Origin of the sequence: Streptomyces sp. NPDC050738, assembly GCF_040654175.1 — a bacterium.
Lineage (GTDB): Bacteria > Actinomycetota > Actinomycetes > Streptomycetales > Streptomycetaceae > Streptomyces.
The window spans coordinates 1-167,406 of sequence record NZ_JBFAHN010000017.1; the positions used below are offsets into that span (position 1 = coordinate 1).

The following is a 167,406-nucleotide window of genomic DNA, read 5'->3' on the forward strand; positions in this document are numbered from 1 at the left end:
TCTCATGGCCCCACCCTCGGGAGCCCGGGCCCAGGTGCGCCGCAGACACGCGCCCGACCGCCCACGGCCGGGAGATCGCCCTGCCCGCCCCCATGAACGGGCGGGCGGGTGGGAGAAAGATGCCCGCCGAAGGCGAGCGCCCACCCACCGGCCCGCGGCCGCGAACCCTGCCCGGCCGCCCACGGCCAAACGCACCCCCGGCCCGCGGCCGCGAACCACCCCCGCCCGCCCATACCACCCACCCCCGCTCCAACCCCCGCACACCGCACGGCAGTACCACTTTCGGGTCGAGCTCGTTGTGCTGTGCAGGCGCACCATCTGATCTCCGGTCAGGCTGGTGAAGCCTGCCCACGCGCACCCGAAGGACGACACCCCGCATGAACACCCCGCCCCTCTCCGGTGGCATCGAAGGGCCGGCCGCCCTACGCCCCCTCCTGACCACCGTGCTCGACGCGCTGTACGACGGAGCCGTAGCCCGCAGCGGCCCCCTCCCCGCCGGAGGCCCCTGGCACACCGCAGCCCGGGTACGCGCCGCCGTCCACCCCGTGCTGCCTCCCACCGGCACCGGCGCCGAAGAAGCCCTGCGCACCCTGGTCACCGCCGTCACCGAAGGCGCCGCCGACCCAGCTGACCCCCACTGCGCCGCACACCTGCACTGCCCGCCCCTCGCACTCGCCACCGCAGCCGACCTCGCCGCATCGGCCCTCAACCCCTCGATGGACTCCTGGGACCAGGCCCCCGCCGCCTCAGAGATCGAGACGCTCGTCACCGCCGCCCTGGCCGCCGAGGTCTACCCCCAACACCCCGCCGCCGACGCCCTGATCACCACCGGCGGCACCGAGTCCAACCAGGTCGCTCTCCTCCTCGCCCGCGAACTCCACGGCCCCGTCCAAGTGGTCTGCGGCGCAAACGCCCACCACTCCCTCCACCGCGCCGCCTGGCTCCTCGGCCTCCCCGAACCCGTCGCCGTCCCCGCCCCCACCGGCACCATGGACCTCGCCGCCCTCGACGCCGCACTCACCGACCTCCACCCCCAACTCCTCGTCGTCGCCACCGCAGGCACCACCGACACCGGCCAGATCGACCCCATCCCCGACATCGCCGACCTCTGCGACACCCACGGCGCCGAACTCCACATCGACGCCGCCTACGGCGGCCCCCTCCTCTTCAGCCCCACCCACCGCCCCAAACTCACCGGGATCGACCGCGCCCACTCCGTCACCCTCGACCTCCACAAACTCGGCTGGCAGCCCGCCGCCGCAGGCATCGTCGCCGTAGCCGACCCCGCCCGCCTGCACCCCCTGGGCCACACCGCCGACTACCTCAACGCCGACGACGACACCGAAGCCGGCCTCCCCGACCTCCTCGGCCGATCCCTCCGTACGACCAGACGACCCGACATCCTCAAAATCGCCGTCACCCTGCGCGCACTCGGCCGCGACGGACTCGCCGACCTCGTCGACCGCACCTGCGCACGCGCCACCGAACTCGCCCAACTCACCGAACAACACCCCGAGTTCGAGCTCTACGAACACCCCACCATCTCCACCGTCCTCCTGCGCCCCACCACCGCCGACGACGAAACCCTCGCCACCCTCAGACGCACCCTCCTCACCGAAGGCCGCGCCGTCCTCGGCCGCGCCCGCACCCCCGACGGCCGCCTCTGGCTCAAAGCCACCCTCCTCAACCCCCACACCACCACCGGCGACCTGACGACCCTCCTCAAACTCCTGGAAGGAAGCACCCCCCGATGACCGCCCAGCAACCACACGAAGACCAGCCCCACGACCTGGTAGGCATCGGAATCGGGCCCTTCAACCTCTCCCTCGCCGCCCTCGCCGACGGCGTACACGGCCAGATCGCCGCCACCTTCTACGAACAGCGCCCCGCCTTCCACTGGCACCCCGGCCTCCTCATCGAAGGCGCCACCCTCCAAGTCCCCTTCCTCGCCGACCTGGTGACCCTCGCCGACCCCGCAAGCCCCTGGACCTTCCTCAACTACCTCAAGGCCCGCGAGCGCCTCTTCCCCTTCTACTTCGCCGAGCGCTTCCACATCCTGCGCACCGAATACGACGCCTACTGCCGCTGGGTCAGCGAAAACCTCACCGGACTCCACTTCGGCCACCAGGTCGACGCCGTCCGCTGGAACCCCGAACGCGCCCTGTTCGAAGTCGACTTCACCCAACTCGACGCCGACGGCGAAGCCGAAGCCCTGGGCCGCGCCTACACCCGCAACCTCGCACTCGGCGTCGGCACCGAGCCCTACATCCCCGAACCCCTCAAACCCCTCGCCGAAGCCCCCACCGTCCCCGTCGTCCACGCCGCCGACTACCTCGCACACCGCACCCGCATCCTCGGCGCCGAACACATCACCGTCATCGGCTCAGGACAGTCCGGCGCCGAAGTCTTCCTCGACCTGCTCCGCGCCCGCCCCGCAGGCCGCGAAAAAATCACCTGGCTGGCCCGCAGCGAAGCCTTCGCCCCCATGGAGTACTCCAAGCTCGGCCTGGAACACTTCACCCCCGACTACACCCGCTACTTCCACCACCTGGCCGAAGGCGTACGCGACAAGCTCGTCCCCCAGCAGTGGCAGCTCCACAAAGGCATCGACGCCGACACCATCGCCGCCATCCACGACGAGCTCTACCGCCGCACCCAGCACGGCGGCTGGCCCGACGCCACCCTCACCCCCGGCGTCTCCGTCCGCACCGCAGGCCGCGTAGGCGCGACAAAGGTGGAACTCCACCTCGAACACGCCCAGCAGTCCACCCGCTCCCGCCTCACCACCGACGCCGTCGTTCTCGCCACCGGCTACAGAGAACGCTCCGTCGACGGCATGCTCGCCGGCATCGACCCCTACATGCGCCGCGACTCCTCCGAACGCCCCCGCATCGACGCCGACTACCGCCTCATCCTCGACCCGTCGGTCACCGGCTCCGTCTACGTACAGAACGCGGAGCGCCACACCCACGGCGTCGGCGCACCCGACCTCGGCCTCGCCGCGTGGCGCAGCGCCACCATCCTCAACTCCCTCACCGGCAAAGAGCCCTACCCGCTCCCCAGGCGCACCGCCTTCACCAGCTTCGGCCTAGACCGCGAAAAAGCACTGCCCCCACAGCGCCACGAAGGCCTCGTCCCGCTCGCCGAACGCACATGAAAAAAGGGGGCTGCCCGGAACGGAACGAACCCGGACAGCCCCCACACATGCACGCCCTAGAAGACCGGCACACCGTCCCGCGTCAGCTTCCAGTCCACCGAAGCGAACGCCGACGGATCCACCGACCCCTTCGCTTTCACCCACGAGATGATCGTGTTACGGATCTCCTCGGAGTTCGCCCACAGCTGCTTGGCACCCGGCACATGCGGGAAGTTGCCGCCACCGCTCGCCCGGTAGTTGTTCACCGCCAGCACGAACTGCGCCGCCGGATCGATCGCCTTCCCCCCGAAGGACAGACCCACGATCCTGGCACCCGCCGCCTTCGCGATGTCGATCTCGTACGTCAGACCCGACACCGCGTCGTAGTTGTAGTCAGGCGTGTTGTCCGCATTCGTCAGCTTCGACGTGTCCACCACACCACCCGCAGGCGTCTGCACGTAATACCGCGCCGAGAACTCCAGATAGTCCTTCAGCTGAGCACCCGTCAGAAGCCGTGCCTCCAGGGTGTTCTCGAACGGATACAGACCCGCCGCGTCCTTGATCGTCACATTCCCGGACGGGATCTGCGCCGTACGCGAGAAACACGACGCCTGCGAAAGCACCGGCAGCGCCGCATACTCGCCACCCGCCAGAGCCGCCTTCACCGTCTCCGCCTGGACGACATTGATCAGATCGATGATCGGCTCGTCCTTCCACGCCGCCTCGGCCGTCGTCATCGCCGCCGTCGACGTACCGATCACCTGGTTGACGTACGCCACGACCTTCCTGTGCTCGTCCACCAGCAGCTTCGTGATCTTCGGGTCCTCGGCCACCGCGTTGGAGTTCAGCACCTGCGCGCCGACCTTCTCCACCGACCAACGGCCCTTCGCCCACACCAGATCGAAGTCGAACAGCGTCAGCCGCTGCCCCCACTTCAACGGCTCCGACAGCACGACCTTCTTGCCCGTCGCCTTGTTCTCCACGAAATACTCGGGAATCTCCGTGTGCGCATGCCCCACGAGAATCGCATCGATGCCGGGCACCTGCTCGGCCACCAGACCCGCCGCGTTCTCGATGTACGGCAGCTGGTCACCGTACGACGACGTGCCGCTCGACCCCGAGTGCGCGGACACGATCACCACGTCCGCACCCATCGACCGCAGCTTCGGCACCCACTTCGCCGCCTGCTCCTCAAGACCCGGGAACACCATCTTCCCGCTCACATTGGCCTTGTCCCAGATCGCGATACCCGGATTCGTCAGACCCAGGACCGCGACCTTCACATCCGGACCGTGCGGAGTACGGACCCGCTTGATGAAGTACGGGGCGAACGCCGGCCTCAACGTCTTCGCATCCAGCGCGTTCGCACCGAGCAGCGGGAAGTCGCACTGCTCCTCGAACTTCCGCAGCACCGGAATGCCGTAGTTGAACTCGTGGTTGCCGAGCGCCGCGGCGTCGTACCCGATCGCATTCATCGCCTGCGCCATCGGGTGCACAGGACCGTGCTTCGCCGTGATCGGGTCGACCTTGGCGTAGTAGTACGAGAGCTGCGTGCCCTGGATCGTGTCACCCGCATCGATCATCAGAGTGTTGCGGCGGCCCTTCTCCGCACGGACCTGGTCCACCAGCGTCGAGATCTTCGCCAGACCGACGTCGTTGTGCGCCTTGTCGTCGAACTCCTTGTCCGTGAAGTAGTCCCAGTTGAAGACGTTTCCATGCAGATCGGTCGTCCCCATCACGGTGAAGGAGTACCGCTTCGGCGGACGCCCGTGACCGTGCTCGTGCGCCTCGGCCGGCACCGCCGTACCCCCGGCGATCGCGGCACCCGCACCGACAGCGGCCGACGTACCCAGGAACGTCCTACGATTCAGCGGCATTTTGCCCCCTCTTGAGCAGCTCTTGACTTCGCAACGCGCGTAGATTCTGACCCGGCAACCCCACACAGCAACACCCCTTACAGGTTTCGATCTGATGACTCCCAGACGTCAGACCCCGGTGCCAAGCTGAACCCATGGCCGGAACCCCAGAAACCCCCCTCGTCACCGTCCGCGGTGAAGCCACCCACGAAGTGGATCCCGAGACCGCCACCCTCACCATCACCGTCAGCGCACGCGGCAAAGACCGCAGAACAGCCCTCGAAGACCTCACCCGACGCAACAACACCGTCCTCGAACTCACCAAGAGCTACGGCGAAGCAGTCGAAAAGCTGGAGTCCGGAGGCTTCTCCATCACCCCCGAACTCACCGCCCACGGCCGAGGCGAACGCATCCGCGCCCACCACGGCCGCGTCCGCATCACCGCCGTACTCAACGACTTCACCGCCCTCGGCGAACTCACCACCCGCCTCGCCGACCTCGAACTCACCCGCGTCGACGGCCCCTGGTGGTCCCTGCGCCCCACCTCACCCGCCCACGGCGAAGCCCGCCGCCAAGCAGTCACAGAAGCCGTCACCCGAGCCCGTGAATACGCAGCCGCACTCGGCTCCGACCTCAGCGCACTCCTCGAACTCGCCGACCAGGGAATCGAAAACGCTCACCCTGCCGCCGCCATGCCCCCCGGCGCGTACACCCGCCAGTCCTTCGGCGGCGCCGCCGAAGACACCGCGGCCCCCGCACTCGACCTCGAACCCCAACGCCAGACCGTCTACGCCCAGGTCACCGCACGCTTCACCATGACCCCGCCAAAACTCTGAAACCCCACCACGCAATGCTCATCAGAGCACCCCTGCGCACAATTCAACACTTGTCAATAACCCTTCACGCAAAGGTTGTTGAGTAGTCATGCACAGCCAATTCCCTACCCACCGGTAAGCCCTAGGCTCGAACCATGCGCCGAGCAAAGATCGTCTGTACCCTGGGCCCCGCCACCGACACATACGACCAGATCAAGGCACTGGTCGAAGCCGGAATGGACATCGCCCGCTTCAACCTCAGCCACGGCACCTACGCCGAACACGAGGAGCGCTACCAGCGCGTCCGCAAAGCCTCCGAGGAAACCGGCCGCAGCGTCGGAATCCTCGCCGACCTTCAAGGCCCGAAGATCCGGCTCGGACGCTTCGCCGAAGGCCCCGTACTCCTTGAACGCGGCGACCACTTCACCATCACCGTCGAACCAGGCACCCCCGGCGACCGCCACACCTGCGGAACCACCTACGACGGCCTCCACACCGACGTCACCGCAGGCGAACGCATCCTCGTCGACGACGGCAAAGTCGCCCTCGAAGTCACCAGCGTCGACGGCCCCCGCGTCAACACCACCGTCGTCGAAGGCGGCATGGTCTCCGACCACAAAGGCCTCAACCTCCCCGGCGTCGCCGTCTCCGTCCCCGCCCTCTCCGAAAAGGACATCGACGACCTGCGCTGGGCGCTGCGCACCGGAGCCGACATCATCGCCCTCTCCTTCGTACGCAGCGGACGCGACATCGAAGACGTCCACCGCATCATGAAAGAAGAAGGCCGCCACCTCCCCGTCATCGCCAAGGTCGAAAAACCCCAAGCGGTCGAGAACATCGAAGACATCGTCGCCGCATTCGACGGCATCATGGTCGCCCGCGGCGACCTCGGCGTCGAAATGCCCCTCGAACAAGTCCCGATCGTGCAGAAGCGCGCCATCAAGCTCGCCAAGCGCAACGCGAAGCCGGTCATCGTCGCCACCCAAATGCTCGAATCGATGATCGACAACTCCCGCCCCACCCGCGCCGAAGCAAGCGACGTCGCCAACGCCGTCATCGACGGAACGGACGCCGTGATGCTCTCCGGCGAAACCAGCGTCGGCAAATACCCCATCGAGACGGTCAGGACCATGGGCCGCATCGTGGAGGCGGCAGAAGAGGACGTCCTCGCCAAGGGCCTCCCGCCCCTCACCGAACGCAACAAGCCCCGCACCCAAGGCGGAGCGGTAGCCCGCGCAGCCGCCGAAATGGGCGACTTCCTCGGCGCCAAATACCTCGTCGCCTTCACCCAGTCCGGCGACACCGTCAAACGCCTCAGCCGCTACCGCTCACCCATCCCGCTCCTCGCCTTCACCCCGGACCCCGCCACCCGCGCCCAGCTCAACCTCACCTGGGGCGTGGAAACACTCCTCGGACCCCGCGTCGAATCCACCGACGAAATGGTCGCCCAGGTCGACGAACTCCTCCTCAAGTACGGCCACTGCCAGAAGGGCGACATCGTCGTCATCACCGCAGGCTCCCCGCCCGGCGTCGCAGGCTCCACCAACATGGTCCGCGTCCACCACATCGGCGAGGACGACAGCCCCAAGTAACAACAGAGAAGGGGCCCTCCACCTGAACGGAAGGGCCCCTCCTGGCTTGCGACCTACGGTGTGACGATCGCGAAATTCGGATCCGGCTTCTCTACGACAGCCAGCATCTTCTGCAACAGCGTCACATCACCCACCACCTTGATGTCCCCGAGCCCCGCACCACCCAGCAGAGACAACAACTGCGGCTTGGTCATCGTCAACGTCACACCCGCGCCCGGGTCCGCCTTCGCATCACTGCGATACGTCAACACCCCATTCTGCAACGTCAGATGCCACACCGCACCCAGCGCCGGAAAACTCCAGTCCATCGACAGCTTCAGATCCCACGCCTTCGGACCATTGATCCGAATCGCCACCGAATCGATGAGCTGATCCACCGACAACGCCATCAGCATCGTCGGCCCCGTGGTGTTCGACTCGGCAGGCTTCACCCCATCGGTCAACTCCATCGCACCCGTCAGATAGAAGTTGCGCCACACCGCATTCTCCGTGGCATAACCCAACTTCGTGTACACCTTGGCCAGTTCCCGCTTCGCCGGAGTGTAGGTGGGGTCGGCGAACACCACATGGTTCAACAGCGTCGCAGCGAACCGCAGATCACCCTCATGCACAAACAGCAACGCCCGCGCCACCGTCGCCCCACGACCACCCAGCGCCTTCACATACCGCTTCGACTCCTCCACCGGCGGATGCGACCACAGATGCGCCGGATTCGCATCGAACCAGCCCATGTACCGCTGATAAATACCCTTCACGTTGTGCGACAACGAACCGTAATACCCACGGTTCGCCCACCCCTCCAACGCCGGCGGCAACGTGATCGCCTCCGCGATCTCCGCACCCGTCATCCCGACATTGATCATCCGCAGCGTCTGATCATGCATGTACGCATACAGATCACGCTGCTGCGTCAGCAGATCAGTGATCTCCTCACCACCCCACGTCGGCCAGTGATGCTGCGCGAACGCCACATCCACCGCACCGTCGAGCAACGTGATCGTCTCGTTGAGGTAATGCGACCAGATCCGGGCATCACGCACCTGCGCACCACGCAGCGTGATGATGTTGTGCATCGTGTGCGTCGCGTTCTCCGCCATGCACACCGCACGCAGATCGGGGAAGACGAAGTTCATCTCCGCGGCCGCCTCGGTCCCCGGCGTCATCTGGAACACGATCTTCACCCCGTCGATCGTCTCGACCTGACCGGTCTTCGTGACGAACTTCGTCGGCGCGATCAGCCCCACCGAACCGAGCGAAACGTTCTGCCCGAGACCACAACCGATCTGCCCGGCAGCGGACTTGGGCAGCTGTGCGCCGTACATGTACGAGGCGCGACGCGTCATCGCCGTACCTGCGTAGACGTTCTCGGACACGGCATGGTCCATGAAGCCCTCAGGGGCCAGCACAGGGACGCTGCCGGCACCATTGGGCAGCACGCCGTACGCACCACCGAAGTGATCCACGTGCGGGTGCGTGTAGATGACGCCGGTCACGGCCTTGTCGCCACGGTTGTCGCGGTAGAGCTTGAGCGCGGCGGCGGCGGTCTCGGCGGAGATCAGGGTGTCGATGACGATGATGCCGGTGTCGCCCTCGACGATCGTCATGTTCGAGAGGTCGAGCCCACGGACCTGGTAGATCCGGTCGGTCACCTTGTACAGCCCCTGCTTCGAGGCGAGTTGACCCTGCCGCCACAGACTCTTGTTGGCGGTCTTGGGTGCGTCACCCTCAAGGAACTTATACGCGTCGTTGTCCCAGACCACCTTGCCGGCGGCGTTCTTCACGACGCCGGGGGTCAGGGCGGCGATGAAGCCCTTGTCGGCGTTGGCGAAGTCGGCGGTGTCACCGAAGTCCAAGCTGTCGCCGCCAGTCGCGCTCTCCACACCGGCGGCAGCTGCCCCTTGGGGTCTCGCGGAGGCGGCGTAGGCCTCCGGGCTCACGGCGACGGCCGCAGCGGCGGCTCCTGCGGCAGCTGCGACGAAGCCACGGCGGTTCAGGGGAGTCATGCGTACCTCTTCGGACGATGATCGCGACACGGGTATGTCCGGCGAAGATCGCAGTGAGGGTACGCGCGGGTCAAGGTTTCCAAGGAGATTTGGTGACGGTCCCTGGTGGGGCGATGGGGGGTTGTGACCCGTCACATTGCCCGGTCAGTACTTGGGTCCTACGTGTAGGTCCATGAGGGCGACGGACGCTTTCCGGGCAACGGAGATGTTCTGCCAGTTCGCCCGACGCCACTGCACGCCGACACCGTCCAGGGTGTCGGTGAAGAGGGTGGTGATGTCGGCCGACAGGTTGGTGAAGAAGTACCGCGGATACGTGTAGCGCTTCAGCTCGCCCGCTATGACCTTCTCGGTCCAGTTGGTGATCCGGCATCCGTCGGAGTGGATGAGGCCGCGGATGAATTCCCAAGGGTGGGTGGTCACGATCTCCTGCTGCCAAGGTTCGAGGGCGATCGTGCGTTCGTGCTTCTTGCCCGGACCGTGCTGCGGGAAGAGGCAGGGCCAGTGCTTGCTGTATCCGGTGACGTACTGGCAGCCCTGGCGCTGGACGCGGCAGATCTTGTTGTCGGGACGGAGGGTCTGTATGGCCTCTGCGCAGGCGTCGATGAGCCCAGGCCATGCGTCGGCGCAGGCGATACGCAGGGAGTACACGCCCCGGAGCGGGCTGATGCAGCCGTCGCCGAGGTAGAGGCCGAGGAGGTAGGCGTACGTATCCGGGTGATCTGGGAGGGCCGGCTGATCCTGGCATCTAGGGCAACTGGTGCCTCTGTGCAGAGGCTCGATCCGGGTCTGCCAGGAGCGGATCGCGGCTCGGGATATCCCGATCTCTTTGCTGACGGAGTTCATGCTGCGGCCCTGAGCCACCATGGCCAGGGCCCGCTCGCGCGTACTGATCTCGTACATGCAGACACTCTGCGTGATTGACAGTGGCCGCATGTAGCAGAAAGCGGATGTTCACGAGAACGTGAACATCCGCTTTCTTGGTGACCTTGGAATCCTAGGAAAAGTGCCCCGAGTCGGATTCGAACCGACGCTGTATGGGTTTTGAATCCATCGCCTCTTCCGCTGGGCTACCGGGGCTTCCTTTAAAAGAAAGGTTTACGGCCACCCGCCGTGCGACCACCTTACCGCAGCTAGGTAGGCTCATGGGGAGCAGTACCCCCGCCCTGCCTTACCAAGGAGCGCCCCCGTGACCGCCCCCGAGTCGCCCCAGCCCGTCGACGCGTCCGACGACGACAAGTCGCACGTCCCGCCGCTGACGACCCGTGTCGTCATCGCTGAGGACGAGGCCCTCATCCGCCTCGACCTCAAAGAGATGCTCGAAGAAGAGGGCTACGCGGTCGTAGGCGAGGCCGGTGACGGCCAGACCGCCGTCGAGCTCGCCCGGGAGCACAAGCCCGACCTCGTCATCCTCGATGTGAAGATGCCCATCCTGGACGGGATCTCCGCCGCCGAGAAGATCACGGAGGAGTCCATCGCCCCCGTGCTGATGCTCACCGCGTTCTCGCAGCGCGACCTCGTGGAGCGGGCGCGGGACGCCGGGGCGATGGCGTACCTCGTGAAGCCGTTCTCCAAGAGCGACGTCGTGCCCGCCATCGAGATGGCAGTGTCCCGCTTCTCGGAGCTGAAGGCGCTGGAGACCGAGGTCGCCGACCTCACGCTCCGCCTGGAGACCCGCAAGCTGGTCGACCGCGCGAAGTCGATCCTTCAGACGCAGTACGGGCTGACTGAGCCCGCCGCGTTCCGGTGGATCCAGAAGACGTCGATGGACCGGCGCCTGTCGATGCAGCAGGTTGCCGAGGCGGTCATCGAGGACGCCGAGGAGAAGAAGGCCGCGAAGGGCGAGTAGCAGAGGCGTACAGCGCGAAGGGCCCGCACCTCTCGGTGCGGGCCCTTCGGCGTACGAGGGGGAGGGTCAGTCCTCGCCGAGGTACGCCTTGCGGACGGACTCGTCGTGCAGGAGGTTCTGGCCGGTTCCGGAGAGGACGATCTTGCCGATCTCCATCACGTGGCCCTGGTCCGCGAGGGAGAGTGCGGCCTGGGCGTTCTGCTCGACCAGGAGGATGGTCGTGCCGGAGGCCTTGAGCTCGACGATGGTCTCCATGATCTTCTGCATCATGATCGGGGAGAGGCCCATGGAGGGCTCGTCGAGCATGAGCAGCTTGGGCTGGGACATGAGCGCGCGGCCCATGGCGAGCATCTGCTGTTCGCCGCCGGAGAGGGTGCCCGAGGCCTGCTTTCTGCGTTCCCCGAGGATGGGGAAGAGGTCGTAGGCGCGCTGGATGTCCTTTTCGATGCCGTCCTTGTCGGTGCGGAGGAATGCGCCGAGTTGGAGGTTTTCCGCGATCGTGAGGCGCGGGAAGATGTGCCGGCCTTCGGGGGAGTGGGCGAGGCCGAGGGCGACGATCTTGTGTGCGGGGATGCCGGTGAGTGGCTTGCCCTCGAAGATGATCTTGCCGCTGGTGGGCTTGAGCAGTCCGGAGAGGGTGCGCAGGGTGGTGGTCTTGCCCGCACCGTTGGTGCCGATGAGGGTGACGACCTGGCCGGCTTCGACGCTGAAGGAGATGCCCTTGACGGCTTCGATTTTGCCGTAGGAGACCCTGAGGTCCTCGACTTCGAGGAGAGCGGTCACTTGGTGTCTCCTTCGGTGCTTGCCGCGTCGGCTGCTGCTTGTACTTCGGCGGCTTCTTCGGCGCCGGGGGCGCCTTCAAAGGGGGTGCCGAGGTAGGCGGCGATGACGCGTTCGTCGCTCTGGACGACGTCCGATGTGCCTTCGACGAGTTTTTCGCCTTGTACGAGGCAGGCGACGCGGTCGCAGAGGTTGAAGATGAAGCGCATGTCGTGCTCGATGACGAGGACGGCGATGCCCTGGTCGCGTACCGCGAAGATCAACTCTTCGGTGGCGCGCGTCTCTTGGGGGTTCATGCCGGCGGTGGGCTCGTCCAGGAGGAGGAGGCCGGGTTCGCTGGCGAGTGCGCGGGCGATTTCCAGCTTGCGCTGTTCTCCGTAGGGGAGGTTGCGCGCGAGGTGGTCGGCTTTCGCGGCGAGGCCGGTGAACTCCAGGAGTTCCATGGCGCGTTCGTGCGATTGGGCTTCGGCTTTCTTGAAGCCGGGGCCGCGCAGGAGGGCCGACCAGAGGCCTTCCCTGGTGCGGGTGTGGCGGCCGACGAGCACGTTTTCCAGGACGGTCATGTTGGCGAAGAGCCGGATGTTCTGGAAGGTGCGGGCGATGCCGGCGCTGGTGATCAGGTGGGGCTTGGAGGGGAGGACGGTGCCCTTGTAGGCGACCTTGCCCTCGGTGGGGACGTACAGACCGGTGAGGCAGTTGAAGAAGGTGGTCTTGCCTGCGCCGTTGGGGCCGATGAGGCCGACGATCTCGCCGCTGTTGACGGTGAGGTCGACGTTGCGTACGGCGGTGAGGCCGCCGAAGCGCATGGTGACGCCGCTGGCTTCGAGGATGGGGCTGGGGGCTGTGGTGGTGGTCATGTGGGTTATGCCCCTGCCTTGGTGACGCCGACGGTGGAGTCGGGAAGGCCTTGTTCGGGGATGTCGAGTTGGCCTGTCTCGTGGAATTCGAGCTGCTGGCGCCGGTTGGCGATGATGCCTTCGGGGCGGAATCGCATCAGGAGGATGAGGGCGATGCCGAAGGCGAGCAGCTGGTAGTTCTTGAGGAAGGTCAGTTTCTCGGGGAGCAGGTAGAGCAGGCTGGCGCCGAGGATGGGGCCGCTGACGGTGCCCATGCCGCCGAGGACGACTGCGGCGAGCAGGAAGGCCGAGTTGGGCGGTACGGAGCCGGCGAATTGGTACGGGGCCGGGGTGACGCTGTAGCCGACGTGGGCGCTGACGGTGCCGGCGAGGCCGGCGAGTGAGGCGCCGAGTGCGAAGGCGATGAGCTTGACCCGGAAGCCGTTGATGCCCATGGCGGTTGCTGCGGTTTCGTCTTCGCGGATGGCGATCCAGGAGCGGCCGATGCGTGAGTCGGCTGCGCGGTTGAAGACGACGACGACGATTCCGGTGATGACGAGCATCAGCAGGAGGTAGTTCGCGAATCGGCCGACGGTGAGTGAGCCGATGTCGTGGGGTGTCCCGAGGTTGAAGCCGAAGAGGTTCAGGTCCGGGATCATGGTGATGCCGTTGGGGCCGTTGGTGAGGTTGGGTCCGGAGGAGCCGTCCATGTTGTTGACGGCGATGCGGAAGATCTCTCCGAAGCCCAGGGTCACGATGGCGAGGTAGTCGCCGCGCAGGCGCAGGGTGGGGGCGCCGATGAGGACGCCGAAGACGAGCGATGCGCCCATGCCGGTGAGCATGGCGGCCCAGAAGGGGAACTGGACGCCTGCGAACCGGGAGAACTCGGAGCCGGAGACCAGGGCGGAGGCGTAGGTGCCGACGCCGAGGAAGGCGACGTAGCCGAGGTCGAGGAGGCCGGTGAGGCCGACGACGATGTTGAGGCCGAGGGCGACGGTGGCGACGACGAGGATGTTCACGCCGAGGTTGGCGTTGTGTTCGTTCTGCTCGACGAAGGGGAAGAGCGCTGCGGCGAGGAAGGCGAGGGAGGTCGCGAATCCCTTGTGCCGGGCGTTGAGTTGGGAGAAGCGCTCGAAGAGGCCGGCGGCGAAGAGTGCCCAGGCGCCGAGGATCACCAGGAGCAGGAAGCCGAGGAAGGTTTCGCTGGCTTCGTTGTCGACGCCGATGCCGTAGGTGAAGACGAGGAGGCCGAGTGCGGTGCCGATGGTGATGACGAGGCGTTCGCCCCAGGCGGGGAGTGTGCCTGCCGGGGGGATGTGTGCGGGCTTGCTGATCCAGTCCTTGGCGGTGTCGCCGGGGCTGGGCAGGGCGAGGGCGCCGAGGAGGGCGGCGAGCGAGGCGACTGCGGCGATGTAGGCGCCGGGGTCGAGGTTCGCGAGGCCGTTGAGGTCGACGGCGATGGCGATGGCTGTGAACCAGCTGACGGCGAAGGCGGAGCCGGCGGCGAGTACGACGGGTGCGGTGGCGTAGGCGGGGTTGAGCCAGCGCAGGCCGCGTATGTCCCAGCAGGTGAGTGCGTAGAGCAGGGTGAGTGCGCCGGCGACGAGTGCGAGGACCTGGAGTCCGGCGGGGGAGCCGTAGTAGGTGAGGTCTCCGGGGAAGTCGGAGGTCCAGGTCCAGGACATGAAGGTGCTGGCGATGGTGCCGATGGCGCCGAGTGCGATGAGTCCTCGGGCTGCGGTCTGCGGGAGCGGGATGAGGCCGCGGGTGGTGTTGTCCGTTTTTGCCATGGTGGTCACGCCCTGTCCGCGACGCGTTCGCCGACCAGGCCTTGTGGCCTGAACAGGAGAACGAGGATGAGGAGGACGAAGGCCCAGACGGAGGACCAGACCTGGCCGCCGAGCTGCTCCATGCCGGGGACGTTGTGGATGTAGGAGGTGGCCATGACTTCGGCGAGGCCGAGGACGAGGCCGCCGAGCATGGCGCCGTAGATGTTGCCGATGCCGCCGAGTACGGCTGCGGTGAAGGCCTTGAGGCCCATCTGGAAGCCCATGTCGTACTTGATGGTGCCGTCCTTCATGCCGTAGGCGACGGCGGCGACGGCGGCGAAGAGGCCGCCGATCGCGAAGGCGACCATGATGATGCGGTTGACATCGATGCCCATGAGCTGCGCGGTGTCGGGGTCCTGCGCGGTGGCCTGCATGGCGCGGCCGGTGCGGGAGCGCTGGACGAAGAGTGCGAGCGCTGCCATGCAGATGGGGGCGGCGATGATGATGAAGAGCTGGCCGGTCTTGATGTGTACGGAGCCGATGTCCCAGCCGTCGCCCGGGATTTGCGGGAACGTGCGGTCGACTTTGGCGTCGGGGTACAGGTTGAAGACGGCCTGCTGGAGTGCCAGGGAGAGTCCGATGGCGGTGATGAGTGGTGCGAGGCGTGGCGCGCCGCGTAGGGGCCGGTAGGCGAAGCGTTCGGCTCCTACGGCGATGAGGACGGCGACGAGGCCGCCGCCTATGAGCATCGCTGGTAGGGCTATCCACATGGATGTGCCGTCGGGCAGGACGTAGAGGTAGACCGTCAGCGCGCCGAAGCCGCCGGTCATGAAGATCTCGCCGTGGGCGAAGTTGATGAGCTGGACGATGCCGTACACCATCGTGTATCCGATGGCGATCAGCCCGTACATCGAGCCGAGGAACAGCCCGTTGGCCAGCTGTTGCGGCAGGGTGTTCACCGCATGGCCTCCATGTGGGTGGGGAGTGTGATGGGTATGGATCGGGCCGCGCGGTGACGTGTGGTCTGGCCGCGCGGCCCTGGGGTGGTGCTAGCGGCGGAGGGGATCAGCCGTTGAACGTGCCGCTCTTGACGGCCTTCCAGGCGCCGTTGACGACCTGGTAGACGGTGAGCTGCTTGTTGTTGGTGTCACCGAACTCGTCGAAGGAGACGGGGCCGGCGATGCCGTCGAACTTGGTCTTCTGGACTTCGGCGACGACCTGCTGGCGGGCGTCGTCGGGGATCTTGCCGTCCTTCACGACGTTGCCGATCGCCTTGATGATGGCGGTGGCGGCGTCGTAGGAGTAGCCGCCGTAGGTGCCGTAGTCACCCTTGAGGCCGGAGGCCTTGTACTTGGTGATGAATTCCTTGGCGGAGGCCAGGGTGTCGACGGGCTGGCCGACGGAGGTGACGAGGTCGCCTTCGGAGGTCTTGCCGGCGGTCTGGATGTAGGTCGGGGTGAACATGCCGTCACCGCCGAAGAGCGGGATCTTGGCGCCGGCGTCCTTGAGCTGCTTGGTGACCTTCTCGGACTCGTCGTACTGGCCGCCGTAGTAGACGAGGTCGGCCTTGGAGTTCTTGATCTTGGTGACGAGGGAGGAGAAGTCGGTGTCGCCGGTGTTGACGTGGTCCTCGCCGGCGAGCTTGCCGCCTGCCTTGGTGAAGCCGGCCTTGAAGAGCGCGGCGAGGCCGGCCCCGTAGGTCTGCTTGTCGTCGACGACGAAGACGTTCTTCTTCTTCAGGGTGTTGTACGCGTAGTCGGCCGCGAAGCCGCCCTGGAGGGCGTCGGTGGTGGCGGTGCGGAAGTACGTCTTGAACGGGCGGGACTTGGAGGTCTGCCAGTTCTTGCCCTGGGTGAGGGTCGGGTTGGTGTTGGACGGCGAGATCTCGACCAGGTTGGCGGTCGCGAAGACCTGCTGCATCTGGGTGGCCACACCGGAGTTCAGGGGGCCGACGACGCCGAGGATGTTGCTTTTGGCGACGAGCGCGGTGGCGTTGGTCTGGCCGGTGGCCGGGTCCGCCTTGTCGTCGAGCGCCTGGACCTTGAAGGTCACACCGGGAACGGTGTTGTTCTTGTTGGCGTCGTCGACGGCGATCTGTACGCCGCCCTGGATGCCGAGGCCGGTGGCGGAGTTCGCTCCGGTCAGCGGTGCGTCGACACCGATGATGATCTCGGTCTTCTTGCCGCTGTCCTTGCTCCCACCGTCGTCGCGCGATCCGCAGGCGGTCAGCGTGAGCGCACCAGTGGTGAGCACGGAGGTGAGTATGACCAATGAACGCTGTCGCACGATGAATCCTCTCCCTGGCGCAGCAGCTCCGCTGAGCTGCCGTGTGTCTCGCCGGGCCGTACTGGGTTGGTACAGGGCCGTGCTGCAGACGCGCCCGGCGGCGCGGTGACTGGCCGTGACTCTAAGCGCAGGTGGCGGGGTGGGGGAGAGAGGAAGGTCAGGATGTGACGCTCTTGTTATGACGAGGGCCATGGAGTGGGGGAGCAGTGCGAGCAAATGGGCTCTTTGGGGACAGGGGGCGGGTGTTCACATCGTGAGAACTGCCAGCTCGGATCAGGGGCTTGGGGTGATCTAGGTGCTTACGTCGCGGGGATCGGTCGAGGTCGCGTGGGGGGATTGCCGGAAGGGGATAAGCGGAGTGGGTGAATCCTGTTCCGCATTACGGCATTGTTACGCAGTGTTACGGGAGTCGATTCCGGTCAGGCGTGCGGTGGGGCCGGCGGCCGGTGGTGCGTTGCTGATCGGCGTCCTTCCGTTTGGTCTGACGGGAGGTCAATTTCCTTGTGGGGCAGGTCTGCCGGCGTTGCCTGTGACTCCGGTGGGCCGGGGTCGGGGCCGTCGGTGGTCAGCAGATGCCGGCGAGGAAGCCGGAGAGGTCGCGGGCGTAGGGGCCGGTGAAGAGGAAGCTGTGTTCCTGCACCGCGCGTGCGTTGCGCAGCGTGGTGTCCAGGTAGGGCAGATCGACCGGGCCGGGGAGCGTGGCGCAGTCGTGGACCGTTGCCTGGAGGGTGACGCGGCGCGTGGTTCCGGGCTTCACGGTGAAGGGGCCGACCGGGTCGGAGCGGGTGTCGAGTCCGGGGAAGGCCTGGTCGATCCGGCTGACGGTCACTGCGGAGTCGTATCTTCCGGAGACGGTCACGAGGAAGGTGAAGAACGCGGTCCGGGCGGAGTGCTGGGCGGGTGCGGCGACTCCCTCGTACTGGATCGAGGTGAGCGCGGCGGGCCACGGGGGTCCCGTGTCGGCGACCGGCGGTGGTTCGCCGTGGGGGTCCGGGGCCGGCGAGGTTCGCAGCAGGGTGAGGATCACGCCTGCCGCGACCAGTGCGCCCGCGAGCTTGAGGAGTGCGCGCCGTCGTCCGGTGACGGAGCTCCAGCGGTCCGTGAGCCGGGGCCGGTCGGTGCCCATGGTGTCGGGGGTGGGCGCGGGCGTCCTGGTGGCGGAAGGGTGGTGAGGGCTGGTGGAGTCGCTTGGCTCGACGGGCCCGATCCCGCTCATGGCTGCGGCCTCATGGGGAAACCGTAGGGCGGGAGGTGGAGAGCGACAACAGCCGTGCAGGGGTCAGCCGTTGGCGTTGACGTCGCGCAGCAGGCAGGTCAGGCGGGCGGTGCAGACCCGCTTGTCGTTCTCGTCGGAGATGACGATCTCGTACGTCGCCGTGGAGCGCCCGCGGTGGACGGGTGTGGCGACGCCGGTGACGAGGCCGCTGCGGGCGCCGCGGTGGTGGGTGCAGTTGAGGTCGACGCCGACGGCGAGCTTGGATGCGCCGCCGTGGAGCATCGCGCCGACGGAGCCGAGAGTCTCGGCGAGGACGGCGGAGGCGCCGCCGTGGAGGAGGCCGTAGGGCTGGGTGTTGCCTTCGACGGGCATGGTGCCGACGACGCGGTCCGCGGAGGCTTCGACGATCCGTACGTCCATGCGCTCGCCGAGGTGTCCTGCGGAGAAGAGCGCGGGGAGGTCGACGCCGAGGGTGGCGTACTCGTCGATGACCTCTTGCGGGAACTTCGGGATCTGCTGCTCGCCCATGGGGTTCGGCTCCGTTCGTCTTCGTGCGGTCCTGAGGCTGCTGTCCGCCACCTTAAGCAAACGCTTAGGCGGTGGGTGATTGTTCCAGACGCACGACCAGCGACTTGGAGACGGGGGTGTTGCTGACGTCGGCCGTCGCGTCCAGCGGGACCAGCACGTTCGTCTCGGGGTAGTAGGCGGCGGCGCAGCCGCGGGCGGTGGGGTAGTGGACGACGCGGAAGCCGGGGGCGCGGCGCTCGACGCCGTCCTTCCACTCGCTGACGAGGTCGGTGTACGAGCCGTCGGCCAGGCCCAGTTGGGCGGCGTCCTCGGGGTTGACCATGACGATGCGGCGGCCGCCCTTGATGCCGCGGTAGCGGTCGTCGAGGCCGTAGATGGTGGTGTTGTACTGGTCGTGGGAGCGCAGCGTCTGCAGCAGGAGGCGGCCTTCGGGGAGTGCGGGGTATTCGACGGGGGCCGCGGTGAAGTTGGCCTTGCCGGTGTGGGTGGGGAAGCGGCGTTCGTCGCGGGGGCCGTGGGGGAGTTCGAACCCGCCGGGTGCGGCGACTCGGGTGTTGAAGTCCTCGAAGCCGGGGACGACGCGTGCGATGCGGTCGCGGATCGTGGCGTAGTCCTTTTCGAACTCTTCCCAGTTGATGTCGGATGCGCTGCCGAGGACGGCTCGTGCCATCCGGGCGACGATGGCCGGCTCGGAGAGGAGCTGGGGGCTCGCGGGGGTGAGGTTGCCGCGTGAGGCGTGCACCATGCCCATGGAGTCCTCGACCGTCACGACCTGTTTGCCACTCTTCTGGACGTCCTTGTCGGTGCGTCCCAGGGTGGGCAGGATCAGGGCGCGGCGGCCGGTGACGGCGTGCGAGCGGTTGAGTTTCGTGGAGACGTGGACGGTGAGCGCGGTGCGGCGCATCGCGGCTTCGGTGACGTCGGTGTCGGGGGTCGCGCCGACGAAGTTGCCGCCCATGGCGAAGAAGACCTTGGCCTTGCCGTCGCGCATGGCCTGGATGGAGCGGACGACGTCGTAGCCGTGGTGGCGGGGTGAGGCGATCCCGAATTCCTTGTCCAGGGCGTCCAGGAAGGCGGGGGCGGGGCGTTCGAAGATGCCCATGGTGCGGTCGCCCTGGACGTTGGAGTGGCCGCGTACGGGGCAGACGCCGGCGCCGGTGCGGCCGATGTTGCCGCGCAGGAGAAGGAAGTTGACGACTTCGCGGATGGTCGCCACGGCGTGCTTGTGCTGGGTGAGGCCCATGGCCCAGCAGACGATGGTGCGCTTGGAGGCGAGGACCAGGGCGAGCGCTTCCTCGATCTGGGGGCGGGTGAGTCCGGTCGCGGTGAGGGTCTGCTCCCAGTCCGCTTCGCGGGCGGCGGCCGCGAACTCCTCGTAACCATGGGTGTGTTCGCGTACGAAGAGCTCGTCGACGGCGCCGGCCGTGTCGAGGATCAGCTTGTTGAGGAGGCGGAAGAGGGCCTGGTCCCCGCCGATGCGGATCTGCAGGAAGAGGTCGTTGAGGGCGGCGCCCTTGATCATGCCCTGCGGGGTCTGCGGGTTCTTGAAGCGCTCCATGCCGGCTTCGGGCAGCGGGTTGACCGAGATGATCTTCGCGCCCGCGTGCTTGGCCTTCTCCAGCGCGGAGAGCATCCGGGGGTGGTTGGTGCCCGGGTTCTGTCCGGCGACGATGATGAGGTCGGCCTGGTGCATGTCCTCCAGGGAGACGCTGCCCTTGCCGATGCCGATGGTCTCCGCCAGTGCCGAGCCGGACGATTCGTGGCACATGTTGGAGCAGTCGGGCAGGTTGTTGGTGCCGTAGGCGCGGGCGAAGAGCTGGAGGAGGAAGGCGGCTTCGTTGCTGGTGCGGCCCGAGGTGTAGAAGAGCGCTTCGTCGGGGGATTCGAGGGCTTTGAGCTCTTCGGCGATGACCTCGAAGGCACGCTCCCAGCTGACGGCCTCGTAGCGGTCGGCGCCCTCCGCGAGGTACATGGGGTGGGTGATGCGGCCCTGCTGTCCCAGCCAGTACCCGCTGCGCGATGCCAGGTCGGCGAGGGGGTGCGCGGCGAAGAACGCGGGTGTCACGCGGCGCAGCGTCGCTTCCTCGGCGACCGCCTTCGCCCCGTTCTCGCAGAATTCCGCGGTGTGCCGTTTGTCGCCTTCGGGCCAGGCGCAGCCGGGGCAGTCGAAGCCGTCCTTCTGGTTGACCTTGAGAAGGGTCTGCGCGGTGCGCACCACACCCATCTGAGCCTGGGCGATCTTGAGGGTGTGGCCGATGGCGGGGAGCCCGGCTGCGGCGTGCTTGGGGGCCGCGACCTGCGGCGCGTCCTGGACCGGGTCACCTGCGGGCGGCTTGGCAGCCATGGCGCTCCCCTTCGAGCGGGCGGTTCGTTTCGTACGACTCCGATCCTGTCACGCACTGCTGACAGTCGTCTCGGCGAGGGCCGGGGAGGTCTGGATTGTCAGTGCTCCGTGGCAGGATCGGGGGCGTGGCCAAGACAGCATCGAAGCAGACCGCAGACACCCGCCCCCGCTTGCTCCTCATGGACGGGCACTCTCTGGCGTACCGGGCGTTCTTCGCGCTGCCCGCGGAGAATTTCACGACCGCGAGCGGCCAGCCGACCAACGCCATCTACGGCTTCGCGTCGATGCTGGCGAACACGCTGCGCGACGAGGAGCCGACGCATCTCGCTGTCGCCTTCGACGTCTCGCGCAAGACGTGGCGTGCGGAGGAGTTCCCCGAGTACAAGGCGAACCGCTCCAAGACCCCCGATGAGTTCAAGGGGCAGGTCGAGCTGATCGGCGAGGTGCTCGACGCCATGCACGTCGACCGTTTCGCGATCGACGGTTTCGAGGCGGACGACGTGATCGCCACGCTCGCCACGCAGGCGGAGGCGGCCGGCTTCGACGTGCTGATCGTCACCGGTGACCGGGACTCCTTCCAGCTGATCACCGAGCATGTCACCGTGCTCTACCCGACCAAGGGCGTCTCGGAGTTGACCCGCTTCACGCCGGAGAAGGTCGAGGAGAAGTACGGTCTGACGCCGCAGCAGTACCCGGACTTCGCGGCACTGCGCGGCGACCCGTCGGACAATCTGCCGGGCATTCCGGGGGTCGGCGAGAAGACCGCGGCGAAGTGGATCAACCAGTTCGGTTCGTTCGACGATCTGGTGGCGCGCGCGGACGAGGTCAAGGGCAAGGCCGGGCAGAACTTCCGCGACCACCTGGACGCGGTGAAGCTGAACCGCCGTCTCACGGAGATGGTGCGCGACGTCGAGCTGGCGAAGGGGCCTCAGGAGCTGGAGCGGGCGGCGTACGACCGCGAGGCGCTGATGGCCGTCCTGGACGTACTGGAGATCCGTAACCCCTCGCTGCGTGAGCGGCTGCTGGCGGTGGACCCGGGTGCGGGCGAGGAGGAGGCCGCGGCTCCTGCGGCCGGTGTGGAGCTGGACGGTTCGGTGCTGGCCGCGGGTGAACTGGCCCCCTGGCTGGAGGAGCACGGCGGGCAGCCGCTGGGCGTGACGACGGTCGACACCTGGGCGCTGGGGACGGGCAGTGTCACCGAGGTCGCGCTGGCCGCGGCGGACGGTCCCGCGGCCTGGTTCGACCCGGCGCAGCTGGACGAGGCCGACGAGCGGGCGTTCGCGGCGTGGATCGCGGACGGCGCGCAGCCCAAGGTGATGCACAACGCGAAGGCCGCGATGCGGGTCTTCCCCGAGCACGGCTGGAGCGTCGACGGCGTCACCATGGATACCGCGCTCGCCGCGTATCTGGTGAAGCCGGGGCGCCGTTCCTTCGCGCTGGACGCGTTGTCGGTGGAGTATCTGGGCCGCGAGCTGGCTCCGGCCTCGGCGAGCGAGGGCCAGCTGGCCTTCGGCAGCGACGACCAGGCCGAGGCGGAGGCGCTGATGACGCAGGCGCGGGCGGTGCTCGACCTGGGCGTGGCGTTCGGTGAGCGGCTGAAGGAGGTGGGCGCCACAGACCTGCTGCACGATGTGGAGCTGCCGACCTCGGCTCTGCTGGCACGGCTGGAGCGTCATGGCATCGCTGCCGACCGGCCCCATCTGGAGGGTATGGAGGAGCAGTTCGCGGGCGCCGTGCAGCAGGCGGTGAAGGAGGCGCACGCGGCGGTCGGGCACGAATTCAACCTGGGGTCGCCCAAGCAGCTCCAGGAAGTCTTCTTCGGTGAGCTGGGGCTGCCCAAGACGAAGAAGACCAAGACCGGTTACACCACGGATGCCGACGCGCTGGCGTGGCTCGCGGCGCAGACCGACCATGACCTGCCGGTGATCATGCTGCGCCATCGTGAGCAGGCCAAGCTGCGGGTCACGGTCGAGGGTCTGATCAAGACGGTGGCGACCGACGGCCGGATCCACACCACGTTCAACCAGACGGTGGCGGCGACGGGCCGGCTCTCGTCGACCGATCCGAACCTGCAGAACATCCCGGTGCGCACGGACGAGGGCCGGGCGATCCGCCGCGGATTCGTGGTCGGCGAAGGCTATGAGTCGCTGATGACCGCCGACTACAGCCAGATCGAGCTGCGGGTGATGGCGCACCTGTCGGAGGACGCGGGTCTCATCGAGGCGTTCGCCACCGGAGAGGATCTGCACACGACGGTTGCCTCGCAGGTCTTCGGTGTGGAGAAGTCCGAGGTCGACCCGGAGATGCGCCGCAAGATCAAGGCGATGTCGTACGGACTGGCCTATGGGCTCTCGGCGTTCGGCCTTTCCCAGCAGTTGAACATCGAGGCCGGTGAGGCGCGCGGTCTGATGGACACGTTCTTCGAGCGGTTCGGCGGAGTGCGCGAGTATCTGCAGCGTGTGGTGGAGGAGGCCAGGGCGACGGGGTACACGGAGACGATGCTCGGCCGCCGCCGTTATCTGCCGGACCTCAACAGCGACAACCGCCAGCGCCGTGAGATGGCCGAGCGGATGGCGCTGAACGCCCCGATCCAGGGCACAGCTGCCGACATCGTGAAGGTCGCCATGCTGAATGTCGACCGGGCGCTGACCGAGGAGGGCCTCACGTCGCGGATGCTGCTCCAGGTGCACGACGAAATCGTGCTGGAGATCGCGGCGGGAGAGCGGGAGCGGGTCGAAGAGGTCGTGCGTCGCGAGATGGCGGCGGCGGTCGAACTGCGGGCCCCGCTGGACGTGTCGGTGGGCGTGGGCACGGACTGGGAGTCCGCAGCGCACTGACCTGACCCTGAAGGGTGCGCCCCCCGGAGAGCGGCCTCCGGGGGCGGAGCCCCAGGTTCGGGAAGGGGCGGGGCCGGGGAATGTCCGTCGTCGTCCGCCGACTCTGGCTCCCAGTCGGTGAGTAATCGGTGAAAAGCGGTCACGCCCCTGTGTCCCCGCGTCGGAAGTTGTCGTAGTGTCGCCTGCGTCCACGTGCTGGGGGAGCGCGAACAGGCGTTAAAGGGGAGGGACCCAGACGTATGGCAGCGCAATTCGGGCGTCGGCTGCGCAAGGGGGCCACCGCCACCACGGTGGCCGCGCTCGCGGTGGCGGCCATGACCGCCTCACAGGCGCCCGGCGCCATCGGCTCCACGCCCGGAGGCGGGCAGGCCGCGGGGGCGGCGACCACGCCGTCCGACACCCCTGCCACCGGCAACTCCCCGTATTTCACGGACCTTCCGCCGCTGACCACCCCGGGCAAGCCCGGTTCGGTCGATCTTCCGGTGACCGGCGATGCCGAGTCCGGCATTCCCGCCACGGTCCTCGCCGCGTACAAGCAGGCGCAGCAGACCGTCGCGGGGACGGACCCGGGCTGCCACCTTCCCTGGCAGCTGCTCGCCGCGATCGGCAAGGTCGAGTCGGGGCAGGCGCGCGGCGGCCGGGTGGACGCGGTCGGCACCACGCTCAGCCCGATCCTCGGCCCGGTGCTCAACGGTGTCGGCTTCGCCAACATCTCCGACACCGACAACGGCCAGTACGACGGCGACGCCACGCACGACCGGGCGGTGGGCCCGATGCAGTTCATCCCTTCGACCTGGGCGACCTGGGGTCAGGATGCGAACGGCGACGGCAAGAAGGACCCGAACAACATCTACGACGCCTCGCTCGCCACCGGCCGCTATCTGTGCGCCGGCAGCCGGGACGTCGCCGTCAAGTCCGGTCTGGACGCGGCGATCCTGAGCTATAACCACTCGCAGGAGTACCTCACCACGGTGATGTCGTGGTTCGAGTACTACAACAAGGGCAGCCACGAGGTTCCGGACGGTACGGGCGTCCTGCCGTCGGGCACGGGTCCCGGCGGCGAGGGGTACGGCGCCGGCGGTACGCACGGGAGCACGGGCGGCGGTGCCGGTCCCAGTCCCACTCCGGGCCCGTCCGCGACTCCCAAGCCCTCCAAGAGCCCTTCCGCGAAGCCGACTCCGAGCCCCAGCCCGACTCCGACGAAGTCGGGCAAGCCCAGCCCGACACCGACGCCGACTCCCACGGTGACGCCGACGCCCACCCCGAGCGGTGACGTCTGCCCGACGCCGGTCCCGTCCCCGTCGGACAGTGCGACTCCCTCTCCGTCGCCGTCGGACTCCGCCAGCCCCACGCCGACTCCGACGCCCACCCCGTCGGACAGTGCGAGTGGTTCACCGACGCCCACTCCGAGCCCGTCTCCCTCGGACACCTGCGCCGCCAACTGACCCAGCAGCGCCCGAAAGTGCCCGGCCGCACCGCGGCCGGGCACTTTCGCGTCCGCCGTCCGGTGCAACGTGTTCTCATCTGGCCGCCGCGTTGCTACGGTGCCCCAGCCCTGAAGCCCTGACGACGTATCAGATTCATTGGAGGCCGAGTATGCGCGCCCTCATAGCCGCCGGCATCGGGCTGGCTCTCGCCCTCGCTCTCGTCCTGGTCATCTCGGCGGTCGGCGCCCCTCCCGGCCATACCTCGCCGAAGCCCTTGCTCACCACGATCCCCGGCCCCAAGAAGTAGTGGAGGGCGGTCATGCGCCGTAAAGCCAGTCTGATCCTGCTCGCCTTCGCGGTGTTCTTCGCCGCCCTGTCCCCGCTGGTGCGCTGGTACGCCTTCCCGCGCCTGGCCAAGGTCCCGGCCAACCAGTACCAGGAGACCGTCCTGGAGGCGAAGGACCCGACCCTCATCAACTACAAGAGCCTGAAGGCCGAGAAGGTCCCCAAGGTCACCATCGTGCAGACCCTCAAGGGCAATGTGGAGGAGTCGAACCGGATCGAGAAGAGCGCGGGCAAGGACGTCGTCGTCTGGGACGCGCTCTCCTACATCGTCGACTCCAAGGGGGGAATGGTCTCCAAGGTCCCCGAGCGGTACATCTTCGATGCCCACAGCCAGGCTCCCGTGCACGCGACCGGCGAGATGGTCGACGGCGACCAGGTCTCCCGCGAGGGCATCGAGTTCAAGTGGCCCTTCCTGACCGAGAAACGCGACTACGAGTACTTCGACGCGCAGACCCGCAAATCCTCCCCCATCCACTACAAGGGCACCGTGAAGTACCGCGGCCTGGAGGTCTACTACTTCGAGCAGGACATCCCCTGGACTCAGGTCGCGATGCCCAAGACGATGCCGGTCGCCGGAGTCACTCCCGCGGTCATCAAGCAGACCGGGCTGACCCGCTGGTACAAGACCAAGCGGATGTTCTGGGTGGACCCGGTCACCGGCGGCCCCGTCAATGGGGAAGAGATCCAGCAGAACGAACTGCGCAACGCCACCGGACTGTTCGGCCAGGACAAGGTCACGGTCTTCGCCGGACACGTCAAGATGCGCCAGGACTACCTCGATTCCACGTACAACCTGGTCAAGAAGAACCGCGTGCTCATCCTGGCCTTCACGGTCTACGTCCCCTGGGGCTCCCTGGCCCTGGGCGTGGTGCTGCTCGCACTCGCCCTGCTCCTGGAGGCCCGCAGCCGCCGCCCGGGACCCGAGCAGGTGCCCGAGACGGAGCCCGAACCGGTCACCGCCTGAGCCGGGCATTGGTGTACCGGGTCGGTGCGGCCGCCGAAGGGTCCTCGGGCCAGGGGTGCTTGGGGTAGCGCCCTCTCAACTCGGCCCGCACCGCCCGGTATCCGTCCTTCCAGAACGACGCCAGGTCGGCGGTCACGGCGGCCGGGCGCCCGGCAGGGGACAGCAGGTGAACCAGTACGGGCACCCCCGCCACCGCCGGAGTCTGCGCGAGCCCGAACATCTCCTGCAACTTCACCGCGAGCACGGGTTGTTCGCCTCCGTACTCCACCCGGATCCGCGACCCGCTCGGCACCTCGATGCGCTCCGGAGCGAGCGCGTCGAGCCTGGCCGCCTCGCCGGTGGCCCACGGCAGCAGCCGGTTGAGCGCCTGCCCGGCTTCGATCCTCCCCAGATCGCTTCTGCGCCGCGCCCGCGACAGCTCCGGCTCCAGCCAGGCGTCCGCGGCCGCCAGCAGCGCCTCGTCGGCCACATCGGGCCATCCGCCGCCGACCGCCCGGTGCAGGAAGGCCAGCCGCTCGCGCAGCCCCTGTGCATCCCGCGACCACCGCAGCAGCCCGAGCCCTTCGGTACGCAATCCGTCCAGCAGGGCCTGCCGTACGAGAGCGGGCTCCGGCGCCTTCAGCTGGCGCACGGCCAGCTCCACGGCGCCCAGCCGCTCCACGCGCCGGGCGACGACGTCCCCCGCGGACCCGTCCCAGTGCACCTCCTCGCCCCGGGCCAGCAGATGCCCGGCGGCCAGCCGGGCGGTGTCCTCGTCGATGACGGCCGCGAGCCGCACCCGCGCGGAAGCGGCCTGCACCCCACGGTCGGCGACCGCTACGGCCAGCCACGGTGCACTGCGCAACCGTGACCCCTCGCCCAGCTCGGCGCCCGTCCCCGACACCATCAGGAACGTGCCCTCGCCGCGCGCCCGCGCCACCCTCTCGGGGAACGCCAGCGCCGCCACGAGCCCGGCCGCGGCATCGTCGCCCTGCGCGCCCCGTCCCGAGCCGTCCCCGGACACCCCCGAAGCCAGTCGCCGCGCCTCCTGCCGCCAACGGCCCGCATAGGGGTCCCCGCCGGCCCGCGCTCTGCGCCATGCGGCCGCCAGATCGTCCCCGTACTCGCGCGGCGGTTCTTCGCTCAGCAGCGCCACCACCTCGGCCGCACGTCGGGCCCCGATCTCGCGCGAACCGTCGAGCAGGGCCCGCGCGAGACGCGGATGCAGCCCCAACCGGGCCATCCGCAGGCCCCGTTCACCCGCCCGGCCCGCCGCGTCCACGGCGCCGATCGCCGTCAGCACCTCCCGTGCCGCACCCATCGCCCCCGCGGGAGGCGTGTCGAGCAGGGCGAGCCCCTCGGCCGAAGGGTCGCCCCAGCAGGCCGCCTGCAGGGCGAAAGCGGCCAGATCCGCGACCTTGATCTCGGGCGAGGGGAAACGCGCGAGGCGGCCGTCCTCCGCCTCCGTCCAGCAGCGATAGACCGCACCGGGTGCCTCGCGACCGGCCCTGCCCGCCCGCTGCCGTGCGGCCGCCTGCGAGGCCCTTACGGTCGTGAGCGCGCTCAGCCCCCGCGCATGGTCGGTGCGCGGCTCCCTGGCGAGGCCCGCGTCGACGACCACCCGCACCCCGGGCACGGTCAGCGAGGACTCCGCCACCGACGTGGCCAGCACCACCCGCCGGGAAGCGCCCCCGGCCAGGACCGCGTCCTGCACGGCGGCCGGGGCCCGCCCGTGCACCTGCAGCACTTCGGCGCCGACGTCCCCCAACTGCCCTGCCACCCGGGCGATTTCCCCCACACCCGGCAGGAAGCAGAGCACGTCGCCCTCCCGCTCGGCCAGCGCCCTGCGCACCACCGAGGCCACATGAGTCAGCAGTACGGGATCCACCCGCATCCCGTGCGGCGGCCGCACCGGCCGCGCGGGCGGCGCCCACACCACCTCCACCGGATGCGCGACGCCCTGTGCCTCGACGACCGGGGCGTCCCCGTGCGTGGCATCCCCGAGCAGCCGCGCCCAGCCCTGCGCGTCCGTCGTCGCGGACGCCGCGATCAGCTGCAGCTCTGGCCGCAGCGTGGCGCGTACGTCCAGCAGGAAAGCCGCGACGGTGTCCGCGTCGAGATGCCGTTCATGGCACTCGTCGAGCATCACCACATCCACGCCCGCCAACTCCGGGTCGCGCTGCACCCGTTGGAGCAGCACCCCGGTCGTGACGACCTCCACCGCCGTGCGCGGACCCACCACCCGCTCGCCGCGCACGGTGAAGCCGACCGTTTCGCCCACCTTCTCGCCGAGCAGCCACGCCATCCGCCGGGCGGCAGCACGCGCCGCGATCCGCCGAGGTTCGGCGACGATCACACGCGCCCCCCGCTCCGCGAGCACCAGCGGCACCAGCGTCGTCTTGCCGGTGCCGGGAGGCGCGCAGAGCACCGCGACGCCCCGCGCCTCCAGCGCCCGTTCCAGGGCGGGCAGTGCGGTGCGTACGGGAAGGGCGCCGAGCGCGTCGGTTCGGATCATGCCGTCAGTGTCGTACGTTCCCGTGCACCGCGAAGCGCACCGTCCACAGGGACGGTGCGCTTATATGACCGGCCGCACGGCCGGCACCGCGTCGCGGATCTCAGTCGCGTACGCACACGAAGATCGTCGAGCCCGGGATCAGCTTCCCCCGCAGCGGCGACCAGCCACCCCACTCCGAGGTGTTCCACGCGGGCCACTCGGGCTCGACGAGGTCGACCAGCCGGAAACCCCCGGCGACCACGTCACGCACCCGGTCGCCCAGCGTCCGGTGGTGCTCCACATACGTGGCGCGTCCCTCCTCGTCCTGCTCCACGTAAGGAGTGCGGTCGAAGTACGAGGCGGACACGGTGAGCCCCTCGGGCCCGGGCTCGTCCGGGAAGGCCCAGCGCATGGGGTGCGTGGTGGAGAAGATCCACCGCCCGCCGGGCCGCAGCACCCGCCTGACCTCCTTGAAGACCTTCACGGGGTCGGCCACGAACGGAATGGCGCCGTACGCGGAGCAGGCGAGGTCGAAGGAACCGTCGCGGAAGGGCAGCACCCCTGCGTCGGCCTGCACCAGCGGGATACCCCCGCCGATCCGCAGGCCGTGCTGCAGCTGTCGGTGCGAGAGGTCCAGGGCGACCGGGCGTGCCCCCTGGCCGGCCAGCCAGCGCGAGCACTGGGCGGCGCCGGCGCCGATCTCCAGGATGTCGAGCCCCTTGAGGGACTCCGCCGGGCCGAGCAGCTCGGCCTCCACCTCGTCCAGCCCCTCCGGGCCCCAGACAAAACGGTCGTCGCCCAGGAAGGAGCCATGATCGATCTGATACTCGTCGGCATTCCGGTCCCACCAGCCCCGGCTGGCCCGGCTGCTCTCCGTGTATCCGGCGTCACGACGTGTCGCTTCCGGCTCGTACTCTTCGGTCATCGTGCCCGTCTGCAAGGTCGCTGGATCTTCGTCGGAAGTGCGCTGCCGAGGCCGATGTGGCCTCGTGGAACGCCAGTTGTGCCGGGTATGGGGCGTTCCGCCCCGGGTGTGCGCCTTCGCGCATTGACCGTGTCCGGCTGCCCCCGTATGCTACAAGTTGCGCTGCGAGCCTGCGCTCCTCAGACCTAGCAGGCTGCGCTCGCCTCTGTTGTACGTCCCCTCGGTTATCGAGGCGCCTCCGGTCAGGTATTCCGGATTGGCGCTTCCTGGGCTGTCCGGCGTCCCTCGGCGGCGATACGGGCTTCCGGCGTGGCAGTACCTACTCTTTCAATGTCCGTACCGGAGTCCTTTCCCACATGACGAGCAGCACCGAGACCACCGCCACCACTCCTCCGCAGGTTGCGGTCAATGACATCGGCGACGCGGAGGCATTCCTCGCGGCGATCGACGAGACGATCAAGTACTTCAACGATGGCGACATCGTTGAGGGCGTCATCGTCAAGGTCGACCGTGACGAGGTTCTCCTCGACATCGGTTACAAGACCGAAGGCGTGATCCCGAGCCGCGAGCTCTCGATCAAGCACGACGTCGACCCGAACGAGGTCGTCAAGGTCGGCGACGAGATCGAGGCCCTGGTTCTCCAGAAGGAGGACAAGGAAGGCCGTCTCATCCTGTCCAAGAAGCGTGCGCAGTACGAGCGCGCCTGGGGCACGATCGAGAAGATCAAGGAAGAAGACGGCATCGTCACCGGTACCGTCATCGAGGTCGTCAAGGGTGGTCTCATCCTCGACATCGGCCTCCGTGGCTTCCTGCCTGCTTCCCTCGTCGAGATGCGTCGTGTCCGCGACCTCCAGCCCTACGTGGGCAAGGAGCTCGAGGCCAAGATCATCGAGCTGGACAAGAACCGCAACAACGTGGTCCTGTCCCGCCGTGCCTGGCTCGAGCAGACCCAGTCCGAGGTCCGCCAGACGTTCCTCACGACCCTCCAGAAGGGTCAGGTCCGCTCCGGCGTCGTCTCCTCGATCGTCAACTTCGGTGCCTTCGTGGACCTGGGTGGCGTCGACGGTCTCGTGCACGTCTCCGAGCTGTCCTGGAAGCACATCGACCACCCCTCCGAGGTTGTCGAGGTCGGCCAGGAAGTCACCGTCGAGGTTCTCGACGTGGACATGGACCGCGAGCGCGTCTCCCTGTCGCTCAAGGCGACGCAGGAAGACCCGTGGCAGCAGTTCGCCCGGACGCACCAGATCGGGCAGGTTGTTCCCGGTAAGGTCACCAAGCTCGTTCCCTTCGGTGCGTTCGTGCGCGTCGACGAGGGCATCGAGGGTCTGGTCCACATCTCCGAGCTGGCCGAGCGCCACGTGGAGATCCCGGAGCAGGTCGTCCAGGTCAACGACGAGATCTTCGTCAAGGTCATCGACATCGACCTCGAGCGCCGCCGCATCAGCCTCTCGCTGAAGCAGGCCAACGAGGCCTTCGGTGCCGACCCGGCGACGGTCGAGTTCGACCCGACGCTGTACGGCATGGCCGCGTCGTACGACGACCAGGGCAACTACATCTACCCCGAGGGCTTCGACCCCGAGACCAACGACTGGCTCGAGGGCTTCGAGTCGCAGCGTGAGGTCTGGGAGACCCAGTACGCCGAGGCGCAGCAGCGCTTCGAGCAGCACCAGGCCCAGGTCATCAAGTCCCGCGAGGCCGACGCCGCCGCCGAGGCCGAGGGTGCTGCCGCCCCCGCCGCCGGTGCCAGCGCCGGTGCGGGTGCCGCGATCTCGGGTGGTTCGTACTCCTCGGAGTCGGACGACAACTCCGGCGCCCTGGCGTCGGACGAGGCACTGGCTGCCCTGCGCGAGAAGCTGGCGGGCGGCCAGAGCTGAAGCTCTGAACCGTCAGCTGGTAACTAGCTGAGAGCGAGGCCCGCTTCCCTTCGGGGAGGCGGGCCTCGCTGTCGTTCGGGGGTGCGCCGGGGGTGGTGAGGGAGGAGCAACGTGTGGGATACACGAGTAAATGACGGCCCGTAACAGGCCGTTGCCAGGATCCCCGCAGCAACTACCCAAGATCAGAAGGGGATCCTGCACATGGCACAGGATGCGATCACCTCCCGGACCAGCCGTCGCGGTTTTCTGCGCAACGTCGGTCTCACCGGCGGCGCGGGCGCGATGTTCGCCACCATGGGCGCCCTCGGTCTCGCCCCGACCGCACAGGCCGCGACCCGAGAGCCCGCCTTCCACGCGCCGAAGGCGAGCGACTTCCATCTGAGCGGCGGCAAAGGCGCGGCGAAGGTGGTCATCGTCGGCGGCGGCATCGCCGGGCTCGCGGCGGCGTACGAACTGGGCAAGGCGGGCTACGACTGTACGGTCCTGGAGGCCAGGGACCGCACCGGAGGCCGCAACTTCACGGTGCGCGGGGGCGACTCCACCACCGACCTCTACGGCAATCACCAGACGGCACGCTTCAGCCAGGGCCAGTACATGAACGCCGGCCCCGCCCGCCTCCCGCAGTGGATGGTCACCCTCGACTACTGCCGTGAACTCGGCGTTCCGCTCGAGGTGTTCACCAACACCAACGCGGACGCCTACCTCTACAACGAGTCGGCCGGCATGACCGCGCCGATGCGCTACCGCACCGCCAAGGCCGACATGTACGGCTACGTCTCCGAACTCCTCGCCAAGGCCACGAACAAGGGCGCACTCGACCGGGACCTCGATGCCGCAGACCAGGAGCGGCTGGTCGAGTTCCTCAAGGACTTCGGTGCGCTCGGCGACAAGCTCGACTACACGGGCGGTGAGCGCAGAGGCTTCACCACCGTCCCGGCCGCCGCGGGAACCCCGGGCGTGGAGCTCGGGAACGTACCCACCGCATCGGAGATCTTCTCGACGGGTGTAGGCCGCTACTTCTCCTTCGAGTTCGGCTACGACCAGGCGATGCTGATGTTCCAGCCGGTCGGCGGCATGGACCAGATACCCAAGGCCCTCACCCGGGCGATCGGCGCCCACAAGATCCGCACCGGGGCGGCCGTCACCCGGATCACCGACACGGCGCACGGCGTCTCGGTGACATACACGCAGGGCGGCCGGACCCGGCAGATCGATGCCGACTACTGCATCGGCGCGCTTCCGCCGAACATCCTCGCCAAGATCCCGCACAACCTCGGCGCGGGCGTCCAGAGCGCCCTGGAGGCCATCAAACCGCAGTCCGCGGGCAAGATCGGTCTCGAGTACAGGTCGCGCTGGTGGGAGCTCGATCACCGGATCTACGGCGGCATCACCGAGACCGATCTGGATGTCACCCACATCTGGCACCCGAGCTACGGATTCCACGGCGAGCGGGGCGTCATGGTCGGCTACTACAACTACGACACCGTCGCCGACTCCTACGCCAAACTCTCCCCGGCCGGTCGCGAGAAGCGTGCGGTGGCGGCGGGCGAGAAGATCTACGGCCCCAAGTACCGCACCGAACTCGCCTCCTCCTTCTCCCACCACTGGCGCCAGACCCCGCATCTGGAGGCGGCCTGGCACGACACCGTGGGCGGTCCCGACGCCCCCCGCTACAAACCGCTCAACGAGGGCACAGGACGGGTCTACTTCGCGGGCGACTGGCTGAGCTACACCGACGCCTGGCAGCACGGAGCGTTCACCTCCGCGCGCAAGGCGGTGACCGCGCTGCACGCGCGCGTCCTCGCCTGACGCAGGTGAAAGGTTGCTGAGAAGGGACGCGGGAGGGGAATGCCCGCGTCCCTCGCCACGTTCTTCCCTATGAACACGAGGAGGAGCGGTAATCGTGCTTGATCCGCAGGATTTGTATGAATGGGAGCCCAAGGGCCTCGCTGTCGTCGACGTGGCGCTGGCGCAGGAGTCTGCGGGTCTTGTCATGCTCTATCACTTCGACGGATACATCGACGCAGGTGAGACCGGCGAGCAGATCGTCGAGAACCTGCTGGAGAGCCTCCCGCACCAGGTGGTGGCCCGCTTCGACCACGACCGGCTCGTGGACTACCGTGCCCGCCGCCCCCTGCTGAGCTTCCGGCGCGACCACTGGTCCGCCTACGAGGCGCCGACACTGGACGTACGTCTGGTGCAGGACGCCACAGGCGCCCCCTTCCTGCTGCTCTCGGGCCCCGAGCCCGACGTGGAGTGGGAGCGCTTCGCGGTCGCCGTACGGCAGATCGTCGAGCGCCTGGGCGTACGCCTCTCGGTGAACTTCCACGGCATCCCGATGGGCGTCCCGCACACCCGCCCGGTCGGCATCACCCCGCACGGCAACCGCACGGATCTGATGCCGGGCCACCGTTCCCCGTTCGACGAGGCACAGGTCCCGGGCAGTGCGGAGTCGCTGGTGGAGTACCGGCTGGCGGAGAGCGGCCACGACGTCCTCGGCGTCGCGGCGCACGTCCCGCACTACGTGGCCCGCTCGTCGTACCCGGATGCGGCGCTGACCGCACTGGAGGCGGTCACCGCGGCCACGGGCCTGGTCCTGCCGGGCGTCGCGCACGCCCTGCGTACGGAGGCACAGCGCACGCAGGACGAGATCGAGCGTCAGATCGGCGAGGGCGACGAGGAGCTCGTCACCCTCGTGCAGGGACTTGAGCACCAGTACGACGCGATGGCCGGAGCGGAGAGCCGGGGCAGCCTGGTCGCCGAACCGGTGGATCTGCCGTCGGCGGAAGAGATCGGCCTCGAATTCGAACGCTTCCTCGCGGAGCGGGAGGGCGACCTCTAGGGAGCGTCCACCGGACACCCCCTAGGATTCCGCCCATGCTGAAAGTGGGCCTGACCGGCGGAATCGGCGCCGGCAAGAGTGAAGTGTCGCGGCTGCTCGTCTCATACGGGGCGGTGCTGATCGACGCCGACAAAATTGCTCGCGAGGTCGTCGAGCCGGGAACTCCCGGGCTCGCGGCCGTCGTCGAAGCCTTCGGTGAAGAAGTGCTCGCCGCCGACGGGTCGTTGGACCGCCCGAAACTGGGCTCGATCGTCTTCGCCGACCAGGCGAAACTGCGGACCCTGAACGCGATCGTGCACCCGCTGGTCGGTGCCCGCTCCGCAGAGCTGGAGCGAGCCGCCGCGCCGGACGCGGTGGTCGTCCACGACGTCCCGCTGCTGGCGGAGAACGCGCTGGCCCCGCTCTACGACCTGGTCGTCGTCGTCGACGCGTCCCCCGAGACCCAACTGCGCCGTCTGGTACGGCTGCGGGGCATGGCGGAGCAGGAGGCGCAGGCGCGGATGGCGGCGCAGGCCACCCGCGACGATCGCCGTGCGATCGCGGATCTCCTCATCGACAACGACGGGCCGCTGCCCGCCCTGGAGCCGCAGGTCCGCAAGGTCTGGGCGGAACTGACGGAGCGCGCGGGGCGTTAGCCCTGCGTCAAAGCCTCCCCGCCGGGGGACGCCCCGCACTACGATCGCCTCCGTGCTGATCGTGCTGGCAGGGTTCACCGCCTTCGGCGGCCTGGTCGCGCTGCTCGCGGGTGCCCACGGGCTGCGGCAGACCCGGCGCATCGGCGAGGCGGGCCTGCGCGCCTGGGCGCTGGTGAAACCCGCACCGCCGGGCGCCGACCGGCCGCTCCTGCAGTTCGAGACCGTCGACGGGCGCGTCCTGGAGATCCCCTCACCCGTACCGCTGGAGCCGGGGACACGGGCCGAGCTCTCGTACGCACCGGAGGACCCACGGGACGTGGTCCTCCTCGGCCGCGAGCCGACAGCGGTCGACCGGTGGTTCGTGGCGGCGGGGGCGGCGGTCCTGACCCTGGGCCTGGCGCTGCTCGTCGCAGGGTTCTGAGCGCACCGCGACCGGAATACGAGGGACGCGGGATGCGTTGCGCAGGTGAGTATCGGGAAGGAATGGAAGCGTGTCCCACAGCACCCCAGAGACCCATGTCATCGACTACCGCGCCGCTGAGCAGCTGCTCGCCGCCCGGGACCCGCGCGGGGCCGTGAAGCTGCTGGACGAGGTCATCGCGGCCCACCCGGAGAACACCGCGGCCCGACTGCTGCGTGCCCGCTCCTTCTTCGCGGCGGCCCAACTGCGCCCGGCAGAGCTGGAGTTCCAGCTGGTCCTGGAGCGCGAGCCGGACAATGCGTTCGCCCACTTCGCGCTGGCCCGCACCTTCGAGCGGGCGGGCCGCCCGGAACAGGCCCGCCGCCACTTCCGCCTCGCGGCAGCCCTGGACCCGAAGCCCGAGTACCTCAAGGCGGCCCGTTTCGACGGCGAGGACTGACCTCGGCCGCGTATCTAGCGGCGCCGGCCGCCCCGGTCCGGTTCGTACGGAGGGACGTCGCGCCCCGGCTGGTAGTGCGGACCCTGATGGATGTGGCGGACGATCATGGTCAGGTCCACCGCGATGACCGCGGCCAGCGCGCCGCATGCCGCCGCCCAGCCCGGGCGGTCCGCGGCCGTGAAGGCCACCGTGCCGCCGATCGCCCAGATCAGACCCCAGATGCTCAGCCAGAACCGCATCCGAAGCGGACTGCGTGCGGTCGTCGGCTCACTCCCTGTGCGCATGGTCATCGCCTCTTACTGAGGTTGTACCCGGTGTGGGGCCGTGTCAGTCGGTGACTGGTTAGGGTGGCGCGCATGCTGCCCATGGAGGATCTGCCCGCGGTGCTGCTGGATCTCGCGGTGCCGCACGAGGACATCAACGAACTGGTCGTTCTGGGACGCAGGTTCACGGACGAACCGGAGCTGGCGGATCTGCTGGAGCGGTCCGTCGAGGCGCTGGTGCGGGACCTGGGGACGGTGGAGCTCTACTCCGAACTGCCGCCCCTGCCGGACGGATTGGGGGCGCTGGAGCACTGGTTCCCGGTGTTCGTGTGCGTGGCGGCGCTGCCGTACGTCAGGGCGTACCACCAGGAGCGCGGGATACCCGAGCGCATCGCCAGGCACACCCTGGCCGATCTGGGGCGCCAGGTGGCCGTGCACCGCAGGCGGCACGGCAGCGGTGGGCTGAGCGTGCCGGGATGGATGCGGCTGCATTTCCGGGGGGAGATCTATCAGCTCGGGCGGCTGCACTTCCAGCGCGCCGTACTCGGCGGCCGGACGGGGCGGGCGATTCGTGCGGCCGGGATGCCCTCCGCGCCGGGCGACCCCTGCCTGAGCGTTCATGTCCCGGACTTTCTGGGCCCGTTGACGCCCCGTGCCTGCGCCGAATCCATCGCCTCGGCCAAGGAGTTCTTCGCACGCCACTTTCCCGATGAGCCCTGCCGGGTGGCGGTCTGCCACTCCTGGCTCCTCGATCCGCAACTGCGGTCGTATCTGCCCGCCGACTCCAACATCGTGCACTTCCAGGACCTGTTCCGCACCGCCTACCGGTCGGAGGAGCCGAGCGACCGGGAGCCCGTCTCCTTCGTCTTCGGCAACCCCGAACTGGACCCCGCGACGCTCCCGCAGCGCACCGGAGTGGAGCGGGCCGTCGCAGGCCACCTCCTCGCCGGCGGGCATTGGTACATCGGCCACGGCTGGTTCGAGCTGTAGGGAACGGCGGTCAACAGCCGTTCGTTGTGCGGTACATGAGCGATGCGAAGCGTGAGGGGTACGGAGGGACCGGCCCGGGCGTGCGGACGCCCGACGGCTGTGTCCTGATCCAGCGCGAGGGCCTCGACTGGCACACCCGGCTGCCGCGCGAACGCGACAACGGCGCGGGCGGGATCGTGCGGATCGAGTCGGCGACGCCGGTCGGCGACGGCGTCGACACGCTGTACTGCGAGTACATCTACCCCGACGCGACCTGGACCCAGACGTTCCAGTCGCGCGCGCTGACCAAGGAGGAGTTCGAGCACCACCTGGCCGGGGCCGGCCTTCTCGTCGACAAATACCTGACGGAAGACGGAACTTGGGTGCGGGCGCTGCCGCAGCGATGAGTTCCGGGCCGCGGCCCGGTCTACCCCTTCGTAAGCAACGGAACGCTTCCCGGAGGAGAACACCATGTCCGACGCCGCCGCCACCCAGACCAGCGCCCCTGCCACCATCGGCACGACCCGCACCCGCACCCGCGGTGCCGTCGTCCTGCGCACCGCTCAGATCCTGCTCGCCCTGCTCTACGGTTTCAGCGGCTTCGCCAAGCTCATCGCGCAGTCCGACGCCGTGGAGTCGTTCGACCGCATGGGCTGGGCCCACTGGTCGATGTATGTGATCGGTGCGCTGGAGTTCTCCGGTGCCGTGGCGCTTCTCTTCATCCCCGCACTGGCCAGTGCGGCCGCAGTGGCGTACATCGGACTCATGATCGGCGCGTCGGCCGTCCAGCTGACGCTGCTCGACCCGCAGAACGCCTTCATGCCCCTCGTCCTGATCGTGCCGCTGGTCCTGATCGCCCGGGCCCGCCGCCACCACGCGAAGCCCTTGGTCACGCTGGTCCGCAGGCGGGCGTAGTACTCGGACCGCCACGCAGGCCGTATGGCTCGCACCCCGCACTGCGGGGTGCGAGCCATACGGCCTGCGCGCGGTCAGTGGACGATCGTGAAGCTGTGCCAGTTCTTGGTGGTCGGCGCGACCCGGTTCGTCAGCGTGGTGGCCGAGTACGCCGACGGTTCGCCGGTGCAGTCCGCGTTGGGGTACATGACCAGGTCGACCAGCGTGTTGTTGAGGATCTCCTTCGCGCCGCCTTCGCCCAGGAGCACGTGGCAGCCCCTGACGGACGGGCTGGTCTCACTGATGACCCTGCCGTCCTGCGTCGTGTACGAGATGGTGCCGACGGCGCTGCGGCCGAGGCCGGAGCAGCCCGCGACGGCGAGGGGCAGGAGCATCGCCCCGGCGATGATGCCGAGACGCCGGTGCCGGGGATCGGACATGAGCAGTCCTCGTCTGTACGGAGAGTCGCTGTCGCAGGCAACCCTGCCGTGACCGCGGCCGTACGGCATCCGGTGCTCGGCCGCCCGGGGGACCCCCGCGGCACGGCCGCACGGCGGCTATGGCACGACGGCGGTCGCGGTGATCTCCACCAGCTGTCCGGTGTAGCCCAGGCAGGAGACGCCCAGCAGGGTCGAGGTGTGGGGCCCGTCGCTGAGGCCGGAGGCCCGTACGACCTCCCAGACCTCGGTGAGCACTCCGGGCTCGTCGCCCACGACGTACACGGTGGTGGCCACGGTCTGCGAGAGATCACTGCCGACGGCTCGCAGTGCTTCGTCGAGGTTGGCGATGACCTGCTGCGTCTGGCGGACCGGGTCGCCCTCGCCGACGAGATTTCCCTTGGCGTCGAGCGGCACGGAGCCGGCCATGAAGGCGAGCCGCTGCCCGGCTTCGACCACGGCGGCATGGGCGTACATGGGGGGCGGGAAGAGTGTGGGCACGGTGGTGCGCTGGACCATGGCGGTCGCCTCCTGCGGGTGGGTGCGGACGGGGAGCCCTCACCCTGCATGGTCGGGGGGCTCCGCGTCAGCCGGATTTCCTGCCTCTGGGACGGCGTGCGCCGAGCTCCGCGCGCCGACCGTGCGCTCCGATGCCGCTCGTGCACTCGTACGAGTGGTCGAGCAGGGATACGGCCCCGGTGTGCGAGCCGGGTGCCTACGGTTCCGACATGAGCGACGAGGTGGACTCCTACACCGTGCTGCTGATGGAGCAGCTCCGGACCCGGCTGGGCGAGGAGCGGTTCCAGCAGCTGCTGACGATGATCACCGACAACCTGGAGGCGTATGCGATCGCCCGGGACGAAGGGCTCACGGAATCTCCCTGGGGAACCGTCCTTGAGGTCCCCGCCGACGACGACCTCGACGAGGAGTCGAAGAAGCTGGTCGAAACACTCCTCGACCACGTGCTGCAACAGGTGACGAGCACGCCCTGAGCTGCACGGACGGCCTGGTCACCGGCGTTGTCGGACCCCGCGCCTAGACTCGCGACGAGATCAGAACCTGGACGGGACGCGAGCGGGGAGGGGCGGGTGGGCGGCGTGGAGGAGACACCCCGGGCCGAGGCGGCGGCTCTGGTGCGCCGTGCGGCGGTCTTCCTGCCGGGATCCGTGCCGCGTGCGGGCCGGTTCGCCTTCTGGGACCCGGACGGCACCCTCCCGCCGGGCCCCGACGAGCTCACGGTCGTCACGCTCCAGGGCTCCGCGGCCCGCCGTCGTACGGTCCCGGCGGTCACCCTCACCGTCACCGAGGCGCTGCCCGTCCTGGTCGCCGCACGGCACAGCCCGGTGGCCCACCCGGCCGCCCGCTGCTGGGGTGCGGCCGCGCTGCACGCCCTGCAGCTCGCGGCGCGCGGGCGACTGCTCCCCGGACTGACCGCCGACGACCACGACGCCTGGCGGGCCGGCCCGCTGGACGCCGAGGACGTGGCGCACCTGAGGGCGGTCGCGGCATCGATGCCCCCTCAGGCGTACGCGGCACCGCTGCCCGGCCGGACGCCGCTGGAAGTGCCCCAACCGGAAGCGCTCGTACGCTCGTTCCTCGACGCGGTCGCCGACACCCTGCCGCGCACCCCGGCAGCCGCGCACGCCGAGGGCGCCCCCTATGCGGCGCAGGAGCGGCAGCACCTCCCCGGCCTGCGCGAGTGGGCGGTGGAGGTGGCGGCGGGCACGGACGCGGGGGTGCAGATCTCGCTCCGGCTCGACTTCTCCGGGTACGACCTCTTCGACCACGCCGCGGACTCCGAGCAGGGCGAGCGGCGGGCGGGTGCCGCCGTCGTCCAGGTGCACAGCCTCGCCGACCCGACACTCGTCCTCGACGCGGGCCGCCTCTGGGCGGGCGATGGAGACGAACACTTCGGGCCACGGGTGCGGATCGACGCCGTGCTCGCGCTGCGCCGGGCGGCCCGCGTGTGGCCCCCGCTGGCCGAGCTCCTCGAGCGGCGGGTGCCCGATGTACTGCCGCTGACCGAGGAGGAGCTGTACGACCTGCTCGGCCCGGCCGCGGCACAGCTCGCGGCCGCCGGCGTGGCGGTGCACTGGCCGCGCGAGCTGGCCCGCTCGCTCACGGCCACCGCGGTGGTACGCCCGGCGCCGGGCTCGGCCACCGACGGCACGTCGTTCTTCGACGCGGAGGAACTCTTCTCCTTCAGCTGGCAGTTGGCCCTCGGCGAGGACAAGCTGACCGAATCCGAGATGGACATCCTCGCGGAGTCGCACCGCCCGATCGTGCGCCTGCGCGACCAGTGGGTGGTGGTCGATCCCGATCTCGTACGCAAGGCCCGCAAGCGGGAACTGGGCCTGCTGGAGCCGGTGGACGCACTCTCCGTCGCCCTGACCGGCAGCGCGGAAGTCGACGGAGAGACGGTCGACGCGGTCCCCGTGGGCGCGCTCGCCACCCTCCACGCGCGCCTCACCGGAGAGCTGCCCCCGCACCCCCAGCCGCCCGGGCTGAACGCCACCCTGCGCGACTATCAGCTGCGCGGCCTGTCCTGGCTGGACCTGATGACCTCGCTGGGACTGGGCGGCTGCCTCGCCGACGACATGGGCCTGGGCAAGACGATCACCGTCATCGCCCTCCATCTCCACCGTGACCGCCGCGAGCCGACCCTGGTGGTCTGCCCCGCCTCCCTGATGGGCAACTGGCAGCGGGAGATCACCCGGTTCGCCCCCGGCGTGCCCGTGCGCCGCTTTCACGGCACCGACCGCTCGCTCTCCGTCCTCGACGAGGGCGGCTTCGTCCTCACCACGTACGGCACGATGCGCACCAGCGCTCCCCAACTGGCGGCCCAGGAATGGGGGATGGTGGTCGCCGACGAGGCGCAGCACATCAAGAACCCGAACGCGGCGACGGCCAAAGCCCTGCGTACGATCCCCACGCCGGCCCGCGTCGCCCTGACCGGCACCCCGGTCGAGAACAACCTCTCCGAGCTGTGGGCGCTCCTCGACTGGACGACACCCGGCCTGCTCGGCTCGCTGAAGACCTTCCGCGCCCGCCATGCCCGCATCGTGGAGAACGGCGAGGAGGACCAGGCCGTGGAGCGACTGGCCCGCCTGGTGCGTCCCTTCCTCCTGCGCCGCAAGAAGTCCGACCCGGGCATCGCCCCCGAGCTGCCGCCCAAGACGGAGACGGACCATCCGGTCTCCCTCACCCGTGAACAGGCCTCCCTCTACCAGGCGGTGGTCCGCGAGTCGATGGGGGCGATCGAGGGCAATGAGGGGTTCGGGCGCCGGGCCCTGATCATGAAGCTGCTGACCGCCCTCAAACAGATCTGCAATCACCCGGCGCAGTATCTGAAGGAAGGGCCGACCCGGCTGTCGGGCCGCTCGGGCAAGCTCGCCCTCCTCGACGAACTCCTCGACACGATCCTGGCGGAGAACGACTCGGTGCTGATCTTCACCCAGTACGTCGCCATGGCGCAGCTCCTCTCCCACCACCTCGCCGCGCGCGGCGTCCCCTCCCAACTCCTGCACGGGGGAACGCCGGTGGCCCGGCGCGAGGAGATGGTGGACCGCTTCCAGTCAGGCGAATCCCCGGTCTTCCTGCTCTCCCTCAAGGCGGCCGGCACCGGACTGAACCTCACCAGGGCGGCCCATGTCATCCACTACGACCGCTGGTGGAACCCGGCCGTGGAGGAGCAGGCCACCGACCGTGCCTACCGCATCGGCCAGACCCAGCCCGTCCAGGTGCACCGCATCATCGCGGAGGGCACGGTGGAGGACCGCATCGCCGAAATGCTGGAATCCAAGCGGGCGTTGGCGGAGGCGGTCCTCGGTTCCGGTGAGTCGGCGCTCACCGAGCTCGGTGACAGGGAGCTCGCCGATCTGGTCTCCCTGCGGAGGCCCGGATGAGCAGCTGGTGGGGTACGGCGTGGGTCGAGGCGCTCGAAGCGCTCTCCCTCGACCCGGCGCGCCTGGCCCGGGGCAGGAGCTATCAGCAGGCGGGTCACGTGCTCTCGGTCCATGTGACCCCGGGCCGCATCATCGCCTACGTCCAGGGCAGCCGCCCACGCCCGTACCGCACCGAACTGCGCCTCCAGACGCTCTCGGACACCGACTGGAGTCAGTTCCTCGACGAGGCGGCCGCCCAGCCCGGCCACATCGCGGCGCTCCTCGACAAGGACATGCCGCACTCGCTCGTGGACGCGGCGGCCGAGGCGGGTGTCGCCCTGCTGCCCGCCCGCGGCGACCTCCTGCCGTCCTGTTCCTGCCCGGACAGCGGCCGTCCCTGCAAACATGCGGCGGCCCTCTGCTACGAGACGGCCGTCCTCCTCGACAAGGATCCGTTCGTCCTGCTCCTCATGCGGGGCAAGGCGGAGCGTGAACTCCTCGAAGAGCTCGGCCACCGCAACGCCGCCCACACGGCGCGCGAGACACCGCCCGCGTCCCCGGCTCCCGGAGTCCCGGCGCGCGAAGCCCTGACCGTGCGCTACCTCCCGCCGCTCCCGCCGCCACTCCAGGTCCCCCCGCACCCGGGCACGCCGCCGGCGTACCCGACCGCACCCGGACGGGTCGACGCCCTGTGCCTCGACCACCTCGCCACGGACGCGGCAGCCCGCGCGCACACCCTCCTCACCACCGGGCACGACCCCGTCGCCCACCTCACCGCCTGGCAGGACGCGGTCCGCCGGGCGGCGGCGCGCCCCACCGCGGGCCTCACCGCCACCACGCGTACGCTCTACCGCGACCTCGCGGCGGCCACCGGCCGGACCCCCACCGACCTGGCGCGGGCGGTCGCGGCCTGGCGGCAGGGCGGTGCGGCGGGAGTCATGGGTCTGTCCGTACTGGAAACCGTGTGGGACCCGCCCGCAGGCCCGTTCGACCGGGCCCGCCCGGCCCTGGCCGCAGCGGGCTACCCCCGCTTCCAGCCCACCCACAACCACCTCACCCTCCCGGGCGGATCGCTCCAACTGCGCTTCGGCCAGGACAACCGCTGGTACGCCTACGAGTCGGACCCGGGCCGCGACGACTGGTGGCCCCGCGGCGAGCCGAAGGACAACCCCGTGTCAGCACTCCACCGCGACTGACGCAGCTCCACCACCTTCACCTTCCCCACCTCTCACCCCCGGCCTCCCGCTCCAGGAGCTGCCGTCGGCACTCCTCGCCCAACTCCGGATAGACGGCGGCGATCGCCCCGTACACCCGCCGCCGCAGCAGAGTCTCGGCCGCATCCCGCCCCGAGTCGTCCATCAGCCCCTGCAACAGGTCGTCATAGCGAGTCAGCGCATGGCGCAGGTAGTTGACCATCCACCGGGCCAGCGCAGGCGGATCCGCATCGGCGACGGTGGCCGGATCCGGCACTCGCCCCGCCCGCCCCCGCGCGTGCTGCTCGTCGATCAGATTCCGGTGTCGTACGGACCGCTCGGCGAGGATGCGCGGAGCAAGCCGCGGCACCACGATCGGCGTGGCCCGGACCATCGCCAGCAGGGCGGCACTCCTGCCGCCACCGTCCTCACGCACCGTGGCGACCCCACGCAGCACCGCGGCCCGCCGTGCCGCGGTGAACTTCGCCCCCCGCTCGACCACCTCGACGCGCTCGGCCCCGTACAACCTCACCGAAGGCATGGCCCGATCCCGGGAGCTGCGCCCCCAAAGGTCCGGCTCGCCCAGCAGATTCCGCACTATGGCCGGTGTCCACCCCCGCCCCCGAAGCCCCGCCAACGACACATACCTGCCCCTGTCCACCATCGAGTCCCCCACTCGCCGGTTACGGATAGTGATGACTCCAGTGAACAGCACCCCACTGACAACGCCCCAGTGACAACGCCCCAGTGACAACGCCCTGGCGACGAGCCACAGGTCAGTTGACGAGGGTGATGCGGATGCCGACCGTGCCGGTGGCGCCCCTTCGGAGCTTGCTCCCGAGCAGGGTGAGGCGGCCGATCAGTCCGTATTTGCGGGCCAGCAGGGTGCGGTAGCGGGCCGTGCCCGTGGCGTCGAGGATTTCCGCCGTGGCCGGGACCGATGCGCCGGTGGGGTTGCCGCGCAGGTCGCACGGGCCGACCAGGACGTCGCCGCGGTTGCGGATGCGCTTGACCTTCCAGGAGTCGGTCACGGTCCATACGCCGAGGGCCTTTTCGTCGCGGATCACCCAGACCGGGGTGGGGACGGTGGTGCCATCGCGTTTGTAGGTGGTGACCAGGAGGTATTTGCCGGAGCCGAGTGTGTCCAGGAGCGTGTCCGTCATGGGCGGCAGCTTAGGCGGCCGCCTGCCGGGTGCTCTCACAGGGACTTCGCCCAGCGCGTGAGTGTCGTGAAGTCCGAGGCGCGCAGGCCGTGACGCGGGTGGATGCGCAGGAGCAGCGACGGGGCGTCGTGGTGCTCCGCGATGTGAGTCGTGTCCCGGTCCGTGATCATGTCGTCCACCCAGGCGAAGGGGCGTCCCGCCGCCCACTCGAGAAGAGGGCGGGTCTTCCAGTAGAGGCCGTCGGGGTCGCGTGCGAAGAGCTCGGGCCATTCGATGACGGGGAGTGTGGGCGGCAGGCCTATGGCCGGGGCGATCATTTCGTTCGCCTCGTGCATCCACGTGGTAGCCCAGGCCAGTTCGAAGGGGAGCGCGGTGAGGCGGGCGCCGTGGCCGGGGTTCAGGTGGACGCGCAGGCCGCGGCGGTGCGCCCGGGAACCCGGGGTCTGGCGCGAGAGCCAGTTGGAGGGGTGGAGGCGGTGGGTGGCGTAGCCGTGCAGGCGCGGGAGGTGTGCCGCGTACGGGTTGAGCGGGCCGTCCACGTCCAGGAGGAGCAGGGGGCGAACTGTCATGGATAAGAGGTGCCCGGCGTGATGCACCGTCAAGTCACGCAGGGGGTGCGGAGTTGGGATGCGGAGCCGTCGGGGTGCGCCATGCTGCGAGCACTGCCTCGATGGCCAGTGACACGACTGAGCGCGCTGCGTTGCGTGGTGTTCCCGCCATGAGCAGTTCGTCGTAGGGGGTGTCCACGTGGCGAACCGACGCTCGTACGGCCGCTGTTGTGGCGTGTTCGTTCAGTGCCCTGCCCGCCGCGCTCCGGCCCACCCTGCCGCTGCCGCGGAGCGATGCGTGGGAGGCGATCTCCTGGGCGCGCTCCGGTGGGCAGGACGGGTAGAGGCGGGATATCTCGGCTGCGAGCACCGTCGTGAAGGCCGCGTCCTGGGTGGTGCGGCGCTGCGCGTCTCTCGTACGGCGGCGTGCCCTCGACTCCTCGTCCGCCAGGCAGGCTTCCTCCGCCCGTGCGAGGGCTTCCTCCTCGACGAGGATGCCCTGGCGTTCGTAGCGCCCGCGGTTTCTGTTGAAGCGGACGACCACCGCGGACAGGGTGCTGTACTCGCTCGCCCTGCGCGTCAGTGCCGTATCGCCTCGGGGGAGGTAGACGAGGTGGCCGAGGTCCGCGCAGTCCAGGCAGCGCGGAGTGTCGGATTCCATGAACAGGCGTGGGTACGGCCCTTGGTGGCATTCCGCGCAGTGCCGTGGCCTGCGGGGCTCGATGACGGTGAGGTCGGACATCGGGCGTCCAATATTCGTTCGAAGAAAGGGAGTTGGTGTTGGTAGCTTTCCTTTCGTGGCGAAACTCAATCAGATCATTGCCGTCGAAAAGGGAATCAAGTCCAAGTCCCACCAGGACCTCACCGCCGCCCATCACGGGTTGCAGAAGCCCGTGCTGCTGTCGGGCATCTCGCGTACGTACCAGCCGAAGGACGAAGAGGGCGAGCAGCTTCCGCCCGAGTCCACCCGCGTGCAGGTGCAGGCCGAGGACGTGCTGCGGGAGACCGCTGCGACACTGACGCGGCTCTTCGATGTCACCGCCACCAAGGACTGGGCCAACTGCTCGGCGCGGGCCGATGTCGTCGTGGACGGGCGGGTGTTGGTGGGCGCCGTGCCGGTCTCCTATCTGCTTTTCCTGGAGAAGCAGCTCACCGATCTCCATACCTTTGTACGGAAGCTTCCTGTGCTGGACGCATCCGAGTCGTGGGCGCAGGATCCGTCCACCGACGCGTGGCGGACCGAGCCCGTACGGACCGTGCGGACCAAGAAGGTGCCGCGCAACCACGTGAAGGCGGAGGCCACGGAGCAGCATCCCGCTCAGGTCGAGGTGTATTACGAGGATGTGCCGGTGGGGTACTGGACCACCGTGAAGTTCTCGGGCGCCTTGCCCGCCCGGCGCGTGAACGAGGTGCTGGCCCGCGTGGAGAAGCTTCAGCAGGCCGTGAAGTTCGCGCGCGAAGAGGCGAATGGCGTGGACGTGTCGGACGAGCGGGTGGGCGACGCCGTCTTCGGCTACCTGTTCGGGTAGCCGCCAAGAACTCCCCGGGCGCCATCGTGCGGCCGGGGTGCGCGAGGAGCGCAAGCTCAGACTGAAGCTTGTCGTGACGACGCGGTTCCAGTGGAGGTTCGAGTCCTCCTCGCGGCATTGCGTGCCGCGGTAGCCCAACTGGCAGAGGCAGACCGCGATCAATCTCAGACTCTTGCTCCAGACTCAGCATTCGCCGCTCATCGCCGGATCGACCGGGCCCGGACAGGGTCGTCGGTTGCGGGTTCGACCCCCGCCCGCCCCTCTTCCTGGGGCGGTAGCTCAATGGCAGAGCGCGACGACGTAACGAATGATCCGAGCCCTCAAGCGTGCCGGCGTGCGCAGCAGGGCGGCATCAAAAGGGCCCGGGGGTTGGACATACCCTCGGGCCCGCTCCTGCGTGCGGAGGAGTTCAGCCGCCTGACGTCGTGACCGAGTCCTTCGTCTCCGGCGCCCAGGCGATCGACGCCAGCGTGCCGATCAGCAGCACTCCCGCCAGCCAGTACATCGACCAGCTCAGTCCCCAGGCGTCCAGGCTGACCGGCAGGATGAACGTGCCGATGGCCGAGGCGATACGGCTCGTCCCGTTGAGGAAGCCGACTCCCGTGGCGCGCAGGTGCGTGGGGTAGAGCTCGGCCGGATAGACCTGGGTGAGGTTCGATGCGCCCGCCATCACGAAGGTGTAGACGAGGAACGGGATCATCAGCGCGATCGTCGAGGCGTTCGCGAAGACGCCGACGAAGGACAGCGCCACCGTCATGATGCCGAAGGTGATGATCACCAGGGGGCGGCGGCCGGTGTTCTGCAGGAACCACAGGCCGACGACGCCGCCCGCCAGGAGGAAGAGGTTGAGCAGCAGGTTCTGGAGGTTCACGTCCGGGACGTTGAGTGTCTCCAGGATCGTCGGCATGAAGGTGTAGATCGCGAAGTACGGCAACACCTGCGCGCTGTAGAAGACCAGGCCGAACCATGTCCGCTTGGCCTGACTCGGTGAGAACAGCTCCCGGTAGGCGTCCGAGTGGTTCGTGTGGGTCGACGCCGGAGCGTTCGCCGCGTCGCCGAGTTCGCACTTGAGGTACTTGTTGGCGATCGAGCGGGCCTCGGCGACCCTGCCCTGGCTGATCAGCCAGCTGGGTGACTCGGGCGTTCCGATACGGAGCAGGAGCACCAGCAGGGCCGGGATCGCGCCGGTCGCCAGGAGGATGTACGCGCCGTTCTCCGTGTCGCCCAGGTAGGTGCCCAGGATGCCGGCGATGACGTAACCGACCGTCCACATCACGGTCAGCGAGCCGAGCAGGATGCCGCGCAGCCGCTTGGGCGCGAACTCCGAGAGCATGGTGGGGCCGACCGCGTAGTCCGCGCCGAGCCCGAAGCCGATCAGGACGCGGAGCGCGAAGAGCGCCATCGGGTCTTTCGCCCACAATTGCGCCGCCGAGGCCAGCGTGATCAGGACGAAGTTGTAGATGTAGAGCTTCTGGCGGCCGATGATGTCGCCGACCCGGCCCAGGATGATCGAGCCGAAGAAGAGGCCGATCAGGGCCGATGCGCCGAGCAGTCCCTGCCAGACGCCCGAGAGGTCCTGGGTGCTCGTGAGGGTGGAGAGGACCGCGCCGATCATGCCCAGCGCGTAGCCGTCGGAGAAGTTGGCGCCGAAGGTCGTCGCCGTCACCCGGAGGTGGAAGGGCCTCAGTGGTGCCTCGTCCAGGGACGGGGCGAGGCCTGTGGCAGGGGTGGCCAGTTTCGACATCAGCTGCTCTCTCGTCTCGCGCATCGGGAGATCGGCTTCGGCAGATCGTCAGCCATCCTGCCTCTTCAAGGCGGCGAAGGGAATACTTCTATGCGGGCAAATGAACTTTGAATACTTTGCTTACATGCGCTGCTCCGGTCCTCTGGAGCGTATGGCTGAGATCGTTTGGGCGCATGCGGGGGATACGGCCGACGCCAGTACGGTGAGGCGGTTTGCAGGGGAACGCGAGCTGAGGGGTGCAGATGAGGAAGGCCTTTGTCGTGGCCGGGTGTGTGGCGGCGCTGGGACTCGTGCCGTCGGCCGCCGTGGCCACGCCCGGGACCGGGGTGAGCGCGACGGTCCTCGCGAAAGGGACCTCGGAGGGGGCGCTGAAGCTCAAGACCAAGGGGGCCACGGACGTCGTCGTACGGACGATCACCATCGCCCCCGGCGGGTCGACGGGGTGGCACTACCACCCGGGGCAGGTCATCGCCGTGGTGCAGTCGGGCACGCTGACGCGGACGCTCGACGACTGTTCGGTGGAGACGACGCCGGCGGGGAAGTCCTTCGTGGAGCCCGCGGGCGGCAGGCACATCCATGTGGGGCGGAATCTGGGCAGCGATCCGGTCGTGCTGTACGTGACCTATCTGCTGCCCGAAGGGGCTCCGATCTCGGTGGACGCGGACGCCCCGGCGGGCTGCTCCTAGCTCAGTCGGCGAGCACCTCTCCGTACGCGCCGAAGCCCGCGACGATCCGGTCGCCGCGGAACGTCAGCACTTCGTAGACCCGGCCGCCGATCTGGTTGCGGTAGTCGATGACCAGGGAGTCGACGCTCGCGCGGACGTCCATCACCTCGAAGCGCAGATCGGGGATGCGGCTGAGGCCCACGCTCCAGTACTCCCTCAGCGCGGCCCTGCCGCGGACCGTGCCCGACGGGTCGCCGCTGAAGCGCTCGATCATGGGGGAGGAGAAGGTCACGTCCTCGTCGTAGTGGGCGAGGATGCGGTCCAAGTCGTGGGAGTTCCAGGCGTCTTGCCACTCCGCTGCGAACTTCTGGGCGAATGCGAGGTCCATGGTGCGCAGGGTAATGGTGTGCCGTCGGTGATGATGGTCGGGTGCGACGACTTGAAGCGATCACCTGGGAACGGATGACCGAGTTCCTCGCCCGCCGTGCGGACCGACTCGAGGCGGGCGACGGCGGGGCGTGGGCCAAGGTGGCGATCGACGGGGCGGCGGCCGCCGGCACGGGCGAGCTGGCGCAGTCGCTCGCGGAGGCGCTGCGGGCGCGCGGGCGGTCCGTGTTCGTGGTGGGGACGCAGGGGTTCCTGCGGCCGGCCTCGCTGCGGTTCGAGTACGGGAAACAGGACCCCGACTCCTACTACGACGGGTGGTTCGACACCGGTGCCCTGTGGCGCGAGGTGTTCGGGCCGCTGGAGGCGGGTGGCAGCGGGCGCGTGCTGCCCGATCTGTGGGACCCGGTGAAGGACAGGGCGACCCGGAGCCCGTACCGGGAACTGCCGGAGAACACGGTGGTTCTGGTGCACGGGCCGCTGCTGTTCGGGCACTGGTTCCCCTTCGACCTCAGCGTGCATCTGCGGCTCTCGCCGGGTGCGCTCCAGCGTCGTACGGGGGAGGACGAGCAGTGGGCGCTGCCCGCCTTCCGCCGGTACGAGGAGGAGACCGACCCGGCGGGGACCGCGGATGTCGTCGTACGGATGGATCATCCGGAGCACCTCGCCTGGAACGGCTAGTCCGGGCACGTCCCGGCACCGAGCGAGACCGTGATGCGGCGGGGCGGGGCCTCGCCGGTGCGGATGTCCAGCGGCAGACAGCTGCGGCCGGTGGGGTCCGCGACCACGAAGCCCCCGATGTAACCGGTCCTGGCTTTCGGGCAGGCGTGGAACGCCACCTCCTGAGCGGCGGTGTAGTCCCACTGCTGGCCATAGGCGAGGCCCGCCTTGCCGCGGGCCTGCGGGGCGACACTCACGGTGGCGCTCGCGCCCGCCGTGATCTCCACACCGATCTTGTAGTGCCAGCCGTCGCTCTGCTTCGTGCCGAATCCTTCGCGATCCGAACGCGCCCTGTCCTTGAGGCCCTTCCAGGTCAGCGGGCCGACGGTGACGTCCTGGGGGTTCGGCGGCCCGGCGGTGACCGGAGAGACGTGGGCCTCGGCTTCGACGCAGCGCACGATGCGCGAGTCCTCGGTGCCGAAGTCGGCAGGCAGCGGTGTCGGCGTCGGCGTCGGCGTCGGTGTCTGCGTCTGTGGCAGGGCTGTGGTGCGGGTCGGTTCGGTGGTGTTGTCGTGCGAGGCCGTGCATCCCGCTGCCAGGGCGCAGCCGGCCACCGCCGACACCACCGCTCTCACCGCCGTACGAGATCTCATGCCGCCCCCGGCCGTCCGCCGATCACTGTCACCGCCATCGCGCCCGCCCGGCAGCCCGCCGCCGCGGCCGCCGCATCGTCGGCCCCCGACAGCCGCGCCGCGAGGAAGCCGCCGGTGAACGCGTCCCCCGCGCCCGTCGAATCCACCGCCCGCACCTCGGTTGCGGGGACGCGGGCCGTCACCGCACCGGAGGCTGCCACCAGTGCCCCGCCGGCGCCCAGCGTGGCCGCCACCAGAGGGAAGTGGCGGCTCAACTTGACCACCGCGTCGGCCGGTTCGGCAAGCCCGGTGAGCAGACGTGCCTCATCCGCGTTGGGCAGCAGAAGGTCCGCGCCCTCCACCGCGTCCAGGAAACAGTCCACGCCCAGTGCGGTGATGAACCCGGTGGATGCCGGATCCACGCTGACGGGGATGCCCCGCGCCCGGGCATCCCGCGCCGCCAGCCGGGCCGTATCGCGGCTGACGTCCGCGAAGAACAGATAGCCGGAGAGGTGGAGATGGGCGACGCCCTCCAGCAGCTCGGGTGCCCAGTCGTCCACGGCCAGCCGCAGAGCCGCGCCGCTGTCGGTGAGGAAGGTGCGCTCGGCTGCCGCGTCGACCAGGGAGATGACCGTGGCGGTCGGCGCGTGCGGGTCGGGAATCAGCAGCGGCCGCACTCCGGCGTCCCGCAGCCGCTGCTCGTGCCAGGACGCGGAGCCCGTCCCCACCCGCGCCAGCAGCCGTACGTCCGACACCCCCGAAGCCGCCGCCCAGCACGCCACGTTGGCCCCCGCGCCGCCTGGCAGCGTCCGGATCTCCGCCGCGGTGTCCGTCCCGGTGGCGAGCGGGGTGCGGTGCCGGGCCACGATGTCGGTGACCACGTCCCCGATGACCAGCAGCGCACCGGCCGCCGTGCTCACAGCGCCGCCGCTATGCGGGCCGCCAGCCGTACGTTGCCCCGCACCGCCGCCAAGTTGGCCTCCAGGGAAGCCCCTTCGGTCCTCCTCATCAGATACTCCAGCAGGAACGGCGTCACCGCCTGACCGACGATCCCCTGCTTACGGGACTCGCCCAGCGCCTCCGCGAGCACCCGGTCGTGCAGCTCCGGGTCCAACTGGTCCGCCTGCGCGACAGGGTTGGCCACGATCAGCGCCGCCTCCGCCCCGCCGAGCGCCGCCTGCGCCCGTATCACCGCCACCACCTCCTCCGGCGTGTGCACCGTCCAGTCCACCGGCTCGCCCGAGCTGCTCAGATAGAACCCAGGGAAGGTCCCCGTCCCGTACCCCACGATCCCCACCCCCAGCGTCTCCAGCCGCTGCAGCGTCGCCGGCACGTCCAGGATCGACTTCACCCCCGCACACACCACCGCGATCCGCGTCCGGGCGAGCAGCCGCAGATCCGCCGACTCGTCCTGCGTCCCTGTCCACTCCCGGTGTACGCCGCCGAGCCCTCCCGTGGCGAAGACCCGGATCCCCGCCCGGGCGGCCAGGAACGCCGTCGCCGACACGGTCGTCGCCCCGCTCGCCCCCGCCGCCAGTGCCGGGGCGAGGTCCCGGTGGCCCAGCTTCCGTATCGACTCGTCGCTCGCCACCCGCTCCAACTCGGCTTTGTCGAGGCCGATATGGGGCCGGCCATCCAGCACGGCGATCGTCGCCGGGACCGCGCCACGCTCCCGTACCAGCGCTTCCAGCTCCTCCGCGACCCGCAGATTGCGGGGCCGCGGCAGGCCGTGCGCGATGATCGTCGACTCCAGGGCGACCACGGGACGGCGCCGGTCCAGCGCCTCCCTTACCTCTGCGGACTGCACCAGCGTTGTCTCTGACATGTCCCCATCCCTGGCGCAGTGCCCGCACCGGCAAACCCGAAGGGTCAAACGAGCCGCTTTATCTCGCCCCGGACCCGGTAGAAGCCACCCGACGAGGTGTGGAGCGCGTCCACCACATAGCGGGCGCCGATCTGCCGTATGGAACGCGGGAACTGCACGTGCCACGTCGGCTCATAGCCGTCCGAGACGACCTGGACGCGCAGCCGTCCGCCCACCTGGATGCACTCCACGACGATGCCGGCGCCCGGTGCGGGCACCGCACTGACCGTCGCCACCGCCGACACGGTCGCCGCTGGGGTGTAAGTCGGCAGCGCGGCAGCCTCCTTGACGTCCCGGGCGAGCGGAACCGTACCGCTCTGTGCTGCCGCGATCGCAGCCTCGCTCGCGTCGATGCAGGCCAGGGAGCCGTCCGTCGTGACGATGTACAGCCGCTCGTCGCGGTACTGCATCGACAGCGCCGAGCCCCCGCCCGTACCCAGCTTCCACAGCCGGGTGCCGTCCGCGTCGAAGCAGTACACCGAGGAGGCGGAGTCGCCCGCGAAGACGAACCGGCCGCCGGGGGACGTGGCGCAGGAGTACACCGCTGTGTCGCAGGTGTACGTCGCCTCGATCCGGCCCGTCGCCTTCGACAGCCGCTCCACCACGCGCCGCCCGGTGCCCGCGTAGACGGCCGTGTCCTCCTGCCAGCCGAACAGCACGTTCCCCGTGGTGCGGGTGTGCCACAACTCCCCGCTGCCGTCCGCCGCATAGGCCGTCACGCCGTGGCTGTGACCGTGGAAGACCGCGCGGTCGTCCGCTCGCACCATCCACGCGCTGGACCCCGCCGACCTGCGCGACCACTGGAACTCGTCCTCGTGGTCGATGACCGTCAGCCCGCCGTTGCGGTCCGCGACGTTCAGTACGCCCTCGCGGATGTCCAGCCAGAAGATGTCCACGTCGTCGGCGATCTCATAGGCGGCGAAGGGCACCTTCGACGACAGGTCGTACACCTTGCCGTCGTCGCACCCCGCATAGATCCAGAAGTCGTCCGCCACCAGGCACTTGACCCCGTCCGGCAGTGAGAAACGCGCCAGAACCTCGCCGTCGTGCCCCAGGGTGTAGACGTCGCCGCGCTGGTTCCCCACCCAGCAGCGGTCCTCGTCGATGTGGATCCCGAAGGCCGATGCACCCGTACGGAACCGCCACAGCACCGGTGCCGTCGCCCGCGCCGTCGACGGCGCCGAGGTCACCTGACGTCGCGTCACGGGGCGGGCGGCACGCTGCCCCCGCACCGCGGGCGCGTACCCCTTTCGTGCCTTCTCGCCTATCTTCTTTGCCGCCGCGGCCTTCGCCTTCTCCGCGGTCGGGAACGTCGAGACCTGGTGCTGCCCGTCCGCGCCGATCCGTCCGTAACGCACCGAAACCGTCACGCCGTTGACCGTCACCTCGTAGAACTTGTGCGCCCCGCCGTCGTCCTGCGACAACTCCAGATACGTCGTCTTCCCCGCCCGCGCAGCAGCCATGGCACACCCCTCCCCACGGACCGGCCTGTGCGGCCGATCTTCAGTGATTCCAAGGTAATCGGCACCACTGACAATCGACCGCACAGAGCTGTCGCCGCAGGTCAGACCGGGTTCACCCCGTTCAGTGCGCCATGCGGATCCAGTACGTACTTACGGCTCGCTCCCTGGTCGAACTCGGCGTAGCCGCGCGGCGCGTCCTCGATGCCGATGACCGTCGCGTTGACCGCCTTCGCGATGTGCACCTTGTCGTGCAGGATCGCCTGCGAGAGTGCCCGGTGGTACTTCATCACCGGGCACTGCCCTGTGGTGAAGCGGTGGCTCTTCGCCCACCCGAGCCCCAGGCGCACCTTGAGCGTCCCCGTACGTGCGTCCTGGTCGACGCCGCCCGGGTCGTCGGTGACGTACAGGCCGGGAATGCCCAGCGCCCCGCCCGCCTTCGTGAGCCCCATCAGGGAGTTGAGCACGGTCGCCGGCGCCTCAGGGGCGTCCGCGCGGCCGTGTCCCCGCGCCTCGAAGCCGACCGCGTCGACCGCCGCGTCCACCTCGGGCTCGCCCAGGATCTCGGCGATCTGCTCCTCCACTCGGCCTCGCGTGAGGTCGACGGTCTCGCAGCCGAAACTCCGTGCCTGGGCCAGGCGTTGGGCGTTGAGATCGCCCACGATCACGACCGCGGCACCGAGCAGCTGCGCGGACGCCGCCGCAGCGAGCCCGACCGGACCCGCCCCGGCCACGTACACCGTCGACCCGACCCCCGCGCCCGCCGTCACCGCACCGTGGAATCCGGTCGGGAAGATGTCGGACAGCATGGTGAGGTCGAGCAGCTTCTCGCGGGCCGCGTCCCGGTCGGGGAAGCGCAGCGCGTTGAAGTCGGCGTACGGAACGAGGACGTACTCGGCCTGGCCGCCCACCCAGCCGCCCATGTCGACATAGCCATAGGCCGCGCCCGGTCGGGCCGGGTTCACGTTGAGGCAGATACCGGTCTTGCGCTCCTTGCAGTTACGGCAGCGGCCGCACGCGATGTTGAACGGCACCGAGACGATGTCCCCGATGTCCAGGTACTCCACGTCCGGGCCGCGCTCGACGATCTCTCCGGTGATCTCGTGGCCGAGGACGAGGCCCTCGGGTGCGGTGGTGCGGCCGCGCACCATGTGCTGGTCGCTGCCGCAGATATTGGTGGCGAGCACCTTGAGGATGACCCCGTGCCGGCACTTGCGGCCGACGTTCGCGGGGGCCACTCCCGGCCCGTCCTGAAGTTCAAGCGTCGGGTAGTCGATCGTCCTGACCTCGACCGCTCCGGGCTTGAGATACGCGACTGCCCTGTTTCCGCTCATGGTTCGCCGTCCCTTCGGCTCTGCTCGCGGATGATGTGGCTCGTGCGCGAGGTGGAGTCTGCTACCGGAGGACGGGTCCGGCTAGCGTTCCCGCACGGACAGCACGCGACTGTTTTACGGTCGGCTCGCTGCCGATCGCGGCCAGATCTCTTCCAGCCCTTCCTGGTCGCCGGAGAGAGTGCGCAGGGCACCCCCTAAGGTGGCCGCCATGACGACAATCGATCAAGCTCCCGCCTCCTTCGCCGTGCACATACCCGACGCCGAACTCGAGCCCGAACCGCTTGACCCCGCACAGATCGTCACCGGAGAGCCGCAGGTCACCGGCAAGGTGCTGTGGGAGTCGCCGGACGGCAAGCAGCTGCGCGGCATCTGGCAGATCACGCCCGGCGTGGTGACCGACACCGAGGCCAACGAGCTCTTCGTGGTGGTGAGCGGACGGGCGACCGTGGCCGTCGAGGGCGGCGACACCCTGGAGATCGGCCCGGGCTCGGCGTGCGTCCTGCGCGAGGGCGACCGTACGACGTGGACGGTCCACGAGACGCTGCGCAAGGCGTACCACATCAGCCTGTAAGGGCCGCTTTTCCGCGCCTGGTGAAGAGGGCGAGTGCGGCCAGCGGAAGCAGTAGACAGGCGCCGGCAGCATTGAGCCACCCGTAACTCGCCTGCGCGACGATCAGGCCCGCTGCCGCGCCGCCGATGCCCGCCGTCGTGTTCATGGTCAGGTCGGAGAGCCCCTGGACCGCCGCGCGTGCGGGTTGCGGTACGGAATCGGTGAGCAGCGCGGAGCCGGATACGAGCCCGGCGGACCAGCCGAGCCCAAGGATGAAAAGCCCGGCCGCGGTCTGCCCGTGGCTGTCGCCCGCGGTGCCCGCGAGCAGAGCGGCGCAGCACAGCAGCCCCACCGACAGGCCGATCACCGACAGCCGTCCCAACCGGTCGGACAGCCACCCCATCAGCGGTGAGAACGCGTACATGCCCGCGATGTGACCCGAGATGACCAGACCGATCAACTGGATGCTCGCCCCGTGGTGGCTGAGCGCGACCGGCGTCATCGACATGATCGACACCATGGCGGTGTGCGACACGGCGACCGCCACCAACGCGAGCCGCGCGCGGGGCGATTCACGGACCGCCCGGACTCCGGCCCGCAGGGAACGTCCGGCCGGGTGCTGGTCCTCGGCAGGGGCCAGCGCACGCGCGGTGAGCAGGGGATCGGGCCGCAGCATCACGGCCATGAGCACGGCCGATACGAGAAAGACCCCGGCCGACCAGACAAAGGGGCCCGCGGCAGCCGGGATGCCGAGTCCGGACACGCTGCGGCCCGCAGGAGCGGCGATGTTGGGGCCCAGGACCGCACCGATCGTGGTGGCCCAGACCACGGTGGAGATGGCGCGCGCACGCCGCTCGGGCTCGGCGAGGTCGGCGGCCGCGAACCGCGCCTGCAGATTGGCGGAGGACGCCGCACCGAATCCGGCCATGCCCACCAGCAACAACGGGAAGTTCGAGATCACGGCGGCCAGCACGACCACCCCCGCGCCGACGGCCCCGATCAGATAGGCGAGGACAAGACCGGGCCGGCGCCCGCGCGAGGTCATCAGCGCGGCGAGCGGCATGGACAGCAGAGCGGTGCCGGTCACGGTCGCGGTGGGGGCGAGTCCGGACAGCGCCTCGGTGCCGCTGACCTGCTTGGCCAGGACGGCGGCGAGCGCGATGCCCGTCGCGACGCCGAGGCCGCCCAGTATCTGGCTCATGATGAGCACGGCGTTGATACGGCGCCGCAGGGCGGGCAGTTCGCCCTCGGATATCGGAGCGCCGGTGCGGGTGGTGCTCACTGTGCGTACGCCGTGCCGCCGTCGGCCGCGAGCGCGGCGGCGATGGCGCGCTGCGTCGCGCGCCGCTCATCGTCGGGGACGGCCGGCAGCGTCTCCTCCCACAGGGGCAGGCAGCTGCCGCGCAACTGGGTCATCCCCTCCGGGCGGCCGAGCAGCCACAGATGCAGATGTGCGCCGCCGTCGCCCCAGCGGTTGATGTGCACGCGTGCGATCCCGCCCAGCGAGAGCATCGCCCGCTCGACGCGCTGGATCATCGGACCCAGCTCGGCGGAGCGCTCGGGCGGCAGGTCGGTCAGATCGTGGTGACCGCGCGGCTGGAGCATGGCGGTCGCGGGGAGCCGCTGCTGCTCTCCAGGTGTGGGGTCCACCCGCCAGTGCTCGTCGGCCCATATCGCCTCCGTCACCGGGCGCTCGCAGGCGAAGCAGCCCTCAGGGCCGTCCTCGCCGTTGCGGGCGGGCTCCGGCAGCACCGGAGGCGTCAGCGGCTTGACGCGGATGTCGCCGGTGAAGGGGAAGGTCTCCCAGCTCAGCATGGAGTCGGCGGGCAGCGTCGGCTGCTCCCCGATGGGCAGTCGGGCGACATAGTCGCTGGGCTCGGGCGAGGCAGAGGTGGTGGTCACCGCGGAAGTGTGCCATCAGAACAACGGCTGGGGCAGCACCCCTTCCAGAGCCAGCAGCAGGCGCTTCGTCTCGAGCCCGCCGCCGAATCCGCCGAGCCCGCCGTCGCTCTCCACCACCCGGTGGCACGGCACCACGACCGGCAGCGGATTGGAGCCCATCGCGGACCCCACCGCCTGTGCCGCCCCCGGCTGACCGACCCGTCGTGCCAGGTCGCCGTATCCCACCACCGCTCCGTACGGCACACCGGTGGCGAGCTCGCGCAGCACCTGGCGGTTGAACCCTGAGGTCAGCGACCAGTCCAACGGCAGCGTGAACTCCCGCAGCCCGCCCGCGAAGTACGCCGCCAGCTGTCGTATCGGCTCGGCCAGCCGGGCCGATTCCGGTGCCTCGACGAGCTCCTTGCCCAGCCGCGCTCCGAGCTGCGCGAGCAGCTTCTCGCGCACCGCGGCGTCCGCATGGAAGCAGACGCTCACCAGCCCCCGGTCGGTGGCGGCGAGAAGCAGCGGCCCGATGTCGCTTTCGACGACGGCCCATGCGATGTCCTGCGCTGTGTCCCGGTCCTGTGTATCGCTGTTCACACAAACCACCGTACGACCGCCCACTGACAGTGCGGGTTCCGCTACTCTCGCCGGAACGCGCCAAGCGGGGCCCTGGGGAGGGACTTTCAGTCATGCACGGTCACGTCGACGGATTCAGTTACGGACTGGTGACTCCTCTCGCCGCTTTTCTCATGGCCTGCATGGGCGCCGCTCTCGGGCTGCGCTGCACCACCAGGTCCCTGATGATCGAGCGGTCGTGGAAATCCGGCTGGCTGGCACTCGGCGCGCTCTCCATCGGCTCCGGGATCTGGACCATGCATTTCATCGCGATGATGGGCTTCAAGGTCGAGGGTGCCCCGCTGAGCTACGACCGGCCGACGACCTACGCCAGCCTCGGCGTGGCCATCGTGATGGTCGGCATCGGGATCTTCATCGTGGGCTACCGCGGTCCGACGCCCATGGCCCTGATCACCGGCGGCACCATCACCGGCCTGGGCGTCGCCACCATGCACTATCTGGGCATGGCAGGGATGCGGCTCAACGGACGCTTCGAGTACAACACCCCGATCGTCGCCGTCTCCGTGGTGATCGCCGTGGTCGCGGCCACCGCCGCACTGTGGGCCGCCGTGTCCATCCACGGTTTCCTGGCGAGCCTGGGCGCCAGTGCGGTCATGGGCGTCGCGGTGAGCGGCATGCACTACACGGGCATGGCGGCGCTCAGCGTCTCGCTGCACGGGAGCGGCGCGAGCGGAATCGTCGGGGACTCGTCGGCCGCGGCCCTCGCCCCGATGCTGATCGGGCCGGTGGTCTTCCTGTTCCTGGCGGGCGTGGTCGTGATGTTCGACCCGCTGGTGGTGATGGGCACGCCGGCCTGGGAGGAGCAGGGCCCGTCCCCCGCCTCGCGCGTCCCCGAGCGGCCCAAAGGCTGGTGACCGGCCGCCGATGTCAGTGGTGGGTCGTACGGTGGTTCCATGCGGCCCGTATCCAAGATCGAACGCACGGTGGCGCCCTTCGAGGTCGTCAGTTCCTACCAGCCCAGCGGTGACCAGCCGGCGGCCATCGCCGAGCTGGAAAAGCGCATCCGCGCAGGTGAGAAGGATGTCGTCCTGCTCGGCGCCACCGGCACCGGAAAGTCGGCGACCACCGCCTGGATGATCGAGAAGCTCCAGCGCCCCACCCTGGTCATGGCGCCGAACAAAACCCTCGCCGCACAGCTGGCGAACGAATTCCGCGAGCTGCTCCCGAACAACGCCGTCGAATACTTCGTCTCGTACTACGACTACTACCAGCCCGAGGCGTACGTCCCGCAGTCCGATACGTACATCGAGAAGGACTCCTCGATCAACGAGGAGGTCGAGCGGCTGCGCCACTCCGCGACGAATTCGCTGCTCACCCGGCGCGACGTCATCGTGGTCGCCTCCGTCTCCTGTATCTACGGCCTCGGCACGCCGCAGGAGTACGTCGACCGGATGGTGTCCCTCAAGGTCGGCGAGGAGATCGACCGCGACCAGCTGCTGCGCCGCTTCGTCGACATCCAGTACACCCGCAACGACATGGCGTTCACCCGCGGCACCTTCCGGGTGCGCGGCGACACCATCGAGATCTTCCCGGTGTACGAGGAACTGGCCGTCCGCATCGAGATGTTCGGCGACGAGATCGAGGCGCTCTCCACGCTCCACCCGCTGACCGGCGAGATCATCAGCGAGGACGAGCAGGTCTACGTCTTCCCGGCCACCCACTATGTGGCAGGCCCGGAGCGCATGGAGAAGGCGATCAACGGCATCGAGAAGGAGCTGGAGCAGCGCCTCGCCGAGCTGGAGAAGCAGGGCAAGATGCTGGAGGCCCAGCGGCTGCGCATGCGCACCACGTACGACCTCGAGATGCTCCGCCAGATCGGCTCCTGCTCCGGCGTGGAGAACTACTCGATGCACTTCGACGGCCGTGAGCCGGGCACCGCCCCGCACACGCTGATCGACTACTTCCCCGAGGACTTCCTCCTCGTCCTGGACGAGTCGCACGTCACGGTCCCGCAGATCGGTGCGATGTACGAGGGCGACGCCTCCCGCAAGCGCACTCTGGTCGACCACGGATTCCGGCTTCCGTCCGCGATGGACAACCGCCCGCTGAAGTGGGAGGAGTTCCAGAAGCGCATCGGCCAGACCGTCTACCTGTCCGCCACCCCGGGCAAGTACGAACTCTCGCGCGGCGACGGCTTCGTGGAGCAGATCATCCGCCCCACCGGCCTCGTCGACCCCGAGGTCGTGGTCAAGCCGACCGAGGGCCAGATCGACGACCTGGTGCACGAGATCCGCACCCGCGTGGAGAAGGACGAGCGGGTCCTGGTCACCACCCTCACCAAGAAGATGTCCGAGGACCTCACCGACTACTTCCTCGAACTGGGCATCCAGGTGCGGTACCTGCACAGCGACGTCGACACGCTGCGCCGTATCGAGCTGCTGCGCGAACTGCGCGCCGGAGAGTACGACGTGCTGGTCGGCATCAACCTCCTGCGTGAGGGCCTGGACCTGCCCGAGGTCTCGCTGGTCGCCATCCTCGACGCCGACAAGCAGGGCTTCCTGCGCTCGGGCACCTCGCTGATCCAGACCATCGGCCGCGCGGCGCGCAATGTCTCCGGCCAGGTCCACATGTACGCCGACACCATCACCCCGGCGATGGCGCAGGCCATCGACGAGACCAACCGGCGCCGGGAGAAGCAGGTCGCGTACAACAAGGAACGCGGCATCGACCCCCAGCCGCTCCGGAAGAAGATCAACGACATCGTCGCGACGATCGCCCGCGAGGAGGTCGACACCGAGGAACTGCTCGGCTCCGGCTACCGGCAGGCGAAGGAGGGCAAGGGCGCCAAGGCGCCGGTGCCCGCACTTGCCGGACGGAAGACGAAGGGCTCCAAGGCGGTCGCCACCGACCGTCCCGCGGCCGAACTGGCCGGAATCATCGAGGAGATGACCGAGCGGATGCGGGCGGCCGCCGCCGACCTGCAGTTCGAGGTCGCCGCACGCCTCCGCGACGAGGTGGGCGAACTGAAGAAGGAGCTGCGCCAGATGAAGGAAGGCGGCCTGGCCTGACCCTGCCGCACCTGGTGTGTTGCAAGACCGCCACAATCGCGGCCCGGGGGTCCTGCCTCCGGGCCGCGACTGCGTAGGGTGCGGTGAAAACGTGGGGAATATCGGAGAAGGGACAGCGTGTGACGGCCAATTTTGCCAAGGGCCCTGGCGTCAACCTGACCAAGGGTCAGGCCATCAGCCTGCAGAAGAACGACGGGGGCACACTCACCTCGGTGCGGATGGGGCTCGGCTGGCAGGCGGCACCGCGCCGCGGGCTGTTCGGCTCACGCACGCGTGAGATCGACCTCGACGCATCCGCAGTGCTCTTCGCCGACAAGCAGCCGGTCGACGTGGTGTTCTTCCGTCACCTCGTCAGCGACGACGGCTCGGTCAAGCACACCGGCGACAATCTGGTCGGCGGCGCCGGCCAGGGCGGCGACGACGAGTCGATCGTGGTCGACCTCCAGCGCGTGCCGGTCCACATCGACCAGATCGTCTTCACGGTGAACTCCTTCACCGGCCAGACGTTCCAGGAGGTGCAGAACGCGTTCTGCCGCCTCGTCGACGAGACCAACGGCGACGAGCTCGCCCGCTACACGCTGGACGGCGGCGGCCAGTACACCGCGCAGATCATGGCGAAGGTGCACCGTGCCGGATCCGGCTGGCAGATGACGGCCATCGGCACCCCTGCCAACGGCCGTACCTTCCAGGACCTGATGCCGTCGATCCTGCCGCACCTGTAGGCAGCGACAGCGGTTCGAGTCTGCTCGCAGCTCCCGGAGGCCAGCCGTCGCCGGGAGCTGCCGCACATCATCAACAGCAGCAGCAGTGCTACAAGGGGGAATGGGCGATGACGGCCGAGCTGGTACGGGGACAGAACCATCCCCTTCCCCAGAGCCGACTGGAGATCCGGGTGTCGGCCGGCCACCCGGTCGTGGCAGGAGCCACGCTCGGCGACGAACAGGGCACCGTCAGGGGCACCGAGTGGGTCGCCCACCCCGGGTCCCCCCAGCTGCCCGGCCTGGAGGTCTCCCGCCAGGCGGCTGCCGACCACCGCCTCGCCGTGGACCTGGAGGCCGTCCCCGAGACCGTGCACCGGGTGAACGTACTGCTCGCCCTGCCCGTCGGCGTCGGCGGACCGGCGTCCTTCGCCTCCCTCGCCGCGCCTTTCGTCGCCGTGACCTCCCTCGACGGATCCGAGGTCGCCAGCTACACCATCACCGGCCTTGACGCGGAGTCGGCGGTCGTCGCCCTGGAGCTCTACCGCAGACAGGGCGCGTGGAAGGTCCGCGCCGTGGGCCAGGGTTACGCGGGCGGCCTCGCCGAGATGCTCACCGACCAGGGCCTCCCGCGCGGCCATGAGCTGGCCTCCGTCATCCTGGACGCCGTCGCGGGCGGCCTGGCCCGCTCGGTGGCCGCACCTCCGCCGCGTACGACGGACGGCGACCGGGTCCGTACGACCGCGGGACCACCCGGGCCGGAAGGCGACCACCGTCCCGCAGCGCCCCCGGAGACCCCGCCCCACCCCCAGCAGCCCGTCCCCGAAGGCGGCCCCGTCGACTACGCACACCCCCGCCGCCGGACCACCGCACCTCCGCCGCCGCCCCCGGCCGCACCCCCCGCCCAGCCGGGCCGGGCCCCCGTGCCCGTGGCGGGCGACGCCTCGGGCTGGTCGATGGACGAGCGGCTCTACAACCAGGTCTGGGGCATGTTCGAGGACCTGGCCCGCACCACGGCCGCGTACCGCAGCGCCGTGGACTTCGCCGAGTCCCGCCTGGAGCAGGAGCTCGACAAGGCGCTCTCCGACCCCCGCAACCGCATCGGCAACGCGGGTACGAACGCCCGCGAGCAGGCCCGCGCCAAGTGCGACGCCCTGATCGCCCAGGCCCGGGAGGTCCTGGAGCGTGACATCGCCCAGCTCCTCGCCGAATCCCAGGTCGTGGAGCCGGCCCTGCCGCTCGCGTACGCCCGCTGGGACAGCCCTCTCTGGTCGGCCTACCAGCTGCCCATGGAGAACCCCATGGCGCTGCGTGTCGGCGATCTGCACCTGCCCGAGCGTCCCGACCTGCGCATCCCCATGCTCGTCCGGCTGCCGCTGGAGCGAGGCCTGTGGATCGACAGCGGCCGTACGGGCTCCGAGGCGGCCCTGCTGATGGATCAGGCGCAGCTCAAGCAGCTCGCCATGGACACCGCCGTCGCGGTTGCCGCACGCCTCCTCGCCGTCTATCCGGCGGGCGAATTCACCGTCCACGTCATCGACCCGGCGGGTGCGGCCGCCTCCTCGCTCGTCCCGCTGGTGAGTTCCGGCGTCCTGGACGAGCCCCCGGCGACCGGCGCCGGGGGAGTGGCCGCGGTCCTCGCCAAGCTCACCCAGCGCGTCGACCTGGTGCAGATGGCCGTGCGCGGCGGAGCGGCCGACGCGCTTCCGGCCGGGGTGGACACCGCCGAGCAGCTGCTGATCGTCAACGACTTCCCGCACGGCTTCGACGACCGTGCCCTGACCCAGCTGCGCTACCTCGCCGACGAGGGCCCGTCCGTCGGCGTCCACCTGATGATGGTGGCCGACCGCGAGGACGCGAGTGCGTACGGCCCGGTGCTCGACCCGCTCTGGCGTTCGCTCCTGCGCATCACACCGGTCCCCGACGACCATCTCGCCGACCCCTGGGTCGGTCACGCCTGGACGTATGAACCCCTGCAGGCACCCCCGGGCGGCCGACTCCTGGGCGAAGTCCTCGGCCAAGTCGCCTCAGCCCGCCGTACGTGGCGCCGCTGACCTGCTCTTTTGGGCTTCCTTTACCAATCCCTTTACCTACTCTTGGTACTTCCTGTAGTCTCCTCAGTGCGGAGGGGAGTACTCCCCAAGTGCGGCGTACCCGTCAATACGGACCTGATCAGGTCCCGGGGCGTCGGCCCGGGAAGCCGGTCGTACCGGCTCGGGTGGAAGAGACCTCCGGCAGCGACGACGCTGATCAAGTAGCCGTAGCAATCGCCGGAGGCGTACGTAATGGATGTTTCTCTGACCCTGTGGGTGCTGACCATTCTTGGTCTATGCGCCCTCGTCGCGGTCGACTTCTTCATCGGGCGCAAGCCGCACGATGTATCGATCAAGGAAGCCGGCATCTGGACCGTCGTCTGGATCGCCCTGGCCGCGCTCTTCGGCATCGGACTGCTCATCTGGGGCAACAGCCAGGCGTCCGGCGAGTTCTTCGCAGGGTTCATCACCGAGAAGTCGCTGAGTGTCGACAACCTCTTCGTCTTCATCCTGATCATGGCGAAGTTCTCGGTGCCCACCCACCTCCAGCAGCGCGTACTGCTCTTCGGCGTGCTGATCGCCCTGGTCCTGCGCGCGATCTTCATCGCGGCCGGCGCCGCGGTCATCGCCAACTTCTCCTGGGTCTTCTACATCTTCGGCGCGTTCCTCATCTACACCGCCTGGAAGCTCATCCAGGAGGCGCGATCCGACGACGAGGAAGAGGAGTTCGAGGAGAACCGTCTCCTGAAGTCCGTCGAGAAGAAGTTCGGCGTGGCCGACCGCTATCACGGCACGAAGCTCTTCATCCAAGAGCACGGCAAGAAGGTCATGACGCCGCTCCTGGTCGTGATGCTCGCCATCGGCATGACGGACATCCTCTTCGCGATGGACTCGATCCCCGCGATCTTCGGCCTCACCCAGGACCCGTACATCGTCTTCACCGCCAACGCCTTCGCCCTGATGGGGCTGCGCCAGCTGTACTTCCTGATCGGTGGCCTGCTCAAGAAGCTGGTCCACCTCAGTTACGGACTCTCGGTGATCCTCGGCTTCATCGGCGTGAAGCTGGTCCTGCACGCACTCCACGAGTCCGGGGTGCACGTCCCCGAGATCTCCATCCCGGTCTCCCTCGCGGTGATCTGCGGTGTCCTGATCGTCACCACCATCACCAGCCTCATGGCTTCCAAGAAGCAGGCCGAGGCCGAGACGTCCCCGAAGGACAGCATCGACGTCTGACCCCGTGACGGGCGTACGGCGTAGGGATGTTCAGCACCGGCCGGAGTGAGCGGAGCATTGCCGCCCGCTCCGGCCGGTGCTTGCTTGTACGGTGAGCGCTCCCGGACAGGACGGGGGTGCCGCGAGCGGGGGAGGACCCCATGAAGTTCGCGCAGATCATCGAATTCGAGACCGAGCGCATCGACGAGATCCGCTCCGTCATCGAGCAGTTCGAGCAGCAGCACCAGGGCAAGCAGGGCCACCCCGTCCACCGGACCGTCCTGCAGGACCGCGCCCGCCCGAAGCGCTTCCTCGTCGTGGTGGAGTTCAACTCCTACGACGACGCCATGCGCAACAGCCGGGACCCGGAAGTCGACAAGCTCTCGCAGAAGCTCGCGTCGCTGACGACGAAGAAGCCGACCTTCACCGACTGCGACATCCGCGAACAGGCGGACATCAAGTAACCGGCCCCGCCCTCGCGGAGCTCACGGTGCGTCCCGGCTACCAGCCGCGTTCGCGCCACTCCGCGAGGTGCGGCCGCTCGTCGCCCAGCGCGGTGTCGTGCCCGTGCCCCGGGTAGATCCAGCTCTCGTCGGGCAGTACGGCGAAGAGCTTGGCCTCGACGTCCGCGAGCAGGCTGGCAAAGGCCGCCGGGTCGTCCCAGGTGTTGCCGACGCCACCCGGGAAGAGGCAGTCGCCGGTGAAGACGTGCGGGTGGCCATGCGGGTCGTCGTAGACCAGGACGATGGAGCCCGGGGTGTGGCCGACCAGATGCCGCGCGGTCAGCTCGACGCGCCCCACCCGCACCGTGTCGCCGTCCCCGACGAGCACGTCGGTGGCGACGGGGATGCCCTCGGCGTCGTACCGGCCCGCGAAGGTCCGCGCACCGGTCGCGGCGACGACGGCCTCCAGGGCCTGCCAGTGGTCGCCGTGCCGGTGGGTGGTGACGACCGAGGCGATGGAGTCGTCGCCGATCAGCTGGAGCAGCGTCGCCGCGTCGTTGGCGGCGTCGATCAGCAGCTGCTCACCGGTGGCCCGGCAGCGCAGGAGATACGCGTTGTTGTTCATCGGGCCGACCGCGACCTTGGAGATCATCAGGTCCGTCAGCTCGTGCACGTCCGCGCCGCCGCCGACCTTCACCGCTCCGCTGTACGTCATGACGGCCAGCCTATAGCGGGGGCAGTACGGGAAGCGGGCCGCCTTCGACGGTCAGTGCTGCCCCGTCGCGCCGGCCTGCCAGCCAGCCGAGCAGGTCCGTGTGGCCGCCGGTGACCACGACCGGGCCGCCGTCGCGCCCGCCGCCCGTCGTCCAGATCCCGACCGTGAACTCGTCGCCGCTGGTCCAGATCCGCCCGGAGTCCGTGGCCAGCGCGATCGACGGAAGCTCGGGGTGGCGGCCGAACCGTGCTGCCAGGAAGTCGATCTCCCGGAAGGCGAACTCCTCGGGCAGGTCCTCCAGCTCGTACCCGATGCCCAGATCGACGTGGTGCAGCTCGACCTCGACGAGGCGTCGGAACGGCACCCTGGAGGCGGAATCGGTCACACCGTTGCGCAACTCGACGGTCCGCGCCCAGTCCGCCGGCTCGCCGCCCTCGTGCTGGAACCGCTGGGCGCTTTCCCGTACGTCCCCGAGCTGCTCGCGGAGTCCCCGCGGGGCGTCACGCTCGATGTCGGCGTCGCGTGCTCCGGCGCTCTCGTACATGGGGCGGCCTGCGAGGACATTCACCAGCGCGTCCGCGTTCCGGGCCACATGCGCGAGCAGATGTCCGCGGCTCCAGCCGGGAAGCCGTGACGCCTGGGCGACTGCGGCGTTGTCGAGAGAGGCGGCCGCACTCAGGAGTCGCTCCGTCGCCGCATCGACGAGGGCCAGGTCGCGCACGTGATCGATCATGGGCCGACCCTAGCGCCGCCACACGTTCGGGTGAAGGTGTCGGACCACACCCTGGAATCGAATGCACGTGCTATACGCTCGATGGCGGCGTCAGGCATTTTTGATGGTCTGGATTTGTTGGGCTTCTTGCCATCTGAAGCAACCAGCCGGGCGTTGTCAGTGGCTCCCTCTAGTCTGAAAACGACGGGGGGCTGCCCCCTGTCACCCCCCTCAAGAAAGGTGCGAACCGGCGTGGCCGACCGTCTCATCGTTCGTGGCGCTCGCGAGCACAACCTCAAGAACGTCTCGCTCGATCTCCCGCGCGACTCCCTGATCGTCTTCACCGGGCTCTCGGGATCGGGCAAGTCCTCCCTCGCGTTCGACACGATCTTCGCCGAGGGGCAGCGCCGGTACGTCGAGTCGCTCTCCTCCTACGCCCGGCAGTTCCTCGGTCAGATGGACAAGCCGGACGTCGACTTCATCGAGGGCCTCTCCCCGGCCGTCTCGATCGACCAGAAGTCGACCTCGCGCAACCCGCGCTCGACGGTCGGCACGATCACCGAGGTCTACGACTACCTCCGCCTGCTCTTCGCGCGCATCGGCAAGCCGCACTGCCCCCAGTGCGGCCGGCCCATCGCGCGCCAGTCGCCGCAGGCCATCGTCGACAAGGTCCTGGAGCTCCCCGAGGGCAGCCGCTTCCAGGTGCTCTCCCCGCTCGTCCGCGAGCGCAAGGGCGAGTTCGTCGACCTCTTCGCCGATCTGCAGACCAAGGGCTACAGCCGGGCGCGCGTGGACGGCGAGACGATCCAGCTCTCCGACCCGCCCAAGCTGAAGAAGCAGGAGAAGCACACCATCGAGGTGGTCATCGACCGCCTCACGGTGAAGGACGGCGCCAAGCGCCGCCTCACCGACTCCGTCGAGACGGCCCTCGGGCTGGCCGGCGGCATGGTCGTGCTGGACTTCGTGGACCTCCCGGCGGACGACCCCGAGCGTGAGCGGATGTACTCCGAGCACCTCTACTGCGCGTACGACGACCTCTCCTTCGAGGAGCTGGAGCCCCGCTCCTTCTCCTTCAACTCGCCCTTCGGCGCCTGCCCCGAGTGCACCGGCATCGGCACGCGCATGGAGGTCGACCCCGAGCTGATCATCCCTGACGAGGACAAGTCCCTCGAAGAGGGCGCGGTCTCCCCGTGGTCGCTCGGCCACACCAAGGAGTACTTCAACCGCCTGGTCAACGCGCTGGCCGAAGAGCTCGGATTCCGGACCGACATCCCCTGGGCCGGGCTCCCGCAGCGCGCCAAGAAGGCTCTGCTCTACGGTCACAAGACCCAGATCGAGGTCCGGTACCGCAACCGCTACGGCCGCGAGCGCGCCTACACCACCTCCTTCGAGGGGGCGGTCCCCTTCGTCAAGCGCCGTCACGCGGAGTCCGAGAGCGACTCCAGCCGTGAGCGCTTCGAGGGCTACATGCGCGAAGTGCCCTGCCCGACCTGTGAGGGCACGCGCCTCAAGCCGATCGTTCTCGCTGTCACCGTGATGGAGAAGTCCATCGCCCAGGTCGCCGCGATGTCCATCAGCGAGTGCGCGGACTTCCTCGGCGTCCTGAAGCTCAACGCCCGCGACAAGAAGATCGCCGAGCGAGTGCTGAAGGAGGTCAACGAACGCCTGAAGTTCCTGGTGGACGTGGGCCTGGACTACCTCTCCCTGAACCGCGCCGCGGGCACCCTCTCCGGCGGCGAGGCCCAGCGCATCCGCCTCGCCACCCAGATCGGCTCCGGCCTGGTCGGCGTGCTCTACGTACTGGACGAGCCGTCCATCGGCCTGCACCAGCGCGACAACCACCGGTTGATCGAGACCCTGGTGCGGCTGCGCGACATGGGCAACACGCTCATCGTCGTCGAGCACGACGAGGACACCATCAAGGTCGCCGACTGGGTCGTCGACATCGGTCCTGGCGCCGGTGAGCACGGCGGGAAGGTCGTGCACAGCGGCTCGCTCAAGGAGCTGCTCACCAACGAGGAGTCGATCACAGGCCAGTACCTGTCCGGGAAGCGGGCCATCCCGACCCCGGACATTCGCCGCCCGATCGACCCGAGCCGCCGGCTCACGGTCCACGGCGCGCGCGAGAACAACCTCCAGGACATCGACGTCTCCTTCCCGCTCGGCGTCCTGACCGCGGTCACGGGCGTCTCGGGATCCGGCAAGTCCACGCTGGTCAACGACATCCTCTACACCCACCTGGCAAGGGAGTTGAACGGCGCGCGCGCCGTCCCCGGACGCCACACCCGCGTCGAGGGCGACGACCTCGTCGACAAGGTGGTCCATGTCGACCAGTCGCCGATCGGCCGCACGCCCCGGTCCAACCCGGCGACGTACACCGGAGTCTTCGACCACGTCCGCAAGCTGTTCGCCGAGACGATGGAGGCGAAGGTCCGCGGGTATCTCCCCGGCCGCTTCTCCTTCAACGTCAAGGGCGGCCGCTGCGAGAACTGCTCCGGCGACGGCACGATCAAGATCGAGATGAACTTCCTGCCGGACGTGTACGTCCCGTGCGAGGTCTGCCACGGAGCGCGCTACAACCGCGAGACGCTGGAGGTCCACTACAAGGGCAAGTCCATCGCCGAGGTCCTGGACATGCCCATCGAGGAGGGCCTGGACTTCTTCGAGGCCGTCCCGACGATCGCCCGCCATCTGCGGACCCTCAATGAAGTCGGTCTGGGATACGTGCGGTTGGGTCAGTCCGCGCCGACGCTCTCCGGTGGTGAGGCGCAGCGCGTGAAGCTCGCATCCGAGCTGCAGAAGCGCTCCACGGGCCGCACGGTGTACGTCCTGGACGAGCCGACCACCGGTCTGCACTTCGAGGACATCAGCAAGCTCATCAACGTGCTCTCCGGTCTGGTAGACAAGGGCAACACGGTGGTCGTCATCGAGCACAACCTCGATGTGATCAAGACCGCGGACTGGGTCATCGACATGGGCCCCGAGGGCGGCAGCGGCGGCGGTCTGGTCATCGCCGAGGGATCGCCCGAGCAGGTCGCGGGCGTCGCGGCCAGCCACACCGGCAAGTTCCTGCGCGACATCCTCGATGCCGAACGGATCAGCGACGCGGGAGTGCCCGCGGCGCGCAAGCCGGCGAAGAAGGCGGCGGCCAAGAAGACCGCGGCCAAGAAGACGACGGTCGCGGCCAAGGCCGCACCGGCGAAGAAGACGGCCCGCGCGCGCAAGGCGTAGCGGGCAGGCCCAGTTCGCGCAGCCGTTCCGGAACGTTCCGGAACGGCTGCGGCCGTTTTGCCGCCCGTCGCCAACGCGGCTGACGTCACCTGCAATTGCACGCGGCCAAACGTTTCCGCAGGCAGACTGGCGCCATGAACGAGACAGTGGTGAAGACCGACGACGGCACCGAACTCTGGGCCGCACAGGGCGGAGAAGGCCCGCCGGTCATCCTCTGCCACGGCGGCCCCGGCCTCTGGGACACCCTTCAGGACGTGGCCGCACTGCTCCCCGGCCACAGCGTGTACCGCTGGGACCAGCGGGGCTGCGGCCGTTCCGCCCCGTCCGATGGCCCATACACCCTGACCGGTGCGGTCGCGGACCTTGAAGCCGTACGCCACCACTTCGGCCTGGAGCAGATCGTGCTGCTCGGCCACTCCTGGGGCGCCCAACTCGCCCTGGCCTACGCCCTGGAGCACCCCGGCCGGGTGAGTCGCATCGTGTACGTCTCGGGCATGGGCATCGACCCGGTCACCTCCTGGCACCCGCAGTACGCGAAAGCCTTCCGCAAGGCGCTGGGCAAGAACCTGGACCGCTGGGCGGAGGCCACGGGTCGCGAACGCGCCGTACTGCAGTGGTCGGTGGAGTTCCAGAGCCGCGGCCGCGCCATGGAGCTGGCCGAGGCGATGGCCACCCCCTGGTACGCCATCAACCAGGCGTCGAACAAGGCACTCAACGCCGAGAACAAGCGGAGCTGGGGCCGCCCCGCGCTGCGCAACCGGTGTGAGGTGCTGAAGATCCCGGTGCTGATCGTCGACGGCGAGAAGGACATCCGCGCACGCCGGGTGGTGGACTCGCTGGAGACCGCGCTCCCCGACGTACGGCGCATCACGCTCCGCGGCGCCGGTCATCTGCCCTGGGCGGAGGACCCGGAAGGCTTCCGCAGCGCGGTCGCCGGCTTCCTCTGAGCCCTGCGCGGTCCGCGTTGATCTCCCCCGGTATCGTCGCTTCTGTCACCGACGCCTCTGACCAGTGGAGACTCCATGTCAGGCCTGCCTGCCGCCCGCCGTTCCGTGCTGAAGGGCGCCGCGCTCGCGGGCGTTGCGGGGGTGGGGCTCACCGCCTGCTCGACCGAATCCAAGGGCGGGACGTCGGCCACCCCGACCGCCCCGGTCGATCTCGGTGCGGCGGACGCGGTGCCCGTAGGCGGGGCGGTGCTCTACCGCGAACAGAAGCTGGTCGTCAGCTGCCCGGCCAAGGGCGAGTACAAGGCCTTCAGCGCCACCTGCACCCACGCGGGCTGCGTCCTGGAGAAGGTCGTGAAGACGGAGGGCGACTGTGCCTGCCACGGCAGCCGCTTCGACGTGACCACGGGCAAGGTCATCCAGGGCCCGGCCACCAAGCCGCTGCCCGAGGTCCCGGTCAAGGTGACGGGCGGCAAGCTCATCGCGGGCCCCGACGCATAGGCAGAACCTGCGGCCCGGGACTTCCTAGGCCCAGTCCCACCCGATCCCCAGGATCCCGGGCCGCAGTCCCTGTTCCACCAGATGCACCGTCCGGCGGACACCGCTCAGCGTCAGATCCGAGCGCGCGGCCCGCACCGCGCCCGCCGACGCCTGCGCGAATTTGCTGCACCGCACCGGCAACGCCCCCTCGTCGAAGCGCACTTGCAGCACGTACTGGCCGCCGCCGAAGCTGAAGCCCCGCACGTACTCGCTGCTCTCGCCTCCGGTCCCGTCCTCGAAGCCGTACCCGAAGAGATAGGTCTCCCCGGCCCGCAGCCGTGCGTCGAAGAGCAGTTCGGCCACCAGCACCCCGCTCTCGTGCTCCCATCGCACCCGCCCGATACGGCAGTTCTCGCCGGCCCGCACCACCACACCGGCCGGATCGCACCCCGGATCGCCGCGGTGGATCGCCAGATAGCGGTCGATGCCGTCCCGGTGGGCGCGTACGACATGCTCCGAATCGCGCCCCGTCAGCTCGCGCCCCGCGCCGATCCGTACCCGCTCGTGATGCCCCACCGTGTGCAGCCCGCCGTCCGTCGGCAGTTCCAGCCCCGCGATGAGCCGCTCGACGGCGCCTGACGACTCGACCAGCGACCGGTAGGAGCGAGTGGCGGGCCGTTCGACCTCCGCCCGCGCGCCCTCCGCGTCCAGCAGCCGCAACAGCGACTCGCCCGGCAGCTCCAGTACGTCCTCCAGCGCGCGCACGGCGCGCAGCGACTCGGGCCGCTGGGGGCGGCGCGCACCCTGCTGCCAGTAACTCAGGCTCGTCACACCGACCTTGATGCCACGGCTCGCGAGCCGGTGCTGCACCCGCTGCAGCGGCAGCCCGCGCACCGCGATCGCCGTGCGCAGGGCCAGATGGAAGGGCCCCGTGTGCAGCATCTGTGCGAGATCGGCCTCGGGATGTCCCATACGGACTCCTCAGGTGAACGTTCACAACGAGCGCGGGGTGGAGGCGCCGGGCGACCGACCGTACCGGCAAGGGCCGTTCACACTCCACCCCCGCTGTTCACAGTGCCGTCCCGCGCCGTACGGAAGCGTGTTGACCTGACCCCGACAACCGCCGATGCTCCTCAGCAGCGTCCGGACGCGCTCCTCCAACCCACCCCCCGCCCCGGGAGGAACGCGATGCGCAACAAGAAGAGATGGCTCTCCGCAGCCGCCCTGCTGGCCGCGGCGATCTTCGCCGCACCGGCGACGACGGCCTCGGCGGACCAGACCACGCCGACCGCCACCGCCGCGGTCGCGGCCGCCAAACGCCTGAACATCACCATGCAGTCCCAGCAGAAGACCAACTGGTGCTGGGCGGCGAGCGGCAACACCATCGCCACCTGGTTCGGCCGCACCTACTCCCAGAACCAGTTCTGCAACGCCGCCTTCGGCCGCCAGCAGGGCTACGACTGCCCCAACTCCCAGGCCAGCCTCGGCGATGTCCAGAACGGCCTGGACTGGGCGGGCATCAACTCCGGCTCGTATGTGACCGGCTGGCTCCGCTACACCACCGTCCAGAGCGAGATCGACGCCAACCGCCCCGTCGAGACCCGCATCCAGTGGTCGAGCGGCGGAGGCCACATGCATGTCGTGTACGGCTACGACAGCGCGAACAGCTGGGTCTACTGGGGCGACCCCTGGCCCTCCAACGACCGCTACAACTGGGCTTCCCACGCCTGGTACGTGAACAACAACGAGTTCTCCTGGACCCACTCGCTCTACCGGATAGGGGCGTGACGCGATGACCGGACGTCTTGGCCGAGCGGTCCTCGCCGGCACCGCGGCGACCCTGCTCCTGCTCGCGGCGCCGCACGCCTCCGCGAGCGCCCCCTCGCCGGACACCAAGGCGGCCCACGCGGCGGCGACCGCCCCCGCCACCCTCACCACGCTCTCGCGCTTCTTCGCCCGCGACGGCAAGGTCGCCCTGTCCGCGGCAGCCCCGCGTATCGAAGGCGGAACCGTCCCCGTCTACACGCTCGCCCCGGAATTCGTCGCAGGACGCCCCGGCGCCGCGGTCGCGCACCTCGACTTCATGGCCAGTACGGCGGTCTCCTCCGACGGACAGAAGGCCTCCCTCTGGACCGCCCGCCAGGGCTCGACATGGCAGGTGGTGAACATCGCCACGGGCGACGACGAGACCCGCTACAGCGCGGCCGGCGCCCGCAGCCTCCCCGGCGGCACGGTCTTCCGCGAACCGCAGATCGACGCCTGGTACGTCAGCAAGGGCGCCGAGGTCCTGCCCCTGGACGAGGACGCGGTACGGACCATCGGCGCGCACGGCACCACCCTCACCGCCTACCGTCACCACGTCCAGCAGGCCTACGGCGACAAGCTCCCGGGCTCCGCCTACGCCAAGTCCGGCAAGGCGGGCGGCTACGGCGCACCAGCACCGAAGCCCCATGCCGCAGCGTCCGCCGGCCACGACTCCTCCCTCGCTCCCGCCGCCGCGGGCGCGGCCGGAGCGGCCCTGCTGGCCGCCGGGGCCGTGACCGTACGACGGCGCCGCCGCTGATTCGCCGGGGCCCGCCCGCCTCCCCGGGCGGGCCCCACTGTCAGCCCCCGCCAGTAGGCTGTCCACCATGGCCGACCCCTCCAGTTACCGCCCGAAGCCGGGACAGATCCCCGACTCGCCGGGGGTCTACAAATTCCGTGACGAACACCGCCGGGTGATCTACGTGGGCAAGGCGAAAAGCCTCCGCCCGCGCCTCTCCTCGTACTTCCAGGACATCGCCAACCTCCACCCGCGCACCCGCACGATGGTCACCACGGCCGCCTCCGTCGAGTGGACGGTGGTCTCCACCGAGGTCGAGGCGCTCCAGCTGGAATGGTCCTGGATCAAGGAGTTCGACCCGCGGTTCAACGTCAAGTACCGCGACGACAAGAGCTATCCGTCGCTCGCGGTGACGCTCAACGAAGAATTCCCCCGCGTCCAGGTCATGCGCGGCCCCAAGAAGAAGGGCGTGCGCTACTTCGGCCCGTACGGCCACGCCTGGGCGATCCGCGAGACCGTCGACCTGATGCTCCGCGTCTTCCCCGTCCGCACCTGCTCCGCCGGGGTCTTCAAGCGCTCCGCCCAGATCGGCCGCCCCTGTCTCCTCGGCTACATCGGAAAGTGCTCGGCCCCCTGCGTCGGCCGCGTCACCCCCGAGGAACACCGCGAACTGGCCGAGGAGTTCTGCGACTTCATGGCCGGCCGGTCCGGCACGTACATCCGCCGCCTGGAGCAGCAGATGCACGAGGCGGCCGAGGAGATGGAGTACGAGAAGGCCGGCCGCCTGCGCGACGACATCGAGGCCCTGCGGCGCGCCCTGGAGAAGAACGCGATCGTCTTCAACGACGCCACCGATGCCGACCTGATCGCCGTCGCCGAGGACGAACTGGAAGCAGCCGTCCAGATCTTCCACGTACGCGGCGGCCGGGTCCGCGGCCAGCGCGGCTGGGTCACCGACAAGGTCGAGGCCGTCGACACCTCAGGCCTCGTCGAGCACGCGCTGCAGCAGCTGTACGGCGAGGAGAAGGGCGACGCCGTCCCCAAGGAAGTGCTGGTCCCCGCGCTCCCCGAGGACGAGAAGGCGGTCGCCGCCTGGCTCGCCGAGCGGCGCGGGTCGAACGTATCGCTCCGCATCCCGCAGCGCGGCGACAAGAAGGACCTGATGGCCACGGTCCAGCGCAATGCCCAGCAGTCCCTCATCCTGCACAAGACCAAGCGCGCGTCGGACCTCACCACCCGCTCCCGCGCCCTCGAGGAGATCGCCGGGGCACTCGACCTGGACTCGGCTCCGCTCCGTATCGAGTGCTACGACATCTCCCACCTGCAGGGCGACGACGTGGTGGCCTCGATGGTGGTCTTCGAGGACGGCCTGGCCCGCAAGAGCGAGTACCGCCGCTTCCAGATCAAGACCTTCGAGGGCCAGGACGATGTCCGCTCGATGCACGAGGTGATCACCCGCCGCTTCAAGCGCTACCTCGCCGACAAGGCGGAGACGGGGGAGTGGGCGGAGCAGTCCGAGCCCGGCGAGACCCCCACCGAGGACGACGGCCGCCCCAAGCGCTTCGCCTATCCGCCCCAGCTCCTGGTCGTCGACGGTGGCCAGCCTCAGGTCGCCGCCGCCCAGCGCGCCCTGGACGAGCTCGGCATCGACGACATCGCCGTCTGCGGCCTCGCCAAGCGCCTCGAAGAGGTCTGGCTCCCCGGCGACGACGACCCCGTCGTCCTGCCCCGGTCGAGCGAAGGCCTCTACCTCCTCCAGCGGGTACGTGACGAGGCTCACCGCTTCGCCATCACCTACCAGCGCGCCAAGCGCGCAAAGCGCTTCAAGGCGGGCCCGCTCGATACCGTGCCCGGCCTCGGCGAGACCCGCAAACAGGCCCTCATCAAGCACTTCGGCTCGGTGAAGAAGCTGAAGCAGGCCACAATTGACCAGATCTGCGAAGTTCCCGGGATAGGCCGCAAGACGGCCGAGACCGTGGCAGCGGCCCTCGCCCAGGCGGCACCGGCCGCACCCGCCGTGAACACGGCAACAGGAGAGATCATGGAAGACGACGGGGGCAGCGCGCATGAGCAGTGACGACCAGGACCAGGAACAACAGCACCAGCAGGAACGGGACGGAGCACACGTGAGCACGGGCAGCACGGGCAACGGCACGCCGGCCGAGGCCACCGCAGGAGGCGAACCGGCCATCCCCGAGTTGGTGATCATCTCCGGGATGTCGGGCGCGGGACGCTCCACCGCGGCCAAGTGTCTGGAGGACCTCGGCTGGTTCGTCGTCGACAACCTGCCGCCCGCCCTGATCCCGACCATGGTCGAGCTCGGCGCCCGCTCGCAGGGCAACGTGGCGCGGATCGCCGTCGTCGTCGACGTACGCGGCCGACGCTTCTTCGACAATCTGCGCGAATCCCTCGCCGACCTCGAGGCCAAGCACGTCACCCGCCGGATCGTTTTCCTGGAGTCCTCCGACGACGCCCTGGTCCGCCGTTTCGAGTCGGTGCGCCGCCCGCACCCGCTCCAGGGCGACGGCCGCATCGTCGACGGGATCGCCGCCGAGCGCGACCTGCTGCGCGAGCTGCGCGGCGACGCCGACCTGGTGATCGACACCTCCTCGCTCAACGTGCACGAGCTGCGCGCCAAGATGGACGCCCAGTTCGCGGGCGACGAGGAGCCCGAGCTGCGGGCCACCGTGATGTCCTTCGGCTTCAAGTACGGCCTGCCCGTCGACGCCGACCTCGTCGTCGACATGCGCTTCCTCCCCAACCCCCACTGGGTCCCGGAGCTGCGCCCCTTCACCGGTCTCAACGAAGAGGTCTCCAACTACGTCTTCAACCAGCCCGGCGCCAAGGAGTTCATCGACCGCTACACCGAGCTGCTCCAGCTGATCGCCGCGGGCTACCGCCGTGAGGGCAAGCGCTACGTCACCATCGCGGTCGGCTGCACCGGCGGCAAGCACCGCTCGGTCGCCACCTCCGAGAAGCTCGCCAAGCGACTCGCCGCGGCCGGGGTGGAGACCGTCATCGTCCACCGGGACATGGGGCGCGAGTGAAGTCGTCCCTGCGGCTGAACCGGCTGGGCCGCAAGCGCGGCGCCCAGCCCAAGACCGTCGCCCTCGGCGGCGGCATGGGTCTCTCCGCGTCGCTCACCGCTCTGCGCCGGATCACCGGTGACCTCACCGCCGTGGTCACCGTCGCCGACGACGGCGGCTCCAGCGGACGTCTGCGCGAGGAGCTGGGCGTCCTGCCGCCGGGCGACCTCCGCAAGGCCCTCGCAGCGCTCTGCGGCGACGACGACTGGGGCCAGACCTGGTCCAGGGTCATCCAGCACCGCTTCGAGTCCAAGGGCGATCTGCACGAGCACGCGGTCGGAAATCTCCTCATCGTCGCCCTCTGGGAACAGCTCGGCGACCACGTCCAGGCCCTGGACCTGGTCGGCAAGCTGCTCGGCGCGCACGGCAGGGTGCTGCCCATGTCCGCGATCCCGCTGGACCTGGAAGCTCTCGTACGAGGCCACGACCCGGCCCGCCCCGACGACGTGGACACCGTCCGCGGCCAGGCCACCGTCGCGCTCACCCCGGGCGAGGTGCAGTCCGTCCACCTCGTCCCCAGCGACCCGCCGGCCGTTCCCGAGGCGGTCGCCGCGGTGCTCGACGCGGACTGGGTGGTGCTCGGTCCCGGCTCCTGGTTCTCCTCCGTGATCCCGCATCTCCTCGTGCCCGAACTGCTCGACGCGCTCACCGTCACGAAGGCCCGGAAGGTCCTTTCGCTCAACCTCGCGCCACAACCCGGTGAAACAGATGGCTTCTCACCGCAGCGTCATTTGGAGGTTTTGGCCCGACACGCCCCTAAACTCGCCTTCGACGTGGTTCTGGCCGACGAGGCCGCCGTGCGAGACCGAGAGAGCCTGACCGAAGCCGCCAAACGGCTCGGGGCGACGGTCGAACTGGCGCCGGTGGCCGCGCCCGACAGCTCGGCCACACACGACCCCGAGCTGCTGGCCGCCGCGTACGACCGTATTTTTCGGATGCATGGAAGGATCGGCCCATGGCGATGACGGCAGCGGTGAAGGACGAAATTTCCCGGCTTCCCGTCACCCGGACCTGCTGCAGGAAGGCGGAGGTCTCGGCGATTCTTCGGTTTGCCGGCGGTCTCCACCTGGTGAGTGGCCGGATTGTGATCGAGGCGGAGCTGGACACCGCGATGGCGGCGCGCAGGCTCAAGCGGGACATCCTGGAGATCTTCGGGCACAGCTCGGAGCTGATCGTGATGGCCCCCGGCGGGTTGCGCAGAGGTTCGCGTTTTGTTGTACGGGTAGTGGCGGGCGGCGACCAACTGGCACGCCAGACCGGTCTCGTGGACGGCCGCGGCCGTCCGATCCGGGGTCTCCCCCCACAGGTGGTCTCGGGGGCCACCTGTGACGCCGAAGCGGCATGGCGGGGGGCGTTCCTGGCCCACGGCTCGCTCACCGAGCCCGGCCGCTCCTCCTCCCTGGAGGTGACCTGCCCGGGGCCCGAGGCGGCCCTCGCCCTGGTCGGCGCCGCCCGCAGGCTGCAGATCGCGTCCAAGGCGCGCGAGGTGCGCGGCGTGGACCGCGTGGTCGTACGCGACGGAGACGCCATCGGCGCCCTGCTGACCCGGCTCGGCGCGCACGAGTCGGTACTGGCCTGGGAGGAGCGGCGGATGCGCCGCGAGGTCCGTGCCACCGCCAACCGCCTCGCCAACTTCGACGACGCCAACCTGCGCCGCTCGGCGCGCGCCGCGGTCGCCGCGGGCGCCCGGGTCCAGCGCGCGCTGGAGATCCTCGCGGACGAGGTTCCCGAACATCTGGCCGCCGCGGGCCGGCTGCGCATGGAGCACAAGCAGGCCTCGCTGGAGGAACTGGGCGCACTCGCCGACCCTGCGCTGACCAAGGACGCGGTCGCAGGCCGCATCCGCCGCCTGCTGGCCATGGCCGACAAGCGGGCCCAGGACCTGGGCATCCCGGGTACGGAGTCCAACCTCGGCGAGGATCTGAGCGAGGAGCTGGACGACAGCCTCGTGGGCTGAACCGCGCCCTCCCTTTCCGTCGACCGCTGCCGGGCCCCAGTTGGGGCCCGGCAGCGGTCTTTTGCGTTCCATTTCTGCACCCTTGACATGATCATGAGGTGTCATCAGCCTGTCGTCATGCCACTCACGTGGCAGACAACAGCAAGGGGGGCACATGAGACGCAGAGCGAGATCGATCCTCGCCGCGGCTTCACTGCTGATAGCCGGTCTGGCGGCGGCGCCCGTCGCCCAGGCCAGTGGCGCGAAGACACCTGATCCGGGGTCCGACGCCATCAAGGTTTTCCATGCTCAGGTCACCAAGGAACAGATACCGCTGCTGCTCGCCGCCGGTCAGGACGGCCAGGAACTGAGCCAACAGGCGCCGAAACAGGGCAAGGCCGAGGTGGAGGTCTACCTCACCGACAAACAGGCCGGCCAGCTCGAGAAGAAGGGCGTCGACCTCACCGAGCACAAGGTCTCGGCGAAGGCGCTGAGCGCCCAGGAGGCCGCGAGCGACGGAGTCTTCCGCCCGTACAGCGGGAAGGGCAATCTCCAGGAGGAGATCGTCAAGACCGGCCAGGCGAACCCGAACCTCACCAAGGTCGTCTCCATCGGCAAGACCGTCCAGGGCCAGGACATCCTCGCGCTGAAGCTTTCCAAGGGTGCGAAGAAGACCAAGGACGGCTCCAAGCCCGCCGTGCTGTACATGTCGAACCAGCACGCCCGTGAGTGGATCACCCCCGAGATGACCCGGCGGCTGATGCACTACTACCTCGACAACTACGGCAAGAATCAGCAGATCACGAAGCTCGTCGACTCCACCGAACTCTGGTTCGTGCTCTCCGCCAACCCCGACGGCTACGACTACACCTTCAAGCCCGACGGCGACCGCGAGTGGCGCAAGAACCTCCACGACAACAACGGTGACGGCACGACAGCCACCGGCGACGGCGTCGACCTCAACCGCAACTTCGCCTACAAGTGGGGCTACGACGACGAGGGTTCGTCCCCCAGCCCCGCCAACGAGACCTACCGCGGCACGGCCCCGGGCTCCGAGCCCGAGACCAAGGCGCTCGACGCCTTCGAGAAGCGCATCGGCTTCACCTACGCCATCAACTACCATTCGGCCGCGGAGCTGTTGCTGTACGGAGTCGGCTGGCAGGTGGCCACGCCCACCCCCGACGACGTGCTCTACAAGGCGCTCGCAGGCACCCCCGACAACTCGGCCATCCCCGGCTACCACCCGCAGGTCTCCTCCGAGCTCTACACCACCAACGGCGAGGCCGACGGACACGCCGGCAACGTCAACGGCGTGGCGATGTTCACCCCGGAGATGAGCACCTGCCAGACGGCATCGGCGATCGACCCCGCCGACGTGTGGAAGCCCGAGGACTGCGGGTCCGTCTTCGACTTCCCCGACGACGAGAAGCTGATCCAGGACGAGTTCGCGAAGAACATCCCCTTCGCGCTCTCCGTCGCCGAGACCGCCGCCCACCCGGACCAGCCGTCGTCCTCGGTCGGCCTGAGCGCCGCCGACTTCACGCCGGCCGCCTTCACCACGTCCTACGCACGCGGCGCCGACCAGCAGGTCTCCGTGGTGGCCCGCAAGTCGGTGCGCGACAAGGAGCTCAACTACCGCATCAACGGCGGCCGTACACACGATGAGGACCTCAAGGCCTGGAGGGGCGGCGAGACCTACGGCGGCAAGGACAACCTCTACTTCGACGCCTACCGCGCCACCGTCGAGGACGCCGACCCGGGCGACAAGGTCGAGGTCTGGTACACCGGTCGCACCGCCCACGGAAAGCGCACCTCCAGCGAGCACTTCACCTACACCGTGGCCCAGATCCCCAGGGCCGACACCCTCGTCGTGGCCGAGGAAGGCGCGACCGCGAGCCAGTCCCAGGCCTACGTCGACGCGCTGAAGGCCAATGGCAAGCGGCCCCTCGTCTGGGACGTCGCCACCCAGGGCGCCCCCGACGCGCTCGCCGTGCTCGACCACTTCCGTCAGGTCGTGCACTACACCGGCGCCCCGCGCCCCGGCCTCACCACCCAGCTCGCCCTGCGCGACTACCTCAACGACGGCGGCAAGCTGATCGAGGCGGGCGAACAGGCGGGCGGCTCCGTCGACATCGGCGGCACCCGCACCAACGACTTCAGCCAGTACTACCTCGGCGCCTACTCGCGCACGTCATCGGCGGGCGCCACCGCCTTCACCGGGTCCGGCCAACTGGCGGGCTACTCCGGTGCGCTCGCGGGCGCACCCGGCAACCCGCTGGACGCGGCAGGGTCGTACAGCATCACCTCCGACAACCTGCCCGTCGCCACCTATCCGCAGTTCAAGAGCGCGGGCGCAGGCCAGTTCGCCGGCACGGTCAACCCCTACGGCCCCTACGAGGGCACGGGAATGGCCGCCGCCGTCCACACGGACGACGCCTGGAAGCGACTCACCCACACCATCGACCTGACCGGTGTCGCGGCAGCAGACGCCCCCAGCCTGAAGTTCCAGCTCCTGTGGGACACCGAGCCCGGATACGACAACGCGGTGCTCGAAGCCCACACGGCCGGAGCCGAGGACTGGACCACCCTGCCCGAGACGGGCGGCGCCACCAGCACCGCCGTTCCCGCCGAGTGCGAGGCCGGTTTCTACATCAAGGAGCACCCCGCACTCAAGCGCTACCTGACGCAGGCCTCCACCGGCTGCACGGCGAGCGGCACCAGCGGCGTCTGGAACGCCTTCACCGGCGCATCGGCCGGCTGGCAGCCGGTCTCCTTCGACCTCAGTGCCTACGCGGGCAAGAAGGTCGAGGTGTCGTTGAGCTACATCACCGACCCCGGTACCGGCGGCCACGGTGTCCTCGCGGACAACGCCTCCGTCGTCGTCGGCGGCCAGGCGGTCGAGACCGAGGGCTTCGAAACCTCGCTCGGCGCCTGGACGGTCGCGGGACCCCCCGCGGGCAGCCCGCCCGTCACCAACGACTGGGCGCGCACCGGTGAGCTCTTCAAGACGTACGGAGCGGTCACCACCCGCGACACCGTGCTCCTCGGCTTCGGCCTGGAGCACGTACCGAGCGCGGCGGACCGCGCGAAGCTCGTCGGGAAGGCGCTGACGAGCCTGCGCTGACAAAGAGAGGACCAAGGTCCCCTCACGGCCGCGGCGGCCCGTAACCCTACTGGTGGGTACGGGTCGCCGTGCCATGCGCGGCCCCCTAACGGACCCTCTCGATGTCACCTTGGGGGCTTTGGGGAGGTAGGGTCGGAGGCGGTCGGGGACATCCCATACAACTCGCCGGCAGTCAAAAACCGGCGTACCAACGAGGAGATCGGTTCGTGACGATCCGCGTAGGCATCAACGGCTTTGGCCGCATCGGGCGCAACTACTTCCGCGCGCTCCTTGAGCAGGGTGCGGACATCGAGATCGTGGCTGTCAACGACCTGGGTGACACTGCGACCACCGCCCACCTGCTGAAGTACGACACCATTCTGGGCCGCCTCAAGGCCGAGGTGACGCACACCGCCGACACCATCACCGTCGACGGCAAGACCATCAAGGTGCTCTCCGAGCGCAACCCGGCCGACATCCCCTGGGGTCAGCTGGGCGTCGACGTCGTCATCGAGTCGACCGGCTTCTTCACCAAGAAGGCCGACGCCGAGAAGCACATCGCCGGTGGCGCCAAGAAGGTCCTCATCTCGGCTCCGGCCAAGGACGAGGACATCACGATCGTGATGGGCGTCAACCACGACAAGTACGACGCGGCCAACCACCACGTCATCTCAAACGCCTCCTGCACCACCAACTGTGTGGCGCCGATGGCCAAGGTTCTCGACGAGAACTTCGGCATCGTCAAGGGCCTGATGACGACGGTCCACGCGTACACCAACGACCAGCGCATCCTGGACTACCCGCACTCGGACCTGCGCCGCGCCCGCGCCGCAGCCGAGAACATCATCCCGACCACGACGGGCGCCGCCAAGGCGACCGCCCTGGTCCTGCCGCAGCTCAAGGGCAAGCTCGACGGCATCGCGATGCGCGTGCCGGTCCCGACGGGTTCGGCGACCGACCTGGTCGTCACCCTGGCGCGCGAGGTCACCAAGGACGAGGTCAACGCCGCGTTCAAGAAGGCCTCCGACGACGGCGACCTCAAGGGCTTCCTGACGTACACCGAGGACCCGATCGTCTCCTCGGACATCGTGAGCGACCCGTCGTCCTGCACCTTCGACTCCTCCCTGACCATGGTCCAGGAGGGCACGACGGTGAAGATCCTCGGCTGGTACGACAACGAGTGGGGCTACTCCAACCGCCTGGTCGACCTGACCGTCTTCGTCGGCGGCCAGCTCTAATCAGCACCGAGAGCACCAAGATGTGATCAGCAGGGCTCGGGCCGGCGCAATGATGCGCCGCCCGGGCCCTGTTGGCTGTGTGGTTCGTGTTGTACGTGATCAGGCCTTCTGAGGAGCCGCATTTATGAAGACGATCGACGAACTTCTCGCCGAAGGGGTCGCGGGCAAGCGGGTATTCGTCCGCGCCGACCTCAACGTGCCGCTCGACGGCACCACCATCACCGACGACGGCCGCATCCGCGCCGTGCAGCCGACCGTCGCCAAGCTCGCCGAGGCCGGCGCGCGGGTCGTCGTCGCCTCGCACCTCGGCCGCCCCAAGGGCGCCCCGGACCCGGCCTTCTCGCTCGCCCCCGCCGCCGCACGCCTCGGTGAACTCCTGGGCGCCGACGTCGCGTTCGCGACCGACACGGTCGGCGAGTCCGCCAAGGCCGTCGTCGCGGGCCTCGCCGACGGCCAGGTCGCCGTCCTCGAGAACCTCCGCTTCAACGCCGGCGAGACCGCCAAGGACGACGCCGAGCGCGGCGCCTTCGCCGACCAGCTCGCCACGCTCGCCGATGTGTACGTCGGCGACGGCTTCGGCGCCGTGCACCGCAAGCACGCCTCGGTCTTCGACCTCCCGGCGCGTCTGCCGCACGCCGCGGGCTACCTCATCGCCACCGAGGTCGGCGTACTGAAGAAGCTCACCTCGGACGTCAAGCGCCCGTACGCGGTCGTGCTCGGCGGTGCCAAGGTCTCCGACAAGCTCGGGGTCATCGACCACCTCCTGGAGAAGGCCGACCGGATCCTGATCGGCGGCGGCATGGCGTACACCTTCCTCAAGGCCCTGGGCCACGAGGTCGGCATCTCGCTGCTGCAGGAGGACCAGGTCCCCACGGTCCTGGAGTACCTGGAGCGCGCCAAGGCCAAGGGCGTGGAGTTCGTGCTCCCCGTCGACGTGCTGATCTCCACGGAGTTCCCGGACCTCAAGACGAAGGCCCCGGCCAACCCCAGCACCGTCGCCGCGGATGCCATCCCGGCCGACCAGGAGGGTCTGGACATCGGTCCCGAGACCCGCAAGCTGTACGCCTCGAAGCTCGCCGACGCGGAGACCGTCTTCTGGAACGGTCCGATGGGCGTCTTCGAGCACCCCGACTACGCCGAGGGCACCAGGGCCGTCGCCCAGGCGCTGCTCGACTCCCCGGCATTCACCGTCGTCGGCGGTGGCGACTCCGCCGCCGCGGTCCGCATCCTGGGCTTCGACGAGAACGCTTTCGGCCACATCTCGACCGGTGGCGGCGCGAGCCTCGAATACCTCGAGGGCAAGACGCTCCCCGGCCTCGCCGCCCTGGAGGGCTGACTTTTCATGAGCACCACTCGTACCCCGCTGATGGCGGGCAACTGGAAGATGAACCTCAACCACCTCGAGGCCATCGCCCACGTGCAGAAGCTCGCCTTCGCGCTCGCGGACAAGGACTACGAGGCCGTAGAGGTCGCCGTCCTGCCGCCCTTCACCGACCTGCGCTCCGTGCAGACCCTGGTCGACGGCGACAAGCTCAAGATCAAGTACGGCGCCCAGGACATTTCGGCGCAGGACTCCGGTGCCTACACCGGCGAGATCTCGGGCCCGATGCTGGCCAAGCTGAAGTGCACGTACGTCGCCGTCGGCCACAGCGAGCGCCGCCAGTACCACGCCGAGAACGACGAGGTCTGCAACGCCAAGGTCAAGGCGGCCTACAAGCACGGCCTCACCCCGATCCTCTGCGTCGGCGAGGGCCTGGACATCCGCAAGGCCGGTGACCAGGTCTCCTACACGCTCGCGCAGCTCGACGGCGGCCTGAAGGACGTCCCGGCCGAGCAGGCCGAGTCGATCGTGATCGCGTACGAGCCGGTCTGGGCGATCGGCACCGGCGAGGTCGCGACCCCCGAGGACGCGCAGGAGGTCTGCGGCGCGATCCGCGTCCGTCTTGCCGAGCTGTACTCGCAGGAACTGGCCGACGCGGTCCGTATCCAGTACGGCGGCAGCGTAAAGTCCGGCAACGTCGCGGCGATCATGGCGCAGCCCGATGTGGACGGTGCACTGATCGGTGGCGCGGCGCTCGACGCCGAGGAGTTCGTCAAGATCGTCCGGTTCCGCGACCAGTGAGTATGCGGTAGCGCGGATCCGTCGTACCCTTGCGGGGGCCGAGCGGGCTGGAGACAGCCGCCCGGCCCCCGCAGTACGTTTTGAGCACCTGAATGCAAGCACTGTCCAAGTCCGAGGAAGTTGGTCCAGCCGTGATCATGGGGTTCTCGATCGCCCTCATCGTCTTCAGCCTGCTGCTGATGCTGCTGGTGCTGATGCACAAGGGAAAGGGCGGCGGCCTCTCCGACATGTTCGGTGGCGGCATGCAGTCGTCCGTCGGCGGCTCCTCGGTCGCCGAGCGCAACCTCGACCGGATCACCGTGGTGATCGGTCTGCTCTGGTTCGCGTGCATTGTCGTGGTGGGTCTGCTCATGAAGTTCGACAGCTGACGAGCTGCGAGTAACTCCAATCGCTGGACGTGCGTTGGGCCTTACGTAGACTGGGGCATCTTCGAGCACCATCACGCAGGGAGTTACACCGTGGCAAGTGGCAACGCGATCCGGGGCAGCCGGGTCGGCGCGGGGCCGATGGGTGAGGCCGAGCGGGGCGAGTCCGCGCCGCGCCTCCGCATCTCCTTCTGGTGCTCGAACGGGCACGAGACGCAGCCGAGCTTCGCCAGCGACGCGACCGTTCCGGAGACTTGGGACTGCCCGCGCTGCGGGTTCCCGGCCGGTCAGGACCGCGACAATCCACCGGACCCGCCGCGCACCGAGCCGTACAAAACGCATCTCGCGTACGTACGGGAGCGGCGCAGCGACGAGGACGGCGAGGCGATTCTCGCCGAGGCCCTCGCGAAGCTGCGGGGCGAGATCTAACACTGCACCGGTCCGGCCGGACACCTCAAGGGGTGTCCGGCCGGACCGCGTTGAGAGACGCGTTGTCAGTGGCACCCCTTACGGTCGTGAAGAAGCGGACCGGGAGGGGAAGTTGTGACGACGGCAGTGACCGGGGTGGTGGCGCCGACCTGGCGCGGGGGGTTCGGGCGGCTCTGGAGCGCGGCCGTCGTCTCCAGATTCGGAGACTCGCTGCGCACGGCCGCCATGCCGCTGCTCGCCGCCTCGCTGACCCGCGATCCGGTTCTGGTCTCGCTCGTGACGGTCTGCGGATATCTGCCCTGGCTGCTGTTCGGTCTCCTCGGCGGGGCGGTCGCCGACCGGGTGGACCAGCGGCGGGCGATGTGGTCCGTCGACCTGGTGCGGGGCACGCTGATGGCGGCCTTCGCGGTGGCGGTGGGCCTGGGTCATGCCTCCATCGCGCTGCTGATCGCGCTGGCCTTCGCGCTGACCACGCTGCAGACGCTCTTCGACAACGCCGCGACCGCTCTGCTGCCCTCGCTGGTGCCGGCCCAGGCGCTGGGCAGCGCCAATGCCCGGCTGATGACCGCACAGCAGATCGTGGGCGGCTTCGTCGCCGCCCCGCTGGTGCCGGTCCTGCTGGTGGCGGGCGCGTCCGTGCCGTACGCCGCCGATGCCGCCTCGTACGTCCTGGCGGCCTGCCTGGTCGCCTCCCTGCGGCTCGCGGCGCCCGAGCGGCCGCCCAGGGCCGCGGGAGCCACCCTGCGCGGTGACATCGCCGAGGGGATACGGGTGCTGTGGCAGGACAGGACGCTGCGCGCGCTCTGCATCGCCACCACGCTCTGCAACATCGGCATGGGCGCGCTCATCGCCACGCTGGTCCTCCAGGTCACCGGCTGGCTCGGCGGCGGGCAGGCCGGCTACGCGGCCGCCATCACCGGGTACGGGGCGGGCAGCCTGGTGGGCGGGCTGCTGGCGCGAAGGCTCGCGGACCGGATCGGGCGGATACGGAGCGTTTTCGCCGCCGGGGCGGTCCAGTGCTGCTGCCTGGTGGCGATGGGCACCGTCCGCGAGCTGGGGGTGACGATCGCGGCCATGGCGGTGTTCGGGACATGCGGGATGGTGTGGAACGTGAATCAGGTGACGCTGATGCAGCAGCGCAGTCCGGAGGCGATGGTGGGCCGGATCAGCTCGGCCTTCCGTACGCTCTCGACCGGCGGAGCCCCCGCGGGTGCGCTGATCGGCGGTTTCGTGGCCGCCGCCTGGGGACTGAACACCCCCGCCCTCTTGGCAGCCGGCCTCTTCGTGGCCGCCGTTGCGTCACTCGCACGTCAGATCATTTAAGTTGGATGTGCAGCGGGGCATGTACGCAGGTTCGAGAAGAATGGACTGATGTCCGAGATGAACGCAGAAGGCCGTACCAAGCTCAACCAGATGCCCGAGTGGACTGCCTTGGGCAAGCACCGGGAGCAGCTGGGCGAGACCCATCTGCGGGAGCTGTTCGACGCCGATCCGGGCCGCGGGGAGGGCTGGACCCTGCAGGTCGGCGACCTGCATCTCGACTACTCCAAGCACCTGGTGACCGACGAGACGCTCGGCCTGCTCCGTGAGCTGGCCGCGGCGACCGGAGTCGCTGAGCTGCGGGACGCGATGTTCCGCGGCGAGAAGATCAACACCACCGAGGACCGCGCCGTCCTGCACACCGCGCTGCGCGCCCCGCGCGGCGCCGTGGTCGAGGTGGACGGGGAGAACGTCGTCCCCGGCGTGCACGAAGTGCTCGACAAGATGGGCGCCTTCTCGGAGCGCGTCAGGTCGGGGGAGTGGACCGGTCACACCGGCAAGCGCATCAAGAACATCGTCAACATCGGCATCGGCGGCTCCGACCTCGGTCCGGCGATGGCGTACGAGGCGCTGCGATCCTTCACCGACCGCGGGCTCACCGTCCGCTTCGTCTCGAACGTCGACGGCGCCGATCTGCACGAGGCCGTACGGGACTTGGATGCGGCGGAGACGCTGTTCATCATCGCGTCGAAGACCTTCACCACGATCGAGACCATCACCAACGCCACCTCCGCCCGCAATTGGCTCCTCACCGAGTTGAAGGCCGATCAGGAGGCGGTGGCCAAGCACTTCGTGGCACTGTCGACCAACGCCGAGAAGGTCTCCGACTTCGGCATCGACACCGCGAACATGTTCGAGTTCTGGGACTGGGTCGGCGGACGGTACTCCTTCGACTCCGCCATCGGCCTCTCGCTGATGCTCGCGATCGGCCCGGACGCCTTCCGCGAGATGCTCGACGGATTCCACCTCGTCGACGAGCACTTCCGCACCGCCCCCGCCGAGGAGAACGTGCCGCTGCTGCTCGGTCTGCTGGGCGTCTGGTACGGCGCGTTCTTCGACGCCCAGTCGCACGCGGTGCTGCCGTACTCGCACTACCTCTCCAAGTTCACCGCCTATCTCCAGCAGCTCGACATGGAGTCCAACGGCAAGTCCGTGGACCGCGACGGCAATCCGGTCGAGTGGCAGACCGGCCCGGTCGTCTGGGGCACGCCGGGCACCAACGGGCAGCACGCGTACTACCAGTTGATCCACCAGGGCACGAAGGTCATCCCGGCGGACTTCATCGGCTTCGCCCGGCCGGTGGCCGACCTGTTGCCCGGTCTGGTCGCCCAGCACGACCTGCTGATGGCCAACTTCTTCGCCCAGACCCAGGCCCTGGCCTTCGGCAAGACCCCCGGGGAAGTACGGGCCGAGGGCGTGGCCGAGGAGCTCGTGCCGCACAAGACGTTCAAGGGCAACCACCCGACGACGACGATCCTGGCGGAGACCCTCACCCCGTCCGTGCTCGGCCAGCTGATCGCGCTGTACGAGCACAAGGTGTTCGTCCAGGGCGCGATCTGGAACATCGACTCCTTCGACCAGTGGGGAGTCGAGCTCGGCAAGGTCCTCGCCAAGAAGGTCGAGCCGATCCTGACCGAGGGCGCCGGCGCCGAGCAGCTGGACAGCTCCACCGCGGCTCTGGTGAAGAAGTACCGGACCCTGCGCGGTCGTTGAGAGTCCTCGTGACGAAAAAGACCGGCCCGCGCCCCTCGGAAGGGGCGCGGGCCGGTCTGCGTGACAGCGACGACCGTCAGGCGGTCGGCGGGTAGAGCTGCGGCGGCAGCTCGGAAGCCGCCGCCGAGTCCATCAGCCACAGCGTCCTGCTGCGGCCGTAGGCACCCGCCGCAGGGGCCTGGATCTCCCCGGCACCGGACAGGGCGACAGCGGCCGCCCCCGCCTTGTCCGCGCCCGCGGCGAGCAGCCACACCTCACGCGCGGCCCGGATGGCGGGCAGCGTGAGCGAGATACGGACCGGCGGCGGCTTCGGGGCGCCGTGCACACCGACCACGGTGCGCTCGGTCTCCCGTACGGCCGGGAGCTCGGGGAAGAGCGAGGCCACATGCGTGTCCGGGCCGACCCCCAGCATCAGGACGTCGAAGGTCGGGACCGGACCATGGTCCTCCGGCCCTGCGGCGGCGGCCAGTTCGGCGGCGTACGCAGCGGCCGCGGACTCCACGTCATTGCCGTACGCGCCGTCCGATGCCGCCATCGCGTGCACCCGCTTCGGGTCCAGCGGAACGGAGTCCAGCAGGGCCTCGCGGGCCTGCGTGACATTGCGCTCCGGATCGCCCTCGGGCAGGAACCGCTCGTCGCCCCACCACAGGTCGAGCCGCGACCAGTCGATCGCGTCCCTGGCCGGTGACGCGGCCAGGGCGGCCAGCAGGCCGTTGCCGTTGCGGCCGCCCGTGAGGACCACGGACGCCGAGCCGCGCGAGGCCTGGGCGTCCAGGATCTTCGTGATCAGCCTGGCCGCCGTGGCCTGTGCCATCAGCTCTTTGTCGCGGTGGACGACGAGCTGCGGAGCACTCACTTCGACGCCGCCCTCTTGGCCGGAGCCTTCTTCGCGGCCGGAGCCTTCTTCGCCGCTGCCTCCTGCTGGGCCTCGGAGGCGACAGGCTTCTCCTCGGTCTCGGCGGCCGGTGCGGACGCGGTCCCGGGCTCGCCCAGGCGGTCCACGCCGTACGCCAGCGCGGCCGCATAGGTGTCGTCCGGGTCGAGACGGCGCAGCTCCTCGGCGAGCAGCTCCGAGGTCTCGCGCCGCTTCAGCGCCACCGCACGGTCCGGCTGGCCCTGCATGGAGAGCGTGGCCAGGGAACCGTCGGCACGGTCGAGGACGATCGGACCGTGGTCCGTGTCCAGCCGTACGGCGGTCAGTCCGGGCCCCGCCGAGATGGTGCGCCGTACCGGAACGCCGAGGCGCTCGGCGAGCCACATGGCGAGCAGCTCGACACTCGGGTTGAACTCCTCGCCCTCCACCTCGACACCGGCGATCTTCGCCGGCACCTGGTCGAGCGCGGCGGCCAGCATCGAGCGCCACGGGGTGATGCGCGACCACGACAGGTCGGTGTCGCCCGGGGTGTAGGTGGCGGCGCGCGCGGTCAGCTCGTGGATCGGCTGCTCGGCGGCGTACGAATCGGTGACACGGCGCTGGGCCAGCGCACCGAGCGGATCCTTCGCCGGGTCCAGCGGTGCGTTCACCGGCCACCAGACGACCACGGGGGCGTCGGGCAGCAGCAGCGGCAGGACCACCGACTGGGCGTGGTGCAGGACTTCGCCGTACAGCCGCAGCACGACCGTCTCGCCGGTGCCCGCGTCCGAGCCCACCCGTACCTCGGCGTCGAGACGTGCCTTGGCGCGGTCGCGCGGCGAGCGCGAGACGCGCTTGATGACGACCAGGGTGCGCGAAGGGTGCTCGCGCGAGGCGTCGTTGGCGGCCTTGAGCGCGTCGTAGGCGTTCTCCTCGTCGGTGACGATGACGAGGGTCAGCACCATGCCGACGGCCGGGGTGCCGATCGCGCGGCGCCCCTGGACGAGGGCCTTGTTCACCTTGCTGGCCGTGGTTTCGGTCAGGTCGATTTTCATGGGCGCCTCCAGCTCCGTCCGTCTCGTGCGAGCATTTCGTCCGCCTCGACAGGTCCCCAGGTGCCCGACTCGTACTGCGCGGGCTTGCCGTGAGAGTCCCAGTACTCCTCGATCGGGTCGAGGATGCGCCAGGACGTCTCGACCTCCTCCAGCCGCGGGAAGAGGTTGGAGTCGCCGAGGAGCACATCGAGGATGAGCCGCTCGTACGCCTCGGGGCTGGACTCGGTGAAGGACTCGCCGTACGCGAAGTCCATCGACACGTCCCGGATCTCCATCGCGGTGCCGGGCACCTTGGAGCCGAAGCGCATCGTGATGCCCTCGTCGGGCTGGACGCGGATGACGATCGCGTTCTGGCCCAGCTCCTCCGTCGCCGTGTGGTCGAAGGGGGAGTGCGGGGCGCGCTGGAAGACGACCGCGATCTCGGTGACGCGACGGCCCAGGCGCTTGCCCGTACGGAGATAGAACGGGACGCCCGCCCAGCGGCGGTTGTCGATCTCCAGCTTCACCGCGGCATAGGTGTCGGTCTTGGAGTTCGGGTCGATGCCGTCCTCCTGGAGATAGCCGACGGCCTTCTCGCCGCCCTGCCACCCGGCCGCGTACTGGCCGCGCACCGTCTCCTTGCCGAGGTCCGCCGGCAGCTTCACCGCGCCGAGCACCTTGGTCTTCTCCGCGACCAGCGCGTCCGCGTCGAAGGAGGCGGGCTCCTCCATCGCGGTCAGCGCGAGCAGCTGCAGAAGGTGGTTCTGGATGACGTCACGGGCTGCGCCGATGCCGTCGTAGTACCCGGCACGGCCGCCGATGCCGATGTCCTCGGCCATGGTGATCTGCACGTGGTCGACGTACGACCGGTTCCAGATCGGCTCGAAGAGGGTGTTGGCGAAGCGGAGCGCCAGGATGTTCTGGACGGTCTCCTTGCCGAGGTAGTGGTCGATACGGAAGACCTCGTGCGGCGGGAAGACCTCGTGCACGACCTTGTTGAGGTCCTGCGCGCTCTCCAGATTGTGGCCGAAGGGCTTCTCGATGACCGCGCGGCGCCAGGAGCCTTCCTTCTGGTCCGCCAGGCCGTGCTTCTTCAGCTGCTGGACGACCGAGGGGAAGAACTTCGGCGGGACGGAGAGGTAGAAGGCGAAGTTTCCGCCCGTGCCCTGCGCCTTGTCGAGCTCCTGGATGGTCGCCTTGAGCTGCTCGAAGGCGTTGTCGTCGTCGAAGGTGCCCTGGACGAAGCGCATCCCCTGGATGAGCTGCTGCCAGACCTCCTCGCGGAAGGGGGTGCGCGCGTGCTCCTTGACGGAGTCGTGCACCTCCTGGGCGAAGTCCTCGTCCTGCCACTCGCGGCGGGCGAAGCCGATGAGCGAGAAGCCCGGCGGGAGCAGACCGCGGTTGGCGAGGTCGTAGACGGCGGGCATCAACTTTTTACGGGACAAATCGCCCGTGACGCCAAAGATGACCAGGCCCGACGGCCCCGCGATACGCGGGAGCCGTCGGTCCGCGGCGTCACGCAGCGGATTGCTGCTTGACAAGGTTTCAGCCCTCCGAAGGGGCGAGGCGCTTGAGCTCCGCCTCGGTCGACTTGAGCAGGTCGTTCCAGGCGTCCGCGAACTTCTCGACGCCCTCGTCCTCCAGGAGCTGTACGACGTCGTCGTACGCGATCCCGAGCTTCTCGACGGCGTCGAGCTCGGCGCGGGCCTGCTCGTAGGTGCCGGCGATGGTGTTCCCGGTGACCTCGCCATGGTCGGCGGTGGCGTCGAGCGTCGCCTCCGGCATGGTGTTCACCGTGTTGGGGGCGACGAGGTCGACGACGTACAGCGTGTCCTTGTACGACGGGTCCTTGACGCCGGTCGAGGCCCACAGCGGACGCTGCTTGTTGGCCTGCGCCTTGTCGAGGGCCGCCCAGCGCTCGGAGGCGAAGACCTCTTCGTACGCCTCGTACGCGAGACGCGCGTTGGCCACCGCCGCCTTGCCCTTGAGGCCCTTGGCCTCGTCGGTGCCCAGGCCGTCCAGGCGCTTGTCGATCTCGGTGTCCACGCGGGACACGAAGAAGGACGCCACCGAGTGGATCTTGGAGAGGTCCAGGCCCGCGGCCTTCGCCTTCTCCAGGCCCGCCAGGTAGGCGTCCATGACCGCGCGGTAGCGCTCCAGCGAGAAGATCAGCGTGACGTTGACGCTGATGCCCTTGCCGATGACCTCGGTGATCGCCGGCAGGCCGGCCTTGGTCGCCGGGATCTTGATGAGCGTGTTCGGCCGGTCCACCAGCCAGGCCAGCTGCTTGGCCTCGGCGACCGTGGCCGCCGTGTTGTGGGCCAGGCGCGGGTCGACCTCGATGGAGACCCGGCCGTCCTGGCCGTCCGTCGCGTCGAAGACCGGGCGCAGGATGTCGGCGGCGTCCCTCACGTCGGCCGTCGTGATCATGCGGATGGCTTCCTCGACGGTGACCTTGCGGGCGGCGAGGTCGGTGAGCTGCTGCTCGTAACCGTCACCGCTCGAGATCGCCTTCTGGAAGATCGACGGGTTGGTGGTGACACCCACCACGTGGCTCTGGTCGATCAGTTCGGCCAGGTTGCCGGACGTGATGCGCTTGCGCGACAGGTCGTCGAGCCAGATCGCGACGCCTTCGTCGGAGAGGCGCTTGAGTGCGTCTGTCATGAGAATTGCATCTCCTACTAGATCGTGTACTGGCGTCAGCGCGCTGCGGCGGCGATCGATTCCCGGGCCGCGGAGACGACCGCGTCGGCGGTGAAACCGAACTCGCGGAAGAGGACCTTGGCGTCGGCGGAGGCACCGTAGTGCTCCAGCGAGACGATCCGGCCCGCATCACCGACGAAGCGGTGCCAGGTCAGACCGATGCCGGCCTCGACCGCCACGCGCGCCTTGACCGACGGCGGGATGACCGAGTCCCGGTACCCCTGATCCTGGGCGTCGAACCACTCGACGCACGGCATCGAGACGACGCGCGTCGGGACACCGGAGGCCTGGAGCTGCTCGCGCGCCTCGACGGCGAGCTGCACCTCGGAGCCGGTGGCGATCAGCACGACCTGCGGCTCGCCGCCCTCGGCGTCGAAGAGGGTGTAGCCGCCCTTGGCGGCGTCCTCGTTCGCGTCGTACGTCGGCAGGCCCTGGCGGCTCAGTGCGAAGCCGTGCGGGGCGCTCTCGCCGTACTTCTTGCGGCCGCGGCGCAGGACCTCGCGCCAGGTGATCGCGGTCTCGTTCGCGTCCGCGGGGCGGATCACGTTGAGGCCGGGGATGGCGCGCAGCGAGGCCAGGTGCTCGACCGGCTGGTGCGTCGGGCCGTCCTCGCCGAGGCCGATGGAGTCGTGCGTCCAGACGTACGTCACCGGGGCGTGCATCAGCGCCGAGAGGCGGACGGCGTTGCGCATGTAGTCGGAGAACGTCAGGAACGTCCCGCCGTAGATGCGGGTGTTGCCGTGCAGCGCGATGCCGTTCATCTCCGCGGCCATGGCGTGCTCGCGGATGCCGAAGTGGATCGTCCGGCCGTACGGGTTCGCACCCGGCAGCGGGTTGCCCTCGGGCAGGAACGACGACGTCTTGTCGATCGTGGTGTTGTTCGAGCCGGCGAGGTCGGCGGAGCCGCCCCACAGCTCGGGAAGGACCGGGCCGAGCGCTTCGAGGACCTTGCCGGAGGCGGCACGGGTCGCGAGCGACTTGCCGGTCTCGAAGGTGGGAACCTTCTCCTCCCAGCCGGCCGGGAGCTCGCTCGCGCTGATGCGGTCGAACTCGGCGGCGCGCTCCGGGTTGGCGGTGCGCCAGGCGGCGAACGTCTTCTCCCACTCGGCCTTGGCCTCGCGGCCGCGGTCCAGCGCCTTGCGGGTGTGGCCGATGACCTCGTCGGTGACCTCGAAGGTCTTCTCCGGGTCGAAGTCCAGCACGCGCTTGATGTTCGCGACCTCTTCGTCGCCGAGCGCCGAGCCGTGCGCGGCCTCGGTGCCCTGGGCGTTCGGGGCGGGCCAGGCGATGATCGAGCGCATCGCGATGAAGGACGGCTTGTCCGTCACCGCCTTCGCGGCCTCGATCGCGTCGTACAGGGCCTCGGGGTCGAGGTCGCCGTCCGGCTTGGGCGCCACGCGCTGGACGTGCCAGCCGTACGCCTCGTACCGCGCGCAGGTGTCCTCGGAGACCGCGGTCTCCGTGTCGCCCTCGATCGAGATGTGGTTGTCGTCCCAGAGCAGGACGAGGTTGCCGAGCTTCTGGTGCCCGGCCATCGAGGACGCCTCCGCGGAGATGCCCTCCTGGAGGCAGCCGTCACCGGCGATGGCGTAGATGAAGTGGTCGAACGGGGAGGTGCCGGGGGCCGCCTCCGGGTCGAACAGACCGCGCTCGTAGCGGGTGGCCATCGCCATGCCCACGGCGTTGGCGACACCCTGGCCGAGGGGCCCGGTGGTCGTCTCGACGCCCGTGGTGTGGCCGTACTCCGGGTGACCGGGGGTCTTGGAGCCCCAGGTGCGGAAGGCCTTCAGGTCATCCAGCTCCAGGCCGAAACCGGCGAAGTAGAGCTGGGTGTAAAGGGTCAGGGACGAGTGTCCCGCAGAGAGGACGAACCGGTCGCGGCCGGTCCAGTCGGCGTCCGCCGGGTCGTGCCGCATCACCTTCTGGAAGAGGGTGTAGGCGGCCGGGGCCAGGCTCATGGCCGTACCGGGATGGCCGTTGCCGACCTTCTGTACGGCGTCCGCGGCCAGGACGCGTGCCGTGTCAACGGCCCGCTGGTCCAATTCGGTCCACTCGAGGTCTGTGGTGGTCGGCTTGGTGCTCACCCTGGGTCAGGGCTCCTCTCCACATGTTTGTATCCCGGTGACTCTGGGCGCACCGGGCGTTGTCGAGCCTACCCCCGCCGGAACGCGCAGTTTTTCGAGTGCCTGTCGGCAAAAGACAGTCACTCCCAGGGTGCAGGCGGCGGGCGCACTTCGCCTGTCGGCGAGCGATTCGTCCCGTGCGCGGTGCGCTCCAACACGAGCCCACCCCCGCGAAGAACGGCGTATGGGCAACGTCTAGAGTGGCGTGGTAAGCGCAAGTCTTTACCGGGCCTTCACGCCCGGGAACCATGGGGACTTGCTGGGAATTCTCTGTCAGGGGTGTGCGTGACGGCGCTCGAGTCCCGGCCCGCAGGGGTCGTCTTGACTCCCAGCCCAGGGGCCCATCGGCCATTCGGGGCTCGCGTCAAGGCATTCGTGGCGCTGACCAAGCCGCGGATCATCGAACTGCTGCTGATCACCACGGTGCCGGTGATGTTCCTGGCGGAGCAGGGTGTGCCCCAGCTCTGGCTGGTCCTCGCGACGTGCATCGGCGGCTATCTGTCGGCCGGCGGCGCCAACGCGCTGAACATGTACATCGACCGTGACATCGACGCGCTGATGGACCGCACCTCGCAGCGTCCGCTGGTCACCGGGATGGTGTCGCCGCGCGAGTGCCTGGCCTTCGGCTTCGCACTCGCAGTGATCTCCACGCTCTGGTTCGGGCTCCTCGTCAACTGGCTCTCGGCGGCCCTCGCGCTCGGCGCACTGCTCTTCTACGTCGTCGTCTACACGATGATCCTGAAGCGCCGCACCTCGCAGAACATCGTCTGGGGCGGCATCGCGGGCTGTCTGCCGGTGCTCATCGGCTGGTCCGCGGTGACCAATTCCATGTCGTGGGCGCCCGTCATTCTCTTCCTCGTCATGTTCTTCTGGACGCCGCCGCATTACTGGCCGCTCTCCATGAAGGTGAAGGACGACTACGCACGCGTGGGCGTCCCGATGCTGCCGGTGGTCGCGTCCAACACGGTCGTGGCCCGTCAGATCGTCATCTACAGCTGGGTGATGGTCGCCGTCTCGCTGCTGCTCACTCCGCTCGGCTACACCGGCTGGTTCTACACGTCGGTGGCCCTGCTGGCCGGTGGCTTCTGGCTCTGGGAGGCGCACGGGCTGCAGTCGCGGGCCAAGGGCGGAGTGACGGGCGCGAAGCTCAAGGAGATGCGGCTGTTCCACTGGTCGATCACCTATGTGTCGCTGCTGTTCATCGCGGTGGCCGTGGACCCGTTCCTGCGCTGACCTTTCTTGTACGTGTGCCCCGGCAGCCCCCATGCGCTCCGGGGCACACGTCTGTGCGCACCCGGCTGTCGCGCCGGCCGCTACCCGTGAGTAGCATGCCGTCATGGCTGAGACCCAGGTAGACGAGAAGCAGGCCGCCAAGGACGAGCGCAGGGCCGCCAGGCTCGCGAAGCAGATCCAGGCGTTCTCCGCGTCGCACGGCGGCGCCGAGGCGCAGGTCGCGTACATCGGGCAGAAGGGCGCGCGCATCGTGCTCGTCGGCGAGGACGGCGAGTGGGGCGACCTGGTCGCGTCCAGCTACGCCCTCGCGCAGGCCGCGACCGAGAAGGCCGGAGTCACCGTGCACGAGGACTTCGACGGGGAGTTCGCCGCCAAGGTGCGCACCGGTCCCTACGAGTGGACCCGCATGGCAGGCATCCAGGTCGGCGGCCCGAGCAACACCTGAGGCGCTCTTGCCCGTTAGGACTGTGGAAAGCACCGTCCACTGCGGGAGTCCGGATGATCGAAACGCCGTCCCTGGTGGACCAGTACTGCCACGGGGTGCTCCGCACGGAACTCGGGCTCGGCACCTTCGAGTCGTATCTGGGCAGGACCACGGGGCCGCCCGCGCCCGGCACCACCTACTTCGACACCCAGACCGGGTTCGCCGTACGACGCTGGTGCCCGCCGCTGCTCGGGCTCGAACCGCACTGCCCGCCGGCCCGCTATCTCGCCCGCCGCAGGGAGCTCGGGGTGGTGGAGTCGGGGCGGCGGCTGCTGCGCGGCACCGGTGTCTCCACGTATCTCGTGGACACCGGGATGCCGGGGGACCTCACCGGGCCCGGCGAGATGGCGGCGGCAGGCGCTGCGGACGCGCGCGAGATCGTACGGCTGGAGTTACTGGCCGAGCAGGTCGCCGACACCTCGGGGACCGTCGAGTCCTTCCTCGCCAACCTCGCCGAGGCGGTGCACGCGGCCTCCTGCACCGCGGTCGCCTTCACCTCCGTCGCCTGTGTACGGCACGGACTCGCCCTGGCGCCGGAGCCTCCGGGCCCCGGTGAAGTGCGGGGTGCGGCGGGGCGCTGGCTGGCCGGGCGGCAGGTCGGGGGGCGGCTCAAGGACCCCGTACTGCTGCGGCATCTGCTGTGGAACGCCGTCGCCTCGGGGTTACCTCTGCAACTGCAGGTGGGCGTCGGGGACCCCCTGCTGCTCACCGATTTCGCCGCGGCCGCGACCGGACACGGCACCGATCTGGTGCTGCTGCACGGCTATCCGTACCACCGCCAGGCCGCCCATCTGGCGAGCGTCTACCCGCATGTGTACGCCGACCTCGGCCCGGCCCTCGCCCATACCGGGGCGCGCGCCGCGGCCGTGCTCGCGGAGATCCTGGAGCTCGCGCCGTTCGGGAAGCTGCTCTTCTCCAGCGGCGGTTACGGGGTTCCCGAACTGCACGTGGTGGGCGCGCGCGTCTTCCGGGAGGCGCTGGAGCGGGTTCTCGGAGGCTGGGTGCGCGACGGCGCCTGGTCGGTCACGGACGCGGAACGGGTCGCCGGGATGATCGCGGCGGGCAATGCCCGCCGCGTGTACGGACTCGATGCCGCTTAGACCGCCGAAAGCGCCGAACTGTCCGACTGCGAAGGGATTTCCGTGTCCGTCGTCGGCCGCTCGCGCAGCGACAGCAGGACGCGCAGCACACCGATCCAGACCAGGCAGGCGCCCAGCATGTGCAGGCCGACCAGGATCTCCGGGGTCTCCGTGAAGTACTGGATGTAGCCCAGCACGCCCTGGAACATCAGGATCAGGAACAGGTCGCGGGCCCGACTGCGGGGTCCCTGCGGTGCGTCGACCGCCTTGAGCACGAACCAGAGCGCGACCGAGAGGGCCACCACCAGCCAGGCGAGGTCCGCGTGCAGCTGGACGATCATCGACCAGTCGAGCGGGATGCGCTTCACATCGCTGGAGTCGCCCGCGTGCCGGCCCGCGCCGCTGACGACCGTGCCGACCGCGATCAGTGCGCCCGATGCGACCACCAGCAGCCAGGTGAGCTGGAGGACCGCCTTGCCCACCAGGGGGCGGGGTGCGCTGGAGCCTTCGCGGGTGCGCTGCCAGGTGACGACGGCGATCGCGATCAGGGCCGAGGAGAGCAGGAAGTGCGCGGCCACGGTGTACGGGTTGAGACCGACCAGCACGACGATGCCGCCGAGCACCGCGTTGCCCATGACCACCCAGAACTGCGCCCAGCCGAGCCGGGTCAGATCACGGCGCCAGGGCTCAGCCGCGCGGGCCGCGATGATCGCCCAGCCGACCGCGGCGCACAGCACGTACGTCAGCATCCGGTTGGAGAACTCGATGATGCCGTGGAAGCCCATCGCACTGGTCGTGGTGAGCGACTGGTCGGTGCACTTGGGCCAGGTCGGGCAGCCGAGGCCGGAGCCCGTCAGGCGCACCGCGCCGCCGGTGACGACGATGACCACCGCCATCACCAGGGCGGCCATGGCGGCGCGCTGAACGGTTTTGGGAGTGGGCGTCCAGCGCTCGGCGATGAAGGCGAGCGGGTTTCGCACGGCTTGAGCGACTTCGGCTCGGGTCAGCTTTGGCACGGGGACATCGTAGGCGGAACGCTTGTGCACGCTTTCACTAGGGGTGCATATCTATTCCCAGCGGAAGAAGCGGGCAGCCGCACCCAGGCCGAGTACCGACCAGACGGCGAGGATCCCCAGGTCGCCCCAGGGCATCGACGCCCCGTGCTGCAGCACGTCGCGCAGCCCGTCCGAGAGGGCGGAGATCGGCAGCAGGTTCAGTACGGACTGGACGCCGCCGGGGAACTTGTCCATCGGGACGATGACCCCGCCCGCCACCAGGAACAGCAGGAAGACCAGGTTCGCGGCGGCCAGCGTGGCCTCCGCCTTGAGGGTGCCTGCCATGAGGAGACCCAGGCCCGAGAAGGCCGCCGTACCGAGGACCAGCAGCAGGACGACCGCCGCCGGGTTGCCGTGCGGGGACCAGCCGAGCGCGAAGGCGATCACCGTGAGGAGGACGATCTGCAGGACCTCGGTGACCAGGACCGCCAGGGTCTTGGCGCACATCAGCGCCCAGCGGGGGAGCGGGGATGCGCCGAGCCGCTTGAGGACTCCGTAGCGGCGCTCGAAACCGGTCGCGATCGCCTGGCCGGTGAAGGCGGTGGACATCACGGCCAGCGCCAGGATACCGGGGGCGAGGAAGTCGACGGACTTGCCCTTGCCTGTGTCGATGATGTCGACCGAGGAGAAGAGGACCAGCAGGAGCGACGGGATGATCACCGTCAGGAGGAGCTGCTCGCCGTTGCGCAGAAGCATCTTCGTCTCGAAGGACGCCTGCGCGGCGATCATGCGGGGGAGCGGGGCGGCTCCGGGGCGCGGGGCGAATGTTCCGGCGGCGCTCATGCGCGCAGCTCCTTGCCTGTGAGCTCCAGGAAGACGTCTTCGAGGGTGTGGCGTTCCACCGCGATCCCGTCGGGCATCACGCCGTGCTGGGCGCACCAGGAGGTGACCGTCGCGAGCAGCTGGGGGTCGACCTGGCCGGTGATCCGGTAGGCGCCGGGGGTGAGTTCGGCGGCGGTGGTGCCGTCGGGGAGTGCCTTGAGCAGCGATCCGACGTCGAGGCCGGGGCGGCCGGTGAAGCGCAGGGTGTTCTCCGCGCCGCCTCGGCACAGGGACTCGGGGGTGCCTTCGGCGATGACCCGTCCCGTGTCGAAGATCGCCACGTGGTCGGCGAGCTGTTCGGCCTCGTCCATGAAGTGGGTGGTGAGGACCGTGGTGACGCCGTCGGTGCGCAGTTCCCGTACGAGATCCCAGGTGGAGCGGCGGGCCTGCGGGTCCAGGCCCGCGGTCGGCTCGTCCAGGAAGACCAGCTCGGGGCGGCCGACCACGGCCAGGGCCAGCGCGAGGCGCTGCTGCTGGCCGCCGGAGAGCCTGCGGTAGGTCGTACGGCCGCAACTGCCCAGACCCAGGCGCTCGATGAGGGCGTCCACGTCGAGGGGGTGGGCGTGCAGCTTGGCCATGTGGCGGAGCATCTCGTCCGCGCGGGCGCCGGAGTAGACGCCGCCGGACTGGAGCATCACACCGATCCGCGGGCGGAGCTTCGCCGCGTCGGCGACCGGGTCGAGACCGAGGACGCGGACCGTGCCCGCGTCCGCGCGGATGTAGCCCTCGCAGGTCTCGACGGTGGTGGTCTTGCCGGCGCCGTTGGGGCCGAGGACGGCGGTGACGGTGCCGGTGGCGACACTCAGGTCGAGGCCGTCGACCGCGGTCTTGGTTCCGTACCGCTTGACGAGGCCGCGGACCTCGACGGCGGGGTCTGTGCTCATGGCTGCGAGTCTACGAACCTTCCGCGGCCGCTCTGCACGCGGTACGGCTCCGGCTTCCTAGACCTCGGGCGGACGGTGCACGGGCAGCCACCGCTGTGCGTACGCGACCGCTTCGGCCACCGGGAACAGCCGGACCTGGGCCGCGCCGACCCTGCCCCGGATCACCGGCCTGTCCCTCTCGTAGTCCGCGCCCAGCTCGTCGAAGCGGTCGCTGGAGATCGACGTCTCGCGCACGACTTCCCAGCGGCGCCCCAGGGGGGTCATGACCGCGCGCCCCTCGTCGGCCTCGGGTGCCTCGATCCGGTACTCGGCCAGGTGGAAGGCCGTACAGCTGTCGAAGCCCGCACCCAGCAGCAGCACTCGCGCCCCCGCTTTCTCCAGCCGTGCGAGCGGACTGCGCTCGCCGAGCCTGCAGTCCTGCGCGTGGCCCGCAGTGAGCGCGGCCGCGGCCGGCCCCACCGCCGCGAACGAGGTCTGGGGATGCGCGCTGCGCAGGGCGCCCGGCCAGGTCCGTACCGCCTCGGGAATCACGCCGATGCCACCGCTGGGGGTGGTGAGGGGGTCGTAGGCGGGCGTCGACTCGCGGATGGCGGGCCACCACTCCTCGGGGACGGGCGGGTTGCCCCACTGCTCGGGGTCGGAGTTGTTCCCCGTGTGCGTCGGGACGACCAGGGTCCCCTCGGGGCCGAGTGCGTCGAGCAGCGCCTGTACGACGGCGACGCGCCCGCCGCAGACCCAGCCGAGCGAGCTGAGCGAGGAGTGGACGAGCAGCGTTTCGCCGGGTTCGACTCCGAGCGCGCGCAGGTCGGCGGCGATCGTGGCCCGGGTGCACAAAGTGCCGGTCAGAGGCGGTGTCGACATGGGCGGAGAGTCTCCTCCGACCGCGCCCGACGCGCCACCGATTTGATCGATCAATGATCATTTCCGCAGGTCAGGTTAGGTATCCCTAAGTGATGCACCGCACCGGTCATGATCCGGACCAGGGTTGCCAGGGTCTGGAGAATTACGCAACAATGGTGTTGTGAAAAACGTTGGCGAGGCTCCCCAGGAGGAACTCGCGACCGGTGAGCGGTCCACCCGCAACCGCGTCGCGCGCTCCATCCTGGACCACGGCCCGTCCACCGTGGCCGACCTTGCGCTCCGGCTCGGGCTGACCCAGGCGGCCGTCCGCCGCCATCTCGACGCCCTCGTCGCCGACGATGTGATCGTCCCCCGCGAACAGCGGGTGTACGGGGCGAGGACCCGCGGCCGTCCGGCCAAGGTCTTCGCGCTCACCGACTGCGGCAGGGACGCCTTCGACCAGAGCTACGACAAGCTCGCGGCCGACGCGCTCCGCTGGATCGCCGAGAAGGCCGGCAGCGAAGAGGCCATCATGGACTTCGCGCGCGCCCGGTTCGCCACCCAGGCCGAGACCTACCGCGCCGCGATCGAGGCCGTGGCACCCGAGAGCCGCGCGGAGGCGCTTGCCAAGGCGTTGACCGCAGACGGGTACGCTGCTACGGCGCGCAGCGCACCGGTCGGCGAACAGCTCTGCCAGCACCACTGCCCGGTCGCCCATGTCGCCGAGCAGTTCCCGCAGCTGTGCGAGGCGGAGACCGAGGTCTTCTCCCGCCTGCTCGGGACCCATGTGCAGCGTCTGGCCACCATCGCCCACGGCGACGGAGTGTGCACGACGTTCATTCCCAAGATTTCACAGACCGAAGTTTCAGCATCCGCCAGCACGGCCGGGAGGAACCCCGCATGACGCTCCCTACGGAGACTGCCCACCCCGATCTCGAGGGTCTGGGTACGTACGAGTTCGGCTGGGCCGACCCCGACGTGGCCGGTGCCGCGGCGAAGCGCGGCCTCAGTGAGGCCGTCGTACGCGACATCTCGGCGAAGAAGAACGAGCCCGAGTGGATGCTGAAGCTCCGCCTCAAGGGCCTGAAGCTCTTCGGCAAGAAGCCCATGCCGTCCTGGGGCTCCGACCTCTCCGGCATCGACTTCGACAACATCAAGTACTTCGTGCGCTCCACCGAGAAGCAGGCCGCTTCCTGGGAGGACCTGCCCGAGGACATCAAGAACACCTACGACAAGCTGGGCATCCCGGAGGCGGAGAAGCAGCGCCTCGTCGCCGGTGTCGCCGCCCAGTACGAGTCCGAGGTGGTCTACCACCAGATCAACGAGGAGCTGGAGGCGCAGGGTGTCATCTTCATGGACACCGACACCGCGCTGAAGGAGCACCCGGAGCTCTTCCAGGAGTACTTCGGCACGATCATCCCGGTCGGCGACAACAAGTTCGCGTCGCTCAACTCGGCCGTGTGGTCCGGCGGTTCGTTCATCTACGTGCCCAAGGGTGTCCACGTCGAGATCCCGCTCCAGGCCTACTTCCGTATCAACACGGAGAACATGGGCCAGTTCGAGCGGACGCTGATCATCGTCGACGAGGACGCGTACGTCCACTACGTCGAGGGCTGCACCGCCCCGATCTACTCCTCCGACTCGCTGCACTCCGCGGTCGTCGAGATCATCGTGAAGAAGGGCGGCCGCTGCCGCTACACGACGATCCAGAACTGGTCGAACAACGTCTACAACCTGGTCACCAAGCGCGCCGTGGCCTACGAGGGCGCGACCATGGAGTGGGTCGACGGCAACATCGGCTCCAAGGTGACGATGAAGTACCCCGCCGTCTACCTCATGGGCGAGCACGCCAAGGGCGAGACGCTCTCCATCGCCTTCGCGGGCGAGGGCCAGCACCAGGACGCCGGCGCCAAGATGGTCCACATGGCACCGAACACCTCCTCCAACATCGTCTCCAAGTCGGTGGCACGAGGCGGCGGCCGCACCTCCTACCGCGGTCTCATCGAGATCGGCGAGGGTGCGCCCGGCTCCAAGTCCAACGTGCTGTGCGACGCGCTGCTCGTCGACACGATCTCCCGCTCCGACACGTACCCGTACGTGGACGTGCGCGAGGACGACGTGTCCATGGGCCACGAGGCGACCGTCTCCAAGGTCTCCGACGACCAGCTCTTCTACCTGATGAGCCGCGGCATGACGGAGTTCGAGGCCATGGCGATGATCGTGCGCGGCTTCGTCGAGCCGATCGCCAAGGAGCTGCCGATGGAGTACGCCCTGGAGCTCAACCGGCTGATCGAGCTGCAGATGGAGGGTTCGGTCGGCTAGCAGCCGCCAACCCCGCAGTTCTTCTTCTTTGACGCAGAAAGTGAGCACCACGACAGCCATGGCTGAGGCTCAGAACATCCCGGCGGGTTCCACCACCGCCGGCTCCATCGCGGTGGCCGCCGAGTCCACCAGCGCCACCCGCATGAGCGCGCCGCCGTCCTTCGACGTGGCCGACTTCCCCGTGCCGCACGGCCGCGAGGAGGAGTGGCGGTTCACCCCGCTGGAGCGCCTGCGCGGTCTGCACGACGGCTCCGCCACCGCGACCGGTGACGGTGTACGGGTCGAGGTCACCGCCCCCGACGGCGTCACCGTCGAGACGGTCGGCCGCGACGACGCGCGCATCGGCAAGGCCGGCAAGCCCGTCGACCGGGTCGCCGCCCAGGCGTTCACCTCCTTCGAGAAGGCCGGCGTCGTCTCGGTGCCCAAGGAGGCGGTGCTCACCGAGCCGATCCGTATCTCCGTGCACGGCATCGGCGGCGTGGCCTACGGCCACCAGGTCATCGAGCTCGGTGCCTTCGCCGAGGCCGTCGTGGTCATCGACCACACCGGCGACGCGGTCCTCGCGGCCAACGTCGAGTACCTGCTCGGCGACGGCGCGAAGCTCACCGTCGTATCCGTCCAGGACTGGGACGACAAGGCCGTCCACATCGCCCAGCACAACGCGCTGGTCGGCCGGGACGCCACCTTCAAGTCGGTCGTGGTCACCTTCGGCGGCGACGTCGTACGCCTCCACCCGCGCGTCACCTACGCGGGCCCCGGCGGCGACGCCGAGCTGTTCGGTCTGTACTTCACCGACCAGGGCCAGCACCAGGAGCACCGCCTCCTGGTCGACCACAACGTCCCCAACTGCAAGTCCAACGTGGCCTACAAGGGCGCGCTGCAGGGCCAGGACGCGCACGCGGTATGGATCGGTGACGTCCTGATCCAGGCCGCCGCCGAGGGCACGGATTCGTACGAGCTCAACCGCAACCTCGTCCTCACCGACGGCGCGCGCGTCGACTCCGTACCGAACCTGGAGATCGAGACCGGCGAGATCGCGGGTGCCGGCCACGCCTCGGCGACCGGCCGCTTCGACGACAACCAGCTCTTCTACCTCCAGTCGCGCGGCATCCCGGAGACCGAGGCCCGCCGCCTCGTCGTCCGCGGCTTCTTCGCCGAGCTCGTCCAGCAGATCGGTCTGCCGGACGTCGAGGAGCGCCTCCTCGCCAAGATCGACGCGGAGCTGGAGGCGTCCGTCTGATGTCTTTCGTCAAGGTGGCCGCGCTCAGCGAGCTGGAGGAGGACACCCCGAAGCGGGTGGAACTCGACGGCACGCCGGTGTCGCTGGTCCGCACGGACGGGGAGGTGTTCGCGATCAACGACATCTGCTCGCACGCGAACGTCTCGCTCTCCGAGGGCGAGGTGGAGGACTGTTCCATCGAGTGCTGGCTGCACGGATCGTCCTTCGACCTCCGTACGGGCAAGCCCTCGGGCCTTCCCGCGACGCGCCCCGTCCCCGTATACCCCGTAAAGATCGAAGGGGACGATGTGCTCGTCTCCGTATCCCAGGAGTCCTGAGTCACCCATGGCAACGCTTGAAATCCGCGACCTGCACGTCTCCGTCGACACCGAGAACGGTACGAAGGAGATCCTCAAGGGCGTCGACCTGACCGTGAAGCAGGGCGAGACCCACGCCATCATGGGCCCCAACGGCTCCGGCAAGTCGACCCTCGCGTACTCCGTCGCCGGCCACCCCAAGTACACGATCACCTCGGGCACCGTCACGCTCGACGGCGAGGACGTCCTGGAGATGACCGTCGACGAGCGCGCCCGCGCCGGCATGTTCCTCGCCATGCAGTACCCGGTCGAGGTTCCCGGTGTCTCGGTCTCCAACTTCCTGCGTACGTCGGCGACGGCGATCCGCGGCGAGGCCCCCAAGCTGCGCACCTGGGTGAAGGAGGTCAAGGGCGCCATGGAGCAGCTCCAGATGGACCCGGCCTTCGCCGAGCGCAACGTCAACGAGGGCTTCTCCGGCGGTGAGAAGAAGCGCCACGAGATCCTCCAGATGGAGCTCCTCAAGCCGAAGATCGCGATCCTCGACGAGACCGACTCCGGTCTGGACGTCGACGCGCTGCGTCAGGTCTCCGAGGGCGTCAACCGCGTCCGCGAGACCGGCGAGGTCGGCACGCTCCTGATCACGCACTACACGCGCATCCTGCGCTACATCAAGCCCGACTTCGTGCACGTCTTCGCGAACGGTCGCATCGCCGAGTCCGGCGGTCCCGAGCTCGCCGACAAGCTGGAGACCGAGGGCTACGAGGCTTACACCACGAAGGGCGGCGCTTCCGAGTGACGACACTGCCGGGCCTCCTCACGGCGTCCGATTACAACGTCGAGGCGATCCGCAAGGACTTCCCGCTCCTGGACCGGGTCATCCATGACGGAAAGAAGATCGTCTACCTGGACAACGCGGCCACTTCGCAGAAGCCGCGCCAGGTCCTCGACGCGCTCACCGATTATTACGAGCAGCACAACGCCAACGTCCACCGCGGCGTGCACGTGCTTGCCGAGGAGGCCACGGCACTGTACGAAGGCGCCCGCGACAAGGTCGCCGCCTTCATCAACGCACCGAGCCGCGACGAGGTGATCTTCACCAAGAACGCCTCGGAGTCGCTCAACCTCGTGGCCAACATGCTCGGTTGGGCCGATGAGCCCTACCGCGTGGACCGCGAGACCGAGATCGTCATCACGGAGATGGAGCACCACTCCAACATCGTGCCGTGGCAGCTGCTCTCGCAGCGCACGGGCGCGAAGCTGAAGTGGTTCGGCCTCACCGACGACGGCCGTCTCGACCTGTCCAACATCGAAGAGATCATCACCGAGAAGACGAAGATCGTCTCCTTCACGCTGGTCTCCAACCTGATGGGCACGATCAACCCGGTCGAGGCGATCATCCGGCGCGCCCAGCAGGTCGGCGCGCTCGTCTGCATCGACGCCTCGCAGGCCGCCCCGCACATGGTGCTCGACGTGCAGGCGCTGCAGGCCGACTTCGTGGCCTTCACCGGCCACAAGATGGTCGGCCCGACGGGCATCGGCGTCCTCTGGGGCCGCCAGGAGCTCCTCGAGGACCTGCCGCCGTTCCTCGGCGGCGGCGAGATGATCGAAACCGTCTCGATGCACTCCTCGACGTACGCCCCCGCGCCGCACAAGTTCGAGGCGGGTACGCCCCCGATCGCCCAGGCCGTCGGCCTCGGTGCGGCCGTGGACTACCTCTCCGCGATCGGCATGGACAAGATCGCCGCGCATGAGCACGCGATCACCGAGTACGCGATGAAGCGCCTCGGCGAGATTCCGGACCTGCGGTTCATCGGCCCCCCGACGGCCGAGATGCGCGGCGCGGCGATCTCCTTCACGCTCGGCGACATCCACCCGCACGACGTGGGCCAGGTCCTGGACGAACAGGGCATCGCGGTCCGGGTCGGCCACCACTGCGCGCGCCCCGTCTGCCTGCGGTACGGAATTCCTGCGACCACGCGAGCGTCGTTCTATCTGTACTCCACGCCTGCCGAGGTCGACGCCCTGGTGGACGGCCTGGAGCACGTACGGAACTTCTTCGGTTAAGGGCTGGGGATCGATCGTGAAGCTTGACTCGATGTACCAGGAAGTCATCCTGGACCACTACAAGCACCCGCACGGGCGCGGTCTTCGGGACGGCGACGCCGAGGTGCACCACGTCAACCCGACGTGCGGCGACGAGATCACGCTGCGCGTCAAGTACGAAGGCGACCGCATCGCCGACATCAGTTACGAGGGCCAGGGCTGCTCCATCAGCCAGGCCAGCGCATCCGTCCTGAACGAGCTGCTGGTCGGCAAGGAGCTCGAGGACGCGCAGAAGATCCAGGCCGCGTTCCTGGAACTGATGCAGTCCAAGGGCAAGCTGGAGCCGGACGATGCGATGGAGGAGGTCCTGGAGGACGCGGTCGCGTTCGCCGGAGTCTCCAAGTACCCCGCCCGTGTGAAGTGCGCGCTGCTCAGCTGGATGGCGTGGAAGGACGCGACCGCTCAGGCGCTGGGCGAGTCCGAAAGGAAGACAGCATGAGCGAGAACACTGTGACACCCACCGAGGGCTTGACGACCAAGCCGGCCTCCGAGGAGGAGGTCCGCGAGGCGCTGTACGACGTCGTCGACCCCGAGCTGGGCATCGACGTCGTCAACCTCGGCCTGATCTACGGCATCCACGTCGACGACGCGAACATCGCGACCCTCGACATGACGCTGACGTCCGCGGCCTGCCCGCTGACCGATGTCATCGAGGACCAGGCGAAGTCGGCGACCGAGGGCATCGTCAACGAGCTGAAGATCAACTGGGTCTGGATGCCGCCGTGGGGCCCGGACAAGATCACCGACGACGGCCGCGAGCAGCTGCGCGCGCTCGGCTTCAACGTCTGATCTCTCGTCCGATCTCCGCCGCTTCGTGACGGCCCCGGTGCACCCGTGCACCGGGGCCGTCCGGCGTTGTTCGCCTTCTGTACGTATGGCGTGCTCCGGCAGTTGGCGCAGGAACCGGAACCTTCTCGTCGAGATCACCACGTCGAGAGGGACCCAGTGCAGTCTTACGTTTCGCTCTCCCGCCGCACGGCGGTTGCCGCCGCGAGCGGTCTGCTTACGCTGGCCGTCATGGGCCTGAACACACCTGCACAGGCGGCGAGTTACGGCACGCCGACCATCACGCTCTCGGCCTCGTACCTCTCGGGTGCCGTCGGTGCCACCAGTGACCCGACGGTCACGGTGACCATAGGCCAGAGCGGCGCGGACGTGTCCGCGCTGACCGTGGCCGCATCCGCCACCTCGAAGTCCTCCGTCGCCGGTACGGGCGACGTGGTCGTCACGGGGACCGGGGCTTCCCGTACGGTGACCGTCGCCGCCAAGGCGCAGGGGTACACCAACCTCACGCTCAAGGTCACCGGGCTCGGCGGGAAGACCGCCACCAGGACGCTGAACTACGCGGCGTCCCCGGCGGTCCAGTACGGGCCGCAGACGCGCTACTTCACCGGGTCCTCCGACGCCTCCGCCGCCGTCGACGCGGGCGGCGGCTATGTGATCGTCGCCGACGACGAGTCCAACGTCCTGCGGCTCTACAGCCGTTCGGTCTCGGGCGCACCGGTGAAGACCTGGGACGTCGGCGACGCGCTCGGCGCCGACAAGGAGATCGACATCGAGGGTGCGACCCGGGTGGGGAACACCATCTACTGGACCGGGTCCCTCGGCAACAACAAGGACGGCGAGTACAAGGCCGACCGCAACACCGTCTTCACCACCACGGTGAGCGGTTCCGGTGCGAGCACCGCGCTGACCGTGGGCGGTTCGTACGGCAAGCTCCGCGACGACCTCGTCGCCTGGGACAAGGCGAACGGCAACCGCTACGGATTCGCGGCCGGCACCGCCGACGGCCAGGTGCCCAAGCAGATCGACGGATTCAACGTCGAGGGCCTCGAGTTCGCGCCGGGGTCGACCACGACCGCGTACCTCGGATTCCGTGCGCCGCTCGTACCGCCGAAGAACGGGGGCAAGGCGCTGATCGTGCCCGTCACCAACTTCGACAAGGTGGCCGGCAGCGGGGCGAAGGCTGTCTTCGGTACGGCCATCGAGCTCGATCTGGGCGGCCTCGCCATCCGCGACATCCGCAAGAATGCCGCGAACCAGTATCTGATCGTGGCCGGTTCCTGGGCCGCCGACGACAACTCCGACCCGTACGCCCTCTACTCCTGGGACGGGGTCGCCGGGCACGCCCCGGTGAAGAAGCTGGACCTGCCGACCAGCGACGCCGGTGGCTGGGAGGCCGTGGTGGACGTGCCGGACCTGAGCGTCTCGGGCGCCCAGGCCCAGCTGATCACCGACGACGGGTCGGCCGACCTCTACGGGGACGGCACGGACGCGAAGGACCTCGCCCACGTCGAGTGGAAGAAGTCCCGCGCCACCTGGTTCACGCTGAACCCGTGACGTCCTGAGCCGCCGCCTCGGCGAGTACGGGGGCCAGGTTCTCCTTGCGGAAGCGCTGGTCGACGTAGAGCAGGCCGGTCATCAGCTGGGGGAAGGTGACCGTGATGATCTGGCTGACCAGCTGGCCTACGAGCAAAGCGGCGAAGTAGCCGGCGAAGACGGTGACGAGCTGGGCGGTGCCCGGGTCGTCACCGATCGTCATGGAGGGGAAGCTGCCGAGGAGGCTGAAGGGCAGCTGGATGAAGTAGCCCGCGGTCCCGGCCATCACCGAGGTGAGAAGCGAGATCCCGAAGATCCGCCACCAGGCGCCCTTCACCAGCTCGGAGGAGCGGCGCAGCGCGTCGACGGGGCTGCGGTTCTCGAAGACCACGGCGGAGGGCGCGAGGCTGAACTTCACCCAGAGCCAGAGGGCGAACGGGATGACCGCGAGCAACAGCAGGGGCCCCAGGACGAGCAGCGCCGTGAGGCTGTCGTCGGCGTTCGCTGCCGCCACGATCAGGGCGGCGAACACGCCGATGATCAGAAGCATCGGCACCGTGGCCGCGAGGCCCGCCAGCAGGAGGGCGCCGAGCACGGCGGGCATCCGCGAGAGCGCGCGCCACCAGACGGAGCCATAGGTCGCGGGCGTACCGAGGACGGCCGCCTGGAGGACCACCGCGCAGGTCGCGTACATCATCGCCGAGCAGAACGTGATCAGGAGCAGGGCGACCACCCAGAGGGCGATGAAACCGAAGACGAGGGCGCGCACCTCGTGCCAGGCGACGTCGTGCTCGGTCGAGTCGAAGACGGTGCGGAACGTGTCCGACAGCGTGGCGTACAGGATGCCGATCATGCCCGCGACCAGCACCGCGGCCCCTCCGTAGAGGGTCGCGGCTATCCCGACCAAGGGCTTCCAGTAACGGCCGAACGCGGACAGCGTCCCGCCGAGCAGGTCGCCGATGTTCAGCGGCCGCAGCGGGATCACTCCCGGCTTGGGTGCCTGCGGGGGCATCCAGCCGCCGCCCCACCCCGGAGGGGTGCCGTATCCGGGCGGCCCTCCGTACGCGCCGCCCCACCCAGAGTTCTGTGCCACTGCCTGCTCCCGTTGCCCGCGTCGTGCCGTGTCATGTCTTGGACGGGACACCGTAGCCGGTCAGAGCGGTGGTGGCCTGTGCGAAGTAACGGAAGAGGACGTTCAGTTCGGCTTCGCTGAAGGCGCCGAAGACCTCGGCCATCCGGCGCCGGGCCTCGCCGAAGGCCGCCTCGTCCTGTTCGCGGGTCGGCGGGACGCCCTCGACCAGGACGCGCCTGCGGTCGGCGGGGTCGGGGTTGCGGCGGGCCCAGCCGCTGCGCTCCAGGCGGTCGACGAGGCGGGTGGTGGCGCTCTGGGTGAGGCCGGTGCGCTCGGCCAGGGCGCCGGTCGTCATGGGGCCCGCGAGCTGAAGGATGTTGAGGGCGTACAGGTCGGTGGAGCTCTGGCCGAGGGTGTCGGCCGCGGTCTGGCCGTGCAGGACGACGGCGGTGAGATAGGCGCGGTACGTGGCGGCGTGGGAGCGGAGCTGGTCCGCGCGGTCCTGGTCGGCCATGGGTGTTCGCCTCTCGTCGGGATGCCGCGTGATGCCTCTTGCCATTACATGCACACATGCATATATTGCATGTGTGCAAGCAATCTTAGCCGAAGCGAGCCAGGGAGAAGCCATGAAGGTCGCCGGGAACGTCCATGAGTCGGTCCGTGACATCCACACCGCCTTCGAGGTGCACCGTGCGGCGTGGGGCGACGCGGACGCGTACGCCCGCACCTTCACCGAGGACGCCGACTACGTCACCTTCTTCGGCGGCCGGATGGTGGGGCGGGGCGGCGTCGCGGAAGGGCATCGCGGCCTCTTCGACGGGGTCCTCAAGGGCTCCCGGCTCTGGGCGGAGATCGACGACGTCGTCCTGCTCGGGCCCGACACCGCGCTGCTGCACTCGCGCGGCGGCGTGCTCAAGGGCCGGCGCCAGGAGCCCGGCCGGCGCGCTCGGTCCGTACAGACCTATCTGCTGGTGCGCGGGGACGGCGGCGAGTGGCTGATCCGGGCGTTCCAGAACACCCGCAGCCGGCCCCGCGTCGAGGCCTTCAGCAACTGGCTGGCTGTGAAGTTCGCTCCCTGACCGGTCAGTTCCCGACGTACGCCGCGAGGTGCTCGCCGGTGAGCGTGGAGCCGTCGGCGACGAGCTCGGCCGGGGTGCCCTCGAAGACGACCTTGCCGCCGTCGTGACCGGCTCCGGGGCCGAGGTCGATGATCCAGTCGGCGTGTGCCATGACCGCCTGGTGGTGCTCGACGACGATGACCGACTTTCCGGAGTCGACGAGGCGGTCCAGCAGGCCCAGCAGCTGCTCGACGTCGGCGAGATGGAGACCCGAGGTCGGCTCGTCGAGGACGTAGATGCCGCCCTTCTCGCTCATGTGCGTGGCCAGCTTGAGCCGCTGGCGTTCGCCGCCCGACAGGGTCGGGAGCGGCTGGCCGAGGGTGAGATAGCCGAGGCCGACGTCCGAGAGCCGCTCAAGGATCTTGTGCGCGGCAGGGAGGCGCGCCTCGCCGTCGGCGAAGAACTCCTCGGCCTCGCTCACCGGCATCGACAGCACCTCGCTGATGTCGCGCCCGCCGAGGAGGTATTCGAGGACCGATGGCTGGTAGCGCTTGCCCTCGCACTCCTCGCAGGGGGTGGCCACGCCCGCCATCATCGCCAGGTCGGTGTAGATGACCCCGGCGCCGTTGCAATGGGGGCAGGCGCCCTCGGAGTTGGCGCTGAACAGGGCCGGCTTCACGCCGTTGGCCTTGGCGAAGGCCTTGCGGATCGGCTCCAACAGCCCGGTGTACGTCGCCGGGTTGCTCCGCCGCGAGCCCTTGATCGCGCCCTGGTCGATGGAGACGACCCCCTCGCCGGCCGGGATCGAGCCGTGGACCAGGGAGCTCTTGCCGGAGCCTGCGACGCCGGTGACGACGGTCAGCACCCCGAGCGGGATGTCGACGTTCACGCTCCGCAGGTTGTTGGCCTTCGCGCCGCGGATCTTCAGCGCGCCGGTGGGCTTGCGTACCGACTCCTTGACGGCGGCCCGGTCGTCGAAGTGGCGGCCGGTGATGGTGCCGCCGGCCCGCAGTCCCTCGACGGTGCCCTCGAAGCAGACGGAGCCGCCGCCCGTACCCGCGCCGGGGCCCAGGTCCACGACGTGGTCGGCGATCCGGATCGTCTCCGGCTTGTGTTCCACCACGAGCACCGTGTTGCCCTTGTCCCGCAGCCGCAGCAGCAGGTCGTTCATCCGCTGGATGTCATGGGGGTGCAGGCCGGCGGTGGGCTCGTCGAAGACGTACGTGACATCGGTGAGCGAGGAGCCGAGGTGGCGGATCATCTTCACGCGCTGTGCCTCGCCGCCCGACAGCGTGCCCGAAGGGCGGTCCAGCGAGAGGTAGCCGAGGCCGATCTCCACGAACGAGTCGAGGGTCTGCTGCAGCGTCGCGAGCAGCGGCGCCACCGAGGCCTCCTTGAGGCCGCGGGCCCAGTCGGCCAGGTCGCTGATCTGCATCGAGCAGGCCTGCGCGATGTTGATCCGCTTGATCTTCGAGGACCTGGCGGCCTCGCTCAGCCGGGTGCCCTCGCACTCCGGGCAGGTGGTGAAGGTGATCGCCCGCTCCACGAAGGCGCGGATGTGCGGCTGCAGCGCGTCGACGTCCTTGGACAGCATCGACTTCTGGATCTTCGGGATCAGGCCCTCGTACGTGAGGTTGATGCCTTCGACCTTGATCTTCGTCGGCTCCTTGTGGAGCAGGTCGTTCAGCTCGCGCTTGGTGAACTTGCGGATCGGCTTGTCCGGGTCGAAGAAGCCGCAGCCCTTGAAGATCCGGCCGTACCAGCCGTCGATGCTGTAGCCCGGGACCGTGATCGCCCCTTCGCTGAGCGACTTGGTGTCGTCGTACAACTGCGTCAGGTCGAAGTCGGTGACCGAGCCCCGGCCTTCGCAGCGCGGACACATGCCGCCGGTGATGGAGAACTCGCGGCGCTCCTTCACGGTCCGCCCCGAGCGCTCCATGGTCACGGCGCCCGCGCCGCTGACCGAGGCGACATTGAAGGAGAAGGCCTGGGGCGAGCCGATGTGCGGCTTGCCGATGCGGCTGAAGAGGATGCGCAGCATCGCGTTGGCGTCGGTGGCGGTGCCGACGGTGGAGCGGATGTCACCGCCCATCCGCTGCTGGTCCACGAGGATCGCGGTCGTCAGACCTTCGAGTACGTCGACCTCGGGGCGCGCCAGCGTCGGCATGAAGCCCTGCACGAAGGTGCTGTAGGTCTCGTTGATCAGCCGCTGCGACTCCGCGGCGATCGTGCCGAACACCAGCGAGCTCTTGCCCGAGCCCGAGACCCCGGTGAACACCGTGAGGCGGCGCTTCGGGATCTCGATGCTGACGTCCTTGAGGTTGTTCACGCGTGCTCCGAGAACGCGGATCAGGTCGTGACTGTCGGCGGTGTGCGGCTCGGGTGCCGGCGTGCTCTTCCTCGTGGCCATGGTGGGTCCGTGTCTCCTGGGGTGCGGCGGCGGGTGTCGGCGGGGGCTCAGCTGTCCTGGAGCAGCCCGAGGACATTGCCGTCGGGGTCGGTGAATGTGGCCACCAGGCGGCCGCCGCCCACGTCGTGGGCGGGCTCCTTCACCTTGCCACCCGCGGCGGTCACTTCGGAGAGCTTTGCCTCGATGTCCGGCACATGCCAGTACGTCACAGGTGACGTCGCGCCCTCGGCTCCGCCGCCCGGGACCAGGCCGATGTGCTGGCCCGCCGCGTCGAAGCCGACGTAGTAGGGCGAGTCGGCCGTCGGCTCCGCACCGAGCAGGGCGGTGTAGACCGCCTTCGCCGCATCGAGGTCGGAGACGGGGTGGAGCACCGTCTTGATGCCCTGGGTGGATGAGTCGGTCATGGTCGCTCCCGCTGTCGTGGGTCGTGCCGACCCGGCGGGGCCGACCGGAATCCACGCTAGCTCCGGCCCCCGGACCTCGCTTCTTGATTCCTGACCGGTCGGCCGGATACCTCCTCAGCCGACGGCGGACGGCCAGCGCAGCAGCGTCTCGGTGAAGTGGGCGCTGAAATTGCGCGGGCCCTTGCCCAGGGCGACCCGGCCCGTGAGGTGGGTGCGGTCCGTGATGAAGCTGCTGTACGCGTACGTACGGGCCTCGGCGGCCGGGAGGAACACCGTCTGGCCACGGGTGAGTTCGCTGCCGCACTCCACCACGACCGTGCCCTCGGCCGCCGTGATGAACGATTCGTCGGCGGCCACGCCCACCGCCAGGGGGTCGTGCAGCGGGCAGTCGCTCTCGCCGGCGTTCACGTCGTACGACGTGAGGTAGTGGCGCATGAGGTTCGCGGTGAGCTCCTGGCCGGGGCCCGCCGCCACGAGCGTGTCCAGGTCGTTGTGGGTGAAGCGCCAGGCGTGCGTCGCGTCCAGGCCGACCATCGTGTACGGGGCTCCGGAGCTGACCACGATGTCGGTGGCCTCGGGGTCGGCCCAGACGTTGAACTCGGCGACGGGGGTGATGTTTCCGGTGCGTACGGCGCCGCCCATGAAGACCAGCTTCTTCAGGCGGTGCGCCAGGTCCGGGTCCTCGATGAGGGCCGCGGCGACGTTGGTCAGCGGTCCTGTGGCGACCAGGGTGAGCTCGCCCTCGTACTGCTTGGAGAGCCGCAGGATCGCCTGGACCGCGGACTCGCTCTGGTGGGGCGCCGTGGAGTCGGGGATGACCTCCTCGCCCAGCCCGTTCTGGCCGTGAAAGCCGCCGGAGTCCGGGCTGATCCGGCTGAAGGTGCGGCCCACTCCGCGGTGCACGGGGACGTCGCCGTCGATGCGCAGGGCGCGGGTCAGGGCGCGTGCGTTGCGGTACGTGAGGTCGAGCGGGACGTTGCCGGCGACCGCGGTGAAGGCTTTGAGGTCCCACAGGCCCGTACCCAGGAGGTATTGCAGGGCCACGGCGTCGTCGAGGCCCGGGTCGCTGTCCAGGATGATCGGGGAGCGGTCCACCGGGGGTACCTCCAGGTTCGTGATCGTCTTCGTTTCGCATGCTACGGGGCCTGTGGATATCTGGTTGCCGCAGGTGGGGCCGGGTGCTGGAGTGGCCGCATGAACAGTGATGCGGTACGTGCGGTCTTCGACCGGCAGATGCGCAGGGACACACCGGGGGACGGGTCCGGTGTTCGGGTGGAGCGAGCGGGCGGTGTCGTACGGCAGACGGGTGGGGAGGGCGACTGGAACGGGGTCCTCTTCTCGGAGCTGACCGAGGACGGCGCGGATGCGGCGATCGCGGCGCAGGTGGAGCACTACGGGGCGCTGGGGCTGGAATTCGAGTGGAAGCTCTACTCCCACGACGCGCCGCACGACCTGGGGGCGCGGCTCGCGGCGGCCGGGTTCGTGGCGGAGCCCGCCGAGGCGCTGATGGTGGCGGAGGTGGCGGATCAGCCGACGGAGGTCCGACTGCCGGACGGCGTACGGCTGTTGACCGTCACCGATGCGGCCGGTGTACGGCTCATGGGGGAGGCCCACGACGAGGCCTTCGGTTCGGACAGTGCGCGGCTCCAGCACCAGGTGCTGACCCAGCTCGCACGGGACCCGGACGGGATCGTCGCCGTGGTGGCCATGGCGGGCGACCGGGCGGTGTGCTCGGCACGGATCGATTTCCAGCCGGGGACGGACTTCGCGAGTCTGTGGGGCGGGGGGACGGCCCCGGAGTGGCGGGGCAAGGGGATCTACCGGGCGCTGGTCGCGCACCGGGCCCGTATCGCGGCCGAACGCGGCTACCGCTATCTGCAGGTCGACGCCACGGACGACAGCCGGCCCATCCTGGAGCGCCTCGGCTTCGCCCGGCTCAGCACGACGACGCCTTACGTATACGGCGGGTAGGGGCTCTGCGGCGACGGTCGTGGCCCGCGGTCCGCGCGGGCGCGGCGTACTGCTGGCGTGGCCGGGGTCTTTGGTGTGCCGTCCCTTCGTGACGCGGCCGGGTCCCGGCGTCTGTGCGGTGTGGCGCCTCGCGCGTCGGCCGTCGGCGGTGAGCCGGGCCGTTGTGTACGGTAGTACACATGCCTTACGTACTGCTGGCCGCGGCCATCGCGGCAGAGGTCGGCGGGACCACCGCCATGAAGTACAGCGAGGGCTTCAGCAAGCTCTGGCCCTCGCTGATCACCGTCGTCGGATACGTCCTGGCCTTCGCGCTCCTGGCCCAGGTCCTCAAGTCCATGTCCGTGGGCACCGCCTACGCGATCTGGGCCGGCATCGGCACCGCCGCCATCGCGGCCATCGGCATGCTCTTCATGGGGGAGCAGGCGAGCGCCGCCAAGCTCGCGGGCATCGCCCTGGTCATCGGCGGCGTGGTGCTGCTCAATCTGGGCGGCTCCCACTGATGGCCCGCCGCTTCGACCCCGACCGCCGGCAGCGGATCATCGACGCCGCGATCCGGGTCGTGGGGGAGAAGGGCATCGCCGGTCTCAGCCACCGCTCGGCCGCCGCCGAGGCCGATGTGCCGCTCGGCTCGACGACGTACCACTTCAAGACCCTCGACGAGCTGCTGGTGGCCGCCCTGCGGCAGGTCAACGGCGAGCCGCAGACCGCCGTCGACGGCTGGGCGCGGATCCTCGGCGAGAGCGACGATCCGCTCGCCGACCGGATCACCCGGCTGCTCGGCCGCCTCGTCGGCGGCGACCGCGGCCGGATGCTCCTGGAGTACGAGCTCTACCTCGCCGCCCTGCGCCGCGAGGCGCTGCGGCCGGTCGCCGCGGAGTGGCTCGACGGGCTCGTCGAGGTGATCGGGGGGTACGTCGACTCGCCCGCCACCGCCCATGCCCTGGTCGCGCTGATCGACGGGCTCGTCATCCAACTCCTGCTCACCGGGCGGGAGTTCGACCCCGTCGAGACCCGCGAGATGCTGGCCCGCGTCATCGCCTGACGGCGGCCAGGGCGGCCTGGACGCTCGCCTCGATGTCGGTGATCGGGTAGATCGCCTCGCGGATCGTACGGTCACGGTCCACCACCAGCGTCAGGCGCTTGAGGCGGCTCACGCCGGCCGCCCTGAAAGTCGGCAGGCGCAGGGCCGCGGCGAGGGTGAGGTCGGCGTCCGACAGGAGCGGGAAGCGCAGCCCTTCCTTGTCGGCGAACGCCCGCTGCTCGTCCGGGCGTTGGGTGGAGACGCCGTGGACGCTCGCACCCGCCGCGGTGAACTCCGCGAGCTGGTCGCGGTACGTGCACGATTCGAGCGTGCACCCCGATGCGCCCGGGATCCCCGCCCAGCCGGGCGGGTAGCCGTCGCGCCGGGCGTAGGCGCTGGGGAAGCAGTACAGCACGGTGTGCGCGGTCTCCTGGGACACCGGATCGCGCAATTCGCCGTCGTAATCCAGCAGTTGGATCTCCGGCAGGCGCGTGCCGATCAGCCCGTGCACCCGCCCGGCCTCCTGCGAGGCCTCGGTCGTCGTCGCCATCATCTCTCCCTCTCCCAGCACCCAGGCGTCTCCCCAGTCCTGGAGTGCGATCAGTACGGGCAACAGGGCGCGGCCGCGCGGAGTGAGCCGGTACTCGTGGCGGGGCGGCCGGTCCTGGTACGGCTCGCGCGACAGCACGCCCGCGTCGACCAGCAGCTTCAGCCGCTCGGTGAGCACCTTGCGGGACATGCCCAGCTCCCGCTGGAGCGCGTCGAAGCGGTGCACCCCGCGTGCCGTGTCGCGCACGATCAGCAGGGTCCACCAGTCGCCGACGACGTCCAGGGCCTGGGCGATCGCGCAGTCGGCGTCGTTGAGGCTGGTGCGCTGGGGCATGACCGGCTCCTTCGTCTCGGCCGTTGACCTGTGGGAAGCATGCTGCCATAGTCCGTTCCTTAAGGGAACTTACTCAAGTGGGGGACGGCAGCGTGAAAACCGTGCGGGAGATACCGAGAACCGTCTGGCTGCTGGCCTTCGGCCTCTTCTTCAACGCGGCCGTCGCCTTCACCTTCATCTACCTCTTCGTCTACCTGACCGGCGAGCGCGGCCTGCCCCTCGCCCAGGCGGGCCTGCTCAGCGGCATCGGCGGCGTCGGCATCGTCGCGGGGAACTTCACCGGAGGCTGGTACGGGGACCGGTGGGGCCACCGCCGGGTCCTGCTCGCCGCCGCCGCGTTCAGCGGTGCCGGGCTCATCGCGCTGCCCGTCCTGCCGACCCCGGCGTTGTACGCGGTCCTGCCGCTCTGCCAGTACGCATCGGGCGTGGTCAGGGCCGCCAACTCCGCCCTCGTCGCCGTCTCCGTACCCGAAGGCAGCCGGCGCCAGGGCTTCGCGGTGATGCGGCTCGCGAGCAACGCCGGATTCACCGTGGGGGCGCCGATGGGAGCGCTGGTCGCCGCCTCGCTCTCGTACACCTGGCTCTTCGTCATCGACGGCATCGGCAGTCTGCTCTTCGCCGCCTACGCCTCCCGGGTGCTGCCCGCGCACGGGGCGCAGCGGGCGCGCGGCGCGCGGGACGCCCAAGCACCCGGCATCTGGCGGGAGTTGAAGGCGCGGCCCACCGTCCTGCTGCTGCTCGTCACCATCTTCTGCGCGGACATCGTCTACCGCCAGCTCTTCTCCACCGTGCCCGTCTTCCTCGGCGACCACGGCATCTCCACCGCCGTCTACGGCTGGGTGATCGCGATCAACGGCGGACTGATCCTCTGCCTGGAACTCCCGGCCACCATCGCCCTGCGCAAACGGGCTCCCCTCACCGTGGTCGGCGCCGGGCTGGTCCTGGTCGGCCTCGGCTACGCCGCCCTCATCCTGGGGGCGTCCGTGCTGGTGGCCGTCGCGATGATGGTGCTGCTCACCGCAGGCGAGATCCTCTACAAGACCCCGGCCACCGCGTACGTCGCCGACCAGGCACCCGACCACGCCCAGGGCCGCTTCCAGTCGCTGTACGCGGGAGTCTCCGTGAGCGGCGTCGTCCTCGCCCCGCCCCTCGGCGGCGCCCTGTACTCCGCCGCGCCGGGGGTGCTGTGGCCGCTGAGCGCGGTACTCGCCGGGGCGGCGGGGGCGGTCCTGATCGGAGCGGGGCGGCGGCGCGCACCCGCGGCGGGGCTTTCGGCGGGCTCGGACGCTGAGACCGGTTCGCCCGCGCACGCCCCCGCCGGTTAGCGTTCGGACATGACCGAAACGACTTCTTCACGCTCCACCGGCGCCGTCGCCGCCGGCCTCGCCACCCTCACCTCCGACGGCACCGTCCTCGACACGTGGTTCCCCGCCCCCGCGCTCACCGCCGAGCCCGGTCCCGCCGGCACCGAGCGCCTGAGCGCCGAGCGTGCCGTCGAGCTGCTGGGTGCGGGCGCCGCCAAGGCGATCGGGGCCGACGCACGTCGTGGGGTCGAGGTCGTCGCCGTCCGTACCGTCATCGCCTCGCTCGACGACAAGCCGCTGGACGCGCACGACGCGTACCTGCGACTGCACCTGCTCTCCCACCGGCTCGTGAAGCCGCACGGCCAGAACCTCGACGGGCTTTTCGGGCTGCTCGCCAACGTCGCCTGGACCTCGCTCGGTCCCGTCGCCGTCGACGACATCGAGACCGTACGGCTCAACGCGCGCGCCGAGGGCCTCCACCTCCAGGTGACGTCCATCGACAAGTTCCCGCGTATGACGGACTACGTCGCCCCCAAGGGCGTCCGCATCGCCGATGCCGACCGCGTCCGCCTCGGTGCGCACCTGGCCGAGGGCACCACCGTCATGCACGAGGGCTTCGTCAACTTCAACGCAGGGACGCTCGGCACCTCCATGGTCGAGGGCCGCATCTCCGCCGGAGTCGTCGTCGGCAACGGCTCCGACATCGGCGGCGGCGCCTCCACCATGGGCACGCTGTCGGGCGGCGGCAACGTCCGCATCGTCATCGGCGAGCGCTGCCTGGTCGGCGCCGAGGCCGGCGTCGGAATCGCGCTGGGCGACGAGTGCGTCGTCGAGGCCGGTCTGTACGTCACCGCGGGTACGCGCGTCACGCTGCCCGACGGCCAGATCGTCAAGGCCCGTGAGCTGAACGGCGCCTCGAACATCCTCTTCCGCCGCAACTCGGTCACCGGCAAGGTCGAGGCCCGCCCGAACAACGCGGTCTGGGGCGGCCTCAACGAGGTCCTCCACAGCCACAACTAACAACTGGCAACTAGCCCCGCAGCAGGGCCTCGTACGCCTCCCGCAGCCCGTCGGTCGCCTCGCGCCCGGCGGGCTGCAGTGGTTCGCGGACCGGGCCCGCGTCCATGAGCGCCTTCGCCGTGACCGTGCCCGGCAGGCCGCTCGCCATCATCAACTCGGTGAGGGGGAGCAGGAGGTGGTTGAGGCGGGCCGCCTGTGCCGTGTCACCTGCGTCATACGCGTCGAGCACCGCCCGCACCTGGCGCGGGGCCACGTTCGCGACCGTGCTGACATAGCCCGCGCCGCCCACCGCGTACAGCGGAAGGTTCATCTCCTCGCTGCCCGAGTAGTAGGCGAGATCCGTACGGGAGATGACCTTGGTGGCGCCGAGGAGGTCGTTCGCGCAGTCCTTGACCGCCGCGATGCGCGGATGCTTCGCCAGCCGCAGCATCGTCTCCGGCTCGATCCGGGTGCCCGTGCGGCCCGGGATGTCATACAGCATCACCGGTAGGTCGGTCGCGTCCGCGACCGTGCGGAAGTGCGCCTCGACGGCGGGCTGGGGCGGGCGGCTGTAGTACGGGGTGACCACCAACAGGCCGTCCGCGCCCGCCTGTTCGGCCGCCCGCGCCAGCTCGACGGTGTGGCGCGTGTCCGCGCTGCCCACGCCCGCCACCACATGCGCCGCGGAGCCGACCGCCTCGCGCACCGCCCGTACCAGTGCCGTCTTCTCGGCGTCCGACGTGGTCGGGGACTCGCCCGTGGTGCCGTTCAGGACGAGGCCGTCGCAGCCCTCGGAAACCAGCCTGGCCGCCAGCTTCTGTGCGGTGGGCAGGTCCAGGGCGCCCGCTGCGGTGAAGGGCGTGATCATGGCGCAGAGGGCGCGGCCGAAAGGGCGTGTTGTGGTCATAAGGGCAGTGTCCGACGGCTGGAGCGTGAAGGTCCACTTAGTTCTTCTTGGGGTGAAGCGTGAGCAACGCTGAACAGTCCGGCCGGAAGGCGGTCTTGGCGGGGGCCGGTCCTGTGCGTCACCATGGCGCCATCGGTGAGTTACGTCCACAGCGCATGCGGAGGTCGCCATGAGGCTCGGCAAGGCACTCGCCACGGGGATCGCGGAAGAGCGGCCCATGGAGGTCGAACAGGTCGACGAGCTCCCGGAGTCGGGGGACCTCGCGCTCCCCGAGCCGGAGCCCGCAGAGGTGACGGCCGCCCGATGAGGCTGCGGCTCCCCGAGGAACGCCCGACGGAGCCGCCCACCGGCTACAAGATCGCCCACCCGGTGCTGTCCCAGGACGGCACCCGGGCCGGGTTCCTCGGCATCTCGATCGGCTCGGCCCTGCCGTACGGAGTACTGGACGACGCCCGGTGCGCGTACGGGCGCCGCCACCGCTCCCCGTCCCGCTTCTGCGACTGCGGATTCCACGCCCTGCACGAGCGGTGCGAGGCACAGGCGCTGCTCTGCGCCGCCGAGTACCGCAAGGCGGTCCTGCTGGACGTGGCGGTGCTCGGCGCGTACATCCGCTTCGAGCTGGGGATGCGCTACGCCCGCCAGCGGGTCCGCAGCGCGACCGTCGGCCCCTGCGCCTGCCGGCGCACCTCGACCGGACTGGCCGACGGAGGGTGGGGCCGGCCCGGCTGGCAGGTGTTGGAGCCGGTCTGCGGGGCATGCGCCGGAGGACGCACACCACTCTCGCTGGCCGATTTCGCACGGCTCGGCGGCGAGGGGCTGCGGGTGATCGCCTCGCCCGAGGCGGATGTCGACACCGCGGTCACCGCCGCCGAACTGGTTGCGGAGGCGGCCCTGCTCCAGGCCAGACTCGACTGGTTCCAGGGGCAGTTGGCGAGACTGACCGGAGGAGAGCATGGCAAGTAAGCAGCGGAAGATGAGCCTGTGCTACAAACCCGTGGGTCTGATCCTCGGGATGGGCGGAGGGATGCTCGCGGGCGCCCTCTGCACCCGGGCCTGGCGGCTCGTCGGGGACGGGCGGGAGGCCCCCGACCCGCTCGACGACGAGCGCGCATGGCGCGAGGTGCTGATCTCGGCCGCCCTGCACGGGGCGATATTCTCCGTGGTCAAGGCGGCCGTCGACCGCGGTGGGGCCGAAGGGGTCCGGCGGGTGACAGGGCGCTGGCCCGCGTAGAAGGCCCTACCAGAGGTTCTCGCGGGACCAGGTGGGGTCGCCCGCGTACGGGTGGAGGCGGTCCAGGTTGTCGTGGGCCGGATGCGCGCGGGCGGCTGGCCCCGCCGCGAAGGCGTGCAGCAGATTCTCTGTGACCTTCGACGTGAACTTCGCCGTACGGGCGTCGATGCCGTGCCCGCCGTCCCCGTTGATCGAGCCGATCCAGCGCATCGTGCCGGTGTTGAAGACCCCCGCACCGCTCTTGGCCGTGTAATAGGCGGAGTTGGCGAAGGAGTTGATCCCGCGGCAGGTCAGCGGCGAGTGCGAGATCACCTCGATGGGGCGCGGCGTGGACTCCGAGCCGTTGGCCCGGTCGTACTCGGTGCCGACCAGACCGGGGAACTTCTCGCCCTGCTTCACGCCCGTACCCGCGAAGAGCCAGTGGCCCGGCGAGGTGACGACATAGTCGGCGGTCGTCGGATTGGACTCGTAGAGCGTGCCCGTCAGGGAGTTCTCCGGCTGGGCGTGCGGCGGCTCACGGAAGTTGGTGGTCGGGTACCCGCCCTCGGGGCGGCCGGGGTCCTGCGGCCAGTCGTTCTTGTAGCAGACGACCAGGCGGTGCGCACCGAGCGAGGTCGGCTCCAGCCGGGTGCGCCGGAAACAGGCGTTGGCGCCGAGGAAGGCGAGGTTGGTGCCCTGGTCGCGGGCGGCCGTGATCCGGTCGCGCATGGGCTGCGTCCAGTACTCGTCGTGCCCGAGGCTGATCACCGCGGTGGACCCCACCAGCAGCTTCGGGTCGCGCTCGATGTCCATGTTGGTGACGTACGCCGGCGAAAGCCCGAGCCGCTCGGCGAGCGCGACGACCGGCTGCTCGTACGTGAGGAACAGCCCGTCCCCGTCCCGGTGATAGGGCCGGTCGCAGCTGACCGCGCGCGAGCGGTGCGCGTCGTCGCCCTTGCCGCCGGGGCCGTTGTAGAGGCTGTGGCCGCCCCAGGTGTTGTACGCCTGCCAGGTCGCGACGGCGTTGACCAGGACGACACGGCCGTGCGTGGAGGCCGACCGCACGGTGATCGGCACATAGCGCTGGCCGCCGCTCGCCGCGGTCAGCCGGATCAGATACGCCCCTTCGGGCCAGTCCTTGGTGGACACCTCCGCGTCCGCGTCCCAGCGCGTCGAGACGGTGTACGTCGCCGGGTGGACGGAGGCGGGCCGCTGCTGCCGCCCCTTGACCGACGGGGACTCCCAGACCTTGCGCGCCAGCGCGCCTCCGTACCAGCCCATCCGGAACGCCTCGGCCCTGAACGTCTTCGCGGTCGTGTGCACATGCAGCCGGAACGGCTCGCCGCGGGCGACGCTCACCCGGTCCGCGTACCCCTCGATCTCGCGCTGCCCGCCGCGCCCCTTGAGCCGCCAGTCCGCGTCACCGCTCTGGTCGTTCTCCCGGCCCGAGGCCTTCGCGGCGGGCGAGGCCGGGCGCCCGGAGGTGCTCCGCCCGGACCGGCCGGTCCCCTCCGTATCGCATCCCGCGGCACCCGCGGCGGCGACCGCCCCCAGGAAGACTCTGCGACTCCACGCCGGCCGTTCCATGTGTTGCTCCGCTCTCCGCACCCGCGACTGCCGGGAGTCAAGAGGGTATGCGCGGACGAGGCGTTGCCCCGGTCACCGTGCCGTCTTCGGAAGGTGCGTCACTGGGAGGTGGTGTGGGAGGGGCGCATCACCAGGACGACGCGGCGCTCGGCGTCGCCGACCGGGGCCTCGTACTCCAGGCCGTACCGCTGGGCGAGGACGTCGAAGAAGGCGCCCTCGGGGTCCGGCTCGATGCGCTCGATCACGCCGCGCACTTCCAGATAGCGGTACGGCTGGTCCGGGTCGTTGACCGAGATGGAGACCTGTGGATCAGCTACGACGTTCTTGTGCTTGCGCCGGTCGGTGCTCGTCGTGAAGCGCAGGAACTCGCCGTCCCAGATGGCCCATACCGGGTTGACGTGCGGGATTCCGTGCGGCCCTTTGGTGGCGAGGTGGACGAAGAGCGGGCGCGTGAGCAGGTCGAGGTGACTCTCGGGGATCATCATGATGTTGAACATTATCAATATCTTGACGATGTGCACACCTCTTATGCTCGTCAGGTGACTATGCCTCCCGAGGACCGCCTCGGCCTCGACATCAAGCGTGCGGAGCAGGAGCTCATCGCCGCCAAGAGCGCCGCGCTGAAGACGGCCGGGCTGTCGGTTCCGCAGTACGCGGCGCTGTTCGGCCTGAGCGGATCGCCCGGCATCTCGGCCGCGGCGCTGGCGCGGGCCTGCCTGGTGACCCCGCAGGCGATGAACGTGGTGCTGAAGAACCTGGAGGAGCGCGGCCTCGTCGAGCGCACCCCACACCCGTGGCACGGCAATGTGCTGGAGACGCGGCTCACCAGCCGGGGGAGCGAGGCGTTCGAGGCCGCCGACGTGCTTGCCGTGGCGATCGAGCGTCGTATCTCCGGTGAATTCAATCCGGGAGAAAGGGAGTTGCTGCGGTCGCTGCTGGCACGCGCCGTCGCGGCGATCCGTGACGACGGCGCGTGATCACTCCGCGGGCCCGGCCCCGACGAGCCGGCCGGCCGCCGTGGCGGCCGACCGTCCCCTTCTCCGGACGCGGCGTCGTCCCGCCCGGAGAGTGCGCCCGGGACCGGGATGGAGAAACGGGGCCCGGCCCCGCAACTCCGCCCCGGGCGGGGCGACTACGGCCGGAAGTGGATCACCTGCGGGTCGTGGTCGCTGTTCTGTGCCGCGAACTCCGAGTTGATGTGGACGCTGTCGAAGAAGAAGCCGCCCCTGCGGACCGAGGGTGACACCAGGATCTGGTCCAGGACCTGCGAGTTGCCCTGGTAGTCGTAGGTGTAGCGCTCGTTCTTCGGCAGCGACCTGATGCCCGAGTACAGTGCGCCGCCGGCCTCGATCAGCTTCGTCGTGTCCGAGAAGTCGAAGTCGTTGATGTCGCCGAGGGCCAGCACGTTCGCGTGCTTGTCGGCCTTCAGGATCTCCTGGGTGAAGGTGTTCACCGCCTGCGCCTGGAGGTGGCGCTGGGTCTCCGAGGAGCGCGGCACCGGCTGGTACTGCGAGGTGAGGGCGAAGTCGCCGCCCTTCGACGCGAAGTGGTTGGCGATGACGAAGACCTTCTCGCCGCGGAAGGCGAACTGGCCCACCAGCGGCACACGGCTGTTGGCCCACGCCGCGTTCGCCGGGTCGATGCGGCCGGGTGAAGCCGAAAGGCTCACCTGGCCGTGTCCGCCGCCCACCACGGTGGTCGCGGTGGTGGCATCGCCGCCGGGGATGTCGGTGAAGGAGACGCGGTCGGGGTTGAAGAGGAAGACCTGGCGGATGTTGCCGCCGGGCTCGCCGCCGCTCTTGCCGTCGACCGGGTCGATCGTGCGTGCCTCGTACGCGGGGCCGCCCGCGGCGACGATCGCGTCGGTGAACTTCTTCACGGTGACGCTGGAGTCGACCGTGCCGTCGTTCTTGGCGCCGTTGTTGTCCTGGATCTCCTCCAGGGCGACGATGTCGGGCGAGGCGAGGTTGTTCACGACCGCCGCCGCGAGGTTGTCGAACTTCGACTGCGGGTCGGTCGGGTCGAGGTTCTCCACGTTGTACGTGGCGACCGCCAGCTCACCCTTGCGCTGCGGGCGGATGACCTCGGGCTGGAGACCGTTGTCCTTCACCGTCAGCGAGTTGGTCGCCAGCACGGTGTAGCCGCCGAAGGAGTTGAAGTCCAGCGGGCCCTGGGCGCCGCTGGTGACCACGTCACCGACATTGGCGGTCGGGAACGCCTCGGTGGCGGTCGGGATCAGCGACTGGATCTGCAGGCGGCCGGTGTTCTGGTCCTCGTACGAGGCGTAGAGCGAGCCGCCCCTGCGCGTCTGGTTCTCGTGCGGCTTGACCGTCACCCAGAGCTCGGAGTACGCGTCGGTGGCCGTCGTCACCCGGGAGGAGCCGACGCGGACGTTCATGCCCTCAAGCGACTCGTAGAAGTCGAGGGCGTACTTCTTCGGCTGCAGGGTGAGGGCGTTGATGCTGTTCGACGCGGCCGTGTCGCCCGCCGGGGCGTAACGGTCGGGCACCGAGCGGCTGTTGAGGACCACCGCGGCGGGGACGGCATTCCCCGAGGAGACCACGGTCACCGTCGGCTTGCTGATCTCGGTGAGGGACTGGTTGCCGCTGGAGGCGCCACCGGGGACGTAGTCGCTGACCGTGCCGGAGACGGTGACCGAGTCGCCGACCGCGACGGTCGGGTTCGAACTGGTGAAGACGAATATGCCCTCGCTGGTGGCGGCGTCGTCGTCCGGGGAGGCGTCCTGGAACCAGAAGCCCTTGGACGATCCGTACGTACGGATCCCGGTCACGATGCCCGGCACGCCTTCGACCTTCTGGCCGGCCAGCGGGGAGAGCCGGGTGGCGCCCTGGATGTCGTGGATACGGACCTCGGCGGCCGAGGCGGAGGACGCACCGGCCAGCAGACCGGCGCCCAGGGCGGCGGCGACCACGGCCGCGACCGCGGCTGATCTGGGGAGGCTGGAAGTACGGGCGGCAGGCATCACGGAACTCCGGGGGTGAGAGGGGCGAGGGGTGGCGGCGTTCTCAGTGTTCTACGCGCGTAAATCTCTTGCGTGGGCAGGGGAGTTGTCAAGGGTTGTCCGGTGGACGACAGCTGACGGGTACATGAACCGGGTGGCATGGGGAGAAATGCGTCTACGCTGGGGCGCTGCCGAGCCGTACACCCCCCGCCAAGGAGAACCACCGATGTCCGCAGACCGCCCGACCCTGCCGCCGGTGCGGCTGAACTCCGACGCGGAACTGGCGCGGGACGCGCTCGCCTCGCCGCTGTTCGCACGGGCCGTCCTGCTCGCGCGCTGGGCCGGGCCCGACACGCGGGTCGCCGCCGGCGGCGAACTCGTGGAGGCGCAGCTGCCCGCTGCCGCCGAGGCGCTCGGGATCGTCGCCGACGAGGACGGGGCGGCGTACGCGAGCGAGGCGTGGCGGCTGGCCGTCGACATCGGCCTCCTCGACGTCGAGGACCCGGAGGAGGAGGACGGCGAAGGCACCGTCACCGCCGGCGAGAATCTGGCGCTCGTCACCTCCGGCAGCCCGCAGGACATCCTCGGGCTGTGGCTGGACGGCCTGGAGGCCGTGTACGGCGACGCGATCGCCCCCCTCTTCGACGACTTCGCCGATCTCGTGGGCGAGGACGGGGAGATCGACTTCGAGGCGCTGGAGTGGGACCCGGAGGTCGAGTCCGAGTTCCTCGACGGCGTACTCGGCAATCTCTACCTGCTGACCGTGGCCGGAGAAGGCCCCGAGGGCGAGGCGGTGCCGCTGCCCGCCCTGGCCGCCTCGGTGATCGTCCCCGAGGACATGGGCGAGCCCACCGACGACGTGCTGGAGCAGGTGTCCGAGGCGATGATGCGCCTCGACGACCAGTTCCGGGTGCTGGAGCCGATCGGGCTCGTGGAGTACCAGCCGGTCGACGAGGCGCTGATGGTCGAGGCGGGCGACGAACCGGCGGAGCCGGTCGACGACGAGGACGTGTCGCGCTACGGCATGGTCCGCCTCACGCCTCTGGGCCTGTACGGCATCCGGGCCCGGATGCTGGACGCGGGCGTCGAGGCGCCGGCGGTCGGCGACCTCGCGGACAAGGGCGCCGACGTACTGCTCGACGCACTGGCGTACTTCCCGGAAGCCTCGGCCCGCGCGGAGACGCTGGGATGGCTGGAGGGGCGCGAACCGGCCGCCGCTGTACGGGAGTTGCTCTCGGCGGCCCGCGGCGGCGACGAGGGCGGGCCGCTGCGCAGGCTCTACTGCCAGCAGGCGCTGTCGCTGGTGGCCGCGGACGAGGCGGAGCCCGAGGTACGCGGGGTGCTCGACGATGCGGAACTGGGCGGCCTGGCGCGGGTCTGGCTGGTCGAGCGGGGGGCCGCGGACGTCCCCGCCCCGCCGGAGTCGATGATCTTCTGGCTGGCGATCGACACGATTGCCGCGCAGCTGGACGCGGACGGGGAACTGGAGGAGCTCCAGGGGCTGGTGGAGGGCCTGGTCGGGCAGCACGCGGGCTTCTTCGAGGCGGCGTGGCGGGTGGAGCACCCGGCGACGGCGGACGTGCTGGAGGCGATGGGCCGCCTCCACTCCGACAAGCGGACGGCGAAGGACGCGCGCAAGGCGGCGTTCAAGGCGAGGTCACGGGCCTGACCCGGGGCCGGGCGGGGGCGGGTGAGCCGCTGCGCGGGGCCATTCCCCACCCCGCCCCTCCCCGATCCTGGGGCTCCGCCCCAGACCCCGCTCCTCAATCGCCGGAGGGGCTTGAGTTGGCCTGGCGCGAGCTTGATCGTGCGAGTGAGTACGGGGATCCACGGGCATCTGCCCCGCACCCGCACGATCAAGCCGGTGCCGGCAAATTCAAGCCCGTCCGGCGTGTGAGGACACGCGGCCGCAGGTCGCGTACCTGGGGGTCGCGACCCGTGCGGATCGAGCGGGACCGGGGAGCTGCCCCCGGCCCCGCCCCACCCGCGCCCGACTACCGCGTCAGCACTCGTACTTGGTCGTGTGCTTGAACGACGACGAAGCCCCGTCGAAGCCATAGGTGCCCCGGTACGCCGGCGGATTCTGGTACTCGCCGACAATCGTGACCGTATTCGCGCTCGACCCCTGCCCCGCCCGCTTCGCGTCGAGCCTGAGCTGCTCGCCGATGTAGCCGCCCGTGATCTCCCACGGTGCGCCGCTGATGCCGCTGCTGATCTTGCCGCCGGTCACCACGTGCGGGTAGGTGTTCGGGTTGTACTTCACCTCGATGGCGAAGGTCACCGAGCCGTTGTGGAGTTCCAGCTTCGCGGCCGTCTGCACCGCGTCCGCCGTCACGTCCTGCTGCATGGCGAAGGCCTCGTCACGCGTCTTGACCTCCGCACCCTGCGGATTGAGGTAGCGGTGCTCGGAGCGCGACGACTGTCCCTTGGACGACTTGCGTGCCTGAGTGGTCATGGTGCCTCCTCCCGTCAGGCCAGCTGCTCGGCGATTTCGACGCGCAGCAGCGCACGGACGTTCTCGATGTGGTTGACCACGGTCACCACGTTCGAACCCGCGAAGAGCAGGCCGAGCGCGACATTGTCGGGGGAGGTCACCAGCGAACCGGAGTCGCCGCCCGCCGAGATGTTCGTCGTCAGGATCTGGTCCTTGAAGCGGGCCGTGCCCGCGGTCCCGTAGTTGACGTCGATCGTCGCGTCGGTCGCGATGATGCGGCCGAAGCTGATGTTGGTCGTACGGCCGGTCTTCTTCACCGGGTCGCCGACCGCCACATTGGACTTGCGGCGCCACGCGCGCGGCGCGCCGCTGAAGTACTGCTCGCGCGTCGCGTCCTGGAACTCGACCTTGCCGAGCGCCACGTCGACGATATTGTTCTGCCGCTCCAGCGGGATCTGCGGGGCGAACTGGATGGTGATGAACCGGTCAAGGGTCGCGATCCGGTCCGCCGGGTCCTGCCCGCCGTCGAAGACGCCGGGCTGCACGATCGCGCTGCCCTGCGGTGCGCGGTTGCAGTCCGCGAGGACGTGGTTGTTGGAGAGGATGTAGAACGCGGGCGGGGTGCCGATGCCGGGCCCCGGCGGGTCGGTCGTGGCGCCGGGCAGGAAGTCGTACACCACGCTGCCGAGCGTGCCGGCCGTCACCCGGACGTTGCCGACGGAGATCCCCGAAGGCGCGGGCCGCATACGGCGCTTGAGGGTCTGCGGGTCGAGCGACCCCAGTTCGCGCAGCTCTTCGAGCACCGGCTGCGAAAGCTGGGCGAGCTGCTCGGAGACGCCGCCGTCGCCGCGGTAGGACGACCCTTCCTGCGCGGGGACCCCGCGCCGGCCGCTCTGCTGCTGGTGGCGCTGTGCCGATACGTGACCGACCGCGACGACGTCGGTCGGGGTGCCGTCGTCCATCTGCTGCGGGACGACGTCCCGTTCGGGCAGCATCGACTCGGGAACCTTCTGGGTGACGAACACGACGACGGCCTGTTCGCCGGTCGGCCTTCCGTCGGTCCACTTCACGCCGTGGCCGAAGCCGACCACATTGGCGAGCGGCGACTGGGCCCGCATGAAATCGGACGTCGCCTGATGGCGGGAGCTGTCACTGATCTGCCCGCCGGTCGGGCCGCGCATCATCTCGGGCTGGCTCACGCCAGACCACCTTCTTTTCCGCTAGATCCGTGTGCAGGGATCCGTTACGGCTCGTCGTGCTGGGCGTCGACGTCCCCGATCGCGATCACGCGCACGGGTATGCCGTCGAGCTCGTACGGAACCACGTCTTCCTGCCGGAGCCGGTCACGGGGCACTGTCCGGGTCACGAAGACGACGATGACGTCTTCGCCCGAGTGCTCGTCCCTCCCGATGCCCACCCCGGTCACGTTGGCCAGCTGCATCAGCCGGCTCTCATGGAGGGTGCGAGCCTGTCGTGCGTCCACATCGGCTCGCCTCCCCTACAGGTGAAGCAGGTAGGGCCATGTCTATTCCCGACGGCACCGACGGTCAAGGCATTCTGCACTGAATCTTCGGATTGGAGGCGATTCAGGGTACTTGACCTTGTTTACGAAGATTCTTCATGTACGGAGGTGGGAAGCCCCGTTGAGATCGAGGACCGCCCCCGACGACCACTCGGCCATCGGCGACGCCAGCCACAGCACCGCGTCCGCGATTTCCCCGGCCGAAGCGACCCGCCCGAACGGCGACTGCGCCCGGATCGCCTCGCCCTCCGCCCCGCTCAGCCGCCCCGCGACCCGCTCGGTCTCGAAGAAGCCGGGGGCCACGGAGGCCACCCCGATCCCGTACGGCGCGAGCGAGACGGCCAGGGACTGGCCCAGCGCGTGCACCGCCGCCTTGGTCGCCCCGTACGCCGGATGGTCCGGCTCGCCCCGGAAGGCGCCGCGCGAACCGATGTTGACGATCCGTCCGCCCGTGCCCGCGTCGATCATGCGGCGTGCGGCGAGATGGCTCAGATTCGCCGTGGCCAGCAGATTCACCGACACATGCTGCTGCCAGAGCGCGGCCCAGTCCTCGTACGACGTCTCGGCGAGGGGATGGCGCACATTGACCGCCGCGTTGTTCACCAGGACATCGATCCCGCCCAGCGCGCCGGCCGCCGCGTCCGCGACCGCGGCCGCCCCCGCGGGGTCCGACAGATCGCCGCCGACCAGCGTATGGCCCGTACCGGCAAGGGAGTCGAGCGTCGCCCGCGCGTCCTCCTCACGCGTGCCGTAATGCACCGCGACCCGGTCGCCGTTGGCCGCGAACGCCTGGCTCACCGCCCTGCCCAGACCGCGCGATGCACCGCTGACGAGGACGCGCCGGCCGGCACTTGGGAGATTCATGGGGAAAGGCCTCTCGAAGTCGCGTGCTGTTCAACCGCCGTTTATACGCGGGCGGGAGCGTGAGCCCGCAATCGTTCGCGCCGTACGAGTCCTTCAGGAGACCCGGGATGCCGCTCAGCCGCAGGGAATTCACCAGACAGTCCGCCCTCACCGGTGCGGGAGTCGCCCTCACGGGCGCCGTCGGCGCGCTGGCCACCGCGCCCGGCGCTCTCGCCGCCGAGGGACACGGGAACGACCACGACCATGACCACGGTCACGACCACGGGCACCACCACACGCCCGGCTACGGCGCACTGATATCCGATCCCAAGGGCATCCTCGCGCTGCCCAAGGGCTTCTCGTACCGGATCATCACCCGCACCGGCGTCACCACGCTGGAGTCCGGCGAGTCCACTCCCTCCAACCACGACGGCACCGCCACCTTCGCGGGCTCGCGCGGCTCCACCCTCCTGGTCAACAACCATGAGCTGGCCGGCGCCCGCGCCAACTGGCCGCACCCCGTCCCGCTCGCCGAGGGTCTGGTCTACGACCCGGCTGCGGCCGGTGGCTGCACGGTCGTCGAGGTGCACCGCGGCGGCCAGGTCGCCGAGTGGGTCGGCATCGCCGGCACCGCGACCAACTGCGCGGGCGGATCCACCCCTTGGGGCACCTGGCTGACCTGCGAGGAGACCGAGGACAAGGCCGGCAAGAACGGCTTCACCAAGGACCACGGCTACGTCTTCGAGGTCGACCCCCGCGACCGGCGCGCCAACCGGGCGCCCAAGCCCATCAAGGCGCTCGGCCGTTACGCCCACGAGGCAGTCGTCGTCGACCCCAAGCGCGGTCACCTCTACCTCACCGAGGACGCGTCGGGCCCCAACGGACTGCTCTACCGTTGGACCCCGCCGCACGGCTTCACCCACGGCCGCGGCAAGCTCCGCACCCTCGCCGACGACGCGGGCGTCCTGCAGGCCACGAAGGTCTTCGACCAGAGCGGCGCCTTCGTGGACGACCTGTCCCGCGCCACCAAGATCGGCACCGTCTACGGCGTGGACTGGGTCGACGTACCCGACCGCGACGCCAAGACCGTCTCCGTGCGCAAGCAGTTCACCGACACTCAGGTCACCCGGGCGCGCAAGCTCGAAGGCATGTGGTGGGCCGACGGCGGGGCGTACATCGTCTCCTCGTTCGCCCGCGCGGAGAGCCCCGTCCAGCACGACGGACAGGTGTGGTTCTACGACCCGAAGCGCCGCACCCTCACCCTGAAGGTGCTCCTGGGCGTCAACCCGGACCCCTCCAAGGACGGCGCCTTCGACGGCCCCGACAACATCACCGTCTCGCCGTACGGCGGCCTGGTCATCGCCGAGGACGGCGAAGGCGTGTCCCACCTCTTCGGGGCGACCGACAGCGGTGTGACCTACCCGATCGCCCGCAACGAACTCAACATCGGCACGGCGGACGCGCCCGAGTGGAGCGAGTTCACCGGCGTGACCTTCTCGCCCGACGGGGACACCCTCTTCGCCAACATCCAGGTGCCGGGCATCATGCTCGCCATCACCGGACCGTGGAAGCGCCAGCCCCGCTGATCCCGTCCCAGCCGCTGCCGTCCGTACCGTCGCCGAACTCGCCGTCCATCGCCGCGAGTTCGGCGACGTACTCCTCCTCGCCGAGGATCATCCCCGACAGCGGCTCCCGGTCCCACCACGGCTCGTCCCCGGCATGCGCGGCACACCACTGCGCCAGCTCGGGGACGGACGGGCGGTCCGCCGGGTACTTGGCGAGACAGCGCGCGAGGAAGCCCGCCCACTCCGCGTCCGGTACGCCCACCAGGTCGGGCCCCGAGTGACGTGTCCGGTAGAGCACCTGCTGCGCACCGCCGGCCCCATGGGGATTGCGCCCCGTCGCGGCCAGCGCCAGCAGCGCACCGAGGGCGAACACATCGGCTGCGGGCCCCGAACCGCCCTCGCCGCTGAGGAGTTCAGGCGCGATGAACCCCGGTGAACCCCCGCTCCCGCACCCGCCGAAACCGGTGATCCTGGGGCCGCTGCGGGTGATGACGACCGTGGCCGGCTTCAGTCCGTAGTGGAGGATTCCCGCCCCGTGGATCCGGCGCAGCGCCTCGGCGGCCATCGTGCCCAGCGTGCCCAGTTCGCCGGGTCCCAGCGGTCCGAGCGTCGCGACCGACTCCGAGAGCGAGACGCCCGCGCAGTACTCGGCGGCGACCCACGGCCGCGGCGCGTCGGCGTCGGCGCCCACGACATTGGCGGTGTACGGGCCGCTCACGGCCCGTGCGGCGGACGTCTCGCGCCGGAAGTGCTCCCGGAACTCCGGGTCGGCTGCGTGCCGTTCACTGACGGTACGCACCACGACGTGGCCCCCGTCAGGGGCGATCCCGAGCTGATCCCCGCTTCCGCCGAGCGGTGCGACGATCCGGTACCCCGCGACCTGTGCCATGCGGTGGCCCCCTTCGGGCTGGTGACGATCTGTGCGACGCGTGCGGGGGCGCACTTGGTTGCGCCGTCCCGGAAAACCCTTGGCGCGGTGCGTGACCACGCTCCTACAGTGAATCTCGTCCAGGTGCGCAGGCAGGACCTACTTCCACTCATAATGGGGCGGTCACGGGTTCGAGTCCCGTCGCCGGCACTCGTGCCGGTGTAGCTCAGGGGTCAGAGCACCTTTGTCGGTTCCGCCGACCTCGATCTCTGGACACCACAGTTTCATGCACCTCCCGGTGCTTCGACCTCGGGAGGCTCAGCATCGGGAGGTGCCCGGTGCGCAGGCGACGGTTCCTTCCGGAACAGCAGGCCGCGGGTTCGAGTCCCGTCACCGGCTTCGGGCCGGTGTAGCTCAGAGGCTCTCAGAGCAGCTGTCATGCACCGTCGCCGCCTCCCGATCTCGGGCACCCTCCATCGCTACGCCTTCCCCTGCCCGCTTTATCCGCAATTCGGGGGAATTCCTATGGCACGCTTCAACACCCGCGCGGCCCACGCCGCCCCGCCCACCTCGCCCGTGCTCAGCACCGGTCAGGTGGTCCGTACCCACCAGGGCGGCCGCGGGCATCTGCGCGACGCACGCTCCGAGCTCTATCTCCTCGCGGTCGCCAACTTCGTGTCCCAGCAGACCTTTTACGAGTCCGCAGGCGATCGCGACGACCGCTTCACCGCGCTCGTGCACCGGCTCGCCGTCGAGGACCCTCAGTGGACCGCGGGTCTCCTCGGCTGGCTGCGCGGCGACGGCAACATGCGCACCGCGGCCCTCGTCGGCGCCGCCGAGTACGTACGCGCCCGCCTTGCCGCGGGCGCCGAGGACGGCCCGTCCAACCGTCAGGTGATCGCCTCCGTGCTGCTGCGCCCCGACGAGCCCGGCGAGCTCCTCGCGTACTGGACCTCCACCCACGGACGCGCCGTGCCCAAGCCCGTCAAGCGCGGCATCGCCGACGCCGTCCGGCGCCTCTACAGCGGCAAGGCGCTCCTGAAGTACGACACCGCCTCCAAGGGCTACCGCTTCGGCGACGTCCTCAACCTCGTGCACGCCTCGCCCGACCCTGCCAAGCACTGGCAGGGCGAGCTGTTCCGCTACGCCCTCGACCGCCGCCACAACCCCGACACCGCCGTGGCACCCGCATCCGACCGGACCCTGACCGCCCACGGGGCGCTCATGGCGCTCCCGGTCGCGGAGCGTCGCGCCGTCGTCACCGCGCCGGACGGGCCGGCGCGTCTCGCGGCGGCCGGGATGACCTGGGAGTCCCTCGCGGGCTGGCTGCAGGGGCCGATGGACGCGGCGGCGTGGGAGTCGGTGATTCCGTCCATGGGGGCCATGGCATTGGTCCGTAATCTCCGCAATTTCGACGAGGCCGGCGTCAGCGACACCGTCGCCGCCCAGGTCGCGGCCAAGATCTCCGACCCGGAAGTGGTCGCGAAGTCGCGGCAGTTCCCCTTCCGCTATCTGTCCGCGTACCAGCACGCTCCGTCGCTGCGCTGGGCCTACCCCCTGGAGCAGGCACTCGGCCACTCGCTCGCCAACGTGCCGGCGCTGCCGGGCCGCACCCTGATCCTGGTCGACCGCTCGGGCTCGATGTGGTCTCCGCTCTCGGCCCGCTCGCAGCTCAACCGGGCCGACGCGGCGGCGATTTTCGGAACCGCGCTGGCGATCCGGGCGGCCGCAGGAGACCTGGTGGAGTTCGGTACGAACAGCGCGCCCGTGAAGTACCGGAAGGGAGAATCCGTCCTCAATGTCCTCAAGCGTTTCGGCAGCCGCGGCGGCACCAACACGGCCGAAGCCGTTCGCAAGCACTACCGAAACCACGACCGAGTCCTGATTGTTACGGACGAGCAGGCGGCCTGGAGTCACCACGGCGACGTGGCCGCAGGAGTGCCCGCACAGGTGCCCGTCTACACCTGGAACCTGGCGGGCTACCGGGCCGGTCACGCCCCGTCGGGCAAGGCCGGACGGCATGTCTTCGGGGGTCTGTCGGACAGCGCTTTCCGGATGGTCCAGCTGCTCGAGGCGGGACGTGACGCGCACTGGCCCTGGGCCCGGTGATCAAGGTGCTGCGGAAGGACGGACATGGCGTGAGGGGTCCGGTGGGCGCATACTGAGAGCAATGACTAAGTCAGCCGGATCCCGGCGCCACCTGCCCTCCAGTCCCTTCAACCGCCCGGCCCAAGCAGCCGCACCCATCGAGATCTTCGATGTGGGGGACCGGGTTTCGCATGACCAGTTCGGACTCGGAAGAGTCATTGGAATCGAGGGCGACAACGACGCCGTGCTCATCGATTTCTCCGGGCGTCAGGGGAGGATCCTCAGCCCCTACGCCAAGCTGACCAAGCTCTGAGTCAGTTACGGTCCGATCGCCTGCCCTTGATCGCGAGGGCGGCGACCGGAACCGTGCAGAGTGTGATCAGTGCGCCCGCAAGAAAGGCGCTGGTCGCGCCGTGTGTCAGCACGGCCTGAGGTGATCCGGTGGCATGCCGGGTCGCTGTGCCGTAGACCGTCACCTGTACCGAAAGACCCAGCGTCCCGCCCAGCCACTGCAATGTCTGCAGCAGGCCGGAGGCGGAGCCCGCGTCCCGCGTGCCCACTCCCGCGAGGATCGTCGCGTTGAGCGGCATGAAACTCATCCCCACCCCGAGCCCCAGCAGCAGCATGGGGCCGAGCAACCCGGCCGCGTAACTCCCGGTCGGGCTCAGTCGTGTCAGCCAGAGGGCTGAGCCGGAGATCAGCAGGGCGCCGGTGACCAGGACCGGCTTGGGGCCGTGTCGCTGCAGCAGCCGGGGCACGAAGCGGAGCACCGCGAACATCGCGGCGGTCAGCGGCAGGAACGACACGCCCGCCCGCAGGGGGCCGTATCCCAGGACTTTCTGGACGTACTGGGTGAGGAAGAAGAAGGCGCCGAACATCCCGGCCGGGATCAGCAGGACATTGAGGTAGGCGGCCGCGCGGTTGCGGTGCGCGAAGAGCCGCAGGGGTGCGATGGGCTGGGCCGCACGGCTCTCCACGTACGTGAAGAGCGCGAGCAGCACGACGGCCGCGGAGAACGCGGTGACCGCCTGGGAGTCGCCCCAGCCGCCGTCCGAGACGCGGATGAAGCCGTAGACGAGCGCGGTCATGCCCGCCGTGCCGGTGAGCGCCCCGGCGGCATCGAAATGTCCGGTATGGCGCGGAGGTTCCCGGACCAGGCGGGGGAGCGCGAGGGCGACGCCGACGCCGATCGGGACGTTGATGAGCAGCGCCCAGCGCCAGGAGGCCCAGGACGTGAGCATGCCGCCCACGACGAGGCCGAGCGAGGCGCCGATGCTGGCCATCGAGGTATAGATCGAGAGCGCATGGTTGCGCTTGGGGCCCTCGGCGAAGTTGGTGGTGATCAGGGCGAGCGTGGAGGGGGCGATGAGTGCGGAGCCGACGCCCTGCAGGGCGCGTGCGGCCAGCAGCCAGGCCGAGTCGGTGGCGAGGCCGCCGAGCAGCGAGGCGAGGGCGAAGAGGGCGGCGCCCGCGGTGAGGGTGCGGCGGCGGCCCATGATGTCGCCGACGCGGCTGCCGAGCAGAAGTAATCCGCCGAAGGCGAGGGTGTAGGCGTTGAGGACCCAGGAGAGCCCGGACGGGGTGAAGCGGAGGTCCTGCTGGATGTCGGGCAGCGCTACATTGACCACAGTCGAATCGACGCCGACCATGAGGTAGGCGGTGACGATGACGAAGAGGACGACTCCGGGCCGCTGGAGGGGTCCTTCGGATGTCTGCGGTGGTGCGGCTGAGTCGACGGACGAGGTGGACATCTTCAACTCCCTTTATGGGGGCAGCACTTACTGCCCGCGAGGAAAGCGGGGACTGTCTCCGGTTAGCACTCGCTAAGATACGGAGACCATCCCCGCTTCGCAAGGAGTGCCAGGAACCAGAGGAGTTCGCCGATGCCCAAGCCGATGCGCGCCGATGCGCGCCGCAACTACGACCGCCTGCTCGAAGTTGCCGCCGTGGCCTTCGCCGAGCGCGGCGCGGACGCGTCGCTCGACGACATCGCCAAGCGTGCGGGGGTCGGATCCGGCACGCTCTACCGGCACTTCCCGTCCCGGCGGGACCTCCTCGAAGCGGTCTACCTCGAAAGCATCGACGAACTCACCGACCGGGCACTGGAGTTCATCGCCTCCGAGCGGCCCGCGGGCGACCTGCTGGCCGAGTGGCTGCAGCTCCTGGCCGAGCAGATGATCCGGCTCAGCGGCCTCAAAACGCTCCTGGGCGAGGCGATGACCGATGGCACCTCGCCGGTGATCTCGGTCTGCAGCGGCCGCCTGAAGGACGCGGCATCGGATCTCCTCGCGGCCGCGCAGAAGGCTGGTGCCGTACGGGCCGACCTCGAGCCCACCGAACTCCTTCGGCTCACCCATGCGGTGGCCACCGCGACCGAGCTGGGGGCCGGGACACCGCAGCAGATCGGCCGCTACCTCACCCTGATCCAGGAGGGCGTCAACGCGCCTGGAGTGATCCGTTCGGTCACACTGACCGGGTGACCCAGGATTCCGAACTTCTGCCCGATTCCGCACCGGAGGGCGTACGCCGCCCGGTGCGGTGCCGTATGTGCGGCCGCCCCCTGAAGGGCAAGGCCTCGCGCAGGACGGGCCTTGGGCCCGCGTGCGACGCGAAGCTGCATCCGGGGCCGGGTCCGGAGATCAGGACCCGGCGCCATGAGGTGATGCAGGACCCGCTGCCCGGGGCCGAGGGCTAGCGGGCGGAGCCGTACACGACTGCTGTCAGGAGCAGTTGATGATGAGCGAGGTCAGGGCGGTGCAGCTGCGGCTGGCGGAGTCGTTGGCCGCGTTGGTGTCGGCGGGGCTGCTCGCGGTGCGGGTGGCGGTCACCTTGTAGGTGGTGCCGAGGCTGAGCAGGCCGACGGGGGCGCTGAAGTGCCGGGTGACGCTCGCGGCCGGGGCCAGGTTGGTGACGGTGCAGGTCACCGCACCCGATGCGACGGTGCAGTCAGGGCTGGTGGCGCCCATCGGGGCGGGCAGCGGGGCCTTGACGGTGCCGGTGGTGGCGGTCGCGGGGCCGTTGTTGGTGATCGTCAGCGTGTAGTCGATACGGCCGTTGAGGAGCCGGGGAACGGGGGTCGCCGTCAGTGCGACACCGAGGTCGGTTGTCGGCGGGGCGGTGACGGTGAACGTCGCGCTGTCCGGGGAGAAGTACTCCGGTACGTACCCGTGGGCATCGCCGTACGTCTCGCCGTAGGGGTCGAACCCGTAGGCGCCGGGCTGGGCGTCGGCGCGCACGGTGGTGTTGATGGTCACCGCGCCGGCGGACTGCGCCGGGATCCGGGTTCCGCCGAAGGTGCCCCAGGACACGATGGGGTGCGGGTGGTTGGGGTCGGCGCTGTCGAGGCCGTTGGCGCTGCACAGCTCCGGTGCGGAGCCCTGATCGGTGGTGCAGGTTCCGGGGGCGAACGGGCCGCCCGAGCCGGTGGAGAACAGCTCCGCCAGGAACGTCGAGGGATCCGTGTACGGGTTGGTGAACGCCACGGTGATGGTGACCAGGGCGCCGGGCGGGGCACTGGTCGGGCTGATGCTGATCGTTGCGTTCGCCGAGGTCAGGGTGGCCGTGTCGGCGTGTGCGGGGGTGGCCAGCGCGGTCAGGCCGCCTGCGGCGAACGCCAGGGCTGCGGCGTAGACGGCGGCTCTGCGCCGCAGCGCGTTCCAGCGGGTGGTCGGGGGCGTCGGTTCCACGGGCGTGGTCCTTCCCTGAGGCTTGCGGAGGAGCCACGTGCAGGCATCCGCCGCAGGGGTGTGATGACCGCTGCCGGCCGTGGCCGGCAGCGGTGGAGCGGCTGGATGCCCCCCGCCGGTTCCCGGGCGCAGCCGGACCTCAGGGTGAAGGGCGGCGGCCGGAGTCGGCCGTCGTTGTGTCCGGGATCAGGATCTTGTCCGGAGCTCTGGGCGGCAAGGCACTATTGCGCCGGATTTGGCTCTGCACGGCCCCCGGTGTCCGGTTCTGGCAGGAACGGACGGTGTCGGGTGCTTCGTCGCGTACGCGCCGGACGCCCTGCCGCTCTAGGCGGCGGGCTCGATGCCGCTCGCGCGGATTGCCGCCGCCCACTCGACCAGCAGGACTTCATAGTCCTCGGCCGGCCATTCGCCGTCCGCCGACTGGGCGTCGACGAACCGCCGGATGGCGTCGTTCGCCTCGGAGGCGGAAGGGGTGGTGGGCATACGAACAAGGTTACGGCCTGCCACTGACAGTTAACCCCCATTCGGGCGTGGGATCCGTCACGCGTTCGTGGCGCAACCCAATCGCTCGAACACCGCTCCCTCCAAACGGAGTTCGAGAGAGCCCAGACTCTCCTCCAGCTGCGCCACACTGCTCGCTCCGACCACGGGAAGCACCGCGGGCGTCCCCTGCATCAGCCACGCCATCACCACCTGGTTGACCGTCGCGCCCAGTTCCCCGGCCACCTCGCGCAGCACCGCCAGGCGTGCGGTCGAGTCCGGGTGGTCGTACTCGGCCGGTATCGGCTTGGCGGGGTTGGAGTAGGCGCCGCCGAGCTGCGGCGAGTAGGCGATCAGCGTCAACTCCGGCTCGTTGCGCACGTAGTCGAGCAGTTCGTCGGTGGCGAAGGGATTGACCCCGCCGTCCGCTCCGGGCCTCGGCCGCAGATAGGTGAGCCGCTGCTGGACCGCGCTGTACGGCGTCGCCCCGAGCTCAAGTGCCGCCGCCTGCGACTTCTCGATCCGCCAGGTGGCCAGATTGCTGCATCCCAGCGCCCGTACCTTCCCCGCGTCGACCAACTCCCCGAAGGCGCCCATGGTTTCGTCCACGGGTGTCCGCCGGTCCTCGATGTGTGCGTAGTACAGATCGATGCGGTCGGTGCCCAGATTGCGCAGACTCGCCTCGGCCTGCTTGCGTATCACCGGCGCGGAGAGTCCCTCGGCGTTCCCCGGCCACTCGTCCAGCGGCCCGGTCGCGAGCCCGCCGACCTTCGTCGCCAGGACGACCTGATCGCGCACCCCGCGGCTGGCGAGCCACCGCCCGAGCAGCAGTTCGCTCTCCGACCCGCTCGCCCCGTCCACCCAGAACGCATAGCAGTCCGCCGTGTCGATGAACGTGCCGCCCGCCTCCAGGAACCGGTCCAGGATCGCGAACGAGGTCGCCTCGTCCACCCAGGTCCCGAAACCCATCGCGCCCAGGCAGATCCCACTGACCTCGCCCGCCCCACGGATGCTTCGCTGCTTCATCGCGCAGTCCTCCCCATCGGCCCCCGCAGCGGCAGCAGTTGCCGTTGCGTGCCGGAGTCTGCACGTTCGCGTGCACGCGAAGTCAAGCGGTCTCGATCTTCACCCGCCCGTCCCGCACGCCTTCCTCCAGCGTGAACTCGCCCTGTACGAGACCGAGACAGGTGTCCGCGTCCATGGTGACCGTCGCATCGGGCCGGTCGGCGGGTCCTTCGCCGTACAGCGGGTCGCCGTCCCCGGTCCGTACGTGGAAGACGCCCTCGTCGAGCCGTACCTCCACCAGGCCGGCCACGCTCTCCAGCCGCCGCGCCAGCGGCACGGCGAACCAGTGCGCCCGTACCGCGTCCGTGGGCCGGCGCTCGGCCAGCGCGGGTGCGCCCCACTCGGCCAGGGCCGTGAGTACGGGCAGCAACTCCCGCCCCCGTGCGGTGAGTTCGTACACGAAAGCCGAGGCGGGTGCAGGCAGCTTCCGCCGTGTCGCGAGCCCTTCGCGCTCCATGTCCTTGAGCCGCGAGGCCAGCACGTCGGTGCTCACGCCGGGCAGGTCGGCGTGCAGGTCGGTGTAGCGGCGCGGGCCCGCAAGGAGCTCGCGGACGATCAGCAGGGTCCAGCGGTCGCCGACGGAGTCCAGGGCTCGGGCGGCGGCGCAGTACTGGTCGTAGCTTCGGCGTGACATGGCACGCAGTCTAAACAAGAAGTTGGACTTTCCAAGCTCGGGCTTGGTAAAACCAAGTGACGCAAGTGAGACCTGGGAGGGCCACGGCATGGAGTTCCGCCAGTCGAGCAAGTTGAGCGAGGTCTGTTACGAGATCCGCGGCCCGGTGATCGAGCAGGCGAACGCGCTGGAGGAGGCGGGCCACAGCGTCCTGCGCCTCAACACCGGCAACCCCGCGCTCTTCGGCTTCGAGGCGCCCGAGGAGATCGTCCAGGACATGATCCGGATGCTGCCCCAGGCCCATGGCTACACCGACTCCCGCGGCATCCTCTCCGCCCGCCGCGCGGTCGCCCAGCGCTACGAGGCCCTCGGGATCCCCGACATCTCCGTCGACGACATCTTCCTCGGCAACGGCGTCTCCGAGCTGATCTCCATGGCGATGCAGGCGCTCATCGAGGACGGCGACGAAGTCCTCATCCCCGCCCCGGACTTCCCGCTCTGGACGGCGGTGACCACCCTCGCCGGCGGCAAGGCGGTCCACTACCTCTGCGACGAGCAGGCGGAGTGGTACCCGGACCTCGACGACATGGCGTCGAAGATCACGGACCGCACCAAGGCCATGGTCATCATCAACCCCAACAACCCCACCGGCGCCGTCTATCCGCGCGAGATCGTCGAGGGCATGCTCGACCTGGCCCGCAGGCACGGGCTGATGGTCTTCGCCGACGAGATCTACGACCAGATCCTGTACGACGACGCGGTGCATCACAGCGCCGCCGCCCTCGCCCCCGACCTGGTCGTCCTCACGTTCTGCGGTCTCTCCAAGACCTACCGCGTCGCGGGCTTCCGCTCCGGCTGGCTGCTGATCACCGGCCCCAAGCAGCACGCGAAGAGCTTCGTGGAGGGCCTGACGATGCTCGCCTCCATGCGCCTGTGCGCCAACGCCCCGGCGCAGTACGCCATCCAGGCCGCGCTCGGCGGCCGCCAGTCGATCCGCGAGCTCACGGCTCCCGGAGGCAGACTGCACGAACAGCGCGACAAGGCTTGGGAGAAGCTCAACGAGATCCCCGGCGTCTCCTGCGTGAAGCCCAAGGGTGCCCTGTACGCGTTCCCGCGTCTCGACCCCAAGATCCACAAGATCCACGACGACGAGAAGTTCGTGCTCGACCTGCTCCTCCGCGAGAAGATCCAGGTCGTCCAGGGCACGGGCTTCAACTGGCCCACCCCGGACCACTTCCGGATCCTCACGCTCCCGTACGCCGACGACCTGGACGCCGCGATCAGCCGCATCGGCCGCTTCCTCAGCGGCTACCGCCAGTGATCATGCGCCACTATGGTGGGCCGATGTCTTCGATCAAGCAGGTTCAGGTCACCTTCGACTGCGCGGACCCCGAGCGCGTCGCCCAGTTCTGGGCCGAGGTGCTGGGGTACGAGCACCAGGGCTGCGTGGCCGCCGACCCCTCCGGCGTGGGCCCGCGGCTGTACTTCCAGCGCGTCCCCGAAGGCAAGGTCGTCAAGAACCGGGTCCACCTCGATGTCCGGGTCGGGACCGGCCTCGTGGGCGAGGCGCGCCTCGCCGCACTCGAGGCCGAGTGCGCACGGCTGATCCCGCTCGGCGCGGTCCGCGGGCAGCTGCTGCTCGCCGACGAAGAGAACGAGTCGTGCCTGAACATGCAGGACATCGAGGGCAACGAGTTCTGCCTCGACTGACCTGCCGCGACGGCGTCCCCCGAGGGGCGGGTCCACTGTTTCAGTGGGCGCCGCCCCTCGGGGTTTCTGCTCTGCGTGCTCCTACAGCGCTCCGGCCGCCGGCTTGACCATGCCGCGGACCGTGCGGGACTTCACGAAGTCGCCGACCGCCGTCATCTCCCACTCGCCGGAGAACTGCCTGATCAGTTTTGCCATGATCACGCCCGTCTGCGGCTCCGTGTTCGTCAGGTCGAAGCGGACCAGCTCCTCGCCGGTCGCCGCGTCGAGCAGGCGGCAGTACGCCTTGGCCACCTCGGTGAACTTCTGGCCCGTGAAGGAGTTCACCGTGAAGACCAGGCCCGAGGCCTCGGCGGGGATGCGGCCCAGGTCGACCACGATCACCTCGTCGTCACCCGCGCCCTCGCCCGTGAGGTTGTCGCCGGAGTGCTTGATCGCGCCGTTCAGGATCGAGAGCTTGCCGAAGTAGCAGCTTTCGAGGTGGTTGCGCTGCGGGCCGTACGCGATGACCGAGGCGTCCAGGTCGATGTCCTTGCCCCGGAACGCGGGCTCCCAGCCGAGGCCCATCTTGACCTGGGTGAGGAGGGGGCGGCCGCCCTTGACCAGGGAAACCGTCTGGTTCTTCTGCAGGCTCACCCGGCCCTTGTCGAGGTTGATCTTGCCGGAAGAAGGGGCGGGGGCGGCGGCCGGGGCGGGCGCGGGCGGTGCGGGGTGCATCGCGGGCTGGGCGGGCGGGGGTGCCTGCGGCATCGGGGGTGCGACCGGCGGGGCGGCGGTCACCGGCGGGGCGACCGGGGCCGGGGTGGCGGCCGCGGGGGCCGGGTCCTCCACCGAGACGCCGAAGTCCGTGGCGATACCGGCCAGCCCGTTTGCGTAACCCTGGCCCACCGCGCGGACCTTCCATGCGCCGTTGCGCAGGTACACCTCGACGATGACCAGCGCCGTCTCCGTGCCCAGCTGGGGCGGGGTGAACGAGGCGATCGCGCTGCCGTCGTCCGCGCCGCGGATCGTGGCCGTGGGCTCGATGCCCTGGAAGGTCTGGCCCGCGGCGTCGGGGCTGGCGGTGACGACGATCTTCTCGATGCCCGCAGGGACCGCGGCCGTGTCGATCACGATCGCGTCGGGGGCGGACCCGCCGCCGGAGCGGTAGGTGACGCCCGGTCCTGCGGGCTGGTTGTAGAAGATGAAGTCGTCGTCGTTGCGCACCTTGCCGTCGGCGGTGAGCAGCAGGCCCGACACGTCGAGCCGCACCGGTGCCGACACGTCCACCGCGACGCGGGTGGTCGGGAGCGGGATGTTCGAGCCTGGGGTCATTGCGGTCATGCCGGGAACAACGAGCGGACCGTCTTTACAGTTCCTTGAAGGTCAGCCGCGGTTTCTGGGGTGGTTGCGGGCCGTGCGCTCGTTGCCGTGTTTGTACGCACCGGTCCAGCGCGCCATCACCAGCTGCGGGTCGCCCGAGTCCACCTCTGCCAGGAACTGTTCCGCCCGCGGGCCGCGCAGGGTGCCCGCTGCGCGGCCCTGGTGGGTGATCACCACGGTGCCGTCGGTGCGCTGGCTGCAGGTGAATCCGTGTGGTCTGGGCATGACACGGAAGGTAGCCGGTCAGTGTGCCGGGGTGACGACTATTTTCCGGCCCAGGCCCGAGCTGAAGCGGTCCAGCGCCGCCGGGTAGTCGGCGAGCGGCAGTCGGTCGCTGATGAAGACCGCGGGGTCCAGGACGCCCGCCGCGAAGAGCTCCGCAGCCCGCTCGTAGCTGTGCAGGACCGCCATGGAACCAGTGATCGTGATCTCCTGGTTGTAGATCTTGTACGGGTCGATCGTGGCGCGCGTCGCATAGTCCGCCACGCCGAACTGGAGGTACGTGCCCGCCTTCGCCACCCGGTTCAGGCCGTCCTGGATCGCCGCCGCGTTGCCCGTCGCGTCGATCACCACGTTCCAGCCGTCCCCGGCCCGCGACAGCTCCTCGGCGGAGGTCGCCGTCGCCGTGCAGCCGAGGGTGCGCGCCGTGGTCAGCCTGTCCTCGTTGAGGTCGACGACGTCCACGCTCGCCGCGCCCGTGCGCTTCGCGAGCTCCAGCATCATCAGGCCCATCGTCCCCGAGCCGTAGATCAGCACGTGGGAGGCGAGCTGCGTCCGCAGGACGTCGTAGCCGCGCACCGCGCAGGAGAGCGGTTCGATCAGCGCCGCGTCCTGGGTGCTGATGTGATCGGGCAGCCTGACGCAGTTGGCCGCGGGGGCCACCGCGTACTCGGCCGCCCCGCCGGCCGTCGTCACCCCGATCGCCGCCCAGCGCTCGCACATGTTGTTGTGGCCCAGGCGGCAGTAGCGGCACTCGTAGCAGTACAGCGAAGGGTCCACCGCCACCCGGTCGTCCAGGGCGAGTGACGTCACCTCCGACCCGAGTGCGACCACCCTGCCGGCGAACTCATGGCCGGGGACCACCGGGAGGGTGGGAGCGAACTCCCCCTGGAGGATGTGGAGATCGGTGCCGCACAGGCCGCAGGCGGCCACCTCCACCACGACATCGCGCGGTCCCGGGGTGGGGTCGGGGACTTCTCCGTAGACGACCTTGCCGACGGATTCGATGATGGCGGCCTTCATTTGACGGCTCCCAGAGAGAGGCCCTGGACCAGCTTGTCCTGGGCGGCGAAACCTGCGGCGAGCACCGGCAGGGAGATGGCGAGCGACGCGGCGCACACCTTGGCCAGGAACAGGCCCTGGCTGGTGATGAAGCCGGTCAGGAAGACGGGGGCGGTCTGGGCGACCACGCCGGTCAGCACCCGGGCGAAGAGCAGCTCGTTCCAGCTGAAGATGAAGCAGATCAGGGCTGTTGCCGCGATGCCGGGGGCCGCGATCGGGGCGACGATGCGGGTCAGGACGGTGGGGAGGCGGGCGCCGTCCACCCGGGCCGCTTCGATGATCGCGACGGGCACCTCGGCGAGGAAGGACTGCATCATCCATACCGCGATCGGCAGGTTCATCGAGGTGTAGAGGATGACCAGCATCCAGATGTTGTCGAGCATGCCGGTGTTCTTGGCGAAGAGGTAGAGGGGCAGGAGGCCCGCCACCACGGGCAGCATCTTGGTGGAGAGGAAGAAGAAGAGGACGTCCGTCCACTTCTTCACCGGGCGGATCGAGAGTGCGTACGCCGCCGGGAGCGCCAGGACCAGCACCAGTAGCGTCGAAGCTCCCGACGCGACAAGGGAGTTGGCAAGGGCCGGCCAGGGGCTGGCGCCGCCGCCCGCGCCGAAGAACTCGCGGTAGCTGTCGAGGGTGAGCGGGGCGGTGAGCGACGGGGGGTTCGTCGCCGCGTTCGCCTCGGAGTGGAAGGAGGTGAGGGCCATCCAGGCGATGGGGAGGAAGAAGAGGATGCCCAGCAGCCAGGCCAGCAGGCCGAGCGCCGCACCGCGGTGGAGGCGGAGGGGGAGGTGGAGGGACTTCATGAGCGGGACGCCTCCTCGCTGAAGAGGGACGAGACCACGCGGAGTGCGAAGGTCGCGATGATGATCGTGCCGATGACGACCAGGACGCCGGCGGCCGACGCCAGACCGTTCTCGTGGGCCTGGTAGAAGGACTGGTAGACGGTGTACGGGAGGTTTGCCGTGCCCAGGCCGCCCGAGGTGATGGTGAAGACGGCGTCGAAGTTCTGCACGATGTAGATCGAGCCGAGCAGGGCGCCCAGTTCGAGGTAGCGGCGCAGGTGGGGGAGGGTGAGGTAGCGGAAGACCTGCCAGGTGCCCGCGCCGTCGATCCTGGCCGCTTCGATGAGTTCGGGGGAGCGGCTCTGCAGGCCGGCCAGCAGGATCAGCATCATGAACGGGGTCCACTGCCACACCAGGGACGCCTCGACCGCCATGAGCGGGTTGGCGGAGACCCAGTCGCGCTGGGGTGCGCCGTCGCCTCCGACCCAGTGCAGTACGCCGTTGAGCAGGCCGTACTCAGGGTTGTAGAGGACGTGCTTCCACAGCAGCGCGGCCGCCACCGGCACCACCAGGAACGGGGCGATCAGCATCGTGCGGACGATGCCCCGGCCCTTGAAGCTGCGGTCCAGGAGGAGCGCCAGACCCAGGCCGACGACCAGGCTGGTCAGGACCACCGCCGCCGTCAGGATGACGGTCGTCAGGACCGACTTGCGCAGGTCCGGGTCGGTGAGGACCTCTTGGTAGTTGGCGAAACCGGTGAAGCTGCGGGCCTTGGGGTAGAGCGAGTTCCAGTTGAAGAAGGAGATCACCACCGTTGCCACGAAGGGCAGTTGGGTGACCGCGATCATGAAGATCAGTGCGGGGAGCAGCGGGGCGCGGGTCGCCCAGGCGCGCATACGGGCGCTGGGCGGGCGGGCGGACGCGGTGGTCCTTGCGGTCGTGGATGCGGGGACGCTGGTGGCGGTCATCGGCCCTTGTACTCCTTCGCGATCTTCGCTGCGAGCCGCTGGGAATTCCTCAGGGCCTTCGCCACGGACTGGCGTCCCGCGATGGCCGCGCTGATCTCCTGGGAGACCTTGGTGCCGAGGTCGGTGAACTCGGGGATGCCGACGAACTGGATGCCGGGCGCGGGGCGCGGCTGCACCCCCGGATCGCGCGGCCTGGCGTCGGCGATGGCGGCCCGGGTGATGTCGGCGAAGGTCGCCGCCTCCTTGCGGTAGGCGGGGTTCTCGTACGTCGAAGTGCGCTTGCCCGCAGGGACGTTGGCCCAGCCACTGGTGGAGCCCACCAGGTTCTCGTAGCCCTTGCTCGACGCCCAGGAGATGAACTTCCAGGCGTCGTCGGGGTTGTGGGAGGTCTTCTGCAGGCCCCAGGCCCAGGTGTAGAGCCACCCCGAGTTCGTCGTCCTGTCCACCGGGGCGGGGGCGTAACCGATCTTCCCCTTCACCGGGGAGCCCGACGCCTCGAGGAGTCCGGCGGCCGAGGTCGCGTCGTACCACATGGCCGTCTTGGACTGGGTGAGGTTGTTGAGGCACTCGGCGAATCCGGACTGGGCCGCCCCCGACTCGCCGTGCTCACGCACCAGTTGGACGTAGAAGTCGGTGGCCTCCTTGAAGGCAGGGGAGTCCAGGCGGGCCTTCCAGTCCTTGTCGAACCAGGTGCCGCCGAAGGTGTTGACGACGGTGGTGAGCGGGGCCATCAGCTCGCCCCAGCCGGGCAGTCCGCGCAGGCAGATGCCCCGCATCCCGGACTGCGCGCCGTCCGCCTGCGCGGCGAGGTCGGCGACCTGCTGCCAGGTGGGGTGGGCCGGCATGGTCAGGTTCTTCGCGGCGAACACGTCCTTGCGGTACATGAGGAAGGACGACTCGCCGTAGAACGGTTCGCCGTAGAGCTTCCCGTCGGCGGCGGTGAGGGACTGGCTGAGCGGGGGCAGGATGTCCTGCTGGTCGAAGGCGGGGTCCTTCGCCGCGTACGTACCGAGTTCGTGGAGCCAGCCGTTCTTGGCGTAGATCGGGATCTCGTAGTTGGAGAGGGTGGCGACGTCGTACTGGCCCGCCTGGTTGGCGAAGTCCTGGCTGATCTTGTCGCGCACGTCGTTCTCGGGCAGCACGGTGAAGTTCACCTTGATGCCGGTGGTGCGGGTGAAGTGCGCGGCCGTGAGCTTCTGGAGTTCGGTCATCTGGGGGTTGTTGACCATCAGGACATTGATGGAGTGGGAGCCGGACCCGGTGCCTCCGGCTCCTGTCCAGCAACCGGTGATCAGCGGGGAGAGCAGCGTCCCTGCGGCGGTCAGCGCGAGCAGTGCGCGTGGCCTCCGGCGGCTCTGGGTTCGCATAGGTGCTCCTGGTCGAGGGCGTACGGTGCCTTGCCGACTGCCCGTTGCAGCCGGTGAGTTGACGTGCGGATCGTGGTCGTACGGGGTCAGGCGCGGATGACCTGCGGCCCCAGCAGGGAGTAGCGCTGCGCCTCCGACGAGGGGAGCAGGGTGCTGGTGACGATCGCCTCGAAGGTGGAGACCGCGGCGAACCTGCAGAAGCTGGCCGCCCCGAATTTGGTGTGCGCGCCGACGAAGACGCTGCGGCGTGCCGATCTGATGGCCTGTGCCTTGACCTCGGCGACCGCGGGGTCGGGTGTGGTGAGGCCGTGTTCGCGGGAGATGCCGTTGGCGCCGATGAAGGCCAGGTCGATGACGAACCCGGCGAGCATCTTGGTCGTCCAGTGGTCCACGGTGGCCAGGGTGCCGGGCCTGAGCCGGCCGCCGAGGAGCAGTACGGTCGTCTGCTCGGCGGTGGCGAGGGACTTGGCGGTCGCCAGTGAGGCGGTGACGACGGTCAGCCGGCGGTCGTGCGGGAAGGCTTCGGCGATCAGCTGCGGTGTGAAGCCCTCGTCGACGAAGACGGTTTCGGCGTCCTCGAGGAGCTGCGCGGCCGCGGCCGCGATCCGCCGTTTCTCGGGGACATGCAGGGTGGTGCGGACGTCCAGGGTGGTCTCGAAGCCCGCGCTCTCGACCGGGTAGGCGCCGCCGTGCGTCCTGCGGATGAGGCCGTGGTCCTCCAGGGCGCGCAGGTCGCGGCGCACGGTTTCCTTGGCGACGCCCAGCTGGACGGCGAGTTCGCCGACGTCGACGGAGCCCGCGTGCCGTGCCGTATGGACGATGTCGCGTCGGCGCTGTTCCGTACTCACTTCACCCGCACCTCCCTCTGCCGCTGCCTCGCGCTGCCCGTTCGGGCCCGTCTGGAGAGTTGTACCGCCGGGGACCGGAGGTTGAACAGGCAGAATGCGGGCTCGATCGTGCCCGTTTGTGACCGGTCGGGAGGGGGCGGCGGGTGTTCCACCTGGAGCGGTGCGCCCGTCCGGGCGCGACGGAGGCCCGCCCGGTGTCCGGACGGGCCCGTTTGACGCCCGTTTCAGCGGTCGGCTCGCTCAGTACGGCCAGATCGGCGGGTCGGTGAGGAAGGGGCCGCCGAGGTGGGTGTGGGCCGGGTTCGAGCGGTCGAGCTCGCCCTGTTCGGCGATGATCTTCTCGGCGAACTGCTCGGAGTCGTCCTGGGGTTCGTAGCCCAGCGCCTTCGCCGAGGTGAGGTCCCACCACAGGCGGGTGTTGGCGGAGGAGCCGTAGACGACCGAGTGCTGTACGTCCTCGGCGGTCAGTGCCGCGTGGAAGAGGCGGGCGCCGTCGCCCGGGCTCATCCAGACCGAGAGCATCCGCACCGACGTCGGCTCCATGAAGCAGGAGCCGATCCGCACCGAGACCGTCTCCTGGCCGAACTTGTCCCAGTAGAGCTGGGCGAGGTCCTCGCCGAAGCACTTGGAGAGGCCGTAGTACGTGTCCGGGCGGCGCGCGGCGTCGATCGGGATCAGCGGCTCGCCGTCCAGGGGGGCCGGGGTGTAGCCGACCGCGTGGTTGGAGGAGGCGTTGACGATGCGGGCGACGCCGGCTTCGCGGGCCGCCTCGTAGAGGTTGTAGGTGCCTTCGATGTTCGCCTTGAGGATCTTGTCGAAGGTCGATTCCAGCGAGATTCCGGCGAGGTGGATGATGGCGTCGACACCGCTGACCGCCTCGCGCAGCGCCTCCTTGTCGGCGAGGTCGGCGCAGATCGCGGTGGGCTCGCCCTCGATCGGGGTGACGTCGAAGAGGCGGAGTTCATATCCGTACGCGGGGAGCAGCCCCCGCATCAGGGTGCCGAGGCCGCCGGCGGCTCCGGTGAGCAGGATGGTGCGGGGAGCGGGCATGGGCGGAACTCTCCTCGGTGATTCAGGTCCGAACGGATGTGTCCATAGACGCTATTCACATCCATGGACAAACTAAGGAGCCTCGCCGAGCCCCGTCAAGTGTCGCGCGGAGCCTCGGATTCCACGTCCGTCTCAGCGTTTCCCGTCTTGACCGGCCGTGTGCTGCTGGCTTAGCGTGGTCGCGTTCAAGAATATAAACACCGATCAGAACTGTGCACGACTGGATGCCCCAGGGAGCGCCCGTGTCCTCAGCCCTCGCCGGCCGACTTGATGGCCTGCTGTTCTTTCCCGTCACCGCGTACGGGCCGGACGGCTCCATCGACCTCGACGCCTTCCGTGCGCATGTGCGGAGCGGAGTCGACTCCGGCGCCGCAGCGGTCTTCGCCTGCTGCGGTACCGGCGAGTTCCACGCCCTGACCCAGGACGAGTTCGGCTCGCTCGTGGCCGCCGCCGTCGAGGAGGCGGCGGGCCGGGTGCCCGTCGTCGCGGGCGCGGGCTACGGTACGGCGCTCGCCGTCCAGTACGCCAGGACCGCCGAGGCCGCCGGGGCGGACGGCCTGCTCGCCATGCCGCCCTACCTCGTCGTCGCCGACCAGGCCGGGCTGCTGCGCCACTACACCGAACTCGCCGCGGCCACCTCCCTGGACACCATCGTCTACCAGCGCGACAACGCTGTCTTCACCCCCGAGACCGTCGTCGCGCTCGCCCAGGTCGAGCGGATCATCGGCCTCAAGGACGGTCACGGCGACCTCGACCTGATGCAGCGCATCGTCAGCGCCGTACGGACCGAACTGCCCGGCAGCGAGTTCCTCTACTTCAACGGACTGCCCACCGCCGAACTCACCGGCCTCGCCTACCGGTCGCTGGGCATCACCCTCTACTCCTCGGCCGTCTTCTGCTTCGCCCCCGACATCGCGCTCGCCTTCCACAAGGCGCTCAACTCCTACGACGACGAGACGGTCAACCGCCTCCTCGACGGCTTCTACCGGCCGCTCGTCGAACTGCGCAACCAGGGCCGCGGATACGCCGTTTCGCTGGTCAAGGCGGCGGTGCGGCTCGGCGGTCTGGACGTCGGCGAGGTGCGCCCGCCGCTCAGCGAGCCGACGGCCGAGCACATCGCGCAGCTCACCGCGATCATCGCGCGCGGGCGCGCCGTCCTCGGTTCGGGGGCCTCCGCGTGAAGACCTCCGCCTTCGTCTACCCCTGGGACGTCGTCGGCGACCCGGACGCCGCCGCCCGCATCGCGGACCTCGGCATCCAGCAGGTCACCCTCGCCTCCGCCTACCACTCCACGCGCGCCCTGACCCCGCGCCACCCGGTCCACCGGATCGTCACCGCGGAGCACGCGTCCGTCCTGTACCCGGCGGACTCCCGCTGGGAGGGCCGCACGCTGCGGCCGTACGCGGCAGGCTCCTGGGCCCCCACCGCCGACCCGTACGGCGAGGCGGCGGCCGCGCTCGCCGACGCGGGGCTCGACGTGCACACCTGGGTCGTGCTGGCCCACAACTCCCGCCTGGGCGCCGAACATCCGGCCACCTCCGTCGTCAACGCCTACGGCGACCGCTACCCCTGGGCGCCCTGCATCGCCCAGCCGGAAACCCGCGCCTACCTCGTCGACCTCGCGGCCGAGGCGGCATCACGCCCCGGCGCGAGCGGCACCGAGCTGGAGTCGCTCGGCTGGTACGGACTCGCCCACCTGCACGCCCACGACAAGATCGCCGGCGTGGGACTCGGGGACGCGGCCCAGTACCTGATGTCGCTCTGCTTCTGCGCCTCGTGCGCGGCCGGCTACGCCGAACTCGGCCTCCCCGCCGAGGAGTTGAAGGACGCCGTCCGCCGCGCACTCGACCCCCTCTGGTCCTCGGGCAGTTCCGAAGCGGGCTGGCCCGCGATCGAGAAGCTGCTGGGTGCCGACGTCGCCGCCGCTACGCTCGACTGGCGTACGCGCACCGCCCGTTCGCTCCAGGAGGAGGCCGTGGCGGCCGTACGTACCGCCGCCGCCCCCGGCTTCCAGGTCCTGCTGCACGCGGATCCGACCCCGTACCACTGCGGCGCGAACGTCGGCGTGGACCCGGCCCACATCCTCTCCGTGGCCGACGGCGTGGTCGTGCCCTGCGCGGGCGGCCCCTCGCTGCTCGCCCCGTTCGCCGAGCACGCCACCGAGGACACCGTGCTCGCGGCCAACTTCACCGTCGTCTCCGGCATGGGCGGCAGCCCGGCGACCCTGCGCGCGGACGTCGACCGCGCGGTGCAGCTCGGCGCGACCCAACTGCGCCTGTATCACGCGGGGTTGGCGTCCGAGGCGGACCTGGCGGCTGTACGGTCGGCCCTCGCCTGACCGGACCCGACCAGAGCCGCGGCGGCGAGCAGCCCCGCCACCCCGGCCACCGGCAGCAGTACACGGATGTCCACCACGGCGACCAGACCTGCCCCCGCCGCCAGCGCCAGCGCATTCGGTACGAAGACCGCGGTGTTGGCGGTGGCGGCGGTACGGCCCAGCATCCCGGCCGGGGTCTCGCGCTGCACCGCGGTCAGCGCAGCGATCACCACACACGGCAGACCGAGCCCGATCGCCGCACTGCAGAGCAGCGCCACGGAGTCGTAGGGCAGCGCGCGCAGCCCCACCGCCGCCGCGAACACCGCGATCCCGCCCGCCGCGAACACCCGCTCGGGCAGCCGCCGCATGAGCGGTCCCGCGAGGAGTCCGGCCGCGACCGAGCCGGCGCCCTGGGCGGCGTACAGCACACCGGCGTACGAGGGCGAGTGCCCGAGCCCGCGGTCCACCACGGCGTACGTCGCCGCCCCGTTCAGCCCCGCGAGCAGCATCGTCGCCCCGCCCGCGCACACCAGGGGCCGCAGCACGGGGGAGTGCCACAGGGTGCGGGCGCCGGCGGCGGTGTCGGCGAGCCACTGTCCGCGGGGGGCGCGGGCCGGCTTCTCCTCCCGTACGCGCAACGAGGCGAAGATCCCGGCGGCCAGTGCGAAGGTCGCCGCGTCCAGGAGCGCCACCGCCGCGCCGCCGAAGCGGACGTACAGGCCCGCGCCGGCGAGCGGGGCCACGAGCTTCATGCCCTCGGTCACCGCCATCCGCAGCCCGTTGAAGTCGCCGAGCAGCCTCCGGTCGACCGCCGCAGCCATCAGACCGGCCTCGGCGGCGTCCGCCACGACGCCCTGCGCGCCGTACACCGCCAGGACGGCGAAGAGGATCCAGAGCCGGTCCGCGGAGTCCACCGCGAGCAGAGCGGACAGCAGAGCCGCGACGACGAGGTTCGACCAGACCAGCAGCGGTCGGCGCCGGACGCGGTCGGCGAGGGTCCCCAGGAGCGGTCCTGTCAGCGAGGGCGCCCACATCGCGAACACGGTCAGGGCGGCCAACGCGTCCGAGCCGGTGAGGGACTTGACCCACACCCCGGCTGTCAGCCACATCGCGCCGGTGCCGAAACCGGAGACGACGACGCCCGTCAGATACAGCCCCGCATTACGGTCCCGCAGGACCCGCCCGATCGTTGTTGCCATCCGTCGAGCGTGGCAACTGAGGCCCCGGGTCACGCATCGGGCAGATGACCTATCCGCGGAACCTAACCCCGCAGGCGTCCGTCGCACAAGGGTGAATGACCGACTGGTCGGTATCTGTCCCCCTGCCAGGGCGAATCCGCTCGGAATGCATGATTCCAAGTTGCGATCGCATGACGTACTGACCGGTCGGTATTGACAGGGGGCCGCTGCGAGGTTGTGATTCCTGCGTCACCGCCGACCGGTTGCCGCACGTTGGGCAATCGTTCTCTCAGCGTGTTCGTCGCTACGACCGAGAGGGAAGACCCGCACATGTACGACGGCTTGGATGCAGTGGCGCAAGCGAGCGCCGTACGCCACGGCAAGGTGAGCCCGGTCGAACTCGTCCGGCACAGCCTCGACCTGATCGAGGCCCACGACGCGACGCTCGGGGCCTTCATCACGGTCACCGCGGATGCGGCCCTGGACCAGGCGCGGGCGGCCGAGCGGCGTATCGCATCGGAGGACCCCGACGGGCTTCCGCCGCTGTTCGGCGTGCCGACCGCGATCAAGGACCTGACGCCCACGGCCGGTGTGCGCACCACGTTCGGATCCAAGGCGTACGACACCCACGTCCCGGACGTGGACGCGCACAGTGTGACCCTGCTGCGTGCGGCCGGGACGATCAGCCTCGGCAAGACCAATACGCCGGAGTTCGGCCTGTCCGCGTACACCGACAACGACGTGCGGGGCCAGGCGCGTTCACCGTGGGACATCACGCGCTCCGCCGGCGGCTCCAGCGGCGGGGCGGCGGCCGCGGTCGCCGCCGGACTCGTACCGTTCGCGCACGGCAGTGACGGGGGAGGCTCCCTGCGCATCCCCGCGAGCAGCTGCGGGATCTTCGGGCTGAAGCCCTCGCGGGGACGGGTGAGCCCGGGGCCCGACGCCAATGTGGCGGGCCTCGCCGTGGAGGGCCCGCTGTCCCGTACGGTGCGGGACGCGGCGGCGATGCTGGACGCGCTGTCGGTGCCGATGCCGGGCGACGCGTACTGGGCGCCGCCGCTTCCGGACGGTGAGTCCTTCCTCGCGCACACCTCCCGGGAGCCCGGCAGGCTGCGGATCGCCCGCTACGCCGACCTGGGCGACAGCGGCTTCGCGGTGGATCCGGTGTGCCGGGCCGCGTACGAAGAGGCCACCGAACTCCTCACCTCGCTCGGCCACGACGTCGAAGAGGTGGCCAACCCCTTCGTGGCGGAGCTCGGCGAACTCTTCTTCACCATCTGGGGAGTTCAGGCCCTGCGCTACGAGGTCCCGCCCGAGCACGAGGAGCTCCTGCGCCCCGTCACCCGCTTCTGGCGCGAACGCGGCAGGCAGACCAGCGCCGAGGACTTCTACCGCGCGCTCGCGGGGCAGCAGCGGCTCAGCCGCCGGGTCGTCGAGGCCACCGAGCCGTACGACGCGGTCCTCACCCCGACCATGGGGATGCAGCCACAGCCCCTCGCGTACTTCGAGGGCGAACCCGGCGAGGAGCTGATGGGGCAGATCGGCCGCCAGAGCCTCTTCTCGCCGTTCACCAGCGCCTACAACCTCACCGGCCAGCCCGCGGCCAGCCTGCCGCTGCACTGGACCGAGGACGAACTGCCCATCGGGATCTCGCTCACCGGCCGCCCGGCCGGCGAGGCCCAACTGCTGTCGCTCTGCGCACAGCTGGAGGCGGCCAGCCCCTGGGCCCACCGCCGCCCCGCCCTCTGACCAACCCCAACCGACCTCACACCGGCCCAGCCCACCGCCCACACCGCACCGTCGCGCCCCGGAGGCACGCATGGCCAGATCAGTACGCCCGTTTTCGCCCCGACTCATACCGATCCTGCTCTGTGTGGGACTCGGCGCGACCGCCACCGCGTGCACGACCAGCAGCGGCGACGGATCGACCTCGGCCAAGGGAGACGGCGGGCGGGTCACCGCCGTCATGGCCTCCGACCCCACCTCGCTCGACCCGAGCAAGGGCACGATCGCGGCCGACTTCCAGATGGCGCGCATGACGTACGACTCGCTGGTGGGCCGTGACGACGGCGGCAGAATCGTCTCGGCGCTCGCGGAGAAGTGGAGCGCGACCGCCACCAAGGCCGAGTTCACCCTGAAGTCCGGGATCACCTGCACGGACGGCACGAAGCTCACCGCAGCCGATGTCGCCGCCTCGCTCAACCGGTTCGGCGACCCCAAGAACGGTGCGGTCGCGGCCGCCCAGGTCTTCGGTGCGGGCAACACCGTCACCGCCACGTCGGACGATGCCTCGCGCAAGGTCACCGTCCAGCTCAAGAACCCCTGGTCCGACCTGCTGTTCGGACTCGCGATGCCGCAGTCGGGCATCATCTGTCCGGCCGCGCTCAAGAACCCCGACCTGCTGAAGAACGGCGGCAAGGGCGCGGGCACGGGCCGCTACTACCTGACGAAGGCGCAGCCGGGCAGCGTCTACAACCTCACCGCGCACGACGGCTACACCTGGGGCCCCGCGTACGCCAAGCAGCCCGCGGGCACGGCCCCCTCGTCGGCGGACATGCGGGTCATCCAGTCCGAGGCCACCATGGCCAACGAACTGCAGACCGGCACGCTGGACTCCGCCGGATTCACCGGGGCCGACGCCGCACGGTTCACCGGCAAGGCGGGCTTCAAGATGGAGCCCGCACCGATCGTGCGCATGATGGTCGTCTTCAACGAGCGCAAGGGCCACCCCGGCGCCGACGCGAAGGTACGCAAGGCGGTGGCGGCCGCACTCGACCGCAAGGCGTTCAACCAGGCCGTCACCCGCGGCTCCGGACAGCTGATGACCAGCATCGCCGACGCCGCAGTGCCGTGTGTGTCCAAGGACGAGTCGCTGCTCACCGCGTACGACACCAAGGCGGCGGCCGCGGACCTCAAGGGCCTGAAGATCACCGTCGAGGGGACGAACGCGGTCGCGGGCGGCGCCGGCAACGAGTACGTCCAGGCCGCGCTGAAGGCCGCGGGCGCCAAGGTCACCCTGCGCAATGTCGCCAGCGCGACCTGGGGCACCGAAGTGCTCGGCAACAAGGGCGACTGGGACCTCACCGTGCTGCCCAACCTCAACCTGACGAACCTGCTCACCACCCCGGCGAGCCTCATGTCGGGCGCCGAGCCGCCCAACGGCCGTAATTTCGGCGGCATTCAGAACCCGGACTTCGACAAGGCCTTCGGCCAGGCACTGTCCACGACCGACACCGCCGCCAAGTGCGCCGCGTGGGGCACCGCCCAGAAGTCACTGCTGACGCGCACCGACGTCGTACCGCTGGCCGCGGTCAACGTCTACTACGTCGACGGCAGCCGGATCGTGTCGGCCGCGCCCGACGGACTGTACGACCCCGGCACCATCCGGCTGAAGAAGTAGTGATGAGCCAGGCCGTGCGGGTGACACCCGCTGTCAAGGTGGCGCAGGGGAAGGTCCGTTCGCCGTGGGCGGGCTTCCTGGTGCGCAGGCTCGTCGGCCTGGCCGGTGTGCTGCTCACGCTGGTCGTCGGCACCTTCCTGATGATCCAGCTGGTCCCCGGCGACCCGGCCCGTCAGGTGGCCGGGTCGGGTGCCACCGCCGGGCAGATCGAACAGGTCCGCCATGAGCTGGGCCTGGACCGGACGCTGTGGGACCAGTTCGTCTCGTACGTCGGCGGGCTGTTCCACGGTGACCTCGGGAACTCGTTCACGGGCGGGCGCCCGGTGGCCCAACTGATCGGCGACAGGCTGCCGTTCACCGCCCAGCTCGCTCTCATCGCGATGGTGGTGGTCCTGCTGGTGAGCGTGCCGCTGGGCATGGCGGTCGCCGTCGCCTGCCGCGGCGGGCGACGCCGCTGGCTGGACTCCGGCTTCACCGCCGTCACGGCGGTCGCCGGAGCCGTGCCGGAGTACGTACTGGCGACCGTGCTCGTGCTGGTCTTCGCGGTCACCTGGGGTGTGCTGCCGGCCGCCGGGGCCGCCTCGCTCTCCGCGCTGGTGCTGCCGGTGCTCGCCGTCAGCGTCGGGCCCGTCTGCACACTCGCGCGCATCGTCCGCAGGGAGACGGCAGCCGTGCTCACCCAGGACTTCATGCGCACGGCGCGCGGACACCGGCTGCGTTCGCTGCGGCTGTACGCACGCCATGCGCTGCCCAATCTGCTGACCAGCACGCTCACGCTCGGCGGTCTGATCCTCTCGGGGCTCCTCGGCGGCACGGTGATCGTCGAGATCGTCTTCGCCTGGCCCGGCCTCGGCACCGGCGTGGTCAACGCGATCACCGCCCGGGACTACCCGGTCGTGCAGGGCGTCGTCCTGCTGCTCGGGCTGCTCGCCACGCTGCTCAATCTCCTTGTCGACGTCGTCCTGGGCCTCCTCGACCCGCGGACCCTGACCGGAAAGGCGGGCCCCGCATGAGGCGCACCCTGAGGTCGCCGGTGCTGATCGCCGGAATCGTCCTGCTGGGCGGGCTGCTGCTGCTCGCCGTGGTCGGCCCCTTCATCTGGGGGGACGCGGCCGACACACTGACCGGCAACGCCCACCAATCGGCGTCCGCCGCCCACTGGTTCGGAACGGACGCGCTGGGCCGCGACGTCTTCGCCAGGACCATGGCGGCCACCCGGCCCACCCTCGTCATGACCCTGGCGGCCACCGCAGTCGCCGCGGTGGGCGGTATCGGCTTCGGCGCCGTGATCTGGGTGGCGGGGCCCCGTACGCGAGAACTCGGTCAGCGGCTCATCGACGTGATGATCTCCTACCCCAGCGTCCTGTTCGCCCTGATCGTGGCCGCGGTGCTCGGCCCCGGCGCCACGACGTCGGTGGCGGCGATCGGTCTGGCGACCTGCCCGGCCTTCGCCCGCCTGACGACCAACCTCGCCGCCTCGGTCGCTGGGCGGGACTTCGTCGCCACGGCGCGGCTCCTCGGCGTCTCACCGCTGCGGCTGCTGCGCCGCCACCTGCTGCCGAACATCGCCGAACCGCTGCTGGTGCTGCTGTCGGTGGCGTTCACCGCCTCGCTCAAAGCGCTCTCCGGGCTCTCGTTCCTGGGGCTCGGCGCGGACTTCGACTGGGGTCGGCTGCTCGCCTCCGGACTGGAGGGCATCTACGTCAACCCGGCCCCGGCTCTGGGCCCGGCGGCGGCGATCGTCGTCGCGGGGCTCGCGGGCGGACTGATCGGAGATGGACTCGCGGCGGCGGCCAACCCCGGGCAGGAGCACAGGCCGCGGGGTGAACGGGCCAAGATCCGGGCGGTGTTGAAGCCGGTGCAGCCGCCGACACCCGACACCTTCGCGGAGGCCCGGCAGCTCAGCGTCACCCTCCCGGACGGCACGGTGCTCGTCGACGACGTCTCGCTCCAGGTCGGCCGGGGCGAGATCGTAGGCATCGTGGGCGAGTCGGGGTCGGGCAAGAGCCTCACGGCGATGTCCCTGGCCAAGCTGCTCCCCGACGGCCTCACGGCAGACGCCTCGACCCTGCGCGTGGGCGACCTCGACCTGACGGGGGACCCCGAACCCGCGCGTCTGGCGCGGGAGATCGGCATCGTCTACCAGGACCCCTCGGCCTCCTTCAACCCCACCCTGCGGGTCGGCAGCCAGCTCACCGAGGTGCTCCGCGTCCACGAAGGGATCCCCCGCAAGGAGGCGGACCGGCGCGCGGTGGAGCAACTCCGCCTCGCCCATCTCACCGTCCCCGAGCAGCGCATGAAGCAGCACCCGCACGAACTGTCGGGCGGCATGCGCCAGCGGGCGATGATCGCCGCGGCCCTGCTCACCCGCCCCCGGCTGATCATCGCGGACGAGCCGACCACGGCGCTGGACGTCACGGTCCAGGACGAGGTGCTCAAGCTGATCCAGGAGGCCAATCGCCGCGACGGCCTGTCGGTCCTGCTCATCTCGCACGACATGGGAGTGGTCTCGACGGTCTGTGACCGCGTCCTGGTGATGTACGCGGGCCGCCTGGTGGAGGAGCTGCCGGTGGCGGACCTACGGGAGGGTAAGGCGCAACACCCCTACACCCAGGCCCTGTTGGCGGCGACGCCGTCGATCGACAGCGACCGCCCCCTGGCCGCGATCCCCGGCCGCCCGCCCCAGCCGGCGGAACGCCCCTCCGGCTGCGCCTTCGCACCGCGCTGCCCGCTGGCCCGTGCCCAGTGCACGGAGGAACGCCCGGTGCTGCGCACCGAGGGACCACGCGTCGCCTGCCACGCCATCGACTGGGAGCCCGCCCATGCCTGAGCCCGTACTTCGCGTGGAGAACCTGGACGTCTCCTTCGGCCACGGCTCCGGACGCCGCCGTGTGCTCCACGAGGTCACCTTCGACGTGCCCGCAGGCCGCACGCTCGGCCTGGTCGGCGAGTCCGGATCCGGAAAGTCGACGGTGGCCAAGGCGATCGTGGGCCTGGTGCGCCCGCACGGCGGCCGGATCCTGATCGACGGTGAGGACTCGACCCTCGTACGCAAGGGAGCCCTCCAGACCCTGCGCCGCCGGATCCAGCTGATCCCGCAGGACCCGTACGCCTCGCTCAACCCCCGCATGACGGTCGGCGAGGCCATCGCGGAGGCGATCGACCCGCGCAGGGGCAGACTGCGCGAACACCGCCCCCGCGTGGAGGAGTTGCTGGCCAAGGTGGCCCTGGACCCCACCGCCGCGGACCGCTACCCGGCGGCCTTCTCCGGCGGCCAGCGCCAGCGCATCGCGATCGCCCGCGCACTCGCGGTCGAGCCGGAGCTGATCATCGCCGACGAGGTGACGTCCGCGCTGGACTGCTCGGTCCAGGCCGAAGTCCTGGGTGTACTGGACGGATTGCGCCGCGACATGGGCCTGACGATGCTGTTCATCTCCCACGACCTTGCCGTGGTGCGGCACGTCAGCGACGAGGTGGCGGTGATGTCGCAGGGCCGGATCGTGGAGCACCGCACCAGGGACGCACTCTTCGGGGCCCCGGAACACCCCTACACCCAACTGCTGTTGGCGAGCGTCCCGAAGGTCGGTCCGGCCGCCTGATCCGAATATTCGCTGGTCGGCGGAGGGGGCGCGCGCACAAGATGACCTCCATGCCCCCGAAATCCGACCCGCATGCACCAGGTCCCACCGCACACCAGGTGCAGTTCCTGCGCCAGCCCCACCCCGACCTCCCGCACCTGACCGTATGGGGCATCCGGATCGACGGCACGGACCTGCGCACCCTGGTCGCCGACGCGACACGCGAGCTCTGGGGGCGGGAACTCGACGACGATGACGACACCCCGCAGGAGCGTGAGGAGTTCCTCCTGCGCCAGCACGCCCCGCTGTATTTCGACGTCGAAGGCCAGGCCCAAGCCCACTTCCTGGGGGACGCACAACGGGGACTCCGCCATGAAGTGAGCGGTGCCCTGTTCCTCCTGGGCTGCCCTTGCGGCATCGACGCGTGCTGGCCCTTGCTGGCCACCTTCACCGCCACGGAGCAGACGATCACCTGGTCCGCGTTCCACCAGCCCGACCGCCCCCAGTGGGGCGAACTGCCCTTGGGCCCGTACACCTTTCTGCGCGCCCCGTACGAGGCATCCCTGGCGGCCCCGCACCACCTGGCAGAGGATCCGCTGGCCCCGTCACACGAGGCGTGACGCCACGAGGCCCCCTCTTATCCTTCGTGCATGTCGCACCCACTCACCCTCACCGTCCTCGGCACAGCATCCCCGCACCCCGGCCCCGGACGCCCCTGCTCCGGCTACCTGCTGAGCGGCGGTGGAGCGCGCGTGTGGGTGGACGCGGGCCCCGGCACCTTCGCCGAGCTGCAGCGGTACGCGGACCCGGCGCGCCTGGACGCCATCTGGATCTCCCATCTGCACGCCGACCACAGCGCGGACCTGCTCAGTGCGGTGTACGCCCTGGCCTACGGCGGCCTCACCCCGCCCACCCCGATCCCCGTCTACGCACCGGCCGGCTGTGCCCAGCGCCTGGCCGCATTCCTCGGCCGCGAGGACGCCGGATTCCTGGCCGGAATCCTGGACTTCCACGACCTGCACGACGGCCACGAGGCGCGCTTCGGCGCCCTGCGCCTGACGAGCCGGGCCGTCACCCACGACACCGAGGCGTACGGGCTGCGCGCCGAATGCGAGGGCGCCGTGTTCGCCTACTCCGGCGACAGCGGCCCCTGCGCCGCCCTCACCGAACTGGCCCACGGGGCCGATGTGTTGCTCTGTGAGGCCGACATCGACCGGCACACGGGGGAGGAGCCCCAGGTCCACCTGACCCCGGAGGACGCGGGCGCCACGGCACGCGCCGCCGGAGTGGGCCGCCTGATCGTCACCCACGTCGGCCCCACCCTCACCCGCGAGGCGGCCACCGAACGAGCCGCCGCGCAGTTCGGCGGACCCACCAGTGCCGCTCTCGAAGGAGCCGTTATCCGAGCTGCCTGACGCGCAGGTTCAGCACTGAGCGTGACCGGGGTCCTCGTACCGGGCGGCCACCGTGGTGGCACGGTGGCGCAGCGCGGTGCGCAACGCCTCCGGGGCCAGAGCCTCCGCGTCCGTGCTGAGCTGCCACAGCGCCCACTCGGCGTGCCGTACATCCTCGAACGTCACTTCCAGCCGCAGCCAGCCGTCCGCGTCGGGTTGCTCGGTACGGACGGCCAGCGCGGTGGCCAGCAGGTCTTCCCGCCGCGCCGGGTTCACCCGTATCGACACGGCGATGTGGCCGTCGGACAGAAACTGCGCGCAGCGCTCCTGCCAGACCCGTTCCAGATCGACCCGGTCGGGTCGCTGTGCCGGTTCGGGGAGTTCCTCGGCGGCCAGAATCCGCGACAGCCGGTACGTGCGGTCCGCGCCGGATCGCGTGGCCAGCAGATAGCGGCGGTCGCGTACGGTGACGAGGCCGATCGGGTCCACCGTGCGCCACTGCGGCGTCTGGCCCGTGGCCGCGTAATGGATGCGCAGCCGGTGCCCGGCGAGCACCGCGCGCCGGACCTCGATCATGGTCGCGTCGGGCACGTCCTCCGTGACCGGCCGGCGTGACAGCAGATCGGTCTCCGGTTCGACGAGGAGCCGCCGGGCCGCGTCGCTCGCGGTGACCCGATGGCTTTCCGGCAGCGCGTCGACCACCTTGCGCAGGGCCGATGCGAGCTCCGGCCCGAGACCGAACCCCTGCTTGCCGCGCCCCGGTCCCGCGGTCAGCAGGGCAAGGGTCTCGTCGTGGTTCAGCCCGGTGAGCTCGGTCCGGAAACCGGGCAGCAGCGCGAACCCACCGTGCCGGCCGCGTTCGGCATAGACCGGGACGCCGGCCGCGGACAACGCATCGATGTCGCGCAGCACGGTACGGGTGGACACCTCCAGCTCGCGGGCGAGCGTGTCCGCGGTCAGGCGACCGCGCTGACGCAACAGCAGCACCAGCGAGACCAGTCGATCGGCGCGCATGCGAGAACGGTAGCGAATACATGACCAAGGGTGTCGTGATTTGTTGGAAGGCTCCTCACTGCGACGTCGAACTTCCCCTGAAACGAATGGAGCTGATGTGGCAGTGGAGCGAACGGCAGTCAACCCGGTGACGTGGTCGGTGGAGATGGGATTCAACCAGGGCGAGCTCGTCTCGGGGCACACGCGGACCCTGTACTGCTCCGGACAGACCGCTATGAGCGGCGACGGCAAACCCCTGCACGACGGTGACATGGCAGCCCAGTTGACGCTGAGCCTCGACAACCTGGAAGCCGTGCTCGGCGAGGCCGGCATGTCTCTCGCGAACCTTGTCCGGCTCAACGTGTACACCACCGACGTCGATGTGCTGTTCCCGCACTACGGCCTGCTGGGTTCGCGGTTGGGTGCCGCCGGGGTGGCGCCGACCACCACGATGCTCGGGGTGACGCGGCTGGCGATCCCCGGCCAGATGGTCGAGCTGGAGGGGACCGCCGTCGCGTGATGCGGCCATGACCTGTCGACGGGGGCCCCGGCGGCCACACCAGCCCCCCCCCCCGCCGTACCGGGGGGGCCCGCCACAGGGACACAGCCAACCACAACAATGTGGGC

General features: G+C 69.6%; 159 protein-coding genes, 1 tRNA gene and 1 pseudogene. 88 read left to right on the forward strand and 73 right to left on the reverse strand.

Annotation, left to right across the window (positions count from 1 at the left end):
* Positions 1 to 377 precede the first annotated feature (377 nt).
* Positions 378 to 1,754, forward strand: a complete 1,377-nt coding sequence (locus AB0H78_RS31770) for an aminotransferase class V-fold PLP-dependent enzyme (RefSeq protein WP_363238156.1) — start codon at positions 378 to 380, stop codon at positions 1,752 to 1,754.
* Positions 1,751 to 3,157 (forward strand): SidA/IucD/PvdA family monooxygenase, encoded by a 1,407-nt coding sequence (locus tag AB0H78_RS31775; RefSeq protein WP_363238157.1) that lies wholly within the window; start codon positions 1,751 to 1,753, stop codon positions 3,155 to 3,157. Before AB0H78_RS31770 ends, AB0H78_RS31775 begins: the two co-directional genes overlap by 4 nt.
* A 56-nt stretch (positions 3,158 to 3,213) precedes the next feature.
* Here the strand turns inward: AB0H78_RS31775 and AB0H78_RS31780 are convergent, their stop codons facing one another.
* Complete coding sequence (locus AB0H78_RS31780) at positions 3,214 to 5,013, reverse strand: 5'-nucleotidase C-terminal domain-containing protein (protein WP_363238158.1); 1,800 nt, start codon at positions 5,011 to 5,013, stop codon at positions 3,214 to 3,216.
* A gap of 134 nt (positions 5,014 to 5,147) precedes the next feature.
* On the opposite strand from AB0H78_RS31780, the gene AB0H78_RS31785 reads away from it, so the two are divergent.
* Both AB0H78_RS31785 and pyk read left to right on the forward strand, forming a co-directional pair.
* On the forward strand, positions 5,148 to 5,828 hold the full coding sequence (locus tag AB0H78_RS31785; protein ID WP_363238159.1) for an SIMPL domain-containing protein: 681 nt from the start codon (positions 5,148 to 5,150) through the stop codon (positions 5,826 to 5,828).
* A 134-nt stretch (positions 5,829 to 5,962) separates the two neighbouring features.
* Entirely contained in the window at positions 5,963 to 7,399 is a 1,437-nt protein-coding gene (gene pyk, locus AB0H78_RS31790) for a pyruvate kinase (protein WP_363238160.1), read from the forward strand.
* Positions 7,400 to 7,452: 53 nt separating this feature from the next.
* Here the strand turns inward: pyk and AB0H78_RS31795 are convergent, their stop codons facing one another.
* From AB0H78_RS31795 to AB0H78_RS31805, 3 genes are all read right to left on the reverse strand, one after another.
* Entirely contained in the window at positions 7,453 to 9,402 is a 1,950-nt protein-coding gene (locus tag AB0H78_RS31795) for an alkyl sulfatase dimerization domain-containing protein (protein ID WP_363238161.1), read from the reverse strand.
* A gap of 144 nt (positions 9,403 to 9,546) precedes the next feature.
* Positions 9,547 to 10,302 carry a helix-turn-helix domain-containing protein gene (locus tag AB0H78_RS31800; protein ID WP_363238162.1) on the reverse strand — a complete coding sequence of 252 codons (756 nt, stop codon included), beginning with the start codon at positions 10,300 to 10,302 and terminating at the stop codon, positions 9,547 to 9,549.
* Between the two features lie 104 nt (positions 10,303 to 10,406).
* Positions 10,407 to 10,479, reverse strand: a tRNA-Leu gene (locus AB0H78_RS31805).
* Between the two features lie 109 nt (positions 10,480 to 10,588).
* Between AB0H78_RS31805 and AB0H78_RS31810 the strand changes: the two genes are divergently transcribed.
* The gene (locus AB0H78_RS31810) at positions 10,589 to 11,248 is read left to right on the forward strand and encodes a response regulator (protein ID WP_363238163.1); all 660 of its coding nucleotides are present in this window, start codon (positions 10,589 to 10,591) and stop codon (positions 11,246 to 11,248) included.
* Between the two features lie 66 nt (positions 11,249 to 11,314).
* On the opposite strand, the gene AB0H78_RS31815 is transcribed toward AB0H78_RS31810, so the two are convergent.
* The 8 genes from AB0H78_RS31815 to AB0H78_RS31850 all read right to left on the reverse strand — a co-directional run bounded on the left by AB0H78_RS31815 (position 11,315) and on the right by AB0H78_RS31850 (position 21,007).
* On the reverse strand, positions 11,315 to 12,031 hold the full coding sequence (locus AB0H78_RS31815; protein ID WP_363238164.1) for an ABC transporter ATP-binding protein: 717 nt from the start codon (positions 12,029 to 12,031) through the stop codon (positions 11,315 to 11,317).
* Entirely contained in the window at positions 12,028 to 12,885 is an 858-nt protein-coding gene (locus AB0H78_RS31820) for an ABC transporter ATP-binding protein (protein WP_363238165.1), read from the reverse strand. Before AB0H78_RS31820 ends, AB0H78_RS31815 begins: the two co-directional genes overlap by 4 nt.
* 5 nt (positions 12,886 to 12,890) lie before the next feature.
* A complete protein-coding gene (locus AB0H78_RS31825) occupies positions 12,891 to 14,654 on the reverse strand; it encodes a branched-chain amino acid ABC transporter permease (RefSeq protein ID WP_363238166.1) in 1,764 nt (587 codons plus the stop codon).
* Between the two features lie 5 nt (positions 14,655 to 14,659).
* Positions 14,660 to 15,592, reverse strand: a complete 933-nt coding sequence (locus AB0H78_RS31830; RefSeq protein ID WP_363238167.1) for a branched-chain amino acid ABC transporter permease — start codon at positions 15,590 to 15,592, stop codon at positions 14,660 to 14,662.
* Between the two features lie 106 nt (positions 15,593 to 15,698).
* Complete coding sequence (locus AB0H78_RS31835; RefSeq protein WP_363238168.1) at positions 15,699 to 16,919, reverse strand: branched-chain amino acid ABC transporter substrate-binding protein; 1,221 nt, start codon at positions 16,917 to 16,919, stop codon at positions 15,699 to 15,701.
* A 565-nt stretch (positions 16,920 to 17,484) separates the two neighbouring features.
* Positions 17,485 to 18,135 (reverse strand): hypothetical protein, encoded by a 651-nt coding sequence (locus AB0H78_RS31840; protein WP_363238169.1) that lies wholly within the window; start codon positions 18,133 to 18,135, stop codon positions 17,485 to 17,487.
* 63 nt (positions 18,136 to 18,198) lie between these two features.
* Entirely contained in the window at positions 18,199 to 18,663 is a 465-nt protein-coding gene (locus tag AB0H78_RS31845; protein ID WP_363238170.1) for a hotdog fold thioesterase, read from the reverse strand.
* A 64-nt stretch (positions 18,664 to 18,727) separates the two neighbouring features.
* A complete protein-coding gene (locus AB0H78_RS31850) occupies positions 18,728 to 21,007 on the reverse strand; it encodes an FdhF/YdeP family oxidoreductase (protein ID WP_363238171.1) in 2,280 nt (759 codons plus the stop codon).
* 125 nt (positions 21,008 to 21,132) lie between these two features.
* On the opposite strand from AB0H78_RS31850, the gene polA reads away from it, so the two are divergent.
* From polA to AB0H78_RS31870, 4 genes are all read left to right on the forward strand, one after another.
* Positions 21,133 to 23,844 carry a DNA polymerase I gene (gene polA, locus AB0H78_RS31855; RefSeq protein WP_363238172.1) on the forward strand — a complete coding sequence of 904 codons (2,712 nt, stop codon included), beginning with the start codon at positions 21,133 to 21,135 and terminating at the stop codon, positions 23,842 to 23,844.
* Positions 23,845 to 24,083: 239 nt separating this feature from the next.
* Positions 24,084 to 25,289: a lytic transglycosylase domain-containing protein gene (locus AB0H78_RS31860; protein WP_363238173.1), complete on the forward strand. Its 1,206-nt coding sequence runs from the start codon at positions 24,084 to 24,086 to the stop codon at positions 25,287 to 25,289.
* Between the two features lie 151 nt (positions 25,290 to 25,440).
* The gene (locus tag AB0H78_RS31865; RefSeq protein ID WP_363238174.1) at positions 25,441 to 25,578 is read left to right on the forward strand and encodes an SPW_0924 family protein; all 138 of its coding nucleotides are present in this window, start codon (positions 25,441 to 25,443) and stop codon (positions 25,576 to 25,578) included.
* 12 nt (positions 25,579 to 25,590) lie between these two features.
* Positions 25,591 to 26,580, forward strand: coding sequence for a DUF3068 domain-containing protein (locus tag AB0H78_RS31870; RefSeq protein WP_363238175.1), 990 nt, complete (start codon positions 25,591 to 25,593; stop codon positions 26,578 to 26,580).
* Here AB0H78_RS31870 and hrpB read toward each other — a convergent pair.
* Together hrpB and AB0H78_RS31880 are read right to left on the reverse strand one after the other, a co-directional pair.
* Complete coding sequence (hrpB, locus tag AB0H78_RS31875; protein ID WP_363238176.1) at positions 26,570 to 29,074, reverse strand: ATP-dependent helicase HrpB; 2,505 nt, start codon at positions 29,072 to 29,074, stop codon at positions 26,570 to 26,572. The genes AB0H78_RS31870 and hrpB overlap by 11 nt on opposite strands.
* 100 nt (positions 29,075 to 29,174) lie before the next feature.
* Positions 29,175 to 29,978, reverse strand: coding sequence for a class I SAM-dependent methyltransferase (locus AB0H78_RS31880; protein WP_363238177.1), 804 nt, complete (start codon positions 29,976 to 29,978; stop codon positions 29,175 to 29,177).
* A 356-nt stretch (positions 29,979 to 30,334) separates the two neighbouring features.
* On the opposite strand from AB0H78_RS31880, the gene rpsA reads away from it, so the two are divergent.
* The 6 genes from rpsA (at position 30,335) to AB0H78_RS31910 (ending at position 36,189) form a co-directional block, all read left to right on the forward strand.
* Complete coding sequence (gene rpsA, locus AB0H78_RS31885; protein ID WP_363238178.1) at positions 30,335 to 31,852, forward strand: 30S ribosomal protein S1; 1,518 nt, start codon at positions 30,335 to 30,337, stop codon at positions 31,850 to 31,852.
* A 282-nt stretch (positions 31,853 to 32,134) separates the two neighbouring features.
* Positions 32,135 to 33,661, forward strand: coding sequence for an FAD-dependent oxidoreductase (locus AB0H78_RS31890; RefSeq protein WP_363238320.1), 1,527 nt, complete (start codon positions 32,135 to 32,137; stop codon positions 33,659 to 33,661).
* Positions 33,662 to 33,755: 94 nt separating this feature from the next.
* Positions 33,756 to 34,694, forward strand: a complete 939-nt coding sequence (locus tag AB0H78_RS31895; RefSeq protein ID WP_363238179.1) for a PAC2 family protein — start codon at positions 33,756 to 33,758, stop codon at positions 34,692 to 34,694.
* A gap of 35 nt (positions 34,695 to 34,729) precedes the next feature.
* Entirely contained in the window at positions 34,730 to 35,329 is a 600-nt protein-coding gene (gene coaE / locus AB0H78_RS31900) for a dephospho-CoA kinase (RefSeq protein WP_363238180.1), read from the forward strand.
* 52 nt (positions 35,330 to 35,381) lie between these two features.
* A complete protein-coding gene (locus tag AB0H78_RS31905; RefSeq protein ID WP_363238181.1) occupies positions 35,382 to 35,750 on the forward strand; it encodes a hypothetical protein in 369 nt (122 codons plus the stop codon).
* Positions 35,751 to 35,820: 70 nt separating this feature from the next.
* A complete protein-coding gene (locus AB0H78_RS31910) occupies positions 35,821 to 36,189 on the forward strand; it encodes a tetratricopeptide repeat protein (RefSeq protein ID WP_363238183.1) in 369 nt (122 codons plus the stop codon).
* A gap of 14 nt (positions 36,190 to 36,203) precedes the next feature.
* Here AB0H78_RS31910 and AB0H78_RS31915 read toward each other — a convergent pair whose 3' ends face one another.
* Entirely contained in the window at positions 36,204 to 36,473 is a 270-nt protein-coding gene (locus tag AB0H78_RS31915) for a DUF6343 family protein (protein WP_363238184.1), read from the reverse strand.
* 72 nt (positions 36,474 to 36,545) lie between these two features.
* Between AB0H78_RS31915 and AB0H78_RS31920 the strand changes: the two genes are divergently transcribed.
* The 3 genes and pseudogenes from AB0H78_RS31920 to AB0H78_RS31930 all read left to right on the forward strand — a co-directional run bounded on the left by AB0H78_RS31920 (position 36,546) and on the right by AB0H78_RS31930 (position 38,336).
* Positions 36,546 to 37,442, forward strand: a complete 897-nt coding sequence (locus AB0H78_RS31920; protein WP_363238185.1) for an acyltransferase domain-containing protein — start codon at positions 36,546 to 36,548, stop codon at positions 37,440 to 37,442.
* A 95-nt stretch (positions 37,443 to 37,537) separates the two neighbouring features.
* Positions 37,538 to 37,828: pseudogene (locus AB0H78_RS31925) on the forward strand (SAM-dependent methyltransferase); the annotation flags it as partial.
* A gap of 64 nt (positions 37,829 to 37,892) precedes the next feature.
* Complete coding sequence (locus tag AB0H78_RS31930) at positions 37,893 to 38,336, forward strand: DoxX family protein (RefSeq protein WP_363238186.1); 444 nt, start codon at positions 37,893 to 37,895, stop codon at positions 38,334 to 38,336.
* Between the two features lie 74 nt (positions 38,337 to 38,410).
* On the opposite strand, the gene AB0H78_RS31935 is transcribed toward AB0H78_RS31930, so the two are convergent.
* Positions 38,411 to 38,755, reverse strand: a complete 345-nt coding sequence (locus tag AB0H78_RS31935; protein WP_363238187.1) for a hypothetical protein — start codon at positions 38,753 to 38,755, stop codon at positions 38,411 to 38,413.
* A 117-nt stretch (positions 38,756 to 38,872) separates the two neighbouring features.
* Positions 38,873 to 39,271: a RidA family protein gene (locus AB0H78_RS31940; protein ID WP_363238189.1), complete on the reverse strand. Its 399-nt coding sequence runs from the start codon at positions 39,269 to 39,271 to the stop codon at positions 38,873 to 38,875.
* Between the two features lie 209 nt (positions 39,272 to 39,480).
* Between AB0H78_RS31940 and AB0H78_RS31945 the strand changes: the two genes are divergently transcribed.
* The 3 genes from AB0H78_RS31945 to AB0H78_RS31955 all read left to right on the forward strand — a co-directional run bounded on the left by AB0H78_RS31945 (position 39,481) and on the right by AB0H78_RS31955 (position 43,832).
* Positions 39,481 to 39,744 carry a hypothetical protein gene (locus tag AB0H78_RS31945; protein ID WP_363238190.1) on the forward strand — a complete coding sequence of 88 codons (264 nt, stop codon included), beginning with the start codon at positions 39,481 to 39,483 and terminating at the stop codon, positions 39,742 to 39,744.
* A 105-nt stretch (positions 39,745 to 39,849) separates the two neighbouring features.
* Positions 39,850 to 42,657 carry an SNF2-related protein gene (locus AB0H78_RS31950; RefSeq protein ID WP_363238191.1) on the forward strand — a complete coding sequence of 936 codons (2,808 nt, stop codon included), beginning with the start codon at positions 39,850 to 39,852 and terminating at the stop codon, positions 42,655 to 42,657.
* Entirely contained in the window at positions 42,654 to 43,832 is a 1,179-nt protein-coding gene (locus AB0H78_RS31955; RefSeq protein ID WP_363238193.1) for an SWIM zinc finger family protein, read from the forward strand. The genes AB0H78_RS31950 and AB0H78_RS31955 overlap by 4 nt, the downstream gene beginning before the upstream one ends.
* Before the next feature lie 16 nt (positions 43,833 to 43,848).
* Here the strand turns inward: AB0H78_RS31955 and AB0H78_RS31960 are convergent, their stop codons facing one another.
* The 4 genes from AB0H78_RS31960 to AB0H78_RS31975 all read right to left on the reverse strand — a co-directional run bounded on the left by AB0H78_RS31960 (position 43,849) and on the right by AB0H78_RS31975 (position 46,282).
* The gene (locus tag AB0H78_RS31960) at positions 43,849 to 44,370 is read right to left on the reverse strand and encodes a hypothetical protein (protein ID WP_363238194.1); all 522 of its coding nucleotides are present in this window, start codon (positions 44,368 to 44,370) and stop codon (positions 43,849 to 43,851) included.
* A 235-nt stretch (positions 44,371 to 44,605) separates the two neighbouring features.
* Positions 44,606 to 44,992, reverse strand: a complete 387-nt coding sequence (locus tag AB0H78_RS31965; RefSeq protein ID WP_363238195.1) for a PPOX class F420-dependent oxidoreductase — start codon at positions 44,990 to 44,992, stop codon at positions 44,606 to 44,608.
* 35 nt (positions 44,993 to 45,027) lie between these two features.
* Complete coding sequence (locus AB0H78_RS31970) at positions 45,028 to 45,561, reverse strand: hypothetical protein (RefSeq protein ID WP_363238196.1); 534 nt, start codon at positions 45,559 to 45,561, stop codon at positions 45,028 to 45,030.
* Positions 45,562 to 45,595: 34 nt separating this feature from the next.
* A complete protein-coding gene (locus AB0H78_RS31975) occupies positions 45,596 to 46,282 on the reverse strand; it encodes a DUF2293 domain-containing protein (RefSeq protein ID WP_363238197.1) in 687 nt (228 codons plus the stop codon).
* Between the two features lie 55 nt (positions 46,283 to 46,337).
* Here AB0H78_RS31975 and AB0H78_RS31980 point away from each other — a divergent pair, with 55 nt between their 5' ends.
* Positions 46,338 to 47,069, forward strand: coding sequence for a hypothetical protein (locus AB0H78_RS31980; RefSeq protein ID WP_363238198.1), 732 nt, complete (start codon positions 46,338 to 46,340; stop codon positions 47,067 to 47,069).
* Positions 47,070 to 47,478: 409 nt separating this feature from the next.
* Here the strand turns inward: AB0H78_RS31980 and AB0H78_RS31985 are convergent, their stop codons facing one another.
* Positions 47,479 to 48,837, reverse strand: a complete 1,359-nt coding sequence (locus AB0H78_RS31985) for an MFS transporter (protein WP_363238200.1) — start codon at positions 48,835 to 48,837, stop codon at positions 47,479 to 47,481.
* A 218-nt stretch (positions 48,838 to 49,055) separates the two neighbouring features.
* Between AB0H78_RS31985 and AB0H78_RS31990 the strand changes: the two genes are divergently transcribed.
* Positions 49,056 to 49,499: a cupin domain-containing protein gene (locus tag AB0H78_RS31990; protein WP_363238201.1), complete on the forward strand. Its 444-nt coding sequence runs from the start codon at positions 49,056 to 49,058 to the stop codon at positions 49,497 to 49,499.
* Position 49,500: 1 nt separating this feature from the next.
* Here the strand turns inward: AB0H78_RS31990 and AB0H78_RS31995 are convergent, their stop codons facing one another.
* Positions 49,501 to 49,866 carry a nuclear transport factor 2 family protein gene (locus tag AB0H78_RS31995; RefSeq protein WP_363238202.1) on the reverse strand — a complete coding sequence of 122 codons (366 nt, stop codon included), beginning with the start codon at positions 49,864 to 49,866 and terminating at the stop codon, positions 49,501 to 49,503.
* 74 nt (positions 49,867 to 49,940) lie between these two features.
* Here AB0H78_RS31995 and AB0H78_RS32000 point away from each other — a divergent pair, with 74 nt between their 5' ends.
* Positions 49,941 to 50,543, forward strand: coding sequence for a uridine kinase (locus AB0H78_RS32000; RefSeq protein WP_363238321.1), 603 nt, complete (start codon positions 49,941 to 49,943; stop codon positions 50,541 to 50,543).
* On the opposite strand, the gene AB0H78_RS32005 is transcribed toward AB0H78_RS32000, so the two are convergent.
* From AB0H78_RS32005 to fdhA, 5 genes are all read right to left on the reverse strand, one after another.
* The gene (locus AB0H78_RS32005; RefSeq protein ID WP_363238203.1) at positions 50,540 to 51,175 is read right to left on the reverse strand and encodes a hypothetical protein; all 636 of its coding nucleotides are present in this window, start codon (positions 51,173 to 51,175) and stop codon (positions 50,540 to 50,542) included. The genes AB0H78_RS32000 and AB0H78_RS32005 overlap by 4 nt on opposite strands.
* A complete protein-coding gene (locus AB0H78_RS32010; protein ID WP_363238204.1) occupies positions 51,172 to 52,074 on the reverse strand; it encodes a PfkB family carbohydrate kinase in 903 nt (300 codons plus the stop codon). Before AB0H78_RS32010 ends, AB0H78_RS32005 begins: the two co-directional genes overlap by 4 nt.
* Positions 52,071 to 52,979: a pseudouridine-5'-phosphate glycosidase gene (locus AB0H78_RS32015; RefSeq protein ID WP_363238205.1), complete on the reverse strand. Its 909-nt coding sequence runs from the start codon at positions 52,977 to 52,979 to the stop codon at positions 52,071 to 52,073. Before AB0H78_RS32015 ends, AB0H78_RS32010 begins: the two co-directional genes overlap by 4 nt.
* A gap of 44 nt (positions 52,980 to 53,023) precedes the next feature.
* Positions 53,024 to 54,481 carry a WGR domain-containing protein gene (locus AB0H78_RS32020; protein ID WP_363238206.1) on the reverse strand — a complete coding sequence of 486 codons (1,458 nt, stop codon included), beginning with the start codon at positions 54,479 to 54,481 and terminating at the stop codon, positions 53,024 to 53,026.
* Between the two features lie 101 nt (positions 54,482 to 54,582).
* Positions 54,583 to 55,812: a formaldehyde dehydrogenase, glutathione-independent gene (gene fdhA / locus AB0H78_RS32025; RefSeq protein ID WP_363238207.1), complete on the reverse strand. Its 1,230-nt coding sequence runs from the start codon at positions 55,810 to 55,812 to the stop codon at positions 54,583 to 54,585.
* Between the two features lie 208 nt (positions 55,813 to 56,020).
* On the opposite strand from fdhA, the gene AB0H78_RS32030 reads away from it, so the two are divergent.
* Positions 56,021 to 56,383: a cupin domain-containing protein gene (locus tag AB0H78_RS32030; protein ID WP_363238208.1), complete on the forward strand. Its 363-nt coding sequence runs from the start codon at positions 56,021 to 56,023 to the stop codon at positions 56,381 to 56,383.
* Here AB0H78_RS32030 and AB0H78_RS32035 read toward each other — a convergent pair.
* The 3 genes from AB0H78_RS32035 to AB0H78_RS32045 all read right to left on the reverse strand — a co-directional run bounded on the left by AB0H78_RS32035 (position 56,373) and on the right by AB0H78_RS32045 (position 58,843).
* A complete protein-coding gene (locus tag AB0H78_RS32035; protein WP_363238322.1) occupies positions 56,373 to 57,563 on the reverse strand; it encodes an MFS transporter in 1,191 nt (396 codons plus the stop codon). The genes AB0H78_RS32030 and AB0H78_RS32035 overlap by 11 nt on opposite strands.
* Before the next feature lie 77 nt (positions 57,564 to 57,640).
* Entirely contained in the window at positions 57,641 to 58,264 is a 624-nt protein-coding gene (locus AB0H78_RS32040) for a hypothetical protein (RefSeq protein ID WP_363238209.1), read from the reverse strand.
* Positions 58,265 to 58,279: 15 nt separating this feature from the next.
* Complete coding sequence (locus AB0H78_RS32045; protein WP_363238210.1) at positions 58,280 to 58,843, reverse strand: methylated-DNA--[protein]-cysteine S-methyltransferase; 564 nt, start codon at positions 58,841 to 58,843, stop codon at positions 58,280 to 58,282.
* A 92-nt stretch (positions 58,844 to 58,935) separates the two neighbouring features.
* On the opposite strand from AB0H78_RS32045, the gene AB0H78_RS32050 reads away from it, so the two are divergent.
* The 6 genes from AB0H78_RS32050 to AB0H78_RS32075 all read left to right on the forward strand — a co-directional run bounded on the left by AB0H78_RS32050 (position 58,936) and on the right by AB0H78_RS32075 (position 66,297).
* Positions 58,936 to 59,736 carry an MHYT domain-containing protein gene (locus AB0H78_RS32050; protein WP_363238211.1) on the forward strand — a complete coding sequence of 267 codons (801 nt, stop codon included), beginning with the start codon at positions 58,936 to 58,938 and terminating at the stop codon, positions 59,734 to 59,736.
* A gap of 39 nt (positions 59,737 to 59,775) precedes the next feature.
* The gene (gene uvrB / locus AB0H78_RS32055) at positions 59,776 to 61,890 is read left to right on the forward strand and encodes an excinuclease ABC subunit UvrB (protein WP_363238212.1); all 2,115 of its coding nucleotides are present in this window, start codon (positions 59,776 to 59,778) and stop codon (positions 61,888 to 61,890) included.
* A 155-nt stretch (positions 61,891 to 62,045) separates the two neighbouring features.
* Positions 62,046 to 62,612 carry a TerD family protein gene (locus AB0H78_RS32060; protein ID WP_363238324.1) on the forward strand — a complete coding sequence of 189 codons (567 nt, stop codon included), beginning with the start codon at positions 62,046 to 62,048 and terminating at the stop codon, positions 62,610 to 62,612.
* Positions 62,613 to 62,719: 107 nt separating this feature from the next.
* Positions 62,720 to 64,642 carry a TerD family protein gene (locus AB0H78_RS32065; protein ID WP_363238213.1) on the forward strand — a complete coding sequence of 641 codons (1,923 nt, stop codon included), beginning with the start codon at positions 62,720 to 62,722 and terminating at the stop codon, positions 64,640 to 64,642.
* Between the two features lie 231 nt (positions 64,643 to 64,873).
* Positions 64,874 to 65,854 carry a TerC family protein gene (locus AB0H78_RS32070; RefSeq protein WP_363238214.1) on the forward strand — a complete coding sequence of 327 codons (981 nt, stop codon included), beginning with the start codon at positions 64,874 to 64,876 and terminating at the stop codon, positions 65,852 to 65,854.
* Between the two features lie 140 nt (positions 65,855 to 65,994).
* Positions 65,995 to 66,297 (forward strand): hypothetical protein, encoded by a 303-nt coding sequence (locus tag AB0H78_RS32075; protein ID WP_363238215.1) that lies wholly within the window; start codon positions 65,995 to 65,997, stop codon positions 66,295 to 66,297.
* Positions 66,298 to 66,334: 37 nt separating this feature from the next.
* Here the strand turns inward: AB0H78_RS32075 and AB0H78_RS32080 are convergent, their stop codons facing one another.
* Together AB0H78_RS32080 and AB0H78_RS32085 are read right to left on the reverse strand one after the other, a co-directional pair.
* On the reverse strand, positions 66,335 to 66,991 hold the full coding sequence (locus tag AB0H78_RS32080) for an MBL fold metallo-hydrolase (protein WP_363238217.1): 657 nt from the start codon (positions 66,989 to 66,991) through the stop codon (positions 66,335 to 66,337).
* Between the two features lie 10 nt (positions 66,992 to 67,001).
* The gene (locus tag AB0H78_RS32085) at positions 67,002 to 67,724 is read right to left on the reverse strand and encodes a maleylpyruvate isomerase family mycothiol-dependent enzyme (protein WP_363238219.1); all 723 of its coding nucleotides are present in this window, start codon (positions 67,722 to 67,724) and stop codon (positions 67,002 to 67,004) included.
* Between the two features lie 231 nt (positions 67,725 to 67,955).
* Between AB0H78_RS32085 and uvrA the strand changes: the two genes are divergently transcribed.
* The 3 genes from uvrA to AB0H78_RS32100 all read left to right on the forward strand — a co-directional run bounded on the left by uvrA (position 67,956) and on the right by AB0H78_RS32100 (position 72,379).
* Positions 67,956 to 70,934: an excinuclease ABC subunit UvrA gene (gene uvrA / locus AB0H78_RS32090; RefSeq protein ID WP_363238220.1), complete on the forward strand. Its 2,979-nt coding sequence runs from the start codon at positions 67,956 to 67,958 to the stop codon at positions 70,932 to 70,934.
* A gap of 134 nt (positions 70,935 to 71,068) precedes the next feature.
* Positions 71,069 to 71,881, forward strand: coding sequence for an alpha/beta hydrolase (locus AB0H78_RS32095; RefSeq protein WP_363238221.1), 813 nt, complete (start codon positions 71,069 to 71,071; stop codon positions 71,879 to 71,881).
* A gap of 75 nt (positions 71,882 to 71,956) precedes the next feature.
* Positions 71,957 to 72,379, forward strand: a complete 423-nt coding sequence (locus tag AB0H78_RS32100; protein WP_363238222.1) for a Rieske (2Fe-2S) protein — start codon at positions 71,957 to 71,959, stop codon at positions 72,377 to 72,379.
* 24 nt (positions 72,380 to 72,403) lie between these two features.
* On the opposite strand, the gene AB0H78_RS32105 is transcribed toward AB0H78_RS32100, so the two are convergent.
* A complete protein-coding gene (locus tag AB0H78_RS32105) occupies positions 72,404 to 73,330 on the reverse strand; it encodes a hypothetical protein (protein WP_363238223.1) in 927 nt (308 codons plus the stop codon).
* Positions 73,331 to 73,546: 216 nt separating this feature from the next.
* On the opposite strand from AB0H78_RS32105, the gene AB0H78_RS32110 reads away from it, so the two are divergent.
* The 14 genes from AB0H78_RS32110 to pgi all read left to right on the forward strand — a co-directional run bounded on the left by AB0H78_RS32110 (position 73,547) and on the right by pgi (position 90,212).
* Positions 73,547 to 74,146: a papain-like cysteine protease family protein gene (locus AB0H78_RS32110; RefSeq protein ID WP_363238224.1), complete on the forward strand. Its 600-nt coding sequence runs from the start codon at positions 73,547 to 73,549 to the stop codon at positions 74,144 to 74,146.
* A gap of 4 nt (positions 74,147 to 74,150) precedes the next feature.
* Positions 74,151 to 74,921, forward strand: coding sequence for a hypothetical protein (locus AB0H78_RS32115; RefSeq protein WP_363238225.1), 771 nt, complete (start codon positions 74,151 to 74,153; stop codon positions 74,919 to 74,921).
* A gap of 67 nt (positions 74,922 to 74,988) precedes the next feature.
* Complete coding sequence (uvrC, locus tag AB0H78_RS32120) at positions 74,989 to 76,977, forward strand: excinuclease ABC subunit UvrC (protein ID WP_363238226.1); 1,989 nt, start codon at positions 74,989 to 74,991, stop codon at positions 76,975 to 76,977.
* Positions 76,967 to 77,947: an RNase adapter RapZ gene (gene rapZ, locus AB0H78_RS32125; protein WP_363238227.1), complete on the forward strand. Its 981-nt coding sequence runs from the start codon at positions 76,967 to 76,969 to the stop codon at positions 77,945 to 77,947. Before uvrC ends, rapZ begins: the two co-directional genes overlap by 11 nt.
* Complete coding sequence (yvcK, locus tag AB0H78_RS32130) at positions 77,944 to 78,951, forward strand: uridine diphosphate-N-acetylglucosamine-binding protein YvcK (protein ID WP_363238228.1); 1,008 nt, start codon at positions 77,944 to 77,946, stop codon at positions 78,949 to 78,951. The genes rapZ and yvcK overlap by 4 nt, the downstream gene beginning before the upstream one ends.
* Positions 78,942 to 79,943: a DNA-binding protein WhiA gene (whiA, locus tag AB0H78_RS32135; RefSeq protein WP_363238229.1), complete on the forward strand. Its 1,002-nt coding sequence runs from the start codon at positions 78,942 to 78,944 to the stop codon at positions 79,941 to 79,943. Before yvcK ends, whiA begins: the two co-directional genes overlap by 10 nt.
* Positions 79,944 to 80,097: 154 nt before the next feature.
* On the forward strand, positions 80,098 to 83,046 hold the full coding sequence (locus AB0H78_RS32140; RefSeq protein WP_363238230.1) for a M14 family zinc carboxypeptidase: 2,949 nt from the start codon (positions 80,098 to 80,100) through the stop codon (positions 83,044 to 83,046).
* 206 nt (positions 83,047 to 83,252) lie between these two features.
* Positions 83,253 to 84,263: a type I glyceraldehyde-3-phosphate dehydrogenase gene (gene gap / locus AB0H78_RS32145; protein ID WP_363238231.1), complete on the forward strand. Its 1,011-nt coding sequence runs from the start codon at positions 83,253 to 83,255 to the stop codon at positions 84,261 to 84,263.
* A 124-nt stretch (positions 84,264 to 84,387) separates the two neighbouring features.
* Positions 84,388 to 85,599 (forward strand): phosphoglycerate kinase, encoded by a 1,212-nt coding sequence (locus AB0H78_RS32150; RefSeq protein WP_363238232.1) that lies wholly within the window; start codon positions 84,388 to 84,390, stop codon positions 85,597 to 85,599.
* A 6-nt stretch (positions 85,600 to 85,605) separates the two neighbouring features.
* Positions 85,606 to 86,385, forward strand: a complete 780-nt coding sequence (gene tpiA, locus AB0H78_RS32155) for a triose-phosphate isomerase (RefSeq protein ID WP_363238233.1) — start codon at positions 85,606 to 85,608, stop codon at positions 86,383 to 86,385.
* Positions 86,386 to 86,522: 137 nt separating this feature from the next.
* A complete protein-coding gene (gene secG, locus AB0H78_RS32160; RefSeq protein ID WP_363238325.1) occupies positions 86,523 to 86,753 on the forward strand; it encodes a preprotein translocase subunit SecG in 231 nt (76 codons plus the stop codon).
* Positions 86,754 to 86,891: 138 nt separating this feature from the next.
* Positions 86,892 to 87,179, forward strand: coding sequence for an RNA polymerase-binding protein RbpA (locus AB0H78_RS32165; RefSeq protein WP_363238326.1), 288 nt, complete (start codon positions 86,892 to 86,894; stop codon positions 87,177 to 87,179).
* 114 nt (positions 87,180 to 87,293) lie between these two features.
* Positions 87,294 to 88,502, forward strand: coding sequence for an MFS transporter (locus AB0H78_RS32170; RefSeq protein ID WP_363238234.1), 1,209 nt, complete (start codon positions 87,294 to 87,296; stop codon positions 88,500 to 88,502).
* A 57-nt stretch (positions 88,503 to 88,559) separates the two neighbouring features.
* Positions 88,560 to 90,212: a glucose-6-phosphate isomerase gene (gene pgi, locus AB0H78_RS32175; protein WP_363238327.1), complete on the forward strand. Its 1,653-nt coding sequence runs from the start codon at positions 88,560 to 88,562 to the stop codon at positions 90,210 to 90,212.
* A 76-nt stretch (positions 90,213 to 90,288) separates the two neighbouring features.
* On the opposite strand, the gene pgl is transcribed toward pgi, so the two are convergent.
* From pgl to tkt, 5 genes are read right to left on the reverse strand one after another with little or no spacing between them, the layout of a single operon-like run.
* Complete coding sequence (gene pgl, locus AB0H78_RS32180) at positions 90,289 to 91,068, reverse strand: 6-phosphogluconolactonase (RefSeq protein WP_363238236.1); 780 nt, start codon at positions 91,066 to 91,068, stop codon at positions 90,289 to 90,291.
* Complete coding sequence (gene opcA / locus AB0H78_RS32185) at positions 91,065 to 92,120, reverse strand: glucose-6-phosphate dehydrogenase assembly protein OpcA (RefSeq protein WP_363238237.1); 1,056 nt, start codon at positions 92,118 to 92,120, stop codon at positions 91,065 to 91,067. The genes pgl and opcA overlap by 4 nt, the downstream gene beginning before the upstream one ends.
* Complete coding sequence (gene zwf, locus AB0H78_RS32190; RefSeq protein ID WP_363238238.1) at positions 92,117 to 93,640, reverse strand: glucose-6-phosphate dehydrogenase; 1,524 nt, start codon at positions 93,638 to 93,640, stop codon at positions 92,117 to 92,119. The genes opcA and zwf overlap by 4 nt, the downstream gene beginning before the upstream one ends.
* 4 nt (positions 93,641 to 93,644) lie before the next feature.
* Positions 93,645 to 94,763 carry a transaldolase gene (gene tal / locus AB0H78_RS32195; RefSeq protein ID WP_363238239.1) on the reverse strand — a complete coding sequence of 373 codons (1,119 nt, stop codon included), beginning with the start codon at positions 94,761 to 94,763 and terminating at the stop codon, positions 93,645 to 93,647.
* A 35-nt stretch (positions 94,764 to 94,798) separates the two neighbouring features.
* Positions 94,799 to 96,886, reverse strand: a complete 2,088-nt coding sequence (gene tkt, locus AB0H78_RS32200; protein WP_363238240.1) for a transketolase — start codon at positions 96,884 to 96,886, stop codon at positions 94,799 to 94,801.
* 318 nt (positions 96,887 to 97,204) lie between these two features.
* Here tkt and AB0H78_RS32205 point away from each other — a divergent pair, with 318 nt between their 5' ends.
* From AB0H78_RS32205 to AB0H78_RS32215, 3 genes are all read left to right on the forward strand, one after another.
* Positions 97,205 to 98,158 (forward strand): heme o synthase, encoded by a 954-nt coding sequence (locus AB0H78_RS32205; protein ID WP_363238241.1) that lies wholly within the window; start codon positions 97,205 to 97,207, stop codon positions 98,156 to 98,158.
* Positions 98,159 to 98,261: 103 nt separating this feature from the next.
* On the forward strand, positions 98,262 to 98,603 hold the full coding sequence (locus AB0H78_RS32210; protein WP_363238243.1) for a hypothetical protein: 342 nt from the start codon (positions 98,262 to 98,264) through the stop codon (positions 98,601 to 98,603).
* Between the two features lie 53 nt (positions 98,604 to 98,656).
* On the forward strand, positions 98,657 to 99,742 hold the full coding sequence (locus tag AB0H78_RS32215; protein ID WP_363238244.1) for an amidohydrolase family protein: 1,086 nt from the start codon (positions 98,657 to 98,659) through the stop codon (positions 99,740 to 99,742).
* Here the strand turns inward: AB0H78_RS32215 and AB0H78_RS32220 are convergent.
* From AB0H78_RS32220 to AB0H78_RS32235, 4 genes are read right to left on the reverse strand one after another with little or no spacing between them, the layout of a single operon-like run.
* The gene (locus tag AB0H78_RS32220) at positions 99,739 to 100,737 is read right to left on the reverse strand and encodes a COX15/CtaA family protein (protein WP_363238245.1); all 999 of its coding nucleotides are present in this window, start codon (positions 100,735 to 100,737) and stop codon (positions 99,739 to 99,741) included. The genes AB0H78_RS32215 and AB0H78_RS32220 overlap by 4 nt on opposite strands.
* Before the next feature lie 51 nt (positions 100,738 to 100,788).
* A complete protein-coding gene (locus AB0H78_RS32225) occupies positions 100,789 to 101,559 on the reverse strand; it encodes an ABC transporter permease (RefSeq protein WP_363238246.1) in 771 nt (256 codons plus the stop codon).
* The gene (locus AB0H78_RS32230) at positions 101,556 to 102,482 is read right to left on the reverse strand and encodes an ABC transporter ATP-binding protein (RefSeq protein WP_363238247.1); all 927 of its coding nucleotides are present in this window, start codon (positions 102,480 to 102,482) and stop codon (positions 101,556 to 101,558) included. Before AB0H78_RS32230 ends, AB0H78_RS32225 begins: the two co-directional genes overlap by 4 nt.
* Positions 102,483 to 102,539: 57 nt before the next feature.
* Complete coding sequence (locus tag AB0H78_RS32235) at positions 102,540 to 103,343, reverse strand: AAC(3) family N-acetyltransferase (RefSeq protein WP_363238248.1); 804 nt, start codon at positions 103,341 to 103,343, stop codon at positions 102,540 to 102,542.
* 160 nt (positions 103,344 to 103,503) lie between these two features.
* Here AB0H78_RS32235 and AB0H78_RS32240 point away from each other — a divergent pair, with 160 nt between their 5' ends.
* From AB0H78_RS32240 to AB0H78_RS32280, 9 genes are all read left to right on the forward strand, one after another.
* Positions 103,504 to 104,226 (forward strand): metalloregulator ArsR/SmtB family transcription factor, encoded by a 723-nt coding sequence (locus AB0H78_RS32240; RefSeq protein ID WP_363238249.1) that lies wholly within the window; start codon positions 103,504 to 103,506, stop codon positions 104,224 to 104,226.
* Positions 104,223 to 105,644, forward strand: a complete 1,422-nt coding sequence (gene sufB, locus AB0H78_RS32245) for a Fe-S cluster assembly protein SufB (RefSeq protein ID WP_363238250.1) — start codon at positions 104,223 to 104,225, stop codon at positions 105,642 to 105,644. The genes AB0H78_RS32240 and sufB overlap by 4 nt, the downstream gene beginning before the upstream one ends.
* A gap of 58 nt (positions 105,645 to 105,702) precedes the next feature.
* Positions 105,703 to 106,884, forward strand: coding sequence for a Fe-S cluster assembly protein SufD (gene sufD, locus AB0H78_RS32250; RefSeq protein ID WP_363238251.1), 1,182 nt, complete (start codon positions 105,703 to 105,705; stop codon positions 106,882 to 106,884).
* The gene (locus tag AB0H78_RS32255) at positions 106,884 to 107,201 is read left to right on the forward strand and encodes a non-heme iron oxygenase ferredoxin subunit (protein WP_363238252.1); all 318 of its coding nucleotides are present in this window, start codon (positions 106,884 to 106,886) and stop codon (positions 107,199 to 107,201) included. Before sufD ends, AB0H78_RS32255 begins: the two co-directional genes overlap by 1 nt.
* 7 nt (positions 107,202 to 107,208) lie before the next feature.
* Entirely contained in the window at positions 107,209 to 107,976 is a 768-nt protein-coding gene (gene sufC, locus AB0H78_RS32260; protein WP_363238253.1) for a Fe-S cluster assembly ATPase SufC, read from the forward strand.
* Positions 107,973 to 109,244: a cysteine desulfurase gene (locus AB0H78_RS32265; RefSeq protein ID WP_363238254.1), complete on the forward strand. Its 1,272-nt coding sequence runs from the start codon at positions 107,973 to 107,975 to the stop codon at positions 109,242 to 109,244. The genes sufC and AB0H78_RS32265 overlap by 4 nt, the downstream gene beginning before the upstream one ends.
* Before the next feature lie 16 nt (positions 109,245 to 109,260).
* The gene (sufU, locus tag AB0H78_RS32270; RefSeq protein WP_363238255.1) at positions 109,261 to 109,722 is read left to right on the forward strand and encodes a Fe-S cluster assembly sulfur transfer protein SufU; all 462 of its coding nucleotides are present in this window, start codon (positions 109,261 to 109,263) and stop codon (positions 109,720 to 109,722) included.
* Positions 109,719 to 110,072, forward strand: a complete 354-nt coding sequence (locus tag AB0H78_RS32275; protein WP_363238256.1) for a metal-sulfur cluster assembly factor — start codon at positions 109,719 to 109,721, stop codon at positions 110,070 to 110,072. Before sufU ends, AB0H78_RS32275 begins: the two co-directional genes overlap by 4 nt.
* A gap of 228 nt (positions 110,073 to 110,300) precedes the next feature.
* The gene (locus AB0H78_RS32280) at positions 110,301 to 111,623 is read left to right on the forward strand and encodes a hypothetical protein (RefSeq protein ID WP_363238257.1); all 1,323 of its coding nucleotides are present in this window, start codon (positions 110,301 to 110,303) and stop codon (positions 111,621 to 111,623) included.
* Here AB0H78_RS32280 and AB0H78_RS32285 read toward each other — a convergent pair.
* Together AB0H78_RS32285 and AB0H78_RS32290 are read right to left on the reverse strand one after the other, a co-directional pair.
* Positions 111,607 to 112,695 carry a hypothetical protein gene (locus AB0H78_RS32285; RefSeq protein ID WP_363238258.1) on the reverse strand — a complete coding sequence of 363 codons (1,089 nt, stop codon included), beginning with the start codon at positions 112,693 to 112,695 and terminating at the stop codon, positions 111,607 to 111,609. The two genes, AB0H78_RS32280 and AB0H78_RS32285, sit on opposite strands and share 17 nt — an antisense overlap.
* 31 nt (positions 112,696 to 112,726) lie before the next feature.
* Complete coding sequence (locus AB0H78_RS32290) at positions 112,727 to 113,188, reverse strand: MarR family transcriptional regulator (protein WP_363238260.1); 462 nt, start codon at positions 113,186 to 113,188, stop codon at positions 112,727 to 112,729.
* Positions 113,189 to 113,300: 112 nt separating this feature from the next.
* Between AB0H78_RS32290 and AB0H78_RS32295 the strand changes: the two genes are divergently transcribed.
* Entirely contained in the window at positions 113,301 to 113,753 is a 453-nt protein-coding gene (locus AB0H78_RS32295) for an SgcJ/EcaC family oxidoreductase (RefSeq protein ID WP_363238261.1), read from the forward strand.
* A 4-nt stretch (positions 113,754 to 113,757) separates the two neighbouring features.
* Here the strand turns inward: AB0H78_RS32295 and AB0H78_RS32300 are convergent, their stop codons facing one another.
* The 3 genes from AB0H78_RS32300 to AB0H78_RS32310 form a co-directional block, all read right to left on the reverse strand.
* Positions 113,758 to 116,142, reverse strand: coding sequence for an excinuclease ABC subunit UvrA (locus AB0H78_RS32300; RefSeq protein WP_363238262.1), 2,385 nt, complete (start codon positions 116,140 to 116,142; stop codon positions 113,758 to 113,760).
* A 47-nt stretch (positions 116,143 to 116,189) separates the two neighbouring features.
* On the reverse strand, positions 116,190 to 116,546 hold the full coding sequence (locus AB0H78_RS32305) for a VOC family protein (protein WP_363238263.1): 357 nt from the start codon (positions 116,544 to 116,546) through the stop codon (positions 116,190 to 116,192).
* A gap of 114 nt (positions 116,547 to 116,660) precedes the next feature.
* A complete protein-coding gene (locus AB0H78_RS32310) occupies positions 116,661 to 117,641 on the reverse strand; it encodes a nucleoside hydrolase (protein WP_363238264.1) in 981 nt (326 codons plus the stop codon).
* A 99-nt stretch (positions 117,642 to 117,740) separates the two neighbouring features.
* Here AB0H78_RS32310 and AB0H78_RS32315 point away from each other — a divergent pair, with 99 nt between their 5' ends.
* The 3 genes from AB0H78_RS32315 to AB0H78_RS32325 all read left to right on the forward strand — a co-directional run bounded on the left by AB0H78_RS32315 (position 117,741) and on the right by AB0H78_RS32325 (position 119,559).
* Complete coding sequence (locus AB0H78_RS32315; protein ID WP_363238265.1) at positions 117,741 to 118,517, forward strand: GNAT family N-acetyltransferase; 777 nt, start codon at positions 117,741 to 117,743, stop codon at positions 118,515 to 118,517.
* A gap of 179 nt (positions 118,518 to 118,696) precedes the next feature.
* A complete protein-coding gene (locus tag AB0H78_RS32320) occupies positions 118,697 to 119,017 on the forward strand; it encodes a multidrug efflux SMR transporter (RefSeq protein ID WP_363238266.1) in 321 nt (106 codons plus the stop codon).
* A complete protein-coding gene (locus AB0H78_RS32325; protein ID WP_363238268.1) occupies positions 119,017 to 119,559 on the forward strand; it encodes a TetR family transcriptional regulator C-terminal domain-containing protein in 543 nt (180 codons plus the stop codon). Before AB0H78_RS32320 ends, AB0H78_RS32325 begins: the two co-directional genes overlap by 1 nt.
* Here the strand turns inward: AB0H78_RS32325 and AB0H78_RS32330 are convergent.
* Positions 119,549 to 120,421, reverse strand: coding sequence for a winged helix-turn-helix transcriptional regulator (locus AB0H78_RS32330; RefSeq protein ID WP_363238269.1), 873 nt, complete (start codon positions 120,419 to 120,421; stop codon positions 119,549 to 119,551). The genes AB0H78_RS32325 and AB0H78_RS32330 overlap by 11 nt on opposite strands.
* 92 nt (positions 120,422 to 120,513) lie before the next feature.
* Here AB0H78_RS32330 and AB0H78_RS32335 point away from each other — a divergent pair, with 92 nt between their 5' ends.
* Positions 120,514 to 121,746 (forward strand): MFS transporter, encoded by a 1,233-nt coding sequence (locus AB0H78_RS32335; protein ID WP_363238270.1) that lies wholly within the window; start codon positions 120,514 to 120,516, stop codon positions 121,744 to 121,746.
* Positions 121,747 to 121,755: 9 nt separating this feature from the next.
* On the forward strand, positions 121,756 to 122,745 hold the full coding sequence (gene dapD, locus AB0H78_RS32340; protein ID WP_363238271.1) for a 2,3,4,5-tetrahydropyridine-2,6-dicarboxylate N-succinyltransferase: 990 nt from the start codon (positions 121,756 to 121,758) through the stop codon (positions 122,743 to 122,745).
* A gap of 10 nt (positions 122,746 to 122,755) precedes the next feature.
* On the opposite strand, the gene dapA is transcribed toward dapD, so the two are convergent.
* Positions 122,756 to 123,631 (reverse strand): 4-hydroxy-tetrahydrodipicolinate synthase, encoded by an 876-nt coding sequence (gene dapA, locus AB0H78_RS32345; RefSeq protein WP_363238272.1) that lies wholly within the window; start codon positions 123,629 to 123,631, stop codon positions 122,756 to 122,758.
* A 169-nt stretch (positions 123,632 to 123,800) separates the two neighbouring features.
* Between dapA and AB0H78_RS32350 the strand changes: the two genes are divergently transcribed.
* Genes AB0H78_RS32350 through AB0H78_RS32360 form a run of 3 tightly spaced genes read left to right on the forward strand, consistent with a single transcriptional unit; the run spans position 123,801 to position 124,862 of the window.
* Positions 123,801 to 123,938 carry a hypothetical protein gene (locus AB0H78_RS32350; RefSeq protein ID WP_363238273.1) on the forward strand — a complete coding sequence of 46 codons (138 nt, stop codon included), beginning with the start codon at positions 123,801 to 123,803 and terminating at the stop codon, positions 123,936 to 123,938.
* Positions 123,935 to 124,594, forward strand: a complete 660-nt coding sequence (locus AB0H78_RS32355) for a hypothetical protein (protein ID WP_363238274.1) — start codon at positions 123,935 to 123,937, stop codon at positions 124,592 to 124,594. The genes AB0H78_RS32350 and AB0H78_RS32355 overlap by 4 nt, the downstream gene beginning before the upstream one ends.
* Positions 124,584 to 124,862, forward strand: coding sequence for a DUF4235 domain-containing protein (locus AB0H78_RS32360; protein ID WP_363238275.1), 279 nt, complete (start codon positions 124,584 to 124,586; stop codon positions 124,860 to 124,862). The genes AB0H78_RS32355 and AB0H78_RS32360 overlap by 11 nt, the downstream gene beginning before the upstream one ends.
* Positions 124,863 to 124,868: 6 nt before the next feature.
* Here AB0H78_RS32360 and AB0H78_RS32365 read toward each other — a convergent pair whose 3' ends face one another.
* Positions 124,869 to 126,428 carry a N,N-dimethylformamidase beta subunit family domain-containing protein gene (locus tag AB0H78_RS32365; RefSeq protein WP_363238276.1) on the reverse strand — a complete coding sequence of 520 codons (1,560 nt, stop codon included), beginning with the start codon at positions 126,426 to 126,428 and terminating at the stop codon, positions 124,869 to 124,871.
* 98 nt (positions 126,429 to 126,526) lie between these two features.
* Positions 126,527 to 126,925, reverse strand: a complete 399-nt coding sequence (locus AB0H78_RS32370) for a PPOX class F420-dependent oxidoreductase (RefSeq protein WP_363238277.1) — start codon at positions 126,923 to 126,925, stop codon at positions 126,527 to 126,529.
* A 48-nt stretch (positions 126,926 to 126,973) separates the two neighbouring features.
* Here AB0H78_RS32370 and AB0H78_RS32375 point away from each other — a divergent pair, with 48 nt between their 5' ends.
* Positions 126,974 to 127,405, forward strand: a complete 432-nt coding sequence (locus AB0H78_RS32375; RefSeq protein ID WP_363238328.1) for a MarR family transcriptional regulator — start codon at positions 126,974 to 126,976, stop codon at positions 127,403 to 127,405.
* Between the two features lie 155 nt (positions 127,406 to 127,560).
* Here the strand turns inward: AB0H78_RS32375 and AB0H78_RS32380 are convergent, their stop codons facing one another.
* Positions 127,561 to 129,411 carry an endonuclease/exonuclease/phosphatase family protein gene (locus AB0H78_RS32380; RefSeq protein WP_363238278.1) on the reverse strand — a complete coding sequence of 617 codons (1,851 nt, stop codon included), beginning with the start codon at positions 129,409 to 129,411 and terminating at the stop codon, positions 127,561 to 127,563.
* Between the two features lie 205 nt (positions 129,412 to 129,616).
* Here AB0H78_RS32380 and AB0H78_RS32385 point away from each other — a divergent pair, with 205 nt between their 5' ends.
* Entirely contained in the window at positions 129,617 to 131,059 is a 1,443-nt protein-coding gene (locus AB0H78_RS32385; protein WP_363238279.1) for a hypothetical protein, read from the forward strand.
* A 333-nt stretch (positions 131,060 to 131,392) separates the two neighbouring features.
* Here AB0H78_RS32385 and AB0H78_RS32390 read toward each other — a convergent pair whose 3' ends face one another.
* From AB0H78_RS32390 to AB0H78_RS32405, 4 genes are all read right to left on the reverse strand, one after another.
* On the reverse strand, positions 131,393 to 131,845 hold the full coding sequence (locus AB0H78_RS32390; protein WP_363238280.1) for a hypothetical protein: 453 nt from the start codon (positions 131,843 to 131,845) through the stop codon (positions 131,393 to 131,395).
* A 14-nt stretch (positions 131,846 to 131,859) separates the two neighbouring features.
* Entirely contained in the window at positions 131,860 to 133,023 is a 1,164-nt protein-coding gene (locus AB0H78_RS32395) for a hypothetical protein (RefSeq protein WP_363238281.1), read from the reverse strand.
* Between the two features lie 44 nt (positions 133,024 to 133,067).
* Entirely contained in the window at positions 133,068 to 133,307 is a 240-nt protein-coding gene (locus AB0H78_RS32400) for a hypothetical protein (RefSeq protein ID WP_363238282.1), read from the reverse strand.
* A gap of 135 nt (positions 133,308 to 133,442) precedes the next feature.
* On the reverse strand, positions 133,443 to 134,210 hold the full coding sequence (locus AB0H78_RS32405; protein ID WP_363238283.1) for an SDR family oxidoreductase: 768 nt from the start codon (positions 134,208 to 134,210) through the stop codon (positions 133,443 to 133,445).
* Positions 134,211 to 134,317: 107 nt separating this feature from the next.
* Between AB0H78_RS32405 and AB0H78_RS32410 the strand changes: the two genes are divergently transcribed.
* A complete protein-coding gene (locus AB0H78_RS32410) occupies positions 134,318 to 135,775 on the forward strand; it encodes an alkaline phosphatase PhoX (RefSeq protein ID WP_363238284.1) in 1,458 nt (485 codons plus the stop codon).
* Here the strand turns inward: AB0H78_RS32410 and AB0H78_RS32415 are convergent.
* On the reverse strand, positions 135,744 to 136,643 hold the full coding sequence (locus AB0H78_RS32415) for a hypothetical protein (protein WP_363238286.1): 900 nt from the start codon (positions 136,641 to 136,643) through the stop codon (positions 135,744 to 135,746). The two genes, AB0H78_RS32410 and AB0H78_RS32415, sit on opposite strands and share 32 nt — an antisense overlap.
* A 504-nt stretch (positions 136,644 to 137,147) precedes the next feature.
* Between AB0H78_RS32415 and AB0H78_RS32420 the strand changes: the two genes are divergently transcribed.
* Positions 137,148 to 138,731 carry a TROVE domain-containing protein gene (locus AB0H78_RS32420; RefSeq protein WP_363238288.1) on the forward strand — a complete coding sequence of 528 codons (1,584 nt, stop codon included), beginning with the start codon at positions 137,148 to 137,150 and terminating at the stop codon, positions 138,729 to 138,731.
* A gap of 61 nt (positions 138,732 to 138,792) precedes the next feature.
* Positions 138,793 to 139,023, forward strand: a complete 231-nt coding sequence (locus AB0H78_RS32425) for a CarD family transcriptional regulator (RefSeq protein ID WP_164267523.1) — start codon at positions 138,793 to 138,795, stop codon at positions 139,021 to 139,023.
* Position 139,024: 1 nt separating this feature from the next.
* Here AB0H78_RS32425 and AB0H78_RS32430 read toward each other — a convergent pair whose 3' ends face one another.
* A complete protein-coding gene (locus AB0H78_RS32430; protein ID WP_363238290.1) occupies positions 139,025 to 140,461 on the reverse strand; it encodes an MFS transporter in 1,437 nt (478 codons plus the stop codon).
* Positions 140,462 to 140,593: 132 nt separating this feature from the next.
* Between AB0H78_RS32430 and AB0H78_RS32435 the strand changes: the two genes are divergently transcribed.
* Positions 140,594 to 141,190, forward strand: coding sequence for a helix-turn-helix domain-containing protein (locus tag AB0H78_RS32435; protein ID WP_363238291.1), 597 nt, complete (start codon positions 140,594 to 140,596; stop codon positions 141,188 to 141,190).
* Entirely contained in the window at positions 141,187 to 141,405 is a 219-nt protein-coding gene (locus AB0H78_RS32440; RefSeq protein WP_363238292.1) for a DUF6011 domain-containing protein, read from the forward strand. Before AB0H78_RS32435 ends, AB0H78_RS32440 begins: the two co-directional genes overlap by 4 nt.
* Before the next feature lie 25 nt (positions 141,406 to 141,430).
* Here AB0H78_RS32440 and AB0H78_RS32445 read toward each other — a convergent pair whose 3' ends face one another.
* The 4 genes from AB0H78_RS32445 to AB0H78_RS32460 form a co-directional block, all read right to left on the reverse strand.
* A complete protein-coding gene (locus AB0H78_RS32445) occupies positions 141,431 to 142,396 on the reverse strand; it encodes a hypothetical protein (RefSeq protein WP_363238293.1) in 966 nt (321 codons plus the stop codon).
* 324 nt (positions 142,397 to 142,720) lie between these two features.
* Positions 142,721 to 142,879 (reverse strand): hypothetical protein, encoded by a 159-nt coding sequence (locus AB0H78_RS32450; RefSeq protein ID WP_329115506.1) that lies wholly within the window; start codon positions 142,877 to 142,879, stop codon positions 142,721 to 142,723.
* A gap of 57 nt (positions 142,880 to 142,936) precedes the next feature.
* Positions 142,937 to 143,902, reverse strand: a complete 966-nt coding sequence (locus tag AB0H78_RS32455) for an aldo/keto reductase (protein WP_363238294.1) — start codon at positions 143,900 to 143,902, stop codon at positions 142,937 to 142,939.
* Between the two features lie 82 nt (positions 143,903 to 143,984).
* Entirely contained in the window at positions 143,985 to 144,575 is a 591-nt protein-coding gene (locus tag AB0H78_RS32460) for a winged helix-turn-helix transcriptional regulator (RefSeq protein ID WP_363238295.1), read from the reverse strand.
* 88 nt (positions 144,576 to 144,663) lie between these two features.
* Here AB0H78_RS32460 and AB0H78_RS32465 point away from each other — a divergent pair, with 88 nt between their 5' ends.
* Positions 144,664 to 145,875, forward strand: coding sequence for a pyridoxal phosphate-dependent aminotransferase (locus tag AB0H78_RS32465; RefSeq protein WP_363238296.1), 1,212 nt, complete (start codon positions 144,664 to 144,666; stop codon positions 145,873 to 145,875).
* A gap of 23 nt (positions 145,876 to 145,898) precedes the next feature.
* Positions 145,899 to 146,264: a VOC family protein gene (locus tag AB0H78_RS32470; RefSeq protein ID WP_363238297.1), complete on the forward strand. Its 366-nt coding sequence runs from the start codon at positions 145,899 to 145,901 to the stop codon at positions 146,262 to 146,264.
* Between the two features lie 81 nt (positions 146,265 to 146,345).
* On the opposite strand, the gene AB0H78_RS32475 is transcribed toward AB0H78_RS32470, so the two are convergent.
* The 8 genes from AB0H78_RS32475 to AB0H78_RS32510 form a co-directional block, all read right to left on the reverse strand.
* The gene (locus tag AB0H78_RS32475) at positions 146,346 to 147,575 is read right to left on the reverse strand and encodes a TerD family protein (protein WP_363238329.1); all 1,230 of its coding nucleotides are present in this window, start codon (positions 147,573 to 147,575) and stop codon (positions 146,346 to 146,348) included.
* A 51-nt stretch (positions 147,576 to 147,626) separates the two neighbouring features.
* On the reverse strand, positions 147,627 to 147,848 hold the full coding sequence (locus tag AB0H78_RS32480) for a hypothetical protein (RefSeq protein WP_363238298.1): 222 nt from the start codon (positions 147,846 to 147,848) through the stop codon (positions 147,627 to 147,629).
* An 18-nt stretch (positions 147,849 to 147,866) separates the two neighbouring features.
* Positions 147,867 to 148,865 (reverse strand): zinc-dependent alcohol dehydrogenase family protein, encoded by a 999-nt coding sequence (locus AB0H78_RS32485; protein WP_363238299.1) that lies wholly within the window; start codon positions 148,863 to 148,865, stop codon positions 147,867 to 147,869.
* Positions 148,862 to 149,707 (reverse strand): carbohydrate ABC transporter permease, encoded by an 846-nt coding sequence (locus tag AB0H78_RS32490; protein ID WP_363238300.1) that lies wholly within the window; start codon positions 149,705 to 149,707, stop codon positions 148,862 to 148,864. Before AB0H78_RS32490 ends, AB0H78_RS32485 begins: the two co-directional genes overlap by 4 nt.
* Positions 149,704 to 150,654: a sugar ABC transporter permease gene (locus AB0H78_RS32495; protein ID WP_363238301.1), complete on the reverse strand. Its 951-nt coding sequence runs from the start codon at positions 150,652 to 150,654 to the stop codon at positions 149,704 to 149,706. The genes AB0H78_RS32490 and AB0H78_RS32495 overlap by 4 nt, the downstream gene beginning before the upstream one ends.
* Positions 150,651 to 152,021, reverse strand: coding sequence for a sugar ABC transporter substrate-binding protein (locus AB0H78_RS32500; RefSeq protein WP_363238303.1), 1,371 nt, complete (start codon positions 152,019 to 152,021; stop codon positions 150,651 to 150,653). Before AB0H78_RS32500 ends, AB0H78_RS32495 begins: the two co-directional genes overlap by 4 nt.
* An 86-nt stretch (positions 152,022 to 152,107) precedes the next feature.
* On the reverse strand, positions 152,108 to 152,869 hold the full coding sequence (locus AB0H78_RS32505) for a DeoR/GlpR family DNA-binding transcription regulator (protein WP_363238304.1): 762 nt from the start codon (positions 152,867 to 152,869) through the stop codon (positions 152,108 to 152,110).
* A 240-nt stretch (positions 152,870 to 153,109) separates the two neighbouring features.
* Complete coding sequence (locus tag AB0H78_RS32510; protein ID WP_363238305.1) at positions 153,110 to 153,919, reverse strand: NAD(P)-dependent oxidoreductase; 810 nt, start codon at positions 153,917 to 153,919, stop codon at positions 153,110 to 153,112.
* Positions 153,920 to 154,143: 224 nt separating this feature from the next.
* Between AB0H78_RS32510 and AB0H78_RS32515 the strand changes: the two genes are divergently transcribed.
* Together AB0H78_RS32515 and AB0H78_RS32520 are read left to right on the forward strand one after the other, a co-directional pair.
* A complete protein-coding gene (locus AB0H78_RS32515; protein WP_363238306.1) occupies positions 154,144 to 155,100 on the forward strand; it encodes a 5-dehydro-4-deoxyglucarate dehydratase in 957 nt (318 codons plus the stop codon).
* A complete protein-coding gene (locus AB0H78_RS32520) occupies positions 155,097 to 156,257 on the forward strand; it encodes a hypothetical protein (protein ID WP_363238307.1) in 1,161 nt (386 codons plus the stop codon). The genes AB0H78_RS32515 and AB0H78_RS32520 overlap by 4 nt, the downstream gene beginning before the upstream one ends.
* Here the strand turns inward: AB0H78_RS32520 and AB0H78_RS32525 are convergent.
* Positions 156,200 to 157,435, reverse strand: a complete 1,236-nt coding sequence (locus AB0H78_RS32525; protein ID WP_363238308.1) for an MFS transporter — start codon at positions 157,433 to 157,435, stop codon at positions 156,200 to 156,202. The two genes, AB0H78_RS32520 and AB0H78_RS32525, sit on opposite strands and share 58 nt — an antisense overlap.
* Positions 157,436 to 157,744: 309 nt before the next feature.
* Between AB0H78_RS32525 and AB0H78_RS32530 the strand changes: the two genes are divergently transcribed.
* From AB0H78_RS32530 to AB0H78_RS32560, 7 genes are all read left to right on the forward strand, one after another.
* Positions 157,745 to 159,163 (forward strand): amidase, encoded by a 1,419-nt coding sequence (locus AB0H78_RS32530; protein ID WP_363238309.1) that lies wholly within the window; start codon positions 157,745 to 157,747, stop codon positions 159,161 to 159,163.
* A 124-nt stretch (positions 159,164 to 159,287) separates the two neighbouring features.
* Positions 159,288 to 160,814: an ABC transporter substrate-binding protein gene (locus AB0H78_RS32535; protein ID WP_363238310.1), complete on the forward strand. Its 1,527-nt coding sequence runs from the start codon at positions 159,288 to 159,290 to the stop codon at positions 160,812 to 160,814.
* Between the two features lie 2 nt (positions 160,815 to 160,816).
* Positions 160,817 to 161,827: an ABC transporter permease gene (locus AB0H78_RS32540; protein WP_363238311.1), complete on the forward strand. Its 1,011-nt coding sequence runs from the start codon at positions 160,817 to 160,819 to the stop codon at positions 161,825 to 161,827.
* Complete coding sequence (locus AB0H78_RS32545) at positions 161,824 to 163,644, forward strand: dipeptide/oligopeptide/nickel ABC transporter permease/ATP-binding protein (RefSeq protein WP_363238313.1); 1,821 nt, start codon at positions 161,824 to 161,826, stop codon at positions 163,642 to 163,644. Before AB0H78_RS32540 ends, AB0H78_RS32545 begins: the two co-directional genes overlap by 4 nt.
* Positions 163,637 to 164,413: an ATP-binding cassette domain-containing protein gene (locus AB0H78_RS32550; RefSeq protein WP_363238314.1), complete on the forward strand. Its 777-nt coding sequence runs from the start codon at positions 163,637 to 163,639 to the stop codon at positions 164,411 to 164,413. The genes AB0H78_RS32545 and AB0H78_RS32550 overlap by 8 nt, the downstream gene beginning before the upstream one ends.
* A 50-nt stretch (positions 164,414 to 164,463) precedes the next feature.
* Positions 164,464 to 165,012 carry a hypothetical protein gene (locus AB0H78_RS32555; protein WP_363238315.1) on the forward strand — a complete coding sequence of 183 codons (549 nt, stop codon included), beginning with the start codon at positions 164,464 to 164,466 and terminating at the stop codon, positions 165,010 to 165,012.
* Positions 165,013 to 165,042: 30 nt separating this feature from the next.
* Positions 165,043 to 165,807, forward strand: coding sequence for an MBL fold metallo-hydrolase (locus tag AB0H78_RS32560; RefSeq protein WP_363238316.1), 765 nt, complete (start codon positions 165,043 to 165,045; stop codon positions 165,805 to 165,807).
* A gap of 9 nt (positions 165,808 to 165,816) precedes the next feature.
* Here AB0H78_RS32560 and AB0H78_RS32565 read toward each other — a convergent pair whose 3' ends face one another.
* Positions 165,817 to 166,800, reverse strand: coding sequence for a WYL domain-containing protein (locus tag AB0H78_RS32565; protein WP_363238317.1), 984 nt, complete (start codon positions 166,798 to 166,800; stop codon positions 165,817 to 165,819).
* A 103-nt stretch (positions 166,801 to 166,903) separates the two neighbouring features.
* Between AB0H78_RS32565 and AB0H78_RS32570 the strand changes: the two genes are divergently transcribed.
* Positions 166,904 to 167,299: a RidA family protein gene (locus tag AB0H78_RS32570; protein ID WP_363238318.1), complete on the forward strand. Its 396-nt coding sequence runs from the start codon at positions 166,904 to 166,906 to the stop codon at positions 167,297 to 167,299.
* Positions 167,300 to 167,406 lie beyond the last annotated feature (107 nt).

Excerpts from the sequence above, each read along its gene's own strand:
- AB0H78_RS31770 (WP_363238156.1), top strand. The coding sequence starts at position 378 with ATGAACACCCCGCCCCTCTCCGGTGGCATCGAAGGGCCGGCCGCCCTA.
- AB0H78_RS31775 (WP_363238157.1), top strand. The coding sequence starts at position 1,751 with ATGACCGCCCAGCAACCACACGAAGACCAGCCCCACGACCTGGTAGGC.
- AB0H78_RS31780 (WP_363238158.1), bottom strand. The coding sequence starts at position 5,013 with ATGCCGCTGAATCGTAGGACGTTCCTGGGTACGTCGGCCGCTGTCGGT.
- AB0H78_RS31785 (WP_363238159.1), top strand. The coding sequence starts at position 5,148 with ATGGCCGGAACCCCAGAAACCCCCCTCGTCACCGTCCGCGGTGAAGCC.
- pyk (WP_363238160.1), top strand. The coding sequence starts at position 5,963 with ATGCGCCGAGCAAAGATCGTCTGTACCCTGGGCCCCGCCACCGACACA.
- AB0H78_RS31795 (WP_363238161.1), bottom strand. The coding sequence starts at position 9,402 with ATGACTCCCCTGAACCGCCGTGGCTTCGTCGCAGCTGCCGCAGGAGCC.
- AB0H78_RS31800 (WP_363238162.1), bottom strand. The coding sequence starts at position 10,302 with ATGTACGAGATCAGTACGCGCGAGCGGGCCCTGGCCATGGTGGCTCAG.
- AB0H78_RS31820 (WP_363238165.1), bottom strand. The coding sequence starts at position 12,885 with ATGACCACCACCACAGCCCCCAGCCCCATCCTCGAAGCCAGCGGCGTC.
- AB0H78_RS31825 (WP_363238166.1), bottom strand. The coding sequence starts at position 14,654 with ATGGCAAAAACGGACAACACCACCCGCGGCCTCATCCCGCTCCCGCAG.
- AB0H78_RS31840 (WP_363238169.1), bottom strand. The coding sequence starts at position 18,135 with ATGAGCGGGATCGGGCCCGTCGAGCCAAGCGACTCCACCAGCCCTCAC.
- AB0H78_RS31845 (WP_363238170.1), bottom strand. The coding sequence starts at position 18,663 with ATGGGCGAGCAGCAGATCCCGAAGTTCCCGCAAGAGGTCATCGACGAG.
- AB0H78_RS31850 (WP_363238171.1), bottom strand. The coding sequence starts at position 21,007 with ATGGCTGCCAAGCCGCCCGCAGGTGACCCGGTCCAGGACGCGCCGCAG.
- AB0H78_RS31860 (WP_363238173.1), top strand. The coding sequence starts at position 24,084 with ATGGCAGCGCAATTCGGGCGTCGGCTGCGCAAGGGGGCCACCGCCACC.
- AB0H78_RS31865 (WP_363238174.1), top strand. The coding sequence starts at position 25,441 with ATGCGCGCCCTCATAGCCGCCGGCATCGGGCTGGCTCTCGCCCTCGCT.
- AB0H78_RS31870 (WP_363238175.1), top strand. The coding sequence starts at position 25,591 with ATGCGCCGTAAAGCCAGTCTGATCCTGCTCGCCTTCGCGGTGTTCTTC.
- hrpB (WP_363238176.1), bottom strand. The coding sequence starts at position 29,074 with ATGATCCGAACCGACGCGCTCGGCGCCCTTCCCGTACGCACCGCACTG.
- AB0H78_RS31880 (WP_363238177.1), bottom strand. The coding sequence starts at position 29,978 with ATGACCGAAGAGTACGAGCCGGAAGCGACACGTCGTGACGCCGGATAC.
- rpsA (WP_363238178.1), top strand. The coding sequence starts at position 30,335 with ATGACGAGCAGCACCGAGACCACCGCCACCACTCCTCCGCAGGTTGCG.
- AB0H78_RS31890 (WP_363238320.1), top strand. The coding sequence starts at position 32,135 with ATGTTCGCCACCATGGGCGCCCTCGGTCTCGCCCCGACCGCACAGGCC.
- coaE (WP_363238180.1), top strand. The coding sequence starts at position 34,730 with ATGCTGAAAGTGGGCCTGACCGGCGGAATCGGCGCCGGCAAGAGTGAA.
- AB0H78_RS31915 (WP_363238184.1), bottom strand. The coding sequence starts at position 36,473 with ATGCGCACAGGGAGTGAGCCGACGACCGCACGCAGTCCGCTTCGGATG.
- AB0H78_RS31920 (WP_363238185.1), top strand. The coding sequence starts at position 36,546 with ATGCTGCCCATGGAGGATCTGCCCGCGGTGCTGCTGGATCTCGCGGTG.
- AB0H78_RS31930 (WP_363238186.1), top strand. The coding sequence starts at position 37,893 with ATGTCCGACGCCGCCGCCACCCAGACCAGCGCCCCTGCCACCATCGGC.
- AB0H78_RS31935 (WP_363238187.1), bottom strand. The coding sequence starts at position 38,755 with ATGTCCGATCCCCGGCACCGGCGTCTCGGCATCATCGCCGGGGCGATG.
- AB0H78_RS31940 (WP_363238189.1), bottom strand. The coding sequence starts at position 39,271 with ATGGTCCAGCGCACCACCGTGCCCACACTCTTCCCGCCCCCCATGTAC.
- AB0H78_RS31945 (WP_363238190.1), top strand. The coding sequence starts at position 39,481 with ATGAGCGACGAGGTGGACTCCTACACCGTGCTGCTGATGGAGCAGCTC.
- AB0H78_RS31955 (WP_363238193.1), top strand. The coding sequence starts at position 42,654 with ATGAGCAGCTGGTGGGGTACGGCGTGGGTCGAGGCGCTCGAAGCGCTC.
- AB0H78_RS31960 (WP_363238194.1), bottom strand. The coding sequence starts at position 44,370 with ATGCCTTCGGTGAGGTTGTACGGGGCCGAGCGCGTCGAGGTGGTCGAG.
- AB0H78_RS31965 (WP_363238195.1), bottom strand. The coding sequence starts at position 44,992 with ATGACGGACACGCTCCTGGACACACTCGGCTCCGGCAAATACCTCCTG.
- AB0H78_RS31970 (WP_363238196.1), bottom strand. The coding sequence starts at position 45,561 with ATGACAGTTCGCCCCCTGCTCCTCCTGGACGTGGACGGCCCGCTCAAC.
- AB0H78_RS31975 (WP_363238197.1), bottom strand. The coding sequence starts at position 46,282 with ATGTCCGACCTCACCGTCATCGAGCCCCGCAGGCCACGGCACTGCGCG.
- AB0H78_RS31985 (WP_363238200.1), bottom strand. The coding sequence starts at position 48,837 with ATGCGCGAGACGAGAGAGCAGCTGATGTCGAAACTGGCCACCCCTGCC.
- AB0H78_RS31990 (WP_363238201.1), top strand. The coding sequence starts at position 49,056 with ATGAGGAAGGCCTTTGTCGTGGCCGGGTGTGTGGCGGCGCTGGGACTC.
- AB0H78_RS31995 (WP_363238202.1), bottom strand. The coding sequence starts at position 49,866 with ATGGACCTCGCATTCGCCCAGAAGTTCGCAGCGGAGTGGCAAGACGCC.
- AB0H78_RS32000 (WP_363238321.1), top strand. The coding sequence starts at position 49,941 with ATGACCGAGTTCCTCGCCCGCCGTGCGGACCGACTCGAGGCGGGCGAC.
- AB0H78_RS32005 (WP_363238203.1), bottom strand. The coding sequence starts at position 51,175 with ATGAGATCTCGTACGGCGGTGAGAGCGGTGGTGTCGGCGGTGGCCGGC.
- AB0H78_RS32015 (WP_363238205.1), bottom strand. The coding sequence starts at position 52,979 with ATGTCAGAGACAACGCTGGTGCAGTCCGCAGAGGTAAGGGAGGCGCTG.
- AB0H78_RS32020 (WP_363238206.1), bottom strand. The coding sequence starts at position 54,481 with ATGGCTGCTGCGCGGGCGGGGAAGACGACGTATCTGGAGTTGTCGCAG.
- fdhA (WP_363238207.1), bottom strand. The coding sequence starts at position 55,812 with ATGAGCGGAAACAGGGCAGTCGCGTATCTCAAGCCCGGAGCGGTCGAG.
- AB0H78_RS32030 (WP_363238208.1), top strand. The coding sequence starts at position 56,021 with ATGACGACAATCGATCAAGCTCCCGCCTCCTTCGCCGTGCACATACCC.
- AB0H78_RS32035 (WP_363238322.1), bottom strand. The coding sequence starts at position 57,563 with ATGAGCCAGATACTGGGCGGCCTCGGCGTCGCGACGGGCATCGCGCTC.
- AB0H78_RS32050 (WP_363238211.1), top strand. The coding sequence starts at position 58,936 with ATGCACGGTCACGTCGACGGATTCAGTTACGGACTGGTGACTCCTCTC.
- uvrB (WP_363238212.1), top strand. The coding sequence starts at position 59,776 with ATGCGGCCCGTATCCAAGATCGAACGCACGGTGGCGCCCTTCGAGGTC.
- AB0H78_RS32065 (WP_363238213.1), top strand. The coding sequence starts at position 62,720 with ATGACGGCCGAGCTGGTACGGGGACAGAACCATCCCCTTCCCCAGAGC.
- AB0H78_RS32070 (WP_363238214.1), top strand. The coding sequence starts at position 64,874 with ATGGATGTTTCTCTGACCCTGTGGGTGCTGACCATTCTTGGTCTATGC.
- AB0H78_RS32075 (WP_363238215.1), top strand. The coding sequence starts at position 65,995 with ATGAAGTTCGCGCAGATCATCGAATTCGAGACCGAGCGCATCGACGAG.
- AB0H78_RS32080 (WP_363238217.1), bottom strand. The coding sequence starts at position 66,991 with ATGACGTACAGCGGAGCGGTGAAGGTCGGCGGCGGCGCGGACGTGCAC.
- AB0H78_RS32085 (WP_363238219.1), bottom strand. The coding sequence starts at position 67,724 with ATGATCGATCACGTGCGCGACCTGGCCCTCGTCGATGCGGCGACGGAG.
- AB0H78_RS32095 (WP_363238221.1), top strand. The coding sequence starts at position 71,069 with ATGAACGAGACAGTGGTGAAGACCGACGACGGCACCGAACTCTGGGCC.
- AB0H78_RS32100 (WP_363238222.1), top strand. The coding sequence starts at position 71,957 with ATGTCAGGCCTGCCTGCCGCCCGCCGTTCCGTGCTGAAGGGCGCCGCG.
- AB0H78_RS32105 (WP_363238223.1), bottom strand. The coding sequence starts at position 73,330 with ATGGGACATCCCGAGGCCGATCTCGCACAGATGCTGCACACGGGGCCC.
- AB0H78_RS32110 (WP_363238224.1), top strand. The coding sequence starts at position 73,547 with ATGCGCAACAAGAAGAGATGGCTCTCCGCAGCCGCCCTGCTGGCCGCG.
- AB0H78_RS32115 (WP_363238225.1), top strand. The coding sequence starts at position 74,151 with ATGACCGGACGTCTTGGCCGAGCGGTCCTCGCCGGCACCGCGGCGACC.
- uvrC (WP_363238226.1), top strand. The coding sequence starts at position 74,989 with ATGGCCGACCCCTCCAGTTACCGCCCGAAGCCGGGACAGATCCCCGAC.
- rapZ (WP_363238227.1), top strand. The coding sequence starts at position 76,967 with ATGAGCAGTGACGACCAGGACCAGGAACAACAGCACCAGCAGGAACGG.
- whiA (WP_363238229.1), top strand. The coding sequence starts at position 78,942 with ATGGCGATGACGGCAGCGGTGAAGGACGAAATTTCCCGGCTTCCCGTC.
- AB0H78_RS32140 (WP_363238230.1), top strand. The coding sequence starts at position 80,098 with ATGAGACGCAGAGCGAGATCGATCCTCGCCGCGGCTTCACTGCTGATA.
- AB0H78_RS32150 (WP_363238232.1), top strand. The coding sequence starts at position 84,388 with ATGAAGACGATCGACGAACTTCTCGCCGAAGGGGTCGCGGGCAAGCGG.
- tpiA (WP_363238233.1), top strand. The coding sequence starts at position 85,606 with ATGAGCACCACTCGTACCCCGCTGATGGCGGGCAACTGGAAGATGAAC.
- secG (WP_363238325.1), top strand. The coding sequence starts at position 86,523 with ATGGGGTTCTCGATCGCCCTCATCGTCTTCAGCCTGCTGCTGATGCTG.
- AB0H78_RS32165 (WP_363238326.1), top strand. The coding sequence starts at position 86,892 with ATGGGTGAGGCCGAGCGGGGCGAGTCCGCGCCGCGCCTCCGCATCTCC.
- pgi (WP_363238327.1), top strand. The coding sequence starts at position 88,560 with ATGAACGCAGAAGGCCGTACCAAGCTCAACCAGATGCCCGAGTGGACT.
- opcA (WP_363238237.1), bottom strand. The coding sequence starts at position 92,120 with ATGAAAATCGACCTGACCGAAACCACGGCCAGCAAGGTGAACAAGGCC.
- tal (WP_363238239.1), bottom strand. The coding sequence starts at position 94,763 with ATGACAGACGCACTCAAGCGCCTCTCCGACGAAGGCGTCGCGATCTGG.
- AB0H78_RS32210 (WP_363238243.1), top strand. The coding sequence starts at position 98,262 with ATGGCTGAGACCCAGGTAGACGAGAAGCAGGCCGCCAAGGACGAGCGC.
- AB0H78_RS32215 (WP_363238244.1), top strand. The coding sequence starts at position 98,657 with ATGATCGAAACGCCGTCCCTGGTGGACCAGTACTGCCACGGGGTGCTC.
- AB0H78_RS32225 (WP_363238246.1), bottom strand. The coding sequence starts at position 101,559 with ATGAGCGCCGCCGGAACATTCGCCCCGCGCCCCGGAGCCGCCCCGCTC.
- AB0H78_RS32230 (WP_363238247.1), bottom strand. The coding sequence starts at position 102,482 with ATGAGCACAGACCCCGCCGTCGAGGTCCGCGGCCTCGTCAAGCGGTAC.
- AB0H78_RS32235 (WP_363238248.1), bottom strand. The coding sequence starts at position 103,343 with ATGTCGACACCGCCTCTGACCGGCACTTTGTGCACCCGGGCCACGATC.
- sufB (WP_363238250.1), top strand. The coding sequence starts at position 104,223 with ATGACGCTCCCTACGGAGACTGCCCACCCCGATCTCGAGGGTCTGGGT.
- sufD (WP_363238251.1), top strand. The coding sequence starts at position 105,703 with ATGGCTGAGGCTCAGAACATCCCGGCGGGTTCCACCACCGCCGGCTCC.
- AB0H78_RS32255 (WP_363238252.1), top strand. The coding sequence starts at position 106,884 with ATGTCTTTCGTCAAGGTGGCCGCGCTCAGCGAGCTGGAGGAGGACACC.
- sufC (WP_363238253.1), top strand. The coding sequence starts at position 107,209 with ATGGCAACGCTTGAAATCCGCGACCTGCACGTCTCCGTCGACACCGAG.
- AB0H78_RS32275 (WP_363238256.1), top strand. The coding sequence starts at position 109,719 with ATGAGCGAGAACACTGTGACACCCACCGAGGGCTTGACGACCAAGCCG.
- AB0H78_RS32280 (WP_363238257.1), top strand. The coding sequence starts at position 110,301 with ATGGGCCTGAACACACCTGCACAGGCGGCGAGTTACGGCACGCCGACC.
- AB0H78_RS32290 (WP_363238260.1), bottom strand. The coding sequence starts at position 113,188 with ATGGCCGACCAGGACCGCGCGGACCAGCTCCGCTCCCACGCCGCCACG.
- AB0H78_RS32295 (WP_363238261.1), top strand. The coding sequence starts at position 113,301 with ATGAAGGTCGCCGGGAACGTCCATGAGTCGGTCCGTGACATCCACACC.
- AB0H78_RS32300 (WP_363238262.1), bottom strand. The coding sequence starts at position 116,142 with ATGGCCACGAGGAAGAGCACGCCGGCACCCGAGCCGCACACCGCCGAC.
- AB0H78_RS32305 (WP_363238263.1), bottom strand. The coding sequence starts at position 116,546 with ATGACCGACTCATCCACCCAGGGCATCAAGACGGTGCTCCACCCCGTC.
- AB0H78_RS32315 (WP_363238265.1), top strand. The coding sequence starts at position 117,741 with ATGAACAGTGATGCGGTACGTGCGGTCTTCGACCGGCAGATGCGCAGG.
- AB0H78_RS32320 (WP_363238266.1), top strand. The coding sequence starts at position 118,697 with ATGCCTTACGTACTGCTGGCCGCGGCCATCGCGGCAGAGGTCGGCGGG.
- AB0H78_RS32325 (WP_363238268.1), top strand. The coding sequence starts at position 119,017 with ATGGCCCGCCGCTTCGACCCCGACCGCCGGCAGCGGATCATCGACGCC.
- AB0H78_RS32330 (WP_363238269.1), bottom strand. The coding sequence starts at position 120,421 with ATGCCCCAGCGCACCAGCCTCAACGACGCCGACTGCGCGATCGCCCAG.
- dapD (WP_363238271.1), top strand. The coding sequence starts at position 121,756 with ATGACCGAAACGACTTCTTCACGCTCCACCGGCGCCGTCGCCGCCGGC.
- dapA (WP_363238272.1), bottom strand. The coding sequence starts at position 123,631 with ATGACCACAACACGCCCTTTCGGCCGCGCCCTCTGCGCCATGATCACG.
- AB0H78_RS32350 (WP_363238273.1), top strand. The coding sequence starts at position 123,801 with ATGAGGCTCGGCAAGGCACTCGCCACGGGGATCGCGGAAGAGCGGCCC.
- AB0H78_RS32355 (WP_363238274.1), top strand. The coding sequence starts at position 123,935 with ATGAGGCTGCGGCTCCCCGAGGAACGCCCGACGGAGCCGCCCACCGGC.
- AB0H78_RS32360 (WP_363238275.1), top strand. The coding sequence starts at position 124,584 with ATGGCAAGTAAGCAGCGGAAGATGAGCCTGTGCTACAAACCCGTGGGT.
- AB0H78_RS32365 (WP_363238276.1), bottom strand. The coding sequence starts at position 126,428 with ATGGAACGGCCGGCGTGGAGTCGCAGAGTCTTCCTGGGGGCGGTCGCC.
- AB0H78_RS32370 (WP_363238277.1), bottom strand. The coding sequence starts at position 126,925 with ATGTTCAACATCATGATGATCCCCGAGAGTCACCTCGACCTGCTCACG.
- AB0H78_RS32375 (WP_363238328.1), top strand. The coding sequence starts at position 126,974 with ATGCCTCCCGAGGACCGCCTCGGCCTCGACATCAAGCGTGCGGAGCAG.
- AB0H78_RS32380 (WP_363238278.1), bottom strand. The coding sequence starts at position 129,411 with ATGCCTGCCGCCCGTACTTCCAGCCTCCCCAGATCAGCCGCGGTCGCG.
- AB0H78_RS32385 (WP_363238279.1), top strand. The coding sequence starts at position 129,617 with ATGTCCGCAGACCGCCCGACCCTGCCGCCGGTGCGGCTGAACTCCGAC.
- AB0H78_RS32390 (WP_363238280.1), bottom strand. The coding sequence starts at position 131,845 with ATGACCACTCAGGCACGCAAGTCGTCCAAGGGACAGTCGTCGCGCTCC.
- AB0H78_RS32405 (WP_363238283.1), bottom strand. The coding sequence starts at position 134,210 with ATGAATCTCCCAAGTGCCGGCCGGCGCGTCCTCGTCAGCGGTGCATCG.
- AB0H78_RS32410 (WP_363238284.1), top strand. The coding sequence starts at position 134,318 with ATGCCGCTCAGCCGCAGGGAATTCACCAGACAGTCCGCCCTCACCGGT.
- AB0H78_RS32415 (WP_363238286.1), bottom strand. The coding sequence starts at position 136,643 with ATGGCACAGGTCGCGGGGTACCGGATCGTCGCACCGCTCGGCGGAAGC.
- AB0H78_RS32420 (WP_363238288.1), top strand. The coding sequence starts at position 137,148 with ATGGCACGCTTCAACACCCGCGCGGCCCACGCCGCCCCGCCCACCTCG.
- AB0H78_RS32425 (WP_164267523.1), top strand. The coding sequence starts at position 138,793 with ATGACTAAGTCAGCCGGATCCCGGCGCCACCTGCCCTCCAGTCCCTTC.
- AB0H78_RS32430 (WP_363238290.1), bottom strand. The coding sequence starts at position 140,461 with ATGTCCACCTCGTCCGTCGACTCAGCCGCACCACCGCAGACATCCGAA.
- AB0H78_RS32435 (WP_363238291.1), top strand. The coding sequence starts at position 140,594 with ATGCCCAAGCCGATGCGCGCCGATGCGCGCCGCAACTACGACCGCCTG.
- AB0H78_RS32450 (WP_329115506.1), bottom strand. The coding sequence starts at position 142,879 with ATGCCCACCACCCCTTCCGCCTCCGAGGCGAACGACGCCATCCGGCGG.
- AB0H78_RS32455 (WP_363238294.1), bottom strand. The coding sequence starts at position 143,902 with ATGAAGCAGCGAAGCATCCGTGGGGCGGGCGAGGTCAGTGGGATCTGC.
- AB0H78_RS32460 (WP_363238295.1), bottom strand. The coding sequence starts at position 144,575 with ATGTCACGCCGAAGCTACGACCAGTACTGCGCCGCCGCCCGAGCCCTG.
- AB0H78_RS32465 (WP_363238296.1), top strand. The coding sequence starts at position 144,664 with ATGGAGTTCCGCCAGTCGAGCAAGTTGAGCGAGGTCTGTTACGAGATC.
- AB0H78_RS32470 (WP_363238297.1), top strand. The coding sequence starts at position 145,899 with ATGTCTTCGATCAAGCAGGTTCAGGTCACCTTCGACTGCGCGGACCCC.
- AB0H78_RS32475 (WP_363238329.1), bottom strand. The coding sequence starts at position 147,575 with ATGACCCCAGGCTCGAACATCCCGCTCCCGACCACCCGCGTCGCGGTG.
- AB0H78_RS32480 (WP_363238298.1), bottom strand. The coding sequence starts at position 147,848 with ATGCCCAGACCACACGGATTCACCTGCAGCCAGCGCACCGACGGCACC.
- AB0H78_RS32485 (WP_363238299.1), bottom strand. The coding sequence starts at position 148,865 with ATGAAGGCCGCCATCATCGAATCCGTCGGCAAGGTCGTCTACGGAGAA.
- AB0H78_RS32490 (WP_363238300.1), bottom strand. The coding sequence starts at position 149,707 with ATGAAGTCCCTCCACCTCCCCCTCCGCCTCCACCGCGGTGCGGCGCTC.
- AB0H78_RS32495 (WP_363238301.1), bottom strand. The coding sequence starts at position 150,654 with ATGACCGCCACCAGCGTCCCCGCATCCACGACCGCAAGGACCACCGCG.
- AB0H78_RS32500 (WP_363238303.1), bottom strand. The coding sequence starts at position 152,021 with ATGCGAACCCAGAGCCGCCGGAGGCCACGCGCACTGCTCGCGCTGACC.
- AB0H78_RS32510 (WP_363238305.1), bottom strand. The coding sequence starts at position 153,919 with ATGCCCGCTCCCCGCACCATCCTGCTCACCGGAGCCGCCGGCGGCCTC.
- AB0H78_RS32515 (WP_363238306.1), top strand. The coding sequence starts at position 154,144 with ATGCCCCAGGGAGCGCCCGTGTCCTCAGCCCTCGCCGGCCGACTTGAT.
- AB0H78_RS32525 (WP_363238308.1), bottom strand. The coding sequence starts at position 157,435 with ATGGCAACAACGATCGGGCGGGTCCTGCGGGACCGTAATGCGGGGCTG.
- AB0H78_RS32530 (WP_363238309.1), top strand. The coding sequence starts at position 157,745 with ATGTACGACGGCTTGGATGCAGTGGCGCAAGCGAGCGCCGTACGCCAC.
- AB0H78_RS32540 (WP_363238311.1), top strand. The coding sequence starts at position 160,817 with ATGAGCCAGGCCGTGCGGGTGACACCCGCTGTCAAGGTGGCGCAGGGG.
- AB0H78_RS32545 (WP_363238313.1), top strand. The coding sequence starts at position 161,824 with ATGAGGCGCACCCTGAGGTCGCCGGTGCTGATCGCCGGAATCGTCCTG.
- AB0H78_RS32550 (WP_363238314.1), top strand. The coding sequence starts at position 163,637 with ATGCCTGAGCCCGTACTTCGCGTGGAGAACCTGGACGTCTCCTTCGGC.
- AB0H78_RS32555 (WP_363238315.1), top strand. The coding sequence starts at position 164,464 with ATGCCCCCGAAATCCGACCCGCATGCACCAGGTCCCACCGCACACCAG.
- AB0H78_RS32560 (WP_363238316.1), top strand. The coding sequence starts at position 165,043 with ATGTCGCACCCACTCACCCTCACCGTCCTCGGCACAGCATCCCCGCAC.
- AB0H78_RS32565 (WP_363238317.1), bottom strand. The coding sequence starts at position 166,800 with ATGCGCGCCGATCGACTGGTCTCGCTGGTGCTGCTGTTGCGTCAGCGC.